The organism is Chelativorans sp. YIM 93263 (genome assembly GCF_028767125.1).
GTDB lineage: Bacteria > Pseudomonadota > Alphaproteobacteria > Rhizobiales > Rhizobiaceae > Chelativorans.
This window is the reverse complement of sequence record NZ_JAKCWP010000004.1, coordinates 115344-343864: the sequence shown is the minus strand read 5'-3', so window position 1 is coordinate 343864 and position 228521 is coordinate 115344. Positions and strand designations below refer to the sequence as shown.

207 protein-coding genes, 1 tRNA gene and 6 pseudogenes (2 of these 214 cut by a window edge) are annotated in these 228521 nt (G+C 61.0%); 93 read left to right on the top strand and 121 right to left on the bottom strand.

What is annotated here, in order from left to right; all coding sequences use genetic code 11:
- Positions 1-906 carry the 5' portion of an L-threonylcarbamoyladenylate synthase gene (locus LY631_RS11340; protein ID WP_274425461.1) on the bottom strand. 66 nt of this gene lie to the left of the window's left edge, so 906 of the gene's 972 nt are visible here — the first part of the coding sequence; it begins with the start codon at positions 904-906; its stop codon lies beyond the left edge, outside the window.
- A gap of 163 nt (positions 907-1069) precedes the next feature.
- Here LY631_RS11340 and LY631_RS11335 point away from each other — a divergent pair, with 163 nt between their 5' ends.
- Complete coding sequence (locus tag LY631_RS11335; RefSeq protein WP_274425460.1) at positions 1070-1483, top strand: hypothetical protein; 414 nt, start codon at positions 1070-1072, stop codon at positions 1481-1483.
- Positions 1484-2921: 1438 nt separating this feature from the next.
- On the opposite strand, the gene glyS is transcribed toward LY631_RS11335, so the two are convergent.
- The 4 genes from glyS to LY631_RS11315 form a co-directional block, all read right to left on the bottom strand.
- Positions 2922-5309, bottom strand: coding sequence for a glycine--tRNA ligase subunit beta (gene glyS / locus LY631_RS11330; protein WP_274425457.1), 2388 nt, complete (start codon positions 5307-5309; stop codon positions 2922-2924).
- A 279-nt stretch (positions 5310-5588) separates the two neighbouring features.
- The gene (locus LY631_RS11325) at positions 5589-6518 is read right to left on the bottom strand and encodes a glycine--tRNA ligase subunit alpha (protein WP_274425499.1); all 930 of its coding nucleotides are present in this window, start codon (positions 6516-6518) and stop codon (positions 5589-5591) included.
- Positions 6519-6625: 107 nt separating this feature from the next.
- Entirely contained in the window at positions 6626-8626 is a 2001-nt protein-coding gene (locus tag LY631_RS11320; protein ID WP_274425456.1) for a tetratricopeptide repeat protein, read from the bottom strand.
- Positions 8627-8768: 142 nt separating this feature from the next.
- Positions 8769-9800 carry a polyprenyl synthetase family protein gene (locus LY631_RS11315; protein WP_274425455.1) on the bottom strand — a complete coding sequence of 344 codons (1032 nt, stop codon included), beginning with the start codon at positions 9798-9800 and terminating at the stop codon, positions 8769-8771.
- A 132-nt stretch (positions 9801-9932) separates the two neighbouring features.
- Here LY631_RS11315 and LY631_RS11310 point away from each other — a divergent pair, with 132 nt between their 5' ends.
- The 8 genes from LY631_RS11310 to LY631_RS11275 all read left to right on the top strand — a co-directional run bounded on the left by LY631_RS11310 (position 9933) and on the right by LY631_RS11275 (position 15940).
- On the top strand, positions 9933-10157 hold the full coding sequence (locus tag LY631_RS11310; RefSeq protein WP_274425454.1) for a putative signal transducing protein: 225 nt from the start codon (positions 9933-9935) through the stop codon (positions 10155-10157).
- Positions 10158-10162: 5 nt separating this feature from the next.
- Complete coding sequence (locus LY631_RS11305; RefSeq protein ID WP_274425453.1) at positions 10163-10948, top strand: tRNA1(Val) (adenine(37)-N6)-methyltransferase; 786 nt, start codon at positions 10163-10165, stop codon at positions 10946-10948.
- A gap of 119 nt (positions 10949-11067) precedes the next feature.
- Complete coding sequence (locus tag LY631_RS11300; protein WP_274425452.1) at positions 11068-11928, top strand: S49 family peptidase; 861 nt, start codon at positions 11068-11070, stop codon at positions 11926-11928.
- 226 nt (positions 11929-12154) lie between these two features.
- Positions 12155-12340 (top strand): NfeD family protein, encoded by a 186-nt coding sequence (locus tag LY631_RS11295; RefSeq protein ID WP_274425451.1) that lies wholly within the window; start codon positions 12155-12157, stop codon positions 12338-12340.
- A gap of 9 nt (positions 12341-12349) precedes the next feature.
- Positions 12350-13237, top strand: coding sequence for a 4-(cytidine 5'-diphospho)-2-C-methyl-D-erythritol kinase (locus tag LY631_RS11290; RefSeq protein WP_274425450.1), 888 nt, complete (start codon positions 12350-12352; stop codon positions 13235-13237).
- Positions 13224-13784: a molybdenum cofactor biosynthesis protein B gene (moaB, locus tag LY631_RS11285; protein ID WP_274425498.1), complete on the top strand. Its 561-nt coding sequence runs from the start codon at positions 13224-13226 to the stop codon at positions 13782-13784. Before LY631_RS11290 ends, moaB begins: the two co-directional genes overlap by 14 nt.
- A gap of 160 nt (positions 13785-13944) precedes the next feature.
- Positions 13945-15099: a PA0069 family radical SAM protein gene (locus LY631_RS11280; RefSeq protein ID WP_274425449.1), complete on the top strand. Its 1155-nt coding sequence runs from the start codon at positions 13945-13947 to the stop codon at positions 15097-15099.
- 136 nt (positions 15100-15235) lie between these two features.
- Positions 15236-15940: a ribonuclease HII gene (locus LY631_RS11275; protein ID WP_274425448.1), complete on the top strand. Its 705-nt coding sequence runs from the start codon at positions 15236-15238 to the stop codon at positions 15938-15940.
- Here the strand turns inward: LY631_RS11275 and LY631_RS11270 are convergent.
- Positions 15907-16476 (bottom strand): NnrU family protein, encoded by a 570-nt coding sequence (locus LY631_RS11270; protein WP_274425447.1) that lies wholly within the window; start codon positions 16474-16476, stop codon positions 15907-15909. The genes LY631_RS11275 and LY631_RS11270 overlap by 34 nt on opposite strands.
- Positions 16477-16596: 120 nt before the next feature.
- Between LY631_RS11270 and LY631_RS11265 the strand changes: the two genes are divergently transcribed.
- Positions 16597-17388, top strand: a complete 792-nt coding sequence (locus tag LY631_RS11265; protein WP_274425445.1) for a TetR/AcrR family transcriptional regulator — start codon at positions 16597-16599, stop codon at positions 17386-17388.
- Positions 17389-17410: 22 nt separating this feature from the next.
- Here LY631_RS11265 and LY631_RS11260 read toward each other — a convergent pair whose 3' ends face one another.
- From LY631_RS11260 to LY631_RS11225, 8 genes are all read right to left on the bottom strand, one after another.
- Positions 17411-17890, bottom strand: a complete 480-nt coding sequence (locus LY631_RS11260) for a F0F1 ATP synthase subunit B (protein ID WP_274425443.1) — start codon at positions 17888-17890, stop codon at positions 17411-17413.
- A 9-nt stretch (positions 17891-17899) separates the two neighbouring features.
- On the bottom strand, positions 17900-18484 hold the full coding sequence (locus LY631_RS11255; RefSeq protein ID WP_274425442.1) for a F0F1 ATP synthase subunit B: 585 nt from the start codon (positions 18482-18484) through the stop codon (positions 17900-17902).
- Positions 18485-18549: 65 nt separating this feature from the next.
- Positions 18550-18774, bottom strand: coding sequence for a F0F1 ATP synthase subunit C (locus LY631_RS11250; RefSeq protein WP_274425441.1), 225 nt, complete (start codon positions 18772-18774; stop codon positions 18550-18552).
- 73 nt (positions 18775-18847) lie between these two features.
- Entirely contained in the window at positions 18848-19597 is a 750-nt protein-coding gene (locus LY631_RS11245; RefSeq protein WP_274425440.1) for a F0F1 ATP synthase subunit A, read from the bottom strand.
- A gap of 33 nt (positions 19598-19630) precedes the next feature.
- A complete protein-coding gene (locus LY631_RS11240) occupies positions 19631-19987 on the bottom strand; it encodes an AtpZ/AtpI family protein (RefSeq protein WP_274425439.1) in 357 nt (118 codons plus the stop codon).
- A gap of 221 nt (positions 19988-20208) precedes the next feature.
- Entirely contained in the window at positions 20209-21384 is a 1176-nt protein-coding gene (locus tag LY631_RS11235; RefSeq protein ID WP_274425437.1) for a cell wall hydrolase, read from the bottom strand.
- A 123-nt stretch (positions 21385-21507) separates the two neighbouring features.
- Entirely contained in the window at positions 21508-22935 is a 1428-nt protein-coding gene (der, locus tag LY631_RS11230) for a ribosome biogenesis GTPase Der (protein WP_274425435.1), read from the bottom strand.
- A 4-nt stretch (positions 22936-22939) separates the two neighbouring features.
- Positions 22940-23608 carry a tetratricopeptide repeat protein gene (locus LY631_RS11225; protein ID WP_274425434.1) on the bottom strand — a complete coding sequence of 223 codons (669 nt, stop codon included), beginning with the start codon at positions 23606-23608 and terminating at the stop codon, positions 22940-22942.
- Between the two features lie 169 nt (positions 23609-23777).
- On the opposite strand from LY631_RS11225, the gene LY631_RS11220 reads away from it, so the two are divergent.
- On the top strand, positions 23778-24122 hold the full coding sequence (locus LY631_RS11220) for a TraR/DksA family transcriptional regulator (protein WP_274425432.1): 345 nt from the start codon (positions 23778-23780) through the stop codon (positions 24120-24122).
- Between the two features lie 90 nt (positions 24123-24212).
- The gene (locus LY631_RS11215) at positions 24213-25214 is read left to right on the top strand and encodes a polysaccharide deacetylase (RefSeq protein ID WP_274425430.1); all 1002 of its coding nucleotides are present in this window, start codon (positions 24213-24215) and stop codon (positions 25212-25214) included.
- 99 nt (positions 25215-25313) lie between these two features.
- Here the strand turns inward: LY631_RS11215 and LY631_RS11210 are convergent, their stop codons facing one another.
- The 3 genes from LY631_RS11210 to LY631_RS11200 form a co-directional block, all read right to left on the bottom strand.
- Positions 25314-27368 (bottom strand): bifunctional aldolase/short-chain dehydrogenase, encoded by a 2055-nt coding sequence (locus LY631_RS11210; protein WP_274425424.1) that lies wholly within the window; start codon positions 27366-27368, stop codon positions 25314-25316.
- Between the two features lie 48 nt (positions 27369-27416).
- On the bottom strand, positions 27417-28391 hold the full coding sequence (locus LY631_RS11205; protein WP_274425423.1) for a sugar-binding transcriptional regulator: 975 nt from the start codon (positions 28389-28391) through the stop codon (positions 27417-27419).
- A gap of 183 nt (positions 28392-28574) precedes the next feature.
- The gene (locus LY631_RS11200; RefSeq protein WP_274425422.1) at positions 28575-28844 is read right to left on the bottom strand and encodes a YMGG-like glycine zipper-containing protein; all 270 of its coding nucleotides are present in this window, start codon (positions 28842-28844) and stop codon (positions 28575-28577) included.
- A 339-nt stretch (positions 28845-29183) separates the two neighbouring features.
- On the opposite strand from LY631_RS11200, the gene LY631_RS11195 reads away from it, so the two are divergent.
- Positions 29184-30764 (top strand): BCCT family transporter, encoded by a 1581-nt coding sequence (locus tag LY631_RS11195; protein WP_274425420.1) that lies wholly within the window; start codon positions 29184-29186, stop codon positions 30762-30764.
- Positions 30765-30958: 194 nt separating this feature from the next.
- On the opposite strand, the gene LY631_RS11190 is transcribed toward LY631_RS11195, so the two are convergent.
- The 3 genes from LY631_RS11190 to LY631_RS11180 all read right to left on the bottom strand — a co-directional run bounded on the left by LY631_RS11190 (position 30959) and on the right by LY631_RS11180 (position 34640).
- A complete protein-coding gene (locus LY631_RS11190; protein WP_274425419.1) occupies positions 30959-32014 on the bottom strand; it encodes a substrate-binding domain-containing protein in 1056 nt (351 codons plus the stop codon).
- Between the two features lie 37 nt (positions 32015-32051).
- Complete coding sequence (locus LY631_RS11185) at positions 32052-33044, bottom strand: ABC transporter permease (protein ID WP_274425496.1); 993 nt, start codon at positions 33042-33044, stop codon at positions 32052-32054.
- Between the two features lie 84 nt (positions 33045-33128).
- Positions 33129-34640: a sugar ABC transporter ATP-binding protein gene (locus LY631_RS11180; RefSeq protein WP_274425417.1), complete on the bottom strand. Its 1512-nt coding sequence runs from the start codon at positions 34638-34640 to the stop codon at positions 33129-33131.
- A gap of 226 nt (positions 34641-34866) precedes the next feature.
- Between LY631_RS11180 and mtnK the strand changes: the two genes are divergently transcribed.
- The gene (gene mtnK, locus LY631_RS11175) at positions 34867-36153 is read left to right on the top strand and encodes an S-methyl-5-thioribose kinase (protein ID WP_274425416.1); all 1287 of its coding nucleotides are present in this window, start codon (positions 34867-34869) and stop codon (positions 36151-36153) included.
- Entirely contained in the window at positions 36150-37256 is a 1107-nt protein-coding gene (gene mtnA, locus LY631_RS11170) for an S-methyl-5-thioribose-1-phosphate isomerase (protein ID WP_274425415.1), read from the top strand. Before mtnK ends, mtnA begins: the two co-directional genes overlap by 4 nt.
- Before the next feature lie 55 nt (positions 37257-37311).
- Here mtnA and LY631_RS11165 read toward each other — a convergent pair whose 3' ends face one another.
- Positions 37312-38394: a class I SAM-dependent methyltransferase gene (locus tag LY631_RS11165; protein ID WP_274425413.1), complete on the bottom strand. Its 1083-nt coding sequence runs from the start codon at positions 38392-38394 to the stop codon at positions 37312-37314.
- A 107-nt stretch (positions 38395-38501) separates the two neighbouring features.
- On the opposite strand from LY631_RS11165, the gene LY631_RS11160 reads away from it, so the two are divergent.
- Positions 38502-39563: a GlxA family transcriptional regulator gene (locus LY631_RS11160; protein WP_274425412.1), complete on the top strand. Its 1062-nt coding sequence runs from the start codon at positions 38502-38504 to the stop codon at positions 39561-39563.
- Here LY631_RS11160 and LY631_RS11155 read toward each other — a convergent pair.
- From LY631_RS11155 to LY631_RS11145, 3 genes are read right to left on the bottom strand one after another with little or no spacing between them, the layout of a single operon-like run.
- Positions 39542-40252, bottom strand: a complete 711-nt coding sequence (locus LY631_RS11155; protein ID WP_274425411.1) for a PIG-L deacetylase family protein — start codon at positions 40250-40252, stop codon at positions 39542-39544. The two genes, LY631_RS11160 and LY631_RS11155, sit on opposite strands and share 22 nt — an antisense overlap.
- The gene (locus LY631_RS11150; RefSeq protein WP_274425409.1) at positions 40249-41061 is read right to left on the bottom strand and encodes a sugar phosphate nucleotidyltransferase; all 813 of its coding nucleotides are present in this window, start codon (positions 41059-41061) and stop codon (positions 40249-40251) included. Before LY631_RS11150 ends, LY631_RS11155 begins: the two co-directional genes overlap by 4 nt.
- The gene (locus LY631_RS11145) at positions 41058-42353 is read right to left on the bottom strand and encodes a class I SAM-dependent methyltransferase (protein WP_274425408.1); all 1296 of its coding nucleotides are present in this window, start codon (positions 42351-42353) and stop codon (positions 41058-41060) included. The genes LY631_RS11150 and LY631_RS11145 overlap by 4 nt, the downstream gene beginning before the upstream one ends.
- A gap of 288 nt (positions 42354-42641) precedes the next feature.
- Here LY631_RS11145 and rfbC point away from each other — a divergent pair, with 288 nt between their 5' ends.
- Positions 42642-43181, top strand: coding sequence for a dTDP-4-dehydrorhamnose 3,5-epimerase (gene rfbC / locus LY631_RS11140; RefSeq protein WP_274425406.1), 540 nt, complete (start codon positions 42642-42644; stop codon positions 43179-43181).
- Positions 43182-43188: 7 nt separating this feature from the next.
- Here the strand turns inward: rfbC and LY631_RS11135 are convergent, their stop codons facing one another.
- The 5 genes from LY631_RS11135 to LY631_RS11115 form a co-directional block, all read right to left on the bottom strand.
- A complete protein-coding gene (locus LY631_RS11135; protein WP_274425405.1) occupies positions 43189-44511 on the bottom strand; it encodes a DUF4910 domain-containing protein in 1323 nt (440 codons plus the stop codon).
- A 13-nt stretch (positions 44512-44524) separates the two neighbouring features.
- Complete coding sequence (locus tag LY631_RS11130) at positions 44525-45580, bottom strand: NAD-dependent epimerase/dehydratase family protein (RefSeq protein WP_274425404.1); 1056 nt, start codon at positions 45578-45580, stop codon at positions 44525-44527.
- Between the two features lie 113 nt (positions 45581-45693).
- On the bottom strand, positions 45694-47013 hold the full coding sequence (locus LY631_RS11125; RefSeq protein WP_274425402.1) for an apiosidase-like domain-containing protein: 1320 nt from the start codon (positions 47011-47013) through the stop codon (positions 45694-45696).
- Entirely contained in the window at positions 47010-48374 is a 1365-nt protein-coding gene (locus LY631_RS11120; protein ID WP_274425401.1) for a glutamate-1-semialdehyde 2,1-aminomutase, read from the bottom strand. The genes LY631_RS11125 and LY631_RS11120 overlap by 4 nt, the downstream gene beginning before the upstream one ends.
- Before the next feature lie 11 nt (positions 48375-48385).
- Positions 48386-49579 carry a glycosyltransferase family 4 protein gene (locus LY631_RS11115; RefSeq protein WP_274425399.1) on the bottom strand — a complete coding sequence of 398 codons (1194 nt, stop codon included), beginning with the start codon at positions 49577-49579 and terminating at the stop codon, positions 48386-48388.
- Between the two features lie 273 nt (positions 49580-49852).
- On the opposite strand from LY631_RS11115, the gene LY631_RS11110 reads away from it, so the two are divergent.
- On the top strand, positions 49853-51103 hold the full coding sequence (locus LY631_RS11110; protein ID WP_274425397.1) for a polysaccharide pyruvyl transferase family protein: 1251 nt from the start codon (positions 49853-49855) through the stop codon (positions 51101-51103).
- A gap of 15 nt (positions 51104-51118) precedes the next feature.
- Here LY631_RS11110 and LY631_RS11105 read toward each other — a convergent pair whose 3' ends face one another.
- The 3 genes from LY631_RS11105 to LY631_RS11095 form a co-directional block, all read right to left on the bottom strand.
- A complete protein-coding gene (locus LY631_RS11105) occupies positions 51119-52111 on the bottom strand; it encodes a glycosyltransferase family 2 protein (protein ID WP_274425395.1) in 993 nt (330 codons plus the stop codon).
- Between the two features lie 14 nt (positions 52112-52125).
- Positions 52126-53625 carry an oligosaccharide flippase family protein gene (locus tag LY631_RS11100; RefSeq protein WP_274425393.1) on the bottom strand — a complete coding sequence of 500 codons (1500 nt, stop codon included), beginning with the start codon at positions 53623-53625 and terminating at the stop codon, positions 52126-52128.
- A 214-nt stretch (positions 53626-53839) separates the two neighbouring features.
- Positions 53840-54085 (bottom strand): hypothetical protein, encoded by a 246-nt coding sequence (locus LY631_RS11095; protein ID WP_274425392.1) that lies wholly within the window; start codon positions 54083-54085, stop codon positions 53840-53842.
- Positions 54086-54546: 461 nt separating this feature from the next.
- Between LY631_RS11095 and LY631_RS11090 the strand changes: the two genes are divergently transcribed.
- The 3 genes from LY631_RS11090 to LY631_RS11080 all read left to right on the top strand — a co-directional run bounded on the left by LY631_RS11090 (position 54547) and on the right by LY631_RS11080 (position 57181).
- Positions 54547-55647, top strand: a complete 1101-nt coding sequence (locus LY631_RS11090) for a glycosyltransferase family 4 protein (protein ID WP_274425391.1) — start codon at positions 54547-54549, stop codon at positions 55645-55647.
- A 64-nt stretch (positions 55648-55711) separates the two neighbouring features.
- Positions 55712-56542 (top strand): glycosyltransferase family 2 protein, encoded by an 831-nt coding sequence (locus LY631_RS11085; RefSeq protein WP_274425389.1) that lies wholly within the window; start codon positions 55712-55714, stop codon positions 56540-56542.
- Between the two features lie 48 nt (positions 56543-56590).
- Positions 56591-57181, top strand: coding sequence for a putative colanic acid biosynthesis acetyltransferase (locus LY631_RS11080; RefSeq protein WP_274425387.1), 591 nt, complete (start codon positions 56591-56593; stop codon positions 57179-57181).
- Here the strand turns inward: LY631_RS11080 and LY631_RS11075 are convergent.
- The 3 genes from LY631_RS11075 to LY631_RS11065 are packed head-to-tail and all read right to left on the bottom strand — an operon-like array spanning position 57163 to position 60868.
- Complete coding sequence (locus LY631_RS11075; RefSeq protein WP_274425385.1) at positions 57163-58356, bottom strand: glycosyltransferase; 1194 nt, start codon at positions 58354-58356, stop codon at positions 57163-57165. The two genes, LY631_RS11080 and LY631_RS11075, sit on opposite strands and share 19 nt — an antisense overlap.
- Positions 58353-59606: a glycosyltransferase family 4 protein gene (locus tag LY631_RS11070; protein ID WP_274425383.1), complete on the bottom strand. Its 1254-nt coding sequence runs from the start codon at positions 59604-59606 to the stop codon at positions 58353-58355. Before LY631_RS11070 ends, LY631_RS11075 begins: the two co-directional genes overlap by 4 nt.
- Positions 59606-60868 carry a glycosyltransferase family 4 protein gene (locus tag LY631_RS11065; RefSeq protein WP_274425382.1) on the bottom strand — a complete coding sequence of 421 codons (1263 nt, stop codon included), beginning with the start codon at positions 60866-60868 and terminating at the stop codon, positions 59606-59608. The genes LY631_RS11070 and LY631_RS11065 overlap by 1 nt, the downstream gene beginning before the upstream one ends.
- A gap of 334 nt (positions 60869-61202) precedes the next feature.
- Here LY631_RS11065 and gmd point away from each other — a divergent pair, with 334 nt between their 5' ends.
- Positions 61203-62276 carry a GDP-mannose 4,6-dehydratase gene (gmd, locus tag LY631_RS11060; protein ID WP_274425380.1) on the top strand — a complete coding sequence of 358 codons (1074 nt, stop codon included), beginning with the start codon at positions 61203-61205 and terminating at the stop codon, positions 62274-62276.
- On the top strand, positions 62257-63231 hold the full coding sequence (locus LY631_RS11055) for a GDP-L-fucose synthase family protein (RefSeq protein ID WP_274425379.1): 975 nt from the start codon (positions 62257-62259) through the stop codon (positions 63229-63231). Before gmd ends, LY631_RS11055 begins: the two co-directional genes overlap by 20 nt.
- On the opposite strand, the gene LY631_RS11050 is transcribed toward LY631_RS11055, so the two are convergent.
- The 4 genes from LY631_RS11050 to LY631_RS11035 all read right to left on the bottom strand — a co-directional run bounded on the left by LY631_RS11050 (position 63183) and on the right by LY631_RS11035 (position 68541).
- A complete protein-coding gene (locus LY631_RS11050; protein WP_274425378.1) occupies positions 63183-64475 on the bottom strand; it encodes a polysaccharide biosynthesis/export family protein in 1293 nt (430 codons plus the stop codon). The genes LY631_RS11055 and LY631_RS11050 overlap by 49 nt on opposite strands.
- A gap of 19 nt (positions 64476-64494) precedes the next feature.
- Complete coding sequence (locus LY631_RS11045; protein WP_274425377.1) at positions 64495-66681, bottom strand: GumC family protein; 2187 nt, start codon at positions 66679-66681, stop codon at positions 64495-64497.
- Positions 66682-66710: 29 nt separating this feature from the next.
- Positions 66711-67493 carry a response regulator transcription factor gene (locus LY631_RS11040; protein ID WP_445082871.1) on the bottom strand — a complete coding sequence of 261 codons (783 nt, stop codon included), beginning with the start codon at positions 67491-67493 and terminating at the stop codon, positions 66711-66713.
- A gap of 328 nt (positions 67494-67821) precedes the next feature.
- On the bottom strand, positions 67822-68541 hold the full coding sequence (locus tag LY631_RS11035; RefSeq protein WP_274425494.1) for a Crp/Fnr family transcriptional regulator: 720 nt from the start codon (positions 68539-68541) through the stop codon (positions 67822-67824).
- A gap of 368 nt (positions 68542-68909) precedes the next feature.
- Between LY631_RS11035 and LY631_RS11030 the strand changes: the two genes are divergently transcribed.
- Complete coding sequence (locus LY631_RS11030) at positions 68910-70181, top strand: hypothetical protein (RefSeq protein ID WP_274425376.1); 1272 nt, start codon at positions 68910-68912, stop codon at positions 70179-70181.
- A 32-nt stretch (positions 70182-70213) separates the two neighbouring features.
- Here the strand turns inward: LY631_RS11030 and argE are convergent, their stop codons facing one another.
- Both argE and LY631_RS11020 read right to left on the bottom strand, forming a co-directional pair.
- Positions 70214-71371 (bottom strand): acetylornithine deacetylase, encoded by a 1158-nt coding sequence (argE, locus tag LY631_RS11025; protein ID WP_274425375.1) that lies wholly within the window; start codon positions 71369-71371, stop codon positions 70214-70216.
- A 3-nt stretch (positions 71372-71374) separates the two neighbouring features.
- Positions 71375-72355 (bottom strand): LysR substrate-binding domain-containing protein, encoded by a 981-nt coding sequence (locus LY631_RS11020; RefSeq protein ID WP_274425374.1) that lies wholly within the window; start codon positions 72353-72355, stop codon positions 71375-71377.
- 121 nt (positions 72356-72476) lie between these two features.
- Here LY631_RS11020 and LY631_RS11015 point away from each other — a divergent pair, with 121 nt between their 5' ends.
- From LY631_RS11015 to tcuB, 8 genes are all read left to right on the top strand, one after another.
- On the top strand, positions 72477-74093 hold the full coding sequence (locus LY631_RS11015; RefSeq protein WP_274425373.1) for an ABC transporter substrate-binding protein: 1617 nt from the start codon (positions 72477-72479) through the stop codon (positions 74091-74093).
- Between the two features lie 66 nt (positions 74094-74159).
- Positions 74160-75137 (top strand): ABC transporter permease, encoded by a 978-nt coding sequence (locus LY631_RS11010; RefSeq protein WP_274425372.1) that lies wholly within the window; start codon positions 74160-74162, stop codon positions 75135-75137.
- Positions 75134-76060, top strand: coding sequence for an ABC transporter permease (locus tag LY631_RS11005; protein ID WP_274425371.1), 927 nt, complete (start codon positions 75134-75136; stop codon positions 76058-76060). Before LY631_RS11010 ends, LY631_RS11005 begins: the two co-directional genes overlap by 4 nt.
- Positions 76057-77025, top strand: coding sequence for an ABC transporter ATP-binding protein (locus LY631_RS11000; protein ID WP_274425370.1), 969 nt, complete (start codon positions 76057-76059; stop codon positions 77023-77025). Before LY631_RS11005 ends, LY631_RS11000 begins: the two co-directional genes overlap by 4 nt.
- Before the next feature lie 4 nt (positions 77026-77029).
- Positions 77030-78037: an ABC transporter ATP-binding protein gene (locus LY631_RS10995; protein ID WP_274425369.1), complete on the top strand. Its 1008-nt coding sequence runs from the start codon at positions 77030-77032 to the stop codon at positions 78035-78037.
- A gap of 35 nt (positions 78038-78072) precedes the next feature.
- Positions 78073-79500, top strand: coding sequence for a M20 family metallopeptidase (locus LY631_RS10990; RefSeq protein ID WP_274425367.1), 1428 nt, complete (start codon positions 78073-78075; stop codon positions 79498-79500).
- Positions 79501-79796: 296 nt separating this feature from the next.
- On the top strand, positions 79797-81209 hold the full coding sequence (tcuA, locus tag LY631_RS10985) for an FAD-dependent tricarballylate dehydrogenase TcuA (protein ID WP_274425366.1): 1413 nt from the start codon (positions 79797-79799) through the stop codon (positions 81207-81209).
- Positions 81196-82287: a tricarballylate utilization 4Fe-4S protein TcuB gene (gene tcuB / locus LY631_RS10980; protein WP_274425365.1), complete on the top strand. Its 1092-nt coding sequence runs from the start codon at positions 81196-81198 to the stop codon at positions 82285-82287. Before tcuA ends, tcuB begins: the two co-directional genes overlap by 14 nt.
- An 11-nt stretch (positions 82288-82298) precedes the next feature.
- Here the strand turns inward: tcuB and LY631_RS10975 are convergent, their stop codons facing one another.
- A complete protein-coding gene (locus tag LY631_RS10975) occupies positions 82299-83192 on the bottom strand; it encodes a LysR family transcriptional regulator (RefSeq protein ID WP_274425364.1) in 894 nt (297 codons plus the stop codon).
- A 173-nt stretch (positions 83193-83365) separates the two neighbouring features.
- Between LY631_RS10975 and LY631_RS10970 the strand changes: the two genes are divergently transcribed.
- From LY631_RS10970 to LY631_RS10955, 4 genes are all read left to right on the top strand, one after another.
- The gene (locus tag LY631_RS10970) at positions 83366-84469 is read left to right on the top strand and encodes a Bug family tripartite tricarboxylate transporter substrate binding protein (protein ID WP_274425362.1); all 1104 of its coding nucleotides are present in this window, start codon (positions 83366-83368) and stop codon (positions 84467-84469) included.
- 107 nt (positions 84470-84576) lie between these two features.
- On the top strand, positions 84577-86535 hold the full coding sequence (locus LY631_RS10965) for a tripartite tricarboxylate transporter permease (protein ID WP_274425361.1): 1959 nt from the start codon (positions 84577-84579) through the stop codon (positions 86533-86535).
- A gap of 8 nt (positions 86536-86543) precedes the next feature.
- On the top strand, positions 86544-87638 hold the full coding sequence (locus LY631_RS10960; RefSeq protein ID WP_274425359.1) for a 4-oxalomesaconate tautomerase: 1095 nt from the start codon (positions 86544-86546) through the stop codon (positions 87636-87638).
- Positions 87638-88699: an isocitrate/isopropylmalate dehydrogenase family protein gene (locus LY631_RS10955; RefSeq protein ID WP_274425358.1), complete on the top strand. Its 1062-nt coding sequence runs from the start codon at positions 87638-87640 to the stop codon at positions 88697-88699. The genes LY631_RS10960 and LY631_RS10955 overlap by 1 nt, the downstream gene beginning before the upstream one ends.
- Positions 88700-88785: 86 nt before the next feature.
- Here LY631_RS10955 and rraA read toward each other — a convergent pair whose 3' ends face one another.
- From rraA to LY631_RS10930, 5 genes are all read right to left on the bottom strand, one after another.
- A complete protein-coding gene (gene rraA, locus LY631_RS10950) occupies positions 88786-89274 on the bottom strand; it encodes a ribonuclease E activity regulator RraA (RefSeq protein WP_274425357.1) in 489 nt (162 codons plus the stop codon).
- 1 nt (position 89275) lies between these two features.
- Positions 89276-90250, bottom strand: a complete 975-nt coding sequence (locus LY631_RS10945) for a D-2-hydroxyacid dehydrogenase family protein (protein ID WP_274425356.1) — start codon at positions 90248-90250, stop codon at positions 89276-89278.
- 15 nt (positions 90251-90265) lie between these two features.
- On the bottom strand, positions 90266-91321 hold the full coding sequence (locus tag LY631_RS10940; RefSeq protein ID WP_274425354.1) for an Ldh family oxidoreductase: 1056 nt from the start codon (positions 91319-91321) through the stop codon (positions 90266-90268).
- A 110-nt stretch (positions 91322-91431) separates the two neighbouring features.
- Positions 91432-92343, bottom strand: a complete 912-nt coding sequence (locus tag LY631_RS10935; RefSeq protein ID WP_274425353.1) for a LysR family transcriptional regulator — start codon at positions 92341-92343, stop codon at positions 91432-91434.
- Positions 92344-92709: 366 nt separating this feature from the next.
- Complete coding sequence (locus tag LY631_RS10930) at positions 92710-93771, bottom strand: AbrB family transcriptional regulator (RefSeq protein WP_274425352.1); 1062 nt, start codon at positions 93769-93771, stop codon at positions 92710-92712.
- 166 nt (positions 93772-93937) lie between these two features.
- Between LY631_RS10930 and LY631_RS10925 the strand changes: the two genes are divergently transcribed.
- The 8 genes from LY631_RS10925 to LY631_RS10890 all read left to right on the top strand — a co-directional run bounded on the left by LY631_RS10925 (position 93938) and on the right by LY631_RS10890 (position 99766).
- A complete protein-coding gene (locus LY631_RS10925; RefSeq protein WP_274425351.1) occupies positions 93938-94585 on the top strand; it encodes a GntR family transcriptional regulator in 648 nt (215 codons plus the stop codon).
- A gap of 30 nt (positions 94586-94615) precedes the next feature.
- The gene (locus LY631_RS10920) at positions 94616-95620 is read left to right on the top strand and encodes an NAD(P)H-dependent flavin oxidoreductase (RefSeq protein WP_274425350.1); all 1005 of its coding nucleotides are present in this window, start codon (positions 94616-94618) and stop codon (positions 95618-95620) included.
- A gap of 101 nt (positions 95621-95721) precedes the next feature.
- On the top strand, positions 95722-97005 hold the full coding sequence (locus LY631_RS10915) for an RsmB/NOP family class I SAM-dependent RNA methyltransferase (protein ID WP_274425349.1): 1284 nt from the start codon (positions 95722-95724) through the stop codon (positions 97003-97005).
- A 63-nt stretch (positions 97006-97068) separates the two neighbouring features.
- On the top strand, positions 97069-97527 hold the full coding sequence (locus LY631_RS10910; RefSeq protein ID WP_274425348.1) for a PaaI family thioesterase: 459 nt from the start codon (positions 97069-97071) through the stop codon (positions 97525-97527).
- Positions 97528-97669: 142 nt separating this feature from the next.
- Positions 97670-98422 carry a septum site-determining protein MinC gene (minC, locus tag LY631_RS10905; RefSeq protein WP_274425346.1) on the top strand — a complete coding sequence of 251 codons (753 nt, stop codon included), beginning with the start codon at positions 97670-97672 and terminating at the stop codon, positions 98420-98422.
- A 25-nt stretch (positions 98423-98447) separates the two neighbouring features.
- Positions 98448-99263, top strand: coding sequence for a septum site-determining protein MinD (gene minD / locus LY631_RS10900; RefSeq protein WP_274425344.1), 816 nt, complete (start codon positions 98448-98450; stop codon positions 99261-99263).
- The gene (gene minE, locus LY631_RS10895; RefSeq protein WP_274425343.1) at positions 99260-99523 is read left to right on the top strand and encodes a cell division topological specificity factor MinE; all 264 of its coding nucleotides are present in this window, start codon (positions 99260-99262) and stop codon (positions 99521-99523) included. Before minD ends, minE begins: the two co-directional genes overlap by 4 nt.
- Before the next feature lie 30 nt (positions 99524-99553).
- The gene (locus tag LY631_RS10890; protein ID WP_274425342.1) at positions 99554-99766 is read left to right on the top strand and encodes a hypothetical protein; all 213 of its coding nucleotides are present in this window, start codon (positions 99554-99556) and stop codon (positions 99764-99766) included.
- A gap of 100 nt (positions 99767-99866) precedes the next feature.
- Here LY631_RS10890 and LY631_RS10885 read toward each other — a convergent pair whose 3' ends face one another.
- Positions 99867-100757: a LysR family transcriptional regulator gene (locus LY631_RS10885; protein ID WP_274425341.1), complete on the bottom strand. Its 891-nt coding sequence runs from the start codon at positions 100755-100757 to the stop codon at positions 99867-99869.
- Positions 100758-101565: 808 nt separating this feature from the next.
- Here LY631_RS10885 and LY631_RS10880 point away from each other — a divergent pair.
- The 5 genes and pseudogenes from LY631_RS10880 (at position 101566) to guaB (ending at position 107751) form a co-directional block, all read left to right on the top strand.
- Positions 101566-102957, top strand: coding sequence for a pyridoxal-dependent decarboxylase (locus LY631_RS10880; RefSeq protein WP_274425340.1), 1392 nt, complete (start codon positions 101566-101568; stop codon positions 102955-102957).
- Between the two features lie 173 nt (positions 102958-103130).
- A complete protein-coding gene (locus LY631_RS10875; protein WP_274425339.1) occupies positions 103131-103727 on the top strand; it encodes a GNAT family N-acetyltransferase in 597 nt (198 codons plus the stop codon).
- 250 nt (positions 103728-103977) lie between these two features.
- Positions 103978-105135: pseudogene (locus LY631_RS10870) on the top strand (2-isopropylmalate synthase); the annotation flags it as partial.
- Between the two features lie 179 nt (positions 105136-105314).
- Entirely contained in the window at positions 105315-106106 is a 792-nt protein-coding gene (locus LY631_RS10865; protein WP_274425338.1) for a DUF2243 domain-containing protein, read from the top strand.
- A 142-nt stretch (positions 106107-106248) separates the two neighbouring features.
- Positions 106249-107751 carry an IMP dehydrogenase gene (guaB, locus tag LY631_RS10860; RefSeq protein WP_274425337.1) on the top strand — a complete coding sequence of 501 codons (1503 nt, stop codon included), beginning with the start codon at positions 106249-106251 and terminating at the stop codon, positions 107749-107751.
- Positions 107752-107786: 35 nt separating this feature from the next.
- Here guaB and LY631_RS10855 read toward each other — a convergent pair whose 3' ends face one another.
- The 5 genes from LY631_RS10855 to LY631_RS10835 form a co-directional block, all read right to left on the bottom strand.
- Positions 107787-108701 carry an SMP-30/gluconolactonase/LRE family protein gene (locus LY631_RS10855; protein ID WP_274425336.1) on the bottom strand — a complete coding sequence of 305 codons (915 nt, stop codon included), beginning with the start codon at positions 108699-108701 and terminating at the stop codon, positions 107787-107789.
- Between the two features lie 14 nt (positions 108702-108715).
- Positions 108716-109666 carry an ABC transporter permease gene (locus LY631_RS10850; protein ID WP_274425335.1) on the bottom strand — a complete coding sequence of 317 codons (951 nt, stop codon included), beginning with the start codon at positions 109664-109666 and terminating at the stop codon, positions 108716-108718.
- The gene (locus tag LY631_RS10845; RefSeq protein ID WP_274425334.1) at positions 109663-110604 is read right to left on the bottom strand and encodes an ABC transporter permease; all 942 of its coding nucleotides are present in this window, start codon (positions 110602-110604) and stop codon (positions 109663-109665) included. The genes LY631_RS10850 and LY631_RS10845 overlap by 4 nt, the downstream gene beginning before the upstream one ends.
- Positions 110601-112064, bottom strand: coding sequence for a sugar ABC transporter ATP-binding protein (locus LY631_RS10840; RefSeq protein ID WP_274425333.1), 1464 nt, complete (start codon positions 112062-112064; stop codon positions 110601-110603). Before LY631_RS10840 ends, LY631_RS10845 begins: the two co-directional genes overlap by 4 nt.
- 75 nt (positions 112065-112139) lie before the next feature.
- Positions 112140-113159 (bottom strand): ABC transporter substrate-binding protein, encoded by a 1020-nt coding sequence (locus LY631_RS10835; protein ID WP_274425332.1) that lies wholly within the window; start codon positions 113157-113159, stop codon positions 112140-112142.
- Between the two features lie 264 nt (positions 113160-113423).
- On the opposite strand from LY631_RS10835, the gene LY631_RS10830 reads away from it, so the two are divergent.
- Complete coding sequence (locus LY631_RS10830; protein WP_274425493.1) at positions 113424-114635, top strand: GAF domain-containing sensor histidine kinase; 1212 nt, start codon at positions 113424-113426, stop codon at positions 114633-114635.
- A gap of 16 nt (positions 114636-114651) precedes the next feature.
- Entirely contained in the window at positions 114652-115371 is a 720-nt protein-coding gene (locus LY631_RS10825) for a response regulator transcription factor (protein WP_274425331.1), read from the top strand.
- Between the two features lie 63 nt (positions 115372-115434).
- On the opposite strand, the gene LY631_RS10820 is transcribed toward LY631_RS10825, so the two are convergent.
- The 7 genes from LY631_RS10820 to LY631_RS10790 all read right to left on the bottom strand — a co-directional run bounded on the left by LY631_RS10820 (position 115435) and on the right by LY631_RS10790 (position 123800).
- On the bottom strand, positions 115435-116478 hold the full coding sequence (locus tag LY631_RS10820) for a histone deacetylase family protein (protein ID WP_274425330.1): 1044 nt from the start codon (positions 116476-116478) through the stop codon (positions 115435-115437).
- A gap of 14 nt (positions 116479-116492) precedes the next feature.
- Positions 116493-117797 (bottom strand): ArgE/DapE family deacylase, encoded by a 1305-nt coding sequence (locus LY631_RS10815; protein WP_274425329.1) that lies wholly within the window; start codon positions 117795-117797, stop codon positions 116493-116495.
- Positions 117798-117828: 31 nt separating this feature from the next.
- Positions 117829-119451 (bottom strand): ABC transporter ATP-binding protein, encoded by a 1623-nt coding sequence (locus LY631_RS10810; protein WP_274425328.1) that lies wholly within the window; start codon positions 119449-119451, stop codon positions 117829-117831.
- Between the two features lie 2 nt (positions 119452-119453).
- Positions 119454-120293 carry an ABC transporter permease gene (locus LY631_RS10805; RefSeq protein WP_274425327.1) on the bottom strand — a complete coding sequence of 280 codons (840 nt, stop codon included), beginning with the start codon at positions 120291-120293 and terminating at the stop codon, positions 119454-119456.
- A gap of 2 nt (positions 120294-120295) precedes the next feature.
- A complete protein-coding gene (locus LY631_RS10800; RefSeq protein ID WP_274425326.1) occupies positions 120296-121264 on the bottom strand; it encodes an ABC transporter permease in 969 nt (322 codons plus the stop codon).
- A gap of 110 nt (positions 121265-121374) precedes the next feature.
- Positions 121375-122922, bottom strand: coding sequence for an ABC transporter substrate-binding protein (locus tag LY631_RS10795; RefSeq protein ID WP_274425325.1), 1548 nt, complete (start codon positions 122920-122922; stop codon positions 121375-121377).
- An 83-nt stretch (positions 122923-123005) separates the two neighbouring features.
- Entirely contained in the window at positions 123006-123800 is a 795-nt protein-coding gene (locus tag LY631_RS10790; RefSeq protein ID WP_274425324.1) for a class II aldolase/adducin family protein, read from the bottom strand.
- Positions 123801-124097: 297 nt separating this feature from the next.
- On the opposite strand from LY631_RS10790, the gene LY631_RS10785 reads away from it, so the two are divergent.
- Positions 124098-124817, top strand: coding sequence for a GntR family transcriptional regulator (locus tag LY631_RS10785; protein WP_274425323.1), 720 nt, complete (start codon positions 124098-124100; stop codon positions 124815-124817).
- Positions 124818-125435: 618 nt separating this feature from the next.
- Positions 125436-126278, top strand: a complete 843-nt coding sequence (locus LY631_RS10780) for a c-type cytochrome (RefSeq protein WP_274425322.1) — start codon at positions 125436-125438, stop codon at positions 126276-126278.
- 72 nt (positions 126279-126350) lie between these two features.
- Here LY631_RS10780 and LY631_RS10775 read toward each other — a convergent pair whose 3' ends face one another.
- From LY631_RS10775 to LY631_RS10755, 5 genes are all read right to left on the bottom strand, one after another.
- The gene (locus LY631_RS10775; RefSeq protein WP_274425492.1) at positions 126351-126800 is read right to left on the bottom strand and encodes a DUF1801 domain-containing protein; all 450 of its coding nucleotides are present in this window, start codon (positions 126798-126800) and stop codon (positions 126351-126353) included.
- A 78-nt stretch (positions 126801-126878) separates the two neighbouring features.
- Entirely contained in the window at positions 126879-127334 is a 456-nt protein-coding gene (locus LY631_RS10770; RefSeq protein WP_274425321.1) for a DUF1801 domain-containing protein, read from the bottom strand.
- Between the two features lie 4 nt (positions 127335-127338).
- Positions 127339-127569: a hypothetical protein gene (locus LY631_RS10765; RefSeq protein ID WP_274425320.1), complete on the bottom strand. Its 231-nt coding sequence runs from the start codon at positions 127567-127569 to the stop codon at positions 127339-127341.
- Positions 127570-127626: 57 nt separating this feature from the next.
- Entirely contained in the window at positions 127627-128037 is a 411-nt protein-coding gene (locus LY631_RS10760; RefSeq protein WP_274425319.1) for an SRPBCC family protein, read from the bottom strand.
- Entirely contained in the window at positions 128034-128357 is a 324-nt protein-coding gene (locus LY631_RS10755) for an ArsR/SmtB family transcription factor (RefSeq protein ID WP_274425318.1), read from the bottom strand. The genes LY631_RS10760 and LY631_RS10755 overlap by 4 nt, the downstream gene beginning before the upstream one ends.
- Before the next feature lie 142 nt (positions 128358-128499).
- Here LY631_RS10755 and LY631_RS10750 point away from each other — a divergent pair, with 142 nt between their 5' ends.
- On the top strand, positions 128500-128628 hold the full coding sequence (locus LY631_RS10750) for a hypothetical protein (protein ID WP_274425317.1): 129 nt from the start codon (positions 128500-128502) through the stop codon (positions 128626-128628).
- A 48-nt stretch (positions 128629-128676) separates the two neighbouring features.
- On the opposite strand, the gene LY631_RS10745 is transcribed toward LY631_RS10750, so the two are convergent.
- Positions 128677-129642 carry a hydrogen peroxide-inducible genes activator gene (locus tag LY631_RS10745; RefSeq protein ID WP_274425316.1) on the bottom strand — a complete coding sequence of 322 codons (966 nt, stop codon included), beginning with the start codon at positions 129640-129642 and terminating at the stop codon, positions 128677-128679.
- A gap of 110 nt (positions 129643-129752) precedes the next feature.
- Here LY631_RS10745 and katG point away from each other — a divergent pair, with 110 nt between their 5' ends.
- Positions 129753-131933, top strand: coding sequence for a catalase/peroxidase HPI (gene katG, locus LY631_RS10740; protein ID WP_274425315.1), 2181 nt, complete (start codon positions 129753-129755; stop codon positions 131931-131933).
- Between the two features lie 201 nt (positions 131934-132134).
- Here the strand turns inward: katG and LY631_RS10735 are convergent, their stop codons facing one another.
- On the bottom strand, positions 132135-134048 hold the full coding sequence (locus LY631_RS10735; protein ID WP_274425313.1) for a putative bifunctional diguanylate cyclase/phosphodiesterase: 1914 nt from the start codon (positions 134046-134048) through the stop codon (positions 132135-132137).
- A 426-nt stretch (positions 134049-134474) separates the two neighbouring features.
- Here LY631_RS10735 and LY631_RS10730 point away from each other — a divergent pair, with 426 nt between their 5' ends.
- From LY631_RS10730 to LY631_RS10720, 3 genes and pseudogenes are all read left to right on the top strand, one after another.
- On the top strand, positions 134475-136658 hold the full coding sequence (locus tag LY631_RS10730) for a PAS domain-containing sensor histidine kinase (RefSeq protein ID WP_274425312.1): 2184 nt from the start codon (positions 134475-134477) through the stop codon (positions 136656-136658).
- Positions 136655-137017 carry a response regulator gene (locus tag LY631_RS10725; protein WP_274425311.1) on the top strand — a complete coding sequence of 121 codons (363 nt, stop codon included), beginning with the start codon at positions 136655-136657 and terminating at the stop codon, positions 137015-137017. The genes LY631_RS10730 and LY631_RS10725 overlap by 4 nt, the downstream gene beginning before the upstream one ends.
- Position 137018: 1 nt before the next feature.
- Positions 137019-137151 (top strand): annotated as a pseudogene (locus tag LY631_RS10720) (IS3 family transposase); the annotation flags it as partial.
- A gap of 34 nt (positions 137152-137185) precedes the next feature.
- On the opposite strand, the gene LY631_RS10715 reads toward LY631_RS10720, so the two are convergent.
- From LY631_RS10715 to LY631_RS10695, 5 genes are read right to left on the bottom strand one after another with little or no spacing between them, the layout of a single operon-like run.
- Positions 137186-138007 carry an ABC transporter permease gene (locus LY631_RS10715; RefSeq protein WP_274425310.1) on the bottom strand — a complete coding sequence of 274 codons (822 nt, stop codon included), beginning with the start codon at positions 138005-138007 and terminating at the stop codon, positions 137186-137188.
- A complete protein-coding gene (locus LY631_RS10710; protein ID WP_274425309.1) occupies positions 138004-138867 on the bottom strand; it encodes an ABC transporter permease in 864 nt (287 codons plus the stop codon). Before LY631_RS10710 ends, LY631_RS10715 begins: the two co-directional genes overlap by 4 nt.
- A gap of 4 nt (positions 138868-138871) precedes the next feature.
- The gene (locus LY631_RS10705) at positions 138872-139957 is read right to left on the bottom strand and encodes an ABC transporter ATP-binding protein (RefSeq protein ID WP_274425308.1); all 1086 of its coding nucleotides are present in this window, start codon (positions 139955-139957) and stop codon (positions 138872-138874) included.
- Between the two features lie 6 nt (positions 139958-139963).
- Positions 139964-141058, bottom strand: a complete 1095-nt coding sequence (locus tag LY631_RS10700; RefSeq protein ID WP_274425306.1) for an ABC transporter substrate-binding protein — start codon at positions 141056-141058, stop codon at positions 139964-139966.
- A gap of 2 nt (positions 141059-141060) precedes the next feature.
- Complete coding sequence (locus LY631_RS10695) at positions 141061-142602, bottom strand: NAD(P)/FAD-dependent oxidoreductase (protein WP_274425304.1); 1542 nt, start codon at positions 142600-142602, stop codon at positions 141061-141063.
- Between LY631_RS10695 and LY631_RS10690 the strand changes: the two genes are divergently transcribed.
- The 7 genes from LY631_RS10690 to LY631_RS10660 all read left to right on the top strand — a co-directional run bounded on the left by LY631_RS10690 (position 142567) and on the right by LY631_RS10660 (position 149187).
- The gene (locus tag LY631_RS10690; protein WP_274425303.1) at positions 142567-143220 is read left to right on the top strand and encodes a FadR/GntR family transcriptional regulator; all 654 of its coding nucleotides are present in this window, start codon (positions 142567-142569) and stop codon (positions 143218-143220) included. The genes LY631_RS10695 and LY631_RS10690 overlap by 36 nt on opposite strands.
- A gap of 356 nt (positions 143221-143576) precedes the next feature.
- Entirely contained in the window at positions 143577-144653 is a 1077-nt protein-coding gene (locus LY631_RS10685) for a LacI family DNA-binding transcriptional regulator (RefSeq protein WP_274425302.1), read from the top strand.
- A gap of 22 nt (positions 144654-144675) precedes the next feature.
- Positions 144676-145671 carry an ABC transporter substrate-binding protein gene (locus LY631_RS10680; RefSeq protein WP_274425301.1) on the top strand — a complete coding sequence of 332 codons (996 nt, stop codon included), beginning with the start codon at positions 144676-144678 and terminating at the stop codon, positions 145669-145671.
- A 73-nt stretch (positions 145672-145744) separates the two neighbouring features.
- Positions 145745-146548 carry an ABC transporter permease gene (locus LY631_RS10675; RefSeq protein ID WP_274425300.1) on the top strand — a complete coding sequence of 268 codons (804 nt, stop codon included), beginning with the start codon at positions 145745-145747 and terminating at the stop codon, positions 146546-146548.
- A gap of 1 nt (position 146549) precedes the next feature.
- On the top strand, positions 146550-147341 hold the full coding sequence (locus tag LY631_RS10670) for an ABC transporter permease (protein WP_274425298.1): 792 nt from the start codon (positions 146550-146552) through the stop codon (positions 147339-147341).
- Positions 147338-148375 carry an ABC transporter ATP-binding protein gene (locus tag LY631_RS10665; RefSeq protein ID WP_274425296.1) on the top strand — a complete coding sequence of 346 codons (1038 nt, stop codon included), beginning with the start codon at positions 147338-147340 and terminating at the stop codon, positions 148373-148375. Before LY631_RS10670 ends, LY631_RS10665 begins: the two co-directional genes overlap by 4 nt.
- A complete protein-coding gene (locus LY631_RS10660) occupies positions 148372-149187 on the top strand; it encodes a phosphodiesterase (RefSeq protein ID WP_274425295.1) in 816 nt (271 codons plus the stop codon). The genes LY631_RS10665 and LY631_RS10660 overlap by 4 nt, the downstream gene beginning before the upstream one ends.
- 445 nt (positions 149188-149632) lie before the next feature.
- On the opposite strand, the gene LY631_RS10655 is transcribed toward LY631_RS10660, so the two are convergent.
- A complete protein-coding gene (locus LY631_RS10655) occupies positions 149633-150523 on the bottom strand; it encodes an NmrA family NAD(P)-binding protein (protein WP_274425294.1) in 891 nt (296 codons plus the stop codon).
- Between the two features lie 77 nt (positions 150524-150600).
- Between LY631_RS10655 and LY631_RS10650 the strand changes: the two genes are divergently transcribed.
- Complete coding sequence (locus LY631_RS10650; protein WP_274425293.1) at positions 150601-151515, top strand: LysR family transcriptional regulator; 915 nt, start codon at positions 150601-150603, stop codon at positions 151513-151515.
- Between the two features lie 204 nt (positions 151516-151719).
- Here the strand turns inward: LY631_RS10650 and LY631_RS10645 are convergent, their stop codons facing one another.
- From LY631_RS10645 to LY631_RS10615, 7 genes are all read right to left on the bottom strand, one after another.
- Positions 151720-152013: an FAD-dependent monooxygenase gene (locus LY631_RS10645; RefSeq protein ID WP_274425291.1), complete on the bottom strand. Its 294-nt coding sequence runs from the start codon at positions 152011-152013 to the stop codon at positions 151720-151722.
- Positions 152014-152260: 247 nt separating this feature from the next.
- Positions 152261-153052 carry an ABC transporter ATP-binding protein gene (locus tag LY631_RS10640; protein ID WP_274425289.1) on the bottom strand — a complete coding sequence of 264 codons (792 nt, stop codon included), beginning with the start codon at positions 153050-153052 and terminating at the stop codon, positions 152261-152263.
- The gene (locus LY631_RS10635; RefSeq protein WP_274425288.1) at positions 153049-154113 is read right to left on the bottom strand and encodes a dihydrodipicolinate synthase family protein; all 1065 of its coding nucleotides are present in this window, start codon (positions 154111-154113) and stop codon (positions 153049-153051) included. Before LY631_RS10635 ends, LY631_RS10640 begins: the two co-directional genes overlap by 4 nt.
- A 31-nt stretch (positions 154114-154144) precedes the next feature.
- The gene (locus tag LY631_RS10630) at positions 154145-154993 is read right to left on the bottom strand and encodes a GNAT family N-acetyltransferase (protein WP_274425287.1); all 849 of its coding nucleotides are present in this window, start codon (positions 154991-154993) and stop codon (positions 154145-154147) included.
- A complete protein-coding gene (locus LY631_RS10625; protein WP_274425286.1) occupies positions 154980-156056 on the bottom strand; it encodes an NAD-dependent epimerase/dehydratase family protein in 1077 nt (358 codons plus the stop codon). Before LY631_RS10625 ends, LY631_RS10630 begins: the two co-directional genes overlap by 14 nt.
- Positions 156057-156093: 37 nt before the next feature.
- Positions 156094-156873 (bottom strand): ABC transporter permease, encoded by a 780-nt coding sequence (locus LY631_RS10620; protein WP_274425285.1) that lies wholly within the window; start codon positions 156871-156873, stop codon positions 156094-156096.
- Positions 156874-156962: 89 nt separating this feature from the next.
- Positions 156963-157616 carry a TetR/AcrR family transcriptional regulator gene (locus LY631_RS10615; protein ID WP_274425284.1) on the bottom strand — a complete coding sequence of 218 codons (654 nt, stop codon included), beginning with the start codon at positions 157614-157616 and terminating at the stop codon, positions 156963-156965.
- A gap of 163 nt (positions 157617-157779) precedes the next feature.
- Here LY631_RS10615 and LY631_RS10610 point away from each other — a divergent pair, with 163 nt between their 5' ends.
- Complete coding sequence (locus tag LY631_RS10610; protein ID WP_274425282.1) at positions 157780-158760, top strand: ABC transporter substrate-binding protein; 981 nt, start codon at positions 157780-157782, stop codon at positions 158758-158760.
- Between the two features lie 267 nt (positions 158761-159027).
- On the opposite strand, the gene LY631_RS10605 is transcribed toward LY631_RS10610, so the two are convergent.
- The 12 genes from LY631_RS10605 to LY631_RS10550 form a co-directional block, all read right to left on the bottom strand.
- Positions 159028-159924, bottom strand: a complete 897-nt coding sequence (locus LY631_RS10605) for a LysR family transcriptional regulator (RefSeq protein WP_274425281.1) — start codon at positions 159922-159924, stop codon at positions 159028-159030.
- Positions 159925-159932: 8 nt separating this feature from the next.
- On the bottom strand, positions 159933-160697 hold the full coding sequence (locus tag LY631_RS10600) for a sulfite exporter TauE/SafE family protein (RefSeq protein ID WP_274425279.1): 765 nt from the start codon (positions 160695-160697) through the stop codon (positions 159933-159935).
- Positions 160698-160758: 61 nt separating this feature from the next.
- Entirely contained in the window at positions 160759-162279 is a 1521-nt protein-coding gene (locus LY631_RS10595; RefSeq protein ID WP_274425278.1) for a tripartite tricarboxylate transporter permease, read from the bottom strand.
- Positions 162276-162764 (bottom strand): tripartite tricarboxylate transporter TctB family protein, encoded by a 489-nt coding sequence (locus tag LY631_RS10590; RefSeq protein ID WP_274425277.1) that lies wholly within the window; start codon positions 162762-162764, stop codon positions 162276-162278. Before LY631_RS10590 ends, LY631_RS10595 begins: the two co-directional genes overlap by 4 nt.
- 69 nt (positions 162765-162833) lie before the next feature.
- Positions 162834-163814 carry a tripartite tricarboxylate transporter substrate binding protein gene (locus LY631_RS10585; RefSeq protein ID WP_274425276.1) on the bottom strand — a complete coding sequence of 327 codons (981 nt, stop codon included), beginning with the start codon at positions 163812-163814 and terminating at the stop codon, positions 162834-162836.
- An 89-nt stretch (positions 163815-163903) separates the two neighbouring features.
- Positions 163904-164548, bottom strand: coding sequence for a fumarate hydratase C-terminal domain-containing protein (locus LY631_RS10580; protein ID WP_274425274.1), 645 nt, complete (start codon positions 164546-164548; stop codon positions 163904-163906).
- A complete protein-coding gene (locus LY631_RS10575; protein ID WP_274425272.1) occupies positions 164545-165510 on the bottom strand; it encodes a fumarate hydratase in 966 nt (321 codons plus the stop codon). The genes LY631_RS10580 and LY631_RS10575 overlap by 4 nt, the downstream gene beginning before the upstream one ends.
- Positions 165511-165524: 14 nt before the next feature.
- Positions 165525-167270 carry an L-aspartate oxidase gene (locus tag LY631_RS10570; RefSeq protein WP_274425270.1) on the bottom strand — a complete coding sequence of 582 codons (1746 nt, stop codon included), beginning with the start codon at positions 167268-167270 and terminating at the stop codon, positions 165525-165527.
- Between the two features lie 3 nt (positions 167271-167273).
- Entirely contained in the window at positions 167274-167624 is a 351-nt protein-coding gene (locus LY631_RS10565) for a succinate dehydrogenase, cytochrome b556 subunit (RefSeq protein WP_274425269.1), read from the bottom strand.
- Positions 167621-167959, bottom strand: a complete 339-nt coding sequence (locus LY631_RS10560) for a succinate dehydrogenase (protein WP_274425267.1) — start codon at positions 167957-167959, stop codon at positions 167621-167623. The genes LY631_RS10565 and LY631_RS10560 overlap by 4 nt, the downstream gene beginning before the upstream one ends.
- Positions 167956-168693, bottom strand: coding sequence for a succinate dehydrogenase/fumarate reductase iron-sulfur subunit (locus LY631_RS10555; protein WP_274425266.1), 738 nt, complete (start codon positions 168691-168693; stop codon positions 167956-167958). The genes LY631_RS10560 and LY631_RS10555 overlap by 4 nt, the downstream gene beginning before the upstream one ends.
- 24 nt (positions 168694-168717) lie before the next feature.
- Positions 168718-170361, bottom strand: a complete 1644-nt coding sequence (locus LY631_RS10550; protein WP_274425265.1) for a thiamine pyrophosphate-binding protein — start codon at positions 170359-170361, stop codon at positions 168718-168720.
- 144 nt (positions 170362-170505) lie between these two features.
- On the opposite strand from LY631_RS10550, the gene LY631_RS10545 reads away from it, so the two are divergent.
- Entirely contained in the window at positions 170506-171627 is a 1122-nt protein-coding gene (locus LY631_RS10545; protein ID WP_274425264.1) for a mandelate racemase/muconate lactonizing enzyme family protein, read from the top strand.
- Between the two features lie 229 nt (positions 171628-171856).
- Here LY631_RS10545 and LY631_RS10540 read toward each other — a convergent pair whose 3' ends face one another.
- The 3 genes from LY631_RS10540 to LY631_RS10530 all read right to left on the bottom strand — a co-directional run bounded on the left by LY631_RS10540 (position 171857) and on the right by LY631_RS10530 (position 175975).
- On the bottom strand, positions 171857-172846 hold the full coding sequence (locus tag LY631_RS10540) for a GntR family transcriptional regulator (RefSeq protein ID WP_274425263.1): 990 nt from the start codon (positions 172844-172846) through the stop codon (positions 171857-171859).
- Between the two features lie 98 nt (positions 172847-172944).
- Positions 172945-174936: a TRAP transporter permease gene (locus tag LY631_RS10535; protein WP_274425262.1), complete on the bottom strand. Its 1992-nt coding sequence runs from the start codon at positions 174934-174936 to the stop codon at positions 172945-172947.
- Positions 174937-175018: 82 nt separating this feature from the next.
- Positions 175019-175975, bottom strand: a complete 957-nt coding sequence (locus tag LY631_RS10530; protein WP_274425260.1) for a TAXI family TRAP transporter solute-binding subunit — start codon at positions 175973-175975, stop codon at positions 175019-175021.
- Between the two features lie 115 nt (positions 175976-176090).
- Between LY631_RS10530 and LY631_RS10525 the strand changes: the two genes are divergently transcribed.
- From LY631_RS10525 to LY631_RS10510, 4 genes are all read left to right on the top strand, one after another.
- The gene (locus LY631_RS10525) at positions 176091-176837 is read left to right on the top strand and encodes an SDR family NAD(P)-dependent oxidoreductase (RefSeq protein ID WP_274425259.1); all 747 of its coding nucleotides are present in this window, start codon (positions 176091-176093) and stop codon (positions 176835-176837) included.
- A 25-nt stretch (positions 176838-176862) separates the two neighbouring features.
- A complete protein-coding gene (locus LY631_RS10520; protein ID WP_274425258.1) occupies positions 176863-178386 on the top strand; it encodes a UxaA family hydrolase in 1524 nt (507 codons plus the stop codon).
- Positions 178387-178487: 101 nt separating this feature from the next.
- Entirely contained in the window at positions 178488-179231 is a 744-nt protein-coding gene (locus LY631_RS10515; RefSeq protein WP_274425257.1) for an SDR family oxidoreductase, read from the top strand.
- 29 nt (positions 179232-179260) lie between these two features.
- Positions 179261-180322: an Ldh family oxidoreductase gene (locus tag LY631_RS10510; protein WP_274425256.1), complete on the top strand. Its 1062-nt coding sequence runs from the start codon at positions 179261-179263 to the stop codon at positions 180320-180322.
- 136 nt (positions 180323-180458) lie between these two features.
- Here LY631_RS10510 and LY631_RS10505 read toward each other — a convergent pair.
- Together LY631_RS10505 and LY631_RS10500 are read right to left on the bottom strand one after the other, a co-directional pair.
- A pseudogene (locus tag LY631_RS10505) lies at positions 180459-180686 on the bottom strand (cyclase family protein); the annotation flags it as partial.
- Positions 180687-180748: 62 nt separating this feature from the next.
- Positions 180749-181891, bottom strand: a complete 1143-nt coding sequence (locus LY631_RS10500) for a serine hydrolase domain-containing protein (RefSeq protein WP_274425255.1) — start codon at positions 181889-181891, stop codon at positions 180749-180751.
- A 66-nt stretch (positions 181892-181957) separates the two neighbouring features.
- Between LY631_RS10500 and LY631_RS10495 the strand changes: the two genes are divergently transcribed.
- A complete protein-coding gene (locus tag LY631_RS10495; RefSeq protein WP_274425254.1) occupies positions 181958-182590 on the top strand; it encodes a TetR/AcrR family transcriptional regulator in 633 nt (210 codons plus the stop codon).
- Between the two features lie 108 nt (positions 182591-182698).
- Here LY631_RS10495 and LY631_RS10490 read toward each other — a convergent pair whose 3' ends face one another.
- From LY631_RS10490 to LY631_RS10475, 4 genes and pseudogenes are all read right to left on the bottom strand, one after another.
- A complete protein-coding gene (locus tag LY631_RS10490; protein WP_274425253.1) occupies positions 182699-183592 on the bottom strand; it encodes an N-formylglutamate amidohydrolase in 894 nt (297 codons plus the stop codon).
- An 8-nt stretch (positions 183593-183600) separates the two neighbouring features.
- Positions 183601-184275 carry a DUF1028 domain-containing protein gene (locus LY631_RS10485; protein ID WP_274425252.1) on the bottom strand — a complete coding sequence of 225 codons (675 nt, stop codon included), beginning with the start codon at positions 184273-184275 and terminating at the stop codon, positions 183601-183603.
- 205 nt (positions 184276-184480) lie between these two features.
- A pseudogene (locus tag LY631_RS20470) lies at positions 184481-184802 on the bottom strand (DUF899 family protein); the annotation flags it as partial.
- A 301-nt stretch (positions 184803-185103) separates the two neighbouring features.
- Entirely contained in the window at positions 185104-185742 is a 639-nt protein-coding gene (locus tag LY631_RS10475) for a TetR/AcrR family transcriptional regulator (protein WP_274425249.1), read from the bottom strand.
- A 73-nt stretch (positions 185743-185815) separates the two neighbouring features.
- On the opposite strand from LY631_RS10475, the gene LY631_RS10470 reads away from it, so the two are divergent.
- Positions 185816-186547, top strand: coding sequence for an SDR family oxidoreductase (locus LY631_RS10470; RefSeq protein ID WP_274425247.1), 732 nt, complete (start codon positions 185816-185818; stop codon positions 186545-186547).
- A gap of 510 nt (positions 186548-187057) precedes the next feature.
- On the opposite strand, the gene LY631_RS10465 is transcribed toward LY631_RS10470, so the two are convergent.
- Positions 187058-187987: a LysR family transcriptional regulator gene (locus LY631_RS10465; protein ID WP_274425491.1), complete on the bottom strand. Its 930-nt coding sequence runs from the start codon at positions 187985-187987 to the stop codon at positions 187058-187060.
- Positions 187988-188074: 87 nt separating this feature from the next.
- Between LY631_RS10465 and LY631_RS10460 the strand changes: the two genes are divergently transcribed.
- The gene (locus LY631_RS10460; RefSeq protein ID WP_274425246.1) at positions 188075-188536 is read left to right on the top strand and encodes an ester cyclase; all 462 of its coding nucleotides are present in this window, start codon (positions 188075-188077) and stop codon (positions 188534-188536) included.
- Positions 188536-189459, top strand: coding sequence for an NADP-dependent oxidoreductase (locus LY631_RS10455; protein WP_274425244.1), 924 nt, complete (start codon positions 188536-188538; stop codon positions 189457-189459). The genes LY631_RS10460 and LY631_RS10455 overlap by 1 nt, the downstream gene beginning before the upstream one ends.
- A gap of 387 nt (positions 189460-189846) precedes the next feature.
- On the opposite strand, the gene guaA is transcribed toward LY631_RS10455, so the two are convergent.
- A complete protein-coding gene (gene guaA, locus LY631_RS10450; RefSeq protein ID WP_274425242.1) occupies positions 189847-191409 on the bottom strand; it encodes a glutamine-hydrolyzing GMP synthase in 1563 nt (520 codons plus the stop codon).
- A 699-nt stretch (positions 191410-192108) separates the two neighbouring features.
- Here guaA and LY631_RS20465 point away from each other — a divergent pair.
- The 7 genes from LY631_RS20465 to LY631_RS10415 all read left to right on the top strand — a co-directional run bounded on the left by LY631_RS20465 (position 192109) and on the right by LY631_RS10415 (position 202270).
- Positions 192109-192420: a hypothetical protein gene (locus tag LY631_RS20465; RefSeq protein ID WP_445082870.1), complete on the top strand. Its 312-nt coding sequence runs from the start codon at positions 192109-192111 to the stop codon at positions 192418-192420.
- A gap of 285 nt (positions 192421-192705) precedes the next feature.
- Entirely contained in the window at positions 192706-193461 is a 756-nt protein-coding gene (locus LY631_RS10440) for a hypothetical protein (RefSeq protein ID WP_445082869.1), read from the top strand.
- A gap of 63 nt (positions 193462-193524) precedes the next feature.
- Positions 193525-193833, top strand: coding sequence for a hypothetical protein (locus LY631_RS10435; protein WP_274425240.1), 309 nt, complete (start codon positions 193525-193527; stop codon positions 193831-193833).
- 473 nt (positions 193834-194306) lie between these two features.
- A complete protein-coding gene (locus LY631_RS10430) occupies positions 194307-195992 on the top strand; it encodes an autotransporter-associated beta strand repeat-containing protein (RefSeq protein ID WP_274425237.1) in 1686 nt (561 codons plus the stop codon).
- Positions 195955-199815: an autotransporter domain-containing protein gene (locus LY631_RS10425; protein WP_274425236.1), complete on the top strand. Its 3861-nt coding sequence runs from the start codon at positions 195955-195957 to the stop codon at positions 199813-199815. The genes LY631_RS10430 and LY631_RS10425 overlap by 38 nt, the downstream gene beginning before the upstream one ends.
- Before the next feature lie 447 nt (positions 199816-200262).
- Complete coding sequence (locus LY631_RS10420) at positions 200263-200709, top strand: DUF1772 domain-containing protein (RefSeq protein WP_274425235.1); 447 nt, start codon at positions 200263-200265, stop codon at positions 200707-200709.
- 151 nt (positions 200710-200860) lie between these two features.
- Positions 200861-202270, top strand: a complete 1410-nt coding sequence (locus tag LY631_RS10415) for an MFS transporter (protein ID WP_274425234.1) — start codon at positions 200861-200863, stop codon at positions 202268-202270.
- 2 nt (positions 202271-202272) lie between these two features.
- Here LY631_RS10415 and LY631_RS10410 read toward each other — a convergent pair whose 3' ends face one another.
- Positions 202273-202980: an RlmE family RNA methyltransferase gene (locus tag LY631_RS10410; RefSeq protein WP_274425233.1), complete on the bottom strand. Its 708-nt coding sequence runs from the start codon at positions 202978-202980 to the stop codon at positions 202273-202275.
- Positions 202977-204218 carry a Ppx/GppA phosphatase family protein gene (locus tag LY631_RS10405; RefSeq protein ID WP_274425489.1) on the bottom strand — a complete coding sequence of 414 codons (1242 nt, stop codon included), beginning with the start codon at positions 204216-204218 and terminating at the stop codon, positions 202977-202979. The genes LY631_RS10410 and LY631_RS10405 overlap by 4 nt, the downstream gene beginning before the upstream one ends.
- 334 nt (positions 204219-204552) lie before the next feature.
- Between LY631_RS10405 and LY631_RS10400 the strand changes: the two genes are divergently transcribed.
- Both LY631_RS10400 and LY631_RS10395 read left to right on the top strand, forming a co-directional pair.
- Positions 204553-204626: transfer RNA gene (locus tag LY631_RS10400), tRNA-Gln, on the top strand.
- Between the two features lie 144 nt (positions 204627-204770).
- Positions 204771-206930, top strand: coding sequence for an integrase (locus tag LY631_RS10395; protein ID WP_274425232.1), 2160 nt, complete (start codon positions 204771-204773; stop codon positions 206928-206930).
- A 495-nt stretch (positions 206931-207425) separates the two neighbouring features.
- On the opposite strand, the gene LY631_RS10390 is transcribed toward LY631_RS10395, so the two are convergent.
- From LY631_RS10390 to LY631_RS10360, 9 genes and pseudogenes are all read right to left on the bottom strand, one after another.
- Positions 207426-207992, bottom strand: a complete 567-nt coding sequence (locus tag LY631_RS10390; RefSeq protein ID WP_274425231.1) for a transposase — start codon at positions 207990-207992, stop codon at positions 207426-207428.
- On the bottom strand, positions 207944-208285 hold the full coding sequence (locus tag LY631_RS20360; protein WP_338000430.1) for a hypothetical protein: 342 nt from the start codon (positions 208283-208285) through the stop codon (positions 207944-207946). The genes LY631_RS10390 and LY631_RS20360 overlap by 49 nt, the downstream gene beginning before the upstream one ends.
- Before the next feature lie 138 nt (positions 208286-208423).
- On the bottom strand, positions 208424-208777 hold the full coding sequence (locus LY631_RS20350; protein ID WP_338000429.1) for a recombinase family protein: 354 nt from the start codon (positions 208775-208777) through the stop codon (positions 208424-208426).
- A 92-nt stretch (positions 208778-208869) separates the two neighbouring features.
- Positions 208870-209049, bottom strand: a pseudogene (locus LY631_RS20345) (recombinase family protein); the annotation flags it as partial.
- 48 nt (positions 209050-209097) lie between these two features.
- Positions 209098-209514, bottom strand: a complete 417-nt coding sequence (locus tag LY631_RS10380; protein WP_274425230.1) for a DUF2924 domain-containing protein — start codon at positions 209512-209514, stop codon at positions 209098-209100.
- Between the two features lie 265 nt (positions 209515-209779).
- Positions 209780-212008, bottom strand: coding sequence for a xanthine dehydrogenase family protein molybdopterin-binding subunit (locus tag LY631_RS10375; protein WP_274425229.1), 2229 nt, complete (start codon positions 212006-212008; stop codon positions 209780-209782).
- Entirely contained in the window at positions 212005-212505 is a 501-nt protein-coding gene (locus LY631_RS10370) for a (2Fe-2S)-binding protein (protein WP_274425228.1), read from the bottom strand. The genes LY631_RS10375 and LY631_RS10370 overlap by 4 nt, the downstream gene beginning before the upstream one ends.
- Before the next feature lie 34 nt (positions 212506-212539).
- Positions 212540-213172 (bottom strand): hypothetical protein, encoded by a 633-nt coding sequence (locus LY631_RS10365; RefSeq protein ID WP_274425227.1) that lies wholly within the window; start codon positions 213170-213172, stop codon positions 212540-212542.
- Between the two features lie 372 nt (positions 213173-213544).
- Positions 213545-213694, bottom strand: a complete 150-nt coding sequence (locus tag LY631_RS10360) for an AbrB family transcriptional regulator (RefSeq protein ID WP_274425226.1) — start codon at positions 213692-213694, stop codon at positions 213545-213547.
- Between the two features lie 187 nt (positions 213695-213881).
- Between LY631_RS10360 and LY631_RS20460 the strand changes: the two genes are divergently transcribed.
- The 3 genes and pseudogenes from LY631_RS20460 to LY631_RS10350 all read left to right on the top strand — a co-directional run bounded on the left by LY631_RS20460 (position 213882) and on the right by LY631_RS10350 (position 216016).
- Positions 213882-214160, top strand: a complete 279-nt coding sequence (locus LY631_RS20460) for a transposase (protein WP_445082868.1) — start codon at positions 213882-213884, stop codon at positions 214158-214160.
- A gap of 35 nt (positions 214161-214195) precedes the next feature.
- Positions 214196-215049: pseudogene (locus LY631_RS10355) on the top strand (IS3 family transposase).
- Positions 214994-216016 (top strand): alpha/beta fold hydrolase, encoded by a 1023-nt coding sequence (locus LY631_RS10350; protein WP_338000428.1) that lies wholly within the window; start codon positions 214994-214996, stop codon positions 216014-216016. Before LY631_RS10355 ends, LY631_RS10350 begins: the two are co-directional and overlap by 56 nt.
- Positions 216017-216058: 42 nt before the next feature.
- Here the strand turns inward: LY631_RS10350 and LY631_RS10345 are convergent, their stop codons facing one another.
- The gene (locus LY631_RS10345; protein ID WP_274425225.1) at positions 216059-216949 is read right to left on the bottom strand and encodes an AraC family transcriptional regulator; all 891 of its coding nucleotides are present in this window, start codon (positions 216947-216949) and stop codon (positions 216059-216061) included.
- 108 nt (positions 216950-217057) lie between these two features.
- Here LY631_RS10345 and LY631_RS10340 point away from each other — a divergent pair, with 108 nt between their 5' ends.
- The gene (locus tag LY631_RS10340) at positions 217058-217885 is read left to right on the top strand and encodes an oxidoreductase (protein WP_274425224.1); all 828 of its coding nucleotides are present in this window, start codon (positions 217058-217060) and stop codon (positions 217883-217885) included.
- 667 nt (positions 217886-218552) lie between these two features.
- On the opposite strand, the gene LY631_RS10335 is transcribed toward LY631_RS10340, so the two are convergent.
- Positions 218553-219476, bottom strand: a complete 924-nt coding sequence (locus tag LY631_RS10335; protein ID WP_274425223.1) for an AraC family transcriptional regulator — start codon at positions 219474-219476, stop codon at positions 218553-218555.
- Positions 219477-219544: 68 nt separating this feature from the next.
- Between LY631_RS10335 and LY631_RS10330 the strand changes: the two genes are divergently transcribed.
- From LY631_RS10330 to LY631_RS10320, 3 genes are all read left to right on the top strand, one after another.
- Positions 219545-220282, top strand: a complete 738-nt coding sequence (locus LY631_RS10330) for an SDR family oxidoreductase (RefSeq protein ID WP_445082867.1) — start codon at positions 219545-219547, stop codon at positions 220280-220282.
- Between the two features lie 677 nt (positions 220283-220959).
- A complete protein-coding gene (locus tag LY631_RS10325; protein ID WP_274425222.1) occupies positions 220960-221160 on the top strand; it encodes a type II toxin-antitoxin system prevent-host-death family antitoxin in 201 nt (66 codons plus the stop codon).
- A 48-nt stretch (positions 221161-221208) separates the two neighbouring features.
- On the top strand, positions 221209-222975 hold the full coding sequence (locus LY631_RS10320; RefSeq protein ID WP_274425221.1) for a recombinase family protein: 1767 nt from the start codon (positions 221209-221211) through the stop codon (positions 222973-222975).
- A 639-nt stretch (positions 222976-223614) separates the two neighbouring features.
- Here LY631_RS10320 and LY631_RS10315 read toward each other — a convergent pair.
- Positions 223615-224364, bottom strand: coding sequence for an SDR family oxidoreductase (locus tag LY631_RS10315; RefSeq protein WP_274425220.1), 750 nt, complete (start codon positions 224362-224364; stop codon positions 223615-223617).
- Positions 224365-224428: 64 nt separating this feature from the next.
- Positions 224429-225370, bottom strand: coding sequence for an alpha/beta hydrolase family protein (locus tag LY631_RS10310; protein ID WP_274425219.1), 942 nt, complete (start codon positions 225368-225370; stop codon positions 224429-224431).
- A gap of 168 nt (positions 225371-225538) precedes the next feature.
- On the opposite strand from LY631_RS10310, the gene LY631_RS10305 reads away from it, so the two are divergent.
- On the top strand, positions 225539-226096 hold the full coding sequence (locus LY631_RS10305; RefSeq protein ID WP_274425486.1) for a TetR/AcrR family transcriptional regulator: 558 nt from the start codon (positions 225539-225541) through the stop codon (positions 226094-226096).
- Positions 226097-226171: 75 nt separating this feature from the next.
- Here LY631_RS10305 and LY631_RS10300 read toward each other — a convergent pair whose 3' ends face one another.
- The 3 genes from LY631_RS10300 to LY631_RS10290 all read right to left on the bottom strand — a co-directional run.
- On the bottom strand, positions 226172-226411 hold the full coding sequence (locus LY631_RS10300) for a DUF2188 domain-containing protein (RefSeq protein WP_274425218.1): 240 nt from the start codon (positions 226409-226411) through the stop codon (positions 226172-226174).
- 104 nt (positions 226412-226515) lie between these two features.
- Positions 226516-227763 (bottom strand): DUF5996 family protein, encoded by a 1248-nt coding sequence (locus LY631_RS10295; protein ID WP_274425217.1) that lies wholly within the window; start codon positions 227761-227763, stop codon positions 226516-226518.
- A 25-nt stretch (positions 227764-227788) separates the two neighbouring features.
- Positions 227789-228521, bottom strand: the 3' portion of a protein-coding gene (locus LY631_RS10290) for a pirin family protein (RefSeq protein ID WP_274425216.1). 203 nt of this gene lie beyond the right edge of the window; only the last 733 of its 936 coding nucleotides appear in the window; the start codon falls outside the window, past its right edge; the stop codon is at positions 227789-227791.

Genomic DNA, 228521 nt, shown 5'->3' with positions numbered 1-228521 from the left:
GCCGAGCCCCTCCCGCGGAACGGGTTCGACGGCGATGACGGGCGGGTTCGTTCGATCCAGTTCCGTAAGATGCGCAAAGAGATTGGTCGCGGCCTCGCGCAAGTCGCCGGAGGGCGACAGATTTCGTACCTCGACGGCCAAGTTCGCACCCTGCGCGCGGTCGGGACCGAACGCCAACAAAGCTTCGCCCGACCTGACGTCCTCCGCGCCAAGGCGGATGCGTGCATTCGGTGCGTAGTGGGAAGCCAGCATACCGGGCGCTTCCACCCCCTTCGCCCCGCGAGAAAGGGAGCGCCCGGCAACTTTTTCGATCTCCTCCGCGGTGATGCCGCCGGGACGCAGAAGCGTCACCGCGTCTCCATCTATTTTGATGATGGTGGATTCGAGCCCGACCGTCGTCGGCCCGCCATCGACGATCAGTTCGATGCGATCCCCGAGGCCGGCATCCACCGCCGCTGCCGTCGTCGCGCTCACGCGGCCGGAGATGTTGGCGCTGGGCGCGGCGAGCGGACGCCCAAGCCGGGCGATGAGCTCACGCCCGAAGCCGCGGGGGAGGCGCAGGGCAATGGTGTCGAGGCCGGCCGTCACCAGCGGATGAATGCCGGACTCCGGCCGGTGCGGCAGCACCATGGTGAGCGGCCCGGGCCAGAATGCGTCTGCCAGCCGCCCGGCCAGAGGCGAAAGAACCGCGATACGTTCGGCCATCGCGCGATCGGAGACATGGGCGATCAGCGGATTGAAGCGCGGGCGGCCCTTCGCTTCGAATATCCCGGCGACGGCTTCGCCATTTGTCGCATCCGCCGCCAGGCCATAAACCGTCTCGGTCGGAATAGCCACGGGCTTGCCTGCCGCCAGTAAGCGGCGGGCCGGTTCCAGCGCCAAGTCTTGAGGCAGGATTTCAGCCAAGCCATGCTCCACTTCGATGCGAGCGGTGCTATCCCGTATTTCAGCGACGGGCAAGCGGCAGCGCATTCGCTGGCGCAGCAATTGTCAGTATTGGCAAACAGGCTCCTTGACGGCGCGGAGCCTGCGGCGCACCTTCGCGCGACTTCTCGCTGGAGGAACGTCCATGTTCATTCTGATGAAAACGCTTCACCTGTTCGGCCTCATGCTGGGCGCCGGCGGCGGGCTGGGGAGCATGTTTCTTTCCATACAGGCAAAACGCGCGGAAGGGCCGCCCTCGCCGGCGCTGGTGGCGCTTCGGAAGAATTTTTCGCTTGCCGCGCTGGTCGGCGTTCTTCTTCTCTGGGCGACCGGGCTGTGGCTTTGGTTGGTGGATTATAACGGCGCGCTGCTCGGGATTGCCTTCTGGTTGAAAATTCTTGCCGCGGTACTCATCCTCGGCATCCTCGTCGCGGTGCGGGTCGCCATGGCGCGCACGCCGGTGGGAAACCCGCCGCCCGCGTGGATTCAGCGGCTCGGGCCGGCCGCCGGCGTGCTGTCCTACATCGCCGTGGCGCTGGCCGTGATCGTGTTTGCCTAGTGCGGAATGCAATCGGGTGGAATTCCACCTGACCGAAAAAAGAGTCGCCGCACGCTATCGCCGCCACGCCCGGCTGTTACGCCGTCTGGCCTTTGTCAAAGAACCCGCTCTTCGTCGCAANTGGCCGTGATCGTGTTTGCCTAGTGCGGAATGCAATCGGGTGGAATTCCACCTGACCGAAAAAAGAGTCGCCGCACGCTATCGCCGCCACGCCCGGCTGTTACGCCGTCTGGCCTTTGTCAAAGAACCCGCTCTTCGTCGCAAAAGAGCGGTATGGGAAGACGGGCGGCCAAAGCGTCGCTCGTCTAAATTTTACTGCGACCCTCGGGCCGCCCGTCCGGCCGCTGTCCCGCGGTTGGCCGGTCACTCGGGCTTCTCTCTCCGTCCCGGCTGCACCCAATTAGGGGGTGGTCTTGGCCGGGCCGAAGAAGAAGACCTAGCGGCTTCTCCGCGGCTGCCCGACACCGTCTCTCACCCGGTGCCCGGTTTTTCCGGCGATGCTGTCTGTCACCCAGCACCCCGGCGCCGCCGGCCTATTGCGGGCCCTCACATGCCTCCAGGTACCGGACCCCTGGAGGGGGAGGCTGCCGCCGCCCTCCCGAACACCCGGTGCGCATCCGGTTCCCGTGAGGGCGATGGGTGCATGATAAGAGCGGCTGGGCGGGGTGGGGATAAATTGGCTTGAAAAAAGTTGGAGAAAATTTGTGGGAGTGAGGGAAAACAATGCGTTGGGTCGAAGGAAGGGTGCGGTGGCAGCGATTTTTATCCCCGCGCAGGGGTACGTTTTCCGGAAGCGCCGACGTGTTTCATCGCCGCTCAGGCATGGATACCAAGGTCAAGCCTTGGTATGACGAAGGCGAGGATGGCGGCACTAATCTCGAATGTCGGCGACTGGCCGAAATGTCCTCCACCTCGTCATCCCAGGACTTGGTCCTAGGATCCATGCCTGAGCCTTCGTGCCGGAGATCATCGTCACGGATAGATCCCCGACATCTTCCGCTGCGCTTCGGATTCCGGGATGACGCCACGCTTTTTGCGGAAGGCCGGCGCGTTTTGTTGGGGATGAGCCCCTCTCTTGCGGATTTCTAATACTTAGCTTCCGCTTCGCTCCAGCTAAGATTTGAAATCGCTTTTTGGCCCTCCGCTATGGCTCCGGGCGTTCGTCGTTCAAAAAGCCAAATCATTGGCTTTTCGTCTGCTGCGCAGATCACTCCTCACCCCACAAGGGGAGAGATACGGGCGGCTCCCACGCCTCGGCAAATCACCTTATTGCGATTGGCGAAACCCGTAATGTCGGCGTTATATCGCCCCTTGCGGGAGAGAAAGCAAATTCTGGGGTTTGGCGCAGCCAAGCCCATAGAATTTCCAAAGAGAGGGGTGCTCCTGTTTAACCGCCGTAGTGGAATAAACCCCGGGACGGGCGAACCCGCCCGCCGGTTCAGCCCGCGATTCGCGAAAAATCTGCCACCTGGCCGGTTGCCTGCCGGATGCGGGCCAAAAGGGCGAGGCGATTGGCGCGAACCGATTCATTCTCCGCATTTACGAGAACCTCCTCAAAAAAGGAGTCGATCGGCGCGCGCAGCGCGGCCAAAGCCTTCATCGCAGCTGAAAAGTCTTGTTTTCCAAGTACTTCTCCGACTTCGCTCTCGGCCTGATTCACGGCACTGAAAAGTTGAGTCTCGGCTTTTTCCTCTAAGAGGGCGGGGTCCACGCTCTCGGCAATATGCGTGCCCTTTTTCTCCTCCGCCGCGACAATGCTGACGGCGCGGTTGGTGCCTGCCAGGAGGTTCTGGCCGTCCTCGGTGCCGAGGAGTTCCGATAGCGCTTCGACGCGGCGGACGATGAGAAGAAGGTCGTCATTCCATGCCGGATCGCCGCTACCACTTGCCAGCACGGCGTCTATGAGATCGTAGCGGGCGCCCTGATCGCGGAGATAGACTTTCAGGCGGTCGTGGAAGAAGGAGAGGAGGTCGGGGCCAACTGAGTGCGCATCCTGTATCGCATCATTGAGTTGCCTGTCGAAATCGGCGGCAGGATATTTCTTGGCGGCCTCCAGCAAGTCTGCCGCAAAGCTTAATCTCTGTTGGTCGTAACGTCGTTTAGCATCATCTATTATCTGGGTGGCGACAGCTATTGCTCTACGGCTTGTTCCGACGCTCTCCCGTAGATTCTCCGCGAACTTCATAGATACCGCTGATCGTTCTACAATTTCCGCCAAGTTCAGCCTTATCCCATTCTCCACCAAGATCCGGATCACGCCCAGAGCTGCCCTACGCAGCGCATAAGGGTCCTTGCTCCCCGTCGGCTTTTCGTCGATGGCCCAGAAGCCGACGAGCATGTCGAGTTTGTCGGCCAGTGCGACGGCGACTGACACCGGATCGGTCGGCACAACATCGGAGGGGCCGAGGGGCTTATAGTGCTCCTCGATGGCTCGGGAGACGGACGGGTCCTCGCCCTGAAGCTCCGCATACTCGCGGCCCATGGCGCCCTGGAGTTCGGGGAACTCGCCCACAACCTCGGTCTGCAAATCGGCCTTGGCGAGCACGGCGGCGCGGTCGGCCAGATCGGGATCGGCGCCGACGATCGGCGCAAGCTCGCGTGCGAGGCGGCGGATGCGCTCAACGCGCTCGCCTTGCGTGCCTAGCTTGGCGTGGAAGGTGACATTCAGATGGTCGAGCCGCGCCATGCGCTGGTCGAGCGGCTTCTTCAGATCGAGGCGGAATTTTTCGGCGGATTCGGTCAGGTCGCCGAGATCCGGCAGGTCGGCCTGGTCGGTCTTCCAGAAATAATGCGCGTCGGAAAGGCGGGCGCGCACCACCTTGCCGTTGCCGTAGGCGATCTCCTTGCCGCCGTCCTTGGCCTCGATGTTGGCCGTGATGATGAAGCGGTTGGACAGCTTGGCCTCGCGCTGCGGTCCTTCGACAGGCTCAGGATGAGGGATTGCGGGGCGGGTGACGAAGCATTTCTGGTTGGCGCGGATGGTGAGGCGGACGACTTCGGAGGGGATTTCGAGGTATTCTTCCTCGAACTCGCCCATGAGCACGACGGGCCATTCGACCAAGCCGGAGACTTCCTCAAGCAGGCCCTCGTCCTCGACCAGATCGAGGCCGTTGGCGAAGGCAAGATTCTTGGCATCGTCAAGGATCATGCGCTTGCGCCGCTCGGGATCGAGCACGACCTTGGCCGCTTCGAGGCTCTCCACATAATCGTCAAAGCGGCGCACGGTGATGGGATCGGGCGCGTGGAAGCGGTGACCGCGGGTGATGTTGGAGGAGCGGATTCCGTCGACCTCGATATCGACGACGACCGGCTCCTCGGTCTCCGGGCCGAAGGTGCAGAGGATGGACTGGAGCGGGCGCACCCAGCGCAACGAGCCGGGATTGCGCGAAGCCGCGCCCCAGCGCATGGATTTCGGCCAGGGGAAGTCGCGGATGATGGCGGGCATCATCTCGGCGACGATCTCTTCAGCCGCCCTGCCCTTCTTTTCGAACACGGCGACGTAGAAATCACCCTTCTTGGGATCGGAGCGGACTTCCGCCTCCTCGACTGAAGAAAGGCCCGCGCCGCGCAGGAAGCCTTGGACAGCCTTTTCCGGCGCGTCCGTGCGCGGGCCCTTGCGCTCCTCGCGTACATCCTTCGAGTGGGCGGTGACGCCGCGCACGTCCAGCGCCAGGCGGCGCGGTGTCCAGTATTCGGTGGCGGCCTCATAGGTCAGTCCCGCCTCGACCAGACCGTCCGTGACGCGCTTCTTCAACTCGCCGGCGGCCTTGCGCTGCATGCGGGCGGGGATTTCTTCACTGCGAAGTTCAAGAAGAAGGTCGGGCATGGAAGGTCTCTGAAGGGCTACGTATGGCGGGGCAATAGCAAGTCCGTCTGCCGATGTCACCACTTCGGTGATATCGGCCCTGAACGACAGCACGGGTCACACACTGGCGGAAGAGGCAGTGCTGTAGGAAACCGGCAGCTATTCAGTGGCGCTCGTGCCTAGCAGAAAGGCTCAGGCATGGATCCTCGGGTCAAGCCCGAGGATGACGAGAGTGGGGTGCTTCGGCTAAGCCGGTCGGGGCCCTATAAAAGCGCGTGAACGCCCCTATTCCATCTTGCTCTAGGCCGCTTGTGCTTCGACGGAGGCTCCGCCCGCCTCCGTCAGGAGGAATGCCTCACCACAGGCCTTGGCCAGATCGCGCACGCGCAGGATGTAGCTCTGGCGCTCGGTGACGGAGATGACGCCGCGCGCATCCATGATGTTGAAGACGTGGGACGCCTTGATGCACTGGTCGTAGGCGGGGAAGACCATCTTGTGCAGCCCGCCCTCTTGCCCGGGTGCGCCGGCCTCCAGCAAAGCGCGGCATTCCTTCTCCGCGTCCTCGAAATGGCGGAAGAGGATGGCGGTGTCGGCATGCTCGAAGTTGAAACGGGAATATTCTCGCTCGGCCTGCAGGAAGACCTCGCCGTAGGTCACCTTGTCGGCGCCTTCCAGGCCGTTGAAGTTCAGTTCGTAGACGTTGTCCACGCCCTGCACATACATGGCCAGACGCTCCAGCCCGTAGGTGAGCTCGCCGGAGACGGGCGCGCACTCGATGCCGCAAACCTGCTGGAAGTAGGTAAACTGGGAAACCTCCATGCCGTCGCACCAACACTCCCAGCCCAGCCCCCAGGAGCCGGTGGTAGGGTTCTCCCAGTCGTCCTCAACGAAGCGGATATCGTGGGTGAGCGGGTCGAGGCCGATAGCTTCCAACGAGCCGAGATAAAGCTCCTGCAGGTTGGTTGGGTTGGGCTTCAGGATAACCTGATACTGGTAATAGTGCTGAAGGCGGTTGGGGTTTTCCCCATAGCGGCCGTCCTTTGGCCGGCGGGACGGTTGCACGTAGGCGGCGTTCCACGACCGAGGGCCGAGGGCGCGCAGGGTCGTCGCCGGATGCAGGGTGCCGGCGCCTACCTCCATGTCGTAGGGCTGGAGGATGACGCATCCCTGCTGCGCCCAGTAGCTATGCAGGGTGAGGATCAGCCCCTGAAACGAACGGGCTGGATGCATATGCGGCAAAGGATCGGCGTTCACCAGGCGTCTCCGCGGCGTTCTATGGAAGCGCGCCTGTCCTATTGCGCGGCCGGGCGGGCGTCAAGCTGAACGCTTGGCGCTTTTCATTCCGGCAGCTTCAGCTCCTGGCCGGTGCGGATGCGGCCCGCGTCTCCCTGGAGCACGGGGTTGAGCTCGAGGATCTCACGAAAACGGTTCCCGTCACCAAGCTCCTCCGCCGCGATGGACCAAAGGGACTGACCGGGCTTGACCACATAGATGCTCGGCTCCGCCTCGAGCGAGGATCCCTCCAACTCGTCCGGCTTTTCACTATCCGCTTTGGGCTGCGCGAGCGGGACCTCGGTGGCGTCGTTCATGATCTCGCGGGGTGTATTGGCGGCATTGGCGAACTTGTCGCCCTCCTCCTCCGGGAGCCCGTTCTCCAGCTTTTCCTGAACCTCGGCCAGAAGATCCGCATCGGGGTCGAGATCCCGTGCGTGGGACCATTGGAAACGCGCTTCCAGACGGCGGCCGATCCGCCAATAGGCATCGCCCAGGTGGTCGTTGAGGATCGGATCCTCGGGACGCAACGAGACGGCGCGCTCCAGGTGCTCGACGGCTTCTTCGAAGTTGCCGAGCTTATAGTGCGCCCATCCCAGGGAATCGACGATATAGCCATCGCTCGGGCGCAACTCGACCGCCTTGCGGATGAGGTCCATCGCCTCGTTCAGGTTCATGTTCATGTCCACCCAGGAATAGCCGAGATAGTTCAGCACCTGCGGGTGTTCGGGATAAAGCTCCAGCGCCTTCTTGAAGTTCGGCTCCGCCTTCGGCCACTCCTTCAGTCGTTCGTACGCGATGCCGCGCTGATAGAAGATGTTCCAGTGGCGGCGCTGAGGATCATCGATCTGGGCAACGGCTTGATCGTAAAGCTCCGCAGCGGAGGCGAAATCCTTCTGCGCGGCATAGACGCCGCCGAGAGCTAGATAAGCGCGCAAATCGTCGGGATCAGCTTCCAGCGCATTCGTCAGATGCGTCACCGCCTCTTCATTGCGCTCAAGATCGGCCAGGTTCAAGCCGATCTGGAACTGGGCGAAACGGCCCCAGGGCGCGTCCTGGTCGATTTCAGTATAAAGGCTTATGGCGCGCTCGGAAGCCTTCTGGCGCTCGGCAACGCGCGCAAGCTGGACAAGGATCGTGTCGTTGCCGGGCCGCAGCGCCAGCGCATAATGCAGATAAAGGCGTACAAAGGAATCGCCGCCGCCGTTCGACAGTTCGGATGCCACATTCAGCAGAATCTCGGCAGCGCCGTCAGCCGGGCTCGCGACGACCTGTTCCAGCGTGTCGCCTGCCTCGAGCTGTTCGAGAAGCACGGAAATATTGGCCGTTCCGGCGCCGGAATCCTCCGCGTTGCGCAGCACCTCTATCGCCGCGTCCTGCTGACCCCGGCTCGAAAGATAAGCAGCAAAAGCGTGCGACATGCGGGCGGCTGTGCCCGGTGTCATGTTGCGCAGAGCGAATTCGCCGGTGATTTCCTCGAAAGCGTCCAGCGCCTTGTCGTGCTCGCCGGCATAGGCAAGAATCAGCGCGCGCTGATAATCGATGAAGAAGTCGTACCAGTTCGGTCCCTCAAGACTGCCAATCTGATCGAGCGCACCGTCCAGATCATCTTGCCCCAAATGGGCCCAGGCGGTCATAACGCCGGTGATCAGCCGGTCGAGATCGGACTCGACAACAAGGTCGAGCCAGGTTTCGGCCCTAGAATAGTCTTCCTCGTTGAAGGCGTTGACCGCAAGCGCCAGCCGTGAAAAGCGCTCCACCTCCGGCTCGCTCTTCAGGGACTCGGCATAGGGCAATGCCTCTTCCAGGCGGCCCTGCGCGATCAGCGAGAGCAGGAGGCTCTGCTGAAGCGCCGCATTGTCCGCGTCATAGGCCAGCGCGCGCTTGTAGTATGCGGATGCGCTCGCAAGGTCATTGTCCAACTCGGCCGACCGCGCAGCCAGAAAGGCGCCGGAAAGCGAGTGGGTTTCGACAGTCTCCGTCGCCTCACCGGTATTTGAGGCAAACCCCGTATTCGCCGAAACCGCCATCAAGGCGGCAAGCGCCGCGGTCGTTTTCCATCTCATTATTCGCCGCATCTTATCCCTTCCGTCCGGCCATCATCCGCCGTGAGCACGTTCCAACCCGCCGGAAATCACTTACTAGTAGCGGAGAATGGCCTTTTTGCGGAGACGCATCAACGGTCAAGAAGAGAAATTTGCCCCACGATCACGTGATGCGGCTTATGCAGAAGTCAATCACGTCCATCAGGGCCGATTTCTGAGGCGTATTATCGAGAGGCGCCAGAGCGTCTCGCGCGATTTCCCCAAAATGCCGGGCGCGCCCGATCGTATCGCCGATCGCGCCGTGGCGGTTCATCAGATTCACCGCCTCTTCAAGCGCCTCGTCACCGTTCTCGTTCTCCTCGATGGCACGCTTCCAGAAGGCGCGCTCCTCCCCCGATCCACGGCGATAGCTCAGAATGACCGGCAGTGTGACCTTCCCCTCGCGGAAATCATCGCCAACATTCTTGCCCAGGTCGCCGGCATTGCCGCCGTAATCCAGCGCATCGTCGACGAGTTGGAAGGCAAGGCCCAAATTGGTGCCGAAAGAACGTAGCGCCGCCCTATCGTTGCGCGAGGCGTCGGCAATGACGGGACCGACTTCGGCGGCGGCGGAAAAGAGCGCGGCCGTCTTGGCCTTGATAACGGCCAGGTATTCATCCTCGGTGGTCTCGAGGTTCTTGGCCACGCCGAGCTGCATGACCTCACCTTCGGCGATAATCGATGCGGCAGCGGAGAGTATATCAAGCGCCTCGAGCGAACCAACATCAACCATCATGCGGAATGCCTGGCCGAGCAGGAAGTCGCCGACGAGAACGCTTGCCTGGTTTCCCCAGATCATGCGCGCCGTTCTCTTGCCGCGGCGCATGGCGCTTTCATCCACCACGTCGTCATGCAGCAGCGTGGCTGTATGCATGAATTCGACGCTGGTAGCGAGCTTCACGTGCCCCTCGCCCGCATAGCCGAACATCTTTGCCGCGGCGAGCGTCACCATCGGGCGCAGACGCTTGCCACCGGATGAAATGAGATGACGTGCCAGCTCCGGAATCAGCTCCACATCGGAGCCCGCCTTTGACAGGATAAGCTCGTTGACACGATCCATGTCATCCCGCGTCAAGTCGATCAGCTTTTCAATCAAAGGCGCCTCTCGCTTACCGCCTTCCAGATTTACAACGACGCCTGACAGGAATTCCTCCATTGATACGTAGCCGGCTTGCGGGCGACTGTATGGCCGTGATCGGCTGCCTGCAAGCGGCGAAATAGCGCGGGAATCAACGTGGGGCAATGGGAATGCATTTACAAGCGGGCGGCAAGCTGCCAACGTCATCGCATGAAAGAACTCATTCGCACCAACGACGCCGTAACAATCTCCTTCGCCGAAAGCCTGCTGCGCGATGCGGGGATCGAGTTTTTCGTCGCGGACCAGAATATGAGCATCATGGAGGGTTCGCTTGGCGTTCTGCCACGACGCATCCTGGTGAAGCCGGAGGATGAACAGGCGGCACGACGCCTGTTGGCCGATGCAGGCATCGGCGAAACCAGCGGTGGCTCATAGCTGCCATGGCGAAGGAACCGCCCCCGGTGGGGCCGTCGGCAACGGTCGATGCTTTCCACCGCGGCCGTTTTCACCTGGTACAGCCGGCCTCGAAGGGACACCGCTCAGGCATAGACGCCATGCTTCTGGCCGGTGCCGTCCCCACCGGATTTCGTGGAAGGGCCGCCGACTTCGGCGCCGGCGCGGGGGCGGCGGGCCTCGCCGTAGCCACCCGCTGCGCGGAGGCGCACGTGACCCTGGTCGAACGCTCTGCGGAAATGAGCGGCTGCGCGCGGGCAAGCCTTGACCTGCCGGAAAACCAACACCTCGCTCCGCGGATCGAACTGCTTAAGGCCGACGTCGCGCTTCCCGGACAGGAGCGTGTGCGGGCGGGCCTCTCCGACCGAAGCTTCGATTTCATCATCATGAATCCGCCCTTCAACGCCGTGCGGGACCGGGCGACACCGGACCCGCTAAAGCGCGAAGCACATGTGATGACGGAAGGGCTGTTCGAGAAATGGCTGCGCACTGCAGCGGCAGTCGCCCGTCCCGGAGCCGAGGTGGCGGTAATCGCCCGGCCGGTTTCACTCCCCGAACTTCTGGCTGCACTCGGCAGCCGTTTCGGTGGCGCCGAAGTCCTGCCGATCCATCCGCGCCAGCGGGCGGAAGCAATCCGGATCATCATACGCGCGCGCCAGGGCTCTCGTGCCGGACTCAGGCTGCTCGACCCGCTCATTCTGCATGGCAGCGGACGCGATTTTACCGAACGTGCGGAGGCGGTGATAAATGGGCAGGTGCCGCTTTTTCGCTGATTTGAAGATTTAATCGAACAAAAGCGCCTTTAAGTGCATTTTTTCTTTCGAATCGAAATCCTTCACAACCGACAGATCGACGCCTACATGCAAGGCAACCGACACCGAGGAGACCCGCCGTGAACCAATCGTTGAAGCGCTTTCTGCCAGCGCCCCTTCGCTCCGATGCGGTCGTCATTCCCGTGGTCCGGCTGCAGGGGACGATTGCAACAGGCGGCGGTCCCATGCGGCAAAATCTTTCCCTCTCCGCAGTGGCCGGACTTCTGGACAAAGCTTTTTCCTATTCCGCGCCGGCAGTCGCCATCGCTGTCAATTCACCGGGCGGATCGCCCGTGCAGGCGCGCCTGATCTACAAGCGCATTCGCGACCTTGCGCAGGAAAAGAAGAAAAGCGTTCTCATTTTCGTGGAGGACGTCGCGGCTTCGGGCGGATACATGATCGCGGTGGCGGGTGACGAAATCATTGCCGACCCATCCTCGATCGTGGGCTCTATCGGAGTCGTTTCAGCCGGTTTCGGCTTCCAGGACATGATCAAGAAGATCGGGGTGGAACGGCGGCTCTATACCTCCGGACGCAACAAAGCCATTCTTGACCCGTTTCAGCCGGAAAAGCAGGAAGACATCGATCGCCTCAAGAAGTTGCAGGAGGAGGTGCACCAGGGATTTATCGGGCTCGTGAAGGAGCGGCGCGGCAGCAAGCTCGCCGACGATGATGACCTCTTCACCGGTCTTTTCTGGACAGGCGAGCGTGGACGCGATCTTGGCCTCGTCGACCATATCGGCGACATGCGCGGGTATCTGAAGAGCCGTTTCGGACCGAAGACGCGGATGAAACTGGTCAGCCAGCCGCGCGGTCTGTTCGGCCGCCCGTTAGGATTTTTCGGCTCGGAAACACGGAGCACGGAGATTGCATCCGCAGCCGCCACCGGATTGATCGAGGCTCTCGAGGAACAAGCGCTGTGGAAACGATACGGGCTCTGAGACGCATCGACATTCACGCCCGAACGGCTGCAAGTGGCGCTTTTTTTGCGCTTTCAGTACTCAGTACACTCCGCTCCGGGTCTCGAGAAGCGCCAGTTTCGCCGCGTACGACCCGCGAATCTCAACCGGCCTTTAGGGAGTGTTCATGCTATGCTCTCTTCGGCCTTTCGATGCCCACAATTCATGCGTATGATGGGTTCGTGATTGCCAGGAAGGAACTCCGGCCATGCCACAGCTAATCTTTTTCGCTGCAATCGCCATTGTCGCTTATATCGGCTATCGCGCTTTCGTGCGTGAGGCGGAACGCGTGGTGCAGCGCGCCCAGCGGGTTCGGAAAGAAGCCGCCACCGGGAGCAAGGGAACGCTGGTTAAAGACCCCGAGACGGGCGAGTATCGCCTGGCAAAAGATTAAGCCTTTCTCGTGAATCCTCCGCTGGAGAGTTTTGCACCGGCAAAGATCAACCTGGCGCTGCATGTCACGGGGCGTCGGGCTGATGGATATCACCTGCTTGAGACGCTCGTCGTCTTTGCGTGCAACGGCGACCGGCTGACAGCGCAGCGGGGCGACCGGGACAGCTTTGAGATCACCGGGCCATTCGCCCAGGATGTTCCTTCTGGAGAGGATAACCTGGTTTTGCGTGTCCGCGACCTGATGCGGGAGCATTTCAGCGAGGCCGCCGATACGCCGGTGCGCCTTTCGCTCGAGAAGAATCTGCCGGTCGCTTCCGGCATCGGTGGCGGTTCGAGCGACGCGGCGGCAACGCTCGCTCTTCTGGGGCAATTCTGGAGCATCCGCAACAAGGCCGATGCGATTGCCCGCATCGCATTTCGCCTCGGGGCCGATGTGCCGATGTGCATGACGGCGCGACCGCTTGTGGCGCACGGGATCGGCGACGAAATCAACATGGTCGCGGATTTTCCCGAGTTTCCGCTGCTTCTGGTCAATCCCGGTGTTCCACTCGCAACACCTGCCGTCTTCAAGGCATTGATGAGCCGCCACAACCCGCCCCTGCCGTCTCTCAACGGGAAGAGCCGCGGCGAAGTGCTCGACTGGCTCGCAAGCACACGTAACGATCTGGAAGCGCCTGCCCTGGCGCTCCGTCCGGAAATCGGGCGTGCGCTCGGCGCCCTCAAGGCGCAGCAGGCGCTTTTCGCGCGCATGTCCGGCTCGGGCGCGACATGTTTCGGCATTTTCGAGTCGATCGAAGCGGCGGAACGCGCCGCACGGGCCATTGCCGAAGAACACCCCGGATGGTTCGTGAAGGCGACTACAACCATGCCCGCTGCGCAGGAGACTGTCATTGGGTGAGGAGTCCCGGCCGTTCATCCCGGTCCGCTTTGCGGTCCTGACCGTCTCCGACACGCGGGCGCTGGCGGATGACAAATCGGGCGCCACGCTGGCGGCACGCATAGACGAAGCCGGCCATACGCTGACCGACCGCGCGATTGCTCCGGACGATATCGAGCAGATCCGCGATGTGGTGAGCGGCTGGTGCGCCGACCCCGGTATCGATGCGGTGATCACCACGGGCGGCACCGGCTTTACCGGCCGGGACGTTACACCCGATGCGCTCGAGCCGCTGTTCGACAAGCGCATGGAGGGGTTCTCGGAGGTGTTTCACCGCATCTCCTTCGACAAGATCGGCACGTCGACAATCCAGTCGCGCGCAACGGCGGGCTTGATCCAGCAGACATTCGTCTTCGTCCTGCCCGGCTCCCCCGGCGCCTGCCGCGACGCCTGGGACCACGTGCTGAAGGACCAGTTCGACTATCGGCACAAGCCGTGCAATTTCGTGGAGATCATGCCCCGCCTCGACGAGCATCTGCGGCGCGGCGCCGGCAACAGTTTGATCTAGCATTTATAGTTGTGAACGGGTTTGCGCGAAGGGGCCATCGGTAACACGCTGCACTCAGGCGAAAACAAAAAAGTTCTTGATTTGTTCTCATTCCGTATATAGGAATAGTTTCATCTTTGGACAGTCGGGCGCACGACAAAGCCGGCGCGGAGGCATGAAGATGGAACAGATTGCACAAGCGGATATCGTTGCCTTCAGCGAAGGCAGGTCTGCGGCAGCCAATGCGGTCATCGACGAGTCGGGACTGCGCGTCGACAATGATCGGCGCAGGGGCCGCGGAGCCGGCATCAACCCAAGCGGACGTTTCGAAGCGCTGACCCGCCACGTTTTCGATGACGGCTGGGAAACGCTGGAAGAATTGCCGCCCTTCAGCACGGATGTGCAGATCGAAAAGCCGCGCAAAATCATTACGCGCAACAGCTCACCGGATATTTCCTTCGACCGCTCGATCAATCCCTATCGGGGGTGCGAACACGGGTGCATTTACTGCTTCGCGCGCCCGTCGCACAGCTATATGGGAATGTCGGCGGGGCTCGATTTCGAATCGAAGCTGTTCGCCAAGCCAGATGCGGCGAGCCTTCTGGAGAAGGAACTCGCAAAGCCCGGTTATGAACCGCGCACCATCGCCATTGGCACGAACACCGATCCTTATCAGCCGGTCGAAAAGAAGTGGCGTATCATGCGCGAGATTCTGGAAGTGCTGGAGGCGCATAATCATCCGGTGGGAATCGTCACGAAGTCGGCCCTGGTGATGCGTGACAGCGATATTCTCTCGCGCATGGCCGAAAAGGGATTGGCCAAGGTGGCTCTTTCGGTCACCACCCTGGATCGGCGCCTGGCGCGCACCATGGAGCCGCGTGCCGCGACACCGACGCGCCGGCTGGAGGCGCTGCGCGCGCTCAGCGACGCGGGAATTCCCGTCTCCGTCATGCTCGGGCCGATCATTCCAGGCCTGAACGACAGCGAGATCGAGCGAATCCTCGAGTCGGCTCACGCAGCCGGAGCCAGCGAGGCCGGGTATATCGTTCTCCGGTTGCCGCTGGAGGTCAGCCCGATCTTTAAGGACTGGCTGCTGCGCCATTATCCCGACCGATACCGCCACGTCATGTCGCTTGTCCGCTCCATGCGCGGCGGCAAGGATTACGATTCGGAATGGGGCAAGCGGATGAAGGGCGCGGGGCCCTATGCGTGGCAAATCGGGCGCCGCTTCGAGATCGCTGCAAAGCGCTTCGGGCTGAACAGGATGCGGATCAAACTGCGCACGGATCTGTTCAGAAAGAGCGCTGCGGCGGAAGAGCAACTCGCCCTTTTTTAAGCTTCCCGGCCTTGTCTCCCGAAGGCTGGTGTGACTGTCGGCCGCTGCCCCCGGCCGACGGCGTCTTTCCGGTTTTTCAACATAAGGATACCGGAAGGACTTGCGGAGAATCGGAAGCGATGCAAGCATCGCCGCAATGGCTTCATCGCAGACCGATTCTCCGCTTCTTTTCGATATGCCCGTGCGTCCGGACTTTGCACTGGAGGCAGGGCTTATGCGCGAGGGGCACTTGCCGGTTGCCGGGCTGGACGAAGCGGGACGCGGTCCCCTTGCCGGACCGGTGGTGGCCGCTGCCGTCATCCTCGACCCTGAGCGCATCCCGGAGGGCCTTGACGATTCCAAGCGGCTTTCGGCGGAAAGCCGGGAGGCGCTGGTGGAGATCGTTCTGGAGGCGGCTCTTTCGGTGTCCGTCGCCTCGATCTGTGCGGGCAGCATTGATGAAACGGATATCCGCAAGGCAAGTCTCGAAGCCATGCGCCGGGCGGTCTCCGGCCTGTGTACGCCGGCTGCCTTCGCGCTTGCCGACGGGCGCGATATCCCGCCGGGCCTGCCCTGCCCCTGCCGGGCGGTGGTCAAAGGCGACCAGCGTTCACAGTCCATCGCAGCCGCCTCGATCGTGGCGAAGGTGGCACGTGACCGGATGATGGTACGGACCGGCACGCTGCTGCCGCATTACGGCTTCGACAGCCATGTGGGCTATGCCACGGCACGTCATCGCTCAGCGATCAAAGCGCACGGGCCGGTTACGCGTCTTCACCGCATGAGCTTCTCGCCATTCAAGCCAGAGGAAGTTGGGCTTTCCGGCCCTCAAATCGGCGATACGCCAGTCAGAATCCGGTGAAACCCGCCGATGAAGATCGCATAGACGAGAAGTCCGCCAATCACCGCGATAGTGTCGTTGCGCAGGCCGGAGACGGGCTTCGCCTTCGCCTTTGCGGGTCGCTGTGCGCTTGAATACCAGTCGACAGAGGCCCAAACGGCAAACCCGCCGAAGAGAAGCAAATCCGGCAGAGTTCCGTTGGCGGTGAGGTGGGCGATCCCCCACAGAACCGTGGCGATCAGCATAGGATGCTTCAGCGCCGCCTTGATCCGCCCCGGAAGATAAGCCGCGAAGAGGAGCGGGAAAACCGGGAGCATGATCAGCAGAGCCAAGTGCCGTGTCTCCAGAGGCGGACTATAGAGGATCGTTGGATCCTGGCGGGCCAGACCATATCCCCAAACGATCAATATGAGCCCCAGCGCGGATGCCGCCGTATAGGGCCAGAGCCACGCGCCCCTACCGCGCTGCGCGATGATCTTTGCGCGCAGTTGTGGCGCCGCAATCAGGAGCGAATGCGTTCCCAGAAACAAAAGCAGACCGATCAGCAGGACCAGCATACGTCCTTCCCCTTCCCCTCAGCGCCGAATGCTCACCGCTACCGGCACGCAATTGTTTGCATCGCAACGTTAGATGGTGTAACTCTTGTTAGAGCATATAACACATGGAGCGTCAATTCCATGAACGCGGAGAGACCTGAAGGGAGACTCAGCCGGCGGGAGCAAATCCGCGAGGCGACACTGGCCGATATACGCAAGGCTGCGCGGGAGCTGCTTGTCTCCAAGGGGAGCACGGCAGTGACTGTCAATGCGGTTGCGCGGAAGCTGGGGGTGAGCGGTCCGGCACTTTATCGCTATCACGCCAGCCAGGCCGATCTTGTCAAAGACCTTCGCAAAGAGCTTTTCGGCGAGTTGATCGAATGGCTGCGGCAGGCAGGCGCCACGCCGGCTGCCGACACGCCGGCACGGCGCCTTTTGACGATCACCCGCGCGCTTCGCGGCTGGGCGGTATCGCATCGGCCCGAGTTCTGCTGGCTGTTCGCCAGTCCTGCGCCGGATGTGACCTGCCGTGATTGTGCCGCCTATGACAGACAATCCGGCCGGGCGTTCAGCCAGGTCTTCCTGGAGCAGGTGGCGGAAATATGGGAGACACGGCGTTTTCCGATTCCCAGCCTTGATGACAAGGATCCGTCGCTCGCCCGGCAAATTCAGGTCTTTTCGGAAGACAGCATTGGAGGCCGCCTGCCTCCTGAAGCCGCGTATATCTTCCTGCACTGCTGGATGCGGCTTTACGGTCTGCTCTGCATGGAAGCGTTAAACCAGATCAGCTTCGCGCTTACCGATGTCGAACCGGTATTCGAGGAATACCTGCAGGACTTGTGCAGCCTCCTCGATGTTCCTTACGAAGAGCCGGGCGAGATTTTACGCACTTCCAGCCGAAACAAAAATGCCGCCGGAAATCCGGCGGCATAAAGGTTACTGAAGCAAACCCTCATCAATTCATGTGAGTCTTCAGTTCCTGGAGCGAGGATTCGAAAAGCTCGCCTCTTTTTTTCGTATCCACCTTGTCGCCCAGAATATTGCCGGCGGCAGCGACGGCGACATCGACCGCGCGGGAGCGGACTTCATGTACGGCGTCCCGCTCGGCCTGGGTAATTTTCTGCTCGGCCAGTGCCGTGCGGCGGGTGACGTATTCTTCAGTCTTCTGCTTGGCGTCGGCAACGATCGCCTTCGCCTCGCGCCGGGCGGCGGCAACGATTTCCTTGGCCTCTTCCTCGGCCTCTCCGCGCTTGCGCTGATACTCGGCCAGGACCTGTTGCGCTTCCTCGCGCAGCTCCCGCGCCTCGTCCAACTCCTTGCGAATGCGATCGGCGCGGCTATCGAGCGAATCATTTATCTTCGCCGGCACCTTGAGATAGGCGAGGATAGCGAGAAAGATGATCAGCGCTACAAGCGCCCAGAATGTCGCGTCCATGGCCTTCTCCTACTGCTGCGCGGCTTTCACCGCCGCCTGCAGAGCCTCTTTCTCCAGACGGCCACCGATCAGCTTCTGCACAATTGTCTCCGCCGTTTCCTCGGCGATCGTGCCGACCTCACCAATGGCCGCTTCCTTGATCTTCGCAATCCGGCTGTCGGCCTCTTCGAGCTTGGACTCGAGCGCCTCTTCGACCTTCTTGCGCTCCGCCTCGGCTTCGGCCTTGGCATTGTCGCGTGCTTCCTGCGCGATGGCGCCCGCCTTCTTGCGGGCATCGGCAAGATCCTGCTCGTAGGCTGCCAGAGCCGCGTCGGCCTCTTCCTTCATGCGCGCCGCCTCGTCCAGATCCTGGGCGATACGGTCGCGACGCACTTCCAGAATGTTGCCGATGCGCGGAAGAACAACCTGCTTCAGGAAGATGTAGAACAACCCGAAGGTGATCGCGAGCCAGAGCAACTGCGAAGGATAGGTTTCCGTTTCAAATGGCGGAAACGCCCCCTCACCGCCGTTCTCGGCTACACCGATCTCGGTGTTGACTTCGTCCCCGACAGCCTCCTGATCGGCTGTCTGTGCATATGCCGGTGCCACAAACATGGCCTTCCCCTTGATCGTGAAACCGGCCGCGCCATGGCGGCCGGTTCGGGCACGTTTCTTCGCGCTTAGGTGAACAGGAGAAGCAGAGCGATCAGCAGCGAGAAGATGCCGAGCGCTTCGGTCACGGCGAAGCCGAAAATCAGGCGACCGAACTGGCCGTCAGCGGCGGACGGGTTGCGCAACGCGCCTGCCAGGTAATTGCCGAAAATGTGGCCGAGACCGATACCGGCGCCGCCCATGCCGAGACAGGCAATGCCCGCACCGATAGCCCTTGCTGCTTCTGCTTCCATCTTCCAAACTCCTTGTGGATCGTCGCTTTAAGTCGTTGCCTGGTTTTGGCGGGAACTCCGCCGATGAAACTTCCTAGTGACCGGGATGCAAGGCATCGTTGAGGTACATGCAGGTCAGCACCGCAAAGACGTAGGCCTGCAGAAAGGCCACCAGAAACTCGAGACCGGTCAGTGCCACAGTCATCGCCAGCGGCAGTATCGCCCCGGTAGCGCCGGCCACACCGAGAGCGCCGAGGGAGGTGACAAAACCGGCAAACACTTTCAGGGTGATGTGCCCGGCCAGCATGTTCGCGAACAGGCGGACGGAAAGGCTGACCGGCCTTGAAAGGAAGGAAACGATCTCGATCGCCACCACCAGCGGGATCAGAACTGCGGGTACTCCTTCAGGCACGAATAGCTTCAGGAATCCGAAGCCGTGCTTCCAGAAACCGTAAACGAGCACCGTGCCGATCACGAGAATTGCGAGTGCGAAGGTAACCACGATGTGGCTGGTGACCGTGAAAAAGTAAGGGAACATGCCGAGCAGGTTGGCCATCAGCACGAACATGAAGAGCGAGAAGACGAGCGGGAAGAACCGCATCCCCTGGCTGCCCGCGGCGTCACGTAGCATCGAGGCGATGAACTCATACGTCATCTCGGAAATCGATTGCAGGCGGCTGGGGATGAGACCCCGACTGGACGTCGTCAGGTAAAGAAATGCCCCCGCGGCAGCCACCGTTGCGACCATGAAAGCCGAGGAGTTGGTGAAGGAAAAATCCAGACCGCCGATTTCGATCGGAATGATCCGCGAAATCTCAAACTGGTGAATCGGGTCTGTGGCCACTGGGCTCCCCTCTCATCACGCGGCAAAACCGCCCTATTTTTCTTCCGGGTCGGCATCGCTGCCTTCGCGCGCGCCCGCCCCGAACTCGGCTACCTGTCCTGCAGAACGCAGGACGTTCAGAACACCTGCCCCAAAACCAAGGAGCAGAAAGACAATCAACCCCCAAGGCGACGTGCCGGCCATCCGATCGATGAACCAGCCCAAACCCGCTCCGACCACGATGCCGGCGATGAACTCGCTGGATAGTCTCAGCGCATTCCCATAGCCGCTCACACCGCGCGTGTTCGCGTGCCCGTCGTCCTCCGGCTTCTTCGGCCTTCTGGCCGCGAGGGCTTCCTCAAGTCCGCGCCGCCGCCCGTCCAGATCACCCGGCTTATGCTGTTTGGCCATGGCAGCCTCCACACCGGTTTCCGGTTGGCGAAACTCCGCCTCAAGGTCGCGCGCAACATAGTGAGCAGCCCTGCGCCCGTCAAGCCGCGCCTTGCGGGCTTATCACAGGCAAGTTTACCCATGAAAACAGATACTTAGGAGGGTGCGACAATGCGCCTTCGCCCGCCATCACCCAATAGCCGGGCGAAAATGGCTCCTTTTCGCCGGGGCTAGCTATTTTTTCACCGCCATCCGCCGCCGTAAGTGCGGTAGAAGATGTGTTGTCCGATCTTGTCGACGCGCTCCATTGTGGAGGCCCAGCGCGGTCGGACATAGGTAGCGTGATAGTGTGTGGAGGATCCCACTTCCGGAAGCCAGATCTTGCCTGCCGTCACGGCCATCGCCACTTCCTCGGCAGTCTTGAAATGCCCAGGGCTGCGCACGCGGTCTTGAATTCCATCGCAGGCGAAGGAGAACTGGCAGCGATTGCGCCAATTCTTGTTCTGGTAGACGACACCGCAAATCGTATTCGGATAGGCGGGATTGCGAACGCGGTTGAGAATCACCTGGCCGACGGCCGCCTGCCCCTTCACCGGCTCGCCGCGGGCCTCGAAGTAGATGCCGGCTGCGAGGCACTGCTGCTCACGCTCGGAAAACGATTCGGCGGGAAGCGACCGGCGCGCCCAGGCATGATCCGTGGGTTCGACGGGCGGGATGAAACGACCCTCGTTCTCGTCCCGCAAGATGCTGGCGAACGGTGAGGCCTTGGCATAATCCGGGCCGGACGGGGCGTAGGCGATAGCGAGAATATCAGGTTCGTCGTTGGTCACGAGGTCCGCAATGGCGGTTGGCACCTGCGAGGCGGGCTTCTTCTTTTCGTGGAAGTGAGAGGCGATCTGCACTTCCTTGCCCTTGATCTCCGGATCGGCGAAAGCCATCGCCTTCTCGCCCATGGGGGAAGTGGAGAAGAGCGCTTTTGACTCCTGAAAGATCGAGCCCGCATTGAAAAGCCTGGGCGGTGCCATGGGCAGCATCTTGACCAGACGCCCCTGCTTGCCGGTGCGGTTGACGCGTTTCTCGTCTGGCGTTTCGGGCGAGCGACTTTTTGTCCGGAAAGCCACCTCGCCTACTCCGACGGTCGAAACGCCGGCGCCGGAAAGCACGCTCGGCGCATCAGCGGCCTGGAACGGCATTTCCGCCTGATGCACGGACCCGGCTGCAGAGGCTTCCACGACAGCCTTCCACCGGACGCTCGCGTCTTGTCCGGCAATCAGGCTTGTCATGTCCTGATAGGCGACAGCCGATGGGAAGCCGAGCCAAATTCCCAACCCGACCACGGCGGATGGAAACAATGAACGCTTTTGATCCGAGGGCTTACGCCAACGCCTTACACCTGAAGCACGCACCCGAACCCTCATTTCCACGCCTATTACGCAAATTGGACTTATCGGGACATTAATTGATTAACCTTGATCGTCCGTTAACGCGCCAGCGTCCTGACACGCGGAAACGGCCACAGTTTGTCGAGGAGGAATTCGCGTTTAGTTTCGCTTGCTGCGGGCGCGCTTGGCGTAGGGATTTTCGGAGGTGCGCAGTGCGATTCGGATGGGCACGCCGAAGATATTGAAAGTCTCCCGCAAGCCATTCGTCAGATATCGGATATAGGATTGCGGCATGGCTTCCGGTCGCGAGCAGGAGACCACAAATCCGGGCGGGCGGGTCTTGATCTGCGTCATGTAGCGAATCTTGAGCCGCCGCCCAGCAACGGCGGGTGGAGGATGATGGGCGGTCGCCCGCTCCAGCCAGCGGTTCAGCGGGCCGGTGGGCACGCGCCGATTCCAAACTGCGTGGGTCTCGACGGCTGCGCCTATCAGCTTGTCAAGGCCGCGGCCGGTTTCAGCCGATACAGGGACAGCTCCCATCCCGCGCGCCTGAGGCAGAAGCCGCTCGGTCTTCTCATGCAGATCCTCAAGTGTCTCGCGACGATCCTCGATCAGATCCCACTTATTGAAAGCCATGACCGGCGCACGGCCTTCACGCAGCACCAGATCCGCAATCTGAAGATCCTGCTTCTCGAATGGCATCGTGGCATCGAAAACGACGATCACGATTTCGGCGAAACGGATCGCCCGCAGGGCCTCGGCTACGGAAAGCTTTTCCAGCTTCTCCTGAACCCGCGCCTTGCGCCGCATTCCGGCCGTGTCGAAAAGCTTGATCTTGCGGTCGCGCCACTTCCAGTCAATGGAAATGGAATCGCGCGTGATCCCGGCCTCCGGGCCCGTCAGCATTCTTTCCTCGCCGATCAGAGCGTTGATCAGCGTGGATTTTCCAACGTTGGGCCGGCCGACCACCGCAATTCGGATCGGCTTTTCCGGATCGATTTCCGGCTCCTCCGAATCCGGGTCGATATCTTCGCCGACCAGCGCTTCGTCACCGGCGTCCGCGCCTACGGCTTCGGGACTGGTCTCCACGGATTCATCGATGCTGGCAGCGATGGCGTCGCGCAGCTCGACCATACCCTGCCCGTGCTCGGCCGACAGCCCCACAGGCTCGCCAAGGCCGAGTTGCCAGCCTTCCACCACACCTGCGTCAGTGCCGCGAACATCAGTCTTGTTGGCCACAACGACCACCGGTTTTCCCTTACGCCGGACAACTTCGGCGAAGGTATGATCGTCCGGCATCAGGCCGGAGCGGGCATCAATCATGAATATGACGAGGTCGGCCTCTTCCACCGCCTGCTCGGTCTGGGCGCGCATGCGCCCCTCCAGCGTAGGGGCGGCAGCCTCGGCCAGGCCAGCCGTATCGATCACGTCGAAACGCAAATCGTGCAATCGCGCCGGATGAACACGCCGGTCGCGCGTGACGCCGGGTGTATTATCGACGAGCGCAATCCGCCGACCGACCAGCCGATTGAAGAGGGTCGACTTGCCGACGTTGGGTCGGCCGACAATGGCGACCTTGAAAGCCATGGCTCTACCCGGACTCGCTGCCAGAACCCGAAATCAGCTCGGACATCATCTCCGCGCGCTGGCGCGCATCGGCCGGGGCTTCCGGATCATCCGCAATCTCGCCGAAGAGAGTGAGCGCATTGTCCCGTTCCCCTTCCTTCCACGCAGCGAGGGCAAGGGCCTCACGGGCCGTGTGGCGCATAGGATTGCCGACGGATGTCAGGGCTTCAACCCGCGCGGCGACATCGGCATAGCTGCCGTGGTCAACAAGCAGAAGGCCGGCGCGCAGGCGGGCAATCTCACGAATAACGCCCGGTGCAGAACTGTCCTCCATCACCGCATCAAGGTTGGCGACGGCTTCATCGATGTTTCCGCTTTCGGCCTGGATGCTGGCCGCCCGCATGCGCGCCAGCACCGGATAAGAGCCGTAGCCGGAGTCTTCCAGCTCCTCCAGAACGGCCAGCGCTTCCGTGTTGTTACCTTCCTCGGCAAGCTCCAGAGCACGCGCGAACTCGTCTCCGGAGCGATTGGCGCGCGAAGTCGACCAGTAGTCATAGGCAACATAGGCGGCTGCGGCGAGAATGATCAGCGCGACCGCACCGACGATAAAAGCCCCGTACTGGCGCCACAACGTCTTATAGCGATCCTGGCGGACCTCCTCGTTGACTTCGCGAATGAAACTGTCGTCGGACATCAAAAACCTGTTTTCAGCCGGCGCATCGTCCGGATTGCATCCCGTCCGCCTTTTAACGGAAATTCACACACATGGAAGAGGTAGCGCGCGTGATTTCATTATGCGCTCCTGCGGGCCACAATCCGCGAATCTGTTTGTACAGCGGCGAACCGGTTTCTATTATCCCTGCATGGCAACCGATCTGGAAGCAGCCAAAACGCGCCTGGCCGAAAAACGCGCCGAACTGGAAGAGTTTTCGCGCATGTCCACCGATGCGCGCAAGCCGGTGGCGCTCGATCAGCAGTCTGTGGGGCGGCTTTCGCGGATGGACGCGATGCAGCAGCAGGCTATGGCAGAGGCTTCGGAACGGGCGCGACAGCGTGACCTCACACGCATCGAGATGGCCGAACGCCGCCTCAAGGAGGGCGACTATGGTTATTGCGTGGACTGCGACGAGGAAATCGCCGACCGCAGACTGGAGATCGATCCTATGGCCGAGCGCTGTATTCACTGCGCCGGAGGCAAGCAGCGCTAAGAAAGCTGTTTACAACCGATCGCTCCACCCACACCATGCCACATTTCACCCATAGCCGGCCAACAGCAGTAATAACTCTGGACGGCATGGATGACATTCTCTTCACGCCTGTGCGCGGCGGCGCTTCTGACGCTCTCCTCCCCTGCCCTGGCCCATGAATCCTCGCAAATGCCGCAGTACGTTATCATTTCATTCGACGGCGCTTCATTCATTAAGCAATGGGAGCGCAGCCGGGCATTGGCGCGAAAGACCGGCGCGCGCTTTACGTATTTTCTATCCTGCGTCTATCTGCTCACGCCGGAAACGCGGGAGCTCTATCAGGGACCGCGCACAGCCGCCGGAAAAAGCAATGTCGGGTTCGGCCTTTCACGTGAGGAGGTTATCGGTCGCCTTCAACAGATATGGCAGGCCCGGGAGGAAGGACACGAGATCGCAAGTCATGCTTGCGGCCATTTCGACGGTGGCGACTGGACCGCGAACGAATGGACTTATGAATTCGATCAGTTCTCGACGGTCCTGCGCGACGCCTGGAGGATCAACGGTTTCGAGGGTGAGCCCGCAGGCTGGCGTGCTTTCGCCGACACTGAAATCGTCGGTTTTCGCGCGCCCTATCTCGCCACGGGGCCAGGTTTGTTCGAGGCGCTGGCACTCAAGGGACTTCTCTACGACGCCAGCACCGTTTCCTCCGGGCCGCTACTGCCCGCCGGCGACGCCGTCACCAGATTCGCGCTTCCGCTGATCCCGGAAGGACCGGATGCCCGCCCGGTTATCGCCATGGACTACAATCTTTATGTGCGCCATTCGGATGGTGAGGAGCGGCCGGAGAAGGCGGACTATTTCAGTGAACGGGCTTTTGACGCTTTCATGAACGCGTTCGAGGAGGAATACGCGAACGGTCGCACGCCTCTCCAGATTGGCTTTCATTTCACGCTCATGAATGACGGCGCATATTGGCGCACGCTGGAGCGTTTTGCCGAGACCGTATGTTCAAAAGCCGATGTGCGCTGCACAAGCTACAAGCAATATATCGAGGAAACCACGCCGGAAGCCGCGACCCTGAGGACAGTATCCGACAGGAGTGGCAGGGGATAGGACGCGATGAGTTGAAGCGGCCGATCCTTGCCGCCGTTTGCTTGTCCCTGAGCTTGTAACCGGCCAACACGTCCGAAGGCGGATCGGCCGGCTCACAAGTTATCGAAGCACGGCGGCGATGTTTCCGCCATCGACCGTGGTCACATCCGCCGTGGTGCGCTCTGCCAGGGCATGGTTCAGGAAAGCCTGCGCCACATCCTCGGCACGGACCTCATGGCCGAGCAGATTCCCGCCCATGTAGTCTTTTTCCGAGACGCCGCGCGCCTGGGCCCGGCTGGCGATCATATCGTCGGTCAGAAGGCCGGAGCGGATGCGGTCGGCGTTGACGGCGTTGGAGCGCACGCCCAGCGCGCCGTAGTCGAGCGCATATTGGCGCGACAGGAACAGCGTCGCCGCCTTCGGAAGTCCGTAGGCGCCGAAGTTCGCACCCGGATTGACCGCCTGCTTGGAGGTGTTGAAGAGAAGGACGCCGCCCGTCTTCTGCTTCTCGAAAAGGCGTACAGCGTTCTGCGCGACGGTCTGGTGCGCGAAGAAATTCAGCTCGAAGCTCTTGCGCAGAGCGGCGTCGTCCAACTCGCCGATCTTGCCCTGCCAGGCCGCACCGGCGTTGGAAACGATGATGTCCACGCCGCCGAATGTCTCCACCGCGCGGTCGAAGGCGGCGCGCACGGCGGCCGGATCCGTCACGTCCGCGCCGACGCCAATGGAGGCGTTTCCGGCTTCCCCGGCCACCGCCTTGGCCTTCTCCTCGTCGAGGTCCACCACGACGATATGGGAGCCCTGCGAGGCGAAGAGCTTTGCCGTCGCCGCGCCGATTGCGCCCGCGCCGCCGGTCACCAGCGTCACCTGACCAGAGAGCGGCTTCGGCTTGTTGGCGGCGAGTTTGGCCTGCTCGAGCGACCAATATTCAAGCTCGAAAAGATCCGAGAGCGGCAACGGATGGAAGGAGCCAATGGCCTCGGCGCCCGTGACCGCTTCGACCAGCATCTCGCCCACATCGGCAGCAACCTTCGCCTCTTTCGCGCTGCGGCCGAGGCCGAAGAGCCCAAGGCCACGCACAAGCACGAGCCGCGGCATGGGATCGAGCATGGTGCGCTCGACCTCGTCACGCGCGTTGTTGGTCTCGAAATAGTCGCAATAGCGGGCGGAGAAATCGGCCACTTTCTCGCGGATCGTCTCGCCATATTCCTCGAGCTTGCCGGCCTCGGGCGCGGGCAGAACCATCGGGCCGGTCTTGATCCGGATCGACAGGTCAGGCGTGGAAACGCCGCGCGTGGCCAGTTCCTCAGCTGTATCGGCATTTACATAGTCGAGGATTTTCGGCGAGGTGCGGAAGTCGGTCACCATACGTCCGAAGCTGCCCTCGCCCTGCGGAATGGCCGCCGCGCCGCGCAGATAGGGCGCGATTTCCTCAGGCCTGGCGAGCGCTTGCGGCAACGCGACCGACGTGAACGGCTTCTTGCCGTTCTTCGCCACATGGTCCCCGGCCATGGTCACGAACTCTATCATGAGGTCGTAGGCTTCCTTGGCAGTAGCGGCGAATGTGAAGATGCCGTGCTTGTCGAGGATAAGCCCTTCAACCGACGGATCGGCGTCGTAGATATCGGCCGCAGCCTTCGCGAGCTCGAAGCCCGGCTTGATGTAAGGCACGAAGCCCACGCGCTTGCCGAACACCTCGCGGCACAGCGGCTCGCTGTCTGCCTGGTCGACCAGGGCCAGGATGGCCGTCGAGTGGGTATGGTCGACGAATTTGTGCGGCAGGAAAGCGTGCAGCAGCGTCTCGATCGAGGGGTTCGGCGCGTAGGGGTCAAGCAGGTTTGCGCGTTGCATCGCCACCATCGCCTCGTCGGAGAGGCTGTCCAGTTGGCGCGCGGCGAGCAGCGCCTCCATCTTCACCGCCGGCAGTCCGGGCGGCTCGATGACGCCCATGTCCCAGCCGCTCCCCTTTACGCAAAGCACGTCCCACTCCTGGCCGAGAATGTCCTTCGCTTTGGTCTTCAGCGAAGTGTTGCCGCCGCCATGCAACACCAGCCGTGGTTCACCACCGAGCAACCGAGTGGTGTAGACCCGCAGGGCCAGATCCCGGTCGACACCCTTTTCGGCGTATTCACTGACGAGCTTTTCGGCTTCCTTGTCGTTCCAGAGGTTATGCATTGTATTCCTGTCGTGTTCGAAAACTCAGATGGCCGCCGGAGCGACCGTTCAAGCGGAGGCGGGAGCAGGCTCGGCTTCGCCCGCTCCCGCATGTTCGAGAAGGCTTTCCGCCATGCGTGCGGTCAGCACAAGATGTGTGAGAAAGCGGCCTTCGATGGCCGCAAGCAGGGGCTCCAACTTTTCGTCTTCCTGCACCACCATCAGACGCCGGGGAATAGCGCGAATGGACTCGAAATCGGCGGAGATCATACGGCGATTGTAGCTGCAATCCAGCAGCGCACCGTCAGAGCCAATGATTTGTCCGGCGATGACGCCCTTGGCGCCGAGCTTCTTTATTTCCGCCAGTTCATCCAGCCCCAACGCGCCGCATTTGATGACGTGGCTGTCTTCATCCAATGTGCCGACAGTGAAAAGGGCAAGATCGCAGCCCGCGATGCCGTCGAGTTGTTCGCGGATGACCGGCTCCTCGCGCAACTGGCGGGCAAGGTCCTCCGTACTGAGGACAAGCGGCGCATAGAAGTTCAATCCGCTGGCATTAAGCCGGCGGGCAATCTCCATAGTGCACTGATCTGGCCTATAGGAATAGGGAGACCCAAGATTGCCGCACATCTCTACGACCGTGACGCCCTGGCGGTCAGCATAGCTCATGGCATCGGCGATTGCATAGACCGTCCGCCCCCAGGCTACACCCACGCGATCTCCATTCTGCACCATCTCAAGAAAAACGCTTGCCGCCAGCGTGGGAATTTCCGCTGTGGGGTCGTCCGTCAGCCCTTCTTCGCCTAAAACCCAAACCGCCTCGAAGCCGAAACGATCTTCAAGTTGGCGCGCCAGCCGGTCACTGCGGAACAACTGGGTGGATGCGGAAATATTGACGATGCCGGTTTCGCGCGCCCGCCGCAAATAGAGCGCAACCGACGCGCGCGAAATATTCAGCCGGCGCGCCACCTCATCCTGGCGGAGGCCGTGCGTGTAATAGAGCCAGGCGGCCTTATGAACAATCTGGTCTGCCGGACGAAGCATTAGCCATCTCCTCCGGCTCGACATTATTCATGCTCATTGACAAAAGTCAATGTAGGGGCGGGCAGACCGGGCTGCGCGATGAATGCCAGTTCGCGCTGTGATGCTAGTGGGGATTTTCCTCCCAAAAAAAGGGCCAGAACCTTCGGCTCCAGCCCTTTTTGGGAAGTTGAGGTGTATTCCTGCTCAGTAGCCCCGGGGACAAGCTGCCGTATAGCGGCGTCCATATTCGTCGCGATAGACACACTGACTGCTGCCCTCCGACGCACGGCCGATAAGCGCACCGGCCACACTGCCGACCGCACCACCAAGAAGCGCGCCTTCGAGTTCATTGCCAGCCACTGCCGCACCTACGGCCGCACCACCCGCGCCGCCGATGGCCGCGCCCTGCTGAGTGGGCGTACATGCGGCGATCGCAAACAAAAGGAATGGGACCAAGAGAATGAGTTTTTTCATAGGTCTCTCCAACATGCCATTGCCACAGGACAATTCACCTCGCGGCAATTCGTTCCGGATGTATTTGACGGGGCGATGCTCCTCCGCCCCGCGGCGTTCGTCAAGCGTAGGCGGTACAATCGCAGAAAATGTTCTGGAAAGGTGGTCTTTTCGCCACCTTTGCGCCCGGAATAGGTACAATTTCCGCCTTATTTATTGAAACGTTGGCTTAATTCGCATAGTCCGCGTCGTAATCAGGCGACTTGCCAAGTTTGATCTTCGGCAGCATCCTCTCTCTTGGGGGAGAGTTTCGGCGTACCGTCGAGGCGGATCGCCGGACGAAAAATGGAGTGAAAAAAGATGTCAGAACAGAACGTCGAGGAGGAACACGGCCTCGAAGCAGGACAGGACAATGTCCGCGTTATAGGATTGGATGTCCATAATCCCGTTTTCTTCATATCAGCCGTCGTCATTGTCGCGTTTGTCATTTTCGCGCTGATTTTCCAGGATTATGCCAGCAACGCGCTTCAGGGGCTCAGCACCTGGTTGCAGACGACATTCGACTGGGTCTTCATGCTCTCGGCAAATCTGTTCGTTCTGTTCTGCCTTGTCGTGGCCGTTACGCCGCTCGGCAAGGTCCGTCTGGGGGGCAAAGAGGCGGTTCCCGAGTATTCCTACGCCGGCTGGTTTGCCATGCTCTTCGCTGCCGGTATGGGCATTGGGCTCATGTTCTTCGGCGTTCTGGAGCCGATGTACCACTTCAACAATCCGCCGCTCGGCGCACAGGCGCCGGTCGTGGACGGTGAAGTGGTCCAATCGGCCGTTCCCCGCGCACGCGAACTCGCCATGGCGGGCACCATCTACCACTGGGGTCTTCATCCCTGGGCCATTTACGGCGTGCTCGCGCTGTCGCTGGCCTTCGCGGCTTATAACAAGGGGCTCCCGCTTTCCGTGCGCTCCGTCTTCTATCCCATCTTCGGCGAAAGCATACGTGGCTGGATCGGTCACGTGATCGACATCATGGCAGTTTTCGCCACGCTGTTCGGCCTGGCGACCTCTCTCGGCCTCGGCGCCTCTCAGGCCATGGCCGGCCTGAACGAGTTGTACGGAATTCCCAACACTGATCTCTCCACTGTCATCCTCATCCTGCTCATTACGGCAGTGGCTCTCGTATCGGTTCTCGCGGGCCTCGACGCGGGCGTTAAGCGCCTTTCGGAGATCAACATGGTGCTCGCGATCCTGCTTCTCGGGTTCGTGATCCTGGTCGGACCGACTGTTGCCATCATTACCGGCTTCTTCGAAAACAGCTGGTACTACGTGAAGGATTTCGCATCGTTCTCGAACTGGATCGGTCGTGAAGACGAAGCCTTCATGCACGGCTGGACCACGTTCTACTGGGCGTGGTGGATTTCCTGGTCGCCGTTCGTCGGCATGTTCATCGCCCGGGTTTCAAAGGGCCGCACGGTGCGGGAGTTCATCACCTGCGTGCTCCTCGTCCCGACGATGGTGTCCATTCTCTGGATGACGGCATTCGGCGGCACGGCCATGGACCAGTTCCTCAACCAGGGCTACATGGGCGTGCAGGATACGGTGATCGACTATGTGCCGGAGCTGTCGCTCTTCGCCATGCTGGCCGATCTTCCGCTGGCTGCGATTTCGTCACTGATCGGCATCATTCTGGTTATCGTGTTCTTCGTGACCTCTTCCGACTCGGGCTCGCTGGTGATCGACACGATCACCGCCGGCGGCAAGATCGACGCCCCGGTCGCCCAGCGTGTGTTCTGGTGCATCTTCGAGGGATTGGTGGCCGTTGTGCTCTTGCTGGGCGGAGGATTGACCGCTCTCCAGGCAGGTGCCATCGCAACGGGCTTCCCGTTCGCCATCCTGCTGGTGGTCATGCTCTATGCCACCTGGAAGGGTCTTGCCGCCGAGGAGCGCTAAAGACACAATCGTTATAGCGGCCTCGCGATGCTCGCGGGCCGTAGACAATGCGAGACCCCGGCTTTGTTGGGCCGGGGTTTTTCTTTTTCGCTCTGGCGCTGTGGTTTGTTCTCTGCTGTCAGCGGCTTCGCGGCCAAAACAAAAGAGAAAGGGCGGCCCGCAAGCCGCCCTTCTACAAACCAAATGTCTTCTTATCAATCGCGCTCGGGCAGGGGCATCCAGTCGGGAACCGCTACATCCGCATGAGCGAACTGCGGCATCTTCTGCGACAACTCCTGCATGTTCTTAACGTCCTCATCATTGAGAAGCTGTTGAGTGATCAGCGTCGGCGGTACGACGACATTCTCGCCCGGATCCTCATCCGCCAGGAGCATGGCAAGCGCACGCACCGAGACCTCGCCCACAACGGCCGGATTCGTGGCCGCCGTTGCCACCCAGGCGCTGTTCGGCTCGCGCATGGCCGAAATATCGGCGGTGGAAATGTCGGCGGAGTAAATCTTGATGCCGTCGGAAAGACCGGCCTCGTCCACGGCGATTTTCACACCCTTGGCGAACTCGTCATACGGCGCGAACACGACCTGGGTGTCGGGGTTGGCCGAGAGCACCGAACGCGCCTGGTTTGCTACCGAGTTCGCGATCGGGTTGTCGAGCGTACCAAACTCCGCGACCTGCTCGATGCCAGGATATTTCTCCTTGAACTCCATCCAGGTCTCGTTGCGGCGGTCGAGCGGGGCAATGCCCGGCACGTAGACGTAGGCTGCCTTCCAGCTTTCGCCATTGTCCTCGATCGCCTGCTCGAGCGCCAGCCGCGCAAGATCTCGGTCGGACTGCTCGATCTGCGGAATGGCCTCGTTCTCGACATTGACATCGAAGGCGACAACCTTGATGCCGGCGTCCACCGCGCGTTGCGCCGCTTCCTTCATCGACTCCGTCAGCCCGTGCTGAATGACGATACCGTCGACGCCGAGCGCAATGGCCTGGTCCACCATGTCGGCCTGCAAAGCTGCGTCCTGCCGGCTATCGAGCACACGCAGGTTCACGCCAAGTGCTTCTGCCTGGGCTTCGACACCTGAAAGATAGGCCTGGAAGAAATCACCGGTAGAGAGATAGCGTACCAGCGCGATTTCCACATCCCCCGGGTTGTCGAAGGGGGCGGGCATGTCCTGCGCGGACGCTGCGGCCGGCCATAGAAGGGTTGCGCCCAGAAGGCCGGCCGTGAGCCTGCCAAGATGTCTGCGTGTCAGCTTCATCGTTTCCTCCACTTGTTGTTCTCCGTTTGAAAACCTATCAGTTCCGCCTGCCCAGCAGCGCGAAAGTGAAGACGAGTGCGATGACCAGCACAGCCCCCTTCACGAAGTCCTGCGTATAGTAAGGCACATTCATCATCGTCAGCCCCTGCAGAAGTACGCCGACGAAGAGCGCGCCGATGGCGGTGCCGAAGGCGTTGGGCTTGGCTGCGCCCAGCACCGCGAAACCGATCAAGGCGGCGGCGACAGAGTCGAGCAGGAGGTTCGTACCGGATGCTATATCACCGCGTCCGAGCCGGGCGGCCAGCAGAATCCCGCCGATGGAAGCGAACACGCCGGAAATCACGTAAGCCCAGATTTTATAGGCGTTCACGGGCGCTCCGGCGAATTCCGCCGCGCGGGCATTGGAGCCCACGGCATACATCATGCGACCGAAGCGGGTGTATTCCAGAAAGAACCAGATGAGGACCGCTAGGACGAGCAGTACCACCACGGACGCCGGCACAAGATTCTCGATAAAGAAATCAAACCGGTGACGCCCGAGCGCCAGGAATGCCGGGCTGAAGGTACCTTCAGCCGCGCTTCCGTCCGGGAGCGTCATGCCCGAGGCGATAGAGCGGCCCTCGGTGGGAATGCGTTGAAGGCCGATCAGAAGGAACATCATGCCGAGCGTGGCGAGCAGGTCGGGCACGCGCATGTAGCAGATGATGAGGCCATTAAGCAGACCAACGAAGGCGCCGATGGCCAGACAGACGAGAACCGCGACAAGCGCATTCTGCTCCAGGATAACCATCATATAGGCCGCGGCCATCATGGCGCTGGTCGCGACGGAGCCGATGGAAAGATCGAAGCCGCCGACCACAAGCGTTGCCGTGACGCCGAGCGCCAGAATACCGGTGATCGAGACGGATTGCAGGATGAAGACGGCCGCCTGTGGGGAGGCAAAACCGCCCGTCGCCAGAGAAAAGAAAATGATGAGTCCGAAAAGCAGGGCCAGGAAGCCGTAACGGATCGCGATTTCACGCAACGTCAGGCTCGGCTGCATCGACTCCGGCTGTTGCGCCTCGGCAACCGGTTTCTCGGCGAGTTCAGTTCTCATTCGTTCTATTCTCCAGACTCACGCCGCCCCTTGCATGTTCGCGCCTGCCACTTCGGCGAGCAGGCGCGCCATGTCGACTTCGGACGTACGATGCTCACCGACAATCGTGTGCTCCGACATGACCAAAATCCGGTCCGCCGTCTCAAGGGCCTCATCAAGCTCGGTCAGGAACAGGAGCGTGGCACGCTCTTTCGCGCTCTCGCGGAGCTTGGCCGCAATGTCGTGTCGGGCGGCAATATCCACACCCTGGAACGGTTCGTCGAGAATGAGCATGCGCGAAGGCTGAGACAACCATCGCGCGACCGTCACCTTCTGCTGGTTGCCGCCGGAAAGTGTGAAGAGATCGTCGCGCTCGCTGCGGCAGACGATGCCCATATTCTCGATTTGCGCTCGTGCCGCAGCACGCTCGGCGCGCCGCTGCGTAATGCTGAAAAACGAAAAGCGCGGCAGGAACGGCAGGCTCATGTTCTTGTAAATATTGAAATCCGGCACGATGCCGGTGCGGGCGCGGTCCTTCGCCACCAGAAAGACGCCGCGACGGATGGCGTCGGCAGGTGTTCTCGGTGCATAGGGTTTCCCATCGAGCTGCATGGAACCTGCAAGCGGATGGCGGAGGCCGTAAAGCATCTCCGCCAATTGCGTTTTTCCGACGCCCACAAGGCCCGTGATCGCCACCACCTCACTCATGCCAAGGGCCAAAGAGAAGGGGCTGGCACCGGGTGCGAGCTGAACGCCGCTTGCGGTAAATATCGGCTCACTTGCCGCGCACGCAGCAGCATGGCCGGCGCTTAACTCCTGGCCCAGCATCGCGTTCACTGCACCCTCGTAGTCGAGCGGCTCGTCCTCGAAGAGGCCGGTAATGCGCCCGTCACGCAGACTGACGATGCGGTCAGCCAGGCGGCGGATATCCGACATGCGATGGGAGATGTAGAGGATTGCGACACCGCGCTCGCGCAGCCGGTCTATAAAGGCGAAAAGGCGGTCGGCCTCCTTGCTTGAAAGCGAGGAGGTCGGCTCGTCAAGGATCATCACTTTCGGCTCGTGCGCCATTGCGCGGGCGATCGCGACCATTTGCCGGTCCGCAAGCGGCAGTTCGTTTACATTGGCCGAGAGGTCGAGCGAAAGGTCCATCTGCTCCGCGATTTCACGCGCCTCGCTGCGAATGCGGTGCGGATTGAAAAGAATGCCGCGTTTCGTATTGTTCAGCCGGTCAAGAACGAGGTTGGTGGCGACATTCAGCGCGCTGACGACCCCGTCGTCGATATTCTGATGCACCGTTACAACGCCAGCGCGCATGGCCTCAGCCGGTGTGCCGGGCAGAAAAGACGTGCCCTCAAGCTGCATTGCACCGCGGTCCGCCTGGTGTACGCCGCTCATGATCTTCACGAGAGTGGATTTGCCGGCGCCGTTCGCGCCCATAAGCACGGTCACCTCGCCCGCGCGTAGCGCGAGCGTTATATCGCGCAACACCGTGTTGGGGCCGAAGGACTTCCCGAGACCCGCGATATTAAAGACGACGGACTGTGCCATGCTATCCTCCCAGCATGACGCTATGCACCGGCCAATCATTTGTCAATATCGTTGACAAATGACAGAGCGTTGGTAGCGTGGGATGGACATAGGCGCTCGTTCGTGTCCTTTCGCCGTGGCTCATCGGGTCAAGCCCGAGGCTGACGTGCTTGGGGGAAGATGCATATCGCAGAAGATGCATATCGCAAATGGTCGCGACTAGCCGCAGCAGACGGGGAGGAGAAGAATGAAGGAAACCGCGTTCCAGGCGCTGACGGTCGAGACTCTGGCGGAGCGGCTCGCGCCGATTTCGGCGGTGGCGGAACACGTGGGCGGCGCGCAGGAAAACTGGAAGGTGCGCGAAGTCGGCGACGGCAATCTCAACCTCGTCTTCATCGTGGAGGGCGCCAGGGGCACTGTGGTCGTGAAGCAAGCGCTTCCCTATGTGCGGCTGGTGGGCGACAGCTGGCCTCTGCCGCTCAAGCGCTCCTTCTTCGAATATCACGCTCTCACCCGCCAGGAGAAACGTGCGCCCGGCAGAGTGCCTGCGGTTCTATATTTCGACGAGGCTCAGGCGCTGATCGTGATGGAATATCTGTCTCCACACATCATCCTGCGCCAGGCGCTGATAAAGGGGCAGGAACTTCGGCAAGTTGCCGAGGATCTCGGCCTCTTCATGGCGCGCACGCTCTTCCGTGGCTCCGATCTTCATATGGAAGCCCGCGAGCGCAAGGCGGACCTCGCGCTGTTCGCCGATAATACCGAACTCTGCGACATAACGGAGAACCTCGTCTTCACCGATCCGTATTTCGAGGCGCCGATGAACCGGCATACGCCGGAACTCGACGCGCTGGTGGCAGAATTGCGGGCCGACCGCGACCTGAAGGTCGAGGCGCAACGGATGAAACATCTCTTCGCGTCGAAAGCCGAAACGCTGGTACACGGCGATCTGCACACGGGATCGGTGATGGTGACGAAGGAGGACACGCGGGTCATCGATCCGGAATTCGCCTTCTATGGACCGATCTCCTTCGATGTCGGCATGCTGCTGGCGAATTACTGGATGGCCTTCTTCTCTCAGCGCGGCTACGAGGCAGGGGGTTCACGCGACGCAATGCGTGCCTATCTATTGGAGGTGATCGAGGAAACGTGGGCTGTCTTCCGGGCCGAGTTCGCCCGGCTCTGGCACACGGAGCGCTCGGGAATGCTCTATCACCGCAGCCTATATGAAGATCAGGGCGACTACCTGGGTGCCGAGCAGGCTCTGAACCACATCCTGCGGGACATCTGGACGGAGATGCTGGGGTTTGCCGGCGTGGAGATCCACCGGCGCATCCTGGGTCTCGCCCACAACGCGGATTTCGAGACCATCGAGGACACGGAACTGCGTGCTTCGTGCGAGGCGGCGGCGCTAAAGTTCGGGCGGCACCTGGCCGTCAACAGGCATGCCCTCCAGTCGCTGCGAGAAATCAATCATCTGGCACAAGCGCTCGACAACGGATTTGTCAGCGTCCGCAAGGAGGCGGAAGAATGAAGGTCTCAGGAAAACACTACCGCACCATCTGGGTGAACGAAGACGGCTGGTCCGTGGACCTCATCGATCAGCGCTGGCTGCCGCATTCCTTCCCCGTGGAGAATGTGCGCACGGTGGAAGGCATAGCGACAGCCATCCGCGACATGTGGGTGCGCGGAGCGCCGCTCATCGGCGTGACGGCGGCCTATGGCGTGGCGATCCGCATGCGCGAAGATGCTTCCGATGCCGCGCTGGATGCGGTCTGGGACGAGTTGCACGCCACACGGCCGACCGCCATCAACCTGCGTTGGGCGCTCGACGCCATGCGGGACACGCTGCGTCCGCTGCCTGAGAGCGAGCGCGCGGCGGCGGCCTACGCACGAGCGGCGGAGATCGCCGATGAGGACGTCGAGCTGAACCGCGCCATCGGTCGGCACGGGCTGGAGATCATCACGGAGATCGCCAGGAAGAAGAAGCCGGGCGAACCGGTCAACATCCTCACCCACTGCAATGCCGGCTGGCTGGCTACCGTCGATTACGGCACGGCCACCTCACCGATCTATCTTGCGACGGAGGAAAACATCCCCGTCCACGTCTATGTGGACGAGACGCGTCCGCGCAACCAAGGTGCGCACCTGACCGCATGGGAGATGGCCGGGCATGGCGTGCCGCATACGCTCGTCGTCGACAATGCCGGCGGTCACCTGATGCAGCATGGCATGGTCGACATGGTCATCGTCGGCACCGACCGCACAACCGCCAATGGCGATGTGTGCAACAAGATCGGCACATATCTGAAGGCGCTCGCGGCAAAGGACAATAATGTACCCTTCTACGTCGCCCTGCCCTCGCCCACCATCGATTGGACAGTGCGCGACGGTGTGAAGGAAATACCGATCGAGGAGCGCTCGCCGGATGAGGTTTCCCTGATCTGGGGCTGCACGGAAGATGGCTCGGTAACTCAAGTGCGGATCTCGCCGGATGAAACACCTGCAGCCAATCCTGCCTTCGACGTCACTCCCGCCCGGCTCGTCGCCGGCCTGATCACCGAGCGCGGCGTGGCGGAAGCCTCCGCGGAAGGCCTCGCGAAGCTGTTCCCGGAAAAAGCCAAGGTGGCGGCGTAAGAGCTGCCGCGGCCCCACAGCCGGCGCAAAAGTGCGCCGGCTGTTTGCTTTGAAATCAGTTCCGGGCGACGAACCAGACGTTCATCGGGTCGTGGGGCAGGACGTGCTTTTCGACCGAGGGGAAACCTGCCTCCTCGAGCATCGACTTGGCCATTTCCCAGCCCCACATGGTGCCGAGACCGAGGCCGCCCTGGCCCAACGATACCGGTGTGCAGTGGGCGCAGGAGACTGCGTAGAGAAGTGAGGCCATCGGGAAATCGAAATTGTTCTCGAGCCTGGCCGACCCGCCGATATCCTGCATCAGGTAAACACCGCCGGGCTTGAGCGCGCCTTTCAGCCCGCGGATGAGGGCCTGCGGGTCCTTCTGGTCGTGAACCGCGTCGAAGCTAGTGATGAAGTCGAAGCGGTTTTTTTCGTCGTAGCCCGTCAGATCCCGCTGCTTGAACCGAATATTGGTGAGGGCTGCCTTGCGGGCCGTCTCGTTGGCATATTCAATCGCGTCCCCGCACAGATCGTAGCCGGTAAAGCGACTTGCCGGAAAATGCCGAGCCATCTCGATCAGTGCGCGGCCGCGTCCACAGCCCGCGTCAAGCACCTCGATACCCGCTTCAAGCCGCTCCTCGATCCCTTCAGCCAGGGGAAGGATCGCGTCGACGAGCTGCGCCACGACGGTTTGGCCGCTGTCTTCCTCCATGAACTGGTGAAAGCAGGGATAGTCGTCATAACGGAGACCTTCTCCAGTCTCGAAGCAGGTGATCAGCATCTCTTGCATCTGCCCCAACTGCGCGACCGCCTGGGCATAGACCGCTAAATTGCCAAGCGGCGCTCCGTGGGTCAGGCAGGCGGCATGTTCAGCAGGCAAGTGATAGGCCTTCTTCGCCGGATCATATTTTACCACTCCACCCGTCACCATGACGGCCAGCCATTCACGGACATAGCGCTCGGCTAATTCAGCGCGCTCGGCGATGGCACCGCTCGTCGACGGTGGCATTTCGGCCAGGACGTTGAACAGACCCAGACGGTGGCCGATGGACATCATGGCGGCGACGGCACCCGAATTCAGCGTAGCGCCAACCTGTCCGGTAAAAGCTTCCGCTGCCGACATATCGAACGTCTGTGTTTCTGCTGCCAAGGACATTGTCTTCTCCTCACTTCATGTGATGCAGTGCGGCAGTAGGCGCGAATGCGCCTCGGCAGAAGTGTCGAAATGGACAGAAACGAGGCTTTTGTGCCAAACTCCTCGGTATGAACCTACAATCTGATGGAACAGCCATACGCATCCGGCTCGTCGCCCTGCCGGAGTCGGCGCCCTCGACGATCTACGGATTGCACGAGATCTTTTCCGCCGTGGGCGTGGCCTGGAGAGAGATGACCGGCGAGGCGGTCGACGTAGATCGGCTCGACAGCCTCATCGTTGCAAAGGAAGGGGCCACTTTTGCCTCTCCCATCGGCATTCCGATTGTTCCGCACACGAGCATCGAAGAAGCCGGCCAGCCGGACATCATCATCGTCACCGAACTCGCACTGACCCCCGGGGACGATCCCACCGGCCGATGGAGCGATGAAGCCAACTGGGTGCGCAAGCAATTCGAAAGCGGAGCGGTTATCTGCTCCGTCTGCACCGGCACCGTTTTCCTGGCCGAGGCCGGTCTTCTCGACAATGTGGAAGCGACAACGCATTGGGGTGCGGTGCAGCTTTTCGCCAGGCACTATTCGCGTGTGAAACTCCGCCCCGAGCGCATCCTGTGCCCGGCCGGGCCGGAGCATCGCATTGTCACTGGTGGCGGCGCGGGTGCCTGGACGGATCTCGCACTTTATCTCATCGCCCGCTATTGCGGCCCGGCCGAAGCGGTGCGCGTCGCAAAGATTTTCCTGCTGGGCGACCGGAGCGATGGACAAATGCCCTTTACGGCGATGGGCAAGGTTGCCGCCCACGCTGATTCAGCGGTGTGCCGCTGCCAGGAATGGCTGGCCGAGCACTATACGGAAGCCAATCCGGTTGCGCGCATGGCTGCGCTTTCCGGCCTGCCGGAGCGTACCTTCAAGCGTCGTTTCAAGGCGGCTACCGGCTATTCACCGATCGACTATGTGCAGGCCCTGCGCATCGAAGAAGCCAAGCAGATGCTCGAGACCACCGGCGAGCCGACCGACATGATCGCCCACCTGGTCGGATACGACGATCCGGCTTTCTTCCGCCGTTTGTTCAAGCGCATGACGGGCGTGACGCCCGCGCGTTACCGCCAGCGCTATCGCTTGATCGGCGTTGCCGAACATGCGGCTGCAAATCAGCTCGCCAATTCCGCGTAGCGCTGCACCTCTGGTCCGTGCTCCTGGGCAGCGGGGCGAAGCAAGAGACTGCCTTTCTTCAAGGTGAACGCCTCGGCAAAGTGCTCCGGCGCGCGACACTCCATGCCCCGCAGGCGGGCCAGCGCCTTGAACGTTTCCGTATCGAACCAGTCCTTGGATCGCTGGCTGCCGAAATGCGCCATCAGCAGCTCTGTTTTTCGATCGAGAATCGATTTCGTCAGCGGCACGTAAAGATTGCGAGGGGCGATATCGCCATCCCATTTGGGAATTTCGTATTCCAGGACCAGATGGTCACGAAAGAGGTTCCAGGTGATCTCGTTCACCTGACGGTGATCCTGGTGCGCATCGTCTGCGGCATGGGTAAAGACGAGATCCGGCGCCGAGCGTGTCTTTATTACCGCGAGCCAGTCCTTGATCGCCCGGCTTTGGGCCGGAAAATAACTATCGTCGAAACTGCCGAGTTCGATCCGGCAGTCGTTAGCGCCCGCCAGAAAGCCGGTCGCCGACGCATGAGCTTCGTCGGAGCGCAGACCGCGCGCGCTGCACACGCACCAATGCACATTGAGCCGTCGGCCGTCGGCAAGGCTGAGAATCGTACCACCGAGTCCGATCTCTATGTCATCGGAATGCGCCCCGATGCAAAGGACGTTCAGCTCATTCTTTTCCTGCAGAAGCGAAAAGCCGTTCATGGCAACGCCATCATCACCTTGGTTTCCCTCGGCGGCCTTTGGCGGCTGCTCCAGGGCATCTCACCCTTCTCGACCATGTCCTGAAGCGCCTGCCAGTCCCGCAGCGTGTCCATCGAGCGCCAGAATCCTTCGTGCTTATAGGCCATCAGCTTGTCTTCCCTGATCAACCGCTCGAAGGGTTCGATGACCAGCTCCTCGCCTTCCTGAATGTAGTCGAATATCTCGCGCCGGAAGAGAAAGTACCCGCCATTGATCCAGATGTCGGATCGGTCGGACGAGCGGAATTCGCGCACATGCCCGTCATCCGCAATATCCGCCAGATGATAGGTAAGCGGCGGGCGCACAGCCAGAAAACAGCCGATCTTGCCGCTTGCCTCGAAACGTGCCGTCATCTCATCGAGGTCGACATCGGTCAGCCCGTCGCTGTAATTGGCGAGGAATATCTCCTGGTCACTCACGTGCCCGCGCACGGCCCAGAGCCTCTCTCCGATATTGCGCCAGATTCCCGTGTCGATGAGCGTGACACGCCAGTCCCTGTTCATTTCGCCAAGAACTTCGATATTGCGCCCGCCATCGGAGATCACACAATCCTGAAAGCTCTGGGGCCGGAAATTCAGGAAGAAATCCTTGATGACATTCGCCTTGTAACCGAGGCACAGGACGAAATCGTCATGCCCGTAATCCGAGTAGTACTGCATGACGTGGTGAAGGATGGGCCGGTGGCCGAGCGGAATCATCGGCTTAGGTAAGCTTTCCGAGTAATCCCGGATTCGAGTTCCCAGCCCTCCGCAGAACAGGACGACTTTCATGTCTGATACTCCAGCGGATCGACAATCGTGACGTGAGGGATCGGTACAACGAATTTCGCGCCCCATTGGCCGGCGTGTTTCATCTGCCGTACGATTTCGTCCTTGAGATTCCAGGGCAGGATCAGGATGTAGTCGGGCCGCGCTTCATCCAGCGCCTCGACGGGCAGAATGGGGATGTGCATGCCGGGTGTGTAGCGACCGTGCTTGTACGGGTTTCGGTCGACCGTGAATTCGAGGAAATCGGTCCCGATTCCGCAATAATTGAGCAGTGTATTTCCCTTGCCGGGCGCGCCGTATCCGCAGATACGCTTTCCCTCGTTTTTCGCGGCGATCAGAAACGACAGCAGATCCCGTTTCACGCGCATCGTCTTTTCGGAGAATCCCTCGTATCCGGCCAAGGTGTCGAATGCTCGCGCCTTCTCACGGGCAAGGAGGTTCGAGACGCCGATGGAGACTGGATGGGCGCTTTCGATATGCGCCAGATAGACCCTGAGAGATCCGCCATGGGTCGTGAGTTCTTCCACATCGACGACGTGCAAGTCGTGCCGGCGTGCCATTTCAGTGATCGTCAACAAGGAAAAATATGAGAAGTGCTCGTGATAGATCGTGTCGAACTGGTTCTCCTCGATCAGGCGTTCGAGGTGCGGGAATTCCAGCGTCACGATCCCTTCCGGCTTGAGCAGTATCTTCATGCCAGCGACGAAATCGTTGAGATCGGGCACCTGCGCCAGAACATTGTTGCCGATGATGAGATCGGCATGAATGCCTTCCGAAACGAGGCTGCGAGCCATCTCGGCGCCGAAAAAGGCGACGCGGGTCGGAACGCCTTTGTCGAGGGCAGCCTGCGCGACATTTGCGGCAGGCTCGATGCCGAGCACGGGAACGCCGAGTGGTGCAAAGTGCTGCAGCAGATAGCCGTCGTTGCTCGCCAGTTCGACCGCGAGGCTTGCGGCGCCCAGGCCGAGGCGCGTCACGATCGCCTCGCAATAATTCCTCGCGTGAGCGACCCAGCTCGTCGAGTAGGAGGAGAAGTAGGCGTACTCAGAGAATATGGCCTCGCGGCTGACATACTCCTTCAGTTGCACGAGAAAACATTGGTCGCAGACGAAGACGTGCAGCGGATAATAGTGCTCCACCTCGTCCAGTTGCTCTGCCGTGCGGAAATCCTCGCAAGGCGGCGACATGCCGAGATCGACGAAGCTGTGTTTCAGGCCGGCGCCGCAGAGTCGGCATTGGCCCATGATCCGGGGGCATTGTGCGTTACGGACGAGTTCCATGGACCCGGCATTCATCGCGTTCTCCTATGCGAGGGGAATCCCTAACTCGCGCAGCGAAAACCCGCGCGGTACTGCTGAACATCCCCAAGGCCGTTGTGTCGTTCTGCAGGGGGACGATACGGAGGTGCGCCAGGGCTGGCGAGACGGCAATCCGTTCGAGCGGGGCCGACCTGCCCTCATCCTCAGATCAGCCGTCGGAACAAAGCAGTACGTCGTTTGATCCTGCCGCTTACGTCTGATGTCGATCTTCTGTCGCGGGTGAGCACAGGCGAGGCTGGCGGTGGGGAAACGGAGGAGCAGCGCATGCGTTTCCAGAAAACGGCGCTCGAAGGGGCATGGGTGATCGAGCCGGATCCACTTACGGACGAGCGCGGATTCTTTGCCCGTACGTTCTGCGTCCGCGCGTTCGGGGAAAAAGGCCTGGAGCCAATATTCGTTCAGCACAGCATTTCCTATTCGCGGCAAGCTGGAACGCTGCGGGGGATGCACTATCAGGGAGAGCCGTACGCCGAGGTGAAGCTGGTCTCCTGCATGCGTGGCGCGATCTGCGACGTCATCGTCGATCTTCGCCAGTACTCGCGGACCTTCCGAAAGTGGGCCTCGTTCGAGCTGTCAGCGGAAAACCGGCAGCTGCTCTACGTTCCGAAGGGTTTCGCCCACGGATTCCTGACGCTTTCCGACGAGGTGACGGTGAGCTATCTCATTTCCGAATTTCACACGCCGAGCGCAGCGCGGGGGTTGCGCTACGACGACCCGGCGATCGGCATCGAATGGCCCAGCCCGCCGAGCATCGTGTCAGAGAAGGATCTGTCCTGGCCGTATCTCTCGGCGCAAGCCGTCTGAGTTTCGGCTAGGCAGGGGCAAGGAGGCCGTGCTCCCTGAGCAGTCTGGCGGCGGCGGCTATGTCGCTGAACGCGAGGCCGGAGCGTTCCGCCATATCGAGTAGCGAATGGTTGCCGTCCGCCAGATTGAGCACCCAAAGCATCGCCATCGCCGCCTGGCCGCCGCCCTTGTCGCCGCCGATCGCGGTATAGAGACCGCGGCGACCAAGCTGCGGCTCACCTTTGGGTGACAGGTTTACCGGCGTCCAGTCCTCTTCGACGATGTCGATGACGTCGCTGATAATCTGGTAGGAGCGTGCCAGATCCTCCGGCCGGATGAACTCCAGGTTATCGGCGGAGGTGTGATATTCTGGAAACTCTCCGAAAGCGCTGTTCTGAAATAGGCCCACCGGCATATTGAATCCCGGCGAGCAGAACTGGCGCTCGTCATAGCCATAAGGCGAGAAACCCTTGATGACAGCCTGCGGGGCCCTGCGCGAGAGCACATGGGCCATCGCCCGGTCGATGAAGGCGTCTCCCCGGCGGCTGCGCTTATAGGTCGGCCCTCCGCCATCTCCCACGCAAGAAACGACGAGCCCGAAATCGACAAGCGGCACGCGATCCTCGTTGCGCGCGAGCCATGCGAGGGACCCGATTGTGCCGGGCGCGAAGAGAAAGCGGTAGCTGTAGCGCGTTTTCCGCCCGGCCAGACTGCGCGCAAGTAGCGTCAGCAGCGCGATACCGGAGCAATTGTCGTTGGCAAGGGAGGGATGGCAAATGTGCGCGGAAAGCAGGAACTCGCGCTCGCTTGCCCCTTTATGCAGGCACTCGCCGTAGTCGAGATAACCGTCTTTCAGCTCAGAGTCGATATAGACCTCGTACTGCCCCTCCGGCAGAGCCTGCAAACGGTTGTGCTCCATGCAGAAACCCCAGCGCTCCGCATAGTAGGAGGTTCTGTAGGGGATCAGATCAGGCTGGTTGGGCAGAGTGAAGACGTGCTCTTTCAATTCGCCGAGTGAAATGAACCGGTGAACCGGAGCGCTGTAGCTGACGACATGCAGATTGGACCAGGAGAAATCCAGAACGCGATTTCCATGCACATCTTCAATGAAAGCGTCGCGGATCGTCCATTCCTTGGGAACCGTCCAGTCGAAGGCCTTCTCGCCAGTCGGCACCTGTTGCCGGTCAAGCGCAATGAAGCGGGAGAGAATATCCAGCGTGTCGCGAACGCCCTGCCCGGTGATGCTGCGGCATATCGGGTATATCTCGCACGCAAGATCATAGATTTCAGCGCCAATGGCCTGATCGTCCACGCCGGCCACCGAAGCGCCGCGAGCTGATTTCCGAGCCATAGCTTTGCGCTCTTCACCCGGCAAGTGGAAGGTGACGTTTCCTGGAATGGCGCATCTCGTCCGTGAGGATGCCCTCGGCGATCAGTTGCCGGATATGGGCGATGCGCTGATAGCGCGCTCCCTCGAACTCCTCCATCTTCAGGTTGGAGCTCTTGTACGCCTTGTACAGCTGCTCGGCGCCGGCTCTTGCGTCCCATTTCGGTTTGGCCTCGGGCAGGACACGCGCGAGTTTTTCGAAGCTCACACGATAGGAGCGCGTGTCCGGTCCGGCATCGTCAGCGAACTCCAGCCTGCAGTCCGGCACGACGGAAGCCACGATCTCGGCGATCTCGCGAATTCGATAGTTGTGCTCGGTCGAGCCTAAGTTGAAGGCTTCGTTCCAGACCTTTTCCGTGGGAGCTTCCAGCCCGGCCAGGAATGCGCGCGAGATATCCTCCACATGGGCGATGGGGCGCCAGGGGGTACCGTCGGATTTCAAGTAAATGAGTCCTTCGGTCACCGCCCAGGCAACCAGATTGTTGAGAACGATGTCGAAGCGTATCCGCGGGGAAAGGCCGTAGGCGGTGGCCGGCCGGAAGTAGACCGGGCAGAAATCATCATCCGCGAGCTCCGCAATATCACGCTCCGACAGGACCTTGGACCATCCATAGGCGGTAACAGGCTGCAACGCGCCGCCTTCATCAATGATCGTTTCCCCCGAAATCCCGTAATTGCTGCATGAGGACGCAAAGAGGAAACGGCCTACGCCCGCCTGTTTGGCGGTCCAGGCGAGCTGAACGCTGCCGCGATGATTGATCTCGTAGGTGATTTCCTCGTTGAGATTGCCGAGCGGATCGTTGGACAGGGCTGCCAGATGAATGACCGCGTCGAAGCCTTTCAGATCCGCCACTCGGACATCGCGAATATCCTTTGTAACAGACGGAATACCGGCCAGTGGCCCGCCGGGCTCATAGCTGCAGCGCGAATAGAGATCACTGTCGAAGCCTGTCACATCGTGACCGGCTTTGAGCAGCATTGGCACCATAACGGAACCGATATAGCCCCGGTGCCCGGTTACCATGACTTTCATGATATTCGCTCCCCGCGTGAGATGAATTCAGGCTAGCAACGGCAAGTGTTTTCCGCGAGGACGCCGATGGGCTAAGCGATCCGCCGAGTGGAGGCGTTGCCTACGCCTTTCGGCTATTCGCGCGGAGCTCTGAGGATTAGCACCCAATCGGGATCCCCTGCCCCGTTTCGTGGTGACGGCGGCTCATAGAGGCTTTCGGAACCGCTTTCAGTCGCCGCGAAAAATGTGCCTGTTGCGGGATCAAACCACTGTGCATCCCGGTCCCGCTTAAGGTTTCCGCTTACCAGGAGGCTGGCCGCCCCATCGGGCAGATAGGCAACGGCCAGAGATCCGTCTTCATTCGCCGCGGCATAGACGCCCTCTTCCGCCCCGATGGTCTGAAATATGGATCGGTCTGTTACCGGCTCCAGCGCCCACCAGAAGAGGCCCTCAAAGAGGGTCCTCATTTGCGTCATGCTCTGCGCGCCCGCGCTCGAAAGTGCCTCCTGCCACGTGACATCGACGGGATAGATGCCCGGCCCGCTGAAATGCCAGATTGGGTTGTTGCCAAAGATATGGCCTGCCGCCCCGGCAAGCATCGCGCCGTAGGCGATGCCCCTCATCGACAGCGCATCGGCTCCGTGTTCGCCCTCATAGGTGCTCTCAAGCATGAGGATCGGCTTCCCGTCGCCGCGCCGATAACGCTCGAGTACCTGCTTGTGCACGTCGGCATAGGTATAGACCGTGTCGAGATCTAGCCACGTTTCCGCCGGCCAATAATCGATGGTGATCGTATCGGGCGCTGAATGAACGGTGTTCAACCCCTTGGCACCGGTGGAGGCGATCCCTTCCACGACTGCGCGTACCAGATCCCGATCGGCAGCATCGTAATCCCCCCCGTACAGCCAGAGGATGTTTTTGAATCGGCCAAAGCGTTCGCCGACATAGCGGCCATAGGCGGCCAGTTCATCGGTGCCCGCCGCCTCCATTTCTCGATACCAGCCCTCCTCACCGCCATTGAAACCGAGATAAGCCGGCGCCAAGAGCACCAAGAACCCCATCTCGCCGGCTTGGCGCACCACCCATTCAGCATGGTCGAAATAGGCATCGTTCGGGCGGGAGAACCGTCCTGGTAGCACAAAAGGCGGCTGGCCATACGCGTTGGCGGGGGCGTTGGTGGCATATTTCCGCTCTATGAGGGAAACGACCAGCGCATTGAACCCGCGCTTTTTACGGTCCGACAGGTATCGAAGCGTCTCCTCGCGCGTGAGTTCAGCGATGAGCGACCATGCCGTATCGCCGTGGATGAGAAACGGCCTGCCCTCGGCATCTTCCAGCAAGCGCTTGTTGTCGGAGATCACCAGCGGGAATGCCGGCTCCTCGAATTCACCAGCCGCCGCAAACGGGGCCAGCATCATCACGAGCACGCAGGCCGCACCAAGCTGCCGTCTCATTCTGCCGCTGTCCGCACTGGAGGGGGCGCGACGGGCCGGTTAAAGCGACGATAGACGATCTCTGAAGGCCGGCCTACCAGATAGTTTTCGACACCGGTTTCGAGAGCACGAGCATATACGGCAAGTGCTGCGTCCACCGCCTCTATCGTCTGCTCGATTTCGGCATCGCCATGTGTGTAGCTCACGACCAGGGACGGGGCAAGAATTCCACGCCTGATGATTTCCTGAAGGAAGAGCGTTCGAAAAGCCTGGGAAGGTTGGCCGTCCCGATCCGATGTCGCGTAGGCTAGGCAGCAATCCCTTCCAACGACCCTGAAGAAATCCCGAACACGATGGCGCTGCGCCGAATCCGTAATCCCCTCGCGCAGCTTTCGGCCCTGCCGGTATAGGTGCTCAATGACAGGTTCACGCGCGTAAACTTCCATAGTCGCAATGCCGGCGGCGAGTGCATGTGTTTCCGCGCCATGCGTGGTGGACAGCAGGAACACCCTTGGGCGGTCGCTTTGATCCAGGCCACCGAGCCGCATGATCTCGCGCTTTCCGGCGAGCGCGGACAGTGCAAAACCGTTGCCAAGCGCCTTGCCAAAGCAGGAGAGGTCGGGAACCACGCCGTAGACCGCCTGCGCGCCCGCCTTGTGCCAGCGAAACCCGGTGATCATCTCATCGAGGATGAGGAGCGCACCGTTTTCATGGCAAAGTCGCTGGAGTGCCTGCAAATAGCCGGCCGGGGGATCATCGCCACGCGACGGCTCTAGGATGAACGCGGCGATCCTACCAGGATGAGTGTCGAAAAGTTCACGCGCGCTCTGGAGTACGCCGTAGCGGAACGTGACAGTCAGTTCCCTGGTCTGCGCCGGAACGCCCGAATTCACCGGCGTCGTGCCGATGAACCAGTCGTCGGTCGAGAAGAATGGGTGATCCGCGCAGCAGGCGATCATGTCGCGCCCGGTATAGGCGCGGGCAAGCCGCACGGCGGCGGAGGTCGCGTCGGAGCCGTCCTTGCAGAACTTGACCATTTCCGCGCCAGAGACGAGATCGAGGAAACGCTCCGCACATTCCAGCTCGATCCTGTGGGGCCGTGTGAAGTTGCAACCGAGCGCCAAAGCCGCGCGCGCGGCCTTCAGTACTTCCGGATAAGCATGTCCCAGCCCGACAGCGCGGTTTCCCATGCCGTACTCGATGTACTCGTTGCCGTCGATATCCCAGACATGCGAGCCAAGGCCCCGAGCGATAATGCCCGGTGAGAGGACGGGATACTGATCGTCACCCTTCGCATAGGTGTGACAACCACCGGGAATGAGCGCATGCGCGCGTTGGCGCAGGCGGTCCGATTCAACGAATGTTTCGATTTGCCCACGCATTCCCGTTTCCTCTACGAGCTCAGCCGTTCGCGCACGACGCGCAGCCAATTTTTCATGGGTTTTGGGATTGCAGTCCTCAGCCCCGGCTGAAGCCCGCCGGGGAGTGACCACGCTTCGATCGGGAGCGGCGGTGCCGTCGGGGGACTGTTCCGACGGAGCTTCTCGATCAGCGCAAAATAGGCTCCCGACATGGTCTCCAGTCCGAAGCCTTGTGCCGCTGCTTGCTGCGCGTTGCGGGAGATTTCGGCCAGCAGCAGCGGCCTGCTTTCCAGCTTCTTTATCTCGTGCGCCGCCTGGCGCCAGTCGCCCACCGGGAAGAGCAGGCCCGAAACCTCGTGCTTCACGATCATATCGGTCACGCCATGAATACGCGAGACAACAGGAACGCAGCCCGCCGCCATCGCCTCGACGATCGTAAAACCAAATCCCTCGAACCGTGATGGCATGATTAGCACATCGTGTTTCGACAGGATGCTCGGGATTTTCTCCGGCGGTACTCCGCCGAGAAGCGTCACACGCCCGGAATGGCGGGCGAGCCGCTTCTTCAGCTTGTTCAAATCCGGTCCGTCCCCGGCCACCGTGAGAGAAACCGACGGCGGAAGTTGGTCGATGATCTTCGGCAGCCAGAAAACACCCTTGGACACATCCTCTACTCGCCCGAGAAACAGGACGCGCAGAGAGGCGGACCGGGGCGTTCGCGCGAAGCCGGCGTAGGCTGCCACGTCGATCGCGTTCGGGATCGTCACGGTCCATGCCGGCGCAAATTTGTAGTTGCGGATGAGGTCGTTGCGGCAGCGATCCGAAACGCCGACCGTCGCATGGACATTGTCGCGGATAGAATGTGCCGCAGCATACGTCCCCGGCGTGATGTTGTGAACGACCATTACCCGCAGCATCGAAGGCGGCAGATAGCGCGCGATATTCATCTGAAGCTGATCGGCAAGAACATTGATGAACACGCCGTCGAAATTGTTCTCTTCCAGCGCCTCGATCAATGCGGCGGCCTGCTCGGCGTCGGACCGGGCAGGCGTGACGAAGAAGCCGGAAGCGGAATGGCTGCTCCCGCGCAAGCCCCCATCCGCTTTATCATACCCGAGGCCGACCCACTGCAAATCGACGCCGCGCGTCATGAGCCCGGCACGCAGCTGTTGGAAAAGCGTGTATGTGCCACCGAGATGCGGGCGCACGAAATAGGCGAACTTCACAATCGATCCATCCAGGCGGTTTCGATGCGGGCGGACAGCCTTCCGAGGAGTAATGCTAAACCGAGCGGGGTGGGGGCGGAAAACCCGGCATGATTGGTATTCCCGTACGCCGTTTGAACGATGGTTGATCTCCTTGTTCGTTTCGGTTCGACAAAAGGCGACGACCAATTCACCCGGCACGACTAATGGCCATGTTCCCCAAGTCCGCCGAATACGGAAAAGATGATTCCTCTAATCGGGTGGTGGGGCTCTCTGGCCAGAGAGGCCGTTTTCATGAAAGTAGGACTTTTCGGCCAATTCGGTGGCGGCAACTCCGGAAATGACGCCAGCCTCGAGGCCATGATCCTTTACCTGCGCAAAGCCTGTCCCCAGGCCGAGCTCATCTGCTTTTGCCCCAATCCGCAAAAGGTAGCCTCGGATTACGCTATAGAAGCCGCAGGCACCGGCCACCCGGGGCTCAAGGGCGCGTTTACAAGGCGGCTAGACCGCCTGAGCGCCGGTTCTCTCCGTCGCGCTCTCACGCTCGCGCACTCTTTCCGGCAGATGCGCGGAGTCGACGCGCTGATCGTGCCGGGAACCGGCTTCCTGGACGACTATCAGGAGAGACCATTCGGATGGCCATTCATGATTTTCCGGTGGTCTCTGGCTGCGAGACTGTCCGGTGCCAAGCTCGCTTTCGTTAGCATCGGAGCCGGGCCCATCACTCATCCGGTTAGCCGCTGGTTCATGAAGCAGTCCGCACGAATGTGTCATTACCGGTCCTATCGCGACACCCTCTCGAAGCAATTCATGCAGCGTATCGGATGTGACGTCGAGAACGATCCGGTTTTCCCCGATCTCGCCTTCAAGCTGCCGAACCCGGCGGCCACTTATCAGCCCGGGCCGCGAAAAATCGCGGTGGGGCTGGGCGTCATGAACTACTCGGGGTGGGTACGTGGCAGTCAGGGGCACGCCGTCCACTGCAACTATCTTGGAAAGCTGACTGCCTTCGCCCGATGGCTTCTGGAGCAAGACTATGAAATCCGCCTGCTGACAGGGGATAAAGGCGATGAATCGGCAGTTAAGGAGGTTTATCGTCGGCTTTCGATCGCCATTCCGGACCGTGTGAGGTCTCTTGTCGTTTTCGAACCCACCCAGTCACTGGGCGAGCTGATGCGGCAGATCAGCATGATGGATATCGTCGTGGGATCGCGTTTTCACAACGTTGTCGGAGCACTGAAACTCCACAAGCCGGTCGTATCCCTCAGCTACGCCAGCAAGAATGAAGCGCTCCTTTCGGATATCGGGCTCCATGGCTTCTCACAGCACGTCGAACATTTCGATCTCGAGATCCTCAAGCGCCAGTTCATCCGGGCGCTTGCCAATCGCAGCGAAATCAAGGAACAAATCGCAAACGGGGTGACGCGTTACACTTCAGCGCTGGCGGAGCAGGATTCCCTTCTGATGGACGCGATGCTCGACGCCGCCACAGAGAATACTGCAGGTGAGGGAAAGCCAAAAGATTTGTCAGCGCTGTCGATATAGCTTTGCTCACACCGATTATGAGGAAGCCGCCCGGCGGGGTGAAAGCCTGAGCGCACTTTTCAACGTTGCCCGTATGCGTGCGAGCGCATCGTCGCGGGTCGCCAGCCCGCGGAGAGGTGGAAGAACCGCGAGCGACGGCCGAACGCGAAGGACAAATCGAAAGAGGTCCGCCACACCAGGCTCCCTCCGCACAAAGTGGGAAACGGCGCACCAGTAGGCGCGGCTCGCAAGGCTGTGCAGTGCGCAGCGGTGCAGCCGATACCGGTCATGCAGAGATGCTCCGGCACCGTTGAAAAAGACTTCGAAGGTTCGCTCCATCTCCACGTTCCAGTGGTGAACGCTTGAGACCACCGCGGACTGGTTGCTTTCGTGTATGCGGGCCAGCACCTGCACGCTCTCCGTTCTGGCAACCGCCCCCAAAAGACCGAAGCGCATCCACATTTCAACATCGTCGGTGTGCGCAAGCGCCGGGGTATAATGGCCTGCTTTCTTCTGCGCTCGTGTCCTCACCAGTGTCGTCGGCCCTCCCACGGGACTGCGCCCCGTCCCGCAAAACTGCTTGAGAAATGCCGGACCGGACAGGATCTCGTAGTCGTTCGACTGGCCGGAAAATCCAGTCGGAGAGGAGAAATCCGGAGGTACGAACTCGGTGCGGCCGTAGACCAGATTCACCTCATTGTGCCGCTCCATGATCTCGACGGCTTTCTTCAATGCTCCCGGCGCCAATAGATCGTCGGCGCAGAGGATAAGAAAATAGTCTGCGCGCGCCCAATCTACGCCGGAGTTGAAAGAAGCATGCGGGCCGAGATTGCGCTCGCGAAAGCAGAGCTCGACACGGCTGTCACCGGCGGCAAGTGCGCGGGCAACCTCCTGACTGTCATCAGTGGAAGCGTTATCGACAATGAGGAGACGCAGTTCCGGACCATCCTGAGCCAGTACGCTTTTCACGCAGTCGCGAAGGTAACGACCATAATTATAGCTGGGAACGAGAACATCCACGCCCGGCATTGGCCTCCCCCGTTTCAACCGGCATCCGTATTGGAAAGCTGCACAGTTCCACCTGCCGAGACTTCGCGGGACAGCCTCCAGCGGGCGGGAACAGGCAAGACACGGCGGATCTCGTCCAAAACGGGGTGCCTGACCAGCACTGCCCCGGCGAGCCATCCCATACCGGCAGCGACGCCCGCCAGACACGCTTCCGCAAAGCTGAGATCGAACCGGAAGCCCGACAGACCGACTACGGCAAGTGCCGCGGCCGTCGCACCCGCGGTCGGTACAGCGCTCATCCAGAGCACATGGAAAAGTTCGCTCCAGCGAAAATCCACGTGCTTCTTTACGTACTTGAACGAGACGAACATCTGAAGCGGTATTGCCAGAAACTGGCTTGCCGCCATCGCCGTCAATCCCATTGGGCTGGCTGCGCACAAGATGACGACGGACAGCGCGCGTGACACTGCCGTCGAATAGAAGGCCTCCCGATTAAGCCCGAGCGCCATGAGAATGGGGTGTGTCAGTATCACCGGAAAGAAGAACAGGCTCGCCAACGCCATGATGCGGACCAGCGGAACGGCCTCCGCCCATGAATGCCCCAGGATAAAATTCACCACCGGATGCGCGAGGATCGCCAGCAGGATCAGGGCAGGCCAGTAGAGCGCGGTGATATATCCGATGGCCCGCAGATAATGCCCTTGAACCAGCCGCCCTTCGCGCACTTCCGCCGCAAGCGCGGGGAAGGCCATCGCGAAGATCGCGCCCAGGAAAACCCGGTCGGGAATGGCGCAGACGGCGTTCGTCCGATTATAAATTCCTACCGCGGCGGCCGGCATGAACCGGCCGAGCACCACCTGCGGCAGCATGTCATGGGCGCGATCGACGAAACTTGCGGCCCCACGGAAACGGCCGAATTCATAGACCATGCGCCAGGATGCAAGCGACGGGCGCATGTCGTAGGCGTCGCGGCGGGCAATCAAGGCGAGACATGCCGTCGTGCTACTCGCCGCCAGTGTTCCCCACGCATAGCTCATGAAGCTGAAACCGAACGCCGCCAGCCCGATTGTCGTCAGCGCCATGACGGTCAGGCTGATTGCGCGGATTCTGGCGATCGCTCCGAAATTCATATCCCGCCGCAGAAGCGCGACCGCCGGGAAGCTCGTCATTTCGACTGAGGCGGCGGCGATCATCACGGGCAGGAAGTGTCTCAGCCCAAGTTCGCCGTAGTAGCGGGCGACGACCGGTGAGAGGACGAACAGGAGCGTAGCCAAAACGATGTGGACTCCGAGGAGGATCGTCAGCGCCGTCCTCACATCCTCTCTTTCCACCCGTGTACGCTGGATCAGGAATTCCGGGGTCACGAATTCCCGCAAGGAAAAGATGATGACGCTGATGCCCATGCCAAGCACTGCGACACCGATCGCGGCGGGAGAAAGCATGCGCGAAAGCACTGCCACCATCAGGAAGTTGATGGCCAGTGTCAGATACTGCTCCAGTGAAGCCATCAAGAAGGCACGGCGAACGCGGCTCATTTCCCTACCCGCCCTCTTCTCGCGGTCCGTGGGATGCATAACAGAGTCCGAGAGCGCGAACCGGATGGCCCGCGCTCCGTCAGGCAAGGTCTTCGTGTGAAGGCAAGTGAACGCATGACAACCAGCATAGGCTGATCCCCTGCGCCCGAAATGCCGCCATTGGATTTAGCCGCACCCACCGAATGGGTAAGCTATGCCGTGCGGGCTGAATGCGTCAGCCGCTTACTCTTTCATGTTGCATGCGGATCGTTTCGATGATTTCGCCGGCAACCGAGCGGTCGCCTGCGTCGATCTCCATGCTTACCGCCTTGAGTGTCTTGGCAGCGTCATTCAGCAGTCCCTGCATATCATGTTCTTTCAGGATTCCCCTGGCTTCGAGTTCCAATAGGAGAGACTCGAGGACGTAGAGAGCCGCAAGAGCTATGGCCCGGGACTGCGCATGCAGTAGTTTCGCTTCCATTTGTGGCCTCCACCGCCAATGCGGTGCTTCCGCCCGTTCGCCCGATGCCGATGCGCTCGTCGTGAGTGCATCCAGAATGTTGCCTGAAACTTTGCTGAAAAACGTGATCGGGGCCTACCCACCGGCCGCAGCCTAGACCCGCCACAGATGCCTCCTCTGCCTCTATGCTCCCATGAGTCCGGCAAAACCTCAAATCCGCCATTAATGAAGGATCCGCAGCATAAAGTGACCGGACTACGCACTTCGAACGGTCGCTTTCAGCCGGAACGGGTGCGATTTTGCCCTCCGTGTGAAGGTTGCCATCAGCCGTAAGCACCCGGATCCGCAAACTTGGAAGTAGTCCCTTCATCCGCATGGGGAAGGCGCTTCGCTCTTTCTCCAAGTCTACTGGGTCGGCGTGTCCTCCTAAACTGGTCCAGGTTTCGCGTTTCAAGCAGACCCGTGGACAGAGGTGGGAGTACATGTTGTCTGGCATATACGCACACACGCTCAACGCCTTTCTCCTGTCCCTCGTACTGGTCGCCGGCATCAGGCGTTTTGCGCCGGCCTTCAATCTGGTCGACATTCCAGACGCGCGGAAAATGCATGAGGGAACGGTGCCACTTTGCGGCGGCGTGGCGGTGTTCGCGGCGTTCATGGCCAGCAGCATCGGACTGGAACGCTATCTACAGTTCCCGTGGCCGTGGCAAATGGGCCTCGGCATGTTGGTTCTGCTGGGAGTTATAGATGACCGCTGGCGGCTGCCGCCTGCGCCACGGCTGGCAATACAGGCCCTTGCTGCCGCTCTCCTGATCTCCGCTCTGCCCGCCCCGCTGAATCTGGGGCAGTTCGGCGGTCTGATGCCCTTCGCGCTTTCCGCCACCGCAAGCGCCGCGCTTTGCATCTTCTTCCTGGTTGGGACGATCAACGCCACCAATATGATGGACGGCGTCGACGGCCTGGCGGGCGTCAGCGTCGCTGGCGCGTTGTTCTGGCTCGCGCTTGTTGCCGTACATATCGGGGACGCGCGGATTGCCATGCATTCGCTGATCCTCCTGGCGGCTGTGCTTGGCTTTCTGGTTTTCAACCTGCGCCACCCCTGGCAGCCGAAGGCAAGCGTGTTTCTCGGCGATGGCGGAAGCCTGATGCTCGGTGCAGCACTGGCCTTCTTCATTATCGGCCTGTCCAGCGGCTTGAACTCTCCGGCTTTCCCGATTCTCCTCTGGATCGTCATCGTTCCCATCATGGACACTTTGAGCCTGATCGCGCGGCGTGTGGCAAACCGGCGAAACCCGCTTTCGCCAGATCGCTGGCACCTCCACCATCTCCTGATCGATTCAGGCGTTTCACCGGCCAGAACGACCGCATTGATCGCGGCGGCAAGCGCGCTGTGCGGCGCCATCGGCTATCTCGGTGTCGTCCTCCATATGTCCGACATTGCGATGGCGGCGGGCCTTCTCGTCCCCATGCTGACGCACTCGGCAACGGTTCTCGTGCTGAGCAGCCGTCCTCGCCGGGTGCGCTGGATGGCCGATGCCGCCGCTGCTGTTCAACCGGTCCCGCCCCGGTCGAACTGGCCATGAAAAGGCGGGACGGATTTCCGCTCCGGTCGGCGGGCGATATTGTTCATCCTAGGACGTAGCGAAGATGGGTGTTTCAGTCCTCATCATGACATGGAACGAAGAGGCCAACCTTCCCGCCTGCCTGGAATCGCTGGCGTGGAGCGACGATATCGTCGTGCTCGATTCCTTCAGCACCGACCGCACGGTGGAAATCGCCAAGGCGGCCGGCGTGCGCGTGATCAAGCGCAAATACGACACCGAGGACCGGCAGCGCATGTTCGGGCTGACCAAGATCAAGTTCAAGCACCCCTGGGTCTACACGCCGGATGCCGATGAGGTCACACCCCCGGAACTGCGGGATGAAATGCTCGCCATTGCGGCAGACCCGGAATGTCCGGAGGCGATGTTCAAGGCCCGCTACAAGAACATGTTTCTGGGTAAATGGATTCGCCACAGCAGCCTCTACCCGACCTGGATCACGCGCATGGTCCGCCCCGACCGTGTGCGGTTCGAGCGGCAGGTACACTCCGTCTGCGTCGCGGACGGCCCAACGGGGCAGTTGAAGAACCACTTCATTCACTACAGCTTCAACAAGGGCATCGCGGCCTGGTACGAGAAGCACAATCGGTACTCCAGCGTTGAGGCGGATTTGGCAGCAAACCGGGCGAAGCAAAAGGTTGACTGGGCGGATCTCTTCAGTCCCCGAGCTGACGCCCGGCGGCGCGGCCTGAAAAGCCTGTCCTACAAGCTGCCTTTCAGGCCAACCTTGCGCTTCCTCTACATGTATGTCCTTCGCGGCGGCTTCCTTGATGGCTGGCCGGGATATGTCTACTGCCGGCTCATTTCCGGTTACGAGTTCATGATCATCGTGAAGACTGCCGAGCTGCAAAGACGCGACCGCGGGCTTCAGGTATGAGCGTGTATCGCCCGTCTCGCCGCGTTTTCAGGCAGTAGGAGACCCGCGATGCTGTCACGCTACGCAAAACCGGCTTCACGGGTCGCCTCAGCGCCTGTGCCGCGATTGGGCGGCCCGACGTTCGCCTGGAAGGACCGCGCGCTGCGCCTTCTGTGGACCGTGACATGGGCCGCTCTGGCAGCGTGGACGCCCGCGCCTTTCCACCCGTTCCGGCGCAGACTTCTGGTCCTGTTCGGGGCCGATATCCATCCGACCGCGATCGTGCGAGGCAGCGCACGCATCTGGTGGCCGGGCAATCTTCGCATGGGAGCCCATGCATCCCTCGGTCCCGGCGCGATCTGCTATAATGTGGCTCCTGTGACGATCGAGGACTTCGCTATCGTTTCTCAGCGGGCGCATCTTTGCTCGGCGGGGCACGACATCGATGATCCGGAGTTTCCATTGACCGTGCGGCCGATCCGGATCAGCCGGGACGCCTGGGTCGCTGCAGAAGCCTTTGTCGGGCCGGGTGTAACGGTCGGTCGTGGCGCCGTTCTGGGCGCCCGCGGTGTTACCTTCCGCGATCTCGACGTGTGGACGGTTTACGCCGGGAATCCCGCCCGCGCGTTACGCCGCCGCGCCTACAGCTCATCCGGTTGACGGACGAGCCGTCTGTATAGCGCGACCATCTCGAAACCGATCCTGTTCCAATCGAATTTTTCCGCCACGAGCCGGCGGGCCCTCTGGCTCATCAGGAGCCGATGGTCAATTCTCATCGAGAAAAAGTGCAGCAAGCTCTCAGCGATCGTTTCCTGATCAGTTCCGGTCTCCATTGCGGCACCGGCTGAAAAACTCTCCGGCAGATTGCATTGCGGCGACAGGAGCGCCGGCAAACCGAAGGCGAATGCTTCAAGGGCCGCCATGGGCAGACCTTCGCTCAGGGATGGCAGGATAAAGGCCTCCGCCGCCGCATATACACGCCCGCGCTCGTCACCGTAAGCCGGGCCGACGAGATGAATGCGCTCGCTGCAAACAGCCGCCTCGAGGGCAGCGTCGAGCTGCTTTTGATAAGCTGCCTCGACAGGTCCGACGATCACCAGATGCCAGTTTCGATCTGCCGCACCCGCCGTATCAAAGGCCTGGATCAGTTCGAGAACCCGCTTTTTCGGGGTTACACGGCCGAGGAAAAGAAGAACCCTGCTGCCGGGCGGCATGGACGTGCGCCATGGAGGCTTACCGACCGGAACGGACGGCAGGTCCACCCCATTGGGCAATATGGTCACGGGTGTGCTGATCCCGGCTGCGACGATGGCCTCTTCCTCCGCAGCGCTTAGGGCATGGAGGCAGGCCGCGCCTCGGAGATGGGCATCTTCATAAAGCAGGCGCGCGAACCGCTTCTTGGACGCGCTGTTTTCGAGCGCCCAGGGGTCGAGCATTCCGTGTGGGCTTACGACGTAGGTTTTTCCCGTCGCGCGCGCCCATCTCCGCGCTGCGACGGAGAGATACATCCAGAGGCCGTGAACATGCAGAATATCCAGGTCGCGCGAAAGCAGGACAGGCACGAGCTCCGGCGCGTATCCAAACGCGGCGGGGCCTCTTATCGGAACACGATGGACGGGAAGATCGTCGAAATCCCCGCCGTCGGAACGACTGTCCTCAAGGCTGAATATCTCGACGGATACACCCGGAATGCGGCGTATCGCCAGCGAGAGTGAGCGTACAGCCTCGCTGACGCCACCGCCTGCCGTGGACACGGTACCCACGAGCATTCCGACCCGAAGTGAGGTTGCCTCGCCGCTCTTGAGCGAACGGATGGTGGAATCTGAGCTCATCATCCGACCGCTGCGGCGGTACCGGCTGTAGCGGTTGAGAGCCGGTCAAGAGCAGCCATGAGCCGCCGACCGTAGGCTGCCATATCATGGTCGGTTGCGCCAACTCGAGCTTCGCTGGCCATCTGCTCCAGCCGATCCCGGTCACGCGCCAATTGCTCCAGCCGCCCGCAGATGGCATCCACGTCGCCTGCCGGACAGATGAAGCCATCAACGTCATCACGCACGACGCTTCCCGCATTCGGCGTGGTGATGACGGGCAGCCCGGCCGAAAGCGCTTCATAGGTGACGGTCGCCGATCCTTCGCAGATGGAGGGCAGCAAGAAGACATCCGCCCATTCGTAGTGGTGCATCATTTCCGAGCGCGGAGTCGGTCCGACCAACTCCAGCGACTGATGCAGCTTTTGCCTAACTGCGTCCGGCAGTGTGGCCGGCCCGACCATCCGGAATTGGGCATTTTTTCCGAAACGACGCGCCGCCTGTAGCACATAAGGAGAGCCCTTGCGCAATCCCACCGCCCCGACCGTCAGAACGCGCAACGGCCCGGAACGGCGCCTCGAGCGGGAAGGCTGCTGGAAGCGGGCGTCGATCCCATAGGGCACCACGAAGCAACGCTCCACGGGACCGCCGACTTCCGTGACGCCCTGCCGTACGAACTCGGAGGGGCAGATCACCATGTCCGCAGCCTCCCATTCAGCCTTTTCCCGCACGGCGAACGCCCCGGCAAACGGGTCCGCCTCATCGGCCGCCTGCCACTCGGGATGGCGCACCACTTCCGCCCCGATCAGGCGGTCGACGACCGCGCGTGGCGCAATGATCTGCTCTACTGCCGTCCACAGCCCCTGCCGACGGGCGGCCTGCAACTGCTCCAGGCATTCACCGCTGATGCCATAGAAGCCTTCGGCTTTTCCAAACCCGCGCCGCACCACGTGTTTGGAAAAAGACCGTCCTGCCGCCAAGGCCACCTTCGTATCCTGCGCCTGTGTCGGCTTGATTGTTCTGCGCAGATTCGCGGACAGCCCGACGGCGGGGAAACACATGATCTTTTCTTCCGACACACCGTTCGGGATGCGGCCGGTGAGCCGCCGGAGAGACGCAGGCAGCAGACGATCCGGCACGGCAGCGATGACACGCGGCCATCCCTTAGCTGCGCAAATGTCCGTATAAAGCTGCTCGAGCCTGCCGGCCTCGTGGAGTATGCGCGGGACGGCATAATGCATCCTGGCACCAAGCTGGCTGACGACGACCGTGTCCATCAAAGCGCCGCTTTGCCCGGCAGTGGCGAGAGAGAGGCGAGAGCCACCTTTGGGAGCAAATGCGAAACCGCCGCCTGCCAACGATCGACGCCGTGGCGCAGCATATATTCACTTTCCAGAAGCTGCCTTGCGTTCTCGCCCATTCGGCTGCGGCGCACGGACGAGCCCCGAAGACGCATGATGATTGCTGCCATGGCGGTGCTGTCGCCCGGTGCGACGGCTTCGCCGCAGTGCGCGCGGCGCGAAACCGAAGCAACCTCGCCTTGCTGGTCACCGACGAATATCGTCGGCCGGCCGGCCGCCAGGACGCCATAAAATTTGCTCGGGACGATACAGTATTCCAGAGCAGGCAGAAGGGAGACGATGTGGACGTCCGCCACGCTCAGGCTCTGTGCCAGGCGCTCAGCCGGCTGGTATTGCTTGAAAAGGACATTCGTCAGACCGCGCCGCTGCACTTCCAGTTCGGTAAAAGCGCGCTGCTGCCCGTCTCCAATCAAGAGAAAACGTATGTCATCATAACCGCGCAGCTTTTCCGCTGTGTCGAGCAGCGTTGCAAACTCATGCGCCCTGCCGAAATTACCCGAATAGCCGACGATGAATTTCTCCTTGAGTTTCCACTCTTCGCGCAGTGGGTTGTCTTCGGGATGAATCGGCCGAATTTCTTTCTCGTCCGACCAGTGATGCACGGTTGCGAGCTTACGCGGAATCGTCCCGCGCTGTTCCAGATAATTTGCCATCGAGTGTATCGGACAGATCGTAAGGTCCGACCTTTTCAGCGCGGCATCCCGCAACGAGGTGGCGAACCGGTCAAGTCCGCCGCCCCTCGACAGAACTCCAAGCTCGACCGCCGTCTCGGGAAAAAGATCCATGATCCAGTTGACGAGCCTCGCGCCGCGGATTGCCAGCGGCGCTGCCGCGCTTACGCCCAGCAGCGGCGGATCGGTGCACACCACGCACAGGTCGCGCGCCCGCGCATGCAGGAGAAACCAAGCCATCGCCGAGAGATGAAACGTGGCATAGTCGCCCGCCCGGTTCATCATCCCGCGGCGACCGAAACCTGAGGTCCACAGACGGTGAACTGAAACGCCGTTGATCGCCTCGCGAGCAGGCAGCACGATATCGGACGTGTCGTGAAAATGCCGACATGCCAGGGCCGTCACGGAGAACCCACGTTCGGCCAATGCGAAGGCAAGGCTCGATACCATACGGCTGGTGGCAGATTGATCGGGATGGAAATATCGGTTTGCAAGCACGATCTTCATCGGCACATGCCCCGGTTCCCGGCCCCCCCGGAACTGCATGGGAACGGCCAATTGGTTCAAAGAAGTCTTGCAGTGCCCGCCGGTCTGCTCAAGGGGGGCAAAGGTGGTAGCGGGGAGAAGCTACACACCGCCTATTCTCCCTTCGAACGAGCGGTACTCGGCCATTTGCACGTTACATCCGCCGGATGACGCCTTCGGTGGAAGCGCTCAACCTATGGGTGACTGTCCGCTTTGAGAACTTCTCGGCCGAGAAACCTCACGCGACAATGACACCGAATAATATTTGTTTTCCGGGCGCATAGAGGCGGCGGATAAAGTGTTCCGAGGTGTTGTCTTGAAGGAAAAAACAGCTCTTATAATCGGCGTTACGGGCCAGGATGGCGCATATTTAAGCGATGTCCTTGTTTCCAAGGGCTACGTCGTTCACGGCCTGAAAAGGCGTTCTTCCTCGTTCAATACCGGGCGGATCGATCATCTCTATCGTGATCCGCATGAGGAAGAGGTTCGATTTCACCTGCACTATGGCGATCTCACGGACGCGACCAATCTGTGCCGCGTCATCCAGCAGGTCAGGCCCGACGAAATCTATAATCTCGGGGCGCAGAGCCACGTTCAGGTGAGTTTCGACACGCCGGAATATACCGCCAATGCCGATGCGCTCGGCACGCTGCGTTTGCTGGAGGCTATGCGTATTCTGGAGTTGGGGGAGCGAACCCGGTTCTATCAGGCCTCCACCTCCGAATTGTTTGGCGGTGTCGGCATGACCGCGCAGAACGAAAGCACGCCCTTCGTCCCGCGCAGCCCTTATGCCACGGCCAAGCTCTACGCCTATTGGATCACCGTGAATTACCGCGAGGCATACGGCTTCCATGCCTCCAACGGCATTCTCTTCAATCACGAGAGTCCTGTTCGCGGCGAAACCTTCGTCACGCGCAAGATCACACGCGGAGTCGCGGCCATCGAGCGCGGGCTTCAATCGAAGCTGATGCTCGGTAATCTCGATGCTCGGAGAGACTGGGGCCATGCGCGGGATTATGTCGAAGGCATGTGGCGCATCCTGCAACAGGACGAGCCCGACGATTATGTGCTTGCTACGGGCGAGACCCATACGGTTCGCGAGTTCGTGGAGCGGGCTTTTGCTGTGGTCGACCGGACGATCGAGTGGACGGGAGAAGGTGTCGATGAGAAGGGGCTCGATACGCGCTCCGGCGAACCTCTGATCGAGATCGATCCTCGCTATTTCCGGCCGAACGAGGTCGACTTTCTCCTTGGCGATGCATCTAAAGCCAAGCAGCGGCTGGGCTGGTCTCACAGCATTCCATTCGACGCGCTTGTGGCGGAGATGGTGGAAGCCGATCTGAGCACAATCATGCGAGAGGCGGGCCGCAATGACTTCTATGGCACTTAACGAGACATTCTCACTTGCAGGCAAGCGCGTCTGGGTCACCGGGCACAGGGGAATGGTCGGCTCGGCCATCGTCCGGCGGCTCGCATCGGAGCAATGCGAAATACTGACAGCCACACACGGTGAACTGGACCTTACAAACCAGGCCGCGACCGTGGCCTGGATGGAGCGCCATCGGCCGCAGGTCATTTTCAACGCCGCTGCCCGCGTCGGCGGGATTGCCGCCAATGCACGCAATCCGGCTATGTTCCTCTACGATAACCTTATGATCGCGCTGAACGTGACGAAAACAGCGCACGAGATCGGAGTGGAGAAGCTGCTCTGGCTCGGATCCAGTTGTATCTACCCCAGGGAAGCGGTTCAACCGATCCCGGAAGAAGCCCTCTTAACCGGCCCATTGGAGTCGACAAACGAGGCGTATGCCCTCGCCAAGATCGCCGGCTCGAAGTTGGCGGAAGCCTACTCACGCCAGTTCGGCGATCGCTTCATCACGGCCATGCCGACCAACCTTTATGGCCCGAACGACAATTTCGATCCCGAGACTGCCCACGTCCTGCCGGCTCTACTGCGCAAGATACACGAGGCCAAAGCGGCCAGGCGGAAGACGGTTACGCTCTGGGGCACCGGCCGGCCACTGCGCGAGTTCCTGCATGTGGACGATCTGGCGGATGCCTGTGCCTTCGTCATGAAGCACTACCGCAGTCCCGAGCCGATCAATATCGGCACCGGAAGGGAAATCTCGATTGCCGGGCTGGCCCGTCTCATCGCAAGCATTGTCGGGTATGATGGTGATTTCGTTTTCGATTCCTCCAAGCCCGATGGAACACCGCGCAAGCTGCTCGATACATCCCGACTGGGCGCGCTCGGCTGGCGCGCGAAAATCACTCTGGAGGACGGTGTTCGCGACCTTTACCGTTGGCGAATGGCAGCGGAGACCGCCTCTTCGGCCGTGTCCTGAAGCGATCCCGTCGTCTCGGCTTCGCCTGACGGCATCGGATTGGTCAGTTCGACGCGCAGCACATCACCCGGCAGGATCGAATCCCGCTCGCTGGCATCAAGTTCCTGATAGTCACCTTCCGCCCGGCGGAGGAGCTCATAGGAAACGATCGGTTTCTCCGGACCGTTCGTAATCAATGCCGTTTCGGCCACGGTGTCGAGGACTGAGCGCTGACTGCTGCGCATGCGCGCGAGATTAAGGTCTATTTCCTGGATTTCAGCGGCTGCCTCGTTCCGACGCGTCTCGACAAGCGCCTGCCGGCGTTGGCGGAAAGCGAGCTGGTTCTGCCGGGCACGTGCCAGATAGGAGTGCAGTTCAAGGGCATCCCGCCGCGCGGACGAGAGGCGGCGCTCCACCTCGCGGAGATTGGATTTGGCTGTCAGGCCGCGCTCGGCGAGATCCCGATTCGAGGCGACGTCCTGGCCGAGAAGTTCAATCTCGTTGCTGTGCAGTTCGATGCTCTCGGTCAGTTGCTCGATCTCGTCCTGGTAGCTCTGTTCCTGTGCAGCCAGAGCTTCGTCTTCCGATGCCAGGGTCGCCTGACGGATCTCGAAGAGTGTCTTTTCACCCTCGATCAGGCGCTGCCTTGCCTCCCGCACCGCGGGTTCGCTGTCGGTGGGTGGAGTGTAGGTATAATCCCTGCCTTCGAACTCAGCCTGAAGGCGGGCGCGGCGCGCCTCGAGCGCAAATATCTGAAGCGCCAGGTCAGCGTATTCCTGCCTTGCCGAAATCAGTTGCAACTGCGCATTGTCGGTGGCCGACGATCCACGCCTTACGCCGCCGCCCAAAGCAACCAACTCGATGGCGATCATGCCCGGACGGTATTGATATTCGCCGGGATTCTCGACGTCGCCGATAAGGAAAATCGGCGCATACTCCGCAACGGACGTCGTCACTGTCGCGCCGGGAACATATTCCGACAATGCGCTATCGATTTTCCGGCCTACTTCGATGGGATTAAGCCCCTTTACGGAGACGTTGCCCAGGAGCGGGTAGGCAATCGTCCCGTCCGGGGCAACCGGGTAATCGCCCGAAAGCGCCGCCTCCCCGTAGACGACGATAGACAGGACGTCGCCGGAACTGACGCGATAGGCTTCGTCAGATTGGGCCGCGGCGGGACTGACAACCAACATTCCGCCGAGCGCAGCCACCATGGTGAGAGAAGCGGCATTCCTGAAGAGCCGTGAACGGACGAGCAGTTTCATGTTTATCCCCTTCGGATGCTTATGAACGCGGATAAACCGCCGCGGATGTGGTTTGCGAAGTGCGCGCACCGTGGGAAGGCTGTTCCGTAAAATCCGCATAGTGGTTTGTATCGACCTGATTGAGAACGATACCGTCCGGCGTCCGACCGGCATTTGAGAGGCTCTGCACCGACGCAATCACCTGTTGCAGCTGCCTCGTGCGGAAATGCACGACATGGAGAACGCGATCGGCGCCGGAGGCGATACCGACGGCATCGGCTGCCTGCTGGAGCGCGGGGGTATCGATCACGACGAGGTCATAGTGACGCTTGAGCTCCGCAACGAGTGCGTGGAATGTTCCGCGGGCAAAGAGCGTCTCCGGCGGAGTATTTCCGGCGCGTGCGGGCAGAATCCGCAGATCGGACGCCGGATCTTTCTGCAGCAGCTTATGCAACGATTGATGCCGCCCGATATACTCGTCGATATAGCTGGTCGCTTCGAGCCCTGAAGCTTTCTCGACCATCGGATCGCGAAGGTTTGCGTCGACCACCACTGTCTTCATTCCGACCGCGGCTGCCGACCGCCCAATGCCCAATGCGAGTGTCGTTTTCCCATCACCAGGAAAAGCGGACGTAACCGCGAGCGTTACGGGAGAACTTCCTGACGAGGGCAAACGTAGAGCCGACCTCAGCGTATAGACAGTGCGTCCGAACGTCGTAGAAGCATCGCGCGCACCATCGGCTATCCTCCTGTGCTCTTTCCTGGAGAGGTGTTGCAGGAGGCTGATAACAGGTACACCGGTGCCCGACTGAAGTAGCTCCGGCAATCGCGGCCTGCGGTCGGTCGCCTCACGGAGGGCTGCGCCCGCAACGCCCAACCCGCCGCCGAGTCCCAAGCCGAAGAGCATCCAGGTGGAAAGCCGGGGTCCGGCACGGACCGTCGGAGGCTGAGCATAAGAGATGATCTGTGCCTCGGGGGCGACAAAACCATCCTGTTCGATCATCTGCTTATAGCGTACCAGATAACTCTCGTAGATCGTCCTGTTAGCGCTCGCTTCACGCGCGAGCTGCGCCAGGGTAATGTCGGCCGTATTGGCCTTGGCCAGTTCCTCCTTGGCCTGCGCAAGCTCGGCCTGAAGCGCCTCCTCCTTGCGGTGAGCAATGGAGATTTCGCTGGAAAGGCTCTCAACCACCCGCTGAATTTCTTCGGCGATCTGCTGCTTTACAGAAGAGAGTTCCGCGTCCAATGCGCTTAGCTGGAGGTTCTTCACCGCACCACTATCGCGCAACTCGCCAATTCTGCGTTCCAGGCGAGCCTGATCCGCGCGCAGAGCCTGAACCGCCGCCGACCCGAGGATTTCAGCAGAAGCCGGCAGCTCCGATCGTTCCGCAAGGGAACGTACGATTTCAAGACGCGCTTGGGCTTCGGAGATTGCAGCGCGCGCGGAGACCATCTCAGCGCTCAAAGCCGAGACACGCTGCGCCTGCAAGCTTCCCTCCTCGGTTTCAACGAGGCCGGCTTCGCGGCGAAAGGCCTCCACGGCCTCTTCAGACGAAGCGAGCTCCGCGCGAAGGCCCTCAAGCGTCTCACCAAGCCAGTCGCTGGCGCGGCGCATGGCCGAACGCTTCACGTCGATCTGGTGATCGAGGTAGCTCTCCGCATAGGCGTTCGCGACTTTCGCGGCATAGTCGGGATCCGACGCGCGGAACGTCACGTATATCGTGAAGGATCGGCCGTCGTTGCTGACCCGCAGATCCGAGAGCAAGCGATCGGCTTTCCCCCTTTCATCGCCGCGTATAAGTTCTTGAATGCCCGGCTCGGCTACGGCCTGAAACGGGCCGACAAACGCCGACATGAGAGTGGCGACCAGTCCCGGCGTGGGAACCTCTTCCTGGATTTCCACGCCTTCGTTTTCCAGTCGAGCAATGACTTTTTCGGCCATTGAGCGCGACTGGATCATGTCGAGTTCGGTCCGCAGGACGGGGCTGTCCTGGGACAGAGGCGAAACGACCATTTCCGTCGGCACGGCTTCCACACGCCTAACGTCCGGCGCCAGGACGGCTTCGGAAACATAGCTCTGCGGCGCGTTTGCATAGCCAATCAGCCCGATGGCAAAGCCGGCTGCAGTCGACAGGAGGAGGATGTACCGGCGCCTCCTGAGCACCGCGAGCAACCCGGGCAGAACGGCGCCCGTTTCGCTTGAACGAATGTCCGAGACGATCATCATGACCCCCCTAGAGCGAAAGAATGGAACTTCTATTCGTGCACCGGGGTGTCGCTCGGAAACATCTGATTGATCTTGTAAGCGACCTCGGTTCGGTTTGTCGCTTTGAGCTTCTTCATGATATTGCGAATATGCACCTTGACGGTGCTTTCACGAAGATTGAGCTCATATGCGATGATCTTGTTCGCCTTGCCGCGGCGAAGCGCACGCACGACTTCTTCTTGCCGCTGGGTGAACATGCCCGCCATTGGCCGCGTGGCTTCCGATGCCGAACCGATGTAGCGTCGCATGGCCATCACGCTGCTTGCGGGAACGAATGTTCCGCCAGCCATTGCGAGATTGATGGCTTCGACGCAGACATCTATCCCCACCGAGGTGGGTATATAGCCGCGAATGCCGTATTCCAGAGCGATAAGGATCTGGTTCAATTCATCGTTTTCTGCCAGAACCACCACCGGGATTTGCGTAAACTCCGAGGTCAAATCGGTAAGCTCAGAGGTCAGTCCGGCATCGCTTATCTTGCGCCCGCCGATGTTCAAGACCACGGCGCCAAGCGGTGGGTAAAGGTCTTGCTGCGAACGCCAATCCTCGATGGATTGGCAAGGCAGAACCTCCATGTCCATTCCATGCGCGCGCAGACTGTGTGCGAAACATTCGCGGTCCAGCGCTCGCGCATCCAGGAGAAGGAGAGTTTTCTCCGCAGCGGCGTGTTCGTAACCGACACGGACTCCACTTGTGCGAGATCCGGTTGTGAGTGCATTCGGTTGGAACACAACCGTTTCACTTTCACCATTCGATTTTGTAGTTGAGTGCATCTCAACGTCCCCCTGTTACTCGGAAAACCAAACCCAAACGCGGGAATTCCTATAGGCACAGCAAAACAGATGGCGTTGTGACCGCGATCACCGTTGGCCTAAACCTCCCACCAACGGGAACTGGCTCATACGCACTTTTAACTATAAGCAATTGGTGCGGATTGGCGCTAACCTCGATTAGCAAACTTTAATAAGAAGTGTTTTTATGCTTCTAGTAATGTATTTTATTCTGACTGTAGTAATCTAAATTTCCGCGGTGAATTCACCATATGCAACCTCAAATGCGAATTTATACATTCATTCGCGCATTGGTAGAGGATTATAGATTCTACCTTGTGTAACTTCGTTCGAATTGCGCGAAATCAATCAGGCCAACCGGGTCTAGGAACTCCACCTTTCCTTTCCGAAACGAAAGAAAGCCAAATTCGCGCAGTTCTCGCAGCATACGGTTCACGTGAATGGCTGTAAGTCCGAGTGCATCGGCAAGATCATACTGAGTGAGAGGACAATCATAGCCGTCCTTGTCGGTCATGCCCGCCCGTTCAGTCCGCACCCGGAGTTCCTGCAGCAGATGCCCCGTTCGCACCAGCGCGCTGCGCCGGCCGATGTTGGCTAGATGCTCGGTTAAGATTGCATTCTGCCGCGAAACGGCGGTGAAGAAGAGCTCCGCCAGCTCATCATTTTTCGCTATCGCGCTCATCGCAGCTTTCACTCGGGCCTCGTAAACGGTCAGTTCCGTAATCGCGGTGAAGGAACTTTGGGCATCAGTGTTGCCGCTGCGAAAGCCGACTACGTCGCCGGCAAGCGTGAAATCGATTATTTGCCGCTCGCCGTCCGGCAGGTCCTTGTGAGTGCAACCCCAGCCGGACTGAACAATAAAGAGCCGGCTCTCCTCCTGGCCCTGCTCGGTTATCATTTTGTGAGCCGGATACTTCCGAAGAACGAATCCGATGTCCTTCAGGGAGTCCTTCGCACTGTCGTCTAGACTAAAATTACGAAAGAGGGGATTATCCAGAATAGCGGGTTTCGATCCACTGTAACACGCCATGCACTTCACCCAAGCCAGACTAGGGCGACAGCCTACACCGGAATTGGTTCGCCGGATATTGGCCCCGTTTGCCAATTTCGAGGAAGGGGTGACTGATTACACCTCCCTACGAAGGCCTTTTCTCCACTGAATACATCTCCGATCGGCAATGTCCTCCACTAATAGATTTATGTTATTATCCCTTTTGCTAAGCGGCATTACACTTTTGTGTTAGATCACCGGCCGGTGGAGGATCCAAATCCCTCCGACCCCGGGCTTCGTCGAAATATCCCCCGGCCAGAGCGGCGCGCCGAAGACCTACACCCTAAGACTGAATTGCAGCCTCGCCTCGCACAACGCACAGTTTCCCGGCCAGCGGAAGGTGTGCGATGTCCTGGCTGCTTTTTTCCATTCTGGGCGGGCTCGCCCTCTTCATGCTTTTGCACGGACTGCTGGCGTCCGGCCGATTTTACCACTTTCCGTTCTTCGCGGCGGGGATCTTCCTGTCATTCATCCTGCCGCAACTCCCAGGTGTGATTAACAACCCGTTTTTGCCTGCCGGTGCCATCGACAAAACCCTGTTCTTTGCCATTGCCTGTCTTGGCGCGTGCTGGGTCGGATGGGCCGTCGGCCAGCGCAGCCGAGGCATGCGAGATGTCGCCTTCAGCGAACGTCGGCTTTTGCACGCAGCCGGAGCAATGTCGCTCATCGGCGCCTACTTCTTCTATCGGTTCAGCCAATTGCCCGACGAAGAACGTCTGCGCGGGCTCCTGACCGGCACCGCGGTGGCATATCTCTTCTTTGCCAAACTGCTCACATACGGCTTCGCAATTGCACTCCTTTGCTATGTTCGAAATCCATCGAAGCTGGCTTTGGTCATTATTCTCTTCGGGTCCCTTTTTTATCTGGATCGGATTGTCATTGCGGGCCGCCGGGGTGAAACCGCCGAGTTCTTTCTCTTGATTGGGCTTGCCTTGTGGTTTCAGCGCGGCTGGGCAGTGCCACGTCCGGCCGTCATCGGTGGGCTCGCGCTTAGCCTTGCGGGAATGCTCGGGGCGGGGGAATATCGCTCGGCGACCTACTACACCGAGGAAAGCGAGTGGTCCTCAGTGCTCGACATCGACCTTTCGGCTAAATGGCAATCGCTCATCCAGGAAGGTGGACCGGAAATGACCAATGCGGTCATGGTGATCGATAATATCGAACGTACGAAGGCACTGGACTTCGGGATGGGGCATTGGAATTCGCTCGTATTTGCATACGTACCTGCCCAGCTCGTCGGCCAATCGTTCAAGGAGGGCCTGATGATCGGTGGCCCGCCTTATTTCGAGCGCGGGTATCAACCCACCACGGGATCCACCTGGACCGGACTCGCCGACGCCTTCCTCTCTTTCTGGTATTTCGGGTTTGTGAAATTCCTCGCTCTGGGTTGGCTTATGGGCTGGATCTACACTGCCGCCATTCGCGGAAACACGGCCATGCAGATCGTCTACATGCTGTCTGCGGTTCCTTCTATTCTGGCCATTAGCCACTTCACAAACGAGATCGTGATCGCGTGGATTCATCTGGCGGCGTTCATGGGGCCGGCGCTGCTCTATGCCAGAATTCCGCATGGCAGCCGCATTCGCGCCCCTCTCCATGCTGCACGGTGCAACGACTGACAGCACAATACTGTCAGTCGCTATTTCCGTCCTCACTCGCTCGCCCAACCGATCAGACGCTCAAGAAAACCATCACAGTTCGCCAGTTGCGCCGTCGCGATATATTCGTCCGCCTTGTGCGCCTGGTTGATGGAGCCAGGCCCGCAAACGATGGTAGGAATGCTCAGCATATCGGCGAACCGACCACCCTCCGTCCCGTATGCAACCTTTGAGTGTCCATTGGCCCGCGCCAATGTTTTGGCCAACCGCGTAACATCCGAGTCCACCGGCGTTTCCATTCCCTGCAGGCTCGCATAGACGTCTATTTCGATGCCGGTTTCCGGGGCCTTGGCCTGCATTTCCGCCTCGAGATGACGGGCATAGGCCCGCAATTCCTCGATAAGGCCGTCGACGTCGTCCCCCGGCAGAGCACGGAATTCACACCGTACCTCACAGTACTCCGGCACGATGTTAAGCGCTGTCCCGCCGGATATGACCCCCGTATGGGCCGTGGTGTGGGGGATGTCATAGGCTTCGTCGCGCATGCCTTCGGAAGCGAGGCGTTCAGCGATTTCGCGCATTTTCAGGACAAGCATCGCCGCGTAATCGACGGCATTGACGCCTTCTGGTGCCAGCGAAGAATGCCGCGGGAGGCCGCGTACGCGGCAATCCATCGCTCGTTTCCCCTTGTGGCCGGTCACGACTTCCATCATCGTCGGTTCCCCCACGATGCAGAATTCCGGGCGTACCGCCTCCTCCTTTAGCCACTCCAGCAGGCGGATGACGCCGATGCAGCCGACCTCCTCGTCATAGGAAAAGGCCAGGTGAATGGGGCGTTTCAGGTCCTGCTGCAGCATCTTCGGCACGGCCGCCAGCGTGCATGCCAGAAATCCCTTCATGTCGCAGGTGCCGCGCCCGTAGAGCAGACCGTCCCGCTCCTCCAGCCGGAACGGGTCGCTCGCCCAGTCCTGACCGTCAACGGGCACGGTGTCGGTATGTCCGGAGAGAATGATGCCGGGCCGGTCCTCCGGCCCGATAGTCGCCCAGAGATTGGCCTTGTGGCCTGTCTCGTCATAAACGCGCTGACTGGGAACGCCGTGGTCATTGAGATAACCTTCGACGAACTCGATCAGTGGCAGGTTCGAGTTTCGACTCGTCGTATCGAAGGAAACGAGACGCGAAAGCACTTCCGTGCTGGAGGGGGACGACATGCATTACTCCTCTGACAGGTCCGCCTGCATAGATCCGCCCATGCTCGAGCGAATCATGTTCATGAAATCGATGACGGCCGGGGTTTGCGGCTCGCTCGAGGGAAAAACGAAAAACGTCCTGTAGGGCACCGCCGGCGCAAAGGGGCGGACAACGATCCCGGTGCCGAGCTGGTGAACGATCGGGAACGGATTGAGGAGCGCCACGCCGAGCCCTTCCCGGACGAACTCGGTGGCCGAAACGGCTGTGGCCGCCTCTATCATGATCTTGCGCTCCACCCCGGCCCGCTCGAACAGCCGGTCCACCGCAATCCGTCCCGTATGCCGGCGCGTCAGCGCAACAAAAGGCTCACCTTCCAGGTCCTCCGCATGGATACTCTTCTGCCCGGCCAGGCGGTGGCGCGTCGGCAAGGCACAGATCGCCTCCGTCGCCAGGAGAAGATCCGTACGCACGCCGTCATGGGCAGGCACGGTGTCGGTCATTGCGATGTCGTATCGGGCCTCGGCGACGCCCGTGATCAGAGCATCCCCCGACAGCACGTCGAAAAGAACTTCCAGTTCCGGATTCGCCTTTGTGAAGCGCGCAACCCAAGGCGGCAGGAATCGGTGCGCGATCGTGGGCGGCGCGGCAATGCGGAAGGTTCCGAAATGCCCTCCAGCACGCCTGGCAGAACGATCGGAAATGCGTGCAAGCGAGGCAAAAATCGAACTCAGTTCCTCATTCACGGCTAGACCATCGGCAGTCGGGATCAGCCGCCCGCTCACACGGTCGAACAGCTGGCGTCCCAATTGCGCTTCGAGCTGAGCCAGGGAGCGGCTGACCGCCGGCTGCGACAGACCGAGACGGCGGGCGGCGCTGGTGGACTTGCCGGTTTCGATCAGCGCCCGCAGCACCTCCAGTTCGCGCAACGTAAAGCCGGTGCGGCGGTCCTGTCCTGCTCCGCCCCGGTTCTCCGACTTCGCTCCTTGTCTATGAGAATTTTGCATACATTTTTCTCTTTTCAATTTGGATAGCGCATAATAACGTTGATGCCAACAGGGGGACGTGCCGGCAGAAGCATTCTGCTCCCTGGGAACGAAAATGACCTCGAAAATGGGAGAGCAAATCATGACGCTAAGAACGACGACGCTGGCGGCGGCCATCCTGGCAGTCTCGGCTCACGGCGCCGCGGCGCAGGAGTTGACGATTGGGCTGAGTTCGGAACCCACCTCCATGGACCCTCAGTTCCACAATCTCGCAACCAACACACAGGTGCGCCTCAACATTTTCGAGTCGCTGATCGCCCAGGATCCACTGCAGGGACTGGAGCCCTCGCTGGCTACCAAATGGGAAGCGCTGGACGATACCACCTGGCGCTATAGCCTGCGTGAGGGCGTGGAGTTTCACGATGGCACGCCATTTACGGCCCGCGACGTCATCTACAGCGTCTGCCGCATTCCGCTTGTGGAGAATTCTCCGTCTTCCTTCAGCATCTATACGCAGTCCGTCACGGATATGAGGGCCGAGGACGATCACACGCTGATCATCGAAACGAACGGCCCGAATCCCCTGCTTCCCGTCGAAAGCTCGACCTGGGCGATCCTCTCCGCCGATGCCAGCGGCGCGGAAGACACCGTCACCTTCACAGAGGATGGCTGCGAGGGAATGGGTACGCTGCCCGCGTCCAACGATTTCAACTCCCCGGATGTCGCGGCGGGTACCGGCCCTTACATGCTTGACGAATTCACCCGTGGCAGCCAGATCGTGCTGACCCGCAACGAAGACTATTGGGGCGAAGCGCCGGATTGGGAACGCATCGTGATGCGCCCGATCACCAGCGCCGGGCCACGCGTGGCCGCGCTGCTTTCGGGCGATGTCGATATGATCGAGTCACCGCCGATCCAGGATCTGCCACGCCTTGAAGACGCCAACTTCAAGGTGGTGGATTCACTTTCCAATCGTATCATTTACCTGCACATGTACCATCAGGATCACGACGCCCCCGGGATCGAGGGCACGAACGGCGAGAACCCGCTTCTCGACGCGAAAGTGCGTGAGGCGATTTCGCTTGCAATCAACCGCGAAGCGATTGTCGAGCGTATCATGGGCGGCTACGCCGAGCCGGCGGGTGAACTTCTGCCACCACCCATGTTCGGCACCTCCGGACGCGCGGTCGATGCTTACGACCCCGAGCGCGCGCAAGCATTGCTTGCCGAGGCAGGTTACGAGGACGGCTTCAAGATCGTCCTGGGTACACCCAACGACCGCTACATCAATGACGAGCAGGTTGCGCAGGCGGTCGCGCAGATGCTGACACGCATCGGCATTGAGACCGAGGTCGATGCCAGCACGGCGAGCCAGTTCTTTTCCCGGCGCAACGACCAGGAATTTCCGATCTATATGGCAGGCTGGGGTGCAGCTTCCGGTGAAATGTCCTCGCCGCTCAAGTCGCTGGTGGCAAGCTATGATCCGGACGCGGGTTTGGGCGTGACCAATCCCGGACGTTATTCGAACCCGGAACTGGACTCGATCCTGAAGGAAGCGATGGTTACCATCGATGACGACAAGCGCTCGCAACTGCTCCAGAAAGCCGAAAGCATTGCGCTTGACGAGCATGGCATCATTCCCCTGCATTACGAGCGCACCGCATGGGCCATGAAGCCCGGTCTCGACTATGAGCCGCGCGTCGATCAATACACCCTCGCCTTTGAAGTGAAAGACGTTTCGGACGAAGCGCAGGACTGATTATCTCCTGCCGCCGGTCGGGCATGCTCCCGGCCGGCTTTGCCGCGCGCACTCGGGAGCATTCCCATGTTGGTCTATCTGATACGCCGGCTCGGACAGAGCCTGCTCGCCGTAACGGCCATGGCGTTCCTCGTCTTTCTCGGTGTCTACGCCATCGGCAATCCAGTGGACATTCTGGTCAGTCCGGACGCCACCCAGGCAGAGATCCAGGCCACAGTGCAGCGGCTGGGCCTCGATAAGCCGCTGTGGGACCAGTTTCTCGTCTTCGTCGGCAATGTTTTCCACGGCGATCTGGGTACATCGTTCGTCTACGGAAGGCCGGCCCTGGACATCGTCCTGGAGCGCCTGCCCGCGACCATGGAACTGGCATTAGTGGCCCTGTTCATCTCTGTAGCGGTGGGCGTGCCGCTGGGTGTCTATGCCGGGCTGAAACCGGATAGCATCGGCGGCCGCTCGGTGATGGCCGGTTCAATCCTCGGCTTCTCCCTCCCGAACTTCTGGCAGGGAATGATCCTCATTCTGTTTTTCGCGGTTTTCCTCGGATGGCTGCCGGCCGGCGGCCGCGGCGAGACCGTGAACGTTTTGGGCATACCGGTGAGCTTTCTGACGCTGGACGGGCTGAAACACCTTCTGCTTCCCGCCCTCAATCTGGCGCTTTTCAAGATGTCGCTGGTGATCCGGCTGACCCGCGCCAACACGCGCGAGGTGGCCTTGCAGGACTACGTGAAATTCGCCCGCGCGAAAGGCATTTCTCATCGACGTGTCGTGTTCGTTCACATCCTGAAGAACATCATGATCCCGGTCGTCACGATTCTGGGGCTGGAACTCGGCTCGATGGTCGCTTTCGCCATCGTGACGGAAACCGTCTTTGCGTGGCCGGGCATGGGCAAGCTTTTGATCGACTCGATCAATCTGCTCGACCGCCCCGTGATTGTTGCTTACCTGATGCTGACCGTGTTCATCATCGTTGGCATCAATCTCGTCGTCGACATTCTCTATTCGGCGCTCGATCCGCGCGTCCGGCTTTCGGAGGTCAAGGGATGACGATAGTCGCCGACTCCGTCGAGCAGCCAGTCCATCCGAAGAGGGTCGCGCAGGATAGTCCCGTCAGAAGGTTCGCGCGGGCCTTCATCGAAGACAGGCTTGCCGTTGCCGGGCTTGCCATATTCCTGCTGATCGCGCTTCTTGCGATCCTGGCACCCTGGATCACGCCGCAGAATCCCTACGACCTCGCGCAGCTCGACATCATGGATGGCGGCCTGGCGCCCGGTGAGGCCAGTTTCTCCGGCATGACGTACTGGCTAGGAACAGATCCGCAGGGGCGCGACATGCTGTCGGCGATCGTCTATGGCTTGCGCATAAGCCTCGTCGTCGCCACCGTTTCCCTTCTGTGCGCCATTGCCATCGGCATTGTCGCTGGCATGACGGCAGCCTATTTCGGCGGCCGGATCGACTCGATCATCATGCGTATCGTGGATCTGCAGCTTTCCTTCCCTGCAATCCTGATCGCGCTCATCCTGCTGGCGCTTTTGGGGCGCGGTGTGGACAAGGTGATCCTCGCGCTCATCATCGTGCAATGGGCCTATTATGCGCGCACGGTGCGCGCCTCGGCCATCGTGGAAATCCGCAAGGACTATATGGATGCGGCGCGTTGTCTGGCTCTGTCGCATCGGCGTATCATGTTCCGGCATCTTCTGCCGAATTGTGTGCCACCCCTGATTGTGGTGGGCACGGTGCAGATCGCGCAAGCCATTGCGCTCGAAGCCACACTGTCCTTTCTTGGCGTCGGCGTGCCCATCACCGAGCCCTCGCTGGGTCTCCTTATCGCCAACGGCTACGACTACCTCCTGTCAGGCCGGTATTGGGTGAGTGTCTTTCCCGGTATCGCACTGGTCGTCACCATCGTTGCCATCAATCTGATGGGTGATCGCATGCGCGACGTCCTCAACCCGCGGCTGCAGAAATGACGGCACTCCTCGACGTTCGCGATCTCAAGACGCATTTCTTCACCCGCGACGGCATTGCCAAGGCAGTCGACGGCGTAACCTTCTCCGTGGAGCGCGGCGAAATCCTCGGGCTCGTTGGCGAATCCGGCTCCGGAAAATCGGTAACCGGCTTTTCGCTTTTGGGACTTGTCGACCCGCCCGGCAAAGTGGTTTCCGGCGAGATCGTTTTTGACGGCGCGGATCTTGTTGCGGGCGGAGAGGAGGCGATACGTGGGCTCCGTGGTAAGCGCATCGCCATGATCTTTCAGGATCCGATGATGACGCTCAACCCGGTCCTGAAGATCGAAACCCAAATGGTCGAGACTGTTCTGGCGCATGCGGACGTTTCGCGTACCGAGGCGCTGACGCGGTGCCGGGAGGCGCTGCTTCGCGTCGGCATATCGGCGCCGGACGAGCGGCTTGCCTCCTACCCGCATCAATTCTCCGGCGGTATGCGCCAACGTGTGGCAATCGCCATCGCGCTACTGCACGAACCCGATCTTATCATCGCCGACGAGCCGACGACGGCACTCGATGTGACCATTCAGGCGCAGATCCTGGCGGAAGTACAGAAGCTTTGCGCCGAGACCGGAACGGCGCTCATCTGGATTACGCATGACCTGGCCGTCGTTTCCGGCCTCGCCGACCGGCTGGCAGTGATGTATGCGGGCCGCATTGTCGAGGAAGGCCCAACCTCCGAAATTATCGCCAACCCGCTGCACCCATACACACGCGGGCTCATCGAGTCGGTACCACACGGAAAGCCGCATCGCTCGTTGCTGCAACAGATCAAGGGGATGGCGCCGTCTCTGCTTAACTTGCCTGAAGGGTGCAGCTTCCGGCCGCGTTGTCCGCGCGCAGACGATGCGTGCCGTCGGGCGCAGACGCTGGGAACGCCGCTGCCGGGACGGCATGTGCGCTGCGTGCATCCATATATCGAAGGATAAAGGAATGGCCGAGAACAACGCCCCTATCCTCCAGATGAAAGGGGTTTCGAAGCGCTTTGTGAAGGAACTCGACACTGCCGAAAAGGCGGCGCGTTTCTTCGGCTCTTCCATCGAGGAGCAGATCGTTCACGCCGTGGATGGAGTGGATCTTGCGGTCCAGAAGGGTGAAGTGCTGGGTCTCGTCGGCGAATCCGGATGCGGAAAATCCACCCTGGGGCGCATGGTCGCCGGCCTGACTACGCCAAGCGAGGGAAGCATCCGGTTTTACGGTGAGGACATCGCCTCTTTGAAGGGAGACGCCGCCCGCCGTGCGGCACTGCAAATCCAGCTGGTGTTCCAGGATCCGATGTCATCCCTCAACCCACGTCTTCGCGTCGGTGAGATCGTGGGCGAGGCACCGCGCGTCCACAAAGTCGTGCCTCGGAAAGACGTCGACTCATACGTGGACGAAACGTTGGAACGAGTCGGTCTCGATCCGGCCATGCGCAAGCGCTACCCGCATCAGTTCTCCGGAGGCCAGCGCGCGCGTATCGGTATTGCGCGCGCGCTTGCGGTGAACCCATCTTTCATCGTCTGCGACGAGTCGGTCGCCGCCCTCGATGTCTCCATCCAGGCCCAAATCCTCAATCTGTTCATGCGCCTGCGCGAGGAACTCGATCTCACCTACCTTTTCATCAGCCATGATCTCGGCGTGGTGGAGCACATATCGGACCGCATCGCGGTGATGTATCTCGGCCGCGTGGTCGAGATGGGAGATGCGCAAGCACTCTTCGCCGAACCTAACCATCCTTACACGCAAGCCCTTCTGGCCGAACTTCCGACCTTCGAGGTAAAGCGCAGGACCTACTCGACCATCAAGGGCGAAATCCCCTCCCCGCTCAATCCGCCCGCGGGCTGTCATTTCCATCCGCGCTGCCCGCATGCCTTCGCGCGCTGCAGCACCGAACGCCCGCGTCTCACGGAGATCGCGCCCGGCCGTTTTTCCGCTTGCCACCTGAACGAGCAGGCCTGATCCGCAAACCCGTCTAAATAATCCGAGAGGCAGACATGCAAAACACCGCGCGTATTTGGGACCTGGTGGACGAGCGGCGCGAAGCCTACGAGGCACTGAGCGACCGGGTGTGGGAAATGCCGGAGATCGCTTATACAGAGTTTCGTTCCGCCGCCGAACATCGAAAAATGCTGGATGTCGAAGGCTTCAAGATCACTGACGAGGCGGCGGGAATTCCGACAGCTTTGGTCGGCGAGGCCGGACAGGGCGGACCAATCATCGCGTTCCTCGGAGAGTACGACGCGCTACCCGGACTAAGTCAGAAGGCCGGAATTGCCGAACCCTGTCCCCTGCCCGGTAATGGCTATGGCCATGGCTGCGGTCACAATATGCTGGGTTCGGCCGCGCTTCTGGCGGCAACAGCCTTCAAGAACTACCTGGCCGAGAATGGATTGCCCGGTACGGTGCGCTATTATGGTTGCCCGGCGGAAGAAGGCGGTGCCGCCAAGGCGTTCATGGTGCGCGAGGGTCTGTTTGAAGATGTCGATGCCGCGATTACCTGGCATCCCGCATCCATCACGCGCGTCGATGATGCGAAGAGCCTCGCCAACACGCGGATCGACTTCACCTTCACCGGACGTGCTTCCCATGCGGCGGCTGCACCGCATCTCGGCCGCAGCGCGCTCGATGCGGTCGAACTGATGAATGTCGGCGTCAATTATCTGCGCGAGCATGTGCCGGCCGACTCGCGCATCCATTATGCGATGCTAGACAGTGGCGGAATCGCTCCGAACGTGGTGCAGGCAAAGGCGAAGGTGCGTTACGCAATCCGCTCACGCGACATTGTCGGCATGAAGGCGCTGAATGAGCGGGTTATCAAAGTCGCGCAAGGCGCGGCGATGATGACGGAAACCAGTCTCGACATTAAAGTGATCAGCGCAGTTTCCAACCTCCTCGGAAACACGCCGCTCGAGGAGGCAATGTATGCGAACATGCACCGTCTCGGGCCGGTTGAATTCAACGAATTAGACCGCGCCTTTGCAAAGGAGATTCAGGATACTCTGAGCGCGGAGGACATCTCTAATGATTACCGCCGCGTCGGCGTGCCGGTTCGCGAGAACCTCCCGCTATGCGATTTCATCGTGCCGCTGGAGACCGAAGGCGAAGCCATGCTCGGCTCTACGGATGTCGGGGATGTAAGTTGGGTAACGCCCACTGTGCAGGCACGGGTAGCGACCCATGCCATCGGCACGCCAGGCCACTCATGGCAGATCACTGCTCAGGGCAAAGCCGGTCCGGCGCATAAGGGTCTTGTCTATGCGGCGAAAGTCATGGCCGGGACCGCCGTCGACCTGCTGCAGGATCGGCAGCTTCTCGAGAGCGCCAAGGAGGATCTCCGCAAGCGCACCGAGCAGACCCCCCACGAGTGCCCTATTCCCGCGGATGTCTCTGCACCGATCCAGAAGCGGCCGGAGACGCTTTAGCGGGCAAGAAAACATCGGGTGTCCCCAAGCGTTGTTGCGCTTGGGGACCGCTCCGGCTCGAATACCAACGGCAAGCCTCAATGTGACGAACATGGGGAAGTCTGCGCTGATCTCGAATGTCGGTGATCAGCCGAAGCTCCTCGCGACCTCTTGATGCTTGGGCGGAGCGAAGCACAGGTGTTTGCGTTCGGTCGCGATTGCCTCCCTCATAGAGAAAATCTCCCGTTCGCGCATTGCATCACTTTGTATACAAATGTATGTAGAACGCTGTCACAATCAAAAGACCATGTGAGACAATGCGCGAAGGTGATCAGGCGCGTGAGCGCAAGGAAGTGGATGTGCTTGTCGTCGGCGGCGGCAATGCGGCGCTGTGCGCAGCGATTGCAGCGCGGTGGGAAGGCGCGAGCGTCATGGTGCTGGAGAAGGCGCCGAAGTTCTATCGGGGTGGCAACACGCGCCACACCCGCAACATGCGCTGCGCCCACGACGAAGCGACGGATTTCCTGACGGGGCCCTATACGGAAGACGAGTTCTGGGAAGACCTTTCCCGTGTCACCCAGGGCCACACCGACGAGGCGCTCGCCAAACACATGATCGCGGAGTCAAAAGCGATGCTCGGCTGGATCACGCGCCAGGGCGTGCGCTTCCAGCCCTCGCTTGGCGGCACGCTCAGTCTTGGTCGCACGAACTCCTTTTTTCTCGGCGGCGGGCGCGCCATGCTCAACGCGCTTTATCTGACCGCCGAGAAACTTGGCGTGGAAATCCACTACGAGGCGCCGGTGACCGATTTCGATCTCGTCGGAGGGCACTGCCGGTCGGCGACGGCGCGTATTTTCGATCAGGAGGTGGTCGTCGAGGCAAAATCCTACGTGGTCGCGGCAGGCGGCTTCGAGGCGAATATCGACTGGCTGAAGGAATACTGGGGCGAACCAGCCGACAATTTCCTCATCCGCGGCACGCCCTACAATCGTGGCGACATTCTCAGGCTTCTGCTGGACAAGGGCGTCCAGCCGGTGGGTGATCCGACGCAGTGCCACGCCGTTGCCATCGACGCGCGCGCGCCCAAATTCGACGGCGGCATCATCACGCGCCTTGACTGCGTAGTCTTCGGTATTGTCGTCAACAAGAACGCCGAGCGCTTCTATGACGAGGGTGAGGATTTCTGGCCGAAGCGCTATGCGATATGGGGGCGGCTCGTGGCCGCACAGCCCGACCAGATCGCCTACATCATTTTCGATGCGCGGTCGATTGAGATGTTCATGCCCTCCCTTTACCCACCCATACAGGCCGAGAGCATCGGCGAACTGGCTCAGAAGCTGGAGCTTTCACCGGAGGCGCTCAGCGACACGGTCAACGGCTTCAACGCCTCGGTGCACGAGGGCACATTCGATCACACGGTCTTTGACGATTGCCACACGGAAGGGCTGACCCCGCCCAAGTCGCACTGGGCGCGGCGGATCGAGGCGCCGCCATTCTACGCATACCCCGTTCGCCCGGGGATCACCTTCACCTATCTTGGGACGCGGATCGACCGCCATTCTCGCATGCAGATGGCCAAGGGGGGTGGTGCGGAAAATCTCTTCGCCGCCGGCGAGATCATGGCCGGAAACGTGCTCGGCCAGGGCTATGCCGCCGGCGTGGGCATGACGATCGGCAGCGTGTTCGGACGTATCGCGGGAGAAGAGGCAGCCAGACATGCAGGCCACTAGCCATATTACCGAAGCCGAAAGGCTGATGACCATTTGCAATTCCTGCCGTTATTGCGAGGGATTGTGCGCCGTCTTCCCCGCGATGGAGATGCGGCGGGCCTTTTCATCCGGCGATCTCAACTATCTGGCCAATCTCTGCCACGGCTGCGGCGCGTGCTATGTGGACTGCCAGTTCGCTCCGCCGCATGAATTCGACGTCAACGTCCCGAAAGTCCTGGCCCAGGTGCGCAACGACTCTTACCGCAGTTACGCCTGGCCGGCCTTTCTCCAGCCCATGTTCGACCGCAACGGACTGGCCATCGCACTGGTCACTGCGCTCAGCATTGCCGCGTTCATCCTCGGCTTCGCGCTCTGGCACGAGCCGGGTGTGCTCTTCGCCGAAACGGGCAATTTCTACCGGGTGATGCCGCATACCACCATGGTGACGATCTTCGGTGCCGCCGCGCTTTTCGCCTTATTCGCGCTCACCATGGGCTATCGCGCCTTCTGGAAAGATATTGGCGCGTCAGGCCGGAGCGCCAATGACGCTCCGTCGCTCTGGCAGGCGATGAAGGATGCGGGGTCGCTGCGCTATCTCGATGGCGGCGGGGTGGGCTGCTACAATGAAAACGAACGGCCGACGGACAACCGCCGCATCTATCACCACCTGACGTTCTACGGCTTTCTCCTGTGCTTCGCGGCGACGACGTCGGGAACGCTCCTACATTATTTCATGGATATGCCGGCACCTTACGCGTGGTACCAGTTGCCTAAGCTCCTGGGCACAGCGGGTGGTATCGGCCTTGCCATCGGTCCCATTGGCCTCTTGAAAGCAAAGTTCGCACGCGACCCGGATCTGGTCGATACATCACGGTTGGGAATGGATACGGCGTTTACCGTAATGCTGTTCCTGACGGGCGTGTCCGGACTTCTCCTGATGCTGCTGCGGGTCACGCCGGCCATGGGCCTTCTCCTGGCACTGCATCTCGGCTTCGTCTTCGCGCTTTTCCTCACGCTGCCCTACAGTAAGTTCGTGCACGGGCTCTACCGGTTCGGTGCACTCGTACACTACGCCATGGAGCGGCGTTTCGGGATTTAGGCGTCCGAGCGCTACTGCCACTCGCCGATCAGCATATCGACGAAGCGCTGCGCACTCGGCGAAAGGGTGCTGCCTCGCCGGCGAACAATCCCGATCGTCCGCGACACCTGCGGAGCCGTAATCGGCCGCACGACAATAATCGGATGATCTTCGAGCGGCGTTGCCATGCGCGGCAGAACGGAAACGCCGACGCCCGCCTCCACTAGTCCCAGGGAGGTCGAAAGATGCGTCGTCTCGTAGGTCCAATGCATGTGCATTCCGGCGCTTGCGAGAGCCGTATCGAGCAGCGTGCGGTTGCCGCTCGTGCGCCCGACAGTGATCAGCGAGTGGTTTTCCAGATCGTTCCAGCGGACCTTTTCCAGCCTGGCCAGCGGATGATCTCTATGAGCGGCGAGCACGAAAGGGTCCTCCCGCAACGGTGTGAAGTCCAGATTGACACTCGAAGCACCGATGAGATTAATGCCGAACTCTACCTCGCCACGCGAAACAGCGCTTAGTCCGTCATTGGCGCTCAGATCCATGATCCGGAAGCGGATGTTCGGGTATTCAAGCTTGAAGCGCTTGATCACGGCGGGAAGAAAGTAGAAGGCCGCAGTCGGCAGACAGGCCATGGTGATCAGCCCGGCACGTCTCTGCCCGATATCTCGGAACGAAAACAGCGATTGATCAAACTCATCGATCAATCGCCGCACCAGGGGGAGCAACTCCCGCCCGACAGCGGTGGGCTCCACGTGGCGGGTAGTGCGCGCAAAAAGCTTCGCGCCTATCGTCTCCTCGAGCTTCTGAATACGCCGGGACAACGCAGGCTGTGAGAGCGCGAGGCTATCCGCCGCCCTTCGGAAATGTCCCAATTCCATGACCGCGATGAAGGCTCGCAAATCAATGATATCGCAATTGATGTCCATTTTGCATCAATATCCTCCGATTCATCATTTTACATATTAAATATGGCAGGCAAAGATAGAGTTGACCGCGTGGTCGTCTGCCAGACAAGGGTGGCGGCCACCGGCTTGTACCTGCGCTCAGTGTGCACGTTTGTATACATTCAAGAGACTAGAGACCAGGGAGGATCACAGCTATGTTAAAGTTCAACCGCCGTCAGTTTCTCGCAGCCGGTGCTTCGGCTGCCGCGTTTTCGACCATGGGGCTTGCCGGCGCGCGCGCGCAAAACGGCGTAGACTTTTCCGGCGAGACGATCGAATGGTGGATTCCATTTTCCGAGGGAGGCGGATCGGATGTGTGGGCGCGTTTTTATGCACCCTTCCTGTCAAAGCATCTGCCCGGCCAGCCGAATGTCGTGGTGCGTAACGTTCCCGGCGGCGGATCGATCACCGGCACCAACGAGTTCGTGGCGAGAGCGCAGCCAGACGGCCTCGCGCTGCTCGGTACCTCCGGTTCGACCCAGTTCCCGTTCCTTCTGGGCGACAGCCGCGTCCGCTACAACTATGCAAATCTCAACCCGGTGCTCGTCACGCCGACCGGCGGCGTGGTCTACATCCCAGCATCCTTCGGCGTGAGCGATGCCTCCGAGCTGGGGCAGCTTTCCGAGGAAGAGCTAGTCTATGCCAGCCAGGGCGCCACGTCCCTCGATCTCGTGCCGATGCTCGCCTTCCATGTAATGGGCCTCAACGTCCGCTATGTCTTCGGGATGACCGGCCGCGGCGACGGCCGCCTCGCCTTCGAGCGCGGCGAAGCCACGATCGACTACCAGACCTCGTCGGCCTATCTGACGAACGTCACGCCGCTCGTTGAAGCCGGTGATGCGGTGCCGCTGTTCTCCTGGGGCTCGCTCGATGGTGAGGGCAACATCCAGCGCGATCCTACCTTCCCCGACCTGCCGCATTTCGTGGAAGCCTACGAGATGATGCACGGGGAAGAGCCCTCCGGCGTTGCGTTCGACGCTTATAAGTCGTTCTTCGGCTCGGGGTTTGCCGCGCAGAAGCCGGCGATGCTGCCGGAAGGCACGCCGCAGGAGATCATCGACACCTATCGCCAGGCCTTCGTCGATGCAGTTGCCGACCCGGAGATGCAGGAAGCCAAGGGCGACGTGCTTGGCGAATACACGCAGGCTGTGGGCGACGACGTCGAGGGGCTCTACCGGGTGGCCACCTCGATCGATCCCGAAGCGCGCGACTGGGTGCGTAATTACCTCAGCGAAAACTACAACGTGACGCTCGAATAGTGCGTCTGCCGGACGCCCTGGCACGCGCCGCGGCGTCCGGCTGCCACCGCTCGGCTATCCCGGAAAACAGGTAAACCGTTATGCTCGACGCCCTGTTCGAAGCCTTTATGAATCTATTAACGCTAGGGCATATGGGGTTTATGGCCCTTGGCGTGGTGCTTGGGCTGGCCGTCGGCATTCTGCCGGGGCTGGGCGGGATAGTGGGGCTTTCACTGCTGCTCCCCTTCATCTACGGCATGGACACCACCTCGGCACTGGCCATGCTGATCGGGCTGGTCGCGGTTATTCCCACGTCAGACACTTTCGCCTCAGTCCTCATGGGCATTCCCGGGTCTACGGCCTCCCAGGCGACGGTTCTCGACGGTTTCCCCCTTTCCAAGAAAGGACAGGCGGCGCGAGCGCTTTCCGCCGCCTTTTCCGCCTCGCTTCTCGGCGGGCTGCTCGGCGCTGTCATCCTGACCGGCTTTGTGATCATCGCCCGTCCGCTGATCCTGAGCTTCAGCTCACCGGAGCTGTTTGCGCTCACCGTGTTCGGGCTTTCGATCGTCGGCGTCCTGTCGGGCGGCAACCTGACCAAGGGTCTCGCAACGGCAGCGCTTGGCCTCGTCTTCGGCATGATCGGAGCCGCACCGGCAACCGGCGAATACCGGATGGAGTTCGGTACTCTCTATCTCATGGACGGTCTGCCGCTGGTCATCATCGCGCTTGGCCTTTTCGCCGTCCCTGAAATCGTTGATCTTCTGCGCGGGCAATCAAGCGTTGCCGGGACGTCGAAGCTGGGCAAAGGCTGGATCGACGGCCTTAAGGACACCTGGACCTACAAGTGGCTGGCCGTACGCTGCTCGACCCTCGGTGCCGCCATCGGGGCAATTCCCGGCCTTGGCGGCTCGGTCGTCGACTGGATCGCATACGGCCACGTCGTGCAGACATCGAAGGATCGCTCGCAATTCGGCAAGGGCGACATTCGTGGCGTCATCGCGCCTGAATCCGCGAACAACGCCAAGGAAGGCGGCGGTCTTGTTCCCACGCTGCTCTTCGGCATACCCGGCTCGGGTTCGATGGCTGTCTTTCTCGCCGGGCTTATTCTGCTCGGCGTTCAACCCGGCCCCGCGATGGCCGGCCGCAATCTCGATCTGACCTATACGATCATCTGGTCGCTTGCCCTGGCCAACGTCCTCGGCACGGTTCTTTGTATCGTGGCCGCCCCCGGAATTGCGCGGCTCACGGTCATCCGCTACGCGCTCGTCGCGCCGTTCATGATCATGGTGATCTCCTTTGCCGCGTTCCAGGCGACACGATCCCTCTACGATCTCATTGCGCTGCTGGTCGTTGGCCTCATCGGCATTTACATGAAGCGTTTCGGCTGGCCGCGCCCGGCGTTTCTCATAGGCTTCGTGCTGGCGACACAGGCCGAGCGCTACCTCTACCAGGCCGTTCAGTTCTCCGGCTGGGCCTTTCTCAACCGGCCGATCGTGCTCGCCATCCTCGCGCTGACGCTCATCTCAGTCTGGCTGGGCGCGCGGAAGAAAGCGGACGGCAGTTCGGGCGGTGTCGCGACCGAGGGCGCCTCCGATCTCGCACAGGCCTCCCATATCTGGCCGCAGCTTCTCTTCGGCGGGCTGATGATCGCCGTGTTCGCGTTCACCCTTACAGAGAGCCTTGGCCTCACCATGCTTGGCGGCGTGTTCCCGACCTCGGTGGGCATCATCGGCATTCTGACCACTCTTGTAGCTATGGTACCGCTCGCCCTGGGCAAGCTGGATTCGACCGCGAACTTCGACACTGAGGCCACAGCGCGGGAAAAGGACATCCGGGGCGGAGCCTGGACCGTTATCGCGTGGCTCGTCGGCTTTATCGGCCTCGTCGCGCTCGTCGGCTACTTTGCCGGCCTTCTCGTCTTCTTCGTCTTGTTTCTGCGGTTCGTGGCGCAGGCAAGCTGGATACGGACACTCATTCTTACCGCCATCGCGGCGGTCTTCATGATGACGCTGGCAAACGCCCTGAACCTGGTCATGCCAGCCGGCCTCCTGCAGGAGTTCTTCAACCTGCCCTGGCCTTTCCGATAGGAGACGAAATGCACAGTCAGACTGCCATCCCGTGCATCCTGATGCGCGGCGGGACGTCCAAGGGGCCCTATTTCCGCATGACGGATCTGCCGGAAGATCCGGCCCTGCGGGACCGAATCCTGCTCGCGGCCATGGGCTCGCCCGACGCCCGCCAGATCGACGGCCTTGGCGGCGCCGACACGCTGACCTCTAAAGTCGCGATGGTTGCGCCGTCGAAGCGCGAGGGCGTGGATGTCGACTTCCTTTTCGCGCAGATCTCGGTCGACAAGGCCGTGGTCGACACGGCGCCATCCTGCGGCAACATTCTGTCAGGCGTAGGCCCCTTCGCGCTGGAGACCGGCATGGTGGCGCGCAAGGATGGCGCCACATCTGTCGTCATCTACAACATCAACACGCAAAGCCGCATCGAGGCGGTGGTCCAGACCACGGAAGATGAGGTGATCTACCAGGGAGACGCGGCCATCGACGGCGTCCCCGGCACGGCGGCGCCCATCCGGCTCAACTTTATGGACATCGTTGGCTCGAAAACGGACAAGCTGCTGCCCACGGGCGAGACTGTCGAACACATCGAGAATGTTCCGGTGACGCTGATCGACGTGGCAGTACCCATGATGATCCTGCGCGCTAGCGATATCGGAAAGACCGGTTATGAAAGCGCGGCTGAGCTCGATGCCGACAGGGAGTTCTTTGCCCAGATCGAAAGAATGCGCAAAATCGCCGGCGAGCGGATGGGTCTGGGGGACGTCACTGGCAAGGTCGTGCCGAAGGTGGCCATCCTTGCCGCCCCGCGGGAACAAGGCCATATCGCCGCACGCTATTTCGTGCCGCACAAGGCCCATACCGCGCTTGCCGTGACCGGCGGCATCGGCGTGGCGAGTTGCGCCATGCTGGAAGGATCGGTCGCCGACGAACTGGCCATTCGCCCGCCGGGCGATGACCGGCTTCTGCTCGTCGAGCATCCGGTAGGCAAACTCGAGGTGACCCTGAAAACTACGGGTTCGGGAAAGACGATGCATATCCACAGCGGCGGCGTCATCCGCACTGCGCGCAAGCTCATGGCCGGCGAAGTGTATGTCCCCTCCTCGCTGTTCGAGGTGAAATAATGAAAGTTCTTGTTTTGCCCGGAGACGGGATCGGGCCGGAAATCATGGAGGCAAGTCTCGCCGTTCTGAAAGCGGCCGACCACCGCTTCGCCCTCGGCCTCGAGTACACCCATCGGGAGGTGGGCCTTGCGAGCTTAAAGAAGCATGGCACGAGCCTTCCGGATGACATCCTGCCGCTCGCTCGTCAGATGGACGGCGTCCTCCTCGGTCCCATGTCCAATCTCGAATATCCACCGCCCGAGGAAGGCGGCATCAATTTTTCCGCCGCGTTCCGCACCAGACTTGACCTTTATGCCAATATCCGCCCTGCCCGAACACGGCCCGACCTGCCGCATCGCGGCACGGACATGGATCTTGTCATCATGCGCGAGAACACCGAGGGCATGTATCCGGACCGGAACATGGCGGAGGGGCCCGGCGAATTCATGCCGGTCGAGGGTGTCGCACTTTCCATGCGCAAGATAACGGCGGCGGCCTGTGAGCGGATCGCCCGCCGCTCCTTCGAGCTGGCGCGCAAGCGGCGCAGGAAGGTGACTGCCGTGCACAAGGCGAATGCCTTTCAAATGACCGACGGCCTCTTTCTGAAGATGGTGCGGGAGGTGGCCAAAGAGTTCCCGGACGTAGAGATTGAGGATGTTCTGATCGACGCCATGGCCGCACTGCTCGTGCGCGATGCGTCCCGCTACGACGTCATCTGCACGACGAATTTCTATGGCGATACTCTATCCGATCTTGCCTCAGAGCTTTCAGGAAGCCTCGGCCTCGCCGGCTCTCTTAACGCGGGAGACGATCATGCCGCCGCGCAGGCCCAACATGGTTCAGCGCCGGACATCGCCGGGCAGGACAGGGCAAACCCGTCTTCGATGATCCTTTCCGCTGCGATGCTTCTTAGCTGGTACGGCGAGCGCACCGGAAAGGATAAGTTCACCGCCGCCGCATCCGAGATCGAGGCTGCAGTGGACAAGGCGCTTTCAAACGCGCAAACGCGCACCGCCGACCTGGGCGGCCGGCTTGGCACCCGCGCATTTGCGCAAAAGGTCGTGGAAGCGCTGGCGGGGTAATCGTCGCACTCTCCTCAACCGTTCGACCGGAGGGAGCGTTCGGGGTGGCGACGACAAAGGGCTTTTCCGCAAACGCCCGCTACAACCTATCCCCCGTGCACCGGCCCATCGGCGACCAGAATGCCGTCCGCGTCGGCATAAAGGTAGTGGCCGGGCTCGAAGGTGAGGTCCCCGAAAGTGACCGGAACATCGCGCGCGCCGGTCTTCTGCTTGGCGCTCTTTTTCGGCGAAGTCGCAAGCGCGAAAATAGCGAAATCCATCTCGTCGATCTCTTCGCTGTCGCGGATCGCGCCGTTGATGACCACGCCAGCCCAGCCATTATCCTGCGCGAGCTTGGCGATTTTGTCGCCCACCACCGCGCAGCGCGTGGAACCGCCGCCATCGACTACCAGCGCCCGTCCCTCGCCGGGTTCCTCCAGAACGCTGCGCAAGAGCGCATTGTCCTCGAAACACTTTACCGTCACGACCGGACCATGGAAGCCGCCTGACCCACCGAACAGGACTAGCGGGTGATTGCAAAAGCGCAGTTTCTCGTCGTGATCGTCGATCAGATCAGCGGTCTTGAGTACGGCCATTCTATCCCTCCTGTGATTTCGGCGCAGCCAACACGCGCACGGGTTCCCCCGCCTGCCAGGCCAGAATGTTTTCGACAGTATCCTTGTAAAAGCGCTCGTACGCGCCTTCAGTGACATAGCCCAGATGCGGCGAGAGCACCGTGTTCGGCGCCGAGCGCAGCGGGTGGTCAGCCGAAAGCGGCTCGGTGTCGAAGACGTCGAGCCCCGCACGGATACGCCGCTCCTCAAGCGCTTTCACAAGCGCCTCTTCGTCGATGAGCGGCCCACGCGAAGTGTTCACCAGAATGGCGCCGGGCTTCATCAAGCCTAGCTCACGTGCGCTCACCGTGTGGCGCGAGCGCTCGGAGAGAACCAGATGCAGCGAAACGACGTCCGCGCTCGAAAAGAGCGTCTCCTTATCGACGCGGCGCACGCCCGCCTCCGCCGCGCGCTCGTCGGTGAGGTTCTGGCTCCAGGCGATCACATTCATCTCGAACGCCTGGCCAATGGCCGCCATCCGGCTGCCGAGCTTTCCCAGGCCGACGAGCCCAAGCGTCTTCCCGCCCAGCGTGGTGCCGATGGTCTGCTGCCACTGGCCTTCCCGTACATGCCTGTGCTCGTCCGGGATATGGCGTGCACAGGCGATAATCAGCCCCCAGGCCAGTTCCGGCGTGGCATGGCGCGACTCGCCGGCGAAGGTGTGGCAGACTGTAATGCCGCGCGCCGTCGCGGCATCGAAATCGATCACGCGCACCCGCGCGCCGGTGACATTGACGAGCTTCAGCTTGGGCAGGCGCGCGATCAGACTGGCGGAAAGCGGCATGCGCTCGCGCATCAGACAGAGCACGTCGAATTCCGCAAGCGCCTCGGCTGCTGCGTCTTCCGTGGAAAGATTCTCCGTGAAGACGGTCACTTCGTAGTCCGGCCCCAATTGAGACCAGTTCGCCAGCGACCGGGCAACATTCTGATAATCGTCTAGTATCGCAACGCGCAGCAATCGCACCTCCCTGCGTCAAAAATCGTCGATCCGGATGCCGAGGCGGGATGCTTCCTGCCGGAGCGCCTCGGCCACATCTGCCGGCATCTCCACTCCTTTCCGGCGGTTCTCCGCCTCGCGCAGCGCCTCCGGCTCGCCAGGCATGAGCACGGGCTGCGCGGCGTCAATGGGCGTCGAGGATTTTGCCCGCCGGACGAGTTCTTCCATGCGCGCGGCATAATCCTGTCCCACAAAAACATCCGGCCGGATGGCGACAAACGTGTGACCGACATTCTGCGGCGCGTCGAAATCCTTGTACTGGTTGCCGACGCGTCCTGCAAAAGCCGCACCGCTCATCACGCCGCCCATCACCTCCATCATCAGTGAAAGGCCGGAGCCCTTGGGCCCCGCAAGCGGCAGCACGATGCCTTCATAAGCGGCCCGGGCGTCGGTCGTCGGATTCCCCTCCTTGTCGAGCGCCCAGCCTTCCGGGATCGGCTCGCCTTTCGCCGCTGCCCGCCGTATCTTTCCTCGCGCGACCACCGAGGTCGCCATGTCGAGGACGATCGACGGTACCTTGTCCGTTCCCGGCGCCGCGAAGGCAAAGGGGCTCGTGCCCAGAAAGGGCTCGCGCCCGCCCCACACCGGCATGGCGGGCGAAGCATTGGTAAAGATGAAAGCTGCAAAACCCTTCTCCACGGCCTGCAGCAGATAGCACGCGGCCATCCCGAAATGGGTCGAGCGGAAGGCCGAAATCATGCCGATCCCATAGGTCTGCGCCCGTTCCATGGCCTCATCCATCGCCCTTGTTGCGATGACGAAGCCGAAGCCATCATCCCCGTCGAGCCGTGCACAGACCGGCGTCGGCTCATCCAGATTCAGATTGGGGCGGGGCTTCACCAGCCCCCTACGCAGACGCTCGGCATAGACCGGCAGCCGAGCAATCCCGTGGGAGGGCAAGCCGCGCAAATCGGCGAGCACCAGACACGCGGCAATGCGCTCGGCATCCGCCTCCGGCACATCTTGCATGGCAAGCATGGATGCAGCGAGTTCCTCAAGCCGGCGATGGTCGACGGTCAGGACCTCGGTCATCGACGTGCTTCTCCCAAATTTGTATGCAAAAGTATTCATCACAGAAGGAGGCGATTTGCAAGCGATGCCTCCTGAACGAGATCACGTATGGGATAGCAGCATTCACCTCCTCACGGGATCGGGCGGTAGGTCTCCGAGGCAAGCTTGATGAAAGCCTTCACCGAGGCTGCTTGCGGCGCAGTCTTGCGCGTGGCGACCACCAGCTGCCGCTTCGCCCAATCCTCCTGAAGCTGTGTATAGAGAAGATCCGTTCCCGCCAGCAGGTGTATGGAGGAGTTGCGGAGAAAGCCGATTCCGAACCCCGCCTCCACCATGCGCACAAGCGATGGAAAGCTTTCGACGTTGACCCGCTCGCCAAGCGTGCGGCCGGCTTTCCGCGCCGCATCGTGCAAAAGCCGGTCGAGCGCGCCGGTGTGATGAACTCCGACGATCTCATAATGAAGCACATCATCGAACGTCAGTGGTTCCCGCTCCGCGATGCGCCCTGCGATGGGGTGTTCAGGCGAGGCGACGATCCAGACGTGATCATCCTCGAAAGGCAGGATGTCGAAGCGGGCGAAGTCGTAATTGTCCGCGAGAATGGCAAGATCGACCTGCGCGTCTTCAAGGGTGGCCAGCGCCGCGCGCGCGACGGCCTCGCGAATATCAAGCTGTACCTTGGGATGTTGCTTGGCATAATCCGCCAGGAGCTCCGGGAGACGCCCGGACAAGGCGGAGCTCGATGCGGCAATGCGCAATTGACCACTGCGGCCCGTAGCGAACTCCGCCATGCTGGTTTCGAGATCGGCAATCTCACGGAAAATGCGCCGGCAACCCTCCGCATAGGCTGCGCCGGCCGCGGTCAGCGATACGCCGGTTGCCGAGCGGTCGAACAGAACCACGCCCGCATTCGCCTCCAGATCGGCGATACGCCGACTGATGGCGGAGGGCGCTATGTGTTCGCGCTCGGCGGCCTTGGCGATTGAGCCATCGCGCGCCAGCGCCAGAACCAGCCGTCCCGTAACGGGATCGAATTGTGACATCGTAAAGCGACTCGCTTGTCTTTCGATGCCACTATAACGCGGAAAGGCGCTCTGTGTGCGAGCCGGTCAGATACCGCCCGGCTCAGCCCGTCAAGCCCAGTCGGCGCAGCGCTTTTGGCGGAAGCGGATGCGTCTGCGCATATAGCGCGAAGGTCTGGTACAAGCGTACGCGGTCGATCCAGTCGCTCACGGCGGAGCCAGACGCGCGCAATCTTGCCAGAATGGACGTTGTATTCGGTCCCGAAAGCTTTGGTTTTTGGTCGAGATAAAGCATCGGGACTGATGTAAGCCCAGGCGCGGGGACCGGCCATCGCTCATTCCAGAGGAGGGGGTTCGCCGACGGGCAACCCATCGACGAAGCGGCGTTCATTCCTCGACCGGCGTGATCTCCTCGCGCGCCCAGAGTGGAATAAGAATGGGCGCGAGCGTCAGCACCAGAACGATCCGGAAAAGATGATGCACGCTGACGAAGGCCGGGTCGATGCCCAGAGACACGGATACCAGACTCATCTCCGGCAGGCCGCCCGGAACGAGGGCGAGATAGGCCATGGAAAAGGGAATACCCAGAAACCGCTCGAAGCCATAGGCGAACAGGGCAGCCAGCGTCAGCGTCGTGACCGTCAGTCCGCCCCCCAGAACCAGCCCGCCGAACAATTGCCGCCAGGTGATATCGGCGAAGAACTTGGCGATCGAAACACCGATCACGACCTGCGCGGCGATGACGATGAGCTGTGGCGGGTGAAAGGTTGTCCACTCGGCCAGATGCGCGACCGCGCTCAGGAGAAGCGGGCCGGAGAGGTCGGCGGCCGGCAGGCGCAGCAGACGCCCGCCGATTATCCCAAAGATCACGCATCCCAGCAGAATGACCGCGTCTTGAAGTGGCATCGCAAGGCTCAGATCCAGGCTGCGGTCGACCTCGATAGCCTCACCCGGACCGAGCCCGACGAGCGTCACCACCGCGGGCACCGTCATCAGAATGATCATGACCCGCATCCCGTGAACAAGACTCAAGAACCGCACATCCGCACCCAGAGACGGGCCGATTACCAACATCTCGCTCAGACCTCCGGGCGTGGCGGCAAAGGCGGCCGTCAGCCGCCCCTGCCGGGCGACGTAACGGCAAAAGCCGATACCCACGAAGGTGATCACGACCCCGTAAATCGCGATACCGATCAACGAGTAGACCCAACGAGAGGCCTGGGCGACAATGTCCGGCGTGAAGGCACCACCGACCATGACCCCGATCACCGCCACCATAACGGAGCGCAGGCGCCACGAAGAGCGCATCTCGAAGCCTGCGACGGCGAGCGGAACGGTCGCGAGCATCGCGCCGAGCAGCCACCCGAGCGGCAGGCCGAGCAAATATCCGATCAGCCCACCGAGAGCTCCGATGATGATCGTCCGCGAAAGAAACAGCAGGTTCTGCATGATAGCCGGTTGTCGTTTCGAGATGCCGGTGAGGCCGGCCTTGCGATTGATCTTTGCGGCCTAGCAGATATTGTGCACATCTGCATACTGCCGTCCGGTGAAGCGCCCCTTCTTCAATCGCGAACCCGTAACGACGGTGCAACCCGGGGGAGGACTGAAAATATAAATGCGTTCCGCTTCATCCACACGGGGCCAGAATGCCTACCGTGCCATTCTCGCCGCCATTCGCGACGGCGTCTATAAGCCGGGAGACAGGCTCCGCGAGGAGGAGGTCGCACAGCGAATCGGCGTGAGCCGTACGCCGGTGCGCGAGGCGCTCGGCCGCTTGCAGGAAAAGGGCCTGCTCGAGACCGCCTCCGGCCGCGGCCTGGCGGTGCCCGTCCTGTCGATGTCACAGATTTTCGAGCTTTACGCCATGCGCCAGGAGATGGAGGCGCTCGTGGCGCGCTTCGCCGCCCAGCATGCCACGGAAGCCGAGATCGCCAATCTGGAACGCATCAACGGTGAGCTCGGCGCCGCGGACGATCCCCACAAGGCCGCCGCGCGCAATCGCGACTTTCACGCTCGGCTTTATGATGCCGCGCGCAACCGTTACCTGCAGGCGGCCGTTGAGGAGCTTCAGGAGACCATCGCGCTCCTGCCGCGTACCACCTTCGTGCAGCCCGGTCGCACCTCTACGGCGGAGAAGGAGCATCGCGAGATCATCGACGCGATCAAGGCCCGAGACACTGAAGCGGCGGCGCGCGCGGGCAAGGCGCACATCCAGGCCGCCCTTCAAACCCGGCTGGCCATATCCGAGACAGAAGAGACCTGACGCGCCGCACCCACAGAACGAGGAGCAAACATGAGCCTGCCACCTGCCCTGCAGAACCTCCGGATCCCGGTCATCGGCGCGCCGATGTTCATCGTCTCCAATCCCGACCTCGTGATCGCCCAGTGCAAGGCAGGCATCGTCGGCTCCTTTCCCGCTTTGAACGCGCGTGAGAAGGAGGGAGATCCCGTCGAACTGGAGCGCTGGCTGAAGCGGATCACGGAGGAGCTCGACAGGCACAATCAGGAAAACCCAGACAGCCCGGCCGCCCCCTTCGCCGTCAACCAGATCGTGCATCGTTCGAACGTCCGGCTCGAGCGCGACATCGAAATCTGCATGCGTTGGAAGGTGCCGATCTGGATCACGTCGCTGGGCGCCCGCCCGGAGGTGAACGAGGCCGCGCATTCCTGCGGCGGCATCACGCTTCATGACGTGATCAACGACCGCTTCGCCCGGAAGGCCATCGAGAAGGGCGCGGACGGGCTGATCGCCGTCGCCGCCGGTGCGGGCGGCCATGCCGGCACGCTCTCGCCCTTCGCGCTCGTCCAGGAAATCCGCGCCTGGTTCGACGGACCGCTGGTGCTTTCCGGCGCAATCAGCCGCGGCGACAGCATCCTGGCCGCCCAGGCCGCCGGCGCCGATCTTGCCTATATCGGCTCCGCCTTCATCGCTACCGAAGAAGCCAATGCGGTCCATGACTATAAGCAAATGATTGTCGAAAGCCACGCGGCGGATATCGTCTACACCGACCTCTTCAGCGGTGTGCATGGTAACTATCTCAAACCGTCGATCGCCGCCGTCGGCCTTGACCCGGACAATCTTCCTACCGGTGACCCTTCCACGATGGATTTCGGCAGCAATCGCTCCCGGCCGAAAAACTGGAAGGAAATCTGGGGCTCCGGCCAGGGCATCGGCGCGGTCGAGGAGGTCGTGCCCGCCGCGGCATTGGTCGAGCAGCTCGGGCGCGAATATTTCGCGGCGCATGAGCGACTGGAAAGATCGATCGGGCAGAAGACCCGCCCGTTCGCCGCGCCCTGATCCCGCGAAGGCCGGCGCTCAAAATCTTTACGCCTTGTTTCTCGGCTCTGTCCGTCCTAGCAAAACGTCGAGACGGGTTAACCGGGTAAAGGAAGAGCACCATGCGCCTCGGCGGCAGGCTGGCGGCAGCCATAGACATTCTCCACGACATCGAAACACGCCATCGCCCCGCTTCGGATGCCATGCGGGACTGGGGACTTTCGCACCGTTTTGCTGGTGCGGGCGACCGGGCTGCGATAGGAAACTTCGTCTACGACGCCCTGCGCCACCGGCGCGGCGCCGCCTTGGCCTATGGCGAGGAAACGCCGCGCGGCTTGGCTATCGGCGGCCATCTTCTGGAAACCGGGAGCACGCCGGAAGAACTGAACAAGGCGCTCGCGGGCGACCGCTTCGCCCCTCCCCTTCTTTCCGCGGAAGAACTTTTGGCGCTTAACACCCGGTTAGAGGAAGCCCGAACCGGTCCCATCAGCGCCAATGTGCCGGAATGGTGCGAGCCGCTCATGCGGGAAGCCTTTAGCGAGGCGTGGGCCGAGGAAGGAACCGCACTTGCCGGGCGCCCCCCACTGGACATGCGCGCCAACCGACTCAAGGCGCCGCGGGAAAAGGTGCTCACCGCGCTCTCCCACACCGGCGCGCAAGCCGCCACCCTTGCCTCCTCGGGCGTGCGCATCCCGCCGGTCGCGGGCAATGGGCGTCACCCGAACGTGCAGGTCCAGCCCGCCTTCCGCAAGGGGTGGTTCGAGGTGCAGGATGAAGGCTCTCAGGTGGTCGCGGAACTGACGGGTGCCGCCCCCGGCGAGCAGATACTCGATTTCTGTGCCGGGGCTGGCGGCAAAACGCTCGCCATATCCGCGATGATGGAAAACAAGGGCCAGATCCACGCCTATGACGCCGACCGCCATCGCCTCGCCCCCATTTTCGACCGGCTGAAGCGGGCCGGCTGCCGCAATGTCCAGGTGGTGGCGAACGAGGCAGCACTTGCGCCGCTGGAAGGCCGGATGGACCTCGTGGTTGTCGACGCACCCTGCACGGGCTCCGGCACATGGCGGCGGCGTCCGGATGCCAAGTGGCGGCTCACGGCCCAGCAGCTCGAGGCCCGAATGACCGAGCAGAGGGCCATCCTCGACGCAGCAGCCCGATATGTGAGACCCGGCGGGCGGCTCGTCTACATCACTTGCTCGGTCTTTCGCCAAGAAAACACTGCGCAGGCGGAGGCGCTGACCGCGCGCATGCCTGACTTTTCCCCCGCCGACCACCGCGCGACCTGGCGGCGGTACTTTCCGGCGCATGAAGATATGGCGCGGCTTGAAAAGTGGGGCATAACGCTCACGCCCGCGCGTACGCAGACCGACGGTTTTTATTTTGCTACCCTCAAACGAGGGTGAACGTATGGGGTGATTGCCGGATAACCCGCAAGCCCGTAATCAGAAGAGTGTCTGAGGAGAATGATGGCGGACAGACCGGTTGCCGATGGTGATTTCGAGGCGCGGGTCCGCGCAAGTTTTGTGCGGCAGAAAGCGATGGTCACCATCGGCGCCGAGTTGACGCTCGTCACTCCGGGGACGGTCGAGATCGAGATGCCGTATTCCCCGGAGTTCACCCAGCAGCACGGCTTTCTCCATGCGGGCGTCATCTCAATGGCGCTGGATTCGGCATGCGGCTACGCCGCTTATTCGCTCATGCCGGCCGATGCCGGCGTGCTCACCATCGAGTTCAAGGTCAATCTGCTGGCCCCCGGCAAGGGCGAGCGCTTCATTTTCCGTGGCTCCGTCACCAAACCCGGCCGCACCATAATGGTCGCGGACGGCCAAGCCTTCGCTTATGACAGCGAAGGCGGAGCCAAACTCATCGCGACCATGACCGGAACCATGATGACGGTCGTGGGGCGGGAGGGAATCGAGGGGTAAACGGCCGACCATTGGCCGGGATCAACGCCCCCTCCCAATCGGTGGATTTAATATTCTGTCATTTCCTTTCCCAAAGCTCGAGAGGTTAACCATGCATTAACCATGGTTCGCATAACCCTTGAGCAACGAACTGTTAACAAAGATGACCAAAGTGCTAACCGACAGCCGACCGATCCGCCTCAAAGGCCGCTCTTTTCTTGCGCTCGTGCTCTCACCGGAACTTCCGTTGGGAAGCTGGTTGCAGCAACTCGACGACCTGGCCGAGCGCTCGGCGGGTTTCTTCTTGAGGCGCCCCATCGTGCTTGATGTGCAAGGTCTGGAGATCAGTCGACCGGAGTTGAAGGAACTCATCGACGACCTTGGCAAGCGGAACGTGCGAATCATCGGGATTGAAGGCGCAAAATCATCCCTGCTGGGCTTCGATATGCCTCCGGCCATGTCAGGCGGCAAGCCGGCGCCCGATTTCGAACAACCAGCCGAGGACGCGGCCGTCGGAACGGCGGACGAACATCACAGCGAACCTGCAGCCCCTGCCGGCCAGCCAGAATCACAGCCGGTCAGGCCGGTTCCCTCTTTGATCATCGATCAACCCGTGCGTTCCGGGCAATCGGTGATCTTCCCCGAGGGCGACGTCACCATTGTCGCCTCGGTCGCCTCCGGTGCGGAAGTCGTGGCCGGTGGCTCAATCCACGTCTACGGCACACTCCGCGGGCGGGCGATGGCGGGATCGATGGGCAACTCATCGGCGCGCATTTTTTGCAGCAAGCTGGAAGCAGAACTTCTTGCGATCGACGGCCTCTACAAGACGGCCGAAGACATCGAGCCACAACTTCGCGGGCGCGCGGTTCATCTTTGGCTCGAAGGCGATTCGATCATGACAAACACACTTAATTGAGGCGGCGGGCCAACAGGAGACACTAATGGGAAAGGTAGTTGTTGTTACATCGGGAAAGGGGGGCGTCGGAAAGACAACTTCGGCAGCCGCTCTTGGCGCCGCTTTGGCGCAGCGAAAAGAAAAGACGGTGGTTGTCGATTTCGACGTCGGTCTGCGCAACCTCGACCTTGTCATGGGCGCCGAGCGCAGGGTGGTATACGACCTGGTCAATGTCATCCAAGGCGACGCCAAGCTGCCGCAAGCCCTCATTCGGGACAAGCGGCTGGATACGCTCTACCTGCTGCCGGCCTCGCAAACACGAGACAAGGACAATCTGACGGCGCAGGGCGTCGCGCAGGTGATCGGTGCACTGAAGAGAAACTTCGATTGGGTCATTTGCGACAGTCCCGCGGGGATCGAGCGCGGCGCGACCCTGGCAATGCGTCACGCCGACATAGCGGTGGTCGTCACGAATCCCGAGGTCTCTTCGGTCCGTGACTCGGATCGCATCATCGGACTTATCGACGCGAAAACGGTCAAGGCCGAACGTGGCGAGAGCATAGACAAGCATTTGCTCCTCACCCGCTACGATCCCAATCGGGCCGAGCGTGGCGATATGCTGAAGGTGGAAGACGTCCTTGAAATCCTGTCTATTCCATTGCTCGGCATCGTGCCCGAAAGCATGGATGTCCTTCGCGCCTCCAACCTCGGCACACCGGTTACCCTGGCGGACAGCCAGAGCGCACCGGCGCAGGCCTATCTCCAGGCAGCGCGCCGGCTTGCCGGCGAGGACGTGCCCATCAGCGTTCCCGGCGAAAAGCGCAGCCTTCTCGGAAAACTTTTCGGATGGAGGGCAGCATGAGTTTTTTCGGACTTTTCAGAAAACAGGCTTCGGCTCCCACCGCACGTGATCGTTTGCAAGTCCTGCTCGCGCATGAACGGGCATCGGTGGGTGAGTCAGATCTGGTCGCTCGCTTACGGGAAGAAATCCTTGCCGTGATCGCCAAGCACGTGAAGGTCGATGGCGAAAAGGTCAAAGTGAAGATGGACCGCGGAGACCAGGTTTCCACGCTGGAAATCGACGTGGAGATTCCACTCAAGGCGCGTGTGGGGGCGACCTGAACGATCAGCCATTAACCTGAAGGAGGCGACATGACCCGCGTCGAACTTCTCGATCGGCTTCAGCAGCTTCAGCACATGGAGAAATTCAAGGGACGCGACATCATGACCATTAGCGCGCTCTTGTCCAATGACGCCCTGGCGGACCACGTCAAGGTCTGCGAGGACGCTGTCAGTGCACCGTGCCGTGTTGCGCGGCACGGTAGACACGCAGCCCGCGACAAGGACGGTGTACGCGCAGGCTGATCCGCCGCGCTGTTTCCGCTTATTGCCTGGCGCCTTCGAAGCGAATCAGGGTGGTACTGTTCCGCGAAGGGATGAGCCCGGCTGACAGAGAAGGCTCGACTCAAGCACTCAGAAGCTGATTTCCCCGCACCAGATTGTAAAATCTCCCAAGCAGCGCCTCTGCATCCGGAAACGAAAAATCGTTCTTGTGGTAGAAAATGCCGAAACTGCCTTCACCCCTGCGGCGTAGAACCGGTGGCAGATCGCTAGCAGCCACCCCGTCGTAGTAGGCGGACGCTGCAAATTCAGGGAGGTATGCATAGCCGACACCACGCTCGAGAAATCTACGCAACATTGCCCTGTCGCCGGTCTCGGCAACAATATCGTGGCTCTCGACCTGGCGGGCGAGATAGGTGCGGGCAAGCGAGCCATACGGGGTCTCCTTTGGGGGCATTATGACCGGCACTTTAGCGTCCGCGCCGAACGCCGACAGGGCTGCAGCCTCACCTATCCAGCAAAATGGAACTTCGAAAGTCAGCTCCGGCCTTTCCTCGAGCGTGTACAGGGGCCGGACGACAGCATCGACATGCGCTTCGGCAAAGCGCTTGATGAGGCGGTCGGAGCTGTCAACGACGAGAAAGTATTTTTCGATAAACTGAGGCAGATCCTGCGTACTGCGTTCAAGCCGCGCGAAAAGTTCATGATCCACTCCCACCCGCTTCCGGCGGTCTGCACGCGATCGCGAATAATCGTCCAGTTGCGAGATAGACCGCAGGACGCCCTGGCAGGCGCTCAGAATCTGCTCGGAATGAACGGACGGCAAGAGCTCGTTGCCGACGCGTCGTACAACTTGTAGACCCGTCGCATCCTCGAATTTACGGATGTGCAGCGATACGGCCGGCTGGGAGACTCCGTATAACTGGGCGACACGTGTGAGGCTGCGCATCCGTAGTACATCGGCTACAATCCTGAGCGTGTTGAGGCTCAGCTTGCGGATAGGATCGTCCAGCATGCGCGAAGATTACTTTCTCTGGTGGACCTGCGTGTCCGAATGCAGTCGAGCTGCTCCGGGATCCGGAATTTTGTGATAGGTGAGCATGATGCAGAGTCCGCATAGCAAAGCTGATTGTTCAAAGGCTTTTGGAGTTCATCTGTTGCTTATGCGCAAATAAGCAAAACGATGCCATTCTCGAAAACTAGAGACAAAAGGCAGCAATTGAACGCTGGTGTTTAAAGTTTTCGAAACCTTCTTGCATGGAACCCTGCGTAAAACATGTATCGCTTTTACTTGATAAGTTGAGGCTACCAGCCGTGGAGAACGCGGCCGAAACGACAATCCCTTTATACCCCAGTGGCTTTTCGGTTTCTGACTTAGGGCTACCAACCAGAACAACCAACAGGCCGTTCGCGTAGAGGTGGGGAAACTCCTCGAAATCCAGCTTGATGGTATCCAAACAGTTAAGCGGCCAAGAGCGCGACGGAAGGCAGACCTGCGCGGGTCTCCCAGAGCGAGTGCTACCGCATGCCGGAAGACGCTGCCCGATCGCCGAACCAGCCAAGGAGCGGTTTCGTGTGGCCACCGCTTCCACTGCGCAAAATCTAAGAACGGTGCTGTCACACCCTTTGACTCGGCTGTCTGGCGCTTTCGTCGCGTGCTTATTTGCAAATAGCTAAATCTCACCCGACAGTACTCAAGGACGCTGAGGGGGGTGATCCACTTCTTTAGAGTCCGTCGCGCCCTGGCGGAATTTAATGGCCTGCCGACGGCACGCCGTTCAATGTCGCGGGGCACCTTGGTCCTTTTCGCTGTGGAGAAGCCCGTGCACGCGCCTAATGTGAATGAGAACACCGTCGTCGCCCATCCGGACCTGCCGCTCCTGCGGCTGGAGAAGCTACACGCCAACCTGCAGCGCCGCAGTGAGCACTTTCTAGGCTACCAGTTCAATTCGGTCTTTGACTATTCGGCGCTCGCACCGTTCCTCAACATGCACCTCAACAATCTGGGTGATCCCTATTCCTCCGCCTGCAAGACTGTGCACACACGGGAATATGAGCGCGAGGTGCTAGCGCAATTCGCGCAGCTCTGGCGCGCCAAGGGGCGTCACCCGCTGACACCGGAGTCCTACTGGGGCTACGTCCTCAGCATGGGTGCCACAGAGGGCACCATGTTCGCGCTATGGAACGCGCGGGACTATCTCTCGGGCAAGCCACTGCTGCACCAGACGGTTTGGTCGACAGGAGACACGCCGGAGCCGGTGATCTTCTGTTCGGAAGACACGCACTACTCGATCGCCAAATGCGCCAGCGTCCTGAACATGCCTACCTTCTATGATCTGGGCAGCCGCAATTTCCCCGGCTTGTGCCCGGTCACCGAGGACGGCAACTGGCCGCGAGCGGTGGCAAGCCAGGACGGGGTCGTCGATCCGAAGCAGCTTGCGGAGCTGGTGGATTTCTTCGTCGCGCGAGGTCACCCGCCCATCATCGTGCTGAACATTGGCTCGACCTTCAAAGGTGCCTACGACGACCCGCAGGCGGTCTGGCCTTTGCTGCTCCGGGTTTTCGAGAAGCACGGACTTTCGCTCGGAGAGGGTGGCGGCCGACAGGACTACTGGATCCACGTCGACGGTGCGCTGGGTGCGGGATATCTCCCCTATCTGGAGTTGGCGCACGAGAAGGGACTGACGGACGAACGCGGCCCGCTGTTCGATTTCCGGCTGCCCTACGTCTCTTCCATCGTCACCAGCTCACACAAGTGGTTCGGCGCGCCTTTTCCCGGCGGGGTCTATATGAGCAAGGAGAAATTCCGGCTACGCCCTCCCTCGCGGCCGGACTATATCGGCTCGCCCGACTCCACATTCGCCGGCAGCCGCAACGGTCTGTCTCCGCTCATTCTCTGGTATGCGCTCAACACTGCGCCGGCGGATGTGCAGGCCCACGCGGCGGCGCGCTGCGCCAGGCTCGCCGACTATGCCCATCAGCGTCTAGAAACGGTTGTGGAGCGCATACCCGGCTTTTGGGTTGAACGCTCGCGGCGCTCGCTCGCCGTGCGGTTCACGAGACCGCGCCCGCGCGTCTTCTCCCGCTTCGGACTGAGCGGCGAGGGCACTGGAGCGCATATCTTTACGATGCCGCATGTCACGCGCGCAGTGATCGACAAGCTCGTCGATGCACTTACCGCTCCGAACGCCTTGAGTCTGCCGAAGCCGACGTAAGCCGGGACTCAAGCACGGTGGGAGTCTCCCTCCTGTAAAATGAAAACCCAAACTTCGACGCGTCGCCGGACCGAGTCTGACCCGAGTCGAAGCCGAAGCGCTCGCGCCGGGAAAACCGATCCGCCGCTTCAGGAGAAGAGGCGATCTCTTTGGACGTAGAAAGGGAATACATCATGGATAGCGAAAGTATCAAGATTGTATCGGCTGCTGATGAAGCCGCTGTGAACGGCATATTGACGGTCGCGTTTGCCACGTGTCCTTTGCTTCGGTGGATGTATCCGGAGCCGGAGCAATATCTTCGACATTTTCCCGGTTTTATAAAAAACTATTGTGGGGACGCCTACCGACTTCAGTCAGGCGCCTACTACGATAACGGCCTGAAGGGGGCCCTCCTCTGGCTCACCTCGGACGCTCCTCGCAATGACGAGGATGAGCTTGTCCCGTTTCTACGAGATAGCACCACCGGGCATCGGCGAGACGAAGTGCTCAACATGTTCGAGAAGTTTCATCACTACCATCCAACCAATCCGTTCTGGTACTTCACGGTCCTGGGGATCGACCCGCTCCATCAGCGGAAGGGACTGGGAGGCAAACTGTTCAGGCAAGCACTTACCTTATGCGACCGCGCAAAGGCAGTCGCCTACGGTGAGGCCACGAGGGAAAGTACGGCCCGGCTGTACGAGACTCTAGGGTTCGAGGTGTTGGATGTCGTACAATTCGGCTCGTCACCGCCGTTCTATCCGGTGAGACGCGAGCCGCAACAGGTTTAGAAGGCGATCGCACGCCGTGGCATCGGCGCTGATGCCACGGCAGTCGAGATCGTGCGGACGCTCGGAAGCATAGAAGCCACCACATCATCCAGCGTTGTAGATGGCCCAATTCGGGACCAGCGTGATGCTGACCAGCCGCTGCGGCGCAGTGCTTGAGATGTTGCGATGGCCCTGCCCATTTCAGGGTCGACTCGAGCCGCGCGCGGGAATTCTCGGTTGAAATAGCGGCGTATGAAGGGAACCTCCGATCATGACCATGCAATCCATTTCGACCGAAGACCGTGTCGTCATCTTCGACACAACGCTACGAGATGGCGAGCAGTGCCCTGGCGCGTCCATGACGCTCGAGGAGAAGCTGCAGGTTGCCGAGCTCCTCGACCACATGGGCGTTGACGTCATCGAAGCGGGCTTCCCAGTCGCCTCCGACGGCGACTTCGCAGCAGTGCGGGAGATCGCCCGACGTGCCAGAAGTGCGGTGATCTGCGGCCTGGCGCGTGCCGATATCCCAGACATCGATCGTTGCGCCGAGGCAATTGAACCGGCGAAGCGCGGTCGCATCCATACCTTCATCGCCACTTCGCCGCTACACATAAAGCACAAACTCCGGATGGAGCCTCACGAGGTGCTTGAGGCCGTGACCGCCAGCGTCCGACATGCCCGCAGCTACACTGACGACGTGGAGTGGTCCTGCGAGGATGGGACCCGCAGTGAGATCGATTTTCTCTGCCGCTGTGTGGAGGCCGCGATTTTAGCCGGAGCCACTACCATCAACATCCCCGACACGGTCGGCTACGCCACCCCCGACGAGTATCGGCGCCTGTTCGAGACTGTGCGCTCGCGGGTTCCGAACTCGGACAGGGCGGTGTTTTCGGTGCATTGCCACGACGATCTCGGCTTGGCCGTGGCCAATTCGCTGGCCGGCATCGCCGGCGGCGCCCGGCAGGTCGAATGCACCATCAACGGGATCGGCGAGAGGGCTGGCAACGCCTCTCTGGAAGAGGTGGTGATGGCGATCCGAACCCGTTGCGACGCAATGCCGTACGTGACGGGCATCGAGAGCACGATGCTGATGCACGCCTCACAGCTGGTGTCGGCGGTCACCTCCTTCCCGGTGCAGTACAACAAAGCGATCGTCGGGCGTAACGCCTTCGCGCACGAGAGCGGCATCCATCAGGACGGAATGTTGAAGAACGCGCAAACCTACGAGATCATGACTCCCGAATCGGTTGGCGTGTCGAAGTCCACACTGGTGATGGGTAAGCATTCAGGCCGCCGCGCCTTTCGGGAGAAGCTTAAAGAGCTGGGTTATACATTTGACGAGGGGACGTTGGAGGAATCGTTCCGCCTTTTCAAGGATCTCGCAGACCGAAAGAAAGTCGTCAAAGACTCGGAGATCGAGGCAGTCGTAGCAATGGCAACATTCTCGGCATGACTTCGAGATAGGGCGACGCTTTGGCCGCCAGTCTCCCATCCCGCCCTTGTGCGACCACGATAGACGCCCGGAGCCGTCGCGCAGGGCTTCGCTGCGCCTGCCCCCGGGAACCAAGCCGCACACATCCTGTTGGGGGCTCATCGAAGAGGCCCCAAATGAGCAGCACGATAGCAGACACGTCGACGCGACTTTCCCCCTCCTTTCACTGGGCGGGATATATGCTGGGCTTTGCCATTGGCGGATTCTTTGACGGCATCCTGCTGCACCAGGTGCTTCAGTGGCATCACCTACTGTCCGGGCTGGAGGGCGGACGCTTCGGCGACTTGCGCTTCCAAATCATGGCCGACGGCTTCTTTCATGTCCTGATGTATGTGGTCGTGCTCGCCGGTCTCCTCCTGCTCTGGCGCTCGCGGGAGGAGTTCGCCCGCCCGCGCGCCGACCGGCTTCTGTTTGCGAATGCGCTGATCGGCTTCGGCGCCTGGCACGTGATCGACGGCATCGTCTCACACTGGGTTCTCGGCATCCACCGCATCCGGATGGCTTCGGACAATCCACTCTTTTGGGATCTCCTGTGGTTCTTCGTTTTCGGTGTTGCCTTCATCGTCGCCGGCTGGTTCGCCCGCCCGCCGGGGGGCGCAGTCCGGTCCCGCAGAGCTGCGCCGGCCATGCTGGCGGGCCTTGCGATTCTGCTGGGCGGGGCAGCCGCCATACCACCGGCCGACACCTCTGCCATCGTCGTGGTGTTTCGGCCTGGCGTTTCGCCGGGGCAGGCCATGGAGGTGGTAGCGCAGGTCGACGGGCGACTGCTGTGGTCCGACCGATCAGACCAGGTATGGGCGATCGACCTTCCGGACCGCAGCCGCGCCATGGAGCTATATCGCGGTGGCGCCATGATCGTTAGCGGCACGATCCTGCCGGCCGCATGTATCGACTGGATACGGACATAAGCGCTGCGCTGCCGCTTTGCATTCGCGCTTTTCTTCAGGCCCTGAACGTGGTACGAGCCAGCGCCAATCCTGAAAGGGAATCACCGTCGAAAATCCGTTCTCCCGCCGGAGAAGGGTAGCGCACTTATTTAAGGGTTGGCCCATGGCGAAAATCATCGAAACCGCAACCGGCGCCGAGGCGCTCACTTTCGACGACGTGCTCCTGCAGCCGGGGCATTCGGAGGTTATGCCCGGCCAGACCGACGTCAGCACCCGGATTGCCGGCGACATCGACCTCAACATCCCGATCCTCTCGGCGGCCATGGACACGGTGACGGAGTCGCGTCTGGCCATCGCCGTTGCGCAGGCCGGCGGCATCGGCGTCGTTCACCGCAATCTCTCGCCGGCCGAGCAAGCCGAGGAAGTCCGTCAGGTCAAGAAGTTCGAGTCCGGCATGGTGGTCAACCCGGTCACCATCGGTCCGGACGCGAAGCTGGCCGATGCCTATGCACTGATGGACCGGCACCATATCTCCGGCATTCCGGTGGTCGAGAATGGCGGCCAAGGTGGACATATGACCGGTCGTCTCGTCGGCATTCTGACGAATCGTGACGTGCGATTTGCTTCCAATTCGCAGCAGCCGGTGCGCGAGTTGATGACGCACGACAACCTCATCACAGTGAAAGAAGGCGTCAGCCAGGACGAAGCCAAGCGTCTGCTGCATCACCACCGCATCGAAAAGTTGCTGGTAGTCGACGATGCCGGCAACTGCGTCGGCCTCATCACAGTCAAGGATATCGAGAAATCCCAACTCAACCCGCACGCATCCAAGGATGCGCATGGCCGTCTGCGCGTTGCCGCGGCGACGAGCGTGGGCAACGACGGTTTCGAGCGTGCTGAGCGCCTCATCGATGCCGGCGTCGATCTTCTCGTCATCGACACCGCGCACGGCCATTCCCAGCGCGTCCTCGACGCCGTCACCCGCGCCAAGAAGCTTTCCAATGCCGTGCGCATCATCGCCGGCAACGTGGCTACAGCGGAAGGCACCAAGGCCCTCATCGATGCGGGCGCCGATTGCGTCAAGATCGGCATCGGACCCGGCTCGATCTGCACCACGCGCGTTGTGGCGGGTGTCGGCATGCCGCAGCTTTCGGCCATCATGACGGCAGCGGAAGAGGCCCAAAAAGCCGGCGTTTCCATTATCGCCGACGGCGGCATCAAATATTCCGGCGACCTCGCAAAGGCGATTGCCGCCGGTGCGGGCGCGGTGATGGTCGGCTCCCTGCTGGCCGGCACGGATGAGAGCCCCGGTGAGGTTTATCTTTACCAGGGCCGCTCCTTCAAAGCCTATCGTGGCATGGGCTCCGTCGGCGCGATGGCGCGCGGCTCTGCCGACCGCTATTTCCAGGCGGAGGTGCGCGACACGCTGAAGCTCGTGCCGGAGGGCATTGAGGGGCAGGTTCCCTACAAGGGACCGGCTTCCGGCGTTCTGCACCAGTTGACCGGCGGGCTGAAGGCGGCCATGGGCTATGTCGGCGCGGCCGATCTGGCGACCTTTCAGGAGAAGGCCACCTTCATCCGCATTTCCGGCGCCGGCCTGCGGGAAAGCCACCCGCACGACGTGACGATCACCCGCGAAAGCCCGAACTATCAGGCGGGGCGCTGAGGGGCCAGCACGGATTAACCGTCAAGTCGGCACTACTAAGGCCATTGCGCCCCATTGACCGTGACGAAGACGGAATAGAGAGATCGCGTGGCGGCGATGAAGAGACGATTGCGGCGTGGGCCGCCGAAGGTAAGGTTGGCCACGGTCTGCGGCACCAAGATTTTGCCCAGTAGCCGTCCCTCGGGGTCGAAGCAATGCACGCCGTCGGCAGCGCTCGACCAGAGATTTCCCTCCATATCAACGCGCATGCCGTCCGGCACCCCCGCATCTATCTCGGCGAAGATGCGCCCTTCTTGAAGCCGCCGCCCGTCAACGACATCGAATGCGCGGATGTGGTGTGGCGCGCTGTCGTCATGGCTGGCCGCCGAATCGGCGATGTAGAGGGTTTTCCAATTGGGCGAGAAGACGAGCCCGTTGGGCTGCTGGAAATCCGAGACCATAACGTCCAGCGCACCACTGTCGGGATCGACGCGGAAGACGTGGCGCGCTGTCTGCTCCGGCTCGGCGCGATAGCCTTCGTAGTCGGAGAGAATGCCGTAGGTGGGATCGGTGAACCAGATGCCGCCGTCGGGATGCACGACCACGTCGTTGGGTGCATTGAGGCGCTTGCCCTCGAAGGAATCGGCAAGGACGGTGATCGTACCGTCCGGTTCGGTACGGGTCACGCGCCGGGTTCCGTGCTCGCAGGTGACGAGCCTGCCCTGCCGGTCGCGAGTGTTACCGTTGGCAAAATTGGAGGACTGGCGGTAGACTGATACCCTGCCCCCCGGCGTCCACCGCAGTATCCGTTCGTTTGGAATGTCGCTCCACAAAAGCTGGTTGGCATCGCCGAACCACACCGGTCCCTCTGCCCAGCGGCAGCCGGAGTAGAGCTCTTCCAGCCCTTCCGCGGGAACGATCATCAGCCGAAAGCGCGGATCGTGGATTTCATAGATGGGGTTTTCGGCCATAAAAGAGTCCCGCTCTAGCGCGCGTTCGCCCGCCAGCCGCCGGCGAGCATGATGACGCTGATGATGATGAAGCCCGTCATGATCATGCGGACGCCGGCGCTGAAGCCGTAGGTGTTGAGCATGCTCACGACCAGGAACATGAAGAGCGAGGCGCCCCAGATGCCGGGCACGTTGGACTCGCCGCCGGCGACCGAGGTGCCGCCGATGACGACGACGGCAATCGACATCAACAGATACTCCGCGCCCATATTGAGCGCCGCGCCACCAGAGAAACTGGCCAGCAGATAGCCGGCGAAGGCCGCCAGCACTGCGCACAGCACATAGGTCACGAAGCGGGCGCCCTCTACCGGCACGCCAGCCATGCGCGCAGCCTCCAAGGATTGGCCGATTGCAGTGATCCAGCGGCCATAAACGGCGCGTTCCAAAAGCAGCCACGCGACCACAGTGACCGCCAGCGCCACCAGCGCCGTATTGGGAACGCCAAAGGTGCTGGAGGTGGTGAACTCTGCCAGGAGTTGCGGTGGCTTAATGCGCAAGCCACGATTGGTCCAGATCGCTATGGATTGGACGATGAAGCTCATGGAGAGCGTGGCGATGATGGGTGGGATGCGCAGCAGCTTGATGAGCGTGTAGTTTGCCACTCCGACAGCCAGCCCGACGCCGAGGGCAGCGAGCAGCCCAGCCGCTACCATGCCGTTATCCACGGCCATAAGCTTGAGCGCTACGGTGCCCGCCAGCGTCATAGTCGCAGGAATCGAGAGGTCGATGTTGCCCGGTCCCAGCGTGATGACGAACATCTGCCCGGTGCCGACGATCACGGAGAAGGCCGCGAAGGTGAAGGCGGCGTGTGATAGGCCAAGCGCACCGCCCGTGCCGGTCATGAGCACGGTGGTGAACCACACCAGGGCGGTGGCGAGGAAAGACCATATCCAGGGTCTTTGCGTAAGGCTTTGAAGTGCGGTCATTTGTTCCGCGCCTCCAGGCGGTTGAGCAGCAGCCGAAAGGCGAGCACGATGATGAGGATCGCGCCCTGTGCGCCGATCTGCCAATCGGACGGCAGACGCAGGAAGGATAGGAAGGAGCCGGCAAGCGTGAGCGTCAGCGCTCCGATGACGGCACCAATGGGCGAGATGCGCCCGCCGGTGAACTCACCACCGCCAAGGATGACCCCGGCAATGGAAAGAAGCGTATAGCGCTGCGCAATGCCGGCGTCGGCCGAGGTGGTGAGCCCCACCAGGGCGATTCCAGCGAGCACAGCGAAGAAACCAGCAAGTCCATAGGCCGCGGCCCGCGCTGCGATGACCGACCAGCCGGCCCGCTCCACCGAACGCGCATTGCCGCCCACACCACGGATGAGAACGCCGAGCGAGGAACGCATGACGAGGAGATGCGCCAGCAGCGCGGCCACGATGCTGGCGACAATGGCCACCGGGACAAAGGGCGGGCGCACGGTCATCAGCCAGCGTGCCCACTCCGGTGCCTGTCCGCCCGGAGAAGGCAGGAGCAACACCGCGAATCCGCCCCATACGAAGCTCATGCCGAGCGTGACGACGATGGCGGGCAGGTTGCGCAGGTGAATGATCACGCCGAGCACGGCATAGGCGCCGACCGATGCCGCAAGGATGAGGATGCCGACCACGGGCGTGCTGTAGAGGTAGGTAGCCGTTACGCAGGCCACGAAGCTGACAAAGGCACCTATGGAGAGATCCAGATCGTTGACCGCCATGATGAGCATCTGCGCCAGCGTCGCCAAGGCGATCGGCACCGCCAGATTGAACAGCAGATTGAGCCCCGTATAGCTCATGGCCCTGGGCTGCAGCCAGAAGACGGCGACCAGAAGGATCGCCAGCGAGAGCGCAGGCAGCGCGAGCCGCAGCGTATCGACCGAGACGTAGCGGTTCATGCGGGCAGCCCGGCGAACGAGGCCGCGAGAATGTTCGCTTCCGTCACCTCCTCCCCCGTCAGTTCTGCCACGATCCGGCCCTCGCGGAACACAAACACCCGATCGCACAGGCACACCTCCTCCATTTCCGTGGAATACCAGACGAAGGTGCGGCCGGCGGCCGCCTCCTCGCGGATTATGCGATAAACTTCCTGCTTGGTGCCCACATCGACGCCGCGCATGGGATCATCCATCAGCACGACGGGCGCGCGCGTGGAGAGGGCGCGGGCGAAGAGCACCTTCTGCTGGTTGCCGCCTGAAAGCGACAGCACTCCGCCATCGAGATTTTGTGTGCGGATCTCAATCCTCTCGCGCCAATCTTCGGCCTTGCTGCGCTCGGCGCGCTCGTTGACCAGACCGCGATGCACGAGATCGCCGAGAGCGGCGACCGAGAGATTGCGCAATATGCTCCAGCGCTCAAAGATGCCATTGAGGCGCCTGTCGCCGGCTACGAAAGTGACCGCCGGGTCACGCTGCGGCAGCCAGTTTCTGCTTCGCAGCCGGTGGAGCCTCAGCAGCATTTCCGTCTGACCGTGGCCACTCAGCCCTGCAAGCCCGACAATCTCGCCTTCACGCGCGGCGAAAGGAAGGCCCGTGTCGCGCTGTTCAAGAACGACCGGGGCCGCATTGAGATCGCGTCCGCTGTGCTGGCGCGTCTCGTTCTTCACCACGCTGCCCATGGCTTCCACCAGACTCTTCTCGGTGAAATCCCCGGAGGCGCGTTCCGCCGCCACGCCGCCGTCCTTCATGACGACGATACGGTCGGCGACCGCCAGAACCTCGTGCAGGATGTGGGAGATGAAGATGACCGAGCCGCCGGCAGCGATAAAGGACTGCACATAGTCAAGCATTTTCCCGGCCAATCCGCTGTCGAGCGACGAGGTCGGCTCATCAAGGATTATCAGGCGCGGCTTGATCCCGGCGTCGGAAAACGCCATGGCGATCTCGACCATCTGCCGTTCTGCTATGGACAGCGAGCCCACCGTGACAGCCGGATCGATGCCATGGTTGGGGAAAACGGCGTCAAGACTGCGGCCGATAACTTCACGCGCCTTTGCGCGCCAGCCCGGACCGCCCAGTTCCCGGTGCAGGATGCGCGTGTTTTCGATCACGGTGAGATTTGGGCACAGCGACAGTTCCTGGAAGACGCAGCGCACGCCATGGGCGCGCGCCACATTGATCCCGTAGCGCTCCTGAATAGCGCCGTCGGCGAAAATGCGCCCAGCATGCGGCGTCAGGCCGCCATTGATGACATTGACGATGGTCGACTTGCCAGCGCCGTTATGGCCGACCAGGCCCAGGCATTCGCCCGGCATGATGGCCAGTTGGGCACCATTCAGCGCCTTGACCGCGCCGAAGCTGATCCGCGCGTCTTCAACGGCTATCACCGCATCCTTCTGGGTTTCGGTGGATGTATTCATGGAAGCTCGCGAAGCCGAGGGTCAGAACCGCCCGCCGTGCGCCGCCAGCAGGCGCACGGCGGCCACAGGGCCAGATCAGTCTTTCGCCTCGGCGATGACGGCTTTGGCGTCCTCGAGCGTATACTCGACATTGGCGACGCCGCCTTCCTGGGTGTTGGCCAGGTTCTCTTCGAGATTGTCCTGGTCAATGCGCAGGAACGGGACCACGAGATCCTTCGGCACATCCTCGCCGTCAAGGATCTGCTGGGCGACCCAGAAGGCGAGCGTGGACACGCCCGGCGCGATGGAGACCGACATGGTCTCGTAACCGTTGGCGTCCTTCTGTTCCTTCCACCAGGTCAACTCGTCGTGGCGATTGCCCATGACAATGACCGGCATATCGCGCCCGGAGGCGGCAAAGGCCTGCGCTGCGCCGTAGCCGTCACCGCCCTGGGTCACCACGGCGTCGATCTCCGGCAGGCTCGGCAGAATGCCGGCCACCGCCCTTTGGGAGACATCCTGCGCCCAGTCGCCATGCACGGAGCCAGCGATCTCGAACTCCGGGTATTCCTCGACACCGGCGTGGATACCGCCGGAAATCTCATCATCGACGAAGACGCCGGCAAGGCCGCGGATCTCCAGCAGTGTGCCGCCATCGGACATGCGATCAGCCAAATACTCGATCTGGCTGCGTCCCATCTCGTGGAAATCGACGGCGATGCGCCAAGCGCATTCCTCGGTGACGATGCCGTCGAAGGATACGACGATGATGCCGGCGTCGCACGCCTCGCGCACCGCGCCGTTGAGACCCGTCGGCGAGGCGGCGTTGAGCACGATGGCATCATACCCCTGCAGGATCATATTCTGGATCTGCGCGGCCTGCTCGGTGGCCTGGTTCTCGGCGGTGGTGAAGGCGTCGGCAGCGGCCACTACGCCTTCCTCGACGGCGGCGCCGGTCACCTTGTCCCAGCTCTCCAGCATCGCCTGGCGCCAGGAATTGCCGGCATAGTTGTTGGAAAGCGCAATGCTCTTGTCCGACGTGTCTGCCAAGGTCGAGACGGGCATGGCAACGCACAAAGCTGCCGCCGATGACGTTAGCATCCTGTGAAATTTCATCTTATCCTCCCTTAAAACCCGCCCTGCAGCGGAACCACTCCCATTCCCGCCGACAGGGCGCAAAAAGCCGCGACTGTGATTTCCCCACTCGGCCAAGGCAGGATGCGATAGACTGGGAGCCATGTACAGGAACATAGAGGCAAGTTTTTTGCGGGATTTCCCATCAAAGATGCGGGTTCGCGCAAGACGAGGATTAGCCCTGCGGGCTTACTGGAATAGCGGCGGTATGGTGCTTCGCACTGCGCTGCGGGAGGAACAGTGGAAATGCTTCAAATGGCGCCTGCCGTGCTCGTCAATCATTACCTTGAAATTTCGCGGCTTCTTGCGGGGCAGTTGGACTTCCGCTCCGCTATCCGTGCCGTGGCCGCCGAGGTGGCTCACATTCTGCCGCACGACCATCTCGACGTATGCATCCTCATGGTCGACGGCAAGTATCACACCGCCTACGAGACCGGCATGGATACCGCGTGGAGCGAGCTCACATCAGCACCGGTATCCAACAGTCCGATCCGATCATTGTTGTGGGGCGAAGTCGATTACTTGCTGACCGACGATGCCTGCACCGATCCACGCTTCCACTTCGAAGGCGCTTTCAAAGGGCCCATCGTCGAGCAATCTCTCAGAGGGCGCGTGCATGTGCCCATGAAGGTGCGTGGAGAGATTATCGGCGCCTTCTCCTGCTCTTCGCAGCGCGCCGGAATCTACACCATTGAGGATGTGGACCATGCGCGCGCCATTGCCGACCTTCTGTCGCCCTATTTCTTTGCGCTGAGGGCGGCCGAGCAGGCGCAGCGCTCGGCCATCGTCGAAGCGGAGGCGCGCGCCCGCGAAGAAGGACTGCGCCAAGGGGCGCTGAAGCTCACCGAAGCGCTCGAGCAGGAGCGCCAGCGTATCGGCATGGATTTGCACGACCAGACGCTCGCCGATCTCACCCGCCTGGCGCGGCGCATCGAGCGCCTTTCGCAGACCGGCGATATCACGCCGGATGCGCTGGAGCCCCTCTCGCGCAGCCTGCAGCATTGCATGCAGGACCTGCGTCAGATCATCGAACAGGCAAAACCTTCCGTGCTCCAGCTTTTTGGCCTCGCCCAGGCGCTGGAGAACCATCTGCACCGCTCAGTACAGGACAGCGGCGGCACCATTGCCTGGGCGCTGGTGGATGAAACGGAAGGGGCTTGCGAACGGCTGGAGCCCACTGTGGCCGTTGCACTTTTCCGCATTGCCCAGGAAGCGATCAACAACGCCGTGCGACACGCGCGGCCCGCCTCCATCAACGTGCGGCTTTGGCAAGGTGAAGGACACATCGCTCTCGACATCCAGGACGATGGTGACGGAATGTGCCCGCACCACCGCCCCGGTGGCGGGCTAGACAATATGCGCACCCGCGCCCGGCTGATCTCGGCCCGCTTCTCTACCGGGTTGAGGCCGGGTGAGAGCGGTACCTGCGTCCGTGTGCAAGTGCCGCTGACGGCCTGAAGACGGAGACCGTGTGATGAAGATACTGATCGTCGAGGACGATGCCCTGCACCGCGCTTATCTGCACGAGGCGGTCTCTACCGCGCTGCCGGAATGCGAGATGGTGATCGAGGCGGAGGACGGCAATGCCGGCGAAACCCTTGCCCGCACCCACGGCTCCGCGCACATCGTCATGGACCTGCAGATGAACATGCGAAACGGCATCGAGGCTGCCCGCACGATCTGGAAGGAGCGGCCGGAGACATGCATCCTCTTCTGGTCCAACTATTCCGACGAGGCGTATGTGCGCGGCGTCTCGCGCATCGTGCCGGACGGCGCGGCTTACGGTTATGTGCTGAAGTCTGCCTCCGACGAGCGGCTCAAGCTCGCGCTGCGTTCGATCTTCATCGAGAACCAGTGCGTCATCGATCGCGAGGTGCGTGGCGTGCAGCAGAAAAGCCTCGGCCAGGTGAGCGGTTTTTCCGACACCGAGTACGAAATTCTCGTGGACATCGCGTTGGGTCTGACGGACCGAACCATCGCGAAACGTCGCAATCTCTCGCTCAGAAGCGTGCAAAATCGCCTGCAGCAACTATACGACAAGCTCGAGGTTTACCAGACCGGCACCATCGGCCAGGACGACGGTATCAATTTGCGGGCCCGCGCCGTGGCCGTCGCCTTCCTGCGCAAGCTCCTGAACTACAGTGCCCTGGAGCGCGCCGAGGCCGAACTGCAGGAGTGGCTTAAACGGGACTGACTTCCCCCGACGCGTATACAGGTTTGCGGACCCGGCCAGAAACATGCACGCATCGAACCGGGGTCATACCGCCTCCGGTGTTTCGGCCAGCGCGCGCCGCGCGGTCGTCAGGTAGATCTCCGCATTGTCCGCCAGCGAAGGTCCGAGATATCCGCCTTCCTGGATCAGAGCAGTCGGCAGGCCGAAGGCAACGGTTTCGCGTGCCATTGTGGCAAAGGCCTCGCCCGTCAGCTTGACCTCAGAAAGAGGATCATCCGCCGCCATGTCGAAGCCGAGCGAGATAACGAGCGCTTCGGCCCCGAAACTCCGGATGGCCTCAAGGCCCTCGTGGAAACGGGCCAGAATGGTCTCCGTTTGGGCACCCGGCTCAAGACAGAGATTGAGCGTTGCGCCCTCGCCCTGCCCTGCTCCGCGTTCGTCCTCATAGCCGAGATAATACGTCGGGTAATTGTCGGGGTTTGTATGTAGCGAGCAAACAAAGACATCACCGCGCTCGTAGAAAATATCGAGCGTTCCATTGCCCGTATGCGTGTCGATGTCCAGAATTGCGACCTTGGAGAATTTCCCGCGCAGACATTCGGCGGCAATAGCCGCATTGTTGAAAGAGCAAAAGCCGTTCGCGGCATCGTGCAACGCATGATGACCGGGCGGGCGGCACAGGCCGTAAACGATGCGCTCACCCTCCTTCACCCGTTCGGCGGTTTCGACCGCCGTCTGCGCCGACCAATACACCGCGTCCCAAGTGCCTTCCGTCAGCGGCACTGATGTATCAGTGATATACCAGCCGATCTGGCCGAAGATGGAAGAGGAAGGTCGGCCCGCGCGGCGACCCGGATGACAGTTGGGAATGGGCTCCTGGTCGCCCGCTTCAGCCCGCCAGCGGCGGTAGGCGTCCTTCCAGAAGTCGACATAGCCGGCATCGTGCACGGCTTTGATCGGCTCTTCGCCATGATCGCGCGGTCTTTCAATCGGAAACCCGTTCTTTATGAGCATGTCGCGAATGAGGATGGCGCGTTGCGGCTGCTCAGGATGGGGAATATAGGCACCGCGCCGGAAATAGCGCTCGGGATTATGCTTGAGTTGCCGCTCGTCGAAGATCGCTTTCATGTCATTCTCGCTGATCAGTATCCACTTGTCCCCTCCTCCGCGATCCGCTCGATGCCGCACCAGTCGGCGATGAAGAGTGCGATCGCCCCTGTTACACGCTTTATGGACGACAGGCTGACACGCTCGTCGAAGCCATGAATGTTCTCCGTAATCGGGCCGTAGACCAGGCACGGCATACCGGCATAGATGACGAAGACCCGCGCATCCAGGTAGCCGGGTGTGACAAAGCTTTTCAGATCGCTCGATGTTGCATTGCGGTGTGCCTGCGCCAGCGCGGTTTCCGCGTCGGTTCCCTCGTCCAGAACATAGCCCTTGGCAAAGAATCCGTTCCAGGAGACCTGCGGCGGCCGGTTGCCGAGGAAGGGATCGCCAGCCAAATCCCGTGCCAGATGTGACTCGATCGCTGCCGCTCGCTCTTTCGGATCGTCGCCCGGATAGATCGCGATCCGGCAAGAGAGCTTTGACCAGGCGGCCACGGTGGATGCCCAGTCGCCGCCCTCGATCTTGCCGACGTTAAAGTTAATGGGGTGCTCCACATCCGCGAAATAGGGATAGTTGGCCTTCTCGGCGTTCCAGCTCTCGGTGAGTTTCTTGAGGCTTTCAATCACGCGGAAGCTCGCCTCGATGGCGTTGGCGCCCGTGCCTGCTTCCCGCACATGAACGGGATGGCCAGCCACATGAATCTCGAACCAGAGTACGCCGCAATTGGCACGCACCAGCATCTCGTCTTCCGGTTCGGGGATGATCGCGGCATCCGCCGTGTAGCCTTCGACCAGACAGGCGAGCGCGCCATTGCCGGTACATTCCTCTTCGACCACGCTTTGGATGTGCACCTTGGCTGCCGGCTGAAAACCGATACGACGCAGCGCATCAAGCGCAAAGATGTTGGCCGCGATTCCGGCCTTCATGTCACCGCCGCCGCGGCCATAGAGCCAATCACCGACGCGCTTCGGCTCATAAGGCGGCGAGACTTCCCACATCTCGTGCGGCCCCTCCGGCACCACGTCCATATGGCCGTTGAGAATCAGCGAGCGTCCCTTTGCCTCGCGCGGCTCGTGCGTCGCCACCACATTGACGGTTTCGGAGTAGTCGACTGCAACGGGCGAGAAACCTGGATGATCCTTGATCTTGTGCTCATCGACGCGAAACGTGGAAACAGCATAGCCGCGCTTTTCAAGCGCACCGTGGACAAATTCCTGTGCCGGCTTCTCCTTGCAGCGCAGGGATGGAAAGCGGATGAGATCTTCGGTGAAAGCGATCTGTTCTTCGAAACCCTCCTCGACGGCTGCGAGTATCTTCCGGGTCAGTGTATTATTCACGATTGAGTGTCCTGTTTTCAGAGCGTCAGCTTCACTCCGCCGCCGCCAACTCACGCTCGCGGCCGGGAATGGCCTCGATAAGGGAGCGCGTGTAGACATTCTGCGGGTTGGTGAAGATCTGCCGGGGCGGTCCGATCTCGACGACTTCCCCCTCCTTCATCACCGCGATGCGGTCACAAATCTGGGCGGCGACACGCAGGTCGTGCGTGATGAACAGCAGCGCGAGATCGAGTTTCTCCTTCAAATCCGCCAGCAAATCGAGCACCTGCGCCTGAATGGAAACGTCGAGCGCAGATACCGCCTCATCGGCAATGATGACGCGCGGCTCAAGCGCCAAAGCGCGAGCAATGCCGATGCGCTGGCGCTGACCGCCTGAGAACTCATGCGGGTAGCGATCGATTGCGGACGTGTCGAGCCCGACGAGATCCAGGAGACGCTCGGCGTTGCTGTAGGCTTCCGCCTTCGGCACGCCGTGGGCCATCGGGCCCTCTGCGATAATGCGGCCGACCCGGGACCGCGGATTAAGCGAAGCGTAAGGGTCCTGAAAGATCATCTGGATCGACTTGCGGGCCTCGCGCAGTGCTTCGCCTGAGAGCGTGGCCATATCATGACCGCCGAGGCGCACCATGCCCGCATCGGGCGTCAGGAGCCGCACGAGACAGCGGCCGACGCTCGACTTGCCCGATCCCGACTCGCCGACAATCCCCAGTGTTTCACCTTCGGCCAGCGTGAAACTGACATTCTGCACCGCCTTCACCACCCGGCGGTTGCGGCCAAACAGGCTACCGCCCGTGACATAGGTCTTGCAGAGGCCATCGACCTCCAGGACCGGCTGTTTGCCGACATCTCCCCTCGCCCGATCCGTGGCAAGGGTGGGGATCGCCGCGATCAGCTTCCGCGTATAATCATGCTGCGGGTTATCAAGCACCTCATCCACCGAGCCTGTCTCGACGATCTTGCCGTATTGCATCACCGCGACGCGATCTGCGATCTCGGCCACGACGCCGAAATCATGGGTGATGAACATCACCGCCATACTGTGCTTTTCTTGAAGGTTGCGGATCAGGTCCAGGATCTGCGCCTGGGTCGTGACATCGAGAGCCGTCGTGGGCTCATCGGCTATAAGGATTTCGGGTTCGAGCGCGAGCGCCATGGCGATCATGACACGCTGACGCTGACCGCCAGAAAGCTGGAACGGATAGGCGCGCGCGGCTTTTTCCGGATCGGGAATCCCGACCTCCTCCAGGAGTTCCATCGCACGGGCAGAGCGCTCCTTGGGGGTGAGGAGGTCGTGTGCCTCGAAAACCTCCGCGATCTGCTCCCCGGCACGCAACAGCGGATTGAGCGCCGACATGGGTTCCTGGAAGATCATCGCGATACGCCGTCCGCGCAGGTCCATGAGCTGGGCTTCGCTCAGCCTCAGGAGATCGGACCCGTCGAAGAGAATTTTCCCGCCAACCGGCCGCACAAGATCCGGGAGCAGGCCCATCGCAGCGTTGGCCGACATGGATTTGCCGGAACCGGACTCTCCAACAATGCACAAGATTTCGCCAGCGCGAAGCTCGAAGCTCACATCGTCAACAGCAAAGGGGCGGTCTGCTCCCTCGGGCAGGGCGATACGCAGGTTTTCGACACTAAGAACGGGCTCGCCCATAGCTATCTCCCCTTCCGCGCCAGGCGAGGATTAAGCGCATCGTTCAACCCCTCCCCGATCAGATTAAGCGCAAGCACGGTAAGCAAGATGGCAACGCCGGGAAAGAAAGAGAGCCACCAGGCCTGGCGAATGACAGTGCGCGCTGCCCCGATCATATAGCCCCATGACATCAGATTGGGGTCGCCCAGGCCAAGGAAGGAAAGTGAAGATTCAAGCAGGATGGCGGTCGCTACCATAAGCGAAGCGAGCACGATGATGGGTGAGAGCGTATTAGGAAGGACCTGCCGAACGATTATAGTGCCGTTCTTCTGTCCGGCGAGAATGGCTGCTTCGACATATTCCCGCGACCTGAGGGACAGCACTTCGCCGCGGACAAGACGGGCGACAGGTGGCCAACTGACAATGGCAATCGCGGCTACGATCGAGAAGATGCTCGGCTCGAAGATCGCCACCAGAACAATAGCAAGCGCGAAGTTCGGGACCGTCTGGAAGAATTCGGTAAAGCGCATCAGCGCATCGTCCAGCCAACCGCCAAAATAGCCCGCCAGCGCCCCGATGGGAATGCCGATCAGCAATGCCGCCACGGTTGAGATCAGCCCGACCAGGAGCGAAACCTGCGCGCCGTGGGCAAGGCCCGTCAACACATCTCTGCCGACTGCATCCGTTCCCAATGGATACTGATCCATCGTGAGGGGCGGAAGGAAGGGCCGCTGCACCATGCGCCAGGGGGATTGCGGGAAGAGAATCGGCGCCAGAAGCGCCACAATGACGACGATCAGCAGTATGGCGGCTCCGATCACGGCACCGCGATTGCGAGAGAAACGTTTCCAGAAGTCCGCCATCGTCAGCCCACCCGGATTCTTGGATCCACGAACCGATAGAGAATGTCCGTGATGAGATTGAACAAGAGCACCATCGCAGCCGAGACAAAGAACACCCCGAGCAGCACGTTATAGTCGCGCTGGGCGAGCGCCTCGAACATCAGCCGACCGATCCCCGGCCAGGCAAAGACTGTCTCGGTGAGCACCGCGCCGCCCACAAGCTGACCCGCCTGCAGGCCCGCCAGGGTGACCACCGGCAGCATGGCGTTGCGGAAGATGTGACGGCGCTGGATAACGCTTGGTCTGAGTCCCTTCGCACGCGCCGTCTTGACGAAGTCGAGCTGACTTACCTCCAGCATCGATGCTCGCGTCATGCGCATATAGACAGCCATGAAAAACAGGCCGAGCGTGGTCGCGGGCAGGATGAGATGCTGGCCTATGTCGAGAACGCGTCTGAACCCGGTATAATTCGCGCCCACCGTCTCGTAGCCGAAACCCGGCAGCCAGTTGAGCACGACGGAAAACAGAAGCACCGCCATCAGCGCAGCCCAAAAAAGCGGGGTGGCGTAGAACAACAGCGCCGTTGTGGAAATCAGCGTGTCGGACCATTTGCCAACCCGCGCCGAAGCCAGGACTCCGGCGAGCGTTCCAAGCGACAATGAAATGGCGAAAGCCGTCATGGTCAGGAGCAGCGTCGCCGGCAGACGATCAAGAATGAGATCCGCCACCGGCATCTGCTGGCGGTAGGAATAGCCGAGATCGAACTGCAGCACACCTCCGAGATAAATCCCGAGTTGGGTGAGCAAAGGTTTGTCGAGCCCGAAGCGCTCACGCAGATCGGCGATGAACTTTTCGTCGGCTGCACCCGCCTCGCCCGCCATGACCGCCGCCGGATCACCGGGCGCGGCGTGGATTAGAAAGAAATTCAGGATCAGGATGGCGATCAGAATGATCACCGCCTTGCCGAGACGCATCAGGATGAAACGTAGCATGGGATCTCCGGCAGGAGCCTCGCTGCGAATGATTTATACCGCTACCATTCCAGCCTCCGCCCGAAGGCAGAGGCTGGAATTGGTGCAACTTATTGCACGGTCAAACCACCCTACTCTTCGACGTAAGCGTTCTTGAATCCGTCATTGACGCCGATGGCGGTCGTAACCAGGTCCTTGACGTTGCAGCGGTAGATGGTGGGAAAGCCGAGTTCCAGAAGCCAGGCTACCGGCACATCCTCAACCAGGATCTGCTGGATCTCGTTATAGAGCTCCTGACGCTCTTCCTGGGTTACCGCGACAGCCGCCTTCTCGAACAGCTCATCCACCTTCGGGTTCTCGTAGCCTTCCACATTATTCCACTGTGAGCCCTTGGCAATGTTCGTGGAGATGTAGTTGCGGGCCACGCCCAAGGCCGGATCGCCGTACTGGTAGAGATAGGTGAAAGCCATATCGTAGTCCCACTCGGCGAGCTTCTGGTTCCAGCCGGCAACATCGGTGGCGACAATTTCAGCGTTAATGCCAACCTCCTCGAGGTTCTGCTTCACCGCTTCCGCCCAGCGTTGCCAGGTTTCACCATAAGGCAGAGGTAGGAGACGAACGGTCTCGCCATCGTATCCCATTTCCTCGAGCAGTGCCTTGGCCTGTTCGGGATCGTACTCGTACTGCTTTACATCGTCCGAATAGAAACGGGTCGATGAGGAGACAGGGCCAGTTGCCACCTTGCCGAGACCGTTCCATAGAGCATCTTTGGCGAAGTTGCGGTCCATCGCGTACATCACGGCCTGGCGGAAGCGCTTGTCAGCCGTCGGACCTTCGCGGTTGTTCAGCCACATCCACGAATGCGGCCCGAAATATTCCCAGCCCTCATCGGTGATACAGGTATTCTCCATGTCTGCAATGCGTTGGACGTCGAAGTTCTCGACCGAACCACCAGGCAGGATGTCCACGACGCCCGCTTCATAGGCCACAGCACGCGAAGCCGCATCGGGGATAACGTGCCAATAGATTTCATCAAGATAGGGCAGCCCCTCTTCGTAATACTCCTCATTCTTCGTCAGCAGGATGTGGGAGCCCCTCTCCCATTCCTCGAACTTGAACGGACCGGTACCGATCGGTGTATTGTTGGCCGGATTGTTCTCGTACTCCGTACCTTCATAGATATGCTTCGGGATCATCGGCATGGTGCCGACCTCGAATATGCCGATGAATGGACCGAAAGGCTGCTTCAGCTTGAAAACCACCGTGTGGTCGTCAGGCGCGGTAATCGATTCCACGTGTTCAAGCGATGTGCGAAGGCGCGGATGCGTCTCACGGAGGAACTCATCGGCCGAGAAAACAACGTCGGCCGAGGTGAAGGGCTCGCCATCATGCCATTTCACGTTCTCGTGCAGATGGAAGGTGTAGGTCAGCCCGTCCTCGGAGATCTCCCAAGATTTGGCGAGTTGCGGCTCGGGTTCGAGATCCTTGTCGTAACGCAACAGACCTTCATAGATGTTGCCGGCGACCATTTGGGTCGGACCGTTCTGGATAAGGCCCACCATCAGGCTCGGCGGCTCCGGCTGGATCACCACATTGGCGCGACCGCCGGACACCGGCTCAGCATGTAGCGCGGTGGAGATCAGAAGGGCGGCGGCAAGTGTCGAGAGTCGTTTCAGCATGGTTGTCGTTCCCCTTTTTTCCGGCTCGCGGGCTGTTCGCCTTCTTCTTCGCCGGGTCGGTTTGCTGCTACTTCGTTACCTCGTCAGTTTACGAGGTCAGGATAATGCTTGATGGCGAGGCGCTGGAAGGCCTCCCATTGCGGGTCGGGCTTATGCCCCGCGTGGTGTTTGTCCCAGCCTTCATATTGCCGGGCTGTCTTCTCGGCGAGCGCATCATCGATCCTGCGCGGCGTGCCTCCCGAAGACATGATCGCAAGCTGCGCACGGCAGGCGCGCTCCATATTAAACATCAGGGCGAAAGCCTCGCCTACGGTGCGTCCGCAAGTGAGCAGTCCGTGATTGCGCAGGATCATCACATCGCGGTCGCCAAGATCGTTAACGAGCCGCTCGCGCTCGTCAAGATCGAGCGCGATGCCCTCATAATCATGAAAGGCAATGCGGTTATAGAATTGAAGCGACCACTGATTAAGCGGCAGCATCCCCTCTTCCACGGAGGAAACGGCCACGCCGGCCACCGTATGTGTATGAAGTACGCAATGCACATCCGGCCGCGCGGCATGCACAGCGCTGTGGATAGTGAAACCGGCCTTGTTGATGCCCGCGCCGTAGGTGTCGCGCAGGATGTCGCCGCTGACATCGACGGTAACGAGGCTCGACGCAGTTACTTCATCGAATCGCAGACCGAAGGGATTGATGAGAAAAGCATGCTCCCCCTCCTCGCGCGGCGCGCGGCTGGAGATGTGGGTGAAAATGCTATCATCGAGATTGTAATGGGCGATCAACCGATAAGCGGCCGCTAGCTCAGTGCGCTCACGCCCCTGTGGATACTCACAGCTTACATCCTGCTCGATATCGGCAAGACGGGTCTGGACAGTCATCAGGCGTCCCCTCTACGCACTCGTGTCACTGCGGCGCAAACAAGTGCGCCAGCCCCTGCATCGTCGGCCACTCCCTCCTTTTCGATGCGTCGGCACACAGGCAACCATACCCGGGCACCCGTGTCAATTGTCGACAATCGTCATAAAATCGGAGACAGTTAGAAAACGTTAGAATGGCTCGCCCGGGTGCAACCAAGCCGATGCCCGATGCATGCCAGTCGGCGTGTAAGGCTGCCAGCGTCGCGATTGCTCGCGCGGTAAAGGCTACCCTCGGAAAGGGCGAAGGGGACGACCGAAATGGATGATGAACCTGGAGTTTCACGGAAGGACGGACAGGGTCCGGTAAGCGGACTGTTCTCTGCAGTCGCCTCCACCGACCTTGTCACCCAGATTTCCCGGCAGATCACAGAGGCGATCATGACGGGCCGCTTGAAGCCGGGCACACGGCTGACGGAGTTGCAGCTTTCTCGCGAGTTCGGTACAAGCCGCGCCCCCATCCGCGAAGCCGCGCGTCTTTTGGAAAGCCAGGGGCTGGTGGTTTCCAATCCTCGCCGTGGCTTTTCCGTGCGCACGCTCGAAGCCGCGGACCTGCACGATATTTATGAGTTGCGCATCGGCCTTGAACTCCACGCGGCATCGATCGCGGTGGAAAAGATAGGACCGCGCGACATTGAGCAATTAGAAGCGCAGATAGCCCGCATGTACGTGCTGGCCGACGAAGGATCGATCGAGCAGCAGATCTTCGAAGACTTCAGCTTTCACCGCATGCTTTGCGAGGCAAGCGGCAACAAACGCCTGCTTAAGGTATATGACGAACTCGCTGCCGAGATGCGTTGCGGCATCACGCTGATCGGCAAGCTTTATGACGACCCGCATCGCCTCGCCGGAACCCACAAGCCAATTCTGGAAGCGCTCAAGGCGCACGACCGCAAGACATTGCTTGACGCGCTTCGATATCACATCGTCGTGGCACAAGACGCTGTGGTGGATTTGTTTGCAGGATCGAACGGACGGTAACGACCTGGATCGCAAGTCCTCCACACCGCTTGCGTACACCGAACTCGAAAATCCTGCGAGAATCTTACGGCTCAACCAATCCGCCCGGGACTTTCCATTTCCGCGCGCACAACCGCCGCGCCGCGCGGCAGGTATTCAACCCGCGAAGATGGATCCCGAGGAGTCTCTCCACATACCAGCATAACGGGAACATCCATGGAATGATGGCGGGGAACTTCCGGCTGCATACCTCAGTTGAACTTGCATCCAACCTCGGATCTTCAGCCACGTGGAGAACGATGATGGCCCCGATGGTCGCCGATTTCATACTCGACCGATTCTACCGCGCGCGTGGAGGCGGTCTTGGCCAAAATCCCGGCCGCCAGTCCCTCTCACGTTCTATGTGTGCACTTTTTTTCGCGCACCGGCAGATACGATGCGGACTTGCCGAAGCATTCGTTTGAATTTTTCCCGTTCATACCGGTCGAATTGGAACATTCCATTTGGCCCTGTCTCCGGTCTTTCCAAGGCTGCTCCAGCGCTCTATGCGTGGCGCCTTCGGCGCATGTGGGCGCGGTGGATCGGGCTGGAAGCTCTTCAGACTGATCGCCCACTGGCGGACCGTGCGGGAGGCGGGGGATGATCAAGGTAATTTGGACTATCCTGACCCTGATGGTGGCGGGCTTCGCGGGTACGGCTGCTTTCGTCTACAGCGGCTTTTACAACGTGGCCGCGACGGAGCAGCACACCCCGCCCGTCTATTGGCTGTTGCAGACGGTGATGAATCGTTCCGTGGCAGTGCGCGCCCGTGATTTGGAGGTGCCGGACCTGTCGAGCGACGAGCGGTTCGATGCAGGCCTCCAACTCTATCAGGATCACTGCGTCCAGTGCCACGGCGCTCCCGGAGTCGCGCCGGCGCCCTTTTCGCTTAGCATGACCCCGGTGCCGCCGGCCATCGTGCAAGTGGGCCTGGAGTTGTCGGCGGCCGAGATTTTCTGGACCGTGAAGCACGGGGTGAAAATGACCGGCATGCCGGGCTGGAGCTTCAAGCTCACAGACGAGGAGATCTGGGACATCGCCGCCTTTGTGGTCACTGCGCCACTCCTCTCACCTAGCCAGTATTACGAGCTGGCAGAGATTGAGCCTGATCGGCCTGGATTGGTGGAGAACGAGGGGGCAGACAAGACCTCCGGCGATGCGGAAATGGGCAGGGTTGCGCTTCGCCAGTATGGCTGCATCGCCTGCCACACGATCGAAGGCATCACCGGGCCGAACGCCTGGGTCGGCCCGCCGCTCCGCCGGATAAGCGAGCGCAAATACATAGCGGGCGTCCTGCCGAACAGCCGCGAGAACCTCGTCCACTGGATCCGCAATCCTCAGGGAATCGACCCACTCACCGCCATGCCTCAATTGGGCGTGACGGAGGAGCATGCACAGGACATCGTGGCCTATCTCTATTCCCTGGGTAATGGGGAGCGTTAGTGCAATCCGCCCGGTGGCACTTTGGCTTCCGGCATCGCCAACGATCGGTCGTCAAACAGCCATTGATGCCGCTTATGTATTCTTCGATGTGTTCAGTGCCACGGCGGCGCTAATGAGCGCCTTCAGCGCTTCTTCATCGATCTCGTCGCCCTCACGAAAATCGATGGCACGCCTGGTGTTGCCTTCGAGGCTGGAGTTAAAGAGACCTGACGGGTCTTCCAACGAGGCGCCCTTGGCGAAGGTCAGCTTCACCTTATCCTTGTAGGTCTCGCCGGTGCAGATGATTCCCGCGTGCTCCCACACGGGAACCCCCAACATGTTCGACGGTTTTCTCCATTTCACCTCTTCGACCACTTGCGCGTCGGCCTGTTTGATGAGGCTGCGGACCCGCGCAAGCGTCTCGCCGCGCCAATCGCCCAGCTGCATGATTTTCGCGTCGATCAGTTGAGAGGGAGACTCTCCGGCATTTTCTTCCACCGGGCCGCTTTTGCTCTTTTGCATGGTTGCCGTCACCTTCTTCATGGTCGCTGTAGATCGCATTCACATGGGGGTCACTCGCTGCCCGCGTCCATTCGCGCTATCGGGCACCCACACTGCTAGTCACATTTTTTCGCCCGGCAATTGGCTGGCCTGCTTCACCCAATCGGCGAACTGGGCTTCGTCGAACCGGCCGTCCTCGTGAATGTGGAAGTAGCGGACGTCCTTCTGCTTTGACCCAACGGGCGGAACGGGACGCAAGGACGCGCCGCGGAAGAAGGCCACTTTCACGTATTTTGCGAAGACATGGATGCCGAGAAACCAGCCCTGGCCCTCGATGCCGTAGAGAGGTGAGTTCCATTTAACTGCTTTGTGAAGGCCGGGGACGGTGCGAACGATGGTTGCATCGAGGCGGCGCCCGACCTCACTTTTCCAGCCCGGCATGGCCGCGATGTAAGCCTGTACGGGTGCGTCGCCGTAGCCCTTCGCGATCTGAGGGTTGCCGCCCGAGAGAAGGACCGGCTCGGCGGAGGTCTGCTTCTTTGCGGCCTTCGATCTCTCGGGCGTCTTGCCGGCCATTGGTTCAAGCCTCTCCGCCGATGCGCCGCCCGCTGAGCCACTTGGCGGCATATGGCAGTGCGAACATGTACAGTCCGCTGAGCATGAGCAGGGCGAGCGGGGCCAGCGGCATGAGATATACCCATTCCGCGGGCTCCACACCTACACCCAGGCTGATGAAGATGCCGGCGACAACCGCCGTGAAAATGATCGACACCCAGCGGTGGGTCTGTCGAACCCACGTATTCCAGTTCATTGAAACCTCCTCTGAAGGCGAGCCGAAGCGGAGCGGGCGAATTGTGACGGGCAGGGTTCAGTCCATCCGCGCCAACACTTGCTCCATATTTTCAAAGAACCGCGGCCACCCGACCGTGGCGCCCCGGTAGTACGGCTCCTGGTCCGGCCGGAAGCCTTCCTGCTCCATGCGCAGCAGCGTCCCCGTGCTTGTCGGGGTGAGCGTCCAGGTGACGACACTCCGGAGGTCCTTAGTGTCCCACGTGTAGGAGAGCGTTTCATTCGGCTCGGCTGTCCGAACCTGACAGTCCACAGCGCCCCAGTCGGCGCTGAGATTGAAGCGGTGGTCCACCACGGGCTTGAAGTCATTCTTCATGAGCCACTCCTCGATCAGGTGTGGTTGCGTGAGCGCGCGCCAGATCTTTTCCGGCGGATGGGGGATCTCACGCTCGACAATGACGGAACGCGTTCCAGTCGACTTTTCGTTCATTGGTCCATCCTGTTGAGCAGATCTTCGAGGTTGTCGAAGCGGTTTTCCCAAAATCCGCCCATCTGGTTCGTCCATTCAATCAGTGGAGAAAGCGCGCCGACTTCGGCGCTGTAGTGCGTCTGGCGACCTTCGTGGCGGTCGCGGACCAGACCGGCCCGCTTCAGGATCCCGAGATGTTTCGAGACGGCCGGTTGCGAGACCCCGGCCTGAGCCGTCAGGGCACTGACCGTCTGGTCTCCGTCGCGGCACAACCGCTCGAAGATGGCTCGTCGTGTCGGATCGGCGAGCGTTCTGAAAATGATGTCATGGGTCTGCGGCATCGCAAATCGATAACTCTCTGGCTATAGATCTGGCCCATAACCCTAGAGATATATGTGAGTCAAGCGGGAATACGGATCAGGCCCTGCAACTCCACGGAGCACAACATCATGCCTTATGTGACACAGGGCCCACCTGAGCACAGTGCTCGACGACTTTCGCGCCACCTCTCCGGGCCTGTTCCTCTACTGTCCGAACGGCAAGCAGGCGCTCCCGAAGCTGCGCGCCTTTATCGAGCATATGAAGGTGCTGCAGGCACTTGGCCGGGATTGAATGATCCTCAACCCCGGTCCCGACGTCTGAGCCGGTGATGACGTTGACTCAAGGGCTCGCCGCGACGCGCTTATTGTCTACCTTCCAACTCCTGAGGTTGTTCTGTCCATTCGGCTGCACCACCGGATGAAGCTTGCCGAGTGTGTTGGCTAGTACGGCGCAGTCTTCCCGCCTGCCACTGCTCTTTCTCCAGGCAAGACAGATCGTGCGCGCCGGAGCCGGCTCGGCAAAAGGCACCACCTTCAGGTCGGGCATGGCGCGCGCGAATTCTGCGGCCATTTCCGGGATCAGCGTCACGCCTAGCCCATGCGCCACCATTTGCATCAGCGTCGTCAGGCTGGTTGCGCCGTAGCTCGCCATCGCCACCGGCCTGACCTTGCCGCAGACGGCCAGCGCCTGCTCGCGCATGCAGTGGCCTTCCTCAAGCAGCATCAACCGCTCCAGTGCCGGGCTGTCCGGCGGCACGGGTGGCGCCAGGAAAGCGGGATCATGTTCGGACACTGCAAGCAGGAACCGGTCCTCGAACAGCGCCTTGACAGCGAGCGCGGGCTCGTCGAGCGGCAGGGCCGCAATCATAGCGTCGAGACGGCCGCTGGCGGTCTCCTCGAGAAGAGTCCCGGTCCGCGCCTCGTGCAGCTCCAGTTGCAGGGCAGGAAAATGGCGTTTCAGCTCCGGCAGGAGGCTCGGCAGCAGATAAGGCGCGACGGTCGGGATGATGCCGAGGCGAAAGCGCCCTTCCAGAACCTGCTGTCCTCGTCTCGCCACGCTTTCCAGGTCGCGGATTTCGGCGAGGATGCGCTTGACCCGAGGACGAAGGGCGCGCCCCTCTCCGGTAAGCCCCACCGCGCCGTCGCCGCGCTCGAAGAGCCGGCAGCCGAGCCGCGTCTCCATCTCTGCAATCTGCGCCGACAGCGCAGGTTGGGTGACTCCAGCAAGTGCTGCTGCCCTCCCGAAGTGGAGCGTTTCGGCGAGACTGTCGAAATATTCCATCTGGCGGATCGTTAGTCTTGTCATAAGGGAAACTTATCAAGGAAAACAGAAAACACAATTGGCAATTATCGGCTGGCTCTTTTACCTTAGAATCATTCTAGCAACGAGCGGCTGTCGGCTGATTGGAGGACAACATGGACGCAAAGACGGACGATAACACGGGCCAATGCCCATTCATGGGCGGCGGTGCCCGCGGCCACAGGAACCGAGACTGGTGGCCGGAGCAGCTGGACCTCGACATGCTCCATCGAAACTCGGATTTATCCGATCCGATGGGCGAGGATTTCAATTATGCTGAGGAGTTCAAGAGCCTCGACCTCGACGCCGTGATCGCGGACCTGCATGCTCTGATGACGGATTCGCAGGACTGGTGGCCCGCCGACTTCGGCCACTATGGCGGGCTGATGATACGCATGGCCTGGCACAGCGCAGGCACGTACCGCATCACCGACGGCCGCGGCGGCGCCGGCGCCGGCCAGCAGCGATTCGCCCCCCTAAACTCCTGGCCGGACAACGCGAACCTCGACAAGGCGCGCCGGCTGCTGTGGCCGATCAAGCAGAAATACGGGCGGAAGATCTCGTGGGCCGATCTGATGATTCTGGCCGGCAACGTGGCGCTGGAGTCGATGGGGTTCAAAACGTTCGGCTTCGCCGGCGGCCGCAAGGACGCCTGGGAGCCGGAAGAGCTCTACTGGGGTCCCGAGGGGACGTGGCTGGGCGACGAGCGCTACAGCGGCGAACGCCAGCTTCATGACCCGCTTGCCGCGGTGCAGATGGGCCTGATCTACGTGAACCCAGAAGGACCGAACGGGAATCCGGACCCGGTCGCAGCTGCAAAGGACATCCGCGAAACCTTTTCCCGCATGGCAATGAACGATGAGGAGACAGTCGCCTTGATCGCCGGCGGCCACACCTTCGGCAAAACCCACGGTGCCGGTGACCCGTCAATGGTGGGGCCAGATCCGGAGGGTGCAGCCATCGAAGACCAGGGACTCGGCTGGAAGAGCGGGCATGGCACGGGTTTCGGGGCCGATGCCATCACCGGCGGTCCGGAAGTCACCTGGTCGCAGACGCCGACCAAGTGGAGCAACCACTTCTTCGATAACTTGTTCAATCACGAGTGGGAGCTGACAAAGAGCCCTGCCGGCGCCTGGCAGTGGAAGGCGAAGGACGCCGAGACCACCGTTCCGGACGCGCACGACCCGTCGAAGAAGCATGTACCGACCATGCTGACCACGGACCTGTCGCTGCGGTTTGACCCGGAATACGAGAAGATCTCGCGGCGCTTCCACGAGAACCCGGATCAGTTCGCGGACGCCTTTGCCCGCGCCTGGTTCAAGCTTACGCACCGCGACATGGGTCCGAAGGTGCGCTACCTCGGCCCGCTCGTGCCGAAGGAGACGCTGATCTGGCAGGACCCGATCCCGGAGGTTGACCACGAGCTGGTGAGCGACGAGGACATCGCTGATCTGAAGGCGAAGATCCTCGCCTCAGGACTGACGGTACCCGAGCTGGTTTCGACGGCTTGGGCTTCAGCCTCCACCTTCCGCAGATCCGATAAACGCGGCGGCGCCAATGGCGCGCGCATTCGTCTCGCACCCCAGAAGGACTGGGAGGTCAATGACCCGGCGCAACTGGCAAAGGTGCTCGGGGAGCTCGAAGCGATCCAGAACGAGTTCAACGAGGCTCAATCCGGCGGAAAGAAGATATCGCTCGCGGACCTGATTGTTCTTGGCGGCTCAGCGGCAATCGAGAAGGCTGCCAAGGATGCCGGCTTCGACGTGAAAGCACCCTTCACGCCGGGGCGGATGGATGCAAGCCAAGAGCAGACCGACGTGGACTCTTTTGCCGCGCTTGAGCCGCGTGCCGACGGCTTCCGCAACTATCTCAGCGGGAACCAGTTCATGATGCCCGAGGAAGCCTTGGTCGACCGGGCGCAGTTGCTGACGCTGACAGGGCCGGAGATGACAGCTCTGCTCGGCGGTCTACGCGTGCTCGGTGCGAATGCCGGCGGTGCCGAGCACGGTGTCTTCACCAACCAGGTGGGCAAGCTGACGAACGACTTCTTCGTCAACCTGCTGACAATGGACACAGAGTGGCAGCCCGCGTCCGACGGTACCTATGAGGGCCGCGACCGCAAGACGAACGAGTTGAAGTGGCGCGCTACGCGCGTCGACCTGATCTTCGGTTCGCATTCGCAGCTGCGCGCTTTTGCGGAGGTCTATGCCTGCGCCGATAGCCAAGAAAAGTTCGCCAAGGACTTCGTAAAGGCTTGGACCAAGGTGATGAACGCGGATCGGTTCGCGCCTGCCTGACCTGAGCAGGTCACGGATAGGTCGATCCTTCCAAGCAACTGGACGGGCGCGGAGCAATCCGCGCCCGCTTTGTTTTTCTCTGCCCCTTGCCCGCCTGGTTGCCGTGATCGGCACGCCAATGCAGGACCACACCGAACGCCGACGGCGATCCACTCCACGCCATCCACACATGACGACGCCCAAACGTTCCGCGAGTGCTCTTCATGAACTCTTCGCGTGTTCTCTTAATACCAGTTCAAGTGCTTGCCTCGGGTGCAGCGCTTTAGAGAACAGAAAGCCCTGGGCCATTCTGCATCCAAGCGCCCGCAGCAATTGTTGATCTGCCTCTGTTTCGACCCCCTCCGCCATAACCTCTATTCCGAGCGATCTGCCAACATCGATAACGGCTTTAACAAGCAGTTGGTCATCCCGGGATTCCGCCAAACCACGGATGAAGCCCTTGTCGATTTTCACCTTACCTATCCGTCTGTCCTTGAGGGAGGCCAACGTGGAGAAGCCGGTGCCGAAATCGTCGAGCGCGATTGAAATGCCGGCTTGCGAAAGACGTTCAAGTTTCTCGTCTACCCGGTCCCGATCTACCGGAGCCTCTTCGGTAATCTCGATTTCCAGCATCGCCGTAGGAAGATTCTTCGCCGCAAGGCCATTCAATATCAAATCGTCGATACTGCCGGCTTCCAATTCGCGCGGTGAGACATTCATCGCGACCCTAACTTCACGGCAGTCAGCCTGAGCGAGGTCCTCGATCATGGCGCAACAGCCGAGGAATACAGTCTCAGTGAGCAACTGAAGCATTCCGGTCTCGCGCGCAGCCGTCACGATCTCGGGTGGCGAAATGGCACCATGAACGGGATGGGTCCACCTCAGCAACGCTTCAAAAGAGAGCACAGCTCCGGTATCGACTCCTACAATGGGCTGGAACCACGTGCCCAACTGTTTCCTCTCTATCGCTAACCGAAGATCCCGCTCGATACACTGGCGACGTTGCAACTCCCCCGCGAGTTCGTCATCAAACAGGCAAAACTCGTTCCTGCCCCGACGTTTGGCTGTGTACAGCGCGATATCCGCTCGCAATAGCATCTCCGTCAGATTGGGCCTTTGGGATCGATAGATTCCCACGGATGCGCCGATTTGGACGGACATCACCCCATGAAAAGGGGCGGCAATTTTGGCTATGAGACGGGACGCGAGGTCAGTGGGAGAAAGCGCCCCCCCAAGTGAGGAAAAAAGCAGTACGAACTCATCGCCACCAATCCGGGCGAGCATCGCGTCTTCTGGTCCTTCCTCCTTTATCCGGCGAGCTAACCTGACGAGCAGATCATCTCCAATCTTGTGGCCATACGTGTCGTTAACGGACTTGAAGCCGTCCAGATCGATCAGCATCGTCACAAAGGGACCGTCAGCATCCTTTATCTGCTCGAGCGCATGTTCCAGACCTCGCCTGTTGAGAAGGCCGGTGAGCGGATCTTCCCTGGAATTCCGCTCCATCTCCGCCGCAGTCTGCTCTGCCTCGTGTCTGAGACGACTCGCTTCGCGGAAGCGCGTTTGCCCAATCCACGAGCTTCGAAACAAGCCGCCTAAGAAGAGCAGGACTGCAAACGCTAAAAGGTAGTCTTCAAGATCCCCGTTCGCCGCCAAGCACGCCGCCGTGATGAGGAGTGGCGGTGTGATGAAGCTGATCGGTGCTGCGGCATAAGAACTGCCGTATGTGACCGCACCAGCCGAGATTCCCGCCAGAACAATCAGATGAAGCGATGCCTGGGGCGTCGTGTATCCAGCCGTGAGGACGGCAAGAAAGGACCACGCAAACCCGGATAGAAGCGCAAGGGCGCTGTATAGGTGGAGCCGCTGTGAAACCCTTTTGAAATTGTCCTTGCGCCCTGCCACATCGGGTCCCGGCCGATAAAGGCCAAGTGCGACGCGAAAACCGTTTATCGCGTTGACCACCACGAACCAGATCGCGGCGGTAAAGCCGCTACCCGAAAATGCCTGCGCAGTAAGAATCAAGACTGACAGAGCAGTGCTTATCGGCATAGAGACGAAGAGACCGCCCCTGAGGTCAGCAAGCTGATCCTGAAGGATTCTGCCTTCCAGTGCGCTCTCTTTCTCAACCGCCATAGTGGGATCAGCTTCCATTGGATGCTTGGTGTAGCGCGAACTTAGACAAGCGCGCTGAAAGACGAGTTAATTATCAGCGGGTTATTCGCTTAACCCGCTGTTTCATACCGTCGCTTTGTGGCGGCTTGAGTGCATTTCGCCGTTCCCAGGCCACATCTCCTATGATCACGGCGCGCTCTGATACGGCGTTCCAGCCTTCTAGTAATCTGCTAAAGTAGTGCCAGGCCCGAATGATACAATTTTCAGCCTTGGCGGAACGCGGTGAAATTCTCGGTATATGTGCGGAACCACTTGCAGCGCCAGGAGTTACGTTTTGTTCGGGTGACGATTGGTTGTTGGGGCGCCGGGGTCATTCAGCATAGGTGATTTGCCTCAAGGCGGCGGTGCCACTGTGCCGCCGACAAGTTAGCAAGTTCAGGATTGCCGATGTCGAATGTAGAGGAATTTCCAGTTGCCGCTCACAAATTGAGCGAATACGCCGCGCTCATGGCAGCGGCACCCAGCGCGCTCGACGCCATTCCTGGTGCCGTTTATCTCTGTGACAATGACGGCTGGCTTGTGCGTTACAACACGGAAGCGGCCGAACTTTGGGGACGGTCCCCTTCGCTTGAACAGAAGCGCGAGCGCTTCTGTGGCTCGCACCGCCTTTTCCTCCTGGATGGCACGCTGCTGAAGAAGGAAGACTGCCCCATGGCGGAGGCTGTCGAGCGAGGCACGGCGACGCGAAATACCGAAGTCATCATGGAAAGGCCCGACGGTTCGCGCTTCGTCGCCCTCGTGAACATTCGTGCGCTGAGAGACCAGCACGGCAATATTCAGGGGGCGATAAACTGTTTCCAGGACATCTCCGCGCATAAGGCAATGGAAGAGGAGGTTCGCCGCAAGAGTGCCGACCTTGAGGATTTTTTCGAGAACAGCGCTATTGGCCTCCACATCGTGAGTGGCGAGGGAATTATCCAGCGTGCGAACAAGGCCGAGCTCGCTCTCCTCGGCTATACTGCCGAAGAATATGTCGGCCGGCACATAGCGGAATTTCACGCCGATGAGCCTGTGATCGGTGACATCCTCAACAAACTGTCCTGCGGCGAAAAGCTGGACCGCTATCCCGCACGCCTTCGCGCCAAGGACGGCTCCATCAAGTATGTGCTGATTACATCCAACAGTCGCTTTGAAGACGGGCAATTCATCAACACCCGCTGCTTCACAACCGATGTGACCGACCTCTACGAAGCCGAGAGCGCACGTCGCGAGAGCGAGGACCGTCTGGCGGCGACTTACGAGGCGGCTACGATCGGGATTGCCGAAACCGATGCGGAAGGACGCATGCTCCGCGTGAACGACGCCATCTGCAAAATGCTGGGGCGCTCCCGCGAAGAGCTCCTGGCCATGACCTTCTTCGATTATACTCAAGAAGACGATCGTGAAGAAGATGCCGCCCTCTACGCGCGTCAAATCCGTGGAGAACTTGATAACTACGTGCTGCGTAAACGGGCACGCAAGCCCGACGGCACGACGGTTTACCTTGATATCCATAGCTCTTCGGTACGGGATGTATCCGGCGGCTTTCGCTATGGCGTTCGCGTGATACTTGACGTGACTCAAGCGAAGCATATGGAGGATCAGATCCGCGAGAGCGAGCGGCACATGCGCAACCTGCTTGAGGCACTGCCCGCCGCGATCTATACGACCGACGCGTCAGGTCGCATCACGTTCTACAATAACGCGGCCATTGAGATGTCCGGGCGGACGCCGCAGGCCGGCGATTTGTGGTGCCTCACGTGGCGTCTCTACAATCAGGACGGCAGCCCTCTGCCGCACGACAGATGCCCTATGGCGCTGACTCTGAAAGAGAATCGCCCGGTGCGAGGAGTGGAGGCGATAGCGGAACGACCCGACGGCACGCGCGTCCCGCTTATTCCCTATCCCACGCCCCTGCACGACGCTGACGGGAAGCTTGTCGGTGCCATTAACATGCTTGTTGATATTACTGAGCGCAAGCAAGCGGAAAACAGACAGAAGATCCTCATTGCCGAACTCAACCACCGGGTAAAGAATACACTGGCGACCGTACAATCACTGGCGGGACAAACGGCACGCCATGCCGAAAACCTCCACGATTTTTCCCATAGGTTCGAGGCGAGACTACTCGCTCTATCGCGCGCGCACGATTTGCTGACCAAGCGTCACTGGGAAGATGCCCCCCTGGATTCGCTCGCCCGCGAGGTGTTGACACCTCTTGCTGGTGAAGCAGCCGAAAGAATCGTGATCGACGGCCCCCCCGTTGAGCTCAACCCGCGGGGCGCGCTCAGCTTCACGATGGCTCTCAACGAGCTTGTCACAAACGCGGTTAAATACGGTGCGCTGTCGTCGGAGACGGGAACGCTTTCAGTTTCTTGGCGCCTGCACAATAGATCGCATTCAACGATGCTGATCCTTGAATGGCAGGAGCGCGGAGGACCACCGGTGACTCCGCCGACGCGGCGGGGTTTCGGTACCCGGCTGATGGAGCGTTGCATTGAGCGGGACCTCCAAGGCGACTTTGACCTCGTCTTCGATCCCATGGGGGTAACCTGCCGCGTCTCAATTCCAGTGGGACCGGAAGAGGGATGACCCAACTGCAGGGTCTCAGCGTTCTCGTCGTAGAGGACGAGGGCAGCGTAGCCCTCCTGATTGAGGACATGTTACAGGATCTCGGCTGTGAGATCGTTGCATCGGTGGCGCGCCTCGCTGAAGCGCTCAAAGTTGCAGCTACCGCCGAGGTCGATTTAGCGGTGTTGGACGTCAACCTGGACGGACAGCCTGTCTTTCCAGTTGCCGAACTCCTCCGCGAGCGCCAGATACCGCTCGTATTTAGTACCGGGTATGGCACGAGTGGCTTGCCCCGTGAATTCTCCAGCCATCCTGTACTCTGCAAGCCCTTCTCGATGACGGAGTTGCAGCAGACTGTCGCACTCGCCCTCAGACGTTGAACGGGTCGCCCGCGAAACCGACCGCATCCCTGAGCGGCGTGGCTACCCCTGCATGATCATCTCCGACGACGGCACCGAAGGCTCACCTCCAATTTACCATCCTCGCGTGGCAGGAGGAGCGGCAGGTCGCGTGGGGAGCACCTCATTTCTGGCCGGTCTCCGGCGCAGTCAACGTTTGGAACTAGGGAGCACAATGTTCAGCCCGACGATCCTTTGTGTACCCACGATAAAAATCGACGAAATCACAACGACAATCGAGGAAATCGCCAGCGTTGTCGGGTCGTAGTCGAACTGAAGAGTCTGGAAAATTTCAACCGGAAGCGGGACAGCGCCACCGGCTGACAAAAAGACGCTGACCGGCACGTCGCCGAAGGAAACGATAAAGCCGAAGAAGAAACCGGAAAATAGACCCGGCATGAGGGCTGGAAGAGTGATGCGCTGAAACACGCGGCGTTCAGTGGCACCGGCGATCCTGGCGGCCTGCTCTATCTGGTCAAGACTCGGAGTCACCATCGAACCTACTGCTCCTACTGAATACGGAATACAAAAGAAGGCGTGGGCGATGACAAAACCCCAGATCGTTCCCAGTAGATTTATGCCGATGACGTCGAAGAGAAGGTAATAGAATTGAAGGAAAACAACGCCGGTCACCACGAACGGCACTTGCAGTGGAAAGCGAAAGTAGGTCTCGAGAGATGCTGACCCGCCTAGGGAACCGCGAGCGATACCAAGCGCCGCGAGCGTCCCGATCAGCGTTGAGATTGCGGCCGCAATAAACGCGATTATGAAGCTGAAGCCGAGAGACTGCCAATATCGGGCGGGCAGTTCATAGTACCAGCGAAGCGAAAGCTCCTGCGGCGGAAAGCGAAAATAGGTTTGTGCGGCGCCATCGAAGGATGCACCGATAACGACAATAAGGGGCACCAGCAGGAAAAGATAAGTCACCACCATCGCTATGAGGAGAAGTGCGCGAGAGAATGTGCTCTTCATGATCCACTCCTAGGCTGGCGTATGGCCGAGAAGCGATGGAGAAAGACAAGCGCCAAATTGATCAAGAGGACTACACTCGTGAGCAGCACCGCAAGGGTTGCGGCCAATGGATAATCCACGTCCAGGATAATCGTTTGTTGAATGAGAACCGGGACCGTCAGCACATTGCCGCCCCCGAGAAGCACGGCGGAGGTGAAGGCGCCCATATTCATGTTGAAGGCGATCAACCCCGCCGTCAGTACGCCGTTCAGTGAAAGGGGGAGGATAACCCTGCGAAACAGGCGCCAATCGGTCGCGCCATGAACGATAGCGGCCTCTTCGAAGGATTCCGGGATCGTCTGAATGACGCCGAATAACAGCATCACGACCAGCGGCAGAGTGTATTGGACGAGCCCAACCCCTACGGCGAAGTCGTTGTGAAGCATCTGAGGCTGCCACTGACCCAGACTAAGAACATTGATAATTGCGCTCAGTGGCCCCTGAGAACTCAATAGCATTGATAGCCCAAGCACCTTCACGACAATGCTGACGAACGAGGAAACCAGTAGAAGGATAATGAGCATCGACACAAAGCGCGAGCGCATTCGGGTGAGCCAGTACGCGGTCGGATAGCCAAGCAGTAGCGCCGCCCCTGCTCCCGCTGCCGAGATGACGAAGGTGCGCCAGAAGACCTCGAGATAGTAGGTGTCAGTCAGGATCATCCGATAATTTACGAGGGTGAGCGTGTCACCGCTCATTCCCATTCCCAGGCTTTCGAACAGACTCTCCCGGAGAAAGAAGAACTGGGGGACCAGAAACAGCAGTACCGAGATTGCCAGCGCAATAGCCAGAGCGATGTCGTAGTTGCGTTTTACCGACATGCTACTAGCCCTGCACTGTTGAAGCTGATCCAGGAAAACACAAGGTATCCCGTGGCTCGAAGCCTATCTCCAAAGTGTCCTGCCCTATTGATTCCGGCATTGCTGAACGCGAACTTCTTAGAATGATCTGCTCCCCGCTCTGCCGTTCAAAAATGTAGTCGACTGCGTCGCCGAGAAAGCTGCGCTTCGCCAGGCGGGCGGATATTTTGTTTGCCTCCAGAACACCGCCGATGGATAGCCTTTCAGGACGCACTACGCACACAACGTTCTGGCCCTCCCGAGCCGTACCGACGACCTTGGCGCCGATCGTCTCACCGCCTTCCAGTCGGATCTGCGCAGCTTCGCCGGTGATATGCTCCACATGCCCCTTCAACTTATTCGAGCGTCCAATAAAGTCGGCGATGAAGAGGGTAGATGGACTGTCGTACAGTTCTTGCGGGCGTCCGATCTGTTCGATCCGACCCGCATTCATCACGATGATCCGGTCAGCAAGAGCCATTGCCTCTTGCTGGTCATGGGTGACGAACACCGTGGTTATCGCAACCTTGCGCTGGATGAGAGAAAAATCACGTTGCATGTCCTCGCGCAGCTTTTGATCGAGCGCTCCAAGCGGCTCGTCCATGAGGAGGACGCGTGGTTCATAGGCGAGAGCCCGAGCCAGCGCGACGCGCTGTTGTTGACCACCCGACAAGGCAGTTGGATAACGTTCACCAAACTGCTCCATCTGAATAAGTTTAAGCATCTCTTGGGTACGGCCAAGCGCCACGTTGCGTGGGACTCCGCGCTCGACCAGTCCGAAGGCGACATTATCCTGGACGCTCATGTTGGGAAACAAGGCATAATCCTGAAAGACCATACCGATGTCGCGCGCGCGCGGTGGGACCTTGTTGACGGCCTTGCCGCCGATCAGGACAGTCCCGCTGCTCGGCTCGATAAAGCCGGCGATCATGCGCAATATCGTCGTCTTGCCGCATCCCGACGGACCAAGGAGGACGATAAGCTCGCCCTCCCCGATTTCGGTGCTTACGCCCTTAACAACCTCCACCTGGCCATACTTTTTAGCCAGTCGTTCCAGAGTTACACTCGACACGAGGCGCTATCCTCGACTGACGTCACGCATCCAAGCGTTTCGCCATTCCCTCAGGTCCACCTTTGAAAAATCTACCACGAACAGGTTCTCGAAAGTCGTTTCATCGAGCCGCAGCACTTCCTGGTTCTCGGGGTCGGAGGCAAGATTGCGCAGCGCCTCGGGATTGATTGGCAAAACCCCTGTCGCCTTGGCATGTGCGAGCTGCACCTCGGGATCGAGGTAGGCGTTGAGGAAGGCCCTCGCCATCTCGACGTTCGAAGTGCCGCGCACAATATGATGCAGTACTGGCCAAAGGCCGCCTTGCTTGTCGCCAAACTTGGGATAGGTAATCGAAAGGGGAACATCATCACGCCGCAAGCGGACAACGAAGCCCGCATGCCATGGCGCCGCGACAATGTTGCCGGATGCCATTCTCGTGGAGAGATCGGTCGATGATGAGTAGAAGTAAGCGGGGTTGATTTCATTGATCAGCGGCACCGCCTTTTTAAGGTCCGCCTCCGATCCTCCGGCCTCATAGGCGAGACCTGTCACCGCATTCCAGTGCTGGGTATGTGTAATGTCTGGGAACGCCACCTTACCTGCAAGCTTTGGATCAGCAAGATCAGAGTATTTTTGCGGTGGTGCGATACCCAGTTCCTCAAAAACCTCATGATTGTAGACAATGCCGTCCATGCTGCCCAGTGTCATCACGTAGTTCTTGGCGCGGGCGAGTTCAGGAAGTGCAGCGGCATTCGGAATACTGCTGTAGTCGAGATCGGCGATGAACCGATCCGCCGCCATCAATTGAACCAGTTCCAGCCCGCTTTCCATGTTGTCGAAAGGAACCACGCCGCCGCGTGCCGCGACCAGCTTGGCCAGGTTTCCTTGCGGTGTGTCGAGCACGTAGTCGACGGCACCGCCTGCTTCGCGGACCTTTTCGGCGACCAGCTTGTCGAGAGAATCCCGCCAGGACCCTCCCCAAGTGGCGACCTTGATCGTTTCAGCCGCGCTGGCGGCTCGAAGTCCCGGCATCAAACTGGCTCCGGCCAGCATGGCGGTTCCTGCAAGGAATGTCCGCCGGCGTATTCTGTGGTTTCCAGGCATTCTGATTTCCTCCGACATTGTTAAAGTGCCTTCTGCGGCTTATGAACGATCCCCTCCCGGAACCGCGCCAACCGGAACGGCGTGAGATCGAGTGAAGGAGACCCTTCGGTTATCCATTCCGATAATTGTTTGCCGATTGCGGGGCCAAGGGCAAAACCATGACCGCTAAAACCGGCAGCTATGAACAGGTCCTCATCAGCACGCGGGCGGTCAATGATGGGAATAACGTCGGGCGTCATATCCAAGCGGCCTGCCCACATGGTCTCTAATGCAATCGTACCCAGATGAGGAAAGAGCTCTCGGAAGCTTTCCAGATTGCTCAACACCTTGCGTTCGTTCGGCCTCGGTTCGGGTAGAGCTTTGACAGCGGCGGCGCGGCTGGTCCGTGCATATAGCTGGTGGAAGAAATCCGGTCCGAGCGTCAGCCGCAAGAGACGCCAATTATTGCGATATGCTGGCAGGAAATGGCTAAGACCGCGAAGAGAGTCGACGGTCATCTCGTAGTCGACGCCGACGCCGCGATAGCCGTTGCCGAGGGTAAAACGTCCGTCCAAACCGGGGCGGAAGGCAACATTCGGACCCCACATCGCAACTTTCGTGAAGGGGGCAGCCGGAACTGTTCGTCCGACTGAGGACTTCACGATCTGAATCGGCAGTTTGTGGCCGAGCGGCGCGGCAAGTATCGGCGCGCCAATACCATTGGCCAAGACTATCGCCTTTGCTTCGCAACGCCCATCGGCCGTCATCACGCTATTGGGGCGACCTGCCGAGCGCTCGACGGAGTAAACCGGGGTGTTTTCGTAAATTTTCGCACCTGCAGCGCGAGCGGCATCGGCGATGGTTTGGGTGGAAAGTAAAGGATTTCCGTGAGCATCGCCCGGCGTGTAGAGACCGGAGCGCCAGCGGCCATTGATTTCCGGCAGCAGTTCCTCGATGCCGGCTGAATTTAGGATCGTGGTTGCGAGCCCAAAGCGGCGTGCGACCTCGTGACCGTCGACAACGCGCTCCTCATCCTTTTCGGTTTCTGCGGGGACGAGGATTCCACCTTGGACGAATTCGGTTGATGCTGCGCCGAAGCGGCGGCTGAGCTCGATCCAGATTTCGTTCGCTTCCGCAGCAAGGGGCACTTCTGCCTCGTTGCGCCCCTGCTGCCGAATAAAGCCCCACGCGCGACTCGACTGCTCCGATGCAACTCGACCACGCTCAAACACAGCGACACTCAGATTCTTTTGCGCAAGATGCCATGCCGTTGAACAACCGACGATCCCGCCTCCGACGATCGCCACGTCCACCGACTGTCTCAGGATATCCTTCACCGCTGCTACCATTCTAACCCATTCGGAACCAATGGGCAGTGTTGCACGACAGAATGCGCTTGCAAAGGGGACGTATATGGGAAATTGTAAATTAATTGGTCCAATTGGCTCAGCAGGAGGTTGGCTTTGCCGGCGAACGGTACGAATGAAAATGACCTTCAGGAAATGTTGGCCACTGTCCATGGCGATAAGCAAAGGCTGGAACTGATTTTGGCTGAAGCGATTCAGACCGGGGCTTTTTTGCAAGGCTCGCGCTTCCCAACAGAACGTGCGATCGCCGAATATACCGGTCTTGCCCGCAATACGGTTCGTGACGCGTTGTCGCGGTTGGCAAACCGCGGCCTCATTGTTCGACATGTTGGACGTGGCACCTTCGTTTCCACCTTACCCCAGCGGCAAAGAAAAGGGTCCGACCGCAGCGATGATGCCAACCAGTGGCGAGGGCAGCAGCCATCCCCTCGTGAACTGGTGGAATTTCGCTCTGAATGTGAGCCCGCGCTCGTTCCCATGATCGTGATGAACGCTTCCGACGATGAACTCGACGAACTGGAGCACCTGGCTTTGAAGGGCCGGGCGGCGGCAACCTGGTGGGCTTGCGAAGCTGCGGATGCTGCTTTTCATGCCCACTTGTTTGCGGTCACCCACAATAGCGTATGCTTTTTCATTGGCGATTGGTTGACTCAGGCGCGTCGCGGTCAGTCGTGGCTTGCTTTGAAGCAGCAGACATTCTCTTTTCAGCGGTGGGGCAGTTATCAGGAGGAGCACGAAACAATCGTGCGACACTTAAAAAGCAGAGACATCAACGCGGCACGAAAGGTTCTGCGCAACCATCTGTCTCATGTGCAAGGATGGGTCGGCGGTTAGTTGGCGCGCGCGGGTGGTCATCGGTGAATCCCGGATGTACCCGCGGACGGTCGCTTCCTCGCCGAACTTTCTGGCGAGTCAGGACGTGGTGGTCGTGGTGCACGCTGGCAGCGCGCTGCCGAACGGCAGAGCTTAACCTGCGCAATTGGAGCAGGCGCCACGCATTTCCCCAACGGGGGTATCCTCCAAAAAACGAGTTGAGTGATTCCAAAATTCGCGACCATCCGCCCGTGGAGAGAATCCACCGCGACATCACCCTCCTGATCACGACCTTCATCAAACCGACATGCAGGACGAGTAATAGGTGTTGGAAACGTTTCCAATGTGGCTTCCGTTGATAGCTCAAGAGGCTTTTCGTGTCCCGTCCGCCGACGATCAAGGATGTTGCCGAGCGTGCCGATTGCGGCATCGCGACCGTCAGCCGTGTCCTGAACGGGCGGGGATCGGCGAGCGCGCAAACGCGCCAAAAGGTCTTCGCCGCGGCCGCTGAACTCGGCTTTGAATTCAGCCCCTTGGGGCGCTCACTCCAAAGCAACAGCACGAGAACGATCGGCTGTATCGTACCATCACTGGCCAATCCGGTGTTTGCCGAGGTGGTCCAGGCCGCACAAACAGAGATGTTGCGCCAGGACTACCAACTCATCCTTGCCTGCTCAGACTATGATGAGGGGCTGGAAACAAAGGCGATCCGCACGCTTCTCTCGAAGCAGGTCGACGGGCTGATCGTAACCGTAAGCGATGCACAGAGCAGCGCAGGACTAGATCTCATCCGTGCCCGGAGTATACCGTGCTGTCTTATCTACAATCGGCCGGGCAACGGCCTGCCATCCTGGACTGTCGACAACGTTGGCGCCGCATGGGCAGTTGCGCGGGCATTTGCCAAGCATGGCCACGTTCACACTGGCTTTCTTGCCCTACGCTTCAAACGTTCGGACCGCTCCCGAGAGCGTTATGAAGGATATGTGGCGGCGTGCACGTCCCTCGGGATGTCTCGTCCAAGCCTGCTCGAAATCGAAGAACAGGAAGGCAATCTCCTGGAGCTTCTGGGCGGGCTCTTAGCCGAAAACCAGAACCTGACAGGCATCTTCGCGTCTAACGACTATCTCGCGCTCGCGGCTATGAAAACCGCCCGCGGTCTGGGCAAGACGGTACCGGGAGATCTTTCCATTGTCGGGTTCGACGGCATTTCCACAGGTCTCATGGTGGAGCCCAACCTGGCAACAGTCATCACAAATCCTCAAGCAATCGGCCGCGGCGCGGCATCGACCGTTCTTGCGCAACTGACCGGCGCCGCAGCGCCTGAGCAACCTGATCCTGCAGAAACCTTCAGTTTCCGGTCCGGAGGGAGCCTCGCTTCTCCCGGACCGGATCGCCCGGATGACGGAGAAGCCGTCACTCCCCCGTCATCCTACCAGCAACCCCGAAGCCGTTGAAATCCCTTCAGGAGTTACCGCAATGAAACATATATGCATCGCCGCAGCCGTGACAATCGCTTCCATTCTGCCAGCACAGGCCGAGGATGCCGTCTGCTACAACTGCCCGCCGCAATGGGCCGACTGGGCTTCGATGCTCACAGCCATCGAGGACAAGCTTGGCATCACGATGCCGCATGACAACAAGAATTCCGGCCAGACACTCAGCCAACTCCTGGCCGAAAAGGCCAGCCCCGTGGCAGATGTTGCCTATTACGGCGTCACGACGGGCATCAAGGCCGGCAACGAGGGCGCCGCCGCCGCCTACAAGCCGGAAGGCTTCGACGAAGTTCCAGCCGGCCTGAAAGATCCCGAAGGCAAGTGGTTCGCCATCCACTACGGTACGCTTGGTTTCTTCGTCAACGTCGACGCTCTGGGCGGGGCGCCGGTCCCTCAGTGCTTTGCCGATCTCACGCAACCCGAGTATCGCGGCATGGTCGGCTATCTCGACCCGTCCTCCGCTTTCGTTGGCTATGCCGGCGCGGTGGCTGCCAACCTCGCCTTTGGCGGCGACCTGGAAAACTTCGACCCGGCGATCGAGTATTTCAAGGAACTCGCCAAGAATGATCCGATCGTACCCAAGCAGACCTCCTTCGCCCGCGTCGTCTCCGGCGAAATTCCGATCCTCTTCGACTACGACTTCAATGCCTATCGCGGCAAATATGAAGAGGAAGGCAATTTTGAATTCGTTTTGCCGTGTGAAGGGTCCGTTCGCGTGCCTTACGTCATGAGCCTGGTTGCCGGCGCACCGCACGAAGAAGCCGGTAAGAAGGTTCTCGACTTCATCCTCTCCGACGAAGGCCAGGCCATCTGGGCCAATGCCTATCTGCAGCCGGCCCGTCCAGTCGATCTGCCGACCGATATCGCGGCAAAATTTCTTCCCGCCAGTGACTATGACCGCGCCGTCGCCGTGGACTATGCCGAAATGGAAAAGGCTCAGGCCGATTTCGGGGAGCGGTACCTGAACGAGGTCAATTAACGCGCCCGCCTCTTCGCGCCGGGAGCGGCTCTCTGCTCCCGGCACACCACCCAAGCCCCTCTGAAAGCCCGCCATGGCTCACCGCATCTTCGTTTCTGTTTGCCTGCTGCCGCTTGCGGTGTTTTCGCTGGCCTTTCTCGCCCTGCCGCTCGTGCGCCTTGTTGGAGCCTCGGTCGAAGGGCCAGACGGCTGGGGGATCTATCTGCAGATCCTGCAAACGCGCCGCTATCTGCAAACGCTTCTGCAGACCGTGCTCGTCTCATTGGCAGTCAGCGCGGCGGCACTGGCGATATCCACGACAGCAGGTCTGTTCCTCGCCCGTAACCATTTTCCCGGACGAGGCGCTCTGCTTTCCATACTGACCCTGCCGCTTGCCTTCCCGGGCGTCGTCATCGGTTTTCTGATCATTTTGCTCGGCGGGCGCCAAGGGCTCTTCAACCAGCTTCTTCCAGGCCACGTTGTCTTCGCCTATTCCCTGACCGGCCTTTTTCTCGGCTATCTCTACTTTTCAATCCCCAGGGTCCTCCTCACCGTCATGGCCGCAGCGGAGAAGCTCGATCCGGCGCTGGAAGAAGCCGCGCGCACGCTCGGCGCCTCGTCCGTTCGCATCGTCACTGATGTCATCCTACCCGGCCTTGCGCCCTCTCTGATCGCCGCCGGCGCCATCGCCTTTGCCACCGCCATGGGCGCCTTCGGAACGGCCTTCACGCTCGCCACTGACATCGACGTCCTGCCCATGGTCATCTATACGGAATTCACGCTGTCGGCGAACATCGCAATGGCCTCCGCGCTTTCCGTGGTTCTGGGGCTCGCCACCTGGGCCCTGCTTCTGGTCGCGCGCAGCTTTACCGGCACCACCGTCGCCGCGGGAGGTTGAGATGAGACCCTCGCCCTCCTGGCTGTTGCAACTCGCCGTCACCCTTTTGACGGCGGCATTCCTGATCATCCCAGCTCTTCAGTCGATTCTCGCCGGCTTCACATCCAACTACTTCCGCGGCCTTTCCTCCGGCCTGACACTGAAATGGCTCGGGGAGGTCTGGGACCTCTATGCGCACAGCATCTTTCTCTCGCTGTGGCTGGCCGCCGCCTGCCTTTTCTTCACGCTGGTGATCGGCGTTCCCGCCGCTTACGCGCTAGCGCGAAATCCGGGGCGCCTGTCCCGCGTGCTGGAGGAATTCATCTCGCTGCCGCTCGCGGTTCCAGGCCTTGCGCTCGCCCTCGCGCTGCTCCAGCTCTATGGCTCGATGTCAGGTTTTCGCACCTCCTGGGCCTTCATTCTGGTCGGCCACGTTCTGTACACCCTGCCCTTCATGGTGCGTGCCGTTCTCGCCGTGCTGCTCGCGATGGACCTGAAAACCCTGGAGGAAGGGGCGGCCACGCTGGGTGCTGCCCCCTGGACACGATTCCGGACTGTCGTCGTGCCCAACGCCCTGCCGGGGATTCTCGCCGGCGCGCTGACCGTCGTCACGCTTTCCATCGGCGAATTCAACCTGACCTGGATGCTCCATACCCCATATTTGAAAACACTCCCCGTTGGACTTGCAGACAGCTACGCCTCGATGCGCCTTGAGATCGCGTCGGCCTACACGCTGGTCTTCTTCGTGATGATTGTGCCGCTTCTTGTGGCGATGCAATGGGCGTCCGACAGAGCCCGAAGGATCACGCAATGACGCTCATCATAAAGAACGCCAGCAAAACGTTTGCCGATGGAACGCACGCCCTCCGGCCAACCAGCCTCACGGTCGGCCCGGGAGAAATCCTGTCCCTCCTTGGTCCGTCGGGCTGCGGCAAGACCACCTTGCTCCGGATCATCGCCGGACTTGAACGACCGGATCCCGGCGGCGAGATCCGCTTCGGCAATGAAGACGTCACCCGTCTTGCGGTCGAACGGCGCAATGTCGGCATGGTGTTCCAGTCCTACGCCCTTTTTCCCAATATGTCGGTCCGCGGGAATGTCGCATACGGCCTGAAGGTCCGGAAGGTTTCCAAGGCGGAACAGACGCGCCGGGTCGACGAAGTTCTCGCTCTTTGCCACCTGACGGATTATGCGAACCGCCCTGTTACAGTCCTGTCCGGCGGTCAGAGGCAACGGGTCGCCTTGGCGCGTGCCGTTGCCCCGCGCCCGCGCATCCTGCTCCTGGACGAACCACTGTCCGCCCTCGATGCGGCCCTGCGCGACAGTCTGCGCGACGAACTCGCGGCCATGTTGCGTCAATTTCAGATCACTGCCGTCTTCGTCACCCACGATCAGGTCGAGGCGATGTCGATTGCCGATCGGGTCGCGGTCATGTCGAAGGGTACCTTACAGCAGATCGGCAAACCGGAGGAGCTCTACCGCAACCCCGCCTCCCCGTTCGTCGCGCGCTTCGTTGGCAACGCCATGCCGATGATGGGCCAACGGGAACCGGGACGGCTGATCCTGAAAGGCGGGGAACTGACACTTCCCAATGATGCACAGCCCGGCCAGGCCTTCGTCCGGGCGGAAAACATTCATCTCGACCCGGAAGGTGCCCTTCGGGGCACGATCGAGACGGTTTCATTTTCGGTCGGTCACTATCGCCTCGGGATCCGGGACGTCACCGATGACATACTCATTGCAACCCATCCCGGAAGGCAGGCGCCGCGCCCCGGCGACACCGTGCGCCTGCGTATTGCAGCCGATGATCTCCTTTTTCTTGTCGACAAGAACGGCCAGACCACATGACCAAGATCCTGCAGATTTCCGACACCCATATCGTCCCCGAAGGGGAGCTTGCCTATGAAAAGGTCGACACCGCAGCGGCCCTCGCAGACACGGTCGCGACCATCAACCGCCTGCTGCCTCAGATCGGGCCTGTCGATCTCGTGATCGTCACCGGAGATCTGACCGAGCACGGAACCCCGGAAGAGTATCGCCACTTCCAGGACATTGTATCGAATCTGGACGTGCCATGCCGCGCCGTGCCGGGAAACCATGATCGGCGCGAGGCAATGCGAGAGAGTTTTTCAAACGCGAACTGGATGCCCGCCACCGGACCGATCGGCTGGATCGCCGAATTTGCCGACTGTATCACCGTCGGGCTGGACAGTCTGGTGGAGGGCAAGGCCCATGGGGCGCTCGACGGTGACACGCGCCATTTCCTGCAAAATGCGCTTGCGCGCTCCGGCGGCAAACCCGTGCTGATCGGCCTGCACCACCCGCCCTACGCCGCCGGTATTGCGGCCATGGACGCCCAGAACCTTATCGATCCCACGCCACTTCTTTCGGCCATCACGGATTACCCGGGCGAAATTCGCCTCGTCTGCGGACATCTGCACCGCTCAATAACCGGCATTTTTGGCGGCCGGATCTGCCAGGTCTGTCCCGGTACGTCCCATGCAGTTACCCTGGACCATCGTGCCGCTGCCGAAAACAGCCTGACAATGGAACCGGGGGGCATGCTCCTGCACGAAATCCGCGAGGGAGCGTTCCTCACCCACTGGATACCTGTCGGTCGTTTCCAGGGGCCTTATCCGTTCGCGGGCTTTGAACCATAGCTGTGCCACTCGGCGGCAAAGTCTCCCGAGGGTGTCTGGATCGATCGTTATGTCTGGCGCTACCATTCCCTGCTTGGCTCTTTCGGCGGCCGTCCAATTGCCGATCGCCACTAAAGACAAAGAAAAACTCTACTTCCCCACTGGCGGCTCCGGCATCGTCATGCCTCCGCCTTCAGCTTGAAATAATACCCGGCTAAGCCATGGCCGCATAATCGGCCATGGAGTGACGAGCCGCTGCCGCCGATCTGGGCAGTCCGTAGTTGGGCTTTCTGAGCCGCCTTGCAATTGCCGGGGAGCTGGGCGTTGCCTGAAAGGCACTATTTGCACGCTCCATGCCCGTTGCATCAGCAGTCAGACGTTTGGTCGGCCTCCGCGATAATATTTCGTGAGTTCTGGGCGTTCCAATTGGGCGTGAACCCGTTGCCCAGGACGAAAGTCCGCAGTCTCAGGCAGCCAGACCGCCGGCATCCTTTCCCATTCCGCGCACGATCCTTTCGACCGCGTCGGACAACGCAACGAAGCCACGCCGCTGTTCTATACCTTCTTCGTGCTCGACCCGGCCGCTGGCGATGCCATCATACATCCCGAGCAGCGCATCGGCGACCTCTGGAGGCACTCCTTCCTGCGCGAGCACCGCAGCACGAGCCTCAGGCGGAACGAATGCCGTCTCCACAGGGCGGCCGAGGACGCCGCTGAATGCGGCCGCAACATCGTTCGCGCTCCAGTCCTGAGGGCCCCGCAGTTCAACGATCCGCTTGCCGCTGAGGTCGTCACCCAGCAGCCAGGCAGCGGTGCGCCCCACGTCGATCGTGCTCACCATCGGGATTGTCTGCGAGGGTTCGAGAAAGCTCGGAAGCACGCCCTCAGTGATCACTGCCGGTGCTACCTCGCCCCAAGTCTCGGCGAAGTAACCTGGCCGCAGGAAGGTGGTTGACGGTGCTGCCCCCTCGAGATGCTTCTCCAGGCGATTGAGCGTTGCGATGACGCCCGTGCCCGTCTCGTGCTGGGCACCGACGGAAGACAGGGCGACCAACTTTGGCAGCCCGGCCTGTCGCACCGCTTCTGCAAGTGCGCTGCCGACCTCTTCCGCGCGTCTGCAGGGATCGCCGCTGACGGGCGGAGGACAGAGCAGGAAGGCACTCGCCGCGTTCCTCAGTGCTGCGGTAAGGCTTGGCACGTCCTCGATGCTGCCGATCGCTACATCAGCGCCCAGCTTCGTCCACTTTTCCGCCTGCTCCCGTTGTCGCAGCACGACGCGGACGGGTTTCCCCGATTCGATCAGGGCGTGGGCGGTCTCGCCTCCAGCTCGCCCGTTTGCTCCAAGCACTACGTACATGTCAGTTCTCCTTGCTAACGGCTTGGAGAATAGGTTGCGTATTGCCATGCGTCTAATGCATGTATTACATACCGAGCATGCGTGAAGTGAATTTGAGGAATGCCGACCTCAATCTGCTGGTTGTGCTTGATGCGCTGCTGGACGAGCGGAGTGTGACCCGAGCCGCAACGCGGCTCGGCATGAGCCAACCCGCTGCGAGCCGGGCACTTGCGCGCTTGCGGGTACTTTTCTCCGATGCACTTCTGGTCGACGGGCCGGGCGGATATCTGCTGACCGCGCGCGCGGAGGAGATGCGGCCTCTACTGCGCAACACCTTGGCAGGCGTCAACGAACTTCTCGACGGCAGAGCATTCGATCCGAGGCAGGCGGCCGGCTCCGTGCGCCTTTTGATGCTGGATCTGGAGGCCGCAGTCCTCGGCCCGCGGCTGATCGCCAGTCTCGCGCAGCAAGCGCCGGCCGTCGATCTCGAGGTGGTGCCGCCAGGGGTGCGGCCCCTCGATGCGCTTGAAGCCGACGCTGTGGATGCCCTCATCGGCGTCGTCGACGACGCGCCTGCCGGAATCCGGAAACGCAAACTCTACCAGGATGAGTTCGCGACCTTGATGCGTGCCGAGCATCCTGCCGCGGGCAGGAAGCTCACGTTGGAACGGTTCCTTGAACTGGAACATGTCGTCGTCAGCATCACCGGGACCGGCCGAGCGTGGGTCGATGAGATCCTCGCTCGCTCGGGCAGGCAACGCCGGGTAAAAGTGCGGGTCCCAAGCTTCTTCGCGGCAGTTGAAATCGCCGCGCGTTCCGACCTGGTCATGACGTTGCCGTCCAGCCTTGCTCGAACGGCCGCTGACATGCGGCGTTTCGTGATGGCGCCGCCGCCGCTCGACCTGGGCAGCGTGGTGATGAGCCTTGTCTGGCATGCGCGCCATCAGGATGCCCCAAGACATGTCTGGCTGCGCAGAACAATCGTCGCGGCAGTTGGCGATATTGGCCCGTAGTGATCACCGCCGCCACTGCAGAGCAGCGGGGCGAGTGCCTCGACGTATTATGGCAATGTTATGGACCCGACCCGCAGCTGATGGTTGGGGCCGGAAGTGGACTGGCAGCTACTTTACCACGACAACGCGATCAAGCGGAGGTGACGCGGGAACCGGTTGAACGTCGAGAAGCAGCTGTTAGAGACATTGCGCCGGTGGAGCTGGTCAAGCCGGATGACGCCGAGGCAAGCGCGGGCTGACCTCGCCGTTGATATCGACTACCGCGGTCCGAACCAGGTGGTGAAAGCTTCGAAGAGGCCCTCTCCGTCCCCTCCCCGACCAGGCGCTGATCGAGCACCTCAATCGTGCGCGCATGGGACCGAGCGCACCGGGCTGGATACGCTCCTTGTTCACCCGCTTTTTGATGATGACGACGTCGACGCCGGCCAGCGTCAACTCGGCACCGAGCATCAACCCGGTCGGGCCGCCGCCGGCTATGATCACAGTATGATCGGTCATGAGCACACCTCCCCGTATCGAAAGGGGGCGTGCGCTTTACGGGCTTGAAGCAAACTCCTTGTGCGCTACTTATCAGGATAGGCGAGACAGCACTTGCTTCCGCCAGCTCCCTCATTCTGCAGGCTCACGAGCCAGCTGCAGTTTCGGAGGTGAGGTCAATGTCTTTTCTCAGAAATGCGACCTACCACCGGAGCGACCGCCCGGGACAACTTTATCGTGGGTTCACGACGGCGAACGTCGGCTGTATCTAATCCATCCCCAACTGCCTATAGATCCGCTTGACGTAGCTCCCGAAGCTATCCGACGTTTTCATGTCCAGCGTGCGTGGCTGCGGCAGATCGATGGCGAAATGGTCGGACATGCGGGCCGGTCCGGCCGTCAGAACGGCGCAGTGAGATCCCAGAAAAACGGCTTCCTGTATGCCGTGGGTTACGAAAACGATTGTCTTGCGGCTGCGCTCCCAGATGCGCAGCATCTCGAGATTCATCTTCTCCCGTGTCATGGCATCGAGCGCACCGAAGGGCTCGTCCATTAGAACGAGTTTGGGGTCGTGGATCAGCGCCCGCGCGATGGACGCCCGTTGCTGCATGCCTCCCGACAGCTCGTAGGGGTGCTTATCCTCGAAGCCGGCAAGACCGACCATGTCCAGAAGTTCGCGCGCGCGCTCGCGGCTTTCCTTGCGGGGGATGTGCAATATATCGGCCGGCAGCATCACGTTTTCGAGAATGGTCCGCCACTTCAACAGGAGCGGCTGCTGGAAGACCATTCCCACGTCGCGTCCGGGCCGGAATGCGCTTCCGCCACCGCCTATGGTGACCTGCCCCTCCTCGACCTCGTACAGCCCGGCGAGTATCTTCAACACCGTGGTCTTGCCGCAGCCGGAAGGTCCGACGACGGAAACGAGATCGCCTTCTTGAATGTCGAGCGTCACATCCGAGACGGCGACGAAATCTTCGCCGTCGTTTCGGAAAAGCTTGCGTACGTTTCGCAGCCGGATGAATGGCTCGGCTTCGGCCTTCGGTGTTGCCGTCTCACTCATGAAAGCCACCTTTCCAGGTTTTCCCGGACGAAATCATCGTCCGAAAGATCAGGATGTTCAGCGTAAACCCTGCTGATTTCCCGCGATTGTCCGGGGCCCAAGCCCTCCGCCAGGTCCAAGCACCAGATGCCGTCGAGCAGCCCCTGTCGGCGTAGCACCTCGTGACAACCGGCGATGCAGCCGTGAAAGTCGTTCGCGACGTCGAAAAAAGCTGCGTTGCAATCCGTCACCCGGCTGTCGAGCGCCAGAAGCTCCGTATCGAGTGAGCCATCGCCGTCAACGGCCGCGTGAATGCGCTCGAGAAGCTGAACGGCACGCCGCGTCCAGACCGACCAATGGCCCAGCAGACCGCCACGAAAGCGGACCGTAACGGACCGGCCGTCGCGGCGCACCACGAACGGGGTCAGGAGATCGGCGACGATGTGATCGTCGTTGCCGGTATAGAGCGTGATACGGTCTTCAGCGCCGGCGGCGACGATCCCGCGCATAACATCCAAAGTCCGATAACGATTGAATGGCGCCGCCTTGATGCCGATCGCATTATCGATCCTGCCGAAGCGTTCCCAGAAAGACGCGTCCAGTTCGATTCCGCCCACGGCGGTCTGCATGTAAAATCCGATAATGGGTATTTCGGCGGATACTTTTTCGCAATGCGCGATCAGCGTATCCGTATCGGCGTCTTTCAATGCCGACAGGCTGACCAGCCCGGCATGATAGCCAAGCTCCACGGCCTTCCGCGCCTCGTTCAGGGCCTGTTCGGTCTGACCGGCAATACCGGCCACCATAAACAGTGGCCGATCGGTCCAGTCCCGGCTGTCTTCGATGGCTGCCTTTAAAACCGTTTCGTAATAGCCCTTCTCGCGGATGGCGAATTGCGTCGTGTGGACGCCAACCGCCAAGCCACCCACGCCGGCGTCGACATAATACCGGGTCAAGGCTCTTTGCCGCCGGCGATCGAACCGGCGGTCCGCGTCGAGAGCGAGGGGATGAGCCGGAATGACCGCGCCCTGGCGGAAAATTTGCATCAGCTCCGGGTCAATGTCGGTGTAATGTCGTGCCATGCTTCCGGCCTCCTGATCCAGTACCTGCGGCCTATCCGAACTCGGGGCCGGCGATTGCAAAGAGCCTCGAGATGTCGTTGGAGGGCTTGTGCACTCCTCGCGACATGCGCAGGAAGGGGCGTTGCGGAACGAATCCTTGGTCTTCCAGTGCTTTCACGACCTTGGTGCGACCATCGATGACATCGATGAAAACACGCCCCTTGAGGGCCGCGAGGACGTCACTCAACAACTCGGAGGCCACGTCCTCGTCTTCGGCAAAGAGCGGGCCGATCTGGCAGGCAAGATCGCCGTCACGGCCGAAGATCGCCCCCCTGCCCTTCGCCGGCACGCGCGCCGCTTCCGGCAGGCGCCGTGCGAAGGACGAAAGAAGTGCGTTTCGTCTCACGCCAAGCGTCGCAAGATCCAACGCCAGCGCCTCTTCGAGGTGATCGGTATTCATCGCTTCGCTGTTATGACGGGAAGCTGGCGAAGAACCCCCTTTGCTGGCCTGCCCCTGCCAGCGGGTAATGCGCAAATCCCCTTCGAAGCCGAGCGCCCTGTAGACGGGCTCTCCTTCCGGCGTTGCGTCCAGAAACGCGGTCCGGTTCTGCCGGTCGATTTCGTCGAGACATGCTTTCAGCAGCCGGGTGGCGATTCCGCGCCGCCGGTGGGATTTCAGAACGAGCACCATGCCGATCCAGGCGAGGTCTTTTCCATAGGGCATTATGGCCGCGCTGCCGACGACCCGCCCCGCATCCACAATTCCGAACACCGCCCCTTCCGACAGGAAGAGCCGCCAGTCCTCTTCACACTGGTTCCAACCCGCTTCGCGCGACAGCGCCATCAGGTCCGGCAGGTGCGCCGGGTTCAGAACGCCTGGATCGTCGTCAGTAGGCGCCATCGCGCGCCTCGAAGCGGGTCGGTTTGTCGTAGGTTGGCTGATCGCGCTTCAGCCAGTCTGCCGTCCACGTCATCATGCGCCCGAGCGGCACCACCGGATAACCCATGAGATCGCACGCCTGCGCAGAATTGGTAAGCCAGGCGGTCTGGGCTTCGGTCCCTGTGATGACGGGCTCCTTGCCAAGAACCCTGCCGAATTCTTCGGCCAACCAGCGTACCGAGATGACCTCCGGCCCGGTCACATTCAGCGGGCTTGTCGGAGACGTCGCATGGCGCAGGCAACGCAGCGCCTGGCTGTTTGCATCGCCCTGCCAAATGACGTTGACATGCCCCATCGAGACATCGACGGGATCTCCCTGCCAGACCTTGCGCGCCACATCGTGCAGCACGCCGTAGCGCAGATCGATCGCATAATTCAGCCGGAAGAGACGGCCGGGTGTGCCGTACCGCCCGGAAAAGTAGCTGAACATCCGCTCGCGTCCGATGCAGGAATTGGCATATTCGCCAGGTGGCGTCAGCGGCGCATCTTCCGAGGCTCCCATGCCGTCGGTGGGAGTGAAGGAATAGACGCACCCGGTGGAGAAAGCGACGATCCGCGAGTCCTTGAATACTTCCGCGACCATGGCGGGCACATGAACGTTCATCGCCCATGTCAAAGGCTGGTCGCCCTCGGCCCCGAACTTGCGGCCGGCCATGAAGACGATGTTCTTGCACTGCGGCAGCGATGCCAGTGCTGCGGAGTCGAGAAGGTCGCACGCGATGGTCTCGATGCCATCGGCCTCCAGTTTCTCCTTCACGGCCGGATCGCTGAAACGTGCCACCGCGATGATGCGTTTTTCCGGCGCCGCGTTGCGCGCGAGGCGGCACAGAGAGGGCCCCATTTTTCCGGCAGCGCCCAAAACCATGATGTCGCCGTCCAGCGCCTTCAAATCATCGATAAGCGCAGCGCTCGGCCGCGCCAAAAAATCTTCGAGTGCGTCGACGTCGCCAATGCTGTCGGGAAGATCGATTGCCTGAAGCAAAGGCCCGGAATCCGCATACCGTTTGTCGTTGTGCTGGCTCATGGGCAAAGATGTCCTGCTAAGCGTTTGCATTGTGATGTCACGAGAGCCGCGCATCCTTGGTCACCAGGAGATGTTCCAAGGCCAGAACGGCGAAGTAGAGGAGCACGCCCAGCATCGTGATCAAGGTCACGGCCATGAACATGGCCGGCGTGTCGAGCGAAGACTGTACCTGGATCATCAGGTAGCCGAGACCACGTGCGGAGGCGATGAATTCGCCCACGACCGCCCCGGCGACGGCGAGAATGGCCCCGACCTTCATGCCGGAGAAGATGTAGGGCAGAGCGCCTGGCAGTTGGATGTAGATGAAGGTCTGCCATTTCGAGCCGCGTAGCGACTTCACCAGGTCCAGCAGATCCGGCTCGACCTCACGCAGGCCACGGACCGTCGTCAGCAGGATTGGAAAGAAGCAGAGACTGAAGGTGATCAGGATGTTCGTGCCGATACCGTAGCTGAACCAGACGATGACCAGCGGTCCGAGGGCCACTTTGGGAATCATGTTCAACGTGACCAGCAACGGAAAAAGTGTCACCAGTGCGAGCCGCGACCACGTGAAGATGAGTGCGCAGGCAACGCCAGCCACCGTAGCCAGGACATATCCGCCGAATATCTCAAGACCGGTGACCCAGGTATTCGACAGCCAGCTGTAATGATCACCGGCAAGCGTAGCGAGGATCTCGGAGGGCGGCGGCAGGATATATCGCTGGATATCAAAGATCCTGACCACAGCCTCCCACATGGCCAAAGCGACGAGGTGAATAGCTATCGTCAGGCTCTGATTGCGCGGAAACCAGCCCCGCCGCCTTGAATGTGCTGTCACAACTCCGCTCCCCTGCGGCACTATTGTCTTGCATTCTGCCGCTCAGAATAGGCGGACAGGCTGCACCGGTCAACTATCCAGTTGGTTGATTATGGTCTACGCAATGCCGAAAGCACGAAATCGATAACGTGCTGGCGCCGGCGCGCAATCTGAGGAGCCGATGACATGTCGCGATCAAAGATCGACGACAACGTGCTGTTGTTAGAGAAGAAGAAATAGGCCAGTCCGGCGATCGAAATGTATAGATTGACGGACCCGAACCGGTCGTTGAAGACGCCCTTTTGCACGCCGCGGTCCACCGTTTCCTCGATCATTTCGACCAACGGGGAATGCATGGCGACAAGATCCGTCGACTCTCTGAGATGCGAGCTCTGCATGCGGTTTTCATCATTGAGCAGGGCGATGAATTCGGGATGCTCGGCAAGATAATCGAACGAGAATCCGACCAGGCGCTCCATCGCCGCTTCGGGCTCGAGGGCACGCAGGTCCAACTCTTTCTCGCGCGAGCGAATATGCTCATAGACCTGCTCCAACGCGGCCGTGAAGAGGTCTTCCTTGCTACCAAAATAGTGATAGACCATTTGCTTGTTCACTTTTGCCCGACGGGCGATTTCATCGACGCGCGCTCCGGCGAAACCAAGCTGAGCGAATTCGGCAATAGCAGCTTCGAGCAAGGCGAGTCTGGACGCCGCGGGGTCACGGCGGCGCGGTGACTCGTCTTTGGCGGCTAGCTTCTGTGTCATTGGCATCCTCTCTCAACCAACCGGTTGGTTTCAGTATTGATTAAATAGGTTCGAATGGATATCGTTTTCTTACGATCTCCCCCGTGGATCCCGAGCGGCGTGAGAAAACCGGTTCGGGTGAGGTGTCAAGCAAAACCACTCACAGCCAGCCAAGGAGACTGCTTTGAAACATCTGTTGTATCTGGCCGCCGCGGCCGTACTTTTCCCAGGTGCCGCGTCAGCGAAAGACATCAACTTCATCCTCAACTGGGTCCCGACGGCGGACCACGCGCCCTACTTCTACGCCAAGGAATTGGGCTGGTATGAGGATGCCGGAATCACACTTGCCATCGAGCCGGGGAGCGGATCCGGCGCCGCTGCACAGCGCGTCGGCGCCGGCAGGTCGCAAATGGGCGTGGCGGATATGGCCACTTCGCTCGTCGCCAAGAGCAAGGGCGCCGACACCGTCGCCGTCATGACCGTCTATGCGAATTCGCCGCAAGGATTCTACTGGCTGAAAAGCAACGGCATCAGCGGACCGGAAGATTTTGCTGGGCGGACGATCGGCAATCCACCGGCCGATGCCTCGCGGGTCATGTGGCCGATGTTCGCGGAAGTGGTGGGGCTGGACCCCGATTCGGTCAGCTTCGTCAATGTCAGCCCTCAGGCGAAGCTCGCTTCGCTGAAGAGCGGCGCCATCGACATCACCAGCGATTTCTACAACGAGCATGACCTGAAGCTGCGTGAGTTCGGCGACGATCTGGGCTTCGTGGCCTGGCGCGACATCGGCATCAATCCTTACGGAAACTCGGTGATCGTCAACGCAGACTATCTCGAGGAAAACCGCGAGACTGTCGAAGACTTCACCAAGGTGACGCAGCGCGCTTTCAAATCATGCGTTGAGGATTTCGAGCCGTGCCTCGACTCGTTGATGAACAACGTTTCCGGTCTCGAGCGGGACAACCAGCGCGACCAGTGGAATCGGATCAAGGAACTCATGACCGACCCGACAACCACCTCTGTCGCTCTCGGAGCTTTCGATCCTGCGCGTATGCAGGAGGATTACGAGATGGTCGAAACTTATTTCGGCATCGAGTCCCCTTTCGACGTCACCAGCGTCTACACCAACGACTTTCTCGACGAGACAGTGAAGATGACGGACTGAGACGGCATATAGTGTCCTGCGCTGCTGCCGAACCTGGTGACCGAGCTTCGCTGATCCGCCTCGGATCCCGGGAATGGGATATCCGGGGCGTATTTGTGATGCCCGGACTTTCCTCGCGCAGCAAACTCACCATAGCGCGGCCGCCAAACTAGGGCGGCTGCCGATGTATATTAGCGCTCGTCCGGTCGACGAGCCCCAACACCGTATAATCGTTAAATGGTTAGGCGCGACAAGCCTGAGAAATCCTCCGAGCCCGGCTACCTCGTCTTAGAAGCGAAAGGATTGACGCTTTTCCGCCTCCTCGGCTTCGGCGCTTAGCGCGCTAAAAAGCTGGTCCGCAAAGCGCTGCCTGGCATTATTCGTATCCATCAGCAGGCCCAGACGCCGGTAGGTGGGGGTCGTTCCTAACGGATAAACCTTCACCTGCTCTCCGAGAGGCTCGCCTCCCCGCCGGTAAGGCACGATGGAGACACCGAGGCCTGAACCGACGAGTGAAATGACGCCTTCCAGGCTATCCACCTGCATGTGGGAGGTGACCTCGATTCCGAGTTCTTGCAGTCGGGCCTCGATGAGATTGGCTACCCGCGCCATCCGGCTGAAGCGGACATAAGGATTATTTTCGAGGATTTCGCGGAAATCGCCACCGGTTGCCTCCTCATGTGCGATGACGACGAGCGGTTCAGCGCAGAAGGCGCGAAAGGTCATGTTCGGTGCCATCGCTTCCGGCTCGGTAATGATCGCGGCATCGATGCGACCAGCACGCAGCGCGACCTCCAGCTCATGCGTAAGACCCGTGGAAAGCCTAATGCTGAGTTCCGGTACGGTCTGGCGCAAACGCAACAGTGCGGGCGGTACGACCCCGGCAACCGCGGTGTGCACGGCACCAACCTTCAGCACGCCAGCATTGCCCCGCCGCTTCAGGTTTTCGCTGAGTTGCTCCCAGCTTTTGATGACATCCCGCGCCTGCTCGGCAAACTCGTACCCCTCCGACGTAAGAACGGGTGGCCGGCGACTGCGGTCAAAAAGAAGAAGCCCGACGTCCTGCTCCAACGCCCGCATTTGTACGCTGATGCTTGAAATCGACATTCCCAACGCATTTGCGGCCTCGGCAAAGCTACCGTGGTCAACAACAGCGGTGAAAGTGTAGAGCGATTTCACATCCACGGTTTACCTCAAGAACCCGCAAGTCCCCGCAAGATGAGGTTGAGCGCAAGCAGGCACAATACCCCAATAACAATACGCCGAAATATCTCTGCCGGGATATGCTGCCCGACGACGTCCCCTGCGCTCATTCCCGCCAGGGCTGCAGGCAGGGAGATCGCGGCGACAGCAACGCGCGCCGCGTCCATCAGGCCTGCCAGCCAAAACGCCCCGGAAATCAACACTCCGGAGACGATAAAAAGCAGACCGAGCGCGGAGATGAACATCGTGCGCTCGACCTTCATCGCTACGAGGTGCATCAGAAAAATCGGTCCGTTCGCGGTCGTCAGCGCACCAACGATGCCGCCGAGGAGGCCCACCGCGCCTGCAATTTCGTTATCGTGCCGCCTCGGAACCTTTAACTCGGGCGAAGCGATGGTCAGCACGACGAAACAGATAATCGAGATGCCCAACGATAACATGAGAACCTGATCGGTGATTATGCTGACGAGCACGGCACCGATCGGCACGCCGACGACAATGCCGCCCAGCACGTATCGGAAGCGCCAGACTGTTTCACGCATGCACGCTGCTCCGAAGAACTGCTTCACGTTCGTAAACGGCAGGACAAGCGCATTGATCGCGAGCGCAAACTCCACGCTGACGATGAGGGGCAGGATGGACATAGTTACCAATGGCAACCCGAAGCCGAGCGCGCCCTTCACGAGTCCGCCAAGCAGGAAAATTGCCGCGATGGTGGCGACATCGAGGTTGGTAAGGTCGGCGAAGAGATTCATGTCAGATCATCGGCAGATTTCAAGTCGAGAGCCGCGTAAGAAGCGATAGACCAAAGCAGATTCATTTGGCCGACTTTGATGCAATCACTTCCTGCTCAACCTCTTCGCCCGGATGAAGAGCGCCTTTGACGATCAGCGCTATGGCAAGCGCCGTCAGCGCCCAGAAAAACCAGGTGATCGGCCCGCGCGCAAGGATGTCGAGAGATCCCTGCGACATCAGCATAGCCTGGCGGAAATTGTTCTCGAGAAGAGGCCCGAGAATGAAGGCGATCACGAAAGGGGCTGGCGGTAACTTGAAAAGCGCCATGGCATAGCCGAGCGCGCCCATGACGAACATGACGGCGACATCGAAGATCGCATTATTGACCGCATAGACACCAAAGACGCAGAGCACCAGCACGCCGGGGAAGAGAATTGAGCGTGGCACGTCGGCGATATAGCGAAAGCCGCGGATGGCCACCCCGCCGACAACCAGCAGGATCAGGGAGCTCATCACTAGCCCCATGAATATGGCATAGATGATATCGGTGTTGGTGGTGAACATCATCGGACCCGGCTGTAGTCCATGCACCATGAAGGCTCCGATGATGATCGCCGTGATCACGTCGCCCGGCACACCCAGCGCGAGCAGTGGGATGAGAGTGGAACCCGCCACGCCGTTGTTGCCGGCCTCAGAGGCAGCGACACCCTCAATCTCACCCTGGCCGAAGTTCGCCTTATTGGGCGAATTCCGTCGTGCCTCAGCATAAGACAGAAATGCGGAAGGCGCGGCGCCAATTCCCGGGATCGACCCCAGGAAGACGCCGATAAAGCTGCCGCGAATGATCGATTTGAAGCTGTGGCGGAGATCCGCGAAAGTTATGTGATCGTTCCCGAGCCGACGCACACTACCGTCAAGCTCTTTCGGCCGATGGATGAAGGAGAAGATCTCGGGCAGAGCGAAAAGCCCGATCAGGACCGCTATGAAATTGAGCCCGCCCATCAGATCAGTCGAGCCAAAGATGAAACGGTTGGTGCCATAGACGAGATCGAGCCCGATTGTCGCCAGCAATAAGCCGAGAATCGCGCTCACGCCGCCCTTGAGTAGGCTGTCACCCGAGACACCCGCGATAATCGTGAGGGAAAATACGATGAGGGTGAAAAACTCCGGCGGGCCGAAATTGAGCGCAAAGGAGGCCAACCAGCCTGCAATCAGGATGAGCGACAGATTGGAAATGAAATCGGCAATGCAGGAGGCGTAGAGCGCCATGCCAAGCGCGCGGCCGGCCTCGCCCTTCTCCGCCATCGGGTAGCCATCAAGAGCCGTTGCCGAGGAGGCCGGCGTCCCTGGAGTGCGGATCAGGATGGCAGGTATCGAGCCGCCGAAGATGCCACCCTTGTACACGCCGAGCAGGAGAAGAATGCCGAAAATCGGCTGCATGGCAAAGGTGAAGGGCAAGGTCAGCGCCACAGCCATGGTGGCCGACATGCCAGGGATCGCCCCGGCGAAGACGCCGATCGCCACACCGCCGGCCAGGCAGGCGAAGCTCTGCCATTGAAGGACGAGCGCGAGCCCGGCCGCGAGCGAATCCATAAAGGTCATGGCAGCCTCACCAGTTCACCTTGCGGGATCGGTACGCCCGCGACATGGAAGAAGAACGCGTAGAGAAGAAGCGGCAGCGCAATGGCGCAGATCAATCCGGTAAGGCGCTCGCCAGCGCGCGTAACGTACAGAATGGCTGCGAACGCCAGCATCGAGGCCCAGACCATGCCGAGGGGCGCGATCAAGATATAGTAAAAGACGATCACGCCAATGAAGGCGGCGAGACGCAGGAGCGACGCGCGATCGAAGCTCGGGAACTCCTTCACCGCCGCTCTGCCGAACCCGAAATAGGCGCGAACAGCAAGGGACGCGCCTATCAGGAACAATGCGATGCCGAGAATGGTCGGCCAAAACGTCGGCGACAGAACAAGCGATCGCACGTTTTTAGGCGTCACGATTCCAAACGGTATGGCTACGAACAGGATCAACAGCGCCAGCACGGCGGTGACGACGCCAATCCCGATCTCGATGCGCCTGGACAGCATCGGCGGACCTCCTCCTCAACTCGTGGCGAAATGCGCCGGCCCGGAAAGGCCGGCGCACAGCATGATCACCTATTCGACACGCATGTCGAGGTCATCTACGAGCTTGCGGAAGGTCTCGTACTGCGCGTTGACGAATTCCACAGATTCCTCCGGGCTCATCAGATCGACCTGTGAGCCAATCTTTTTCATATAGGCGAGGAATTCCTCGTTCTGCGTGGCCTGCTCCAGCCACTCACCCCAAGCCTCGGCCGCCTCGTCGCTGAGATCGGCCGGCCCGGCAATCCCGGTCCAACCGACGAGCTGCTCCAGTTCAGGGTGGCCAAGTGAGGCCGCGGTCGGTGCGTCAAAACCTTCGAGCGGCTCCGGGGTGGTGACCATGATCGGCTGCAACTGATCGTTCGAGACGAAGCTCGCCAAGGCCGAGGAATTGGTGCACACGAAGGTGGCCGTACCCTGCAGGACCGCGGTCGCCGCTTCGCCGCCGCCGCCCATCGGAATGTGCGTTGCGTTTTCCAGCGGATTTTCCACACCGAATGCGTCGAGCACCATGGCTCCGGCCAGATGCAGCATTGAGCCTACGCCGGAGCTGCTGAAGCTGACGGTGCCGGGGTTTTCCTGCACCTGCTGGACAAGGGCCTCCATGGAATCGATTTCGGAGCCAGCGCGTACGGCACAGACCACCGGGTTGATTTCATAGACGCCGACGAAGCGGAAATCGTCCAGTGTGTAAGGCAGTGTCTCCTTCATGGCCGGATTGACCGTATGGGAACCGACCCGCGCTGCCAGCATCGTATATCCGTCCCCGTCGGCGTTGGCGACTGCTGCCGAACCGGTCGCACCGCCAGCACCCGTCCGATTGGCGAGAACAAGCGGTCTATCAAGGATTGGAGTCAGAGCGTTCGATAGGGCACGCGCCGAAAGGTCGGTTGCGCCGCCGGCGCCATAGGGGATCACCAACTGGATGGGCTGGCTCGGATAGTCCTGAGCCAGTGCCGAGGATGCGGCCAGCGCGGCCGCGCCCAGCGAAATGATGAATGCGTTTACTCTCATGCGTTCCTCCCATTTTTTGAACTTGGATTTTGTGTGTTTGCTGCCTCCCGCAGCGTCGGCTCGGGCCTCTGCCCGAAGATCGTCGCAAGCTACATTACCTCTCGCTTACGATCGTCGGTCTCCCCGTAGCGGCGCAGTGCCGGCGGACGAAGCCCCTCGTAAAGATGTGCGAGGCCTGCATTGATTTCGTCGCCGTGCGCGGCAAAGAGAGAATTTCCGTTGAGATCGCTGTCGACGATGAACGGACCGAAATTCTCCACCTCGAAAAGCCACATCGCCTGCGCTATGCCGAGGTCATCGAGCCAATGGACGTCGCGCACCCGTTTTATGCCGCGGCCGAGCAGCGCGCCGGTGCCGTAACCAACCGTGGTGAGATAAACGGCACCATGTGGCACGAGAATGTCGCAATAGGCTTCGCGTGGCATGCCGCCCTTGCCTATGATGATCTTTGTGCCCGTGCGTGTCAGCCACTCATCCATCCATTTGGAAAACCGGAAACTCGCCGTCGCCGTAACACCACCGATGCGATAAGAGCCCTCCGCGTCAGGCGCCGCTGCCGGAGAGCAGTGGAAGTTGACATTGCTGACCGCAGTGAGATCGAGCGGCAGGTCTTGTTTGTCCTCAAGCACGCGCTTGTAGACGCCCTCGCGCGCCGTATAGACGACACCGTCGAGGAACACGACCGCGCCCGGTTCGAGCTGCGCCAGATCTTCCGCAGTTACGGGTAGCTTCAAGCGGAATTGCTTGAGATTTCCTCGGCGGTTTCCCATCCGATCGTCTCCCTTCGCATGTAAGGCGTGAACCATTGCGGATCGGTGCGGTACGCAATCGATCCGTCGGCATAGATGCGGGCGGTCGCCCGGCGCGAGCTGAGGCAAAATGTGTGGACCGACATCGGCATGCCTCCGGTATGGGTGTGGCCCACCTCGATATGACAATCGACCACCATTGACGAGCCAATAAAGCCCATGGCGCCCATGCCGATTTTGTTGCCGATTTCCTTGAGCTCTTTCTCCAGCGCTGCGATCTCGGGATCCGGATTCCGGTCCCCCACAGTCCGCAAGCAGGCCGCCTGCTTGCCCAGTTGCATGCAGGTGTCCTTCGAACCTCCAAGGCCGACACCGACGATGGCCGGCTGGCAGGCAAGACCGCGCTTTCCGAAGGCGATCAACGTGTCGAGATAGAAGCGCTTGATCCCATCGATCCCGTCGCCAGGAAACAGCATGCGGTAATCGGTTCCGAAGAGCCCGCCCTTGTGCACGGTCGTGATGTCGACCCAGTCGGCGCCGGGCTCAAAGCTCCATTCGACCTCCGGCGCATTAATCCCGACATTGTTGTTGTGCTCCGTGCGCCAGAGCGGATGCACGCGGTTTGGCCGCAAAGGCACGTCATTCGTCGCACGTGCGGTCGCCGAGCGCAGGGATTTCTCGATACCCACGAATCCGGCGTCCACTCGTGCTTCATTGCCGACCTTTACGTAGTATCGGGGCAGACCGGTATCGGCGCACATGGGGCGGCGATCCTCCGTCGCCGCTTCCCAGTTGTCGACCATCGATTGAAGCACGAATGCCGAGAGATCGCCCTGCTCCAGGTCGATCATTCCCTTGATCCCGTCGAGGTAATCCTGCGGTATGTCGATCGCTGCATTCGTCATGATCTGATATGCAGCTTCCTCGATTTTTCTGTTGGCTATCATGTGACGCATCCTCGCTACGCGACCGCCGATTTCCCGGCAGGCTCGTCCTCGATGAGTGTTTCCCCTGGCTTGACGACGGAAAAATCGACCGGAACCATTTCGACACGCGGCTTCCCGTCTTGCAGCGACACGCTTGTATAGGCGGTTGTTTCCAGGTCACCCGTTTCCGGAAAGTCCTCCCGGTAGTGGGCACCGCGACTGTCCGTGCGCGCCTCGGCCGCCGTGGCAATGACTTCCGAGATCATCGTCAGGCTCTTCATATTGAGCCAGTCGTGCCATGTGAGATTGAAGGTGCGGTCACCGTCGGGCAGGCCGCAACCGTCGAGTTCATCTGTCTGTTCGACGAGTTTCGCCTTGCCGCGCGCGATGCCGGCTGCGTCCCGCATCACTCCGACGTCGTCCCACATGGCCTGCGAAAGCCGCTCGCGCAGCTCGAAGAGATCGCCCCTCTTTTGCCCGAAGGGCACTTCGGCTCGCGCGATGCCCTCATCGATCACCGTCTCGTCAGGATCGCGCAGCGGCGCCCCATCGCGAACGAACTGGGCCATGGAATCGCCTGCGATTCCTCCAAAAACAGTGGAATTGGCGACACCGTTTCCGCCAAGGCGATTGGCGCCGTGAACTCCGCCGCAATCTTCCCCGGCTGCGAAAAGCCCAGGTGAGGCCGTTGATGCGTCGACTTCAAACTCGACGCCGCCCATGAGGTAGTGCGCGGTCGGCACCACCTCCACGACCCCGCCCGCCAGGTCGAAGCCGGAATCGGCACAGCGCTTGACCATGCCCGGGAACATGCGTCTCACATTTTCCGGGCCGAGATGGCTCATCTTGATGTAGACACCATTCATTGGCGTCGTTCGTCCGGCCCGCATTTCGGCATAGATGCCACGACTGACCACATCGCGCGTGGCGCGCTCGCCGCGCGGATCATAGCGCGTCATGAAACGTTCGCCGTCGACGTTTAGGAGATGGCCGCCAGCACCGCGCAACCCTTCTTCAAGCACGGTGCCGGTCATGCGTGTGCGCAATCCGCCGAGCAGGCCTGTCGGATGAAACTGCACCATTTCCATGTCGCGCAGTTTCAGTCCGTAACGCAAGGCCATGGCCAGTCCGTCGCAGGTCTTGTCGCCTGACGGCGTGTGGTAGAGATACATCGTCGGCCCGGCGCCGGTCGCCAGGAGCACCGCCCGTGCCTGCACAAAGCGGTAGACACCTTCGCGGATGTCGATCAACAAAACGCCAGCGACTCCGCTGCCATCCTTGGCCGGGATCAGCTCGATGGCGCGATGTTCCTCCAGCTTTTCAACGCCGAGATTCCAGACCTGCTCCATCAGCCGGTTGATGATTTCGATGCCGGTGAGGTCGGATTTGTGAACCGTACGGTCGAAGGTCTGCCCGGCGAAGGCCTTCTGGTGAAGCGTGCCGTCAGGGTTGCGATCGAAGAAGCATCCGACCTCGTTCTCCAGCTCGCGAACGCGCTCGACCGCGCCGACACACAGCCGCCACGCCAGGTCCTGGCGGGGCAGCCATTTGCCGCCGTGGATCGTGTCCATGAAATGCCGCTCGATGCTGTCACCCTCGCCGAGCGCGACATTGTAGCCGCCTTGCACCATGCGTGTGCAGCCGGATTTACCGAGCAGTCCTTTTGCAACCAGAGTCACTTCGCAATCCGGGTCGGCCTGCTTGGCGTGCAAGGCCGCGAAAAGGCCGGCACCGCCCGTGCCCAGAATCAAAATGTCCGTTTTGGAGCGTTCGATGCGCATCGCTCAGAAGACTCCCAGAAGAAAGACAAGGCCGAGCGCCAGTGCACCGCCGGCACCCCAACCGATCAGGCCGGCACGGTCGTCGGCATCGGATCGCCAGGGCATGAATTCCAGAACCAGTATCCGCAAGCCGAAGAAAAGATGCAGCGCCAGGAGCACGACAAGCCCCCACTCGGCCATCTTGACGAGGGGTATGTCAGCGAAAGCGAGAAACGCATCGAAACTGCCGGCCCCCTCGAGTGCCAGCCCCAGAGCCAGGAAATGAAAGGGAAGGAAGATCGCCAGCGCGATCCCAGAGAGGCGATGCCCGAGGAAAGCGACATAGTTCCTGTGTCGGCGGGGCGAATGTCTCATCCAGCCCACCCCGAGATCGCCCAAACAGCACGCAATCCCAATACCAGCAGGACAGCGGCAAACAGAGCCGCGATCCAGTTTCCCACGTGCAAAGGAAGCGGGCTCCATTCACGCAGCACGTTGCGGATTCCGATGGGCCCATGGATCGCTGCGGCGACGACAAACAGCATGTAAAAGAGCGGCCAAATCACGCTCGACGTGGTGCGCGCCAGGATTTCCTCCGCACTCAGACCGCCACGCACGGCGTACAGAATTACGAGGAGATGCACTATCACGAACGGGCCCATGAGCATGGCTGTCAGTCGCTGCAGGGCAAAAAGCCGAGCTTCCATCATCGTGCCCTCCCCCTGAGGAGGTCGACGAGGCTCATTTTCTTGATCCCAGCGATGGAACGGGTCGGCGAAATGCCGACAGGACAATGCGTCATGCAATTGCCTTGGGTGTGGCAGGAGGCACAGCCACCCTCTGACGTTGCCATCTCGAGAAGACCCGCGTGGTCGGCATGTCGCTCGTCATTGAGCAGTGTCCATGCGCGATTGAGCGCCGCCGGGCCGAGATAATCCTTATTCCAGGCCACCACATCACAGGCGGCGTAACACACACCGCAGTTGATGCACTCGATGCCGGCGTCGGCATTCTTGCGTTCCCGGCTTTCAGGGTCGACGGCCATGGGCGGCTCACGGCGGGTTGCCTTTCCCTTGAATTTGCCGCCGGCCTTCTGCCACTTGTCGAAGAACTCGCCCATATCGCAGGCAAGATCTTTTATGCGTGGCATATTTCGCAACGGCTCGATTGTGATCTCGCCGCCCTCCACCACGCGTTTGACGTGGGTACGGCAGGTCCAGCGCGGCCGTCCATTCACCGTCATGGCGCAGGAACCACAGACGCCGACCCGGCAGGCAAACCGATAGGCAAGCGCCGGCTCGTGGTAGCGCTGCACCTCGGTCACCAGATCGAGCACGGTCTGGTTCTCGCGCGCCGGCACTTCGTAGCTGACGTGCCGCCCTTCATCCTTGCCGCGCCAGATGTGCACCCAGATCGTTTTTTCCGTTTCGGCCGTGGTCGACATCTCGTGCTTCTCGTTCGTAACCTCTTAGTGCGCCGATGGCGCAGCGTTGTCTGTTCGCGAAAAGACGGGCGCGGGGGCGCCTGCCATGATCACATTGACAAGAGCCGGACGTGCGCCGTTCACGGCCTCGTGCAGAGCCCCGGAAAGCGCCTTCGGCCGCTCCACATAAATCCCCTGGCACCCCAGCCCCTCCACGGCCTGGTCGTAGCGGACCCGCGATGAAAGCGTGCAGCCGATCAGTCGCTCCGGCCCGAAGTCGCGTAGTTGGATCTGGTGCTCGGCATTCCAGCAGCTGTCATTGCCCACGACGGCAATTATGGCAGCGTCTTCGCGTGCCGCGGTCTCAAACTCAGCAAGGTGAAAACCAGCGGTCCCGTCCCCCATCATCGCGATGACGGTCGCCTTCGGACGCGCCAGCTTGGCTGCAATTGCGTAGCTGAGTCCATTCCCGATCGCCCCCGACGGCCCGTTGATCACGCGAACGGGAGCATTGCAGAACGCCTGCGCCCATTGGCCGAACTCTCCGCCATCACAGATGAGTATCGGCTCATCCGCCTCACGCAGCACCGCCGCAACGGCGTCACAGACGGCTATCGGATGAAGATCTGAAGTTTCAACCTGCGGGCGCTGCCTAAAGGCGATCGCCTCAGCAACAACCTCACGCCACTCCGGCGACTTGTGGGCACGGCTCAACGACGAGAGCCCGTCGACGGCAGAAGCAACATCCGCTCTTACACTGCAGCGAACCCTGCTCCCGCACAGTGTCCTCGCACGGTCAATCGCCTCGTGTTCCGGATCGATGACGACAATGTCGGCATCGGCCGCGATGACCCCCTGCTTCAGAAAACCGAGAGTGAAATCGACCGTTTTGCCAAGGAGGATTATCAAATCGGCCTCGGCAACCACCTCCGCAAACGCGCCGAGCGAAGGATCCCGCAAGCCGCGCGGGCTTTCCATGGCAATAGCGGGTGCGTTGAGCGCATCGGCCAAGCTCTTCACCCGCTTCATTTCGCGGCTTTCGTTGAACTGAGGCCCGAGAAGCACCAGTGGACGCTCCGCTCCGTCCAGGAGCTCGCCAATCTTCCTGACGTCCTCGTCAGACATGGAAATCGGTACAGGCTCGAACGCAAGTGCGTCACCATCGAAAGCCTGAGCATCCCGAGCGTTCAGAGCATCGAAGGGCAACGCCATGTGTACGGGCCCCTTGCGGCCGGAACGGGAAAGCCTGATCGCCTGTGCCGTCATCGGCGCAAGATCGCGAGCCTTGAGCGGGCGCAATGATGCTTTGACCAGCGGGGCGGCTACTGCGTTCTGCTGCAGTTCCTGAAATGCACCGTTGCCGTCCTGCTCGACCGGCGAGTCGCCGCTCAAAAGAAGGACCGGGCTTTCAGCGGCACGCGCAGAGTAAAGCGGCGAAAGGGCGTTGGCGAACCCAGGCGCAGCCGTGACCAGCGCCACGCCGATCTCACCTGTCAGCTGCGCATGAGCATCCGCCATGGCGACGGCCGCCGCCTCGTGGCGAACATGTACGATGCGAATGCCGGAATCGATGCAGGCATCATAGACAGGCATGATTTGATTACCCGACAGACTGAAAACAGTCCGCACACCCGCAGCCGCGAGCGTTTCTGTCAGAACTGATGCTCCATTCCCCTCTGCAGCCAGCAACGTGCTCTCCCCTGCGGATGTGCTCTCCCCGGCACCTGAGGAAGCCTATGTTATTTACTATTTATGTCAAACAAAAATTTGTAACTTTAGAAAAATAGAAATAATCTACAGCCAAGCCCGCATATGAGACAAGGAGGTAGGACATTGGATCAGTCAGTGGAGATTGCAGCCCTTGAGGCTCACGTCCTGCGCGTTCCGATCGATAATCCGGTCGTCACCTCCTTCGGCGAGATGCACAGCCGACCCGCAGTCTTCGTCGAAGTGAAAACCAGGGACGGGTTTTCGGGATGGGGTGAGGTGTGGTGCAACTTCCCGACCGTCGGGGCTGCACATCGGGCGCGGCTCGTTCAATCGGTGCTTACTCCATTGCTGGTCGGCGAAACCTTCGAGACCCCACGAGATGCCTTTGCCAAGGTGACGGCGCGCACGGAGGTGCTGGCAATCCAAAGCGGCGAGCCGGGACCACTGGCGCAAGTGATTGCCGGGGTCGATATTGCGCTATGGGATCTCGTTGCACGGCGGGCGGAGTTGCCCCTGTACCGCTTGTTCACGGAACGTGAGGTTGAAAGCCTGCCGGTTTACGCAAGTGGGCTCAATGCCTCGCAGCCGGAGAAGCTGGCGGAAGAAAAACATGCGGAAGGACATCGCCGGTTCAAGCTCAAGGTCGGCTTCGGTCGCGAGCGCGATGTCCGTAACCTGGAGACACTGCGCGCTGCATTCGGCGCTGAGACTCCGCTCATGGTCGATGCAAACCAGGCATGGACGGCGGCGGAAGCGCTGGAGATGAGCCGAATCCTGTCCGAGTTCGACCCCCTCTGGTTGGAGGAGCCTCTTCGCGCTGACGCGCCGCTCGCAGACTGGCGCGCTCTCGCCGAAAATTCTCCGATAGCGTTAGCGCTGGGGGAGAACCTTCGCGGCGACGCTGCTTTCGCGGAAATGACCAACGCCGGCGTGGCGCGCTACGTGCAACCGGATATCGCCAAATGGGGCGGCTTCAGCGGCTGCATTCCGGTCGGCGGGGCCGCTTTGGATGCGGGACTTACGGTCTGTCCTCACTGGCTGGGTGGCGGCATCGGCCTGATCGCCTCGTGGCATCTCCTGGCCGCACTCGGCGGAGACGGGCTGCTGGAAGTAGACTCCAATCCTAATCCACTACGCGACGATATAAGCGAGATGATGCCGGCGATATCGAGCGGCGAAATGCGCGCGCCTGATGGATTTGGACTCGGAATTCAGCCGAATATTGCAAGTCTGTACCGGGCGTGAGCGAAAGAACACTGGGCCGGGCAAAGCGCCACCGGAACTGGCATCGTCAGTCGACAAGAATCGCTCGGCAATTGAGGGGCCGCGTTGATGCCATGTGGGGCGGGAAACCGCCGGGCGTAATCTCACCAAAAGTCGTTTGATATTTTCCACTCGTGAGCTGCACGCCAGAGGTATGATGGATCCAATTTGCCGCAAATGGAATGTGCTAGCTGTTTGTCACCGCTCCTGGTCAGTTCGAAGGTGCCAAATAGGGCTTCTGCTCCAGGGGAACACATTCATTCATATAGGCCAGGCGGTCCAAAGCACGCTCGATCGAAATGCCCATGTGTTCGGACATCTTTCGCCGTGCAGACTGCAAGTCTTTATCCAACAGGCGATCGATGATCTCAAGATGCTCTCCCGGAAACGGATCCTGGCCGAACTTGGACCGGGTCGCGCGATAAACGTTCACGTTGGTGAAAAGAAGCGCATGGAAATGGTGAAGTGTCTCGCGCAGCAGATCGTTCCGCGCGTATGAAAGCAGATCCACGTGCAATTGCCGCTCCAGCCGGTCGAATTCCGTTGCAGGCAGAAGCTCCTGATGCTCCAGCGCCGCCAGCAACCCACCCCGCATTTCATCGAGAAACGCGCGCGGCGCTTTTTCGGCCGCCTGCACCAGAGCCTCGGGCTCAAGCAGTTTACGCATCTCGTAAAGATTGACCACGCGCGTCTCGTCGAGCTTGGGGAGGTGCCAGCGGTGTCCCGGATCCTTCCGCAAAATGCCGCGATGTTCCAACCTCGCCAGCACCTCGCGCGCGACCGTCCGGCTGACACCGAAATACCGCGCAAGCTCTGTTTCGACAATCCGCCAATCACCATAGGCCGCGTGCATGACGGCCGCTTCGGCCACTTCATGGTAGATTGCTTCCCAACTCGCCGTCGCCTCTACGAGCGGGCGGGAAAGCTCCTGCTCGCCAAAGGCGATCTTTGGCCATGAGCGGCTGCCAATTGCGGCCACCGTCATGCCCCTTGCATTTCGGCTGAGAAGACCATCGCCTTCGAGCCTGCGGAAGGCATTACGCACGGGACCGCGACTTACGCCAAACCGTTCTGCCACGCTCTGCTCGGTCAGATGGTCACCCTCGGTAAACCGGCCGGCGTAGATTTCTTCCGTCAGCAACCGTTCAATCTGTTCATGGAGGCGTGGCGCCCGACCCGGTCGTCCAATGGTTTCCGTCATGCTTCAAAGGCCTCGGGCAGATCATCTCAAACGCTCTACGGCAATCAGCTGTTCATAGCACAGTCCGTCCAGGCGGAAGCAAGTCAAGCGCACGAGATTCATGCTGCACGCTTCTGTGCCGCAACCCGGACATTAAGATACTCGAGCATGACAATGCCGAGAACCAGTGCCGCCGCCAGCAGATTGGCCCATACTGCGGGATGCATAATGAGCACAATGCTCACCGCGAAAGCAGACAACTTCGGAACTGTGAGAGCGCGGAAAAGATAGCGCTCGCCAAGTCCCGCCATGCACACCACGGTGAGCACCCCGCCACCCAATGCTGCGATCAGGCGCAGCGGTTCGGCCTCTTGCCACAACACCAGCGAGGGCCAATAGACAAATATGAAGGGCACGATATAGGCCGCCATTCCCAGCCGCATGGCCGTGAAACCGGATTTCATCACCGATGCATTGGCGATTCCCGCACCCACGTAGGCAGCAAGCGCTACAGGTGGGGTTATCGAAGAGACGCCACCCCAGTAGTAACAGAAAAGATGAGCGACAAGCGGCGAAACACCCATTTCCACCAGGCTAGGCGCGACCAGCGTGGCCGTGATGATGTACACGGACGTGGTCGGAAGCCCGAAACTGAGAAAGAGCGAAACCGCGGCGGCGAGCAGGAGTGCTGGCAGAAGCGCGCCGTCTGCAAGGCCGATGATCGACTGTGTGAAGATCAGGCCTACACCGGACAGCGCCACTGCCCCGACGATGAAACCGACGGCAGCGCATGCGATTGCGGTCGAGATCGTGTTGCGGGCACCGATCACCATTGCATCTGCGATATCCACCAATCCCATGCGCGTATGGGAGCGGAGCGCGCTGATGACGACGACGCCGATCGTGGAGAAGAAGGCGGAGAAGAGCGCGGTAAAGCCCATCATCAGCATGCCGATCAGCAGGAAGATCGGCAGCACCAGATGGCCGTGAGACAGGATCACGCCCTTGACGCGCGGCAGGCGGTTCCGCGCAATGCCTTCCATACCGAGCTTGCGGGCCCGCAGGTGGACCTGGAGATAGACAGCCCCGTAGTAGAGCGCGGCAGGCAGAATTGCCCCGAGCGCCACCTGGGAATACGGCATCTGCAGATACTCGGCCATGATGAAGGCCGAAGCACCCATGATCGGCGGCAGGAACTGTCCGCCGCAGGATGCCACTGCTTCCACGGCGGCGGCAAAATACCCTTTGAAGCCCAACCGCTTCATCAGCGGGATCGTGAAGACGCCCGTGGATGCGACATTGGCTGCAGAGGAACCCTGGATCATGCCCATCATGCCGCTGGCGATAATCCCTACCTTGGCCGGACCGCCGGGGCTATGCCCCGCCGCCGCGAAGGCAAGATTGGTGAAGAAACTTGTCGTCCCCGATTTCTGAAGGAAAGCGCCGAAGAGCACGAAAAGATAGACATACGTCGCCGAGACGCCGATGGCGATTCCGAAGACACCCTCCGTCGACATGTACATCTGCCTGATGACACGCTCAAAGCCGAAGCCGCCATGGCCCAGGACGCCGGGCATCCAGGGGCCGACGAACAGATACCCCACGAACAAGACGGAAAGCACAACCAGGAACATGCCCATGGTGCGGCGGGCCGCCTCCAGCACCACGATGCAGAAGATCGTACCCATCACGATATCCGTCTGCGTAGGATATCCCCCGCGCATCACGATATCCAGGTAGTTCCAGGCCAGGTAGCCGGACGAGATGCTGCCCGCGAGAGCGAAGGCTATGTCCGGAAGGCGGGGGTTTCCCACCTTCTGACCACGGAGAGTGGGATAAAGGAGAAAGCCGAGAAACAGCATGAACGCCAGATGAACGGGCCGCTGCTCCATTGCCGGCAGCGGTCGGTAGCCAGCCGTGTAAAAGTGAAATGCGGAAGACAGGATGGCGACGACGACGAAGATTCTGGACCAGAGGCCTGTCAGTTCTCGGGTGTCGGACGGGACTTCACGCGCGCCCTGAATCGTATCGAGGTCGATTATCCCCTCGCCCTCCAGGTCGGGGCGCGTCCATTCCTCTGTCGTACGGGTTTTACGGTCTTCACGAGCCATGGCGCGGTTCCGGCATGTGTTGATGCAAGACCGGGGCGGCCGGCATGGCCGCCCCGAAGAGATGCGTCACAAGCACGACACCTTACATAACGCCTTGCTCGCGGAAGTAGCGCTCGGCGCCCGGATGCAGCGGGAAAGGCAGGCCATCCGTAGCATTCTCAAGCGTCATGTATTCCGCCAGGGGGTGCACCTTGATGAGCTCTTCCTTGTTTTCAAACATCGCCTTCGTCAGTTCATAGACCTGATCTTCGCTCATGCCTGAATGAGTCGCGAAGGTGATAGGCGAAGCGAAAGTTTTAATTTCTTCTTCGCCGAAAGGATTTGCGGACGCCGGCATCGTATAAGCGTAATCGAGGCTGTCAGCGGTCATGGCTTCGATAACGTCTTCATCAACGTCCAACGCACGCGCCATGCCGGTGTCTGCCACCTGCTGGATCGAAGCGGATCCCGGCGCATCCGGCCAGACCATGGCGTCGATCTGGCGGTTGCGGACCTGGTCGATAGCCGACTGGTGAACCGTGAACTCCGGATGAATGTCCTCATACGTCCACCCGAGGTGTTCCATGATGCTGCGCCACCATGTTTCACCGGTTCCGCCCTGTGTTCCGACCGAAACCCGTTTGCCCTCCAGGTCCTGCATGGATTGGATGTCTTCGTCGATCGCAATAAACCACTGCGGATTGGGATAAACCGTCGCTATGGCACGCAGCCCCTCGTAGCGCCCTTCGGGGCGATCAGCGAACTGACCGGTGTTTGTGTAAGCCTGCTGCCCGACACTGCCGGTAAGATAGGCCACTTCGACCTCTTGATCCGCCAACAGATCGAGGTTTTCCACCGAGCCACCTGTTGCTTGGATCGAAGCCTGGGTGCCTTCCAATACATTATTGTAGATTGAAGCAAGTCCACCGCCCAGACGATAGTAGTTGCCACCCGAGCCGGCGGTCGCGATCCGTACGAAATCCTGGCCACTGGCGATCTGCGGTGCCATTGCGGCTGCCAAAGTAGCTGCAACGCCAGTTGCAAACAGTTTCTTGAGCATGATGTTTTCCTCCCAAATTGCATGCTTGCCTAACAATTGTTAATTGTATACACACAACAAGACACGAGACAAGGGTTTTTTCACCCGGCATTCAAAGCGAGGGGAAATGAACGGATTGGAAGATAAGACCGCATTGGTCATTGGCGGGTCCAGCGGAATTGGGTTTGCATTGGCGCAAGGGCTAGCGCAGTCGGGGATAGGCATCGCGATCGCCGCGCGTACGCAGGAGAAGGTCGAAACCGCGGCCGAGGCGCTCAAGCGTTTGGATCCGGAAGCTCACGGGCTGGTGGCAGATGTCACCAAACGCGAGGAGATCGAGCGCCTGGGCGCGGCTGTGGCCGAGCGGCGCGGCGTACCCGATATCCTGATCAACTGCCAGGGCACCACGGTCATCCGTCCCGCAGTCGAGATCGCGGAGGAGGACTATGACCGGGTAATGGACACCAATCTGCGTAGCGTCTTCTTCTGCTGCACGATCCTGGGGGGAGCGATGCTCGAGCGACAGAGCGGCGCAATCATCAATATCGCCTCCCTGGCGGCGCATCGCGGCTGGCCCAGCGCCTCGGTCTACTCGATGAGCAAACACGGAATCCTCGGTCTGACGCGCACGCTGGCCGCGGAGTGGGCGCAGCAGGGCGTTCGCGTAAACTCTATATCGCCGGGCTTTTTCCTCACGGAACTCAACCGCGACAAGATGCCGGAGGCGCGCAAACGCTCGGCCCTGATGCGCACACCGACCAATCGCTTCGGCAAGGTCGAGGAATTGGTAGGGGCCGCACGGTATCTGGCTTCGGACACGGCAGGCTTCGTCACGGGAACCGATATCGCGGTGGATGGCGGGTATCTGGCCGGCGGCATATGAGATGATGCAGCCGGGAGGCTTTTCGATGTCGACTCCAGTCATCTTGTCCGAACGCGACAGTGTCGCAATACTGACAGCCCGTGCGGCGGCCGGAGCCCGCCCCTTGGGGGAAGGACGCCCGCTGGACAAGCCCTGGTCACCTGGCCACAAGATCGCGCGCGCAGCGCTGAAGCCGGGCGCCCCGATCATCAAATTCGGCCAGGTGATCGGTTATGCGACCGACGAGATCGCGGTGGGCGATCCGGTGCACACCCATAATTGCGCGTTCGGCGCCCACGACCAGAGTTATGTCTTCAGCGGGGGCTTGGAGGCGGCCACGGCGGCAATCCCAAAGATCACGCGGCGTACGTTCATGGGGTATGCACGGGAAGACGGCCAGGTTGGCACGCGCAATTTCATAGCGCTTTGTGCAACTGTGAACTGTTCGGCCACGGTCGTTCGCAAAGCCGCACAAGAGATCGAGCAGTCCGGAATTCTCGAAGATTGGCCTGATATCGACGGTGTCGTTGCGTTTGCCCACGGCACCGGCTGCGGAATGGTTTCCCAGGGTGAAGGCGCGCGTATGCTGGAACGTGTACTTTGGGGCCACGCAACTCATCCGAATGTCGCTGCAACGCTCTTCGTCGGCCTCGGTTGCGAGGTCATGCAGGTCGCCCGCATGCGCTCGCGCTATGGCGGGGCGGCCGAGCCACGCCTTCACGGACTCACAATTCAGGAGACGGGCGGCACGCGGGCGACCGTAGAGCGGATTAAGGAAGCGGTTCGCGCTCTCCTGCCGCAGGTCGGCGCCGCGAGACGGACGGAGCAGTCGGCATCCGCGCTGAAGGTGGCGCTGCAATGCGGCGGTTCGGACGGGTATTCGGGAATCACCGCAAATCCGGCGCTCGGAATGGCTTCGGACCGGCTGGTGGGCTTGGGAGCAAGTCCCGTGCTGGCCGAAACTCCGGAAATCTATGGCGCCGAACAGCTCCTGCTGCAACGCGCGGCGAGTGAGGCGGTAGCGGAAACGCTGGTTGAGCGAATTCGCTGGTGGGAAAACTATACGGCCATGCATGGCGGCTCGATGGACAACAACCCCAGCCCCGGCAACAAGGTGGGCGGCCTGACCACGATTCTGGAGAAATCGCTCGGGGCAGTCGCCAAAGGCGGATCCACACCCCTCGTCGACGTGATCGATTACGCGGCACCGGTCACACAGGCGGGGCTCAATTTCATGGATTCGCCGGGTTACGATCCGGTATCCGTGACAGGACAGATTGCCGGTGGATGCCAAATCGTCTGCTTCACCACCGGCCGGGGCTCGGCCTTCGGATCAAAACCCGCGCCGACCATCAAACTTGCTTCCAACAGCGAGCTTTATCGGCGGATGCCTGACGATATGGACATCGATTGCGGTGCGATCATCTCAGCCAGCACTCCCCTCGCCGACAAAGCGGACGAAATCCTGGACATGATTCTGGCCGTCGCCTCGGGCCGGGCCACAAAGAGCGAAATGCTCGGGCTTGGCGACAATGAATTCGTGCCCTGGCAGGTGGGCGCGGTGATGTAATCCGTACGCCGTCTCTGATGCGGCATTGCCCCTCCATCCAATTACCGTATCGTGTACACAGCGAACATCAGTACTGAACGCGATTTCTCAAGGAGGCTAGTATGGACGGCAGGCTCGACGGCAAGCGTGCTTTCGTGACAGGAGCGGGTCAGGGGATCGGCCGCGCGATCGCGCTGGCGTTTGCGAGGGAAGGCGCCGAGGTGGTCGCGGCCAGCCGCACGGCCGAGAAGATGGCTGATCTTCCGAACATTGCCCCATCCATACGGCCGGTCGGCCTCGATGTGACCGACAAGGAAGCGGTAAACCGAGCGATCGGAGGGGCTGGCCCTCTCGACGTTCTCGTCAACTGCGCCGGCTGGGTACACAATGGCACGATCCTCGACTGTTCCGACGAGGACTGGACGCGAAGCCTGGACCAGAACGCGACCTCCTGCTTCCTCACCATCCGCGCGGCTCTGCCCGGTATGATCGAGCGCCGGAAGGGGTCCATCGTCAATGTCGCTTCGGTCGCGTCCTCCGTAACCGGTGTGGCAAACCGCGCTGCCTACGGCGCCGGCAAGGCGGCGGTCATCGGCCTTACAAAGGCAGTGGCGCGCGACGTGATCCGAACGGGCGTGCGCGTGAACGCATTATGCCCCGGCACGACGAAGTCCCCTTCCCTGGAAGCACGCATCGCCGTTACTGACGATCCAGACGCGACGCGACGCGCCTTCACCGAACGTCAACCCATGGGACGCCTGGGCGAGGTCGAGGAAATGGCCGCCGCAGCCCTCCACCTTGCAAGCGACGAATCCGCCTTTACCACGGGTGCGGTCATGGTGGTCGACGGGGGGCAGACTCTGTGAGCACACCCGAGCGCTCGCAAGACGAGCTGATGTCCAGCCGCATAATGCCGGACGCACTTGATACATTCTGCCGCTCCGTATTGGCAGCACTCGGTGCCAGCGAGGCGACCATCGACGCGGCGACACGGGCTATGATGCACGCTTCCCGGCTGGGCGTGGACAGCCATGGCGTGCGGCTGCTCGATCACTACGTCCGGGCGCTTACTCACGGTCGCGTCAACAAGACTCCGAAAATGGAACTGGCGCGGAACGGCGCGATCGCCACACTCGACGCAGACGACGCGCATGGCGCCCTTGCCGCATACACGGCCATGGATGAAGCCGTCCGCCTGGCCAGTGAGTTCGGAATTGGCGCCGTTGCAATTGGCAACAGCTCGCATTTCGGACCGGCGGGCGCCTTTGCGCATGCGGCGGCCAATGCCGGCATGATCGGCGTCGTCATGTGCAACTCCGACAGCTTCGTGCGCTTGCATGACGGGGCCGCGCGCTTTCACGGCACGAATCCAATTTCCTGCGCAGTTCCGGTAGAAGGGGCGCGCCCATGGCTCCTCGACATGGCGACCAGCGCTATTCCCTATAATCGGGTTCAGCTATACGGCAGCCTCGATCGGCAGCTGCCACCCGACACCGGTTCGGATGGCCGGGGCGAGGAGACACGGGAGCCGGAGCTCGTGGAGATGCTCGCTCCCCTCGGCGGCGCCTTCGGCTTCAAGGGCGCGGGGCTTGCCGGGATGGTCGAGATATTCAGCGCCATGCTTTCAGGCATGCGTTTCAGCTCCGAAATCGCCCCCATGGGCGGGCCCGACTTCTCGACCCCGCGCAGGCTCGGGGCATTTGTTCTGGCGATCAGACCGGACGCCTTCACCAACCAACACACCTTTTCGGACGGGATGCGGCGCTATCTCACCGCGTTGCGCAACTCGCCGGCGCGAGCGGAGAGAACGGTCATGGCGCCGGGCGACCGCGAGTGGGCCGAGGCCGATCGGCGGGAAAGCCAAGGCATTCCGCTGGACCCGGCAACGCTGGAAGCTTTCCGCGGGCTCGCCGAGCGCTTCAAGCTCAAAATGCCGATCCTTATGCGTGATAGCTGACGGGCTCGGGAGGAGGATACAGAACGTCCCTGCCTACCTCTTCAACGGCAAATGCGCGATCGTGCATCAATGCACCGTCCAACTTCTGCATCGAAAAGAGGTATGCTCTTAAAAACGGGCGTGCGTAATCTGCGCTCTATGCGAAGAAAATCGCAACGGCGCGCGTCCAGCCGGCCGATGCGCCGGCGATCTTCACCGGAAGACATGAAACATAAATGCCATTGGCCGGAAGTGCCTCGAGATTGTGCAGTTTTTCGATGTGGCAGTAGCCGATCTCACGTCCCGCCTTGTGACCCTCCCAGATGATTGAGCCGTCGCCGCTTTCCTCAAACCGCCGGCGCGTATGGCTGAACGGTGCATCCCAGCCCCTTCGTACCAGTGCCGATAGCGGCAAGGGCCAATGCAGCGAGAGATGTTGTCGCTGCGCTAACCATAGACGGCGTTCCTGATCTCGACCGGAAACGCACCGGCCATGCCCTCGAAGGCGGTATTCGTGAGCGCAACGACGGACAGGCCGTTCGCGCGGTCGATGAACCAGTTGTGGCCGTAGGCCCCTCCCCATTGCAGCGTGCCGGGCGCTTGGGGTGAGCCGGTCGGCCTGGGATCGACCAACACCGCCCATCCATAGCCGAACCCCCACCCCGGCCCCTGCGTCTCGGCTTGGGTGCCGACATGGTCGGCAGCCATCGCTTCGACCGTCTCGGGGGCAAGGATCGGTGTGCCGCCGGTGCGGATGGCTTCCAGAAAGCGCAGAACGTCACCTGCCGTACCTGCCATGCCGGCACCACCCGATGGGTAGGACTCGGGATCAAGGATACGGGACGGAGCGAATGATGCGGCCGTACCGAAAATTGGCACCTGCATTCCATCCGTCATCGGCACGGGCTTCGGGTTTCCATCCGCATACGCTGCGGCCAGACGCGCGGTGTCTCGGACAGCAAAATCCGTGTCGGCAAGTCCAAGCGGGGCCGTCACCTCCTCACGAACGATCTCGGCGAGGCTTCGGCCTTCCAGCTTCTCCAATATGCCGCCGAGCACGTCGAGGCCGAGGGAGTAGCGCCAGCCAGCGCCGGGTTCGAACGCCAGCGGTGCGGCTCCAAGGCGTGACAGGTTCTCCTGTAACGATAGGCCTGGCTGATCGAGACCGTCCGAAATGTTCAGCTTGTGATACGGCCCGTCGGACGGTTCGAGAAAGCTGTAGCCCAGGCCGGACGTATGAGTGAGTAGATGATGGATAGTGATCTCCGGCCGCCTACCATCGGGCAGAGCGGGGCGGAAGTCCGGCAGCCATTGCCTTACCGACGCATGAAGGTCCAGCCGGCCTTTCTCCACAAGCCGCATGGCGGCTGCCGTCACGATTGGCTTGGTGATAGACGCGAGCCGGAAGATCGCATCTTCGCGCATCGGGGTCCGGGTTTCGCGATCCGAGTAGCCGGCGGCACGGCTATGGATGATCTCGCCGTCACGGGCTACGAGCACGACCGCGCCGACAATACGCCGCTCGGCGAGCGCGTTGTCGATTGCTGCTGTGATGCGGGCGGGGGCTTGGGAAAAATCAGGAAGACTCATGAGGAACAGCCTTTTATAATCACAATGACCATTCCCGAATAGCGCGGCTGAAAAGATATTTCTAGAGTGATCATTGTGAAAAATAAAAAACCCACGTCCCGGCCACGCGGCCGCCCTCGCGCTTTCGACCGAGAAGAGGTGTTGGGGAAGGCTGCGGAGACCTTCTGGCGGCTCGGTTATGAAGGCGCGTCCATCGCCGATCTCACGGCCGCAATGGGGATCACGCCGCAAAGCCTCTATGCAGCTTTCGCATCCAAGGCGGAGCTCTATCGCGAGGCGCTGGCCTGGTATCAGGCCCGTATCGGAGCCGCGACCGCCCGTGCGATGGAGGAAGAGATCGACGTGGCGGCGGCATTGGCGCGCGTTCTTCGCGAATCCGCGCGGGAGTTCACCAAACCCGGTCGCCCGCACGGCTGTATGGTCTCGACAGCCGTGCTAACCTGCGCCGTCGAGAACGAGCCGATAGCCCGCCATGTGAGTGGTCTGCGTGACCGGACCCTTGATGCCATCAAGGCAAGGATCGAACGCGGCGTTGCCGAAGGACAGTTGCGACCCGAGACCGATGCCGAAGCCCTTGCTCGCTTTATCGGCGCGATGATTCAGGGCATGTCGGTGCAGGCGCAGGACGGCGCGTGCTGTGCGGCGTTGCTCGGACTCGTGGAACACGCGATCGCGGAGATCGAGCGTCAGCGCGTCTGACCAGCAAGCGGTATCAGCGTCGTGGGCTTTCCCCCAGCTGCGGGCGGAGCGACGCGTTCTCGGGGATTAGCACTCGCTAGATCAGAACCGAACGCACAAGGCCGGTTGCTACGCCGCAGCATCGCGCGCATAGCCGCAGATGCGCTCGGCGAGACGCCCAAGACAAGCGCGTAGCGCCGGGAAGCCGTCGTTCTTCTCCAATGTTTCGGGGTCCATATAGAGATCGCGATTGATTTCGATCTGCAGGCTGTGCCGCCCTTCCGCCGGTCGGCCATGCCGTAACACCAGTTCCGCGCCCTTGTATGGATCGTTGGTGGTGACGCTATAGTCCATCTCCTCGAGCACGGATGCCACGAAGGCTGTGAACTCAGGCGCGCAAGAGGTGCCATCACGATCGCCGAGAACGAAGGCGGGCCGCGGCTTCCCGGGGTCGGGCGACAAAGCATTGCCGGAGCCGGTCATCGAGTGGCAGTTGATGTGCCATGCCACTCCCCAGCGCCGGTGCGCCTCATCGAGCGCGGAATCCAGCACCTCGTGATAAGGCCGCCAGCATAGATCGATGCGGCGCTGCACCTCCGCGACACTGAGAAGCCTGTCGTAGATCGGCACTTCGTTTCCGATCTCGCGGAAGATCAGGCCAACTCCGCGCTTAGTATGATCGCTCGGGCTGACCGGACCCGGCCAGGGCTCTTCGAGCAGTTCCTCGTCGAGATCGACGAGCGTCCTGTTGGGATCGATGTAGGTCCGGGCAAAACGGGCGACAACGAGTACCGCTCCATGTCGCGGCACGTCGGCGACGAGTTCGTCGACGAAGCGGTCCTCGCCGCCCTTGAGCAGGTGGAGCGGTACGGCCGGCCGGAAATCCGGCGGATAGACCGCGCCGCTATGGGGGGAATCAAAAACCACCGGCGCGCGCGACCCGGTAGGGTCGTATCGCCGCACGGTCATCTCCTGCAGTGTTTCACTGGCAGAGGGCCCCAACTCGCGATGCGTCCCGCTCATCTTCGTCCTCAGGCGACATCTTCACCAAACTCGCCGGCCGGGTTGGCGCGGGTGGGCATTTTTAGGATCTGCGGTAGAAGATCCCGGCTGAACACGTCGTGCAGGCGCCTGAGCTCCTCCACCGGCCGCTCGTGTTCATCCACCCGGATGTCCCAAAGCGGGTATTCCTCCGTGTCGACGACGTAAACCGTCGCCGAGCGCTCGCCCTTGGTGTCGCCGCCCGCTTGATCGCCGGCTGTCAGCGCCTCGACCAAGCGCTTGTCGAGCGGACTGTCGGCCATTTGCTTGAATGTCTCCGCCGCGGCGCGCAGAACATGCGGGCCGGCTAAGCGGTTGCCCTGCACGGTGAACCCGTCATCTAAGTGATGACCCGACCAGTCGGGGCACCCGGAGCCCGTCCAGGCGGCCCGACCACCCGACGCGTCGACGACGGCGAACTGGCGCAGGTCGGCTCGGGGGTCACGGTGCTTCAAACGCTCCACGACTTCATCGGCGGAAAGCCCCTGTCGCAGGAGATCAAGGCCGTCGACCCCGAGATACGGATTGAGCCGCGCCTGGGTGGCGACGGCTCCCACGCCGGTGAAAGCATGCGTCAGCAACTTGCCAACAGCAGGCATCGCGGTAGCCGCCGCGATCCCGAACTGGCCGGTCTTTGCGCATTTGGCGACGATCGAGAAGGTCATGGATCCGGCTTTACTGTTTTTTTCGTGACGGGAAGCCAACGCCACCCGCGCGAACCGGTTCCGCCGCTGCGGGCTATTGGATCCATGATAGCCGACAGGCAACCCCTGCCCTCAATCCTACGAACGGCTCCATGTCGGGCCGCTTGCGAAATTGTTGTCGTCTGCACACTTTCAGTGGGTCGCCAGTGAAGTCCCGGCAATCACCTCATTGCTTGTTTGCTAACCGGCTACCATTCCGCCGTTCCCGGGGCGTCTGCGCGTAGCGATCATGGTGGCGCACCCAATCCATTCCCTCGCCCTCGTTGCGACCCTTCGGCGTGAGGTCGAGCATGGCGTAGGTGCCATCATCACCTCCACACCGCCGACGTGTTCGGTGGTAATCTCCTCGGGCGTGAAACTGACCCGGAAATCGTAGTTGAACGGGCTGCCGTTCGAGATACCCACCTGAACCGCCGGCCATGCGATGGCGAAAGCGCTCGATCTCGACAAGCGGCGCGCGAGATGGCGATCATGGCGACGTCGTGGTTCACTGGTTGATGCCATCGTCGCGTACGCAGCCCGACTCACAGCCGGTAGAGATGCATACCTTGATGAGGCGCCCGTTGTCGCCGGAAGCTACCATTGTGCCGCGGAGCCCCCGATCGAGAGCTTGTTCGGATTCTCCGGCGACATCGACCGCGGATGTATGATCTGCCGACTGGGTTCGGAACGGCAAACCGCGTTTGTCAAAGAATGATTGCGTCGTCGTATTGCAGCCCAAGACACGAAGCGGTGAAGCCAGCATTCGCTCTCAGCCGATCTGACCACAAAGCCGACGTACCAAATTGCCTAGACCTCTGGAATTCTGGCTGCTTTCAGGTAGGAAAGGCACATCGTCGCCAGTTGGTTGCGAATATCGGCTTCCAACATGGTCGGCAGATTTCGCTCGAATACGTTGCGCACCGTTCCGAAGATCACGGTCAGAAGGGTTGTGTTGATAAGGGCGAGGTCGACGTAACTGGCATCGGACGCGCTGCTGAGCATGGCGATAGTTGCTGCATCCACACGCTGTGCGAAAGCCTCGATCAAAGCCTCGTTGTCCAGTTCGACTGCTGAACGATAGAGCGCGCGGGTTACGTCGCTCCGCTCGGTTTTTGCCCGCCAGTATGCGTCAATGAGTGCTTCGACCATCTCCGCTGTGGAAGCACCATGCTTGTCTCGGCATGCCTTTTCTACCTTTTCAGCCACTATATCGAGATAGCGCTCGTTCAGGGCATAAAGCAGCGACTGCTTGTTCGGGAAATACTGGTACATCGTGCCGACGGAAACGCCGGCACGCTCCGCCACGCGCGTGGTGGTTAGCCGATGCAACCCTTCGGCCAGCAAAACCTGAATAGTCGCCTCGAAAATTGCGTCCAGGGTCGCGGCCGCGCGTGCCTGACGCGGCCTTTTCCGAGGGCTTAGGTGAGCGGGTGGCGTCGCAGCCATATGCGAATCCTCAAAGCGAAGGATTGTTCATATATTGGCGATCGCATCAAACCAAGCCTCGAAAGGAAATCAGATGACGGACAAAAAGCGTATAGCGCTCGTTACCGGAGCCAACAAAGGCATCGGATTTGAAATCGCACGGCAACTCGCAGAAGCGGGCGCCACCGTCTTGATCGGTGCTCGTAACCCTGAACGCGGCAAGAAGGCTGCGGCGGACCTGTCATCGGCGGGTCTGCCCGTCGAAAATATCGAGATCGACGTCAACGATGAAGCGAGCATTGCTGCTGCCGCCGAACAGATTGCGGACAGGCATGGACGGTTGGATATTCTGGTCAATAATGCCGGTATCGTCGATGCTGCTGATGGTCCGCCGACCGCTGCCTCGACGGCAGCGGTGCGCCGGATCATGGAGACGAACTTCATCGGCACTCTGGCGGTCACGCAGGCGATGCTGCCCCTGCTGCGCAATTCGCAGGCTGGCCGCATCGTTAACCTTGCCACCACGTTGGGATCGCTCACGATAAACGGTGATCCGTCCTCGCCCTACTATTCGGCGCGCCTAATCGGCTACAATGCCTCCAAAGCAGCGCTCAACATGTTGACCGTGCAACTCGCCGCAGAATTGCAGGGCACGCCTATCGTTGTGAACTCGGTGTGCCCTGGATATGTGAAAACCGATCTCACGGGAAACACTGGCTTCATGACGCCTGAAGAAGGTGCAAGGTTGCCGGTCGAGTACGCGCTTCTGGGTGAGGATGTCGTTTCCGGTCGCTTTGTGGAGCCGGATGGTGACACGCCCTGGTGAGGTCGAGAGTTCAGAGAGTATCTCTGCGGAGCAACCCTGGCGACCATAATCGGCGCAAGAGGAAATGCCGCTTTGGGCGCCGGTTCGGGTGCTAGCGGGGCCCCCGCGTCAAGTTTCCGCCAACTTATGAGGACTCACCGCGCAACTACCGCATGGCGACGTCCATCTTCGACATGGTAGGTGCGAACAACCTTACCGTCGTCGAACTCATGGATGCCGTCAGGTTCTAGGCGGGCGCGGACCTCCTCGGGGGACGACAGCGCATCATAGATAGGTGCTACCGGAGCTGCCGCGTGGTCGTTGATAATGCGTCTGTGTAACAGCACAACCAGGAACCGTGGTGGCGAGCGCGTTCAGGGCACCGACAGCCAGTGTCCATTTCGTTATGGCGGCATTCATCCTCTGCGGGTTGATGAATCGGCTGGAAGACCGGAGCAAGGCAGCCTGTTGCAAGCGGTAGCACCGTAGAATCGATACTGCCCTGTCATTCACTGGGCGAATGAATGGCCGTTAGTCGCTCTTCCGTGCTGGACCTTGCGTGAACATGCCAGTGATGCAGTCACGGAACCAACGCTGTGCAGGGTGCGTGTCGTTGCGCCTATGCCATGACAACGTGAAAGAGACCGGGTCCAGTTGGATGGGTGGCTTCTTCACACAGAGATGTTCGGCTTGCCCGGACGCTTCTATCACACCTTCCAGAATCGTCGCGATCATATCCGACGAGGCGGCGAGAGCTGGGGCGGCGTAGAGATGTGGAAGCGTCAGGGCGAGGCGGCGCTTCAGCCCCTGCTTTGCCAGGGCCGCGTCCACGACGCCGAAACGGTCGTTCTCGGGTGAGACCAGGAGATGCGACAGAGACAAGAACGTTTCAAGGGACAGGTCCTGACTGGCAGCCGGATGATCCTTCCGAAGGATGCAGACGAAACGCTCATCGAATAAGGGAGCGCTCAGTATGCGGCCAGCCGGCGTGGGTGGGACGCCAATGGTCATGTCCACTTCCCCAGCGTCGAGCATGGCGACGGCATCATCCCGGTCCGTGAAGTTGCGCACCTCGAGGGTGATCCCCGGTGCTGTCTCGCGCAGCATGGCAACGAGCCGTGGTAAAAACCTGAACGTCGGGTGATCGGACAAACCGATGGATAGAGAGGCCGTCGATGTCGACGGGTCGAAGGCCTGGGTGAATTCCAGCGTACGCTGGATCTCAGCCAGAGCATGACTGATCGGTTGGGCCAGATCCAGGGCCCGTGGCGTCGGCTGTAGCCCGTTAGGTCCGCGCACAAACAGCTCGTCCTGAAGCAGAGCGCGCAGCCGCGAAAGTGCTGCGCTCATTGCCGGCTGCGTGCGACCGATCCGGGTTCCTGCACGCGTGACGCTTCGCTCGGCTATCAGTGCATCGAACGCGACAAGAAGGTTGAGGTCTATGCCATGCAAATCCATCAGATGAATGGTTACGCATACTGGATATCGATCTCAAGCATGCGTACGACCTCCTTATCCTATGGGCAGATTCTTCGTTGAGGATGCCCTATGATCAGTCAAGAAACGAAACCCGACGTCTCTGGCCTGCTTTCGGAAGACCGCAATGCCGTCGAGACGTTTTATCGCGCTTTCGCTGGCAAGCCGGACTTGCTCGACGATGCGGTCGCCAAGGACTGGCAGGACATTCCACTCGCGCCCGGCCAGATACCGGGACGCGAGGGAATGAAACCGCTCATCGCCGCTTTTGGAGTTGCGTTTCCCGATGCCGAGGTCTCGATTCACGAGATCATAGGGACGCCGGGCCGTGCGGCCGTACGGGCCACGATCTCCGGCACACATCAAGGCGAGTGGTTCGGCATCGCCCCGACCGGCAAATCCTTCCAGATGCCGATCCACGAGTTTCACCACATTGCCGACGGCAGGCTGACTCACACCTGGCATCTCGAGGACTGGTTCGGGTGGCTCAATCAGGTCGGCGCATGGCCGGCAAGTCCGCAGGAAAACGCGTGATGAAGGCTATCCGTCTCTCCGGCTACCAAGCCCAGCCCGCACTTGAAGATATCGCCAGGCCGGTACCGGCAAGCGGACAGGTTCTGGTCCGCGTCCGGGCTGCTAGCCTCAACCCGCTCGACGTCAAGCTCCAGCGCGGCTACATGGCCCAATTCTTTCCCCTGACTTTTCCCTACACGCTCGGCACTGACCTCGCCGGAGAGATCGAGCAAGTGGGAGCGGATGTTGAAGGATGGGCTGTCGGCGAGAAGATTGTCGCTCGAACCGATCCGACCGCCGGGGGTGCTTTTGCAGAATATGCGGTGGTGCCGGTGGATTATCTTTCGAAGGCGCCCATCAATCTAATGCTCGAGAAAACAGCCGGCGTTCCGACAGCAGCCGGGACAGCCTGGCAGGCCTTCTTCGAGACCGCCAATCTTGTCGAGGGCCAGACCGTATTAATCCATGCCGGTGCCGGCGGCGTCGGGAGTTTCGCGATCCAGTTCGCTCGAAAGGCAGGCGCCAGGGTCATCGCGACGGCATCGGGTACCGGCCTTAACATCGCCCGCCGGCTTGGCGCCGACAAGGTCATCGATTATCGCGCCGAGAACTTCGTTCGGAAGGCCACCGACATCGATGTCGTACTCGACACGATTGGCGGCGAAACCCAGCAACGATCTTTCGAAACGCTGCGTGCAGGTGGGCATTTGCTGGCAACCGCTATGCCACCGGATGAAGCTCTTGCGAAGGCCCACAGCGTCACCGCCGGTTTCGTATTCCATGCTTCCGACGGTCAGCGTCTGGCCCGTGTCCTGGACTACCTCGACAAGAACGGTCTGAAGGTCCTGGTGGACCGGAAAGTGTCCTTGAGCGAGTTCGCTCCAGCGTTCGAACACCAGGCTTCTGGCCATGCCCGCGGCAAGATCATCGTCACAGTCAACTAAGTTCAACGCGGCAGCGGAGGCTTAAGCTACCAGCGGTCCGCGTCCGCGCCCTGCAGAGCGACCAGGTCGAACAGCAGACGGTCCCTGTTTTCGAACCCTGAAAAGGGAGAAGCAACATGCAAGGCAATATCACAACACCAAGCCGGGTTTCGTTGAAGCTGGCAGTCCTTGCCGGCTTTGCCGGGCGATCCGCGAGTTGTCGAGCGGCTCCGGGCTGTCGCCTGCGCGACTGGAACGGGTCATTCGCGACAGCTATCCTACGTGGGAAAACCAGACTTCATTCGACCAGCACTGGCCTACCTGCGCCAACAGACTTGAATGAAATCTCTGACTGCGACGTGCGGTCGAACGGCAATCCCCGCATTCTATTGCCGCCGTCTGTATCCATCACTCCCACTCGATCGTGCCCGGCGGTTTGCTTGTCACGTCGTAGACGACGCGGTTGATGCCTTTGACTTCGTTGATGATGCGGGTGGCGGTGCGGCCCAGGAAGTCCATGTCATAGTGGTAGAAATCCGCTGTCATGCCGTCGACGGAGGTGACGGCGCGCAGGGCGCAGACATATTCGTAGGTGCGACCGTCGCCCATGACGCCGACGGTCTGCACCGGCAGGAGGACGGCGAAGGCCTGCCAGATGGCGTCGTAGAGGCCGGCCTTGCGGATCTCGTCGAGATAGATGGCGTCGGCGGAGCGGAGGATTTCGAGTTTGTCGCGGGTGACGCCGCCGGGGCAGCGGATGGCGAGGCCCGGACCCGGGAAGGGATGGCGGCCGATGAAACGGTCGGGCAGGCCGAGCTCCTTGCCGAGCACCCTCACCTCGTCCTTGAAGAGCTCGCGCAGCGGCTCGACCAGGCTCATGTTCATGCGCTCGGGCAAGCCGCCGACATTGTGGTGGGACTTGATGGTGACGGAGGGCCCGCCGGTGAAGGAGACGCTTTCGATCACGTCGGGGTACAGCGTTCCCTGGACGAGGAAGTCGGCGCCGCCGAGCTTTTTGGCCTCCTCCTCGAAGACCTCGATAAACAGGCGGCCGATGGTCTTGCGCTTCTTTTCCGGGTCGCTCTCGCCTTCCAGCGCGCCGATGAAGCGGTCGGATGCATCGACCAGGATGAGCGGCACATTGTAGTGTCCCCGGAACATCTCGACGACCTCAGCCGCCTCGTTCTTGCGCATCAGGCCGTGGTCGACGAGGATGCAGGTGAGCTGATCGCCCACCGCCTCGTGCGCCAGCAGAGCGGCGACGGAGGAATCCACGCCCCCTGACAGCGCGCAGATCACCTTCCCCGAGCCGACCTGATCGCGGATTGCCTGAATGGCCTGCTCGCGATAGGCCGCCATGGTCCAGTCGCCCTTGAGCCCGGCAACCTTGTGCACGAAATTGGCAATCAGCCTGGCGCCGTCCGGCGTGTGGACCACCTCCGGGTGGAATTGCACGCCGTAGTATTTCCGATCGTCGTTGGCGATTGCCGCGAAGGGCGCCCCGGACGAGGTGCCGACCACCTTGAAGCCCGGCGGAAGCGCGGTCACCCGGTCTCCATGGCTCATCCAGACCTGATGCCTGGTCTCCGGCTCCCAAATGCCCTGGAAGAGCGCACAGTCTTCCTCGACATCCAGGAAGGCACGGCCGAACTCGCGATGTTCGCTTCCTTCCACCGCGCCGCCAAGCTGCGCGCACATGGACTGCTGCCCGTAGCAGATGCCGAAGATCGGAACGCCGGATTCGAAAATGATATCCGGTACGCGCGGGCTTCCTGCATCCACGGTGGAAGCGGGGCTTCCCGACAGGATGACCGCTTTGGGCTTCAGCCGCTTGAAGGCGTCTTCGGCGGATTGGAAAGGGGCGATTTCGGAATAGACGCCAGCCTCGCGCACGCGGCGCGCAATCAGCTGCGTGACCTGGCTGCCGAAATCGATGATGAGAACGGTATCGGGATGGGTCGTGATGCTCATGGCGAGCCTTTAATGAAGGATGGCGGCGAGCGCAACGGGTCAGTCGCAGCTTTGCCCATATCTCTCCTCTCTACACGTTCGAAAAAGGGGGGCGCGCGTCATCGTCGCCACGCCCGGCTTGCCGCCGTCTGGCCATTTCAAAGGTCGGGAAACAGGGCGCGTGGTCCGAGCCTCTCTATTAGTTTAAGTGGCGCGTTCCACGCGCCCCGCCGGAGTCTGTCCCGCCGTCGGCCGGTCCCTCGGGCTTCGTCTCCTTCCCGGCTGCACCCACTTAGGGGGTGGTCTTGGCCGGGCCGAAGGAGAAACCCTAGCGGCTTCTCCGCGGCTTCCGCGACGCAGTCTCCGAACCTGCGCCCGTTTTTCCGAAGCGGCGTCTGTCACCCACCGCCCCGGCACCGCCGGCCTGTCGCGAGCCCTCACATGCCTCCAGGAACCGACCCTGGAGGGGGAGGCCTNTGGAGCAGGGGAGGTGCAGTATGGCGATGGATAGCTATTTTCGGGAGAAGTTCTCGAATCCGTGTATTGTCTTGCGGGTATGGGGGATATCCGCAGCCGAGTGGAAGCCACGATAGAGGCGGCTCGGGCCTGGAGGGCGGGCTTTCGCCGGTCGAACGGGCGGTTGATCGAGGCGTCGCGCGGCGCTTTCCCGATGGGCCGGCAGACGATATCGCGCCCTGTCTCGATGCCTACGCGGACGCCATGCGCGAACTGCATCGCGCTTATCCGGACGATCTCGATATTGCCGCCCTGTTCGCTGAGGCGATGATGAACCGCACGCCTTATGCCTTGTGGGATCTTAGTCTAGTCCGGCAACAAATGGGGATTCGCATGCTGACCCTGAGCGCGAAAGACGCCGAAGTACGGTTTTGGCCGGCTGATCGACCTAGCCCGCACCGAATCAGTGGCGGTGACCAATCATGGGCGGCCGGTTGTGGTGGTTATGGCGGTGGAGGAGTACGAGCGATTGAACGTTTTGAGGTAGGCCAGGCCGGGCTCCGCTTCGTCTGGTGACTGGTTGCGTCATCAGGCGCTACGGCACGCGATCCCCGGGTCGCCAGCGCGTCACTCGTGACGCGCGGCCCCCGGGATTAGACACGGTTGGGCCCAGCCACCTTATCCTTGGCTTCCGCGGCATCCAAACCGTCGCCCCCTTGACGCAAGAACGCGTGTCGGGGGGGCGGCGCTACATAAAGTCCACCGAATCTGCCACAATGCGCTTCTGTTTGCAGAAAATACACCTCACACGTATGACATTGGATATACTCAGAAAAACTTCAGCCCCTAAAAGGAAAATGGATGATGCGAAACACGCCTCTGGGCGCGACTGATCGCGACAGCACACTCCGGTCTGGCCCCAGCCCGATGTCCGCAGCGCGATTGCGTCTGCTTACAGGCGTGGGAATAGCCGCTCTCGTTGCCAACGCCGCGCCGGTCGGGGAAGCGTTGGCACAGGAAACGATTAGCCTCTCACATGAAATTGTTGATGGCGAGGATGCCGGGGATCCGAGTCCGACTCAAAACTCCCCATGGACCATCGGTGGGGACCTCATCGTCGGTTCTTTCAGCACGGGAGATCTGACGGTTCGCAATGGCGGCGCGGTCAACAATGCCGACGGCTCTGTCGGCGATGCCGTTGGCAGCAATGGCAGTGTGACCGTGACGGGGGATGGTTCGGCCTGGGCCAATTCCGGGGACCTCTCTGTCGGACGTTCTGGCACGGGCGAACTGACCGTTTCGGACGGGGGTTCGGTCAGCAATACCTACGGCGCTATCGGATACCTGTCTGACGGCAATGGTAGTGTGACAGTGAAGGGGAGCGATTCGACTTGGACCAATTCCGGGGACCTCGGTGTCGGATATTTTGGCGCGGGCGAGTTGACCATTTCGGACGGGGGCTCGGTCAGCAATGCCCAAGGCGATATCGGCCGTATGGATGACAGCGATGGCAGTGTGACCGTGACGGGGGATGGTTCGACATGGACCAATTCCGGGAACCTCATTGTCGGTAATTCTGGCGNTCCCGAACACCCGGTGCGCATCCGGTTCCCGTGAGGGCGATGTATCCCATGATAAGAGCGGTTGAGAGGGCGGGGATAAAATTCCTAGGAAAAATTTATGCTACTGACAGATGCTGACATGACGCCAAAAGGCACGCCGGAATTGGCGCGCAACCAATCGCACGCATGGAAGGTCTCAAATGACCTGTTTGGAGCCGGTTTCAGACTGGCAGCTTCCGGGTTCGCAACGGCGATTGCAGACATTCAACACGCTGGGATTGAAGTCGCGAACCATCCGGTCCTTTGTCGTATTTTCACCAGTGACAAAGGCGAGTGGACGGCAGTCAGCCGCGAGGCGTCCCTCCAAAGACCGCTTAGCGTACCGACAGCGCCCCTTCCGAATCCCGCTGATACCGTTTCATGGTAACCATCGAAATCGTCAACGGATCTCGCGCACTCGACTCTTGGTTGCCGTTATGGTGCATTGCCGTGTGATTCGCCGGGTCAAGGGGACGAGGATGCAACGCACGAGGGGGCGAAATCCCCAGCATACGCACGTGAGGGCGGCACTGATCGGTGCGGTGCAGAGCGGCGGATCGCACCATGTCGCGGCCGGTAATTGTCTTGGAACCCGGGCCGTCTCCACTCGACAGAGCGGCCGCCCGCCGCTTATCCAGCGGACGGTGCCCGGCGAGATGCGTGGTCGGGAGCGATCAGAGGGCGATGTTTCCCCTCCGGCTGCGAATAATATCCGAAATCCCGGTCAAATCCGGCTCAACAAAACACTGATGCGAGAGTCTTTTGCTATGGTGCCCGGCGAGGGAAGACGCCTACAAGCATATGACACGCGTCCGACCCAGCCATGTCGGGCCGCATGAATGAGGGGGAAGAGTGGCACAGATGAATGTACGGAAAGCCGGACGATCGGAACAATCCGCCTCACAAGCCTTGCGCCATGCCCTGTTGCTGTCGACGGCGCTCGGGCTCCTCGCGCTGCCGGTCACCCCGGCAGATGCCGGCTCTTGTCACTGGGACGCCGGAAGCGGCAACGGGGACTGGTTCGACGCCGGGAACTGGTCGAGTCCCAGTGACGATTGCCCAGGCGTTCCCACGGAGGTCGACGGCGTCTTCATCACTTTTGACACCGACAATGTCACCATCGACGCCGGTGCAGCCTCATCGCTAAACTTGAGTCTTAACGCAGGCCGCTTGACCATTGCCAATGGCGGCAGCCTGACCAGTGCAGGCTCCTATCACAACATCGGTTGGATTGGCGATCCGGCCTGGATGACCATCACCGGCGCCGGTTCGGCGTGGAACGCGGAGGTGACCGGTTCCAGCGACGGCATCCGTATCGGCCGTCATTCCGAAGGCACCGTGACGCTGTCCGATGGTGGCGTCCTCAATGTGAGCGGCGCCGGCAATCGCGTCATTCTCGGGGAGTACGAGGTGGACAGCTTCCCCTCCGGCCTCGGCACACTGAACATCGGCGCCGCTGCCGGTGAGACCGCTGTCGCCCCAGGCTTCATCTACACGTCCGAGATCGAAATGGGCCGCGGCGACGACGGCAGCGGCACGCTGGCCTCGGGTCTGATCGTGTTCAATCACACCGATACCAGCGGCAGTTACAGCTTCAGCCCCAATATCATCGGCACTGGCCGGTTGGAGCACGAGAACGGCACCACCGTGCTCACTGGCACCAACACCTACAATGGTGGAACGGTGATTTCAGGCGGCACGCAGGTGTTGGATCATGCCAACGTGAGTGGTTTTTATGACGCTGCCGGGAGCGGGACGATCACGCTCGACGGCGGCACGCTGGGCCTCGGTGATGCAGGCCAATACCTTGGTAACGCCCTTGCCGTGACCGCTTCAGGCGGCACAATTACGGCTGATGGCCTACGTTTTATAGATAACGAAATCACCGGCATTGGGGCTCTTACACTCGGCGGGGGCGGGTCGTTCGATCTCAATGGCAACAACGACAGTTATACTGGCGCGACGACAGTCGCTGCGGATACGGTCGTCAACGCTGTGTACTCTGATAGTCTTTCCGCGCAATCGGCATACACGGTCGAAGCCGGTGGTGCGCTCCGCATTTATAACAACAATCACACGATCGGGTCGCTTTCCGGCGAAGGCCGCGTCGATATTAGCAATGCGCTTGCTCGCTCGCTTGTCCTCACCGCCGGGGCAGATGACAGCTCGACCATCTTTTCAGGTGTCATAGAGGATGGAGATGCCGGCGGCACGCTCGGCCTGACCAAGGTCGGCGCCGGCACGTTCACCCTGAACGGCGTCAATACCTACACGGGCGCGACAACGGTTTCGCAGGGTACGTTGGTCGTCGGTGACAGCAGCCATCCGGGCGCCAGCATCGCCAGCTCGTCCCTTCTGACCGTCGAAAACGGGGCCGTGCTGGGCGGCTCGGGCACGGTGGGCAACACCACCATAGAAGACNGCGGGCGAACTGACCGTTTCGGACGGGGGCTCGGTCAGCAATGCCGGCGATGGCTATATCGGCAACCTGCCTGGCGGCGATGGCAGTGTGACAGTGAAGGGGAGCGATTCGACCTGGACCAGTGACGGGCAACTCAACGTCGGAAATTTTGGCGCGGGCGAACTGACCGTTTCGGCTGGCGGTGCGGTCAGCAATACCTACGGCTATATCGGCAGCCGGTCCACTGGCGATGGCAGTGTGACAGTGACGGGGACTGAATCGGACTGGACCAATTCCGAGGGCCTCTTTGTCGGTTTTGAAGGCACGGGCGAACTGACCATTTCGGACGAGGGCTCGGTCAGCAGCAATGATTACGGCTATATCGGCTATTTCTCCAATTCTAGTGGTCGTGTGACGGTGACGGGGAACGGTTCGACATTGACCATTTCGGACCTGCTCCACGTCGGTTCTTCCGGCACGGGCGAGCTGACGGTTTCGGATGGCGGCCGAGTGGTTCAAAGCACGGGTATCGACATTGCCGCCTACGGCAACAGTACAGGTACCCTGAACATCGGGGCTGCGGCCGGCGATCCGGCTGTGGCACCGGGGACATTGGATACGCCGAGCGTCACATTCGGGAGCGGCGATGGCGCGCTGGTCTTCAACCACACCGGCGCCGACTATGCTTTTGCCCCGTCGATCTCCGGCGAAGGCGCGATCAACGTCCATTCAGGCGCCACCCGGCTGACGGCGGATTCCAGCGGCTTCAGCGGGACGACCACGGTCGATCGCGGCAGGTTGAGCGTTATCGGGACACTGGGTGGAGATATCACCGTTGCGACGGGACAGCTAGTAGTCAACGGGTCCATCGTGACCTCGTCTCTGCTCGCCGTCGAGGATGGCGGCGCACTCGGCGGTTCCGGCATTGTGGGCAAGACGACGGTTGCCGATGGCGGCACGATCGCGCCGGGCAATTCCATTGGCACGCTGACGGTCGATGGCGACCTGGCTCTGTCGTCGGGGTCGCTGCTCGATTACGAGCTGGGCGGTCCGGGCTCTTCGGCAGGCACTCCCGGAACCAGCGACCGGATCGATGTCACCGGGGACCTGACCCTGGACGGTACGCTTAACCTGTTGCAGAGCGACGATGCCACAGACGGCACCGCAGGCGTCGGCTATTACCGGCTTATGACCTACGACGGTGCGCTCACCGACAACACGCTCGATGTCGGCGTCACACCGCCGCTCGCCGATCCCGCCGCCTACGAGGTCCAGACAGGCGGTGGTAATGTCGACCTGTTTGTGGCCGCAGCGGGTGACGACACGCTACAGCACTGGCAGGGCGGTGATGGGACGTGGAACGCGAGCAACCAGAAGTGGTTCAATCAGGGCAGCACCGTCCCGGTTGCCTGGGCCGGCAACCACGCCGTTTTCAAGAACGAGCCTGGCGGCTTCAACGGCGGAACGATTACAGTCGAAGGTACCCAGGGCTTCAAGGGTCTGCAGTTCGTCGATGGAGGCTATCGCTTGGCAGGCGATGGCGCACTGCGAACGGATGCCGGCGGCTCGGAAATCCGCGTTCTAGCCGATCGCGCTGCAATTGCGACCGAGGTCAGCGGCATGGGCGGCATTTCTAAAACCGAAGCCGGCACGTTGGTGCTCGAAGGCGCCAACAGCTATGCGGGCGGCACCCAGCTTCTCAGCGGCGCCGTGGAGGTCTCGCAGGACGCAAACCTCGGCGCAGCAGCGGGCGGGCTTACCTTCAACGGCGGCACCTTGCGCGTGACGGGGACCGGCTTCACCCAGACGAACCGCACCATTGATTGGGGCGCCAATGGCGGCGGCTTCGACATCGCCGATGCGGCCAACACGTTCACGGTCGGCCAGAACCTCACCGGCGACGGCGACCTTCTCAAAGAGGGCGCCGGAACGCTTGTGTTGAGCGGGACGAACAGCTACGGCAACACGGGCATCGCGGCAGGCGAACTGATCGGCAATGCCGGCTCCATCTCCGGCGACATCGCCAATGCCGCGACCGTCACCTTCAATCAGGGAACCGATGCGACCTTCGCCGGCACCATTGCGGGGCTGGACGGCACGGACGGCCAGATGGTCAAGGACGGCACGGGCACGCTGACGCTTGCTGGCACGTCCGCGCTCGACTGGACGGTCAATGCGGGCGGGCTCACGGCGGCGGAGCGCTTTGCCGGTGATGTGGCGATCGGCAGGAACGGCACCTTCACCTTCGATCGGCAGGATGATGCCCAATATGGCGGTGCGCTCTCGGGTTCCGGCGTCTTCACCAAGGCCGGCGATGGCGCTTTGCTCTATACCGGCGACGGCTCGGACTTTGCCGGCACGACGACAATCGCCGGCGGGTTGTTGAGCGTCGGCACGCAGGATGACACCAACGTACTCGGCGGCAGCGTCGATGTTCTGTCCGGGGCCACGCTGGGTGGTGTGGGCACGGTCGGTGCTGTGACGCTTGCTTCCGGCGCCACCGTCGCTCCCGGCAATTCGATCGGCACGCTCAATGTCGCCGGTGACATTACCTTTAGTTCCGGTTCCACCTATGAAGTCGAGGTCGACCCGGCGGGCGCCGACAGCGACAGCATTCACGCCACGGGCATGGCACATCTGAACGACGCCAGTGTAGTGCATGTTGGCCTCGATGGCAGCTATGATCCTTTCTCGAGCTACACTATCCTGACCGCCGATGGCGGCATTGACGGCACCTTCGCCGACGTCACCTCCGTCTATGCGTTCCTGACGCCGGAGCTTTCCTATGGCGCTTCTACCGTTGATCTCGCTCTGACGCGCAACGACATAAGCTTTGGCGACAAGGCGAGAAGCGGCAATCAAAGAAGTGTTGCGGTAGCTGCGGAGAGCCTTGGCGCGGGCAATGATATCTATAACGCTGTCGCGGCCCTTCCAGACAACGATGCCGAAATCCAGGGTGCCTTCGACCAACTCTCGGGCGAAATCCATGCCTCGGCCAAGACGGCGCTGATCGAGGACAGCCGTTTCGTGCGCGATGCCGTCAGTGACCGCATCCGCGCAGCCTTTGGCGACATGCCGGAAACCGGCACGCCGGTGCTGGCCTATGGCCCGGACGGGCCACGCCCCCCGGCGGCGGTCACCAGCAATGGCCCTGTTGCCTGGGGACGTGCCTATGGCGGCTGGGGCAAGACGGACGGCGACGGCAATGCAGCAAAGCTCGACCGCTCGACCGGTGGCTTTCTGGCGGGCATCGACGGCGCGGTCACGCCGAACCTCCGGCTCGGGCTCCTCGCCGGCTACGGCCATTCCTCCTTCGATGTCGATGACCGCGCCTCGTCTGGCTCGAGCGACAATTATCATCTCGGGCTTTATGGTGGCGGCCGGTGGGATGCTGTGCGCCTGTCGGGCGGGCTCGCCTATACGTGGCACGACATCGAAACGGACCGGAAAGTTGCCTTCGGCGGCTTTTCCGACAGGCTTTCGGCCCACTACGACTCCGGCACTTTCCAGGCCTTCGGCGAAGCCGGCTACCGCATCGAGACCGAGGCCGCGTCCTTCGAGCCCTTCGTCGGCCTGGCGCATGTAAGCTTGCACACCGACGGCTTTGCCGAGGACGGTGGTACGGCGGCGCTCTCGGCTGACAGCCAGACCACAAGCACCACCTTCACTACACTCGGTGTCCATGCATCAACGGACTTCGACGTCGGCGGCATGCGCGCCACGGCGCATGGCACGCTCGGCTGGCGGCACGCCTTCGGCGACACGACACCGCTGTCGACGCATGCCTTTGCCGGTGGTGATACCTTCACCGTCGCCGGCGTTCCGATCGCCGAGGATGCCGCCATAATCGAGGCCGGGTTAGACTTCGACATCACCGACAACGCCACGCTCGGCGTTGCCTATTCCGGGCAGATCGCAACCGACGCCCAGCAGCATGGGTTCAATGCCAAGCTCAGTGTGAAGTTCTGAGCCCGGGTGCTCAGTTGGGAGTAGCCGCTATGCAAGGGTGAAGCGGCAATTCGATTCGAGAATTCCTACGACAGCATTGGGCCGAACACGTCGTACCGATCACGAATCCGAATGTCGCAAATGTCCGAAACCGCACCTCCAGCGTCGTCGCAGGCAATGACTGCTTTCAGAGAACGGCGAAGCTGATTTCTACGGCTGAGATGCGGCGCAAAGCGGTCATCTTGCCGCGCGTATGGCCGAGGCCTTTTTGAGGCAATCTAGGGGATAGATCCACCAGCGCATCAAATTTCAGCCACCCAGTTTCGCCAGAGCCAATCGATCGGCGCTCTTGCCCTTGCGCGAATCTTGACCAGTTGTGCTACAGGCATCCGGCAATCTGACATCCAAAGCGGCTTGCGCGCATGGTCTGCCGCTCGCCCGCGTCACTTCAGAACAGGAGGGATTGGCATGAAGGCGCTGCAGCTCACCGTGATCATCCTCATCGCGCTGTCATTCGTTCCGAGCGGGGCTCATTTGATCGAGCTTCCCAACAAGATCACTCTCGACCGGGAGGCATACTTTACCGTGCAGCAGATCTACCGGGGTTGGGCGCTCTTTGGCATTCCCCTGTTCGCGGCGCTGAGCACATCGCTCATACTGGCGGTGCTGAGCCGGTCGGAGGGCCTGCCTTTCCTGTATGCTTCGGCCTCCTTCATTCTCGTTCTGGTGTCGCTCATTACGTTTTTCACATGGATCTTTCCGGCCAACCAGGCGACCGAAAACTGGACGACCATACCGGAGAATTGGGAGGCCCTGAGACGGCAGTGGGAGTATACCCATGCCGTCAACGCGGTGATGATGCTGGCGGCTCTGGTGTCGGCCATCATGTCCGCCCTGACCTGGACCGGCGAGTGAGCCCGGCCGCGGGCGAACAACCAGGGCCAATCGATCCGCCGCCCTTGCCCCTGCGCGAATCCTGACCAGTTGTGCTACAGGGATCCGGCAAGCTGATATTCGAAGCGGCTTTTGACCGTCCGCCGGCCCGAAACGAACAAGACGCAGACTCGTGAACCGAACGCTTCCGCTGATCCTCGCCGTTGCTCTTTTCATGGAGCAGATGGACTCCACCATTATTGCGACGTCTTTGCCGGCGATTGCGCGGGATATCGGCACGAGCCCGGTGACGCTGAAGCTGGCGCTCACCACCTATCTGGTGGCGCTGGCGATCTTCATTCCCGTCAGCGGGTGGATGGCCGACCGGTTCGGGGCAAAGCGCGTGTTTCGTCTGGCCATCGGCGTCTTCGTGATCGGCTCGATCGCCTGCGCATTTGCGGATTCGCTCGGTGCTTTCGTGCTGGCGCGCTTCGTGCAGGGCATGGGCGGGGCCATGATGACGCCCGTCGGGCGGCTGGTGCTGGTCCGCGGCACACCGCGCGACAAGCTCGTCTCCGCCATGGCGTGGGTGACGGTGCCGGCGCTGATCGGCCCGATCGTCGGCCCGCCGGTCGGCGGCTTCATCACCACCTATTTTTCCTGGCACTGGATCTTTCTGATCAATGTGCCGATCGGCCTGGCGGGCATCGTGCTGTCCGGCCGGGTCATGCCCGACTTTCCGGCAAGGGGCACGGCGAAACTCGATTATGCCGGTTTTCTCATGTCCGGGCTCGCCGCCTCCGGAATGGTGTTCGGCTTCTCCGTCATCAGCATGCCGGCGCTGCCGCCCGAGGTGGGGGTTGCGGTCGTGGTGTTCGGGTTTCTCATGGCGGTGCTTTATGTGCGCCATGCGCTGGGGGCGGAAAACCCCATTCTGGACCTCAGGCTCTTCTCGAACCGGGCCTTCCGCTCCGCGATCATCGGCGGATCGCTGTTTCGCATCGGGGCGGGGGCCGTGCCTTTTCTGCTGCCGCTGATGTTCCAGGTCGGCTTCGGCATGACGCCGTTTCAGTCCGGCATGCTGACCTTCGCCTCGGCTTTCGGCGCCATCGCCATGAAGTTCATCGCGACAAGCACCTTGCGCGCGGGCGGGTTTCGCCTCGTCCTGATCACCGCCGCGATCATGGGCAGCGTCTTCATCGGCGTCAACGCGTTCTTTACCCCGGCAACCCCGCACGGCGTCATCATCGCGGTGCTGGTGGCGGGAGGTTTCTTTCGTTCGCTGTTCTTCACGTCGGCCAACGCGCTGGTTTTCGCCGATATCAACGACCGGGAAGCCAGCCAGGCCACGGCCATCGCAGCCGCGACACAGCAGATCAGCATCGCGCTCGGCGTGGCCGTCGGCGGTGGCGTGATCGAGGCGACCACCTACATGACCGGCGAGTCGCTCGGCCTCGACGCATTCTTCAACGCGTTCATCGTCGTTGCGCTTCTATCGTCGCTGGCCGCCCTGCCCTTCTTCCGCCTGCCAGCAAATACGGGCAGCGCGGTTTCGGGCCACAAGCGCAGGGGCAAGGAAGAACAGGCAATGCCGGCGGAATAGGCTCACCCGGCTTCGGCTTCGCCCCGCCCCTTGAAATCCTTGGCCAGCAGGTAAAGCTCCACGGACTCGCTGCGCGAGGCCGGCGGCTTGACGTGATGGATGGTGCGGAAATTGCGCTTCAGCATGGCCAGCAGGTCCGCCTCCGCGCCGCCCTGGAAAGCCTTGGCCAGGAAATGCCCGCCGGGGCGCAGCACATTCACCGCGAAGTCCGCCGCCGCCTCGCAAAGGTGCATGGTGCGCAGATGGTCGGTGCGGCGATGGCCCGTCGTGGGCGCGGCCATATCCGACAACACGACGTCGGGCGCGCCGCCCAGCACATCGACCAGGCGGTCGGGCGCATCGTCTTCCAGAAAATCCATCTGGAGGATGGCGACGCCGGGGACCGGGTCCATTTCCAGGTAGTCGATGCCGACGACGCTCGGCTTCTGCGGGTCGGATTTCACCCGCTCTGCCGCGACCTGGCACCAGCCGCCGGGTGCCGCGCCCAGATCGATCACCGTCTTGCCGGGGGCGAGAATGCGGTGCTTGTCGTCGATTTCCACCAGCTTGAAGGCGGCGCGCGAGCGCATGCCCTCGGCGCTGGCGCGGTGGACGTAGGGGTCGTTCAGATGGCGCTCCAGCCAGCGGCGAGAGGAATTCTTGAGTCCGCGCTTTTTCTTCACCCGCGTCTTGAGCGCGCGTGCACCGCCGGGCTTGCTCTGCTTGGTCACGCCGTTCGTGCTCCCCCGCGGCGCCTGCGCCGCCAGACGCCGTCACGCGCCATCATCTCGTTCAACATGCCCTCGCGCAGGCCCCGATCGGCGACGCGCAGGCGCTCAGCCGGCCAGTGGCGGCGAATCGCTTCGAGGATCGCGCAGCCGGCAAGCACGAGATCAGCCCGCTCCGCGCCGATGCAGGGATTGGCCTGACGCTCCTCGAAGCTCCAGCCGCGTATGGTCTCCATCATCTGGTCGATGCTTTCGCGCTCCATCCACAGCCCATCGACACGCCGACGGTCATAACGCCTCAGACCCAGATGAACCCCTGCCAGGGTGGTGACCGTTCCGGATGTGCCCAGCAGATGGAAGCGCGCGCCGCCGGCAAGATGGGCCAACCGCTCGCTGCCGTCGAAAGCCGACAGAAGGCCCGTCACCTCGGCCACCATCGCCTCGAAGGTTGCACGCGTTACATCGCGCCCACCGAAACGCTCGGCAAGGGAGACGACGCCGGTGGGCAGGGACGTCCACGAGACGATGTGATTGGCAAGCCGGGGTGTGCGGTGGCTGGAAAGGTCGATCAGGGCGATTTCCGACGAGCCGCCCCCGATGTCGAACAGAACCAGCCCATCCGTTTCCTGCGTCACCAGCGAACTGCAGCCGGAGACGGCAAGCCGCGCCTCGGTGCGCCGGTCGATCACCTCCAGCTTCAGGCCGGTCTCGAGGCGCACGCGCTCCAGAAACCGCGCGCCATTGCCGGCGGAGCGGCAGGCCTCGGTCGCGATCATCCGAACGCCTTTCAGCGGCAGTCCGCCAAGCTTCTCCGCGCAGACGCCGAGCGCCTCCACCGCGCGATCCATCGCCGCATCGCTCAAGCGGCCGCTGGCACCCAGCCCCTCGCCCAGGCGCACAATGCGCGAGAACGCATCCACGACATGGAAGCGTCCGGGCCGGCCCGGCTTGGCCACCAGAAGGCGGCAATTGTTGGTTCCCAGATCAAGCGCTGCATAAAGCCCCTCCGACCGCGCGTCGGAGGACTGTGCAAGATGTGCCAGGTAAGACCTGCCGCGCGCGGAGCGGGATTTCTGTGGAGATGGCACCGGACCAGGCAATGGCGGCGGGACCAAGGACGCGGCACAGAGCCCATTGTCGCGCACGAAAACACCGCGGCGGCGTTTCCGCCTGCGTTTGCGCTTCTTCTTTGGCGCCGGCAGGTCTTGCCTGTAGCCCGACGCTGGGGCAGAGACCGGCATCTGCCCAATATCGGCCACTTCGTCCCCGGCCGAGACGTGATCGCGAACAAGTTCCGCGATCGGTGGCGCGTCACCTTGCGCGTGGTCGTCCACCGTAATCCTTTCGCGCCGCGCGCGAGCCTTATGGGCGCGCTGCAGGCGCTCCTAACCTTCTGTTGGGAACAGACTAGCAGGCAAACGATTATTCACCAAGGGCAGAGTGTACAATCAAGAAGTGCTCGGCCGTCGGGGGAGAGAAAAAAACCTGATAATCATTTGAAAATTCCGGCGGGGTTGACTATTAAGCCCTCATAGCTCAATAGCTTCGCTCGGCTGGCTCAGCGCTCGACCCTGTTGGGGAATAGGTTAACGGTAGACCAGCGGACTCTGACTCCGTTAGTCCAGGTTCGAATCCTGGTTCCCCAGCCATTTCGCTATCAAGCTGTTGTTTTCAAATTGAAATCAGCCAGCTGCGAATCCTCCTCCGCCGAATCTCGCTCTCTGTGCACAAAACTGAGGCACAAAGCTGCGGCACATGCTGTGCCCGCTGGCGAGACGGAGAGGGCTTCGAGCATGGCCGCACGGCATCGGATCGCGAATCTCACCCGAAGGGGAAACGTCTTTTACTGGCGGGCGCGCATTCCTGCCGGGGTGACGGACCGCCGGCTTCCGTCGCATCTGTCGTTGAGTCTGCGCCACAGCGACCATATGAAAGCAGGGTACATGGCACGGCGGCTCAACACGCTGCTTGCCGAGCTGACGATGAGGCCTGACGTTCGCATGACGACAAGGGAGCAGCTGGAGCAACTCTTCCGCTCGGAAATCGACCGAATGACAGACCATCTGGACGACCTCGTGTTCGCGGCGCGGCGTACCGGCTCCGACCCGAAGGAGAGTCTTCGCGCGGATCTGGAAGTGGGCTGGGCCTACCGGCTGGTCGAACTCTTCGGCACAACCCGCAGCCTCACGTTTGAAGAAGGCTGCCCCGGGCGCGATGTCCTGGAGCGCGCGGGCGTTCTGCCCTCCGCCATTCCCGCGATCGCCACGACCTTCCGCCAGGAACAGGCCGAGTGCCGGTCACCGCGGTTCGAGCGCACGCTCGCAGCCGAGATGGAGAAGCACGGGATTCCCGACACGATGGTCAACCGCGAAAAGGCGACAATGCAGCTCATGCGGGCCAAGGCCGAAGTCCTGCTCGACATTGGCGGGCGCTATGGTCCGGAAACCGACGGCCTGACGGCGGATTCGGGTTTTGCCGAACTTGCCCAAGATCGGCAGGTCATCGTCGGCCAGCCTGGTCGGATGGCGCCGATCCTCAGTACCGACAACGATCAGATAACAACTGACACCCCGCCGGAAATCATTTCCAACAGTCAGGCGAACACAGGATCCGCACGCGATGTTCCGTCCGACGCAGTCGCCGCCGTTCATGAATTTCCTTCGCACGCTGACCGGTTCTTGCCTCGCCTTCAGGCCGCGGACCACAATACCGTGGACCTGCCGCTCGAGAGGTTCATGGAGGAATGCGAGGCGCTGATCAAAAGCCAGCAGCACAGTTGGGAGCCCAAAACCGCTCAAGACGTACGTGTCGCCGTGCGCATGCTGGTCGGCATTCTCGAGGAACAAGGCGTCCGCCGGTCTGGCGAGCTGTCGCAGTTCCATATCGGCCAGCTAAGAAGCCATTTCGATCACATCCCGCGACGCTATGGACAAAGTGCGAGGCTGCGTGCTCTCTCCACTAAAGAGCTGCGCGAGGCCGCCGCAAGGCAGGCCGATATGGCGAAAGCCAGGGGCGAGGAACCGCCGTCAATCGGCTTACAGCCAGCCACCATTCGCAAGCATCTCGCCAAATTGTTAGAGTTCCTGAATTTCCTGCGCGGACGGGGCTACCGGCTCGCACCCGTCACTATGGACGGCTTACGGCCCAAAAAGACGAAAGCCGGCGAGTTGCGATTGCTTACAGACAAGCCAGGTCCGGAGGTACTGCGCAAGATGTTTCGCCTGGCGGTCTTCACGGGATGCAAAGGACCAGAGGAGCAGGAAATCCCCGGTTCCCGGGTATTTCATTCTGCCAATTACTTCGTGCCCATGCTGCTTGCCTATCTTGGGCCTCGCAGAGGCGAAGTTGCGGGCCTGGCAATCCGCGACGTGGTTGAGACGCAGAACGGATGGGCGATCCACATCAGGCCGAATGCTTACCGTCGCGTCAAGAACGCCCAGTCGGTGCGCATGCTGCCCGTTCCCGACGAAGTATTGAGGCTCAACTTTCTGGAATATGTGGATGAGATCAAAGCGCTTGGATACGGGATGCTGTTTCCCGAACTTTTCAGCGCGAACGGCAAAAACGACCCCGGCGACCGCTTCTATAAGGACTTTATCCCGTTGCTCAAGAAGGGACTGGACGACGAGAAATTCTGGAACCGTGCCCTCCACGCCCTGAGACATGGACAGGCGGACACGCTGAAGCAGGCGGCCGTCGACGAAAGCAAGATAAACGACATCTCCGGGCGGCTAGGACAGGGCGAGACAAGCCTTCGTTACACAAATCCTGCTGGCCTCCCTCTCATTCGTTCGGTTCTCGCAAGATATCCAACCATCACGGATCACCTGGAGCCGCGGCCGGTCCAGCTACTACCGTGGGTGGCCGAACGCCGGCCGGCTCCTTGGCAGGGCAGGACGCGTCGAGATCGTCTTCGCGAAGCGCGCAGCCGCCGCGGCCGGCCGACACAGTGACGGTAAGATCAACTCGCTGCATGTACGTCTTTCGCCGCCGCGATATTTCGACTAGTGGAAGCCGATGCGACAGGCCGGCAGGTTCTCGTCGGCCTGTCCACCACCAGATCAAGTCCGGCAGTACGCGGAGCATTAGCCCAAGCCCCGGCCTAGATGTCCGCGTCTCTAGCGATTGTAAGATTATCGCGCTCGGCCGCAAACGTCCCTCGTATAAAACAGGGGTGTGCGGCGGCTTCAGCGACTCCGCCATCGAGGACCTGTTGTGATTTTTCGTGGAATAAGGACCCCGTTGAGGGGTAATTTTCATCCAAAAGGGGCCCCTTAGACGCGGGGTGGCAGTACACTGCCTCCGATTGTCTCGGAGGCACTTGTTTTTGGCCGTCGGGCCTAACCAGAAGTCGATCAAGGCGATTGCCGGGAGCTGAATGTCTCGTGCAAAGTGGTTCGCAAGGTTGTGCGTTCGGAGACGACGAAGTTTCGCTATGAACGCAAGCGTCAGCCGCTGCCACGCATGGGAGCCTGGCAGGATGATCTGGATCGGCTGTGTCGGCCAATGTGGCGAAGCCATCGCTTTCCGCCGCAGATCATTATGCATGCTATCAGGATGGTTCTGTTGCACCGGTTGAGTTTGCACGCAAGGCAGATCCGTGCGGCAGGCAGCATCGCGCTAGCTGGCAAGCCTCGCCCAGTGTTAGAGCGCGTTGGCCAGCCGCCGGAGGCATAGCGCCGCACTACGCGGCAGCGCTTGCCGCTGCGCACGGTGACGGGCGCCACCCCTGCCAAGGTCCGCAAGTCATGGTAATCTCGCAGATGCAGGGGCTGCCATGCCTCCGCGAGCACTGTGGCGATCACGATCCTTCCGGTTCCCGGCATGGAGCGCAGGATGGTCACGTCGTACTGCTCGGCCCCCTGCCCCGCCGCGATCTCCCCGGCCTCCGCCAACCGGTCGCACGGTGTCTCCAGTTGGCGATGGGCTGCCTTGAGCTGTCGATCGACCAGCACGAGCCGGTCGATCACGAGGCGGATGTGGGCGGTGGCTGCCGCCACCGCTCCGGCACCCATGGCGAGCGTATTCTGTCGCAGGGTTTTAAGCACTGCCGCAGGACGTGGAGCGTCACAGTCTCGGGAAGCGGGTTCGCATGGGTCATGCGGCTTCCCCCACGTTCGGCGGGAAAGAGTTCCTCCCATAGCGGATCGAGCTGTTGCAGCGCCTCGCGAGCTTCTGCCTCGGTGATATCGCCGTTCTGCTCCCGCGCTGCTTTCCACGTCCCCGCCACGATCTCCGGCTGGCGGAACACGGCGCGGAGTTGCTCGATGACGGCCGCCTCGATCTCCCCTGCGGGTACACGGCCCACCGGATACAACCCGGCGCCGTGCTTCAGCACGGTCTGGCTGACGTAGTGGCGGTAGAGTCTTCCGCCCTTCCGTGTGTGGGTCGGCGAGAAGGCGGCGCCGTCCGGCCCGTAGAGCAGCCCCTTCAGAAGCGCCGGGGTTTATGCGCGGGTGCTGGCGGCACGCTTGCGCGGGCTCTCCTGCAGGATGGCATGAACCTTGTCCCATGTTCCACGGTCTATGATTGCATTGTGCTCGCCGGGATAGCTTTTACCCTTGTGCATCGCCTCGCCGATATAGACCCGGTTGTTGAGCATGCGATACAGGTATTTCTTGTCGATGCGGTTGCCGCGCTTGGTCCGAATGCCGCGCATGGTGAGTTCGCGCGCCAGTTCGGTGCCGGAGCCGATCTCGACGAAGCGCGCGAAGATCCAGCGGACGTGCTCCGCGTGCTCCTCGTCGGCCACCAGCTTCCGGTTGTCGATCCGGTAGCCATAGGGCGGCAGCCCGCCCATCCACATGCCCTTGCGCCGAGAGGCGGCGACTTGTCGCGGATACGCTCGGCCGTCACCTCCCGCTCGAACTGGGCGAAGCTGAGCAGGATGTTCAGCGTCAGCCGCTTCATGGAGGTGGTCGTGTTGAACGACTGCGTCACCGAGAGGAAGGTCACACCGTTGCGGTCGAACACCTCGACTAGCTTGGCGAAGTCGGCGAGCGAGCGGCTCAGACGGTCGATCTTGTAGACGACCACGACATCGACGAGCCCGTCCTCGACAGCGGCGAGCAGCCGCTGCAGGGACGGCCGGTCGAGCGTGCCACCCGAGTTCCACCATCGTCATACCGGTCGTGGACCAGCACCCAGCCCTCGGAGCGCTGGCTGGGGATGAAGGCCTCGCATGCCTCGCGCTGGGCGTGGAGTAAGTTGAACTCCTGCTCCAGCCCTTCCTCGGAGGACTTCCTCGTGTAGACGGCGCAGCGGAGCCCCTTGCCATTCGCGGATAAGCCGCGTGCCGGCAATCGGCTTGAGATCCGCGCGTATGCGGCTCTTCTTGCGGTCCCCGCCATCCAGTACCTCGCCCAGCCGCTCGAGCCGCCGGATCGTCTGGGGCTTCAGCCCACCATAGGCGAGTTCCTGGATGCGGTACGCCAGCCGGCTTTCGAGATAGCGACGGTTGAAGGCCGGCGGCTCGCTCTCGAACAGATCACCCCATTGCTGTTTCAGGTCGGATGTCGGTGTGGTCTTCAGCGCCACCAATATCCTCTAACTAAGCAGACCATCGCAACGGACGGAGCGGCGCGGTGCCGCTCCACTCCTAACTCCCCGCTGGCCGGCGATTATGTAGTTCCGCCGTCGCAAGCAGATAAACTTTGCTAGTGAAGGCCCGGTGAGCACATCGCAGACACGACGTAAACCACTGGCAGCTTCAGTAGTGTACGCCTTTTTTCTCGCCGCTGTCGACGGGACACGAGCGTGCGACGGCTCTCCTGCGAGTTGCGATATCAATCCTGCAAACTGGCTAACTCTCATCCTCCAGAGCAGCGAGCACCCGTTCCGGCGTTAGCGGGATTTCACGCACGCGTGCGCCCACGGCATCGGCCACGGCATTGGCGATGGCGGCAGCGGTGGGACCCTGCGCAGCCTCCCCTGTGCCGAGGAAAGGAGCACCCGGCCGATCGATCACCTCGACGTCGACGCTTTCGAAGAGGTCCGGGAAGCGCAGTATAGGATATGTATTCCAGTCCGTGCTGATGATTCCGGTATTGTCGAAGTCGACTGATTCAAACAGCGTCCAGCTTGCGGATTGGATTATTCCGCCCTCAATCTGATTTCGAATTCCGTCAGGGTTTACGACCTGCCCACTATCGTCAGCTGCGACGGCGCGGATCATCCGAATTCCCCCACTTTCCCGCTCCACTTCTACTTCCACCGCTACGGCTGCGTAAGCGGCTAAGTTTTTGTAACGGGCAAAACCCATGCCCTTGCCGCGACCTTGTGACAGGTCTGCCTCGGCCCAGCCAAACCGCTCCGCACAGCGCGTTATCACGTCGCGGGCGCGCTCGTCCTCTAAATGCCTCAGGCGAAAATCGACCGGGTCAATGCCAGCGTTCTTTGCGAGTTCGTCGACAAAGCTCTCCAGCGCAAATACGTTCCCGTAGGCACCGAGCCCACGGAGCGCCGAGACCCTGAGGGGCATTGTCGGCACAAAGTGTTTAACGATCCGCATTTCGGGAAAGGTGTAAAGCGGGATGGAGTTACGGTCGCCGCCGCCTGCTGGTTGAGGAATCTCAGCCGGAGTTGGTGGAATAAAAGGTGGATCGATGTGCCAGGCTGGCATCAGCAGCCCCGCGCCGCCCGGGCGGGTGGAGTGGGTATTACTCCAAACGTCGAATTCCCAGGCGCCGACGCGTCCATCTCCGTTCAGACGCGCGCGCACGCGCATAGCCATAATCGAGCCGTAGGGCTCCCAAGCGTGCTCTTGCTCGCGCATCCATTGGACGCGCACGGGACGACCGGGCATTGCAACCGCCAGAAGGGCAGCATCAGCCCCAGCGTCATCGGCTCCGTTGTGCCCGTAGCAGCCTGATCCCTCCATATGAATGCAGCGCACCCGGCTCTGCGGCACGCGCAACATCTCCGCAATGGAATTGCGCAGAGGGTACACGCCCTGGCTATGAGTCCAGATCGTCAGCATCCCATTTTCGTCAGAAAGTCCGACGGCGCAGGATGGTCCGATCGCGCCGTGCATCTGGTATGGTCGCAAGTAAGTTGCTTCCAGAACATCGCCGGTGGTTTCACTCTCCAGCGTCGGACCCTCACGGATAACCTTTTCCTCGTCGGGTAGCTCCTGCAGGATGGAGTAGACCCGGTCACGCTCCGGCAACGTCTCCGGCTTTTCCCACGTAGCCTCCTCCGCAAGCATCTCCATCGCGCGGATCGCTTGCTCCTCGCGCTCGGCGATCACCCCGAGATAGCTGCCGTTTTGAACGATCTTGAGGACGCCCGGCGCCGCCTCCACTCGCGATACATCTACGGCGCGCAGGCGCGCGCCGTGGCTCGGCGGCCGCACGACACGCGCATGCACCATGTCCGGAAGGCGCAAGTCCTGCACGTAGGCGACACCACCCGAGACTTTGGCGGGAATATCCGTCCTTGGTATAGGTTTGCCAACTACGGTATACTGGGACGGCTCAGACAAGGGCGATGTCGGCAGCGCCTCGTACCTGAGGAAGCGTCCGCCAGCTATCTCGCCATAGGTGACTCCCTGGCCATCTGACGTTTCGACGCGACCTTCGGTTGCGCTCAGCCGATCGGCTGGAACGCCCAGCCGAGCAGCCGCCTCGGCGATCAAAATCTCGCGCGCCTGCGCGGCGGCATTCAGGATCGCGGTTCCCGAATCCTGCATCGATTGGCTTCCGGCCGTGTAACCTTCGTCCGGCGTGACATCCGTGTCGGCGGTCACGAGCTCGATTGTCTCGGGTCTGACCCGTAACTCCTCGGCTGCGATCTGCACCAGCGCTGTCTTGATCCCTTGCCCGAGTTCCACCTTGCCGGTCAGAACCGTTACGGTCCCATCCGCGTTGATGCGGATCCACGAGTCGAGCAGCGGATTCTCGTCCAGGCTTCCGGGCAGCGGCTCCTCCTGCTCCTGGCCAATGGCACTTGAAGGATGCATCGAGAAAGCGACGACTATGGCGCCTCCTCCGGCCAAAAACCCGCGACGCGTAACGTGGCTCATCTCATTCATTGGTCTGCACCTTCACGTGCTGGTGTTCTCCCCTCCTCCGCGCTTGCCATTTCGGCCGCTCGGCGTACCGCCCGCACGATGCGCGCATGGGTCCCGCAGCGGCAGAGGTTCGGAGCCATGTGTTGCCGGATCTCGTCCTCGGATGGTGACGAGTTGCTCTCAAGAAGAGTATGCGCGCGCATAATCATCCCGGCTATACAGTAGCCGCACTGGGCAGCCTGTTCTTCAATGAATGCCGCTTGCAAGGGGTGAGGATCGCGCTCGGTCCCAAGGCCCTCAACGGTGATGATCTCAGCGCCTTCAACAGAGGACACCGGAGTAACACAAGAAAACATCGCCTCACCGTCGACCACGACAGTGCATGCCCCGCATTGAGCAAGGCCACAGCCAAATTTCGCACCGTTCAGTTCCAGGTCATTGCGCAACACGTAGAGGAGCGGCACATCCTCTGCGACATCGACGTCGCGTGAATGCCCGTTGATGTTGAGTGCAACCATGAGCGCTTTCTCCCCTTGATCTCGGCGCTTGAATTTAGCGATCCGCCTCGGCTTCCATCAGATCATCCGCTTTATTCATCAAATCGAGGCAGCGACCGTGGTTGCCCGCCGCCATTTGTCTCGCTGCCTCGTCTCGCAAATCGCGCAGATCCGCTATTCGGCCCTCACGAACCCGCAGCGGAGCGTTGCTCGACTCGCCTGATGTCTGTTCGGAGAGTTCGCTTTCGTCCCTGTCGAGCGCCTCTTCGGAAGTCACTCGTTCAGGCTCTCCGTGCTGTGGCTGGGTTTCTGCTGCATCGCCCTCTTGCCGCGAGGGCCCTTGTTGTTCGCGGTCACGGCTGGCCGCCTCCGACTGATTTTCATCACCGCTGCTACCATCGCCTGGCGTTTTTGTCGGATCTCCCAGTTGGGGGTGCTCGGTGTAAACTTGCCCTTCCTGTCCGGAAGGGCTGCTCGTACCGGCATCCACATCATCGCGAGGATTACCTTCTTGGGGTTGTTTCTCTGCTGTGTCCCCTTCCTGCTTCGCAGGCCCATCGTCCGCGGCAAGATCTGCCGACGCGGAGAGTGCTTGTTCAACGCGCTCAATCGCGGCCCGGCAATCCTGCGCTTGCGCGAAACCGACGGGAATAACTGTTAATGCTGTCGCGAGCAGTGCCGCACGCATGTTATCTCCTGTCAGAGGCATCTCGCCCCTAACCAGGTCCGTTTGACATTGTTCCGGTCGTTTCAAGCGCGTCAGAAACTTCGTGCACCGGACCTCGGCGATTCCGCACGCCATGAGCCAAGCAGAGCCTGTTCTTCCTGTGCTGACCTGAGGCCACCCCGACGGGAATTGATGCCCCATCTTCGGAAACGCCATGTCGCGCTAACCAGCCTCGCGGTCTCGCCCCCAACCCCTGGCATTCTTGGCCAGCCGTGATTGGCAACAAGAATCGAGATATTAGCAGCCGCGTAGCCGAAGGCTCTTGGGCCCCGAAGGACCGTTAAATGTTATCGCTCTTGACCACAGCACGGCGAGCAATCCGGGCTGTCATGGCTAAAGATGAAGGGGGGCCGACGGGATGATGATGAAGATGCGGACAACGTGAAACGCTTTCACGATCGCAACGCCCTGCTCCAAGATCTTGGCCGTCAATGCCATTTCGGTGACGCTGCCAGGGCGGTTGCCAGCACCATCGTCTGCCATTCGATCCCGGTGAGTGCACTTACATCCCAAGTGCCATTGCTGCGCATAGTATTAGGAGCAGTGCAGTCGAGTGGAACGCGGCCGGGACAAAGCGCCGCGACCGGACAAGCACCTCGCAGTCGTGGCCTGCCCCCTGAAAAGTGGTCCTGCCTGAAGTAGGCTATTGAGCCTTAGAGAGGACGTTGGAATGCCCCAGAAGAAGCACAAGCCCGAAGAGATTGTCGCGAAGCTGCGCCAGGTCGATGTTCTGCTGTCGCAAGGGAAATCGGTTGGCGAAGCTGTTCGTTCGATCGGCGTGACGCAATTCACCTATTACCGGTGGCGCAAGGAGTTCGGTGGCCTGAAGGGCAACCAGGTGAAGCGTCTCAAGGAGCTTGAGAAAGAGAACGATCGGCTACGCAAGGCGGTTTCGGACCTGACGCTCGAGAAGCTGATCCTGAAAGAGGCTGCTTCGGGAAACTACTGAGCCCCGCCCGCCGCCGTCGCTGCGTCGACCATGTCATGGTGAAGTTCTCCGTCTCGGAGCGCTTCGCCTGCAGGGTTCTCGGCCAGCATCGTTCGACCCAGCGCAAGAAGCCGGAAGGCAGGCCGGATGAAGAGGCTTTGACGGCCGACATCATCCGGCTCGCTTCCCGGTATGGCCGCTATGGCTATCGCCGGATCACGGCGATGCTGCGATCTGAGGGCTGGACGGTGAATGCCAAGCGCGTCGAGCGCATCTGGCGGCGGGAGGGGCTGAAGGTTCCCGAGAAACAACCGAAGAGAGGGCGTCTCTGGCTGAATGACGGATCGTGTTTCCGACTTCGACCGGAGCACCCCAACCATGTCTGGTCCTATGACTTTGTCGAGGGCCGGACGCACAATGGCAGGAAGTTCCGCATGCTCAACATCATCGACGAGTTCACCCGAGAATGCCTGGCGATCCGGATCGCTCGCAAGCTCAATTCGACCGACGTCATCGACGCCCTGTCGGACCTGTTCATTCTGCGCGGTGTGCCCGGCCATGTTCGTTCCGACAATGGCCCGGAGTTCATCGCCAAGGCCGTGCGGGGGTGGATCGCGGCTGTCGGCGCAAGGACCGCGTTCATCGAGCCGGGAAGTCCATGGGAGAACGGCTACTGCGAGAGCTTCAACTCGAACTACGAGATGAACTGCTCAACGGCGAGATCTTCTACAGCCTCGCCGAGGCCAAGGTCGTCATCGAGGCATGGCGGCGCTACTACAATACCGAGCGGCCGCACTCATCGCTCGGATATAAGCCGCCGGCACCCGAGGCCGTTGTCTGGCCGGCGCCAACCCGTGGATCGGCACCATCATCGGCACAGGCAATGGCTGGAAAGCCGATCATGCATTAAGACTGAAACTGGACCACCTCATAGGGGCAGCCCAAGCGATCAACCGCCACACCAGCAGGAAACACTTTCCGTGATATTGCGAAGCGAATCTTTGAAGACAGCGCGCACCGACACGCTTGAAATTGCCTTCTTCCAAAGCGGGCCGGAGGATGGTTGGCCCGTGATTCTGTCGCATGGCTTTCCTTACGACATTCACGCTTATGTTAAAGTGGCGCCAATACTGACGGCGGCTGGAGCGCGGGTGATCGTGCCCTTTCTGCGCGGTTTCGGTCCGACCCGGTTTCTTTCCGGTCAGAAAATGCGCAGCGGACAGCAGGCAGCACTCGGCGGTGATGTCATTGGGTTACTGGATGCGCTGGGAATCGAAAAGGCGATCCTTGCCGGCTTCGATTGGGGTGGCCTCGCATCCTGTGTCGCCACTGCATTGTGGCCCGATAGGGTTGCTGGCCTTGTCTCCTATGCCGGATACGACGTAATCGACGTCGAACGTCAGCGGCACGTAATGTGGTATCAGCATCTTTTTCAAAGCGAGAAAGGTCGCGAGTGCCTCAGGGAAAATCGCCGGGAACTGTGCAGGATGCTCTGGTCGCCGTGGTCGCCGCATTGGCCGTTCGACGAAGATACATTCGAACGCACCGCTGCGTCATTCGACAATCCCGACTTTGTCGATGTGGTCATCCACTCGTATCGTTTCAATTTCGGTCTGGAGCGCGGTGACTCCGTCCTCGAACCGCTCGAACAGAGACTGGCGGAAAAGCCCAAAATTGCCGTGCCCGCCGTGACCCTGGACGGAACCCACGACCCGCTGAAACCGGGGGGTACGGCCGCTCACGCGGACATGTTTATCAACTACCATGAGCACAGGGCTATCGAGTGCGGACATGCCCTGCCTTTCGAGGCTCCCAAGGCATTTGCCGATGCGGTCCTTGCCCTACACAATCGGGAGCAACCTTCTTGGTGCGGATAGCCTTACAGGTTTCCAGTGCCGTCTTGGCTCGAACCATTCGATTCAGACAACCTCGCCAAGATGCTCGCGCATCCAGTTGGCCTCTTCGCTTGCGCTGCGGCCGAAGTGCCGCCTGAAATCTCGGCTAAACTGCGCCGCGCTCGCATAGCCCACCTTCGCGGCAATTGCGGCAATCGGACCCTTTCGTCTCGCGATCATCAGGCGCGCCTCATGCAACCGCATGGCTTTGACATATTGGATCGGCGAAGTGCCGGTAAGGGCCCTGAAATGCGCGTGATAGGACGGGACGCTCATGCCTATCTCGGAGGCGAGCTCAGCGACTGCTATGCCAGTGCAGTAGCTTTCACGAATCCGAGCAAGGCTTTGCACGATCTTGCCGGCCGCGCCGCGCTGCTTCAAGGCGGCTGCCAAGGTTCCGCCCTGCGGCCCCACCAGCACCCGGTAGTGTAGCTCCCGCAAGACGCCCGGACCGAGTATTGTCGTCTCGATCGGGTCGCTGAGCACACGTAGCATCCGCAGGAGCATGTCTGAAATCGCCGGTTCCATTAGGCTTGAAACGAGGCCCTTTGCCGGCTCCGCTCGTACGTCCTGGTAGCGTATCTCTAGCTCGGTCACGATCTCGGCGGCAAGGCGCAGATCGAAATCGACATAGATCGCCAGCAATGGCCTCTCCGGACTGGCCTGCGAGGCCATCCTGAATGGAACCGGCACGGAGACGGCAAGGTAATAATCCTCGTCGTAGCGATAGATGCCGGCATTGAGAAAGCCCTGCTTGGAGCCCTGCAGAACGAAGACCGCACCGGGCTGATAGAGCACCGGTACATCCTCAAGGATCGTCTCTGATCGGAGGATACGGACGGAGGGCAGGCGCGTGACATTGTAGCCGGCGCGTGGGGCAAGCTGATGCGCCAAAGCCACGAGAGAGCTCGGCATTGCATTTGGATTCATAGGATCAAGCAAGGCATCCATATTAATTGCACTGTTATGGTCAGTATTCTGAGAATATCTGTCAATTCAGATGCAATCAACATGTGAGGCCCCGTGTCAGCCAAGACCTTTTTCATCACTGGCGCCAACTCCGGCTTTGGCTTCGCCATTGCGCAGGCGGCCCTGCAGGCCGGCCATGACGTCATCGGAACGGTTCGAACCGAGGTCGCGCGCACCTCGCTTCGAGATCGATTGCCCGAAGTCAAGGCGGTGCTATACGACGTCACCGAATTCGATCTCATCCCGGACATCGTAGCAGGAGCCGAGAAAGAGCACGGTCCGATCGATGTACTGATCAACAATGCAGGTTACGGCCATGAAGGGATTCTCGAGGAATCGTCCCTTAAGGAGATGCGGCGCCAGTTCGACGTAAACGTCTTCGGCGCGGTCGCCGTTGCCAAAGCCTTTCTGCCGCGCTTTCGTGAACGGCGCAGCGGCTTCATCGTCAATGTGACCTCGATGGGCGGCATGATCACCATGCCGGGTATCGCATATTACTGCGGCAGCAAGTTCGCGATGCAGGGCATTTCCGAGGTCATGCGGGCGGAGATGGCCCCCTTCGGCGTTCATGTGACCGCGCTTTGCCCCGGCTCCTTTCGTACCGACTGGGCCGGCCGCTCGATGATCCGAACCGAACGGTCGATCCCTGACTACGATGCGCTGTTCGATCCGATCCGCGCGGCGCGGCGCGAGAAAAGCGGCAAACAGCTTGGCGATCCCGCGAAGTTAGCGGCGGCTGTTCTCACGCTTGTCGAATCCGATGATCCGCCCCCGCAACTGCTGCTTGGTAGCGATGCGCTCAAGCTGGTGCGCGACAGAATCGGACGCATGACGAAGGAGATTGCGGATTGGGAGGTGCTGACGCGTTCAACGGATGGCTGAGTCGGCGGTGACGAAGATTTAGACGCGCGTTCTGTCCAAGATCATGATTCCCCAATTGTCATTGTCTTGACTTGCTCTGACATGGCCCGCCGCACTTGTATCGGCGAGCACCAGCTCAACAAACGCCAAAGCAGCAAGGAGCTAAACCCGCCCGAGAAAGATGGTGACGGTCTCCGTTTCGCTGATCGTCGATCAGGCTCGACAGAATTTTCGCCTCCGCGTTACACGCGCGAAGCTACGTACAACGATCTTCACGTCGGAGATGATCCCTGGGTGCTGCTCATGGCGTTTGGATAGCTTGTGTGCCTATTTTAGAGGAACATGGAGGGTGATGGAGTAGACATAGTTCTCATCGCTATCCCGCATGCTCCGGCATGTGGAGCGGCGATCACCGGAGGGCCGTGCCCGATGATGAGCACGACATCGACGCTATAGCCCTCTCACCCGCACGATGCGACTTCCAGTGCTAACTCGCGCAGTTTTATTAGCGGATTTGGCCATTTTCCGAATGGCCGCCTCGGGGTGGAAAGCAGTTCGTCCGCTTACGGGGAGAGGGCGATGAAAAGCAGTCGCTCTTCAAGCGCGGCAAAGAATTCCTCACCGACGACCGATGCCCGACGGCCTCGGCGATGAGCCATGGCCCCGACAACAGTCGGAAAGGCTATCATCAGCCACCAGACCGTGGTGTACGGCCAAAGGTTCGCTTGAAGGCATGAGAAAAGGCGCTTTGCGAGTTGTAGCCGACCGCGGTGGCAACTGCCGCGACGGTCTGGCCCGCGTTAAGCTTTCGCTGCGCCAGAACCATGCGCCAGCGGGTGAGGTAGTCGAGAGGTGGGCGGCCGACACGGTCGGCGAAGCGCTGCGTGAAGGCCGAGCGTGACATGCCGACCTCCGACGCCAGCATTGGCACCGTCCAGCGGCGCGCGACATTGCCGTGCAACAGTCTGAGGGCCTTGCCGATCCGTGGGTCCGCCAGCGCGGTGATCCAGCCGACACTGGTTATCGGACTGGTGGCCACGAAAGCGCGGACCGCCGCGATGACAAGGATTTCCGCCAACCGCTCGGCGACGAGCGAACCACCTAGTTCCGCGCTACTGACCTCCGTCCTCAGGGATTTCAGCGTCCTTGCAACAGCCTCGGCGGTGGATGAGGTCCGGTCGACACGCAGGAACGTGGGGAGCGCCTCCAGAACGAACGGGGCGCCACCATCCGCAAAGCCGCTTCCGCCGCCCATTATGGCCGTCTCGTCTCCCGCGCCGAGGCGTACCATGTCGTGTCCTGGCGAAGCGTAGAGCGGCATACCGTCGATCGGTTCGACCGCCGGGTCACTCGCCACCGTGTAGCGCGTGTTACTGATGAGAACGACATCGCCTTCCGCAAGTGCTTCCGGCGAATGATCCGGAAGCAGAAGCCAGCATCGGCCTCGTGTGACGGCGACGAACTTCAACCGCGTTCGCCCGTCGAAGGCGAGCGCCCAGTCTCCCGCTGCTTCGAGGCCGGTCCCGCGAACGCTCCGCGCGCCGAGCGCCGCAAGAACCTCGGAGAATGGATCGGGCATGATTTCGGCGGATCGCGACAAAGACATGGCCATTTGAGCATAGATCATCCGGACCACGTCGCATAGGTCTGGCTTTTCATTCAGAAGACGGAACCCATATCGTGACCATAGAGAACAAGATCGTCGCCATCACCGGAGCCGGGCGCGGCATCGGCCGCGCAACCGCCATTCATCTTGCCAAACGTGGGGGGCGCCTCGTGCTGGGGGCACGAAGCGAAGCGGAGATTGCCGCGGTGGCAGGAGAGATCGAAGCGGCGGGCGGCGAAGCCATTTTTCGGGCAACCGACGTCACCAGACGCGCGGACCTGGACACGCTGGTCAATCTTGCCTGCGAGCGTTTCGGGCGGCTTGACGTTATAGTCAATAATGCGGGCATCGGGCCGCTCTCGCGTTTCGACGCTCTGAAGGTCGATGGCTGGGAAGCCATGATCGACGTGAACCTGAAGGGCGCGCTTTACGGCATCGCTGCGGCGTTGCCGGCATTTAGTCGCCAGGACAGCGGGCACGTCATCAACGTCGTATCGACGGCTGGCATCAAAATCGTGCCGACTATGGGCGTCTACGCTGCGACCAAGAATGCATTGCGGACAGCCACCGAAGCACTGCGGCAGGAATCGGGTCCAAACCTGCGCGTGACGGAAATATCGCCGGGTTTCATCGACACGACCTTCGCGGATGCCACCATAGCCGATCCGGACATCAAAGCGGCGATCCAAAAGCGCAAGGAAGAGCTTGCCATTTCACCGGACGCGATCGCACGGGCGATAGCCTTCGCAATCGAACAACCCAACGACGTCGAAATCGGCAGCATCGTGGTGCGCCCGACCGCACAGGATTGATGTTAAGGGAGCGTATTGGCTTGGCACCCAAGCATGTCCGTCCGCTTTAACGAGCACTGAAAATCCACCGAAGGTCCGCGACGGGGTCGACTCCTGCCAGTATGGGGCTTCCCGTACGCCATGTTCAATATCCGCATATGTGGCCCGTGCGGCTATCTGCGGCGTCTGCGTAGCCATGTCGCAGAATATCGCGCATAGAGCACAATCGGGGGGCTGGCGGAGCATGCGGGATTCGAACGCGACCGGGGTAGAGTGACACGCGTGGCTTCGACCAGCGCCCTTCCTGCTGCTGCCGGACCCCTCCCTTTTCTACGCCAAGGCCTCCTATTCACCGCACGGCAGAGCCGGACATCTTTCCCGTTGCGAGGCTTTAGGCTTCCATCTTCCCAGCCCCTTCCGGGCGCGGGTTTTTTGAAGCCAATGGCAGTCAAGCGTAAGAGGAACAACACCGAGGTCACGCCCTCGACTGGACCGGAAACGGACCAGAGTGATTCCACGCGCACCGACACCGCCCTCCGCTCACTTGCCTGACTGATCGGTCGCCAGATTGCCCGCGAACAGTTCGAACGGAAACTGGCGGCGGAACGCAAGGCGCAACGCTCCTGACGTCAATACCCTTTGCTTTTATACGTATAACACGTATAATTGGGCAGATATGTATCTTCTCGGAGTCTGCCATGCCGACGGCAACATCACTCGAATTTCAGCGCAAGTTCGGAGAATATCTGAACGAGTCCCACCGCGAGCCCGTGGAGATCACACGCCATGGTCGACGGGAGTTCGTGCTGCTGTCGGCGGCGCAGTATGATGAACTGCGAGCGGCGGCAGAAGGCCATCAGAAAAATGGGGAGACATCAGCCCTCCCCGAACAAAAGTAGCGAGTCGCGACCCGCAACACCGACCATGGAGCTTGGAAGGACGAACCGATGACCAGAGTCGCGCTCTATGCCCGCTACTCCTCCGACAATCAGCGCGAAGCGTCGATCGAGGACCAGTTCCGGATTTGCCGGGAACAGGCGAAGCGGGAGAAGTGGAAGATCGTCGGGACCTACAAGGATGCGGGTATCTCCGGGGCCAGCATGATCCTGCGTCCCGGCATCCAGTCACTGCTCCAGGACGCGCAGGCCGGGAAGTTCGACATGGTGCTGGCCGAAGCGCTGGACCGGGTCAGCCGCGACCAAGCCGATGTCGCCACCTTCTACAAACATCTGAAGTTCGCCGGCATACCCATCGTCACCCTCTCGGAAGGCGAGATCAGCGAGTTGCATGTCGGGCTCAAGGGCACGATGAACGCGCTGTTCCTCAAGGAACTCGCTGCAAAGACCCATCGTGGCATTCGTGGCCGTGTCGAGGAGGGCAAATCGGGCGGCGGACTTTGCTATGGCTACAAGGTCGTCAAACAGCTCGACGCACGCGGCGATCCGATCCGCGGCGATCGCGAGATCGATGACGCGGAGGCGAACATCGTCCGGCGTATCTTCCGGGAATTTGCCTCTGGTGTGGGTCCGCGTACGATCGCTCGCACCCTGAACGAAGAGGGCATTCCCGGTCCAAACGGCAAACCATGGGGCGACACCACGATCCGGGGCCATGTGAAGCGCGGAACCGGCCTCATCAACAACGAGCTCTATATTGGTCGCCTGATCTGGAACCGGCTACGCTACATCAAGGATCCATCGACCGGAAAGCGCGTGTCGCGCCTCAACCCCGAGAGCGAATGGCTCACCCGCGAGGTGCCTGAGTTGCGCATCGTCGATGATGCGCTTTGGCAGGCGGTGCGTGAGCGGCAGGCCGCGATCGCGGATAAATACGCGAATGTCACCGAGGCGGTGCGCAAGCACCACAAGAAGAACCAGCTCAACGGCAAGCGCCGACCTCAGTCCCTTCTGTCCGGCCTGGTCTTCTGCGGCTGCTGCGGCGGTCCCTATTCGCTGCGCGGAGCGGGCCGCTTCGCCTGCTCGAACCACATCAGCAAAGGCACCTGCTCCAACAGCCGCACCATCCGGCAGGATGAACTGGAGAGCCGTGTGCTCTCTGGTCTCAGGGACCGCATGATGGCACCGGAGATCGCCGCCGAGGCGATGCGCGCCTATGCGGAAGAGACCAACCGGCTGAACCGCGAGCGCCGCTCGAATGGGGATGCCTGGCATGCGGAGCTGGCCAAGGTCGAGAAGCAGATCGCCCAGATCATCGAGGCCATTGCCGACGGAATGTATCACCCGTCGATGAAGGAGAAGATGACCGGCCTGGAAACCCGCAAGGCCGAATTGACCTCACTCTTGGCGGATACGCCGGACGACAAACCAGACCTGCTGCCGACGGCGTCAGCGATCTATGCGAAGAAGGTCACAAAGCTCACACAGGCCCTGAATCGCCCTGCCGAGCGCCAGGAAGCGGCTGAGGCTTTGCGGCTGCTGATCGAGAAGATCGTGCTCACTCCCGGTCCAGGACGTGGCGAGATTGATGCGACGCTTCACGGCGAACTGGGTCAGATCCTGGCGTGGACGGAACGGCATGCCATTGGAAAGGCTTCCGAAACGACAAAACCCGCCGCTGTTGCGACGGGTTTGTTGGTATCGGTGGTTGCGGGGGCCTGCAATCATCTCTACTTGCGACCGCCCTCTCCTCTTCACCCCATGCTGCTCCAGATGGACACAGCGCTCCTTGGAGAATTATTTCGCACAGCAGCGTAGGAACAGACTCAATGAGAGTTGGGGCGGCCGACGGAAGATTTCAGGTGGCGACAGGCAAAGGATCGGTTCCCTCGCTGAGGATCGCGAGATAGCGCTGGTAGCTGAACTCCCGCCCCCTTTTTCGGCCGGGGCGATATCTTCGAGTACATGGCCCGAGGCCGACCGCCGTTTCTGCAATCCCCAGCAGTCCCAATGTACGTTAACTCATGGGAACGGGCGGTGTCACCGCATGGACTTGCAGCTCGGCGAAGAGTTACGATGCCGCCGTCTCAGATTGCTGGAACAGGTCCATATTGGCTTCCCCCCAGGCCGAAAGGGATAGAAGGATCGGGATGAATGACTTCGCGGTAAAGTGGTGATCGATGTGGCGGGCCAGACTGTCGAACTCCCCACACCATGATAAATTCATCGATAAGGTCGGCTACTTTCCCCTATCACTGCTGCCCTAGGGAATGCAGTTATGACATCCTGCCTCCCAAAGAGCGGTCAGTCGCATTTCCGCCCATTCCTGTCATCCAAGCCTAGACACCTGCCCAAGATTACGTTTGCGGAGCTTCGGAAGTCACCGTCTCGTTTGATCTTGCCGCTGGTGAAGGCCGGATCGCGTCGAACGATCCGGCCAGTGGGCAAGGCCTGCTGCTACGCGGCCTTCGCAGCAAGCGTGACCGCGTCCGCGCCGGCGGGGATGCGAAGGGCCGAAGAGGCATCGGTCACCGCCTGCCAGACCGCTTCCGCGACGTCGCTTGCGGTGGTGACTTCGACCGGCTGCTGCGGTGCCGCGGAGAACACCTGCTTGGCCCAGGCAGCATAGGCTTCGGGTATGCCGTTCTGCGAGCGGGCACGAGCGGTCGCGCTGAACGGCGTTTCCGGAGCACGGCCGGGAACGATCAGGCGCACGCGGACCCCGAACGGTTCCACCTCCAGCGCGAGGTCTTCACTGAACGCCTCTACGGCCGCTTTGCTGGCCGTATAGGCCGACAACAGTGGCAGCGGCTTGAGCGTCACGGCCGACGACACGTTGACGATCACGCCCGATTCTTGCGCGCGGAAGCCGGGCAGCACGGCTTGCGTCATCGCCATGGTGCCGAACGTGTTCAGTTCGAAGAGTTGGCGCGTCGCGTCGATCGACACGCCTTCCAGCGCGCCCATGAGTCCGGCGCCCGCATTGTTGACGAGAGCGTCGATCGGACCTGCTTCCTCCACGGCGCGGGCGATGCTGGCGGCGTCGGTCACATCGAGCGCAACGACGCGCAAACGTTCGGATGCGGGCAGCAGGTCCTCGCGAGGTGCGCGCATGGTGGCGATGACGGTCCAGTCGCGATCGAGGAAATAGCGGGCAGTCTCAAGCCCGAAGCCGGACGAGCTGCCGGTGATGAGGATCGTGTTCATGCAAAACTCCAGTGTGGTTGGTGGTGGCGGTTGTGAGGGGACGGAGCGGACACGGGCGTCCGGCTCACTTCGTTTCGACGCTGCCTTCCGGCGCGTCATCGGCTTCCAGTGCCGCGACCGCCTCGGAAAAAGTAGGATCGCCGGGGTAGAGCGCGCTGCGGAGGAAGGCGGTTGAAAGGAGCTGGATTGCGGCGACCCGCTGGGGCCGTTCGTCCGTCGTCTCACACGCCTCGTAACCGGGGATGCCGCCGAGAGCGTGTTCGCCACCATAGACGGTGAACAATGCTTTGGGCGAAGGGCTAAGATCGTAGGCATCGCGCCACCAGTCCGGTCCGCGCGTGGTCAGTCCACCCTTGTCCGCGTCGCCGACGACGACCAGCGTCGGCGTGGTCATGTCGGAAAAATCCGGATGCATGAACGGCAGTGAGCGGGCTGCGAACTCGCTCAGATCCTCACCGCCATTGCCGGGTGTCGCCAGCAGCACGCCCGCCTTGATACGAGCATCCTTCCTGTTGACCACCGATCCGTCATCGGGATCGGGATGGGTGGCGCCAAGCAGCGTACTGGCGGTCTGCCCGCCCCACGAATGGCCGGCAACCGCGATGCGCGAGCGATCGAGCCGCCCCCGGATCAGCGGTGCTTCGCTCTCTATGCGGTCGAGCCCGTCGAGATTGGTTGCCAGGTCTTCCTCGCGGAATCGCCAGAACTGGGGGCGGCGAGGATCGTCCGGTGCAAGGCCGAGCATCCGCGAGTCCAGATGCGTGGGCTGGATCACGACAAAGCCATGTGCCGCCCAATAATCAGCGAGGGGGCCATAGGCGTAAAGCGACTGTCCGTTGCCGTGCGAGAAGATGATGACGGGCAGCGCGTCGCCTGCGATCGGCGCGGATACCCGCACCTGCAGGTCGACGCCCCGCCTCGGCGAGGGCAAGCCGATGGGAGCGATAGAAATGACAGCAGGTAAGCCGGAGCTCTTTGCCCGGTCTTCCGTGGATGAACTTGACATGGAACTGCGAACCTCCGAATTAATAAACGGAACAATGATCCGGTCCCTACATACGGAACAGTGATCCGCTTATCAAGGAGGGTTGTGAAAGTGGCGTCGCCGAAAAACTGGAATGCAGCCGAGATCGCGCCATCGAGCGCGAGCGATGAGGAGACGCCGGTGCCGCGAATGCGCGCCGATGCCCGCAGAAACGAGGAAGCGCTTTTGGAAGCAGCGAAGATTGTGTTCGCCCGCTCAGGGGTTGATGCGCCGATCCGGGAGATCGCGAAACAAGCCGGTGTCGGACTGGGTACGCTCTACCGCCGTTTCCCGACCCGGGCCGACCTGGTGGCGGCGGTGTTCCGTCGCGAGGTCGATGCCTGTGCCGATGCGGCTAAACCGCTTGCCGCCGAGCGGAGCCCAACGGAGGCCCTGGCGGCCTGGCTGATGCTCTACACGCGCTTCCTGGCCACCAAACAGGGGTTGGCCGCCGCGCTCCATTCTGGCGATCCGGCATTCGCCACCTTGCCGGACCATTTCAGAAGCCGGTTCGAGCCCGCCTTGTCGATGCTGCTGAATGCCGCTGCCGATGCGGGTGACATCCGTGACGACGTTGCTGCCTATGATCTGCTGCGCGCGATCGGCAATCTCGCCGTGGCGTCCGGGGACGATGGGGCGGCACACATCGAACAAATGGTCATGCTGCTGCTGGATGGCCTGCGCTACGGCGCGGCCACGCCAAAATAGCCGGGATTGCTACGAGGGCGTGCGCGAGCACCATTCCAAAAGCGGTCTGAGCGTTCCTCACCCCGCAGCGCTGCGTCAGCCGATGACCTTTGTATGTGGTCTGTCGCCGGCCCGCGAGAGTTCCGCGTGCCAGTGGCCAGTCGCGTCCTCCCAGACGATGCCCGTGGTCTCGCCCGGCCGCAACTGCTTGCAGGCCGCCCGCCGCGCCGCGCCGAAGGCCGCATCATGGCTGGGAAAGGTCTCGGAATACGTACCGTCCACCCGATAAGCCCAGCCGCCGTCGTGCTCGACAATCCGATATTTTACATCGCTCATTTCATCGCTCCTGCCGTTTGAATGTTCCTACTTGTTGCTCTCGCTCCCGAGATGGCTGGAAAGGAAGGTGCGCAGAGCCGCGCAGATGCGCCGTCGTCCTCCCATCACGGACGCAGCACGTCCTGCCATTCCGGATGGCGTTCGATCTGCGCCTTCGCGAATGGGCAGAGCGGCATGATGACAATGCCGTCGCGCCGCGCATCCTCGATCGCCTGGCGCACCAGGCGCTCCCCGACCTTGCGGCCGCGCAAGGCGGCAGGTACTTCCGTGTGGTCGATGATGATCCGGCCGTCGCCGGCCCGGCTATAGGTCATCTCGGCTTCGACCCCGTCGATCACCAGCCGGTAGCGTCCCTTCGACGCGCCATCCTCCCGCTCGACCGTCTCGTCGCCGGTCGAGGCCGCGGGCCTGGCCGTTTCGGCGTCGGGCCGGCGGACCTGCCGCGGCGCTCCATGCGCGCATTCCAAGAGATCGCGGTCCCAACCGCCCAGATCGGCGGCGGCCTCGTAGGTAGATACGAGAAAGGCCATCAGGGCTTCGTCGGGATCGGCGGCCGACCGCACGGCATCGTAGGGGAGGATGAATTCCGAGAGGCCCTCGTGCCAGAACGCAGCATCGGGCCGGACCGACGCGGCGCGGTAACCGCCAGGTGCCGGATAGGCGTAGGCATAGAAGGCGGGATAGTCGATGCCGCCGCCGCCCGGCCAGAAGCCCACTGACGAGACCTCGCGGTCATAGGCCTCCTGCGCCACGTCGTCCGGCAGTGCCGGGACGCCGCCGGGATGAAGCGGCGCGCGCCGTCCGGAAAAGCGCGTGAGGGCGAGGTCGAAGCTGCCCCAGAACAGATGAACGGGGCTGGACTTGCCGAGGAAGGAGGTGCGGAACCGGTTGAAGACCTTGTCGACCGCGATCAGAGCCTGATGGAAGCGCTGAACGGCTTCGCGGTCATAGGGCCGGTCGCGATCATCCTCGGCGAAGGGAACCGGGAATGGCACCTCGTTCGGGCTGCCGTTGAAGGTGGGAGTGCCGCCGAGTTCGGAAATCAGTTGCACGAAGCTCGCGTGGAATGTCGCGACGGTCATCGGCCCGAGATCGAAAGATTTCCTACGACCGTCGCCGCAGGTGCCGACGACCTTGTGCTCGCGCAGATCAAACAGGATCTCGATGCCTGGCCCGTCCGGGATGGGCGAGGAGGCCAGGCCGTTCGGCGTCACGTAGAAGGTCGCGTGCCACGAATGGTTGAGCCAGGGCGTGTGCGCGAGCCGGTATTTGCCGGCGATCTGTAGATAGAGATGCAGCGCCGAACACGTTTCGCGCCAGCTGAGGTAATCAAATTGGGGCCACTTGTTCATTGCTGGTTCTCCACGCTGGTTCCGGTCATTCCGGAAGGGGGATGTGCTCGCTGCGGTCGTCGACGGGCAGATCGAAGCGTCCCTTGCCCCAGTTCGCGGCACGCCATTCCGTCTTGGCGAGTTCGATACGTTCTCGCGACGAGGCGACGAAGTTCCACCAGATGTAACGCGGTCCGTTGAAGGTCGCGCCGCCGAGGATCATCAATCGCGCCCCCCGCTGCCCGGCGGCCACCGTAATGCGGTCGCCCGGCCGAAACACCATCATCTGCGACGCCTCGAATTCCTGTCCGGCGACCGAGATCGAGCCTTCGACGATGTAGATGCCGCGGTCCTCGTGATCGTCCGGCATCGGCAGCCGGCTTCCCGGCTCGAGCTTCACATCGGCGTAGAATGTCTCGGAAAGCATCGTCGCGGGCGCGGTCTTGCCATAGGCGTTCCCGAGAATGAGCCGAACCGAGACGCCGCGATCCTGGACGACGGGCAGGGTGTCCTTGCCGTGATGCTCGAAGCTGGGCGCCACGTCCTCGTGGCTGTCCGGCAGGGCCAACCAGGTCTGGATGCCGAACAGGCTATTCGGGCCGCTCCGCGCAGCCGCCGACGTGCGTTCCGAATGGGTAACGCCGCGCCCGGCGACCATCCAGTTCAGCGCGCCGGGGCGGATGATCTGGTCGGCGCCGGTGCTGTCGCGGTGATGGAAGTCGCCCTGGAACAGGTAGGTGACCGTGCCGAGGCCGATATGCGGATGCGGCCGGACGTCG

What these genes read in the sequence shown, in the direction of transcription:
- LY631_RS11335 (WP_274425460.1), top strand. Translation starts at nt 1,070, where the DNA reads ATGTTCATTCTGATGAAAACGCTTCACCTGTTCGGCCTCATGCTGGGC.
- glyS (WP_274425457.1), bottom strand. Translation starts at nt 5,309, where the DNA reads ATGCCCGACCTTCTTCTTGAACTTCGCAGTGAAGAAATCCCCGCCCGC.
- LY631_RS11325 (WP_274425499.1), bottom strand. Translation starts at nt 6,518, where the DNA reads ATGCATCCAGCCCGTTCGTTTCAGGGGCTGATCCTCACCCTGCATAGC.
- LY631_RS11320 (WP_274425456.1), bottom strand. Translation starts at nt 8,626, where the DNA reads ATGAGATGGAAAACGACCGCGGCGCTTGCCGCCTTGATGGCGGTTTCG.
- LY631_RS11315 (WP_274425455.1), bottom strand. Translation starts at nt 9,800, where the DNA reads ATGGAGGAATTCCTGTCAGGCGTCGTTGTAAATCTGGAAGGCGGTAAG.
- LY631_RS11310 (WP_274425454.1), top strand. Translation starts at nt 9,933, where the DNA reads ATGAAAGAACTCATTCGCACCAACGACGCCGTAACAATCTCCTTCGCC.
- LY631_RS11305 (WP_274425453.1), top strand. Translation starts at nt 10,163, where the DNA reads ATGGCGAAGGAACCGCCCCCGGTGGGGCCGTCGGCAACGGTCGATGCT.
- LY631_RS11295 (WP_274425451.1), top strand. Translation starts at nt 12,155, where the DNA reads ATGCCACAGCTAATCTTTTTCGCTGCAATCGCCATTGTCGCTTATATC.
- LY631_RS11280 (WP_274425449.1), top strand. Translation starts at nt 13,945, where the DNA reads ATGGAACAGATTGCACAAGCGGATATCGTTGCCTTCAGCGAAGGCAGG.
- LY631_RS11275 (WP_274425448.1), top strand. Translation starts at nt 15,236, where the DNA reads ATGGCTTCATCGCAGACCGATTCTCCGCTTCTTTTCGATATGCCCGTG.
- LY631_RS11270 (WP_274425447.1), bottom strand. Translation starts at nt 16,476, where the DNA reads ATGCTGGTCCTGCTGATCGGTCTGCTTTTGTTTCTGGGAACGCATTCG.
- LY631_RS11265 (WP_274425445.1), top strand. Translation starts at nt 16,597, where the DNA reads ATGAACGCGGAGAGACCTGAAGGGAGACTCAGCCGGCGGGAGCAAATC.
- LY631_RS11260 (WP_274425443.1), bottom strand. Translation starts at nt 17,890, where the DNA reads ATGGACGCGACATTCTGGGCGCTTGTAGCGCTGATCATCTTTCTCGCT.
- LY631_RS11255 (WP_274425442.1), bottom strand. Translation starts at nt 18,484, where the DNA reads ATGTTTGTGGCACCGGCATATGCACAGACAGCCGATCAGGAGGCTGTC.
- LY631_RS11250 (WP_274425441.1), bottom strand. Translation starts at nt 18,774, where the DNA reads ATGGAAGCAGAAGCAGCAAGGGCTATCGGTGCGGGCATTGCCTGTCTC.
- LY631_RS11240 (WP_274425439.1), bottom strand. Translation starts at nt 19,987, where the DNA reads ATGGCCAAACAGCATAAGCCGGGTGATCTGGACGGGCGGCGGCGCGGA.
- LY631_RS11235 (WP_274425437.1), bottom strand. Translation starts at nt 21,384, where the DNA reads ATGAGGGTTCGGGTGCGTGCTTCAGGTGTAAGGCGTTGGCGTAAGCCC.
- der (WP_274425435.1), bottom strand. Translation starts at nt 22,935, where the DNA reads ATGGCTTTCAAGGTCGCCATTGTCGGCCGACCCAACGTCGGCAAGTCG.
- LY631_RS11225 (WP_274425434.1), bottom strand. Translation starts at nt 23,608, where the DNA reads ATGTCCGACGACAGTTTCATTCGCGAAGTCAACGAGGAGGTCCGCCAG.
- LY631_RS11220 (WP_274425432.1), top strand. Translation starts at nt 23,778, where the DNA reads ATGGCAACCGATCTGGAAGCAGCCAAAACGCGCCTGGCCGAAAAACGC.
- LY631_RS11215 (WP_274425430.1), top strand. Translation starts at nt 24,213, where the DNA reads ATGACATTCTCTTCACGCCTGTGCGCGGCGGCGCTTCTGACGCTCTCC.
- LY631_RS11210 (WP_274425424.1), bottom strand. Translation starts at nt 27,368, where the DNA reads ATGCATAACCTCTGGAACGACAAGGAAGCCGAAAAGCTCGTCAGTGAA.
- LY631_RS11205 (WP_274425423.1), bottom strand. Translation starts at nt 28,391, where the DNA reads ATGCTTCGTCCGGCAGACCAGATTGTTCATAAGGCCGCCTGGCTCTAT.
- LY631_RS11200 (WP_274425422.1), bottom strand. Translation starts at nt 28,844, where the DNA reads ATGAAAAAACTCATTCTCTTGGTCCCATTCCTTTTGTTTGCGATCGCC.
- LY631_RS11195 (WP_274425420.1), top strand. Translation starts at nt 29,184, where the DNA reads ATGTCAGAACAGAACGTCGAGGAGGAACACGGCCTCGAAGCAGGACAG.
- LY631_RS11190 (WP_274425419.1), bottom strand. Translation starts at nt 32,014, where the DNA reads ATGAAGCTGACACGCAGACATCTTGGCAGGCTCACGGCCGGCCTTCTG.
- LY631_RS11180 (WP_274425417.1), bottom strand. Translation starts at nt 34,640, where the DNA reads ATGGCACAGTCCGTCGTCTTTAATATCGCGGGTCTCGGGAAGTCCTTC.
- mtnK (WP_274425416.1), top strand. Translation starts at nt 34,867, where the DNA reads ATGAAGGAAACCGCGTTCCAGGCGCTGACGGTCGAGACTCTGGCGGAG.
- mtnA (WP_274425415.1), top strand. Translation starts at nt 36,150, where the DNA reads ATGAAGGTCTCAGGAAAACACTACCGCACCATCTGGGTGAACGAAGAC.
- LY631_RS11165 (WP_274425413.1), bottom strand. Translation starts at nt 38,394, where the DNA reads ATGTCCTTGGCAGCAGAAACACAGACGTTCGATATGTCGGCAGCGGAA.
- LY631_RS11160 (WP_274425412.1), top strand. Translation starts at nt 38,502, where the DNA reads ATGAACCTACAATCTGATGGAACAGCCATACGCATCCGGCTCGTCGCC.
- LY631_RS11155 (WP_274425411.1), bottom strand. Translation starts at nt 40,252, where the DNA reads ATGAACGGCTTTTCGCTTCTGCAGGAAAAGAATGAGCTGAACGTCCTT.
- LY631_RS11150 (WP_274425409.1), bottom strand. Translation starts at nt 41,061, where the DNA reads ATGAAAGTCGTCCTGTTCTGCGGAGGGCTGGGAACTCGAATCCGGGAT.
- LY631_RS11145 (WP_274425408.1), bottom strand. Translation starts at nt 42,353, where the DNA reads ATGAATGCCGGGTCCATGGAACTCGTCCGTAACGCACAATGCCCCCGG.
- rfbC (WP_274425406.1), top strand. Translation starts at nt 42,642, where the DNA reads ATGCGTTTCCAGAAAACGGCGCTCGAAGGGGCATGGGTGATCGAGCCG.
- LY631_RS11135 (WP_274425405.1), bottom strand. Translation starts at nt 44,511, where the DNA reads ATGGCTCGGAAATCAGCTCGCGGCGCTTCGGTGGCCGGCGTGGACGAT.
- LY631_RS11130 (WP_274425404.1), bottom strand. Translation starts at nt 45,580, where the DNA reads ATGAAAGTCATGGTAACCGGGCACCGGGGCTATATCGGTTCCGTTATG.
- LY631_RS11125 (WP_274425402.1), bottom strand. Translation starts at nt 47,013, where the DNA reads ATGAGACGGCAGCTTGGTGCGGCCTGCGTGCTCGTGATGATGCTGGCC.
- LY631_RS11120 (WP_274425401.1), bottom strand. Translation starts at nt 48,374, where the DNA reads ATGCGTGGGCAAATCGAAACATTCGTTGAATCGGACCGCCTGCGCCAA.
- LY631_RS11110 (WP_274425397.1), top strand. Translation starts at nt 49,853, where the DNA reads ATGAAAGTAGGACTTTTCGGCCAATTCGGTGGCGGCAACTCCGGAAAT.
- LY631_RS11105 (WP_274425395.1), bottom strand. Translation starts at nt 52,111, where the DNA reads ATGCCGGGCGTGGATGTTCTCGTTCCCAGCTATAATTATGGTCGTTAC.
- LY631_RS11100 (WP_274425393.1), bottom strand. Translation starts at nt 53,625, where the DNA reads ATGAGCCGCGTTCGCCGTGCCTTCTTGATGGCTTCACTGGAGCAGTAT.
- LY631_RS11095 (WP_274425392.1), bottom strand. Translation starts at nt 54,085, where the DNA reads ATGGAAGCGAAACTACTGCATGCGCAGTCCCGGGCCATAGCTCTTGCG.
- LY631_RS11090 (WP_274425391.1), top strand. Translation starts at nt 54,547, where the DNA reads ATGTTGTCTGGCATATACGCACACACGCTCAACGCCTTTCTCCTGTCC.
- LY631_RS11085 (WP_274425389.1), top strand. Translation starts at nt 55,712, where the DNA reads ATGGGTGTTTCAGTCCTCATCATGACATGGAACGAAGAGGCCAACCTT.
- LY631_RS11080 (WP_274425387.1), top strand. Translation starts at nt 56,591, where the DNA reads ATGCTGTCACGCTACGCAAAACCGGCTTCACGGGTCGCCTCAGCGCCT.
- LY631_RS11075 (WP_274425385.1), bottom strand. Translation starts at nt 58,356, where the DNA reads ATGATGAGCTCAGATTCCACCATCCGTTCGCTCAAGAGCGGCGAGGCA.
- LY631_RS11070 (WP_274425383.1), bottom strand. Translation starts at nt 59,606, where the DNA reads ATGGACACGGTCGTCGTCAGCCAGCTTGGTGCCAGGATGCATTATGCC.
- LY631_RS11065 (WP_274425382.1), bottom strand. Translation starts at nt 60,868, where the DNA reads ATGAAGATCGTGCTTGCAAACCGATATTTCCATCCCGATCAATCTGCC.
- LY631_RS11055 (WP_274425379.1), top strand. Translation starts at nt 62,257, where the DNA reads ATGACTTCTATGGCACTTAACGAGACATTCTCACTTGCAGGCAAGCGC.
- LY631_RS11050 (WP_274425378.1), bottom strand. Translation starts at nt 64,475, where the DNA reads ATGAAACTGCTCGTCCGTTCACGGCTCTTCAGGAATGCCGCTTCTCTC.
- LY631_RS11045 (WP_274425377.1), bottom strand. Translation starts at nt 66,681, where the DNA reads ATGATGATCGTCTCGGACATTCGTTCAAGCGAAACGGGCGCCGTTCTG.
- LY631_RS11040 (WP_445082871.1), bottom strand. Translation starts at nt 67,493, where the DNA reads ATGCACTCAACTACAAAATCGAATGGTGAAAGTGAAACGGTTGTGTTC.
- LY631_RS11035 (WP_274425494.1), bottom strand. Translation starts at nt 68,541, where the DNA reads ATGGCGTGTTACAGTGGATCGAAACCCGCTATTCTGGATAATCCCCTC.
- LY631_RS11030 (WP_274425376.1), top strand. Translation starts at nt 68,910, where the DNA reads ATGTCCTGGCTGCTTTTTTCCATTCTGGGCGGGCTCGCCCTCTTCATG.
- argE (WP_274425375.1), bottom strand. Translation starts at nt 71,371, where the DNA reads ATGTCGTCCCCCTCCAGCACGGAAGTGCTTTCGCGTCTCGTTTCCTTC.
- LY631_RS11020 (WP_274425374.1), bottom strand. Translation starts at nt 72,355, where the DNA reads ATGCAAAATTCTCATAGACAAGGAGCGAAGTCGGAGAACCGGGGCGGA.
- LY631_RS11015 (WP_274425373.1), top strand. Translation starts at nt 72,477, where the DNA reads ATGACGCTAAGAACGACGACGCTGGCGGCGGCCATCCTGGCAGTCTCG.
- LY631_RS11010 (WP_274425372.1), top strand. Translation starts at nt 74,160, where the DNA reads ATGTTGGTCTATCTGATACGCCGGCTCGGACAGAGCCTGCTCGCCGTA.
- LY631_RS11005 (WP_274425371.1), top strand. Translation starts at nt 75,134, where the DNA reads ATGACGATAGTCGCCGACTCCGTCGAGCAGCCAGTCCATCCGAAGAGG.
- LY631_RS11000 (WP_274425370.1), top strand. Translation starts at nt 76,057, where the DNA reads ATGACGGCACTCCTCGACGTTCGCGATCTCAAGACGCATTTCTTCACC.
- LY631_RS10995 (WP_274425369.1), top strand. Translation starts at nt 77,030, where the DNA reads ATGGCCGAGAACAACGCCCCTATCCTCCAGATGAAAGGGGTTTCGAAG.
- LY631_RS10990 (WP_274425367.1), top strand. Translation starts at nt 78,073, where the DNA reads ATGCAAAACACCGCGCGTATTTGGGACCTGGTGGACGAGCGGCGCGAA.
- tcuA (WP_274425366.1), top strand. Translation starts at nt 79,797, where the DNA reads ATGCGCGAAGGTGATCAGGCGCGTGAGCGCAAGGAAGTGGATGTGCTT.
- tcuB (WP_274425365.1), top strand. Translation starts at nt 81,196, where the DNA reads ATGCAGGCCACTAGCCATATTACCGAAGCCGAAAGGCTGATGACCATT.
- LY631_RS10975 (WP_274425364.1), bottom strand. Translation starts at nt 83,192, where the DNA reads ATGGACATCAATTGCGATATCATTGATTTGCGAGCCTTCATCGCGGTC.
- LY631_RS10970 (WP_274425362.1), top strand. Translation starts at nt 83,366, where the DNA reads ATGTTAAAGTTCAACCGCCGTCAGTTTCTCGCAGCCGGTGCTTCGGCT.
- LY631_RS10965 (WP_274425361.1), top strand. Translation starts at nt 84,577, where the DNA reads ATGAATCTATTAACGCTAGGGCATATGGGGTTTATGGCCCTTGGCGTG.
- LY631_RS10960 (WP_274425359.1), top strand. Translation starts at nt 86,544, where the DNA reads ATGCACAGTCAGACTGCCATCCCGTGCATCCTGATGCGCGGCGGGACG.
- LY631_RS10955 (WP_274425358.1), top strand. Translation starts at nt 87,638, where the DNA reads ATGAAAGTTCTTGTTTTGCCCGGAGACGGGATCGGGCCGGAAATCATG.
- rraA (WP_274425357.1), bottom strand. Translation starts at nt 89,274, where the DNA reads ATGGCCGTACTCAAGACCGCTGATCTGATCGACGATCACGACGAGAAA.
- LY631_RS10940 (WP_274425354.1), bottom strand. Translation starts at nt 91,321, where the DNA reads ATGACCGAGGTCCTGACCGTCGACCATCGCCGGCTTGAGGAACTCGCT.
- LY631_RS10935 (WP_274425353.1), bottom strand. Translation starts at nt 92,343, where the DNA reads ATGTCACAATTCGATCCCGTTACGGGACGGCTGGTTCTGGCGCTGGCG.
- LY631_RS10930 (WP_274425352.1), bottom strand. Translation starts at nt 93,771, where the DNA reads ATGCAGAACCTGCTGTTTCTTTCGCGGACGATCATCATCGGAGCTCTC.
- LY631_RS10925 (WP_274425351.1), top strand. Translation starts at nt 93,938, where the DNA reads ATGCGTTCCGCTTCATCCACACGGGGCCAGAATGCCTACCGTGCCATT.
- LY631_RS10920 (WP_274425350.1), top strand. Translation starts at nt 94,616, where the DNA reads ATGAGCCTGCCACCTGCCCTGCAGAACCTCCGGATCCCGGTCATCGGC.
- LY631_RS10915 (WP_274425349.1), top strand. Translation starts at nt 95,722, where the DNA reads ATGCGCCTCGGCGGCAGGCTGGCGGCAGCCATAGACATTCTCCACGAC.
- LY631_RS10910 (WP_274425348.1), top strand. Translation starts at nt 97,069, where the DNA reads ATGGCGGACAGACCGGTTGCCGATGGTGATTTCGAGGCGCGGGTCCGC.
- minC (WP_274425346.1), top strand. Translation starts at nt 97,670, where the DNA reads ATGACCAAAGTGCTAACCGACAGCCGACCGATCCGCCTCAAAGGCCGC.
- minD (WP_274425344.1), top strand. Translation starts at nt 98,448, where the DNA reads ATGGGAAAGGTAGTTGTTGTTACATCGGGAAAGGGGGGCGTCGGAAAG.
- minE (WP_274425343.1), top strand. Translation starts at nt 99,260, where the DNA reads ATGAGTTTTTTCGGACTTTTCAGAAAACAGGCTTCGGCTCCCACCGCA.
- LY631_RS10890 (WP_274425342.1), top strand. Translation starts at nt 99,554, where the DNA reads ATGACCCGCGTCGAACTTCTCGATCGGCTTCAGCAGCTTCAGCACATG.
- LY631_RS10885 (WP_274425341.1), bottom strand. Translation starts at nt 100,757, where the DNA reads ATGCTGGACGATCCTATCCGCAAGCTGAGCCTCAACACGCTCAGGATT.
- LY631_RS10875 (WP_274425339.1), top strand. Translation starts at nt 103,131, where the DNA reads ATGGATAGCGAAAGTATCAAGATTGTATCGGCTGCTGATGAAGCCGCT.
- LY631_RS10865 (WP_274425338.1), top strand. Translation starts at nt 105,315, where the DNA reads ATGAGCAGCACGATAGCAGACACGTCGACGCGACTTTCCCCCTCCTTT.
- guaB (WP_274425337.1), top strand. Translation starts at nt 106,249, where the DNA reads ATGGCGAAAATCATCGAAACCGCAACCGGCGCCGAGGCGCTCACTTTC.
- LY631_RS10855 (WP_274425336.1), bottom strand. Translation starts at nt 108,701, where the DNA reads ATGGCCGAAAACCCCATCTATGAAATCCACGATCCGCGCTTTCGGCTG.
- LY631_RS10850 (WP_274425335.1), bottom strand. Translation starts at nt 109,666, where the DNA reads ATGACCGCACTTCAAAGCCTTACGCAAAGACCCTGGATATGGTCTTTC.
- LY631_RS10845 (WP_274425334.1), bottom strand. Translation starts at nt 110,604, where the DNA reads ATGAACCGCTACGTCTCGGTCGATACGCTGCGGCTCGCGCTGCCTGCG.
- LY631_RS10840 (WP_274425333.1), bottom strand. Translation starts at nt 112,064, where the DNA reads ATGAATACATCCACCGAAACCCAGAAGGATGCGGTGATAGCCGTTGAA.
- LY631_RS10835 (WP_274425332.1), bottom strand. Translation starts at nt 113,159, where the DNA reads ATGAAATTTCACAGGATGCTAACGTCATCGGCGGCAGCTTTGTGCGTT.
- LY631_RS10830 (WP_274425493.1), top strand. Translation starts at nt 113,424, where the DNA reads ATGCTTCAAATGGCGCCTGCCGTGCTCGTCAATCATTACCTTGAAATT.
- LY631_RS10825 (WP_274425331.1), top strand. Translation starts at nt 114,652, where the DNA reads ATGAAGATACTGATCGTCGAGGACGATGCCCTGCACCGCGCTTATCTG.
- LY631_RS10820 (WP_274425330.1), bottom strand. Translation starts at nt 116,478, where the DNA reads ATGAAAGCGATCTTCGACGAGCGGCAACTCAAGCATAATCCCGAGCGC.
- LY631_RS10810 (WP_274425328.1), bottom strand. Translation starts at nt 119,451, where the DNA reads ATGGGCGAGCCCGTTCTTAGTGTCGAAAACCTGCGTATCGCCCTGCCC.
- LY631_RS10805 (WP_274425327.1), bottom strand. Translation starts at nt 120,293, where the DNA reads ATGGCGGACTTCTGGAAACGTTTCTCTCGCAATCGCGGTGCCGTGATC.
- LY631_RS10800 (WP_274425326.1), bottom strand. Translation starts at nt 121,264, where the DNA reads ATGCTACGTTTCATCCTGATGCGTCTCGGCAAGGCGGTGATCATTCTG.
- LY631_RS10795 (WP_274425325.1), bottom strand. Translation starts at nt 122,922, where the DNA reads ATGCTGAAACGACTCTCGACACTTGCCGCCGCCCTTCTGATCTCCACC.
- LY631_RS10790 (WP_274425324.1), bottom strand. Translation starts at nt 123,800, where the DNA reads ATGACTGTCCAGACCCGTCTTGCCGATATCGAGCAGGATGTAAGCTGT.
- LY631_RS10785 (WP_274425323.1), top strand. Translation starts at nt 124,098, where the DNA reads ATGGATGATGAACCTGGAGTTTCACGGAAGGACGGACAGGGTCCGGTA.
- LY631_RS10780 (WP_274425322.1), top strand. Translation starts at nt 125,436, where the DNA reads ATGATCAAGGTAATTTGGACTATCCTGACCCTGATGGTGGCGGGCTTC.
- LY631_RS10775 (WP_274425492.1), bottom strand. Translation starts at nt 126,800, where the DNA reads ATGAAGAAGGTGACGGCAACCATGCAAAAGAGCAAAAGCGGCCCGGTG.
- LY631_RS10770 (WP_274425321.1), bottom strand. Translation starts at nt 127,334, where the DNA reads ATGGCCGGCAAGACGCCCGAGAGATCGAAGGCCGCAAAGAAGCAGACC.
- LY631_RS10765 (WP_274425320.1), bottom strand. Translation starts at nt 127,569, where the DNA reads ATGAACTGGAATACGTGGGTTCGACAGACCCACCGCTGGGTGTCGATC.
- LY631_RS10760 (WP_274425319.1), bottom strand. Translation starts at nt 128,037, where the DNA reads ATGAACGAAAAGTCGACTGGAACGCGTTCCGTCATTGTCGAGCGTGAG.
- LY631_RS10755 (WP_274425318.1), bottom strand. Translation starts at nt 128,357, where the DNA reads ATGCCGCAGACCCATGACATCATTTTCAGAACGCTCGCCGATCCGACA.
- LY631_RS10745 (WP_274425316.1), bottom strand. Translation starts at nt 129,642, where the DNA reads ATGACAAGACTAACGATCCGCCAGATGGAATATTTCGACAGTCTCGCC.
- katG (WP_274425315.1), top strand. Translation starts at nt 129,753, where the DNA reads ATGGACGCAAAGACGGACGATAACACGGGCCAATGCCCATTCATGGGC.
- LY631_RS10735 (WP_274425313.1), bottom strand. Translation starts at nt 134,048, where the DNA reads ATGGCGGTTGAGAAAGAGAGCGCACTGGAAGGCAGAATCCTTCAGGAT.
- LY631_RS10730 (WP_274425312.1), top strand. Translation starts at nt 134,475, where the DNA reads ATGTCGAATGTAGAGGAATTTCCAGTTGCCGCTCACAAATTGAGCGAA.
- LY631_RS10725 (WP_274425311.1), top strand. Translation starts at nt 136,655, where the DNA reads ATGACCCAACTGCAGGGTCTCAGCGTTCTCGTCGTAGAGGACGAGGGC.
- LY631_RS10715 (WP_274425310.1), bottom strand. Translation starts at nt 138,007, where the DNA reads ATGAAGAGCACATTCTCTCGCGCACTTCTCCTCATAGCGATGGTGGTG.
- LY631_RS10710 (WP_274425309.1), bottom strand. Translation starts at nt 138,867, where the DNA reads ATGTCGGTAAAACGCAACTACGACATCGCTCTGGCTATTGCGCTGGCA.
- LY631_RS10700 (WP_274425306.1), bottom strand. Translation starts at nt 141,058, where the DNA reads ATGTCGGAGGAAATCAGAATGCCTGGAAACCACAGAATACGCCGGCGG.
- LY631_RS10680 (WP_274425301.1), top strand. Translation starts at nt 144,676, where the DNA reads ATGAAACATATATGCATCGCCGCAGCCGTGACAATCGCTTCCATTCTG.
- LY631_RS10675 (WP_274425300.1), top strand. Translation starts at nt 145,745, where the DNA reads ATGGCTCACCGCATCTTCGTTTCTGTTTGCCTGCTGCCGCTTGCGGTG.
- LY631_RS10670 (WP_274425298.1), top strand. Translation starts at nt 146,550, where the DNA reads ATGAGACCCTCGCCCTCCTGGCTGTTGCAACTCGCCGTCACCCTTTTG.
- LY631_RS10665 (WP_274425296.1), top strand. Translation starts at nt 147,338, where the DNA reads ATGACGCTCATCATAAAGAACGCCAGCAAAACGTTTGCCGATGGAACG.
- LY631_RS10660 (WP_274425295.1), top strand. Translation starts at nt 148,372, where the DNA reads ATGACCAAGATCCTGCAGATTTCCGACACCCATATCGTCCCCGAAGGG.
- LY631_RS10655 (WP_274425294.1), bottom strand. Translation starts at nt 150,523, where the DNA reads ATGTACGTAGTGCTTGGAGCAAACGGGCGAGCTGGAGGCGAGACCGCC.
- LY631_RS10650 (WP_274425293.1), top strand. Translation starts at nt 150,601, where the DNA reads ATGCGTGAAGTGAATTTGAGGAATGCCGACCTCAATCTGCTGGTTGTG.
- LY631_RS10645 (WP_274425291.1), bottom strand. Translation starts at nt 152,013, where the DNA reads ATGACCGATCATACTGTGATCATAGCCGGCGGCGGCCCGACCGGGTTG.
- LY631_RS10640 (WP_274425289.1), bottom strand. Translation starts at nt 153,052, where the DNA reads ATGAGTGAGACGGCAACACCGAAGGCCGAAGCCGAGCCATTCATCCGG.
- LY631_RS10635 (WP_274425288.1), bottom strand. Translation starts at nt 154,113, where the DNA reads ATGGCACGACATTACACCGACATTGACCCGGAGCTGATGCAAATTTTC.
- LY631_RS10630 (WP_274425287.1), bottom strand. Translation starts at nt 154,993, where the DNA reads ATGGCGCCTACTGACGACGATCCAGGCGTTCTGAACCCGGCGCACCTG.
- LY631_RS10625 (WP_274425286.1), bottom strand. Translation starts at nt 156,056, where the DNA reads ATGAGCCAGCACAACGACAAACGGTATGCGGATTCCGGGCCTTTGCTT.
- LY631_RS10615 (WP_274425284.1), bottom strand. Translation starts at nt 157,616, where the DNA reads ATGACACAGAAGCTAGCCGCCAAAGACGAGTCACCGCGCCGCCGTGAC.
- LY631_RS10600 (WP_274425279.1), bottom strand. Translation starts at nt 160,697, where the DNA reads ATGAATCTCTTCGCCGACCTTACCAACCTCGATGTCGCCACCATCGCG.
- LY631_RS10595 (WP_274425278.1), bottom strand. Translation starts at nt 162,279, where the DNA reads ATGACCTTTATGGATTCGCTCGCGGCCGGGCTCGCGCTCGTCCTTCAA.
- LY631_RS10590 (WP_274425277.1), bottom strand. Translation starts at nt 162,764, where the DNA reads ATGCTGTCCAGGCGCATCGAGATCGGGATTGGCGTCGTCACCGCCGTG.
- LY631_RS10585 (WP_274425276.1), bottom strand. Translation starts at nt 163,814, where the DNA reads ATGAGAGTAAACGCATTCATCATTTCGCTGGGCGCGGCCGCGCTGGCC.
- LY631_RS10575 (WP_274425272.1), bottom strand. Translation starts at nt 165,510, where the DNA reads ATGATAGCCAACAGAAAAATCGAGGAAGCTGCATATCAGATCATGACG.
- LY631_RS10570 (WP_274425270.1), bottom strand. Translation starts at nt 167,270, where the DNA reads ATGCGCATCGAACGCTCCAAAACGGACATTTTGATTCTGGGCACGGGC.
- LY631_RS10565 (WP_274425269.1), bottom strand. Translation starts at nt 167,624, where the DNA reads ATGAGACATTCGCCCCGCCGACACAGGAACTATGTCGCTTTCCTCGGG.
- LY631_RS10560 (WP_274425267.1), bottom strand. Translation starts at nt 167,959, where the DNA reads ATGATGGAAGCTCGGCTTTTTGCCCTGCAGCGACTGACAGCCATGCTC.
- LY631_RS10555 (WP_274425266.1), bottom strand. Translation starts at nt 168,693, where the DNA reads ATGTCGACCACGGCCGAAACGGAAAAAACGATCTGGGTGCACATCTGG.
- LY631_RS10540 (WP_274425263.1), bottom strand. Translation starts at nt 172,846, where the DNA reads ATGACGGAAACCATTGGACGACCGGGTCGGGCGCCACGCCTCCATGAA.
- LY631_RS10535 (WP_274425262.1), bottom strand. Translation starts at nt 174,936, where the DNA reads ATGGCTCGTGAAGACCGTAAAACCCGTACGACAGAGGAATGGACGCGC.
- LY631_RS10530 (WP_274425260.1), bottom strand. Translation starts at nt 175,975, where the DNA reads ATGCTCAAGAAACTGTTTGCAACTGGCGTTGCAGCTACTTTGGCAGCC.
- LY631_RS10520 (WP_274425258.1), top strand. Translation starts at nt 176,863, where the DNA reads ATGTCGACTCCAGTCATCTTGTCCGAACGCGACAGTGTCGCAATACTG.
- LY631_RS10515 (WP_274425257.1), top strand. Translation starts at nt 178,488, where the DNA reads ATGGACGGCAGGCTCGACGGCAAGCGTGCTTTCGTGACAGGAGCGGGT.
- LY631_RS10510 (WP_274425256.1), top strand. Translation starts at nt 179,261, where the DNA reads ATGTCCAGCCGCATAATGCCGGACGCACTTGATACATTCTGCCGCTCC.
- LY631_RS10500 (WP_274425255.1), bottom strand. Translation starts at nt 181,891, where the DNA reads ATGAGTCTTCCTGATTTTTCCCAAGCCCCCGCCCGCATCACAGCAGCA.
- LY631_RS10490 (WP_274425253.1), bottom strand. Translation starts at nt 183,592, where the DNA reads ATGAGCGGGACGCATCGCGAGTTGGGGCCCTCTGCCAGTGAAACACTG.
- LY631_RS10485 (WP_274425252.1), bottom strand. Translation starts at nt 184,275, where the DNA reads ATGACCTTCTCGATCGTCGCCAAATGCGCAAAGACCGGCCAGTTCGGG.
- LY631_RS10475 (WP_274425249.1), bottom strand. Translation starts at nt 185,742, where the DNA reads ATGGCTGCGACGCCACCCGCTCACCTAAGCCCTCGGAAAAGGCCGCGT.
- LY631_RS10470 (WP_274425247.1), top strand. Translation starts at nt 185,816, where the DNA reads ATGACGGACAAAAAGCGTATAGCGCTCGTTACCGGAGCCAACAAAGGC.
- LY631_RS10460 (WP_274425246.1), top strand. Translation starts at nt 188,075, where the DNA reads ATGATCAGTCAAGAAACGAAACCCGACGTCTCTGGCCTGCTTTCGGAA.
- LY631_RS10455 (WP_274425244.1), top strand. Translation starts at nt 188,536, where the DNA reads ATGAAGGCTATCCGTCTCTCCGGCTACCAAGCCCAGCCCGCACTTGAA.
- guaA (WP_274425242.1), bottom strand. Translation starts at nt 191,409, where the DNA reads ATGAGCATCACGACCCATCCCGATACCGTTCTCATCATCGATTTCGGC.
- LY631_RS20465 (WP_445082870.1), top strand. Translation starts at nt 192,109, where the DNA reads ATGCGCGAACTGCATCGCGCTTATCCGGACGATCTCGATATTGCCGCC.
- LY631_RS10435 (WP_274425240.1), top strand. Translation starts at nt 193,525, where the DNA reads ATGCTACTGACAGATGCTGACATGACGCCAAAAGGCACGCCGGAATTG.
- LY631_RS10420 (WP_274425235.1), top strand. Translation starts at nt 200,263, where the DNA reads ATGAAGGCGCTGCAGCTCACCGTGATCATCCTCATCGCGCTGTCATTC.
- LY631_RS10405 (WP_274425489.1), bottom strand. Translation starts at nt 204,218, where the DNA reads ATGCCGGTCTCTGCCCCAGCGTCGGGCTACAGGCAAGACCTGCCGGCG.
- LY631_RS10395 (WP_274425232.1), top strand. Translation starts at nt 204,771, where the DNA reads ATGGCCGCACGGCATCGGATCGCGAATCTCACCCGAAGGGGAAACGTC.
- LY631_RS10390 (WP_274425231.1), bottom strand. Translation starts at nt 207,992, where the DNA reads ATGGGTGCCGGAGCGGTGGCGGCAGCCACCGCCCACATCCGCCTCGTG.
- LY631_RS20350 (WP_338000429.1), bottom strand. Translation starts at nt 208,777, where the DNA reads ATGGGCGGGCTGCCGCCCTATGGCTACCGGATCGACAACCGGAAGCTG.
- LY631_RS10375 (WP_274425229.1), bottom strand. Translation starts at nt 212,008, where the DNA reads ATGAATGAGATGAGCCACGTTACGCGTCGCGGGTTTTTGGCCGGAGGA.
- LY631_RS10370 (WP_274425228.1), bottom strand. Translation starts at nt 212,505, where the DNA reads ATGGTTGCACTCAACATCAACGGGCATTCACGCGACGTCGATGTCGCA.
- LY631_RS10365 (WP_274425227.1), bottom strand. Translation starts at nt 213,172, where the DNA reads ATGCGTGCGGCACTGCTCGCGACAGCATTAACAGTTATTCCCGTCGGT.
- LY631_RS10360 (WP_274425226.1), bottom strand. Translation starts at nt 213,694, where the DNA reads ATGGCAGACGATGGTGCTGGCAACCGCCCTGGCAGCGTCACCGAAATG.
- LY631_RS20460 (WP_445082868.1), top strand. Translation starts at nt 213,882, where the DNA reads ATGCCCCAGAAGAAGCACAAGCCCGAAGAGATTGTCGCGAAGCTGCGC.
- LY631_RS10345 (WP_274425225.1), bottom strand. Translation starts at nt 216,949, where the DNA reads ATGCCGAGCTCTCTCGTGGCTTTGGCGCATCAGCTTGCCCCACGCGCC.
- LY631_RS10335 (WP_274425223.1), bottom strand. Translation starts at nt 219,476, where the DNA reads ATGGCCATGTCTTTGTCGCGATCCGCCGAAATCATGCCCGATCCATTC.
- LY631_RS10325 (WP_274425222.1), top strand. Translation starts at nt 220,960, where the DNA reads ATGCCGACGGCAACATCACTCGAATTTCAGCGCAAGTTCGGAGAATAT.
- LY631_RS10320 (WP_274425221.1), top strand. Translation starts at nt 221,209, where the DNA reads ATGACCAGAGTCGCGCTCTATGCCCGCTACTCCTCCGACAATCAGCGC.
- LY631_RS10315 (WP_274425220.1), bottom strand. Translation starts at nt 224,364, where the DNA reads ATGAACACGATCCTCATCACCGGCAGCTCGTCCGGCTTCGGGCTTGAG.
- LY631_RS10310 (WP_274425219.1), bottom strand. Translation starts at nt 225,370, where the DNA reads ATGTCAAGTTCATCCACGGAAGACCGGGCAAAGAGCTCCGGCTTACCT.
- LY631_RS10305 (WP_274425486.1), top strand. Translation starts at nt 225,539, where the DNA reads ATGCGCGCCGATGCCCGCAGAAACGAGGAAGCGCTTTTGGAAGCAGCG.
- LY631_RS10300 (WP_274425218.1), bottom strand. Translation starts at nt 226,411, where the DNA reads ATGAGCGATGTAAAATATCGGATTGTCGAGCACGACGGCGGCTGGGCT.
- LY631_RS10295 (WP_274425217.1), bottom strand. Translation starts at nt 227,763, where the DNA reads ATGAACAAGTGGCCCCAATTTGATTACCTCAGCTGGCGCGAAACGTGT.